A 230,686-nucleotide genomic window follows, 5' to 3' on the forward strand; every position below is an offset into this window, starting at 1 on the left:
CTTTCAAAGAACCGAAATCTCTTCCGGTCCCGCAAGCTCCGCCGCCCACGTTTCTCTTTCTTCTCATCTTCAATTGTCAAATAACAGACCAGATACCCCGGTCGAATTTCCTCGCCTCAAACCAAAAAGNNCAAGGAACCAATCAGCANCNAAGCCAATCTTAAAAGAAACTTGAGAGCGAAGGACTTCGTCGCCAGCAGCGCCGCCGCCCTCGTTCAGTGAGGGGGCTTATAGATCCTACCCCTTTTCTAAGTCAACAGCGCCAGACAAAGTTTTTTGACATTTTTGTAACAGATTGATTCGATTGAGAAATATTCTGGAAGCGAGGTTTCGGATTGCTTTTGGTGCCGAGGCGGCGACCCCTGCCTGTGCTGTTTCGGTCGCCACCACTTTGGGCTGTGTTATTTGGGGCTGTTGGGCTCCGCCGCAGTCCGAATGTCGGCATGACTTGCACGCGATAGGGCAGCACCGGTAGGTTCGTTTTCGATCCGGCACGTGGGGAATGACCGGCGCTTGTCCTGAATGGTGGGGGCCGGCACCATTCCCGCCAACGAAATGAAGACACCGACGTGACCCCTATGACTTCCTTGCCGGAGCTTCCGGTTTCGCATGTTCTTCCCGAAATCGGGGCAGCACTCGGTGCACAGGGGCGCGCAGTCCTTTCGGCGCCGCCGGGCGCTGGCAAGACGACACTCGTACCGCTCTATCTGTTGAGGCAGGACTGGCGCGGCGACGGCAAGATCGTACTTCTCGAACCGCGGCGGCTGGCAGCACGCGCGGCCGCCAGCCGCATGGCCTCGCTGCTTGGCGAGACTGTGGGGGAAACGGTCGGCTATCGCATGCGGCTCGACACCAGGGTTTCCGCCAAGACCCGCATCGAGGTCGTGACCGAAGGCGTGTTCGCGCGCATGATCCTCGAGGATCCGGAACTCTCGGGTGTCTCGACCGTCATCTTCGACGAGTTTCATGAACGCTCGCTGGACGCCGACTTCGGCCTGGCGTTGGCGCTCGACGTACAATCCGCCTTGCGCGACGACCTGCGCCTGCTGGTGATGTCGGCGACGCTTGACGTTGCGCGCGTTGCTGCGCTTCTCGACCAGCCGCCCGTTATCGAAAGCATGGGGCGAAGCTATCCGATCGACGTCCGCTACAAGGATCGGCCGGGCGGCGAACGCATAGAGGATGCGATGACGCGTGCGATCGTCGACGCCCATGCCAGTGAAAGCGGATCGATCCTCGCCTTCCTGCCCGGCCAGGCGGAGATCGCCCGCACGGCGGAGCGGCTCCAAGGACGCTTCGGGCCGGAGACACTGATTGCGCCCCTCTACGGCAACCTGACACAGAAAGAACAGGACGCGGCAATCCGACCGGCCGAAGGCGGGACGCGCAAGATCGTGCTCGCCACCTCGATTGCCGAGACATCGATCACCATCGACGGCGTACGGATCGTAATCGATAGCGGCTTGCAGCGGCTTCCGGTGTTCGAGGCCTCAACCGGCATCACACGGCTGGAAACGGTGCGCGTCTCTCGCGCCTCCGCCGACCAGCGTTCCGGGCGAGCCGGCCGAACCGAGCCCGGCATCGCCATCCGCCTCTGGCATCAGGGACAGACCGCGGCCTTGCCGGCTTTCACGCCGCCGCAGATTCTCTCCAGCGATCTCTCCGGCCTGGTCCTCGACCTTGCCCACTGGGGCGTTCAGGATGCCCGCGCGCTGTCCTTCGTCGACCAGCCGCCGGAGACGACGCTGGCGGAGGCGCGCGCGCTCCTGTTGCAACTCGGCGCGCTTGACAAGGACGGCGCACTCACCGCGCGCGGACGGACGATGCGTGACCTTGCGCTGCCGCCACGTTTGGCCGCCATGGTGATCTCAGCCGGCGAGACGGGGCAAGCGAGAGATGCGGCCGCCCTTGCCGTGCTGCTGACCGAACAGGGCCTCGGTGGTCCCGGTATTGACCTCGAGGAACGGATGCGACGCTTCCGGTCGGAACGAGGTGAGCGCGCGGAGGGCGCGCGCCAGCTGGCGGCTCGACTGGCCAAGGGTCTCGATGTCGCAAAGTCAACGGAACCGAGCCAGGCGGGACGCCTTCTGCTGCACGCCTTTCCCGACCGAATCGCGCTGCAACGCGGCGGCAGAGGCCGATTCCTGATGGCGAACGGGCGCGGTGCGGAGCTGCCGGAAACCGAGCGACTTGCCGGCACCCAGATGCTCGTCATCGCCGACTTGACCGGCCGGGCGGCACAGGGGCGAATTCTGGCTGCAGCAGAGGTTTCGCGTGGCGAGATCGAGGAAGAGCTACCTGGCGCCATTTCCACCGACAATCAGGTCTTCTTCGACCGCCAGAGCCGGCAGGTCAGAGCCCGGCGCGCGACGCGGCTCGGCGCCATTGTCTTCGAGGAGACGCCACTGCCGCGTCCAACCGGCGAAACCGTCAGCCGCGCGCTGGCGGAAGGCGTGCGCGAGCTGGGGCTGGAACTGCTGCCCTTTTCCAAGGAAGCCATGCAGCTGCGTGAACGCATCGGCTTTCTTCATCGCAACATCGGCGATCCGTGGCCTGATGTCAGCGACCAGGCACTGCTTGCGCGGCTGGACGAGTGGTTCGTTCCCTACCAGACGGATGCTCGCGGGATTTCCGACATTTCCTCGTCTGCTCTTTCGAACGGGTTGATGGCGCTGATCCCGCACGAGCTGCAGCGGGATCTTTCCCGCCTCGCCCCGACGCATTTCGAAGCGCCGACGGGACAGCGGCATCCGATCCAGTACGACGGCGAGGAGCCGACTCTGACGATCCGCGTGCAGGAACTCTTCGGCCTCAAGCAGCACCCGGCAATTGGAGGCGGAAGGCTGCCGCTGCTTCTGGAACTGACGTCGCCCGCGCACCGGCCGATCCAGACGACACGCGACCTGCCGGGCTTCTGGGCCGGATCGTGGAAGGACGTGCGCGCCGACATGCGCGGCCGCTATCCCAAGCACCCCTGGCCGGAACGGCCGGAGGACGCCCCGCCGACGACAAGGGCAAAACCGCGTGGTACATGAGCCCTAGCATGGCTCAAGGAATGTCAAATGGTCGATACTGTCGAAAGTTCGTCGGAAGAGGATAGGCACAACAGCAGGCGCCTGAGACTGCAGACGCTGGTGCGGCTGAGATGGCTTGCCGTCGGCGGCCAGGCCGTGACGGTGTTCATCGTTGCCTTCTGGCTGAAGTTTCCGCTTCCGCTTATTGCCTGCGGGTTGCTGATCGCGGCGCTGGCGGCGGTCAACTTCTACCTGATGATCCGCTACCCGCCGACGCACCGGCTCTACCCAGGCGCCGCCTTCGCACTGCTCGGTTTCGATCTACTGCAGCTTTGCGCACTGCTCTTCATCACCGGCGGCCTTGCTAATCCCTTCGCCGCGCTCGTCTGCGTTCCCGTGATCATTTCCTTCGCATCGCAGCCGATCCGCTTCAGCACGGTGCTCATTATCATTGCGATGGTCTGCATCACCATCCTTGCCTTTTCACCCTTTCCCTTGCCGTGGTTCGACGGGGTCGAGATCAATGTGCACACGGTGATGCAGTTCGGCGTCTGGTGCTCGATCGCATCGACCATGGCCTTCGCCGCCTTCTATGCATACCGGGTCTCAATGGAGGCGAGCCAGCTCGCCGACGCGCTGGCGGCAACCGAACTCGTGCTGCAGCGGGAGAAACACCTTTCGCAGCTGGACGGTCTTGCCGCAGCAGCGGCACACGAACTCGGAACGCCGCTTGCCACCATCAGCGTGGTTGCCAAGGAAATGGAACGGGAACTGAAGGATGACGATCGCTTTCGCGAGGACGTGCAACTCCTGCGGAGCCAGAGCGAGCGCTGCCGCGACATCCTGCGGCGGCTGGCGACGCTCTCGGCAGAGGGCGAGGCCCATCTTCGGCGGCTGCCGCTCTCATCCATGATGGAAGAGATCGTGGCGCCGCACAGGGAGTTCGGGATCAAACTCGAGCTCATCGAGAAGAGCCCGCGCAAGGGCGAGCCTATCACCGACCGCAATGCCGGCATCATGTACGGGCTCGGCAATCTGATCGAGAACGCCGTCGACTACGCGCGCGACAAGGTAACGGTCACGGTCGAACACGATCTGAGAAAGGTCCGCATCACCATCGAGGACGATGGAGAGGGCTATTCTTCCGATATCCTGACCCGGATCGGCGAGCCCTACGTCACGAAGCGGCAACGGGAGGACCGGGCCGGTGGGCTGGGACTTGGCCTCTTTATCGCCAAGACGCTCCTGGAACGATCCGGCGCGTCGTTGGTCTTCGAGAACCGCATGCCGGAAGCCGCCGGAGCGCGTGTCCGTGTCGAATGGCCGCGCATGCTGATCGATGCGAATTCGACAAAATGACGCTATGGGCATAATGAAAAAGCTGAATAATTGACTTATATCAGGCGGGGCAGCCGCCGGGATTGATAGATATGAACGAGCTTGACCACGATTCCTCCCTCGCCAATGCGGATCATATCGGTCCGGACGCCAGCTTGCTGATCGTTGACGATGACGGTCCCTTCCTGCGCCGTCTGGCGCGCGCGATGGAGACACGAGGCTTCACGGTCGAGACAGCTGAGTCAGTCGCCGAAGGTGTTGCCAAGTCCAAGAGCCATCCACCGAAATATGCCGTCGTGGACCTGCGGCTTGGTGATGGCAACGGTCTGGACGTAATCGAGGCAATCCGCCAGCGCCGCGACGATACCCGGATCATCGTTCTGACCGGCTACGGCAATATTGCAACAGCCGTTACCGCTGTGAAGCTCGGCGCGGTCGATTACCTGGCAAAGCCCGCCGATGCGGACGACGTCTATGCCGCCCTGACGCAGCGGGCGGGCGAGAAAGCAGAGCTACCGGAAAACCCGATGTCAGCCGACCGTGTGCGTTGGGAGCATATCCAGCGGGTCTATGAAATGTGCGAGCGCAATGTTTCGGAGACCGCGCGGCGGCTCAATATGCATCGCCGCACGCTGCAGCGGATCCTCGCCAAGCGCGCGCCGAAATAACCCTAAATATCGTCGACGTCAAACGGCTTGCCGTTTGCCCATTCGGCCATCAGCAGGCGCTGGGCGGCTACGCGGGAGAAATTGAGCGTCACGGATTTACGCGTCGCTGGCGCAAGGCGATGTTCGGGCGCCTCGCGGATCATATGCGCGCCGTAGCCATCCGATAAAAACAACCCGCAGCCCTCGGGGAAAATCTCAAGCGGAACATCCTTGTGCGTGGCAAAAAACAGCCGATCACAATGCAGGCGATAGTCCGGCCACTTGCGGTCGACGCGAAAGTCCTCGATCGAGGTCTTGATCTCGATGATCCAGATTTCGCCCTTCTCCGAAATGGTGATCAGATCCGCCCGGCGTCCGCTCGCAAGCGACAGCTCCGGCAACACGGCGTGACGCATCTCATGAAGTAAAATCTGAGTCCCGCGCCGCACGAGCATAGCTCTGTCCGACTGCCGGCCGTCTATTAACGGATTGTTATTGTAAACACTCAAAATCGTCATGGATAACCGTAGGTCTGGCGCGCGCGTTGTTGCAAAAAAACCATGCGCTTCTAATTTGCCGCTGCGTATTGATTTTGCCGCACTGCAACAGCTTGCAAAGGCAAAGTTAATCGAAAATAAACCATAATCAAAGATGGTTCAAAAGACCGTTTCCCCTTGCCCATTTCCTAAGAGACATCCATGCGTATCCGCAATGCATTTCCTGTATTCGGCCTGATGGCGACGCTCGCTCTGGCCGGTTGCTCTTCGACTACCGAGAGCGCCTCCGTTGAAGACAAGGCCGTGCCGGGCCCGACCGTCCAGACCGCGCAGATCTTTGACGACGCCTATGGCGTGACGACGGATGCCGGATATTCGCTGCCGGCGATTCCGATCCAGAAGGTCAAGCCGCAGTTCCGCCGCCAGATCGTCTCTTACGAAACCACCGAGCGTCCGGGCACGATCATCGTCAACACCCGCGAGCGCTTCCTCTATTACATCCTGCCCGGCGGCAAGGCGATGCGTTACGGCATCGGTGTCGGCAAGCAGGGCTTCGCCTGGGCAGGCACGGCCTATGTCGCATGGAAGCAGGAATGGCCGACCTGGCATCCGCCGAAGGAAATGGCCGAGCGCAAGCCGGAAGTTGCCAAGTATGTCGAAGAGGGCATGGGCCCTGGCCTCAGCAACCCGCTCGGCGCGCGCGCCATGTATCTCTTCAACGAAAAGGGTCAGGACACCCTCTTCCGCCTGCACGGCACGCCGGAATGGGCTTCGATCGGCACCGCGGCCTCCTCGGGCTGCATTCGTCTGATGAACCAGGACGTTATCGACCTCTACAGCCGCGTACGTCCGGGCAAGACGACTTCGAAGGTCATCGTTATCCAGTAAGCTGTTGCCGAAATGGGGTATTAGAAAGGCCGCCGGAACATTGTTTCGGCGGCATTTTCTATTGATTTGTTCTTAGATAGCCTGCTTGCCCTTCAGTTCGAGGCGGCGGCGATGGAGGACAGGCTCGGTATAGCCGTTCGGCTGTGCCCTGCCCTTCAAGACAAGATCGAGTGCCGCCTGGAAGGCGATCGAACCGTCGAAATCGGTTGCCATTGGCACGTAGGCGGGATCGGATGCATTCTGCTGGTCGACGACTGCGGCCATGCGCTTCATCGTCTCGGCGATCTGCGCTTCGGTCGTGACCTTATGATGCAGCCAATTGGCCAAATGCTGGGCGGAGATGCGCAGCGTCGCGCGGTCTTCCATAAGTCCGACATTGTTGATGTCGGGCACCTTGGAGCAGCCAACGCCCTGATCGACCCAGCGGACAACGTAACCGAGAATGCCCTGGGCATTGTTGTCGAGTTCACGCTGGATTTCCTCCGGCGTCCAATTCGGACGAACCGCTACGGGGACTGAAAGAATATCGGAGAGCTTGGCGCGCGCACGGTCCTTCAGACCCTGTTGAACGCGGGCGACGTTGATGCGGTGATAATGGGTCGCGTGCAGCGTCGCAGCGGTTGGGGACGGAACCCAGGCAGTATTGGCGCCGGCTTTCGGGTGCGCGATTTTCTGCTCCAGCATCGCCGCCATCAGATCCGGCATGGCCCACATCCCCTTGCCGATCTGCGCATGGCCGGAAAGACCGCATTCAAGGCCGATGTCGACGTTCCAGTTCTCGTAGGCGCCGATCCAGGCAGCCTGCTTCATATCGCCCTTGCGGATCATCGGCCCGGCTTCCATCGAGGTATGGATTTCATCGCCGGTGCGGTCCAGGAAACCGGTGTTAATGAAGACGACGCGTTCGCGGGCGGCGCGGATGCACTCCTTGAGATTGACGGTAGTGCGCCGCTCCTCGTCCATAATGCCCATCTTGATGGTATTGCGCGCCATGCCGAGGGCATCCTCGACGCGCGAAAAGATCTCGGCAGCGAAGGCGACTTCCTCGGGTCCATGCATCTTTGGCTTGACGACATAGACCGAACCGGCGCGGGAATTCTTGCGCCGGCCATTGGGGCCGACGTCGTAGAGCGCAATCATGCCGGTGATCATGGCGTCCATGATCCCTTCCGGCACTTCGTTGCCGTCACGATCGAGGATGGCGGGATTCGTCATGAGATGGCCGACGTTGCGCACGAGCATCAGCGACCGGCGATGCACTTCGAAGGGCGTACCGGTCGGGCCGCTGTACTCCAAATCGGGATTGAGCTTGCGGATGAAGCTCGAGCCACCCTTGGACACCTCCTCCTGCAGGTCGCCCTTCATGAGGCCGAGCCAATTGCGATAGACGACGACCTTGTCTTCGGCGTCAACTGCTGCAACTGAGTCCTCGCAGTCCATGATCGTCGTAATCGCCGATTCCAGCCAGACGTCGGAGATGTGCGCCGGATCGCTCTTGCCGATCGCGGTCGAGGCGTCGATGACGATGTCGATATGGATGCCGTTGTTCTTTAACAGGATCTGCGTCGGCGCCGCGGCATCGCCCAGATAGCCGGCAAAATGCGCCGCATCGGTCAGCGAAACATGCTCGCCGTCGGTCGAAGTGATGGCGAGTGCACCATCCTTGACAGCAAAGGTCGCGACATCCTTCCAGTTCCAGCTGTCGAGCGGAGCAGCGGTATCGAGGAAATTGCGAACCCAGCCGATGACCTTCTCGCCGCGCTTCGGATTGTAGCTCTTGCCCTTTTCGGCGCCATCGCTCTCGGGAATCGCATCGGTCCCGTAAAGCGCATCGTAGAGCGAGCCCCAGCGGGCGTTGGCGGCGTTCAGCGCATAGCGCGCATTCATGACGGGAACGACGAGCTGCGGACCGGCGATCGAGGCGATCTCGGGATCAACGTTGGCGGTCGATACCTGAAAATCGGAGCCTTCCGGCAGGATATAGCCGATATCCCGCAGAAACGCCTGGTACGCTTCCATGTCGGTCGGCGCGCCATGCTGACGGTACCAATCATCGATTCGAAGCTGAAGTGCATCGCGCTTGGTAAGCAGTTCGCGATTGCGCGGAGCCAGATCGTGAACGATGGCCGAGAAATCTGCAAAGAACTTGTCGGCATCGATCTGCAGGCCGGGCAACGCCTCCTTCACCAGGAACTCATGAAGGACGGCTTCAACAGCAAGACCGTTTTTATCGATGCGGCTCATTCAATGTCTCCCAAGACCACGGCAGCTTTTTCATGCTGCCACTTTGCGCGGCTTTCATTCATAGTCAATTATGCAATAATTCGAAAGATTTATGCCGCTACGGACAAAGACCGCGGCGTGACGCGCATCGGCAGGCCATTTTGCGGCTGCGTCGTCAGTTTCTGAACCGGCCATGGCCTTGTCTTGTCCGTCATATCGAAGCGGAACCGGTGCATCAGCACGGCCAGAGCGATAACAGCCTCCTGCAGGGCAAAGGTCGCGCCGATGCAGACCCGCGGACCCGCGCCGAACGGGAGGAACTGGAAACGCCCGATCTTGGCGCGATTCTCCGGCAGGAACCGTTCCGGGATATAGGCGCGTGGCTTGTCCCAATAGAGCTCGTGACGATGGAGCGTCCACGGCATGATGAGAACGGTAACTCCGGCCTCGATCTCGACCGTTTCGCCTTTCGCATCGGTCCAGCGATCGGCGGCGATGGCGGCGCGATTGATCGACGGCGCCGGCGGATAGAGCCGCAGCGCCTCCTCGAAGGCGGCGCGCGTGTAAGGCATCAGATCGAGCCATTTTACCGGCTCGACATCCTGGGCCAGCACGCGATCGATCTCCTCCTCCATCGCCTCGCGGATGTGCGGCGTGTTGGCGACGCAATAGAGCGTCCAGGCGAGCGCCCGCGCCGTCGTTTCGTGGCCCGCGCCGATGAAGGTGAGAATATTGTCTTCGATCTCGTCGTTCGTCAGCCCGCCGGTTGCAGCCTGATCAAGGAGCAAGGTCAAAAAGTCGTCCGGCGCGGAGGCTCGATCGGCTTGCATACGCGCGAGCCGAGCATCCATGGTCTGGCGCACGATGTTTCGGAACTTGTCCAGCACCTTCTGACCGCCAATGCGGGTGACGCGCGGAACCCATGAGGGCGCGCGCAGGAGATCCATCGGGTCGACGCGCCCCATGCGGTGGAGGAGTGCGTTTACATCGTCGGCAAAGCTATCGGAGGAGGTGACGATCTCGCCTGAGAACAGCGTATCGGCGAGCATGGCGAAGGTCAGTTCCGTCATGTCGGCGGCAATCTCGAAGACCTTGCCGTCTCTGCCAGCGGATTCGTATTTTGTTGCGTAGTCCTCGGACTGGCGAAGCATCTGCCCGGCGAAGCCGTTTGCGTGGCGCGGCGTGAAGACCGGTGATACCGCCTTGCGGGATCGCTTCCAAACCTCTCCTTCCGCCGTCAGCAGACCGTCACGCAGGATCGGGCGCAAGATGAGTTGGCGAATATCCGACATGCGGTAATTCGTGGCATTGTCGACGAGAACATGGCGGATCAAACCGGGATCGTTGACGATCAGGGTTCTTTCCCGAAAGAACCGTGTCTGGATCCACGGCAGCGTGTAGGAAGGCTCGCCCCAGAGCTCCAGCGGATTGCGCAGGATGGTGCGGATGATCTCAAGGCGGCTCGGTGGCACCGTGCGGGGCAACGGTGCCGGCGGCTCAAAGGGATCCGGACGCATGTCCATGAGAATTCAGCCTTTCGCGGAAGATTCTAAACTCTTCCCGGCAAGGCGGAAGCTAGAGCAGGCGCTCCAACTCGTCCAGCTTGTCGTTGACCAACCAGCCGTAATAGTTTTCCTCCGGCCAGACGGTTTCGCCTGAAGCGCGGTTTTTGGCCGCCAGGGCCGCCGCGCGCTGGCGCGAATTGCCGACATTATAAAGGGTGGCGGTCAGGCCCGGATTCTTGGAAATGTCCATGTCGGCGATCTGTTTGTAATCGTCGATCGAGCGGCGGATGGAGGCAGCGACGAAGGCTAGCGAGATATCGGGCTCCATGATTGCCTTGTAGACGGCACCGGCGTCCCTCTCGTTCAGCTTTTCATAACCTGAGACCTTGGAGACGAGATCCGAGAGCATCAGCGCGGTCAGCGGGTTGATCTGGCCGAGGCCGAAGGTCTGACCAGCGTAGAAGGGCTGAAAGAAGACGGCACTGAAGCGGTTGTTCGGGTAGCTCTTGCCACCGACCGTCTTGCCTCGGAAGTCCCTTTCCCAGACGTCCTCACGGCAGCTCCACAACGTGTAGGAATCGCCCTTGCCGCTACATTCGGCAAACTCCGGCCGCTTGACGAAATCGTCCACGTCCTCGCCATCATAGGCGAAACGGAAGCTCTGGCCGGCATAGGAAGCGGCCTTCACGTAATAGGATTGCAGGCGGTCATAGGCGTCGACATTGTAGGTATGTTCGCCGACGATCGCACCGACCACGTGGATCGGGTCGATGCCATAAGCGGCCGAAACTTTCTTGATCTTGCCCATCAGTTCGTGATCCGTGGCCAAGAGGTCACGGACCTTCTCGTATTTCCGATCGAACGAGCTCTTCGTGCCTTTGGTGCGACGAACCGAGGCGTCCGGAACATCCGGTTGCTCGGCATGACGATTACCTGACGGCACCACCTGCATGGCAAAAGCAGGCACCGAGGTCAGCACCGCAGCAGCAATCAGGAGGCTTGTCAGAAGGCGTCGCACGATCAGCATTCCCATCATTTTGGCATTGTCGCGAAGCGCGCTGACTGGACCACAATCTTGGCCGAATAATGCTGGCGCCGATAACGAGACGAGCCCTTCACTAAAAAGTAAAGGGCCCGCTGTCGAGAGTCTAAGCTGTCAAAATCGCGGCGTCACATCAGTAAGGACAGGACCCGATGCTTGTTCATCACAGAATGAACCGGGACAGATCTGTGTTCTGCGCCAGGTCACCGACGTGCTCGCGGACGTAGTCGGCGTCAATCGTCACGGTCGAGCCGCCGCGATCCGGAGCGTTGAAGGAGATTTCGTCCAGAACGCGCTCCATGACGGTCTGAAGGCGACGGGCGCCGATGTTTTCGACAGACGAATTCAAGTGGACGGCCACATCAGCCAGGGCATCAATGCCATTGTCAGTGAATTCGAGGGTGAGGCCTTCCGTTTCCATCAGCGCCTTGTACTGCCTGATGAGACTCGCCTCGGTTTCCGTCAGGATACGGCGGAAGTCTTCCTTTGTGAGCGCGCGCAGTTCGACGCGGATCGGCAGACGACCCTGCAATTCCGGCAACAGATCGGACGGCTTGGAGACATGGAATGCGCCGGAGGCGATGAAAAGGACGTGGTCCGTCTTCACCGGCCCGTACTTCGTCGAGACCGTCGTTCCTTCGACCAGGGGAAGCAGGTCGCGCTGCACGCCTTCGCGCGAAACGCCGGCACCCATGCCGCCGTCGCGAGCGGCGATCTTGTCGATCTCGTCGAGGAAGACGATGCCGTCATTCTCGACCGCACGAACCGCCTCGCGCTGGATAACTTCGTTGTCGATCAGCTTGTCGGACTCGTCGCGGATCAGATCCGTGTAGGATGCCTTGACCGTCGTGCGGACCTTCTTGGTGCGGCCACCCATCGCCTTCCCGAACATTTCGGAGAGGTTGAGCACGCCGATATTTGCGCCCGGCATGCCGGGAATGTCGAAGCCACCCATGCCGGTACCGGTGTCGGCGATCTCGATATCGATCTCCTTGTCATCAAGTTCACCGTTGCGCAGCTTCTTGCGGAAGCTGTCACGGGTCGCCGGCGAGGCCGTGGCGCCGACGAGCGCATCGAGAACGCGTTCCTCGGCGCTCATATGCGCCTTTGCCTGCACCTCGCTCCGCTTCTTCTCGCGTGCGAGCCCGATGCCGACCTCGACGAGATCGCGGATGATCTGCTCCACGTCGCGTCCGACGTAACCGACTTCGGTGAACTTGGTCGCTTCAACCTTGATGAAGGGCGCGCCCGCCAGCTTGGCGAGACGGCGAGAGATTTCCGTCTTGCCGACACCGGTCGGGCCGATCATCAGGATGTTCTTTGGCATCACTTCGTCGCGTAGATCCGGATCGAGCTGGTGGCGACGCCAACGGTTGCGCAGCGCGATTGCCACCGCGCGCTTGGCCTCATGCTGGCCGATGATGTAGCGGTCAAGTTCGGAAACGATCTCGCGGGGGGAAAATGTGGTCATATCGAATATCCCATCGGGGCGTGAATCTTTGAAACCGGGTCAAGCTTCGGCGTCGAGCGTTTCCACCACCACATTATGGTTCGTGTAGACGCAAATATCGGCGGCAATATCGAGGGCGCGACGCGCGACCTCTTCGGCGGATTTGTCTGTGTCCATCAGGGCGCGGGCCGCAGCGAGCGCATAATTGCCACCCGAACCGATCGCCATGGCGCCGTGCTCCGGCTCGAGAACATCGCCGTTGCCTGTTATCGCCAGCGTCACCTGCTTGTCAGCGACGAGCATCATGGCTTCGAGGTTGCGGAGATACTTGTCCGTGCGCCAATCCTTGGCAAGCTCGACGGCGGCGCGCATCAGCTGCCCCGGATATTGCTCGAGCTTCTTTTCGAGGCGTTCGAGGAGCGTGAACGCATCCGCAGTGGCGCCTGCGAAACCGGCAATGACCTCGCCCTTGCCGATGCGCCGCACCTTGCGGGCGTTGCCCTTCATCACGGTCTGGCCGAGGCTTACCTGACCATCGCCGGCCATGATGACCTTACCGCCCTTTCGAACTGTAATAATCGTTGTCATCTATTCACCTTTGCCCGTCTGCCGGGCTTGTTGTGTCGGGCCGAACGCCGGCCCTGTCGAGCCCTATGTAAGTGCGTGAATGCCGATTGCAAATGGCGTCTTTTTCTGCTGCCGCGGTTCTGGATATTTCGCGGCACGCCTGATAAGGAACGCCCGTATTTCCCGATGGAGCAGCCTTATGGCCGAGACCGCAGCAAGCCGCACGGGTACCGTGTCCCGCAAGACGAACGAGACTTCGGTTTCCGTTTCCGTCAATCTCGACGGCACCGGAAAGTCGAAAATTTCGACTGGCGTCGGCTTCTTCGACCATATGCTCGACCAGCTGTCACGACATTCGCTGATCAACATGGAAATCGAGACCAAGGGCGATCTCCATATCGACGACCACCATACAGTGGAAGACACCGGTATCGCGATCGGCCAGGCGATTGCCAAGGCACTCGGCGACCGCCGCGGCATCACGCGCTATGCATCGATCGACCTCGCCATGGACGAGACGATGACGAAGGCAGCCGTCGACCTCTCCGGTCGCCCCTTCCTTGTCTGGAACGTCACCTTCAGCGCGCCGAAGATCGGCACGTTCGACACCGAACTCGTTCGCGAATTCTTCCAGGCGCTTGCCCAGAACGCCGGCATCACCTTGCATATTCTCAACCATTATGGTGCCAACAACCACCATATTGCAGAGACGTGCTTCAAGGCCGTTGCCCGCGCGCTGCGTACGGCGACAGAGATCGATCCGAGACAGGCGGGCCGTGTTCCCTCGACGAAGGGCACGCTCGTCTGAGCCCCCTGAGGGAGCTTGACGACATGACTTCCAGCTATTTGGTTCTGACTGCGCCTAGCGGAACAGACTCCAACCACGAGAAGACGCGCTTCATTCGCGACGGTTTTACCGTGCTCGGGTTTCTCTTCCCCTGGATATGGCTGGCCTTCCACCGGCTGTGGCTCTACGCCATCGCGGCATTTCTCCTGCAAAGCCTTGGCGGTGCGCTGGCAGACCGCGCAGACCTCTGGCCCGTCGGCGTTGCGATCACCTTCGGCACCAGTCTGCTGGTGGCGCTCGAGGGCCAGAATCTTCGCATCCGCAATCTGGTTGCGAAGGGCTGGGCTGAGGCCGACCTCGTTTCCGCCGACTCGCTACAGACCGCAGAAGAAATCTACTTTTTGAATGTCCAGACCGACGCCGGCGACAGCCGCCCGGCGCCGTCGCCGCAATGGGATCCCGCAGCCCATGCCCCGCGACACGGCAACGCCACCTCGCTCGGTCTCTTTGGTTTTGATGGAGGACGCTGAATGCGCGTCGCAATTATAGACTACGGTTCCGGCAACCTGCGTTCGGCGACGAAGGCCTTCGAACGGGCCGCACGGGAAGTCGGCATCGATGCCTCGATCGATCTGACCGACAAGGCCGAGGTTGTATCCGCCGCCGATCGCGTGGTGCTGCCGGGTGTTGGCGCCTATGCCGACTGCCGACGCGGCCTCGATGCCGTTTCCGGCATGTCGGACGCTCTGATCGATGTGGTTGAGAAGAAGGCCCGGCCCTTCCTTGGTATTTGCGTCGGCATGCAGTTGATGTCATCGCGCGGTCTCGAGAAGACCGTCACGGATGGCTTTGGCTGGATACCCGGCGATGTCGTCGAAATGACGCCAGGTGATGCCAATCTGAAGATTCCACAGATCGGCTGGAATACGCTGGATCTGAAATCCCCCCACCCGTTGTTCGACGGCATTCCGACGGGGCCGAACGGGCTGCATGCCTATTTTGTGCATTCCTACCATCTGGCGGCGAAAAACCCCGCCGACGTGCTCGCGACGGCCGATTACGGCGGCCCGATCACCGCCTTCGTCGGTCGCGACAACATGGCCGGAGCCCAGTTCCATCCCGAAAAGAGCCAGAAGCTCGGCCTCGCCCTGATTGCCAATTTCCTGCGCTGGAAGCCTTGAGCTCGCGCATTGCAAGGACTGACAGAATGATCCTATTTCCCGCAATTGACCTCAAGGATGGGCAGTGCGTTCGCCTCAAGCTTGGCGATATGGACCAGGCAACCGTCTACAATCCCGATCCAGGAGCTCAGGCGAAGGCCTTTGAAGACCAGGGATTCGAATGGCTGCATGTCGTTGACTTGAATGGCGCCTTTGCTGGCGAAAGCGTCAACGGCGCTGCTGTCGACGCGATCCTGAAGGCAACGAAGAACCCCGTTCAGCTTGGTGGCGGCATCCGTACACTCGACCATATCGAGAATTGGCTGTCGCGCGGCCTTGCCCGCGTCATTCTCGGAACGATCGCCGTGCGCGATCCGGCGCTCGTGATTGAAGCCTGCAAGAGGTTTCCCGGCCGTGTTGCTGTCGGAATCGATGCCAAGGGCGGCAAAGTCGCGGTCGAGGGTTGGGCCGAGGCCTCCGAGCTCGGCGTCATCGAGCTCGCGAAGAAGTTCGAGGGCGCCGGCGTTGCCGCGATCATCTACACCGACATCGACCGCGACGGCATCCTTGCAGGCATCAACTGGTCGTCGACGCTCGAGCTTGCCGAAGCCGTATCGATCCCCGTCATCGCGTCCGGCGGCCTTGCTTCGATCGAGGACGTGAAGCGGATGCTCGAGCCCGACGCACGCAAGCTCGAGGGTGCGATTTCCGGCCGCGCGCTCTATGATGGACGCATCGACCCGCAAGAAGCGCTGGCGCTGATTTCAGCCGCACGCGCAAAGGAGACTGCACAATGACCCTCAAGGCTCGCGTCATTCCCTGCCTCGACGTCAAGGACGGCCGCGTCGTCAAGGGTGTCAACTTCGTCAATCTGGTAGATGCCGGAGACCCGGTCGAGGCCGCCAAGGCCTACGATGCCGCCGGCGCCGACGAACTTTGCTTTCTCGACATTACCGCTTCCTCGGACAATCGCGAGACGATCTTCGATGTCGTCGCTCGCACCGCCGAGCAATGCTTCATGCCTGTCACCGTCGGCGGCGGCGTTCGCACCATCGCTGACATTCGCAAGCTGCTGCTTTGTGGCGCGGACAAGATCTCTATCAACTCGGCCGCCGTCAACAATCCGGATTTCGTTGCGGAGGCCGCCGACAAGTTCGGCGACCAATGCATCGTCGTCTCGATCGACGCCAAGCGGCGGACAGTGCCTGTCCAAGGGGATGTCAGCGCCTGGGAGATCTATACGCATGGTGGCCGAAATGCGACCGGCATCGATGCCGTGGATTTCGCTCGGAAAATGGTCGAGCGTGGCGCCGGCGAGCTGCTTGTTACCTCAATGGACCGGGACGGGACGAAGGTCGGCTACGATCTCGAACTGACGCGTGCCATAGCGGATTCGGTTCGGGTGCCGGTGATAGCTTCGGGCGGCGTCGGCGACCTCGATGACCTCGTGGCCGGGGTCAAGCAAGGACATGCCAATGCCGTTCTGGCTGCTTCGATCTTCCACTTTGGTACCTATTCCGTCGGGGAAGCGAAGCGCTATATGTCGTCGTGCGGCATCGACATGCGTCTGGACTGAGTGGAAAGCGGAATCATGAGCGAATTTACCCTCGCAGACCTGGAAAAGATCGTCGATGCGCGATCGAAGGCCTCTCCGGAAGAATCCTGGACGGCAAAGCTCGTTTCTGCCGGTCAGCCAAAAGCGGCCAAGAAACTCGGCGAAGAGGCGATCGAGACCGTGATTGCAGCGATCGCCGATGACCGCGAAAACCTTACCTATGAAGCCGCCGACCTGCTCTATCACCTATTGGTCGTATTGAAGGTCGCAGGCATTCCGTTGCAAAGTGTCATGGCGGAGCTTGAGCGCCGTACCGCTCAATCCGGCCTGAAAGAAAAGGCGAGCCGGCAAAGTTCATGAGTATCGCAAGACAGCTCATCGGAGCGCCCGAAACGCTCGATCATTTTCAGGCGAATGCCTATTCGCCCTATCACTTCTTTTCTTCCGAGGAATGGGCGCGCTTCCGGGCGGATACGCCGCTCACCCTGAAGGGGGACGAGGTCAAGCGGCTTCGCTCCATGGGCGACCCTATCGACCTCGATGAAGTGCGGCGCATCTATCTGTCGCTGTCGCGCCTTCTGTCGGCGCATGTGGAATCCTCGCAGCTGCTGTTCGAGCAGCGCAATCGCTTCCTCAGCCTCTCCAACGTCGCGAAGACTCCCTTCGTGATCGGCATCGCCGGCTCCGTGGCTGTCGGCAAATCGACGACCGCCCGTATCCTGAAGGAACTGCTGTCGCGCTGGCCGTCCAGTCCAAAGGTGGATCTTGTCACCACGGACGGCTTCCTGCACCCGAATGCCGTGCTGCAGCGTGAAAACCTGATGCAGCGCAAGGGTTTTCCCGAGAGCTACGACACCGGCGCGATCCTGCGTTTCCTGGCCGCGATCAAGGCTGGGCAGCCGAACGTCAAGGCACCGTCCTATTCGCATCTTGTCTATGACGTGCTGCCGAACGAGTACAAGATCGTCGATCGGCCGGATATTCTGATCTTCGAGGGCATCAACGTGCTGCAGTCGCGCGACCTGCCGGCTGGCGGCAAGATCGTTCCGATGGTTTCCGACTTCTTCGACTTCTCGATCTACATCGATGCGGATGAAAGTCGGATTCACGACTGGTATGTGACGCGTTTCCTGCGGCTGCGCGAAACGGCGTTTCGCGATCCCCACTCCTTCTTCCACCGCTATGCCTCGATCAGCGAGGAGGAAGCGCTGACGATTGCCGAAGGCCTCTGGGAAAACATCAACCTGAAGAACCTGCGGGAAAACATCCTCCCGACGCGCCCGCGTGCCGACCTTATCCTGCGCAAGGGCAACAATCACCTGATAGAACAGGTCGCATTGAGGAAGCTCTAGGCCGTTACCCGGCGAAGCGTCAGATTGATCCGGCCGCCATTCTTCAGCAAGGTCGACGTCGATGGATAGATCCTGTCGACGCCATGGAAGCAAAGGCGCCCTTCCGCACCCAAGATCACGACATCGCCGCTTGAGAGCTTGAAGGAAAGCGTGCGGTCGTCGCGCGCGAGGCCACCGACGCGAAACAGGCAGCTATTGCCGAGCGAGATCGACACAACAGGCGCTGCAAGGTCCTGTTCATCCTTGTCCTGATGCAGTCCCATGCGGGCCTCGTCGGAGTAGAAGTTGACGAGGCAGGCCTGTGGCGGCTTGTCATAGCCAGAGACGTCGTTCCAGATCTCGATCAATTCCACAGGCATGTCCGGCCAGGGCTTGCCCGTAACGGGGTGGGTCGGCTGATAGCGATAGCCGCGCTCCTTGTCGGTTACCCAGCCGAGCGGTCCGCAATTCGTCATGCGCACTGACATCGGCTTGCCGGTGCCAGGCATGACGGGCACGAAGAGCGGCGCATCCGCCACGATCGACCTGACAATATCCACCAAAGCCTGCTGTCGCGGCCGGTCCAGATAATCAGGACGATGACTGACGCCGTTCGGAAGCTTCAGCATATCAATCTCCGAGCGGTCGCCCGCGCATCTTCTTCACCTCCGCACGGCCCGATTTCTCCTTCAGCCGGCGCTCGACCGACCCCTTTGTCGGCTTGGTTTTCTTGCGCGGTGGCGGTGGCGGTTTTGCCGCCTCGAGAATCAGTTCCTTCAGCCGCTCGCGCGCGTCTTCGCGGTTGCGATCCTGGCTGCGAAAGCGGCTTGCCTCGATCATCAACACGCCCTCTTTCGAGAGGCGCTTCCCGGCCAGTTTCACGGCATTCGCTTTCACCCGCTCCGTCAAGGACGGTGAGTTTGGGATGTTGAAGAAGAGCTGGACTGCTGTCGAGACCTTGTTGACGTTCTGCCCGCCGGGGCCGCCCGCCAGAACGAACTGCTCGGTCAACTCCCACCCGGCGATGATGATTCGATCGTTGATGTAAAGCGGTTCGCTGGCCATACATTTTCTATCTCACATCGGCCGGCCCTTGGGAACAGACAAAGAAACCCGGCGGAGACCGCCGGGTTTCACGTGAATCATCAATGTTTTGGCGCATCATTCAGCGGCGGCGCGAAACCCCGGAGCCGCATCGCGCACCCCGCCATCCACGTGGCCTTCGAACTTCGCGAAGTTCTCGATGAACATCGTCACGAGCTTGCTAGCCTGCGCATCATAGGCGACCGGATCCTGCCACGTAAAACGTGGATCGAGGATGGCCGTGTCAACGCCCGGCACCACAACGGGAACAGCAAAGCCGAAGTTCGGGTCGACGCGGCTGTCTGCCTTGCCGAGCTCACCCGAGAGTGCTGCGGCCAGCAGCGTGCGGGTCGCCTTGATCGGCATCCGCTTGCCGGTGCCGTAAGCCCCGCCGGTCCAGCCCGTGTTGACGAGCCAGCATTCAACGCCGTGGCGACCGATCAGATCCTTCAGCAAATTGCCGTATTCCGACGGATGGCGTGGCATGAACGGCGCGCCGAAGCAAGTCGAGAACGTCGCCTCCGGCTCGGTCACGCCCCGTTCGGTACCGGCCACCTTGGCGGTGTACCCGGAAAGGAAGTGGTACATGGCCTGATCCGGCGTCAGCTTGGCGATCGGCGGCATGACGCCGAAGGCATCGGCCGTCAGCATGATGATTGTCTTCGGGTGACCGGCGAGGCCGGTCTTGGAGGCGTTCGGAATGAAATCCAGTGGGTAGGCGCAGCGTGTGTTCTCCGTCAGCGAGCCGTCGTTGAAGTCGGGTTCGCGTTCATCGTTCAGAACGACGTTTTCGAGAATCGTACCGAAGCGCTGCGTCGTTGCGTAGATTTCCGGTTCCGCTTCCGCCGAGAGACGGATCGTCTTGGCGTAGCAGCCGCCTTCGAAGTTGAAGATGCCATCCTCACCCCACCCGTGCTCGTCGTCGCCGATCAGCGTGCGGGCAGGATCCGCCGAAAGCGTCGTCTTGCCGGTGCCCGAAAGGCCGAAGAAGACAGCGGAATCCCCAGCCGGACCGACATTGGCCGAGCAGTGCATTGGCATGACGCCCTTTGCCGGGAGCAGGTAATTCAGCACGGTAAAGACCGACTTCTTCATCTCGCCGGCATAGAAGGTGCCGGCGATCAGCACTTCGCCATTCGTCAGGTCGCAAGCGATGACCGTTTCGGTGCGGCAGCCGTAACGCGCTGGATCGGCCTTGAAGGTCGGCAGGTTGATGATCGTCAGCTTCGGGACGAAGGATTCGAGCGTCGGGCGCTCTGGGCGGATCAGCAGGTTACGAATGAACAGCGAATGCCAGGCCAGCTCCGTGACGACACGGGTCGGCAGCGCGTTGTTTTCGTCAGCACCTCCGATGAGGTCCTGAACGAACAGATCCTTGCCGGCGGCATGCGCGAGCATGTCCTGCTTCAACAGCGCGAAGTGCTCCGGCGACATCGGCTTGTTGTTGTCCCACCAGATCTCGCCATCGGTTTTGGCGTCACGTACGACGAACTTGTCCCTCGGCGAACGGCCGGTGTGCTGGCCCGTCAGGGCCCGCAAGGCGCCATGGGCGGTCAGCTCAGCCTCACCCCGGCGAATCGATTCTTCATAGAGGGAGGCGGCGGTGAAGTTATAGCGAGCGCTGTTTGCACTCCCCAAACCGATCGTCGCCAGCTCTATCGCCGGGTTGTGGACTCCGAACAGCTCCATGGTCTTTCCCTTCCCTTGAGGCTCGTGCCGTTAAGAACTGAGGCTGACCGTACGGGCTGGCTTTTTAAAACGCAAGAGCCGAAAATCAATAAAATGTAGTAATATCAAACTATTAATCGATTTAAATTTTTCCGCTTTATTTTAAATCGTTTGAATCAGAAGTCGCTCGTCAAATTGACAACACAGCTTTTGGTTGTCTTCAAAACTTTGCGACAATCCCACCCTTTATCTTTGCCACAATTTGTTCCACCTTTATCCCCATAAGCGCATCCGGTTCAGAAAGGCCGCCTGGGGGACCTTCAAAATTCCTGGAGACGCGCATAGATGACGGAGACGAATACCATGCCGACAATCGCGCTCGTTGATGACGACCGCAACATCCTCACCTCGGTGTCGATCGCACTTGAGGCTGAAGGATATAAGGTCGAGACTTATACGGACGGCGCTTCCGCCCTCGATGGTCTTCTCGCCCGCCCGCCGCAGCTTGCCATCTTCGACATCAAGATGCCGCGCATGGACGGCATGGAACTCCTGCGCCGCCTGCGACAGAAATCCGACATGCCGGTCATCTTCCTCACTTCCAAGGATGAGGAGATCGATGAGCTGTTCGGCCTGAAGATGGGCGCGGATGACTTTATTACCAAGCCATTCTCACAGCGCCTGCTGGTCGAGCGGGTGCGCGCTGTTCTGCGCCGTGCATCGAGCCGCGAGGCTGCCGCAGCAGCCGGCGGTGCCGCTCCAAAGCCGGGCACGGCACAACAGCTCGCTCGCTCACTCGAGCGCGGTCAGCTGGTCATGGACCAGGAACGCCACACCTGCACCTGGAAAGGCGAGCCGGTGACGCTAACGGTCACCGAATTCCTCATCCTGCATTCGTTGGCCCAGCGTCCGGGGGTCGTCAAAAGCCGTGACGCGCTGATGGACGCGGCTTATGACGAGCAGGTCTATGTCGACGATCGCACCATCGACAGCCACATCAAGCGGCTTCGCAAGAAATTCAAGATGGTCGATATCGACTTTGATATGATTGAAACGCTTTACGGAGTGGGATACCGCTTCCGCGAAGCAGCCTGACGCCCAAGCGGCGCGGCATCTGAGAATTGTCGAGAGTGGTGATCGCGAAAGCGACCCGCTCTCCGAAAGGGCCTATCGTTGGCGCAGTTGGTGCAGGAAAGGGATCTGGATGAGGCGGAAGGCGTAAGCAGCCGCCGCGTCAGGGGACGCCGTTGGTCGCATCCCTTCACGATCATCCGCCGCATCTTCGGCAACGCCGTCTTTTCGAGCCTGACGCGTCGCATCCTGTTCTTCAATCTCGCGGCGCTTGTCGTTCTCGTCGGTGGCATTCTCTATCTCAATCAGTTTCGCGAAGGGCTGATCGATGCCCGCGTCGAAAGCCTTCTGACGCAGGGCGAAATTATCGCCGGTGCCGTCTCGGCCTCGGCCTCAGTCGACACCAACTCGATCACCATCGACCCGGAAAAGCTGCTCGAATTGCAGGCCGGGCAGAGCATTACGCCAGTTCCCAACGACGAGGACCTCGAGTTCCCGATCGATCCGGAGAAGGTCGCGCCGGTCCTGCGCCGTCTGATTTCGCCGACCAGAACCCGGGCGCGTATTTTCGACGCTGACGCCAACCTGCTGCTCGATTCGCGCCACCTCTATTCACGCGGTCAGGTCCTGCGCTTTGATCTGCCGCCGGTCGATGACGAAGAACAGACCTGGGGCCAGTGGTTCACGACCATCTTCAACAAGGTCCTGCAGCCTGGAAATCTGCCTCTCTACAAGGAAGCCCCGGGCGGCGACGGCTCTATTTATCCGGAAGTGATGAACGCGCTGACCGGCGTGCGCGGCGCTGTGGTTCGCACCACCGAGAAGGGCGAGCTGATCGTGTCGGTCGCCGTTCCGATCCAGCGCTTCCGCGCCGTCCTTGGCGTGCTGCTATTGTCGACGCAGGCCGGAGATATCGACAACATCGTCCACGCCGAGCGCCTGGGCATCATGCGCGTGTTCGGGGTCGCGACCCTCGTCAACGTTCTCTTGTCTCTCGTCCTCTCGTCGACGATCGCCAATCCCTTGCGGCGTCTGTCGGCGGCCGCCATTCGTGTCCGCCGTGGCGCGAAGGAGCGCGAGGAAATCCCGGACTTTTCGGCACGTCAGGACGAGATCGGTAACCTTTCCATTGCTCTGCGCGAGATGACGACGGCTCTCTACGATCGCATCGACGCGATCGAAAGCTTTGCGGCCGACGTCAGCCACGAACTGAAGAACCCGCTGACGTCGCTTCGCAGCGCCGTCGAGACGCTACCGCTCGCCAAAACGGACGAGTCCAAAAAGCGGCTTCTCGATGTTATCCAGCACGATGTTCGCCGCCTCGACCGCCTGATCAGCGACATTTCCGACGCCTCCCGCCTCGATGCGGAACTGGCGCGGGTCGATGCAGGTTCGGTCGATCTGGAGATTTTGCTTCGCGACCTCATCGACGTGTCGCGGCAAATCCGCAATCGCAAAAAGGAAGTGCAGATCGAATTCGCGATCGAGCGCAAACCGGGCGTCAAGACGCGCTTCGTGGTAAACGGCCACGACTTGCGCATCGGGCAGGTCGTCACCAACCTCATCGAGAACGCCCGCTCCTTCGTTCCTGAACACGATGGCAAGATCACCGTGCGGCTGGTCAGAACCCGCTCGCGCTGCATTGTCTATATCGAAGACAACGGCCCTGGCATCCAGGCAGAAAATATCGATCGCATCTTCGAGCGCTTCTATACCGACCGACCGGAGTCGGAAGGCTTCGGGCAGAATTCGGGCCTCGGCCTATCGATCAGTCGCCAGATTGCCGAAGCGCATGGTGGTTCGCTGCGCGCGGAGAACATTATCGATCCCGAGAGCGAGAAGCTGCTTGGAGCACGCTTCATTCTCGCTCTTCCCGCCGATACCACCCTATGACGGGCGCGCCTTCAAACATCCACGCAACGGCCATCGTCGTCGGCACGACCGGCCTTCTCTTCATGGGTCCCTCCGGCTGGGGAAAGTCGATGCTGGCCTTCGCCTGCATCAATGAAGCACAGCGCATGGGCATCTATTCCGTGCTCGTCGCCGACGATCAGGTGCTCATCTCCAAAGGAGACGAAACCGTGATTGCGACCTGCCCCGCGTCGATCTGCGGTTTGATCGAACTCCGCGGCACCGGCATCGTCCGAGTACCTCATATTGCAAGCGCCGTGATGCATTACGCTGTGCTTCCCGCAAGCGCGTCGGGAGAGAAACGGTTGCCGCCGGAAGGAGAGCAGACAACTATTGCTGGCAGCATAAATCTGCCGGTCATTCGGTTGCTGGCGAATACTCCGTTGCCGCTGGCGATACTGATGGCAAAAGCGCCCGATATTGGCCAGTAATGCCCGCGAAATTGGCAAATCCTGCCCTAAAAGTCGTATTTTTGTCTTGCACTTCGGCTTTTCATCGCCAAGATGTGCCCCCACGGTGGACGCGATTGCTGCATTGCGATATTGGGGCCACCGTTTGCATACGCCACTAGGAGCAGTAATATCATGATCGGACTTGTGCTTGTCACTCATGGCAAGCTGGCTGAAGAGTTTCGTCATGCGGTCGAACATGTCGTCGGTCCTCAGAAATTCATCGAAACGGTCTGTATCGGTCCCGAAGACGACATGGATCAAAGGCGACAAGACATCCTGGAAGCAGTGTCACGCGCCGACGACGGCCACGGAGTCGTCATCCTCACCGACATGTTCGGGGGCACCCCCTCCAACCTGGCAATATCCGTCATGAGCAGTGGCCACACCGAAGTCATCGCTGGCATGAATCTGCCGATGCTGATCAAACTTGCCGGGGTACGCGGCGAGAACAATATGGAAAAGGCACTTGTCGAAGCGTCCGAAGCCGGACGGAAATACATCAACGTCGCCAGCCGCGTCCTCAGCGGCAAATAGTGAGCACATTGCGCCCATGACGGCACTCTCCCGAGAAATTCTGATCATCAACAAGCGCGGACTGCACGCACGCGCTTCGGCAAAGTTCGTACAGCTGGTCGAGAATTTCGATGCCGCGATCACCGTATCGAAAGACGGAATGACGGTCGGCGGGACATCGATCATGGGATTGATGATGCTGGCCGCGAGCCCCGGTTCCAGCGTCCTAGTCTCCGCCAGCGGCAATCAGGCCGCACAGGCGCTTGATGCTCTCGACGAACTGATCCAGAACCGGTTCGGCGAGGAAATTTGAGCTGCTTGCCGCTCATATAAACATATAAAGACTTCTTTATATCATTATTGCCTTCGTCATGGAAGCCTGCTAAACGGCCATCCTAGCCGCGCATGCCGCGTGGATGCTTTCTGGCGCACATACGCTTGCGCCTTCGAATTTTGATCCGCTTTTCAGCCTGGAGAACCCAATGAGCACTGAAAAAGATTATGTCGTCGCCGACATCGGCCTCGCGGACTTCGGCCGCAAGGAAATCACGATCGCAGAAACCGAGATGCCGGGCCTGATGGCCTGCCGCGCCGAATTCGGCGAAGCAAAGCCGCTGAAGGGCGCGCGCATCACCGGCTCGCTGCACATGACGATCCAGACGGCCGTTCTCATCGAGACGTTGGTCGCGCTCGGCGCCGAAGTCCGCTGGGCTTCGTGCAACATCTTCTCGACGCAGGATCATGCCGCAGCCGCAATCGCTGCTGCCGGCGTTCCGGTTTTCGCCATCAAGGGCGAGTCGCTGGAAGACTACTGGGTCTACACTGACAAGATCTTCCAGTGGGCCGATGGCGGCCTCTCCAACATGATCCTCGATGACGGCGGCGACGCCACCATGTACATCCTTCTCGGCGCCCGCGCCGAAGCCGGCGAGGACGTGCTCTCCAAGCCGCATTCCGAAGAAGAAGAAATCCTTTTCGCACAGATCAAGAAGCGTCTTGCCGCTTCGCCGGGCTGGTTCACCAAGCAGCGCGATGCGATCAAGGGCGTAACCGAAGAAACCACGACCGGCGTGAACCGTCTGTATCAGTTGAGCCAGAAGGGCCTCCTGCCCTTCCCGGCGATCAACGTCAACGACTCGGTCACCAAGTCGAAGTTCGACAACAAGTACGGCTGCAAGGAATCGCTAGTCGATGGCATCCGCCGCGGCACCGACGTGATGATGGCAGGCAAGGTCGCCGTCGTCTGCGGCTACGGCGACGTCGGCAAGGGCTCGGCTGCTTCGCTCCAGGGCGCTGGCGCCCGCGTCAAGGTCACGGAAGTGGATCCGATCTGCGCGCTGCAGGCTGCCATGGACGGTTTCGAAGTCGTCACTCTCGAAGACGTGGTGTCTTCAGCAGACATCTTCATCACCACGACCGGCAACAAGGACGTCATCCGCATCGACCACATGCGTCAGATGAAGGACATGGCAATCGTCGGCAACATCGGCCACTTCGACAACGAAATCGAAGTTGCGGCACTGCGTAACCTCAAGTGGACCAACATCAAGCCGCAGGTCGACCTCATCGAGTTCCCGAAGGGCAACCGCATCATCCTTCTGTCTGAAGGTCGCCTGCTCAACCTCGGCAACGCCACCGGCCATCCGTCCTTCGTCATGTCCGCGTCCTTCACCAACCAGACGCTGGCCCAGATCGAGCTTTTCACCAAGCCCGGCCAGTACCAGAACCAGGTCTACATCCTGCCGAAGCATCTCGATGAGAAAGTTGCACGCCTTCATCTCGACAAGCTTGGCGTGAAGCTGACGCAGCTTTCGGAAGAACAGGCCGCCTACATCGGCGTGAAGCCACAGGGCCCATTCAAGGCCGACCACTACCGATATTAATCACGAGATCAATATCCACAACATCTAGAGGGCGTCGCATTGACAAATGCGTCGCCCTTATTTTTTGGCACACATCTTCCCGCCGATTCCCTTCCGAAGTATTGTTTTAACACTCGATTCGTGGCCACGGACGTGTCCGTTTGCTTCGAAAATGGGATGTCTTGTCGTGATGGCGGCACATTAAGGGACGGAGACATACCGCGCATGTCGGAAATGATGAACAGCCTGGTCGAACAGGCAGAGGATGGCGTTCACGCTGACCCCTGCCCGCTCCGTTCGGGCGAACGGAAACCTGCCGGCACTTCAAGGGCCGTCGCCGAGAAGCCGGGACTATTGGCTCATGTGGCGCGGATTTTTGCGGCCGGCACTGCAATGACATCGATTGCGCAGCCGGTTCTCGCGCAGGTCGAAGCCGAGGCTGTCACATCCGCGCATCTTTTCACCTCGTCGCAGGTTATCGGCCTTTCCGTCGTCATCGGCGTGATCTCCGCCGCGCTGCTTTCCACCCTTTGGGTCGTGCGGCAGCGTGGGAATATGGAAAGCGAAAGCCGGGAGATCCGCTCGGCGCTCTCCGATGCGCAGCAGCGCATCTCGCAATATCAGGCACTGATTGCAGACAAGAATCGCCGGATCGTGATCTGGGATGGCAACGAGCGCCCTGAGCTTATCGGTCAGCTGCCTCCCGAAACCGGCGCGCCGCAGGACAACGAATTCCTCGCCTTCGGCCTGTGGCTGAAGTCGCGCTCCGCATCTGAGCTCGAGCGCGCGATCGACCGTCTGCGCGGGGCAGCCCATAGCTTCGACATGGTCGTTGAAACTCACCGGGAGGAGATCCTGGAAGCGCAAGGCCGGGTTTCCGGAGGCCGCGCATTCGTCCGTTTTGTAGCGCTGAACAATCTTCGCGCCGAGCTTGCTGAGCTTAAGATCGAACGGGACAGACTGTTGTCCTCGATCTCGGCGTTTCAAAGCATGCTCGACGCAATCGATCTTCCGGCATGGCAGCGTGACACCGAAGGTCGGCTGACCTGGGTCAATCACGCTTACGGCGACGCGGTCGAGGCGCCCACGCCAGATCAGGCGGTCAACGAGGGCCGCGAGTTCCTGACCACCGTTGCCCGCGAGCGCATCCGTGCCACGGCGACGGCCGAGTCACCATTCCACGACAAGATCTCGACCGTGGTGCGCGGCAACCGCACCTTCTTCGACGTTGTCGATGTGAAGGTCCCAAGCGGCTCCGCCGGCATTGCCGTCGACGTTTCCGGCATCGAGACTGTTCGCGCCGAGCTTGAGCGGACCCTGAAAAGCCACGCCGAAACACTCGACCATCTCGCAACACCCGTTGCAATTTTCGACGGCGACCGACGGCTGCAGTTTTACAATCAGGCCTTCGTCTCGCTCTGGGAGCTTGATATCGCTTTCCTCGAGAGCCGGCCCGACAATGCGGAATTGCTGGAGCGCCTGCGCGCCGCGAAGAAGCTGCCGGACCAACTGAACTGGAAATCCTGGAAGGAAACCGCGCTCTCTGTCTATCGATCGATCGATACCCAATCGGATTTGTGGCACCTGCCGAACGGCCAGACGCTCCGCGTATTCGCGACAGCGCATCCGCAAGGCGGTGCCACCTGGGTATTCGAAAACCTCACCGAGCAGGTCGACCTCGAGACGCGCTACAACACGCTTCTCAAGGTGCAGGGCGAGACGATTGACCACCTTTCGGAAGGCGTTGCCGTCTTTGGACCTGATGGGCGCATGCGCCTTTCAAATCCCGCCTTCCGTGCGCTCTGGGGAATCACGGAAGCGGAGGCCAAGCCCGGCACGCATATCCGTGCCCTTGGCGAGGCGTGCTCTCAATCATATGACCGTCCGGACGGATGGAAGACCTTCGCTGAGCTGATCACCAGCTTCGACGACGAGCGCCGCTCCAGCCAGGGAACGCTCGAGCTGTTCTCGGGTCTCGTGCTCGACTATGCTGTCATCCCGCTGCCGAATGCGCAGACGATGCTGACCTTCGTCAACATGACCGACAGCGTCCGTGCTGAGCGCGCCCTGACGGAAAAGAACGAAGCACTGCGCAAGGCAGACGAGCTTAAGAACGACTTCGTCCAGCATGTCTCGTATGAGCTGCGCTCGCCGCTGACCAACATTATTGGCTTTACCGACCTGCTGCGCACGCCGGGACTCGGACCGCTGAACGACCGGCAGGCTGAATATATCGATCACATCTCGACCTCTTCTTCGGTGCTGCTGACGCTGGTCAACGACATCCTCGATCTTGCCACGGTCGACGCCGGAATCATGCGGCTGAGCTACTCGTCGATTGATCTTGGCGATCTGCTCGACGACGTATCGATGCAGATTGCCGACAGGCTGCAGGAAAGCGGCGTGACGCTGGAGATTACCGCTCCGGCGCATCTTGGCTCGATCGTCGCCGACCCGCAAAGACTGAAGCAGATCCTCGTCAAGCTGCTCTCCAACGCAGCCAATTTCTCTCCGGAAGGCTCGTCAATCTCGCTCGAATGCCGGCGTGAAGGGATGGATTTCCTCTTCTCCGTCAGCGATCGCGGTCCTGGTATCTCGCAGGATATGATCGCCAATGTGTTTGATCGATTCGCGACCGGCGCTAAGAGCGGCAAGAGGGGCGGCGCGGGACTTGGGCTGTCGATCGTCGACAGCTTTGTCAGCCTTCACCATGGGACGGTCACCATTGACAGCCAGCCGGGCAAGGGCACGATCGTGACCTGCCGGATTCCTTCGGTCGATCTTCCGACGTCCGTCGCAGCCGAATGATGTCGGGCACTCCTGTCATTTCTCTCTTCCTGAAGGATGAGGCGGAAACAATCCGCTTTGGAGAGGACCTGGCGTTGGCGCTGAAACGCGGCGACTGCCTTGCCCTTTCGGGCGACCTCGGGGCCGGGAAATCGTCGCTCGCGCGCGCATTCCTGCGTGCGATGGCGGATGATGACGAACTCGACGTGCCAAGCCCCACCTTCACCCTGGTGCAAGCCTACGACCTGCGCGTACCGGTCGCACATTTCGACCTGTACCGTCTCGGCGATCCGGCCGAACTCACCGAACTCGGCTTCGACGAAGCACTCCAGGACGGCATCTGCCTCGTCGAGTGGCCTGAGATGGCAAGCGACGAGCTGCCGGCAGACCGCATTGCGCTCAAGCTGGAGCACGAGGGCCTGGGTCGAAAGGTGACCATTGCGGCCCCAGAAAAACAGGCTGCCCGGATCCGACGCGTCCTGGCCATACGTGATTTCATCGATGCAGCGGGATACACCAATGCGAAGCGTCGTTTTCTGACAGGCGATGCCTCGCTTCGAGCCTACGAGGCAGTCTATGCCGGTGATGGGAAGCGACGCGTGCTGATGGATTGGCCACCGTTGCCGGAAGGGCCGCCGGTCCTGGATGGCAAGCCATATCCGAAGGTCGCGCATATCGCCGAGAATGCCTATCCTTTCGTTGCCATTGCCAATGTGCTCCGACAGGAGGGTTTTGCTGCACCGGAGATCTACCAGGTCGACTACGACCAAGGCATCCTGCTTCTGGAGGACCTTGGCACCGACGGCGTCCTGGATTTGCAAGGTCAGCCCATCGCCGACCGCTACCGGGCGAGCGTTGCCTGCCTGGCGCATCTGCACTCGCTGACGATCCCGCAGGACATTCGCGTCACCGACAGCCACGTCCACCACATCCCCGACTTCGATCGGACGGCGATGAAGATGGAGGTACGTCTCGTTCTCGATTGGCATTTGCCCTGGAAGCGTGGCCGTACCGCCGCCAGTGGCGCCGAGCGCGATGAATACCTCGCGATCTGGGACAGGCTGATCGACGAACTTGAAGCCTCCGAAAAAAGCCTTCTCCTCCGCGATTTCCACTCGCCGAACATTATCTGGCGCGACAACGAGCGTGGGATAGCGCGCGTCGGACTGATTGATTTCCAGGACGCGATGATCGGCCCCACAGCCTACGATCTCGCTTCAATCGTGCAGGATGCGCGCGTCACGGTCCCGCCCGATCTGTTCCGGCAATTGATGGACGACTATCTATCTCTGCGCAGAACAAAGGGTGGCTTCGATGAGGCTCGTTTCCTGAAGAGTTGGGCAATCATGTCTGCACAACGCAATTGCAAGCTTGCCGGCCTCTGGGTTCGCTTGATGCAACGAGACGGAAAACCTGGCTATATGAGGCATATGCCGCGCACCCTGTCCTATCTTTCCGTTGCGCTGGAACATGAAACGCTTGCCCCCTTGCGCGACTGGTGCGTAAGGGCTGGAATAGTACCAAGCGAATCATAATTTCTCGGATCAGATGAGCATCAAGCAAGCCATGGTTCTCGCTGCAGGTCTTGGAACCCGCATGCGGCCGATCACCGACACCATCCCGAAGCCGCTCGTGAAGATCGACGGCAAGGCGATGATCGATTACGCGCTCGATTCGCTTGCGGAAGCCGGTGTCGAAAGGGTCGTGGTCAATATTCATCACCACGCCGATCAGATGCTGGCGCACCTGGCTTCATACAAAGACCTCGAGATCATCATCTCCGACGAACGCGAGAAGCTGTTGAACAACGGCGGCGGCCTTGCGAAGGGCTTGAAGCTGCTTAATCCCGGCAAGGTTTTTGTCACGAATGCCGACCTCTTCTGGATCGGAGAACGCCGCGGCGTTCCCAGCAACCTGACACGCTTAGCCGGATTCTTCCGACCGGAAGAGATGGACATGGCTATGCTTTGCGTGAAACTAGAAGACACGACCGGGCACAACGGAAAGAACGACTTCAACATGGCGCGGGATGGCCGGTTGACCCGTTTCTTCGACTCGGGTCCCTGCCCAATTGTCTATGCCGGCGCCATTGCAATGGACACGTCGTTTCTCGATGACGCGCCAGCCGATCCATTCAACCTCAATCTCTATTTTGACAAGGCGATCGCTCGCGGCCGGCTCTACGGTACCGTACTCGAAGGACACTGGCTTACTGTCGGCACGCCGGAAGCGATTGGTGAAGCGGAGGAAACGATCCGGCGATACCGGACGTTTGCATGACGGATGGCCGAGCATCACCGGCCGAGGGTCTTGAGCATCCCCGCAGGGCTTCCCTTCCTGAAGAGCCTTGCCGAAAGCCTTTGTGACGGCCGACTGACACCGCATTTCCGGTATGATCCCGGCGATCCCCTATCGCTTTCGAAAACCACGATCTATCTGCCAACGAGGCGCGCAGCACGCGTGCTCCGCTCGGAGTTCGTCGATCTCCTCGGCGGACGATCCGCAATCCTCCCGGTTATCCGACCGCTCGGCGAGACCGACGACGATAGCGGCTATTTCGACGAAGCCCTTCCCGCGACCCTGGATCTTGCTCAGCCGTTATCCAACACCGCCCGCCTGCTGGAACTCGCGCGCCTTATCCTCGCCTGGCGAAACAAGCTGCCGGAGATTGTGCGCAGCATCCATTCCGATTCGCCGCTCGTCGCGCCCGCAAGCCCAGCCGACGCCATTTGGCTTGCGCGCAATCTTGCGGAATTGATCGACGCCATCGAGACCGAGGATCGGGATTGGAACGAACTGTCTCGCCTGAATGTGAAAGACTATGCGCTTTGGTGGCAACTGACGGCCGAGTTCCTGCAGATTGCCAGCGCCTTCTGGCCGGAGCGGCTGAATGAGCTCGGCAAATCATCGCCCGCAAGACACCGCAACGCAATTCTTCGTGCCGAAGCAAATCGCCTGGCGACAGCCCGGCCGATGGGACCCATCATCATTGCAGGATCGACAGGCTCTGTGCCGGCGACGGCCGACCTTATCGCAGCGGTCGCCAACCTTCCGGAAGGCGTCATCGTTCTGCCGGGGCTCGACCTCGGCATGCCGGATGAGCATTGGCGAATGGTGGCGCCCGACATTCGGATAGATCAGCCCGCCGACCCGGCGAGCCGCAGCCACTCGCAATACGGCCTCGCGCAGTTGCTAAAGCGACTGAAATTGACGCGGCAGGATGTGGTGCAGCTTGCCGCGCCGCCCGAGGAATTGCGACAGCGTAGCGAAATCCTCTCACATGCGCTCTCCCCTGCCGAAGCAACCAGCGACTGGGGCACATGGAAGGCGAAACTATCTGACGCTACGATCTCAGCGGCATTTGCAGATGTCTCGCTGATCGAGGCGGGCAATGAGCGCGAGGAAGCCACTGCAATTGCAATCGCCCTCCGCTTGGCGCTCGAGCGCGCGCCCGGCAATGACGGCGAGAGCCGGGCGGCATTGATCACACCGGATCGAAACCTAGCCCGCCGCGTGACGACGGAATTATCGCGTTTCGGCATCGTTGCGGACGATTCCGCAGGCACGCCGCTTTCCGCCACCCCACAGGGAACGCTGTTGCAACTGCTGCTGGAAGCAACCCTTCGCCCTGGCGATCCCGTCGCTATCGTCGGATTGCTGAAGCATCCCCTGGCGCATTTTGGGCTGGAGCGTGGCGTGCACGTGGCAGCGGTAGCAGCTCTGGAGCTGCTGGCACTGCGTGGTGGTGTGGCCGACGTCGACATCTCGGCGTTGGAACCGCTTCTTGAGCAGCAGCTGTCTGAGCAGGCGTTGGATCGTCACGCGCCGCAGTGGCGAAAATCCCTTCCCGCCGATGCGATTGACCACGCGCGTGCTCTTGCCCGACGGGTTGCCGAAGCGACCGAACCGCTGGCGTCGGCGCTTGTTCGGCGCCTTCCCGAGCCGGGGCTAACGGCCAGCCTTGGGCTCGCCGATTGGGGGGAGCGAACCGGGCGCGTATTGGAGGCGGTAACCCGCGACGCGCGCGGCGATCTTGCTGGTCTCTGGTCCGGCGAAGCGGGCGACACCCTGGCGTCGATGCTCGGCGAAGTGATCGAAACCGAGGGGCAGATCGACGCGGATGGCCCGCAGTGGATCGACATCGTCACTGCGCTATTGGCTGGCCAGGCTGTAAAGCCACGGGCGCTAAGCCATCCGAGAATTTTCATCTTCGGCACGCTAGAAGCGCGCCTGCAGAACGTAGACACATTGATCCTGGGCGGCCTGAACGAAGGCTCATGGCCGGGTCAAACATCCAATAACCCCTTCGTTTCTCGGACAATGAAGACCGAGATCGGGCTGGAACCTCCAGAACGGCGCATCGGCCAGCTGTCGCACGATTTCGAAATGGCCAATGGCACGCGCCATCTCATCTATTCGCGAGCCCTTCGACAAGGTTCGACGCCAACCGTCGCGTCGCGCTGGTTGCAGCGGCTGCTCGCATTCGGCGGGCACGAGTTCGAGGCACAGCTCAAGGCCCGCGGCGACAATTTTGTGCATTGGGCGAACCTCATCGACCAAGGCGACAGCCAAGCGCCCGCGCAACGTCCAAGTCCAATACCGCCGCTGGAGATTCAGCCTAAGTCCTACTCTTTCAGCGAGGTCGGGCGCCTTCGTCGCGACCCCTATGCAATCTATGCACGCCGCGTTCTGCGCCTTGACCCGGTAGCACCGTTCAATCGAGACCCTGGCGCCGCGGAGCGAGGAACGCTCTATCACAAGATCATCGACCGCTTCGTCCGTGAAGGTCACGTTGCCGGAACGCCGGCAGCTGAAACGGCGATGGAGAACATTCTGAACGAACTCTTCGATACGGAGCAACTTCCTGCACATATCGATGCAGTCTGGCGCCCGCGTTTCCGTGAAGTTGCCCGCGCGTTTCTCGAGTGGGAGGCGCAGCGACAGCCAGGCATTCGAAGAACATTGACCGAGGTGCGTGGCGGGGTGGAGTTGGAGGCGATCAATGTCCGCCTGAGCGGCGTCGCCGACCGGATCGACATCACCGGCAGCGGTACCGCCGACATCATCGACTACAAGACCGGATACAATCCCTCCGCCCCTCAGGCACGCGCGCTTCTTGATCCCCAGCTGGCACTGGAGGCCGCCGCGCTTCACGCCGGCGCCTTCCGGGATGCTGGCAGTCTTGTTCCACAAGATCTTCTCTACGTGCGCCTGCGGCCGGGCAATCGCTTTAAGGTCGACACCGTCAACAACGAGACTTCGGCCAGAACCGACAAGGCAAAATCGGCCATGGACCTGGCCACCGACTCGATCGACCAACTCATAAAGTTCGTCTCGCTCCTGCAGTCAGGCGAAAAGGGCTTCACCTCGCGGCTTGTGCCGGCACAGCAGTTCGATTTCGGTGGTGATTACGATCATCTGGCGCGCGTTTCCGAATGGTCTGCCGCAGAGAGCGACGAGGAAACCGGCGATGAATGACGACGCAACGCTGCCTGAGGGCGATGATCCCGTTGCCTGGACGAGTTGGACGACCATCCAGCAATCGATCGCATCCGATCCGCAACGCTCAGCCTGGGTTTCCGCCAATGCCGGCTCCGGAAAAACGCACGTCCTGACGCAGCGTGTTATCCGGCTCCTGCTGGCCGGAGCACGTCCGTCAGCAATCCTCTGCCTGACCTATACGAAGGCGGCAGCCTCCGAAATGTCGAACCGCGTTTTCGAGCGGCTTGCCGAGTGGGCGGTTCTGCCGGACACGGAACTTGAAGAACGCATCACGCGGATCGAAGGCAAGGCGCCGGATAGGGTGAAACTTGCGGAGGCGAGGCGCCTCTTTGCAAAAGCACTGGAAACGCCGGGCGGGCTGAAGATCCAGACCATTCACGCGTTTTGCGAAGCTTTGCTGCACCAGTTTCCGTTGGAAGCTAACGTCGCCGGCCACTTTTCCGTGCTCGACGATCGGGCTGCCGCGACGCTTCTTTTGGATGCACGGCGATCGCTGCTTACGGCCACTACACCGGAGGACGATCCGGCGCTCGCGGACGCCTTTGCTTACGTGCTCAATCTCGGCGATGAGTCAGGCCTCGAAAACCTTCTTGAGGAAATCATCGCGAACCGCAATGCGATCCGCACTTTCACGCAGGATGCGGAGCGGAAGGGTGGCCTCGATGCGGTACTGCGGACGAAGCTTCACCTTTCTGAAGACGATACTGCGACCGGGATCGCCGAGTCGTATTGGCCGCTTCCTGGTCTGCGCGGCGGGGTGCTCGACCGGTACCTAGACCTTGCGGATCAGAAAGGCGGGGCAAAGGCGCACGATATCGCAGCCGGCTTGCGGTCGGCAGCGCGCGAACGAGACCCCGCGCGCCGGGCGTCGGTGCTGGAGAAAATCTTCCTTACCGCAAGGGCTGAACCAAAGGCGGATTCGCAGTTTTTCGTGAAGGCCATGCTGACTGAAGCACCGGAGCTCATCGATGCCGTGGCAATGGCCCGAGCGCACGTGGTATTGTGTCGGGATCGGTGGAAAACGGCCCGCATGTACGAGGCAACACGCGCAGCGCTGATCCTCGCCGACCGCCTCAACAAAGACTACGACGACCTCAAGAAGCAGCGCAGCCAACTCGATTTCGAGGATCTGATAACGCGGACTTCCGAACTCTTGCACAAGAGCGACGTTGGCCCCTGGATCCACTACAAGCTCGACCAAGGGATCGACCATATCCTTGTCGACGAGGCACAGGATACAAGTCCAATCCAGTGGAGCGTGATCCAGTCGCTGGCCGAGGATTTCTTTTCCGGCGAGAGCGCCCGCAATGTGGTGCGTACCCTTTTTGCCGTCGGCGACGAAAAGCAATCGATCTATTCTTTCCAGGGCGCTCGGCCCGAACGCTTTTCAGAAGAAAGCCAGCGGACGCGTCGGCGCGTCTCGCAGAGCGGGCACGCCTTCTCAACGGTGCGGCTGCCGCTCTCATTCCGATCGACCTCGGATGTCCTTGCCGCAGTGGACCACATCTTCACACCGGCTGAAAATGCCCGCGGGTTAAGTGCGGCAGGCGAGCCGGTGGTGCACCGTTCTAACCGCATAGGCCACCCGGGCGCAGTCGATCTCTGGGAGATGGTCGCGCCTGAAGCGACGATCAAGGAAGAAGATTGGACCGCACCCTTTGACGCCACGCCGGAGAGCGCCCCAGCATCAGTGCTCGCCCGTCGCATTGCTCATGCGATCGGCAATCTGGTGGGCAAGGAAACGATCGTCGAGAAGGGCAAGGAGCGACTGATCGAGGCCGGCGATATCCTCGTCCTCGTGCGCAAGCGCGACGCCTTCGTCAACGCGCTGACACGCGCCTTGAAGCGACGCGGCGACATACCGGTTGCCGGCGCCGACCGCCTGCGCCTGACGAGCCACATTGCCGTGCAGGACCTCGTGGCGCTCGGCCGCTTTCTACTGTTGCCCGAGGACGACCTCTCCTTGGCAGCGCTGATGAAGAGCCCGCTTCTCGATCTGAGCGAAGACGACGTCTTCGCAATTGCCGCCCTGCGTACGGAGGGCGAGAGTGCCTGGGCTCACGTGCAGAAGTTCGCCGCTGATGGAAATGCGCGCTTTGAAACAGCCGTCTCTCGCCTCAGGCTCTTCCTGGACGAATCCGAGACGCTGTCGGTTCACGATTTCTATGCTCGTGTTCTCGGATGCCACGGCGGCCGACGACAATTCCTTGCCCGGCTCGGAACCGAGGTCAGCGATATTCTCGATGAATTCCTGACATTCGCGCTTGATCACGAAAGCTCGGGCCTGCCAGGCCTGCAATCCTTCATTTCGACGCTTGAAATCGAAGCACCGGAGGTGAAGCGTGAGCAGGACAAAGGCCGGAATGAAGTCCGGATCATGACAGTCCACGCCTCAAAGGGCCTTGAGGCACCGATCGTGTTCCTCGTCGACGGCGGCTCGAAGGCCTTCACCCATTCGCACATGCAGAAGCTGCGGCTGCTTGAACAGGGGAGCGGCGAGCCGCCCATGCCGGCATGGGTTCCGATCGGCGATCTCAGCAACTCGCTGACCCAGGCCGACGCGACACGCATCCAATCGCTGGCGGAACAGGAATATCGCCGGCTGCTCTATGTTGCGATGACCCGGGCCGCCGATCGCCTTACCGTTTGCGGCTACAGGGGCATTCGTCCCAACACCGATACCTGGCATGCCATGATTTCCGCTGCGATGACCGACAGCCATCCGCATGTATCTGCTGCGACATTTTCTGGGCCTGACGGGACATGGGCTGGCATCGAATGGCGCGTACCACGGATAGAGAGAAGGTTCGAGCGCCTTGAACGCAGCGCGGAGACCGCCAGACAACAGACGGTCCCGCCTGGCCTCGACAGGCCACTGCCACCGCGCAGGCAATTGCCGCGCCCGCTCAGCCCATCCGGCGTCGGAACGATCATCGACGATGGCGCCGATGACCTCCTCGTCGCCTCCCCGCTTTTCACGGAAACGGGAAAGCCGGATCGCTCGCTGCAAAAAGGGCGGCTCCTCCACCGCATATTGCAGGTGCTGCCGGATGTGCCACGCGGCGATCAGCCAGATGCAGCATCACGATACGCCAAGCGTGCGGCGCCATTCTGGCCCGAAGCAGAGCGGCGGCAATTGGTCGACTCGGTTCTGACGCTATTGGGCGCAGCCGACCTCGAAGCCGTCTTCTCGACTCATGCACAGGCTGAGGTCTCCGTCATGGGGACGCTGACGATCGCCGGCCAGGACTATGCCGTTTCCGGCCGTGTCGACAGAATGGCGGTCTTCGACGATCGCATCGTCGTGCTGGACTACAAGACCAATCGCGTCCCGCCGCAGACGGCAGAGGCCATCCCATTTGCACACAAGGCGCAGCTTGCGATCTATCGCGAGATCCTGGCGCCGCTCTATCCCGGCAAGCGCGTCGATTGCGTGCTTGTCTACACTGAAAATGCTTCGGTTCACACGCTGACGCCGGATGCATTGGCGTCGGCGCTTGCGCAACTCGAGACAAAGTGAAATACGGGCATTGAAATTCCCGCACCGCACGCTCACATGTGTTTCAACAGGAATCCGTAAAGGAGCAGCCTATGGCTACCGTAAAAGTCGATATCAACAACTTCCAGTCGGAAGTTCTGGAATCCGCAGAACCCGTCGTCGTCGATTTCTGGGCTGAATGGTGCGGCCCGTGCAAGATGATCGCCCCCAGCCTCGAAGAACTCGCTGTCGAGTTTCAGGGCAAGGTGAAGGTCGCCAAGCTCAATATCGATGAAAACCCGGAACTCGCCGCCCAGTTTGGCGTCCGTTCCATTCCGACGCTCGCCATGTTCAAGGCCGGCGAAGTTGCTGACATCAAAGTTGGCGCTGCCCCGAAGACCGCTCTTTCGAGCTGGATCTCGAGCGCCGCTTAATTTATCCATAAGCAGATAGGAAAAAGCCCGGCGTTCGACCGGGCTTTTTCTCATTTCGGGGGCGTCCCGTTGTCGGCAAGCACATCGCCGACGAGATAGAGAGAGCCGCCGATCAGGATTCGCGGTGGGTGGGCTTGTTCAAAGGCGCCCTCCTTGATCGCCTCCAACGCATCGCTGACCGTCGACATCGGTTCCGCGACGAGGCCGGCATCATAGGCGGCGTTTGCAAGGATCACCGGATCGATCATCGCATCGCTCCCGTGGATCGGCACGCAATAGACCTTCTCGGCCAATCCTTTGAAAGCCTTGAAGTAGCCAACCGGATCCTTGGTGTTGATCATGCCGATGATCAGGAAGAGCGGGCGCGGCTGCTTTTCCTCGAAATTCGCCATGGCCTCGGCGATAACTTCGCCGGCGCCGGGGTTGTGGCCGCCATCGACCCAGATCTCTGCTTTAGCCGGAGCACTGGCCATCAGATTGCCGTCGTTCAGACGCTGGAGACGGCCCGGCCACTCGACCGACAGCAGCGCCTTTTCCATCATCGTTTCGGTGACCGCAAAGCCGGCGGCCTTGACGGCGCGGATCGCAGCGGCGGCATTGGCATATTGGTGGCGGCCGGGAAGGCGGGGCAATGGCAGGTCGGCGAGACCGAACTCGTCCTGATAGACGAGACGCCCATATTCCTCATGCGCCATGTAGTCCTGGCCGAAGACTGCGGTCGGGCAGTTCAGCCGTTCGGCGGTCGACATCAGCACGTCGAGCGCGGCATCATATTCCTGCTTGCCGATCACAACAGGGTGCCCGCGCTTCATGATACCGGCTTTTTCTGCCGCGATCAGTTCGACGCGATCGCCGAGGTAAGGCTGATGGTCCAAGGAAATCGGCATGATGACCGAAACGGCCGGGTCGGAGATGACGTTCGTCGCGTCGAAACGACCGCCGAGACCAACCTCGATGATCGCGGCATCGGCCCGATGCTCTGAGAACAGAATGAAAGTGACTGCGGTGAGGATCTCGAAAACGGTGATCTTCTGCCCGTCATTGGCGGCCGCCACGCGCCGCACCGCCTCGGCGAAGACCGCATCGTCCACCGGTTGCCCGCGACCGCCCTTGGCGCCGATCCGATAGCGTTCGTGCCAGTTGACGAGATGCGGAGAGGTATGGACATGCGCGCTGTAGCCACCGGCTTCCAGCAAAGCCCGGCAAAACGCCGTCACGGACCCCTTGCCGTTCGTGCCCGCCACATGAATGACGGGCGGCAATTTCTTCTGCGGATCCCCGAGGACGGAAAGCAGTCGGGTAATGCGATCCAGGGATAGATCGAAGCCCTTGGGATGCAGGCCCAAGAGCTTGTCGATTTCCTGTGCTGCTTCACTCACTACGGCTTGGCCCCTGGGTATCATCGCTCACCCCGCCTGTGATGGGTTCTGTCAGGCGCTTGCAGCGATAGCAAGCGTCCCGCTGTTTTCCTTGGATAGGTTCGCAACCGGCTTCTTCGTCAGGATCTTCAAGACGCGCGCGAGCGTATCCGGAATATCGTGGCGCTTGACCACCATGTCCACCATGCCGTGTTCCAGCAGATACTCGGAGGTCTGGAAGCCTTCCGGAAGCTTCTCGCGGATCGTCTGCTCGATAACGCGCTTCCCGGCGAAGCAGATTTCAGCCCCGGGTTCGGCCAGATGCAGGTCACCGAGCATCGCGTAGGACGCGGTAACACCGCCAGTGGTCGGATTGGTCAGCACGACGATGTAAGGCAGTCCTGCTTCCTTCAGCATGTCTACCGCCACGGTCGTGCGTGGCAGCTGCATCAGCGACAGGATACCTTCCTGCATGCGGGCACCACCAGATGCCGGGAACATGACCAGCGGGCACTTCTCCGCAATGGCGCGTTCGAACGCCTTGACGATCGCCTCGCCCGCGGCAATGCCGAGCGAACCGCCCATGAAGTTGAACTCATGAACGACCGCGACGATCTTCAGGCCGCGCATCTTGCCGACGCCAGCGAGAATGGTGTCTTCCTGCTCGGTCTTGATGCGGCTGTCCTTCAGACGGTCCGTGTATTTCTTGGAATCACGAAATTTCAGCGGATCCTGGGCGACCTTTGGCTGCGGCAGAGCCTCATAGACGCCATCGTCGAAAAGGTCGGCAAGGCGAGCCTTTGCCGGCATCTTCATGTGATAACCGGAGGCCGGAATGACCCACTTGTTGTCTTCCAGATCCTTATGGAAGACCATCTCACCCGTTTCCGGGCACTTGATCCAGAGGTTCTCCGGCACTTCGCGGCGGCCCAGCATGGAATTGATGCGGGGGCGGACGTAGTTGGTGATCCAGTTCAAGTCGAAAACTCCTGATTGACTCTTGCCAATGTGGGGAAATTATTCGGCAGCAACAAGGCGCGCCGAACGTGTACCCGTTGACAGTCCACGAACGAGGGTGGCGACGGCCTGGACGGTATCGGCTGTCGCCTTCCCATCCTTGGTGAGGCTCGTTGCCACCTGATTGACAATTGCTGTGCCGACAACCACGCCATCGGCCGAGTTGCCAATGACCTTTGCATGGTCGGCGGTCTTGACGCCGAAGCCGACGCAAACAGGCAGGTTGGTGTGCTGCTTGATGCGCTTGACGGCGCCCGAGACCAGAGACGGATCCGGCAGAGCAGAGCCAGTGATACCAGTCATCGAAACATAATAGACGAAGCCGGACGTGTTCCGAAGAACGGTCGGCAGGCGCTTTTCGTCGGTCGTCGGCGTCGCAAGCCGAATGAAGTTGATCCCCTTCTTGATCGCAGGGATGCAGAGTTCGTCATCCATCTCGGGTGGAAGGTCGACGACGATGAGGCCATCGATGCCGGCTGCCAGCGCGTCGTCGAGGAACTTCTCCACGCCGTAGACATAGATCGGGTTGTAATAGCCCATCATTACGATCGGCGTCGCATCGTCCGTCTTGCGGAAATCGCTGGCAAGCTGCAGCGTCTTCTTCAGCGTCTGGCCGCCCTTCAGAGCGCGCTGGCCAGCCATCTGGATCGCCGGACCATCGGCCATCGGATCGGAGAACGGCATGCCGAGTTCAATAACATCGGAACCCGCTTCCGGCAGAGCCTTCATGATGCCGAGCGAGGTTTCGTAGTCGGGGTCGCCTCCCATGAAATAGGTGACGAGTGCCGGCCGGCCTTCCGCCTTAAGATCGGCGAAGCGTTTGTCCATACGTGCGGTCATGCTTACTCACCCATTCCCAGAATCTTGCCGACAGTGAAGATGTCCTTATCGCCGCGGCCGGAGAGATTCATCAGAATGATCTCGTCCTTGCCCATCTTCGGCGCGCGCTTGATGACTTCGGCCAGCGCGTGCGATGGCTCCAGCGCCGGAATGATACCTTCGAGGCGGGTCAGCGTCTGGAAAGCTTCGAGCGCCTCATGGTCCATGATCGGCACATACTCGACGCGACCGATGTCGTTCAGGTAGGAATGCTCGGGGCCGATGCCAGGATAGTCAAGACCAGCGGAAATCGAATGGCCTTCCTTGATCTGGCCGTCGCCATCCTGCAGAAGGTAGGTCCGGTTACCGTGGAGGACGCCGGGCGAACCCGCAGTGATCGAGGCGCAGTGCTCGTCACCATTGAGGCCCTTGCCGCCGGCTTCGACGCCAACCATCTTGACGCTCTCGTCATCAAGGAACGGATGGAAGATGCCGATCGCGTTCGAACCGCCGCCGACGGCTGCGATGACGAGATCCGGCAGCCGACCTTCGGCTTCCAAAATCTGCTCACGGGCTTCGGTGCCAATGACGGCCTGGAAGTCGCGAACCATTTCCGGATAGGGATGCGGACCGGCGGCAGTGCCGATCAGGTAATAGGTGTCGTCGACGTTCGTGACCCAGTCGCGCAATGCCTCGTTCATGGCGTCCTTGAGCGTGCCGTGACCGGCGGTCACCGGCTTTACCTCGGCACCAAGCAGCTTCATGCGAAACACGTTCGGCGCCTGACGCTCGACGTCGGTTGCGCCCATGTAAACGACACAGGGGAGCCCGAAGCGGGCGGCAACCGTTGCCGAGGCAACGCCATGCTGGCCGGCACCAGTTTCCGCGATGATACGGGTCTTGCCCATGCGCTTGGCGAGCAGGATCTGGCCGATGCAGTTGTTGATCTTGTGCGAACCGGTGTGGTTCAGCTCTTCGCGCTTGAAATAGATCTTCGCGCCACCGAGTTCGGCCGTCAGGCGCTCGGCGAAATAGAGCGGGCTCGGGCGACCGATATAGTGGGTGCCAAGCTGCTTCAGCTCCGCCTGAAATTCCGGATCGTCCTTTGCCTTGTTCCACTCGTCCTGCAGGTCGAGGATCAAAGGCATCAGCGTTTCGGCGACGAAACGGCCGCCGTAGATGCCGAAACGGCCGTCTTCATCAGGGCCGGAACGGAAGGAATTCGGTTTTGGCGTCTGGTTCACTCTCAACTCCCTGAGGTCGTTTCGGGCTGACAAGCCGTTTGGACCGCATCGAAAAACTCATCGATCATTGCGACGTTCTTGACGCCGGGCGCGCTTTCGACCCCCGAAGATACGTCGATCCCGGGTGCCTTGGTGATGCCGAGCGCCTCGGCAATATTGCCCTTGTTCAGGCCACCGGAAAGCATGTAATCCACGCTGTCGTCAAGCCAGGTAAGCAGGCTCCAATCGAAGGACACGCCGTTGCCACCCGGCAAATCCGACCCTTTCGGCGGCTTGGCGTCGAAGAGGAAGCGATCGGCGATGCCGACATAAGCCTCGACCCGCTTCAGATCGTCAGCCGACCGCACCGAGAAAGCCTTCATGACCGGCAGTCCATACACCGCCTTGATGGTCAAAACGCGCTCCGGGCTCTCGTCGCCATGCAACTGCAGGATATCGGGCCGAAGCAGCGCCACGATTTCATCAAGATCGTCGTTGCTCGGATTGACCAAAACCGCAACGATCTTGGCCTTGCCGCGAGCCGGCTCCGCTAGCTTGCCGGCGATATCAGGCTCGATGTAGCGGGGACTCTTTTCGAAGAAGATGAAGCCGATATGTGTGGCGCCGCGCGCGAGTGCACGATCGATCGCCTCAGGCGTCTTCAGTCCGCAGATTTTGATATCCGGTTTCATGGCAGCGAAGTGACACGAAAAGCACTTGGAGTCGAGCCAAATCACGACAAAAGCTGATTTTTGCGAGGCGTCGCTCAGTCGAAATCGATGGCGTGCAGTTGACTGCCGTGCCGCTTCAACCAGAGCTTCGCCTCTTCCATGTGGGGGCAGAGCTTCTTGCAGAGCGCCCAGAAGCGTGGCCCGTGGTTCATCTCCTTGAGATGAGCGACTTCATGGGCCGCAAGGTAGTCGACCACTGACGGCGGCGCCATGACGATGCGCCAGGAAAAGCTCAGGTTTCCCTCCGAGGAGCAGGAACCCCACCGACTGCGGGTGTCCTTCATGGCGATAGACCTGATCGGCGCATTGATCGAGCGGGCATGGAACGTTGCCAGCCTCTCGAGATCGGCTCGCGCTTCCTTCTTCAGAAACGTGGCAATCCGGCGTCCGAGATGCTCGGGCATGCCGCTGACCTTGAGCACGGGTTTGCCATCAACGACGACGGCTTCTGTCAGGCCCCGCACGCTGCCGGTGTGGTGAACGCGATGGGATACGCCCCGAAAGAGAATGGTGCCGTCATCACGAAGACCGCTGTCGGTCGAGAATTTGGCAAGCTTGGTCAAGAGCCAGCCCTGATGGCGGTCGAGGAAGGCATTTACCTCGCGCTGCGCCAATCCGCACGGGATCGTCATCTTCAGGCCCCGACCGCCAGGCTCGATGCGCAATGTAATGCGGGTCGCCCGCTCGTGCTGCTTGATCGTCAGCGGCATCAGGCGTCCGGCAACGTCAAGCGTTCGCGTTTCCGGCGGAGCCGGTTTTCGAACGCTGCGGCGTGGCTTTGCAGGGAGCGGGAACATGGGCATTTTCTATATGATTCGCTGGAATTCTTGGCAAAGAAAAGCCGGCATCGATGATGCCGGTTCAAGTTTCAGTGCTGAACGGTCCTGGGAATTACGGAGTCTGGTATTCTGCTACCGGACCATTGTCTTCGCGCTTGCCGTTCTTGCGGTCGCGCATGAAGCGGTCAAACTCTTCCTGGTCCTTGGCGCGGCGTAGTTCGCGCATGTAGGAGTCGAAATCCTCGCGCATTTCATCAAGCTTGCGACGCTCTTCTTCCAGCCGGTCGAGCTCGGCCTTGCGCCAATCATCGAAGGCAACATTGCCCGTCGAGAAATGAGGGCGATAGCGGCCATGTGAACGTCGGCAGCCGGCGAAGAATCCATCGGCGGCGCTGTTGGCGTCGCGCTTGAAACCGCGCAAACGCTCTCCAAAGATGATGTAGGCGAGCATGGCGAGACCCAGAGGCCAGAAAACCACGAAGCCGAGGATCATCAGGGCAATGGTAGCCGGAGTCCAATCCGGGCGAAGCAATGCTGACTGGTTCATCGTGCGGTGTCCTCGCATTTTCCGCGTCCGGCGAGATACCGAACGCTGGAATCGATGTGGTTACACGCCTGGCCCGCTTCAAGGCAGCGCCCGCCCAAATCGGACAACGCCTTGAAATACAATCGCTAATTCAGAATATACTAAATCAGGCGGATTTTCCGCCCTTGATCACCCGTTTCACCACGGGCTTTCCCGAACGGGCATGTTCCTTCACGAAGCTGATGATCCGCGGCGCAATCTCCCGGCGGAAGCGTGAGCCGTTGAAGACGCCATAGTGGCCGACGTCGGGCTGCAGGTAGTGCATGCGCATGTTGTCGGGGATGTTGACGCAGATGGTCTGGGCAGCCTGTGTCTGGCCGACGCCGGAGATGTCGTCGTTTTCCCCCTCGACGGTGAGAAGTGCCACGTTGCGGATGGCCGCGGGATCGACAAGCTTACCACGGTGGAGCAGCTCGCCCTTCGGCAGCGCGTGCTTGATGAAGACCTGTTCGACCGTCTGAAGGTAGAACTCCGCCGTCAAGTCCATGACCGCGAGGTACTCGTCATAAAAGTCGCGGTGCTTTTCGGCCGGCTCGCCATCGTTCTTCACCAGATGCATGAAGAACTCCTTGTGAGCGATCACGTGCCGATCGAGGTTCATCGACATGAAGCCGGACAACTGCAGGAAGCCGGGATAGACCGGACGCATGAAGCCCGGCTGCGGCCAGGGCACATTCATGATCACATTATCCGCGAACCATTCCAGCGAGCGTTCCTTGGCAAGCTGGTTGACGGCTGTCGGGTTGATGCGCGTGTCGATCGGTCCGCCCATCAGGGTCATCGATGAGGGCGAAAACGGATCGTTCTCCGCTTCCATGAGGGCGACGGCAGCCAAAACCGGCACGGAAGGCTGACAGACGGCAATCACATGCGTATCCGGGCCCAGGAAGCGAAGCATCTCGATGACGTAGTCGATGTAGTCGTCAAAATCGAAGGTGCCTTCCGTCATCGGCACCATGCGCGCATCGATCCAGTCGGTAATGTAAACGTCGGCGCTTGGCAGCAACGCTTCGACCGTGCCGCGCAGCAGTGTCGCGTAGTGGCCCGACATCGGCGCGACGATGAGAATGCGCGGGTCTGGCGCATGGCTGCTTGGAACATTGCGCGCGAAATGGAGCAGATTGCAGAAGGGATGCGACCAGACGATCTCTTCCCGTACGGCCACCTTTCCTTCCTCGACAACAGTGTCATGCAGACCGACGGCCGGTTTGCCGTAGCGTCGGGTCGTCCGCTCGAACATCTCGAGACTCGCCGCCATCGTACGCCCCCAGGGCGTCTGCGAAATCGGATTGAGGGGATTGGCATAGACCATGCGCATGATATCGGCGAAAGCCCGATAAGGCGCCAATGCGGCATGGTTCAATTCATAAAGCTGATAAAACATGAGATGCGCCACCTTTCTCTAACCTGGAAGACGACGCCGATTGAAAGGCATCGGATTCTTTCCAACGACGTGCTGGCACCTCAACGCAGATTAACAGGTTTTTGTTGCGCAGCAACATTGCCATCCGCACCGCAAAAAGAAATGCCGGGGAATTTACCCCCGGCATGATGGTGCGCTCGAATGCTTAATGATCGCAGAACGGACGTTATCGATCAGCCAGGAAGGTCTGCTTCTGCGTACCCAAGCCTTCAATGCCGAGCTCCACGACGTCGCCAGCCTTGAGGAAGCGCGGCGGTTTCATGCCCATGCCGACGCCCGGAGGCGTGCCGGTCGAGATCACATCGCCCGGATGCAGCGACATGAACTGGCTGAGGTAAGACACCACATGAGCGACACCATAGACCATGGTTTTCGACGAGCCGTTCTGCATGGTTTCGCCGTTGACCTTCAGCCACATGCCAAGATTTTGCGGGTCGGCAATCTCGTCCTTGGTGACGAGCCAGGGTCCGATCGGACCGAATGTGTCGCAGGACTTGCCCTTGGTCCACTGGCCTGCACGTTCCGTCTGGAAGGCGCGCTCCGAAACGTCGTGGGAAACACAGTAGCCGGCAACATAATCAAGCGCTTCGGCCTCGCTGACGTACTTTGCCGTCTTGCCGATGACGACGCCGAGTTCGACTTCCCAATCGGTCTTTTCGGAGCCACGCGGGATCAGGACATTGTCGTTCGGCCCGACGATGGCCGATGTTGCCTTCATGAAGATCACGGGCTCCGGCGGAACAGTCGCGCCGGTTTCAGCAGCGTGGTCAGAGAAATTGAGGCCGATGCAGATGAACTTTCCGGTGCCGGCAACGCAGGCGCCAATGCGACCCGAGGCGAGTTCCGGCAGGCTCTTCGCGTCAAGAGCCTTGAGTTTCGACAGGCCCTCGGGCGAAATCGCTTCGCCGCCGATGTCCGAGACGTGCGCCGACAGATCGCGGATCTTGCCATCGGAATCGAGCATGGCCGGTTTCTCGCGACCAACCTCTCCAACACGCATGAGCTTCATAATATTTCCTCCTAAGCAGCATCCACGTTTTGATCACCTATGAACGAGATATTCACCGGTGTCATTATGGCTTTTTGCCGAAGCGGTACGCTGCTTCAGAAAATTTCGCCTAGATCGGGACCCGCAGGCACGATGCCTGCGGGGTTGAGGCTTTCAATCGAGTAATAGCCGCGCTTTATGTGGTCGAAGTTGACGGTCTCGACGACACCCGGCCAATCGAGCATTCGCCGGCAGAAGCGGCGAAGATTCTTGTAATCCGAGAGACGGCGCAAATTGCATTTGAACAGGCCGTGATAGGCGATATCGAAGCGCACGAGCGTGACGAAAAGACGAATGTCACTTTCAGTCGGATGGTCTGCAAACAGGAAGGGCCGATCGCCAAGCTCTGTTTCCACCCAGTCGAGGCACTTGAATACACCGGCAAACGCTTCCTCGTAGGCAAGCTGCGTCGTGGCAAAGCCCGCGCGGTAGACGCCATTGTTGAGGCTCGGATAGATCAGTTCGTTGAAAGCGTCGATCTCGGTGCGACGCGCTGCCGGATATAGGTCGATCGGATTGCGAGCAAGATCGCCGAAACCTTCGTTCATCATCCGCAGGATATCAGCCGACTCGTTGTTGACGATCGTCTGCAACTGCTTGTCCCAAAGCACGGGCACGGTTGCGCGGCCGGTAAAGTCGCGTGCCGCACTCGTATAGATCTCGTGCATATACGTTGCGCCGTGAATGTGATCCCGCGTGGCGCCCGGATAGTCGCCGAACCGCCAGCCCTGCTTCGTCAATACCGGCTCGACGACTGAAACCAAGATGGCCGATTCCAGCCCCTTCAGCTTTCGGCCGATCAGCGTCCGCGATGCCCAGGGGCAGATATAGGCCACGTAGAGATGATAGCGTCCCGCCTCGGCCTTGAAGCCGCCCTCTCCCGTCGGGCCCGCCGCGCCGTCAGGGGTAACCCAATTGCGGAAGCTGGAGATCTGACGGACAAAGCCGCCCTTCTCGTCCTTCGCCTGAACCGGCTGCCAATCTTCCGTCCACTTTCCATTTACGAGCAAGGCGTTTTTCCTCTCATGCTGATATTGGCGGAACTTAGCGTGCCTTTACGCGCGTGGGAGGCCACTATTGTTGAAACAGACTGTGCACCGGAGTTGCTTGCCAAACGCATCGGATGGGGCCTAAGGAAGGCAGGAAGGAGCTTGATATGCCTGTTTCGACCTCGACTGTCGCCACCGAACACGCCAGCAAGTATCTCCAACAGCTCTGCAAACACTGGAGCCACAAGTTTACCGTGGAATTCACGGCGGAAAGCGGGCGTGTACCCTTCAGTGATACCGCCGAAGTCACGTTTTCAGCCGATCACGCGGCGCTTCATATGAGATTGTCGGCCGCTGACCCGGCCCAGATAGAGCGATACGAGAATGTCGTTGCCGACCACCTAAAGCGATTTGCTTTCCGCGAAGAACTCCACATCACCTGGAATGCCTGAACAGCACTTGGAAGAGCCATGACAAAGAGCAATAGCCGTGAATCCCAATATTCGATCGACCCCTTGTTTCTCGAGCGCTGGTCACCGCGTGCCTTTACCGGCGAAGTGATCGATGAATCGGAGCTTCTGACGATACTGGATGCCGCGCATTGGGCACCGTCGTCCGCAAACCAGCAGCCGTGGCGCTTCATCTATGCGCTCAAAGGTTCTGAGGACTGGGACAAGTTCGTTGGTCTCCTCGTCGAGTCAAATCGAGAGTGGGCAAAGAACGCCTCGGCGCTGATCTACGTCGTCTCAAGAGGCTTCAGCGGCGACTTCTCCGAAGGTAGGAAAAGCTACACACACTCGTTCGACGCTGGCACTGCTTGGGGTTATCTCGCGCTTCAGGCCCGGCTTTCGGGTTTCTACGCTCACGGGATGGGCGGCATTAAGCACGAAGAGATCCAGCAAACTTTTGCTATTCCCGAGGGTTACCGGGTGGAGGCGGGCGTCGCGTTGGGACGTCTTGCCGATAAGAGCGTCCTTTCGGAGCGGAACCAGGAGCGGGAAGTTCCGAGCCAGCGCAAGCCTCTTTCAGAGGTCGCCTTCCGCGGCAAGTTTATCGCCAACTAGACTAGTTCTCACGCAAAAGCCCCCGCGTCGATGCGCGGGGCTTTTTTATGCGGCCTCTAGGCGGAAACGAGCTCCGCTCGCTAGATATCGAGGTTTGCTACGTTCAGCGCGTTGTCCTGGATGAACTCTCTGCGAGGTTCGACTTCGTCACCCATCAGGCGTGCGAACAAGCCGTCAGCGTCCGTTGCATCGGCAACCTTCACCTGCAGCAGCGAACGAACGTTCGGATCGAGCGTGGTTTCCCAGAGCTGCTCGGCATTCATCTCACCGAGGCCTTTGTAACGCTGCATCGTCAGACCCTTGCGGCCGCTCGCAAAAATCGCGTCCAGCAGTGCCCGTGGTCCGGAAATCTCGACATCACCGTCGCGTCGGGAGAGTGACGGAGGCACCTGATAGATGTCCTTCAAGCGAGCCGACAGCTGATCGAGAAGCCGCGCGTCCTGCGAGCCGATCAACGCCATGTCGAGAACGACAACTTCCTTCACGCCGCGCACCATACGCTCAAGTTTGATGCCGCCTTCGCTCGTGAGGCCCCCTTCCCAACCGCGCTCTGTCTCTTCGGCAATCAGGTCAAGACGTCTGGCGACTTCACCGGCGAGCTGTTCAGCTCTCGAGCGGTCGCTAACGGCTTCAGCATTGAGAGCACCAGCAATTGCTGCCTGTTCGACGGCAGCGCGATTGTAGCGCGAGTGCAGATTGTCAAGGAGCGCGCGGAGGCGCAACGCATCGCTAATCACCTCGCCAAGATCCTGGCCGGTCCTCACTTCGCCGCTGCCGAGCTTTAAGGCAGCATCTTCGAGACCCTGGCCGACTAGGTAGTCCTCAAGGGCCTTCTCGTTCTTCACGTACTGGATCGATTTGCCGCGCGAGACCTTATAAAGCGGCGGCTGGGCGATGTAGAGATGGCCACGCTCGATCAGTTCCGGCATCTGGCGGAAGAAGAAGGTCAACAGCAGCGTACGAATGTGGGCGCCGTCGACATCAGCGTCCGTCATGATGATGATCTTGTGGTAGCGCAGCTTTTCGGCATTGAACTCGTCCTTGCCGATGCCTGTGCCGAGCGCGGTAATCAGTGTACCGATTTCCTGGCTGGACAGCATCTTGTCGAAGCGAGCACGCTCGACGTTGAGGATCTTGCCACGCAGCGGCAGGATCGCCTGGTTCTCGCGCGAACGCCCCTGCTTGGCCGATCCACCCGCCGAATCGCCCTCGACAAGAAAGACTTCGGATTTGGCCGGATCGCGCTCCGAGCAATCGGCGAGCTTGCCGGGCAGAGAGGCAATGTCGAGAGCGCCCTTACGACGCGTCAACTCACGCGCCTTACGGGCCGCTTCGCGCGCCGCGGCGGCTTCGACCACCTTGCCGACCAGAACCTTAGCTTCCGTCGGATGCTCTTCCAGCCACGTGCTCAGCGCTTCGCTGACTAGGTTCTCGACAACGGGGCGAACTTCCGAGGAAACCAGCTTGTCTTTGGTCTGCGACGAAAACTTCGGATCCGGCACCTTGACGGAAAGAACGGCGGTCAGGCCTTCGCGGCAATCGTCACCGGTCAGCGTCACCTTTTCCTTCTTCGTGATACCCGAGGTATCGGCGTAGGAGGTGATCTGGCGGGTCAGCGCGGCGCGGAAGCCGGCCATATGCGTGCCACCGTCACGTTGCGGAATGTTGTTGGTAAAGCACAGGACGTTCTCGTGGTAGCTGTCATTCCACCACATTGCGACTTCGACGGTAATCCCGTCCTTTTCGCCGCGGATCGCCACCGGCTTGTCGACAAGCGGCTTCTTGGCGCGGTCGAGATAGGAGACGAAGGCCTCCAGGCCACCGTCGTAGAGCATCTCTTCCTGCTTGATGTCCGAATGACGCTTGTCGCTCAGAAGGATGCGAACGCCCGAATTCAGGAAGGCGAGCTCACGCAGGCGATGCTCCAACGTGGCGTAGTCGAATTCGGTCATCGTGAAGGTTTCAGTGCTCGGCATGAAGCTGACTTCGGTGCCGGTTTCATCACCAGCGTCGCCAATCACCTTCAACGGCGCATCGGCTACGCCATGCGTGAAACTCATTTCATGAATCTTGCCTTGACGGCGGATCTTCAGCCTCAGCCAGACGGAGAGCGCGTTAACGACAGAAACACCAACGCCGTGCAGACCACCGGAAACCTTGTAGGAGTTCTGGTCGAACTTACCGCCGGCGTGCAGCTGGGTCATGATGACCTCGGCTGCCGACACGCCTTCGCCGGTATGAATGTCCGTCGGGATGCCGCGGCCGTTGTCGGTAACGGTGACCGACCCATCGGGATTGAGCGTCACGGTCACGATATCGGCGTGGCCTGCGAGCGCTTCATCGATCGCGTTGTCGACGACTTCATAAACCATGTGATGAAGACCCGAGCCATCATCGGTGTCACCGATATACATACCCGGGCGCTTACGCACTGCATCAAGGCCCTTCAGAACCTTGATCGAGTCTGCGCCATATTCGGTACTAACGCCGTTTTCCGTCGTGGGTATATCGGTCATACTTTTCGAGAATTTCCCTGTTGTCGGGGCTGAAGTGAGACTTGCGAATCACCTGCCTTATACATGCCAGAATATAGGGTTTTTGATCCAAGTTCCCAATGCCAGCGCGCTTAACCTGGCCATAAATCAGGGGATTATGACCGTTTTCCGTCCGCTTTTCCGCCGTTTTTAAGAATGCTTGTCAGTTGGCCAAGCGTCGTTTGGTCGAGATCGCGAATACGACCCGCCAGGAGGTTCGCAAAAGCGGTATGTTCGGCCGATAAACCCGATGTATCGACGACGACGCGGGGGTCCGAAGAACGGGCCAAAAGGAAGAGTTCTTCGGCCTCATCCCAGATGATGTTGAAGTAGCCGGCGATCCGCTGGAGCAGATCGAAGGTCGGCAAGCCGCGCCTTCCATGTTCGAGGGCCGACAGATAGGCCGGGGACACATTGAGGGCTGCCGCCATCTGTTTCTGCGAGACACCCTTGCGCTCTCGCAGCTTGCGGACGGCCTCACCGAACGGCGTCACGATCTCTCTCCATGCCGGCGCGACAGCCGGATATACAGGGCGCCTTCGCCTCCGTGATGGTGGGCTGCTGTTTCATAGGACGAGATGAAATACCGAAACTCCGGCTTCGAAAACCACATCGGGACGGCGCGTTTCAGGGCACCTTCGCTGCCGAGCGAACTGCCCTTGCCGGTGATCACAAGCACATGCCTCATCCCTCGTTCATGGGCTCGCATCAGGAACTCGAGCAGCAATATATGCGCTTCGCTCTGGACCAGCCCATGCAGGTCGATACGGGCTTCCAATGGCACGCGGCCCTTGGCGATCTTACGCTTGACCGGCCTTTCGAGCGGGTGATGGATACCCGAGCGTGTTTTGGAAACAACCGGGACCGTGGGCCCGGCATCAGTTTCGGAAGGTCGCTTCGCGGCGGCGGCCGTTTGCTGTTCAACCTCCACCTCTGTCAGAAAAGCATCGAGCTCGGCTAGCTGATCCTTCTTGCCGGGCATTGGACGCGTGCTCCGTGCCACCTTGCCCCAGAGTATCCTTTCATCCGTGTTGAGCTTCCGGTCTCGAGCCATCAGGCGAACCTCGCGGCGGCGGCATTCGGAAGCAGAATGACGAAGTCGGCGTCGTGGCGCACTGTTCCAGCGAGCTCTCCTGCATCATCCCCTGACCCGGTGAAAATATCACCCCTCGCCGGACCGACGATGGCAGAGCCCGTGTCGAGAGCCAGCATCACTCGCGCGAACGGCTTGTCGCCATCGAGATGGACAAGATTCTCGGACCGAATGAAAAACGGGAAGCCAAAAGTATGGATGAGCCGATCGACTGCGAGCGAACGGCCGGCAATCAGCGGCACTTTTGCTGCGGCCACGGGCCCGGCGTTCAGATCTGCGCTGGGGACTTCGCGGAAGAAAATGTAGGAGCGATTGTGCCACAGGACCTCATCCACCTGCCGCGGATGGTCGCCGAGCCAGCGCCGAATAGTCTGCATCGAAATCTCGGATCGTTCGATTTCCCCGCGCTCGATGAGTAGCTTGCCGATCGCCGAGAAAGGATGTCCCGCCTTTGCCGCATAGGTGATGCGTCCAACCCTGCCATCAGGATACCGCAAGCGCGCCGCACCTTGAACATGGACGAAGAAGACGTCGACCTTCGACTTTGCCCAGGCAATCTCCAATCCCCTGCCCGCCAGGAAGCCTTCATCGATTGCCCGCCGGTCCGGATAGGCTTCGATGCCATCGGAGGTCAGCCGGCCGAAAGCGTAGCTGTCCGGCAGACCCACAGGGCGATTACCCTCATCAAGGTCGATCAGGTCTTCGGGGCGGCGATAGAAGGGAAAGCGATACTCATCATCCGGCACGGCCGAGACCATAATCTCAGGCTCGTAGAAAGCGGTGACGAAGCCCGGATTGCCGTCGATGCGACGAATTCTGAAGGGTCGACAGTGGGATTGGAAGAAGGTTCGGGCATCGGCTGCCGACGAGATATTCTCGCTGCGCGCTGCTTCAAGCAACGGTAGAAGGTCCTGAGCCGTCAAGCCGAGCGAGCCCGTCCGATACGGCTTGATGTCAATGACCTGCCGCCGGCATGCTTCCATCGCTTCAAAAAGGCTGGAAGGATCATCATCCTTCCAGCCTTGCAGATCGTCAAAGCTTATTGCTTGAAGGGCAAAGCCCGGAGTGTCTTCACTCATGTTCCGATTCGGTGGCCACGAGTTTCCAGTTGGGATCGCGGGAGCGGGTATCGCGCGCAAACGTCCAGAGATCATTGACCTCGGCAACGTTCTCCGCGTCGCCATCGATGAGCTTATCAGCCTTGTCGTAAGTGGCCGAAATCAACTGGCTGACGATACGAACGGTAATCTGCACCTCCGTGCCCTTAATCTCGGTGCTGGCGATTTCCGCCTTGTCGATGCCGACGAAGGTCGATTTCACCTTGTCGCCTTTGGATTCGCGCTCGGTGATGGCTGCGTCGAAGCCGTCATAGACTTCACGCGAAAGCAGGTTCTTCAGCGTCTTACGATCGCCGTCCGCAAACGCCATCACGATCATCTCATAGGCCATGCGGGCGCCATTGACGAATTCCTTCGGATTGAAGGAAGCGTCTGCCTTGTTGATTTCGCGCAGCGATTCATTGAGTGAGGTGCCGGCTGGTGCGAAAGCATCGATTGCCGCAAAGCGATCGTCTTCCTCAGTCGCTGCGTCACGGCGCGGCAGGGTCACCACTTTACCGGCATCAGGAGAATCAGGTCCAACGGCATCCCGCGGCGTATAAAGATCGCGCGGGGGTTTCTCATTGCCCGTACGGCGGCCGAGAACGCTGCGCAGCTGCAAAAAAATCAGCACCGCCGCCACAAGAAAAAACAATGTGATGAAGTCGTTTGAACCCATATCCCGCCGCTGCCGCTGTTAACATCCCTGATTTGTACTCCCATATAGTCCGCCTATACAGATGATTCAAATAGGGTCGACAACGCGACCCTCCAACGGAGTCCGGCTCAGCCGGAATAAAACGATGCCCTTGAAGATCCTGCCTGGTTTTCTGCTGCTGCTTCCGCTCGCCGAGATTGCCGGTTTCGTGCTTGTCGGAAAGGCGATCGGGCTTTGGCCGACGCTGGCGCTTGTCATATTGAGCTTCATGGTGGGCATGGGCCTGCTCAGGCGCCAGGGCATCGGGATTCTCCGCCGTATGTCTGCGGAGGGGCGAAACGGCATGGTGCCGGGGCGCGAGCTGCTTCGACCAGCGATGTTCGTGATCGCTTCCCTGTTGCTGATGATCCCCGGCTTCATCACCGACATCGTGGCTCTGTTGATCTTCATTCCGGCTGTGCGCGATCTTGCCTGGCAATATGTCAGCCGTCGTTTCGTCGTCGTCGGCTCAACGAGCGGCTTCGACACGTCGAGCCGCCCCAAGGACTCCAAGATCGTCGACCTCGACGACGAGGATTATCGACGCGAACCCAACGACAACTCTCCCTGGTCAGGGAAGCATCTCGGCAAGTGAGGAACCGTCCCCGCCGGCCGACTGGCCCAGGGTTGTAACACTATGCCCGAAATGATAGAGCGGCACCATCCAATGCCCTCGAGGAAAAGCCAATGGCCGACGAAAACAGCAATAACGGTGCAACGAGCCCGAGCCTTACCATCCTTGCGCAGTACACCAAGGATCTCTCTTTCGAAAATCCGGGTGCTCCGCGTTCGCTGCAGGCGCGTGACAAGGCTCCGGCCATCAATATCAATGTCAACGTCAACGCCAATCCGCTCTCCGATACGGATTTCGATGTCGTTCTGTCTCTGAACGCAGAAGCCAAGGATGGCGACAAAACGGTATTCCATACCGAACTCGTCTATGGCGGCGTCTTCCGGATTGCCGGGTTCCCGCAGGAGCACATGCTGCCGGTTCTCTTCATTGAGTGCCCGCGCATGCTGTTCCCGTTCGCACGTCAGATCATTGCCGACGTCACGCGCAATGGCGGCTTCCCGCCCCTGATGATCGATCCGATCGATTTCTCTCAGATGTTTGCGCAGCGGGTTGCCGAAGAGCAGGCCCGTGCCAAGGTACAGGCAACCACGAACTAACAGTTCGCGCATAGCACGCTGCAACAAAATGAAATGCCCGGGTCGCCCCGGGCATTTTTAGTTTGCGAGATCGTATTTTCCCCAGACGCCCTTCGCGCCGAGTTTGGCAATCAGCGCGTCATGGGCTTGCTGCTCTGCTTCGCTGAGACGTGGCGCAAGGGGCCGCGGACGCACAAGCGTCCCGATAATAATCTCCTCCACCAAGCTTTCCTGACCTGCCGAATTACTCGCGACGGTGCCGAGGCCAAGGGCGGCCTGACGACCACCGATCATCTCGATGTAGACATCGGCCAGCAGTTCGGAGTCGAGAAGCGCGCCGTGCTTCGTTCGATGCGTATTATCGATGCCATAGCGGCGGCAAAGTGCATCGAGGGAGTTGGGTCCCATCGGATGCTTGCGGCGCGCCATCGACAGTGTGTCGAGCACCCGGTCGGGCAGGATCGACGGCAAATCGAGCCTTGCGAGCTCGGCGTTTATAAAGCCCATATCGAACGTGGCGTTGTGCGCGATCCACTTCGCGTCACCAAAGAAATCGATAATTTGCTGCGCAACATCTGCGAACGAAGGCTTGTCCTTCAGAAACTCGTCTGTGATGCCGTGCACGGCAAGCGCGTCCGGGTGCACTTTCTGGTCGCCCGGATTGATGTAGATGTGAATCGTATTCCCAGTCGGAAAATGATTGAAAAGCTCGATGCCGCCGATCTCGATAATGCGGTCCACACGGTTATCGAGGCCCGTGGTTTCCGTATCGAAAATAATTTCACGCATTCAGGAAGTCCCCGCTGGCGAGCCGCCGCTTTAGATCCGAGACGATCTCGGCGACCCGTTTTCTGGCCGTTTCGATGCTGTGCCCGGTATCGATCACATAATCGGCTCTTGCGCGCTTTTCCGCATCCGGCGTCTGGCGCGCAAGAATCATATCGAATTTTTCCACTGTCATGCCTGGCCGCGCAAGTACGCGTTCGCGCTGTATCTGTGGATCACAGCTAACGACCACGATCACATCGACCCTACTCTCGGCTCCTGTTTCGAACAACAGCGGGATATCGAGCAGCACCATGGGCGAGCCGCGCTGCCGCTCGCGTTCAGTGAATTCTGCTTCGCGTTTCCTCACGAGCGGGTGGACGATTGCTTCAAGGCGCTTGAACCCGTCGGCACTTCCAGCCAGCTGGCGGGCCAGTTCCTGCCGATCGACGGCACCCTCTTTCATGGTTCCGGGAAAGGCAGCATCGACAAGGGGCGCCGCCTCCCCCGCATAGAGATCATGGACGACGGCATCCGAATCATTCACAGGCACCCCCGCTTCTGCGAAGAGCTTTCCCATTGTTGATTTGCCCATTCCAATCGAGCCGGTCAGTCCGATCCGCAACATCAGTGCTTGTCCATATCCTCGATAATCAGCGCGCGCAGCTTGTCATCAACCTTCGGGCGATGCCCGAACCATTTCTCAAAACCTGGAACGGCCTGATGCAACAGCATGCCGAGACCATCGACAACGGCAAATCCTTGCCGTTCGGCTTGGACAAGGAAAGGAGTCTTCAGGGGGACGTAGACGATATCCGTTACGACGGCATCGGAGAGCAGCGGCGAAAAATCGATCTCCGGCGCATCCTCGCCGTCCATGCCAAGCGAAGTCGTGTTCACGAAAAGGCCGGCGCCGTGCATGACTTCCGCCAAGGCTGCCATCGAATGCGCTTTTACGCTCGAGCCAAACCTATCCGCCAATTCCTGAGCGCGTCCGACCGTCCTGTTGACCAGATGAATTTCCTTGATGCCCCGATCGCGCAGCGCCTGAATGATGGCGCGGCTCGCACCGCCGGCACCGAGGACCACGGCCGAGTGCGCCTTGTCCCAGCCAGGATGACGCTCGTCCAGATTTGCGGTGAAGCCGCCTCCATCCGTGTTCGTCGCTTTGAGCCGGCCCCCCTCCATCCAAAGCGTGTTGGATGCACCAAGTTCTTCAGAAAGCGCGTCCGGATCGTCAGCGAGTTTGAACGCCATCTCCTTGTGTGGGATCGTGACGTTGCCGCCTACGAAGCTAGCCTCGCCGCTCTTCAGCGATGCGATAAAGGCTGGAAAATCGGCTGGCGCGACTTCATGGGCGCGATACGATCCCGGCAGTCCAAGTGTCTTGAGCCAATAGCCATGGATCAGAGGCGACCGGGAGTGTTTGACAGGAAACCCCGTGACGAAAGCCCGCGGCCCGAATGTTTCACGTGAATCATCCATCAATCGCACCCAATTCTCTCAACTTTTCCAACAGAGGTAGCATCGGTAATCCCAGGATTGTAAAATAGTCCCCGTCGATCCGCGAAAACAATTGAAGCCCCTCCCCCTCGAGTTGGTAAGCGCCGACGCTCGTGAGTGCCTTCTCTCCGACGCGCTTTAAATGCCGCTGGATAAAGTCCGCATCCAGCGGACGCATCGTCAGCTCAGCGTGTGAAACATGCTCCCAGACGATGTCGCCGTCGTAGGCAATCGCGATCGCACTGTTCAACCGGTGCATCTGGCCCGACAGTATGCGAAGGTGGTTCTCCGCATCAGCCATATCCCTGGGCTTATGAAAGGTCTGCGGGCCAAGAGACATCGTTTGGTCCGAGCCGATCACCAGACAGGCCGGATACCGATCACTGACTTCTTTCGCCTTCGCCTTGGCGAGAACGAGGGCCACGGCATCCGGTGTTGCGCCTTCTCGTTCGAGCGGCGCTTCGACCGACCGCTCGTCAATATGAGCCGCATGAGCCTCGAAGGTGAGGCCGGCATTTTGCATCAGCATGCGACGGAACGGGCTGGAGGATGCGAGGATAAGCTTCGGTGTCATGGAGCCTCGAACAGGTTTGGTGCGGCAGCGCTTAACGCAGCTTCGGACGGAGAGCAACAATCGCCGCCGCGGTCTCTTCGATGGAGCGGCGCGTCACGTCGATGAGTGGCCAATTGTGCCGGGCGCAGAGCGACCGTGCGTATTTCAACTCCTCCGATATGGCGGCTCGGTCCGTGTATTGCCCGCGATCAAAACCGGGGGTCGCTCCGAGGATACGGTTCTCCCGGACCTGAGAGATGCGATCGGTGGTAGCGATCAGACAGACGATCAAGGGTTTGGTGGTCGCGAACAGGCTTTCCGGGAGCGGCACGCCATAGACGACGGGGATGTTGGCGGTCTTGATACCACGATTGGCGAGGTAGATGCTCGTCGGCGTTTTCGACGTCCGACTGATGCCGAGAATCACGACGTCGGCGTCATTGTAATCATCGGGCATCTGGCCGTCGTCGTGATCCATCGTGAAATTGAGCGCTTCGATGCGAGCGAAATAGCCGGCATTCATCACATGCTGGGCACCGACACGCCGGCGCGACGGTGCGCCAAGATAGATCTGAAAGGCGTCCATGACGGGCTCGAGCACGTTCACGGAAGCGACACCCATCTCCGCACAGCGCTGATCGACCAACGTCGCGAGTTCACGGTCAACGATCGTATATAGAACGATCCCAGGCTGACTATCAATCGTCTGTAAAACCTGCAGAAGCTGCTTGCGATTTCGGACCAGCGGATAGACGTGTTCGATCGGCTGAGCGGATTTGAATTGTGCCGACGCGGCGCGCCCGGCCGAAATCAACGTTTCGCCGGTCGAGTCAGAAATCAGATGCAGATGGAAGAAGTTCGTGCGGTTCTCCACGCTATTTTCCGGGGCCTGTTGAAAAGACTGGACAACGGAGAGCTAAGAGACACGGCACGGGTAAGGCAAGGGAAAACATGCCGCCTTTTCCACAAATGGAATTTCGTGGGAGCTGCTAAACGCGCTTTGTTGGTTCTGTGGACAGCTCCTGAAAGTTCCGCGCCTTTCCAAGGCTTTTCCACAGTTCAACGCCAAAAGGCTGCCTTTTATTTGATTGGAATCATTTGCGTTTTCTTAGTTATCCACGATATCGGCTTGATAAGCTGTTATTCTGTCCATTGGAATCGGCGATGGCGCGACAAAACGCTCTGGTCGTGGACAGATTTTAATCCTTGATAGAAACAGACTCTAAGAAATAGAAACCTTTTAAAAGATCTTTGTATTTTTATAGGGAAGAAGCGCGTGGGTGAAAGCGGTCGGAAAATCATGAGAGTCTTGGACGGCGAAACGCTCAGTCCTCCTCCAATCTGGCTGATGAGACAGGCGGGACGATATCTCCCCGAGTACAGAGAAACGCGCGCGAAAGCCGGGAGTTTCCTTGACCTCTGTTATACGCCTGATCACGCAGTCGAGGTAACGCTCCAACCTATCCGCCGTTATGGCTTTGATGCAGCCATCCTCTTCTCGGATATCCTTGTGATCCCGGATGCGATGAAGCGCAACGTTCGCTTCACGGAAGGGCATGGACCGGAAATGGATCCGATCGACGAAGCTGGCATCGACGGGATCGAGACAGAGCATGTCATCGCCTACCTGAAGCCGGTTCTGGAAACGGTGGAGCGCCTGCGACGCGAACTTCCTTCCGAGACGACCCTGCTCGGCTTCTGCGGCGCACCGTGGACGGTTGCGACTTATATGATCGCTGGCCATGGAACGCCTGACCAGGCTCCAGCGCGGCTATTTGCCTACAATTATCCGAAGGCCTTCGAACGCTTGCTCGCAGTCCTGGCTGAGGTGTCGGCCGATTATTTGGTCGCGCAGATCGATGCGGGTGCCGATGCCGTGCAGATTTTCGATTCCTGGGCTGGTGTTCTCGGCGAGCGGGAATTCGAGGCTTTCGCCGTGAAGCCTGTTGCACGGATGATCGCGTCTATCAGGGCGCGGCGTCCGAACGCTCGAGTGATTGCCTTTGCCAAAGGCGCTGGGTTCCTGCTGAGAGATTATCGGCAGAAGACGAAGGCTGATGCGATCGGGCTCGACTGGTCGGTGCCTTTGGATTTTGCCGCGGAGCTGCAGAAGGACGGAGCCGTGCAAGGCAATCTTGATCCGATGCGTGTGGTCGCCGGCGGTGCGGCGCTGTCGGAGGGGATCAATGATATTCTCGACAACCTCGGCAATGGTCCGCTGATATTCAATCTCGGCCACGGGATCACGCCACAGGCCGACCCTCGAAACGTGGCGCTGCTCGTCGAGCAGGTCCGCGGTTGGAGACGCTAGCACATGGCAAAGCAGACGGATGAGAGGCCGGGCACCTATGCGCGTCGCCGTGCCCACTTTGCGATCCTGTTTTTCGTGCTTCTTGGCCTGGGACTATTCCTCTGGAACCCGGACAATCTCTATCTCTGGATAAAGGCTCTTCACATTATCGCGGTGATCTCGTGGATGGCCGGACTGTTCTACATGCCGCGCCTCTTCATCTACCATACCGATGCGGAACCGGGCTCGACGCAGTCGGAGACATTCAAGGTGATGGAGCGTCGCCTGCTCCGGGTGATCATGAACCCGGCGATGATGCTGACCTGGATCTTTGGCCTCTATCTCGCTTGGTCCGTTTATGGTTTCCAGGGTGGTTGGCTGCACGCGAAGATCGGCCTGGTTGTGCTTTTGACTGCCGTCCATGTTTTTTTCTCGCGGGCAGCAAGAGCGTTCGAGCGCGATGAGAACCGCCATTCAGCGCGTTACTGGCGCTTCATGAACGAGGCGCCGACGGTTCTGATGATCGCGATTGTCATTCTGGTCGTGGTCAAGCCGTTCTGAGAAAAAGCGGGTTCGGTTAAATTTGCTTGATTTTAAGCAGCCCCCTTGCGGCGGTGAGCCTTACTCGCTATTTTCGCTCCACCTCATCCTTGTGGCATGTATGTAAAGTTCGATCGTCTGCGATCCCTTCGCAGGACCGATTACAGCCCTCGACATCGCCTCCCCCCTGAATTTAAGAGTAATGGTCACTTCATGGCTGAAATGAAGCTTCAAGAACTTAAGAGTAAGTCCCCGACGGATCTGCTGGCATTTGCCGAATCGCTCGAGGTCGAAAATGCGAGCACGATGCGCAAACAGGAATTGATGTTTGCAATCCTGAAGGTGCTTGCCAGCCAGGATGTGGAGATTATCGGCGAAGGCGTCGTTGAAGTGCTCCAGGATGGCTTTGGCTTCCTGCGCTCTGCCAACGCCAACTACCTCCCGGGCCCGGACGATATCTACATCTCACCCTCCCAGATCCGCCGCTTCTCTTTGAAGACCGGCGACACGGTAGAGGGTCCGATCCGCGGGCCTAAGGAAGGCGAACGCTACTTTGCGCTGCTCAAGGTCAACACCATCAATTTCGACGATCCCGAGAAGATCCGTCACAAGGTGCATTTCGATAACCTGACGCCGCTCTATCCGAACGAACGCTTCAGGATGGAATTGGATATCCCGACCTCGAAGGATCTTTCGCCGCGCGTCATCGATCTCGTCGCGCCGCTTGGCAAGGGCCAGCGCGGACTGATCGTCGCTCCGCCGCGTACCGGTAAGACGGTTCTGCTGCAGAACATCGCGCACTCGATTACGGCGAATCATCCCGAGTGCTATCTGATTGTTCTTCTCATCGACGAACGTCCGGAAGAAGTCACGGACATGCAGCGTTCCGTTCGCGGCGAAGTCATCTCCTCGACGTTCGACGAACCCGCTGTACGCCATGTGCAGGTGGCGGAAATGGTTATCGAAAAGGCAAAGCGCCTTGTGGAGCACGGCCGTGATGTTGTGATCCTGCTGGATTCGATTACGCGCCTCGGCCGCGCATACAACACGGTTGTCCCCTCGTCCGGTAAGGTTCTCACGGGTGGCGTCGATGCGAACGCCCTGCAGCGCCCGAAGCGCTTCTTCGGCGCAGCGCGCAACATCGAAGAAGGTGGTTCGCTTACGATCATCGCGACCGCGCTGATCGATACCGGCAGCCGCATGGACGAAGTGATTTTCGAAGAGTTCAAGGGAACCGGTAACTCGGAAATCGTTCTCGACCGTAAGGTTGCCGATAAGCGTATCTTCCCGGCCATGGACATTTTGAAGTCCGGCACGCGTAAGGAAGACCTCCTCGTTCCGCGTCAGGATCTCCAGAAGATCTTCGTGCTGCGCCGCATCCTGGCTCCGATGGGAACGACCGACGCGATCGAATTCCTGATCGACAAGTTGAAGCAGACGAAGAACAATCCGGACTTCTTCGATTCTATGAATACGTGATCCTTAGCCGGATTCTTTGATAAGCCGGTCACTGCTGTGGCCGGCTTTTCCATTTGTAGCGAAAACTCTCTTCAGCCTTGAACTGGAGTAGTAAAATGTCGTCTAACAATGAAACGATCTTCGCGCTCTCGAGTGGCCCTGTCCCGGCCGGCTTGGCCGTCGTTAGAATTAGTGGAGAGGAAGTGCCGGCGGTTGTCGCCTCTCTCGTTGGCGACGTGCCGCCTGCGCGGCAGGCAGCATTACGATCGATTCGGACTCGTAATGGTCTTGTCATCGACACCGGCCTTATTCTGTTCTTTCCGGCACCCCATTCCTTTACCGGCGAGAATGTTGCCGAACTGCACCTGCATGGCGGCCGCGCGGTCGTCGACGCATTGCATCGTGAGCTCGTCCAATTCCGCAATCTGCGGCCGGCGGCACCAGGCGAATTTTCACGGCGAGCATTTGAGAACGGCAAGCTCGATCTAATCGAGATCGAAGGCTTGGCAGATCTTATCGCCGCCGAGACTGAGATGCAGCGGCGTCTCGCGGTCGAGCAAAGCTCCGGGGGGTTGTCGTCGATCTACAATGGCTGGTCAGACAGGCTGACGCGTGCACGCGCACTGATCGAGGCCGAACTGGATTTTCCCGACGAAGAAGACGTTCCGGGTTCAGTCTCAGATCAGGTTTGGGCGGATGTGGCGAGCCTGGTTAACGAATTGAAAAGCCATCTGGAGCAACTCGAAGCCGGAGAGATCATCCGCGATGGGTTCAAGGTCGTCATAGCGGGCAAGCCGAATGCCGGCAAGTCGAGCCTTATGAACGCCTTGGCGAAACGCGATGTTGCGATCGTCACTGACATCGCTGGCACGACACGGGATGTGCTGCATGTCGATCTCAGCATGGATGGCTATCTTGTCAAGCTCTACGACACTGCTGGTCTGCGCGAGACGGATGAGATCGTGGAGCGCGAGGGCATTCGACGGGCTGAGAAGATCATTGCAGAGGCCGACCTGGTAATTTTCATCGAGGACGTATCGATTAAAAGTGAAGCTGAGGAAGTGCCCGACGATGCCGTTCTGGTAGGAACGAAATCCGATTTGCCGCGTCAAAGTGCTAGAGAGTTTGATCTATTGATTTCGATCACGCATGGAATTGGTCTCGATGCGCTCCGAAGCTTGATCGTTGACCGCCTTAAAGCAAAGGTACATCCGCAGTCCATGGCGATCCCGAGCCGCGCACGCCACAAGGAAACACTGACACAGACATTGGCTGCGCTGCGAGCGTCACTTCATGACCCTCATCGTGGTCTGGATCTACGGGCCGAGGACCTGCGTGTCGCGAGTGACGCCTTGGGACGAGTGACTGGTTGTGTGGATGTCGAGAATTTGCTTGATGTGATCTTCGGTGAATTCTGCATCGGAAAATGATTCACGTGAAACATCGGAATCATGCCCTGTCATCTGGTTTCACGTGAAACGCCTTGACTCCCTGGGCGACATCGCTCATCACCTGACGATCTCAGGAGCTTAAATAATGGATACCTCACGGTTCGATGTCATCATCATCGGAGGCGGGCATGCTGGATGCGAAGCCGCTGCCGCCGCCGCGCGCCTTGGAGCGAACACGGCGCTGGTGACTCATCGTCGCGATACCATCGGGATCATGTCCTGCAATCCGGCGATTGGAGGACTTGGCAAAGGACACCTGGTCCGAGAGATCGATGCCATGGACGGTCTGATGGGCCGCGTTGCTGATGCGGCCGGCATTCAGTTCCGGATGCTGAATCGAAAGAAGGGGCCGGCTGTTCGCGGCCCGCGTAGCCAAGCGGATCGGAAGCTCTATCGGCAGGCTATGCTTGCGTCGATCGAGAGCATTGAGAATCTCACTGTGGTCGAGGGCGACGCGTTCGATCTATCTATTAAAGACGGTCGGATCGCCGCGGTTGTCATGAAAGATAGCCGGATTCTCAAGTGCGCATCAGTTGTGTTGACAACGGGGACCTTCCTGCGTGGACTCATTCACATCGGCGACCAAAAGATACCCGCAGGTCGCGTTGGTGAAGAGCCATCGGTGGGGCTTTCTCAAACGCTCTTAAATTTGGGCGTTCGTCTCGGGCGGCTGAAGACCGGAACGCCGGCGCGGCTGGATGGGACGACGATCGATTGGGAGAGTGTCGGCCAACAGGGAGCGGACGAGGATCCTGTCCCCTTCTCTTTTATGACAGATCATATCTTGAACCCACAAATCACCTGTGGCGTTACGCGCACGACGGAGGCGACCCATCGCATCATCGTCGAGAATTTGAAGCGTTCGGCCATGTATTCGGGGCAGATTGAAGGCGTCGGACCTCGCTATTGCCCGTCGATCGAGGATAAGCTTGTTAAGTTTGGCGAACGTGACGGACACCAAGTCTTTCTTGAGCCGGAAGGCCTGGATGACAGCACAGTCTATCCCAACGGTATCTCGACATCCCTCCCCGCCGAGATCCAGGATGCGTTCATTCATACCATTCCTGGTCTCGAACGGGTCCGCATTGTGCAGCCGGGTTATGCAATTGAGTACGATCATGTCGATCCGCGTGAGTTGAAACCATCGCTCGAAGTGAAGAAGATGCCAGGCCTGTTTTTGGCTGGGCAGATCAATGGAACGACGGGATACGAGGAGGCTGGAGCTCAAGGCCTCGTCGCTGGCATCAATGCTGCGCGCCTGGCTGGCGGTCAGGACGAGGTTCGCTTCAGCAGAACCGATTCCTATATCGGTGTGATGGTGGATGACCTGACCTCGCGCGGGGTTGCTGAACCATACCGTATGTTCACTTCCCGGGCCGAATACCGCTTATCGTTGAGGGCTGACAATGCGGATGTCAGGCTGACGCCGTTGGCAATACAGATAGGCGCAGCCTCGGCCGGTCGTCGGGACCGTTTTCAAGCCTATGGCGAGGCGCTGGATGCGGGCCGCGCTCAGTTGGCATCACTTTCCGTGACGCCAAGCGAAGCCGGGCGATTCGGTCTAAAGCTGAACCAGGACGGCCAACGGCGGTCGGCGTATGAGCTTCTGTCCTACCCGGATATTAGCTTGCCGGATCTTGCGCCGATCTGGCCAGAACTAAGAGAGCTGAATGGCCGCGTGGCTGAAGCTCTGGAGATCGAAGCGAGCTATGCGGTTTACATGGAACGGCAGTCGGCTGATATCGCTCACGTAAAGCGGGATGAAGACCGCGTGATACCGGCCGACTTCGATTTCAATGTGTTGTCCGGTCTGTCTAACGAACTGAAGCAGAAGTTGCGTACTATCCGTCCCTACAACGTTGCACAGGCAACAAAGATCGATGGGATGACGCCCGCGGCGATCTCGTTGTTGCTCGTGCACCTGCGTCGCGGCGCGACAAATGTTGCGGCATCCGCTTGACGTTATCCTATGCAATCTGCGAGAGTCCCACCATGCAACTGAACGGCCGACGTGTTTCACGTGAAACACAGGAACGTCTCGAACACTTTGTGGCCCTCTTTCAAAAGTGGGCGAAGTCGATCAACCTGACTGCACCGTCAACGCTCGCCGATGCCTGGAGCCGGCATATTGCAGACTCGGTGCAAATCTTCCAGCTCCAGCCGTTCCCTCGCACGTGGATTGACCTAGGCAGCGGGGGTGGCTTTCCGGGCATTGTGACGGCCATCATGCTGGCGGAGCTCAGCGATGGATGGGTCCATCTCGTGGAAAGCAATCACAAGAAGGCGGCCTTTCTGCGCACGGCGCTCCGGGAAACCGGCGGCAGAGGCTCTATTCACGCTGTTCGAATAGAAGACGCCCCTGCCATCGTGGAGAACTGCGACTTTGTTTCCGCGCGAGCGCTTGCGGACCTAGGCAAATTGCTGGGCTTTATTGAACCGTGGTCGAAACGGAATGAAAACCTCCGAGCTTACTTTCATAAAGGCCGGGATTACCGGAGCGAGATCGAGAAAGCGCATGGTGACTGGAGATTCGATCTGTTAGAACATAAAAGCGCTGTCGAGCAGGATTCCGTCGTTTTGGAAATCTTCAATCTCCAGCGTGTGGCTTAACAGATCGGGCTTTGGCTATGGCTGGCGAACGAAATCGTATAATCACCATCGCAAATCAGAAAGGTGGCGTCGGCAAGACCACGACTGCCATCAACTTGGCAACAGCTCTGGCCGCGATCGGCGAGCGGGTCTTGATCGTCGATCTCGATCCGCAGGGTAACGCCAGCACGGGCTTGGGGATCGATCGCAAACATCGCCGGCTATCTTCCTATGATCTTTTGCTCGGGGACTACGGCATCGAAGAAGTGTCGCAGGAAACCGCTGTTCCAAACCTCTACATCGTGCCGTCGACGATGGACTTGCTCGGCATTGAGATGGAGATTGCGAGCCAAAGCGATCGCGTTTTCAAACTCAAGAAGGCTTTCGCGAAAGAAGAGGCTTTCCGCTTCTCATATATTCTCGTTGACTGCCCGCCCTCCTTCAATCTGCTCACGATGAATGCGATGGCGGCCGCACATTCGGTGCTTGTGCCTCTGCAATGTGAGTTCTTTGCATTGGAAGGACTGAGTCAGCTCCTGGAGACGGTCGATCAGGTTCGACGTACCGTAAATCCCCACCTCGATATCCAGGGGATAGTGTTGACGATGTTCGATTCCCGCAACAATCTTGCGCAACAGGTTGTTAACGATGTTCGCACGCATCTAGGAGAGAAGGTCTACCACACGTTGATTCCTCGAAATGTTCGCGTGTCTGAGGCACCCTCCTATGGCAAGCCAGCAATTCTGTACGACCTGAAGTGCGCCGGCAGTCAGGCATATCTCCAGCTGGCGTCGGAAGTTATTCAGCGCGAACGGCAGCGTCTCGCGGCGTGATTTGAAAGAGAATGGCGAGTTTAGATATGAGCGATGACATCTCGAAAAGAAGGCTCGGCCGCGGGCTGGCCGCATTGATTGGTGAGATGGATCAACCGATGCCCGTTGATGCCGGCAAGCCCGGGGTCAGCGCCGATCGGATGGTCCCGATCGAGTTCGTCAGTCGCAATCCGCGCAATCCTCGACGGTTTTTCGACGATGGCGAATTGCATGAGCTCGCGGGTTCGATCCGGCAGCACGGTATCGTGCAGCCCATTGTGGTTCGCACATTGGCCGCCAGCCAGTTCGAGATTATAGCCGGCGAGAGACGGTGGCGCGCGGCACAACTTGCAGGCCTCGTTGAGATCCCGGTGATCGTGCGCGATGTCGATGACAAAACCGCTCTTGAGATTGCAATCGTAGAGAACGTTCAGCGCTCCGACCTCAATCCGCTGGAAGAGGCCCTCGGCTACGAGCAGTTGATGGCGGAGTATGGCTATACCCAGAACGATCTCGGCGAAATTATCGGCAAGAGCCGCAGTCACGTGGCGAATTCGCTGCGTCTCTTGAAACTGCCAGAGCCCGTTCGGGACCTTTTGGCCGCGGGAAGCCTCTCGGCCGGTCATGCCCGCGCCTTGGTGCCGACTTCCGATCCGACCGCCCTCGCCCGCACGATCGTTTCGAAAGGCATGTCGGTCCGTGACGCGGAGCGTTTGGCGCAGAATGATATCAAGGCTCAGTCGGAGCCGAAGATTCCGGGGCATCAGAAGGATCAGAAGGATTCAGATACGCTCGCCCTGGAACGCACCTTGTCGGATACGCTCGGCCTGGACGTGACGATCAATCACAAGGCAGGCGGCGGCCAGATCAGAATTTCCTATAAGTCGTTGGAACAATTGGAAGAAATCTGCCGGCTGCTCGAGCGCCGCTAAATGGAATCGCTATCGGCGCGCCGATTGCAGCGTCGTCGATAGCAGGCTCTGTAGAGCGATGCTGTCTTCCAACGACGCCCGTTTGCGCGTCTGCAGGATTGCCGCTTGCAGACGGTTTGCTTCGCGTGCCACCGCTTCTGCGGACCAGGTACGCAATGCTTGCTCGATAATCGGCTTGCGTCGGAAATGCAGATGACGACCAAGCGTCTGCATGACCTGAGCGGCCGACAATCGCTTCTCCTCCATCTCCGTCTTCATGGCGTCCAGCAACTGAAACTGCTTCAGACAGGCCTGGATCACAACAAACACCGCCGTCTTCGACGATATGATCTTTTGCATTGCATGCAGGAAGCTGCTTGGATTTCCGCTAAGGACGGCATCGACGGCGTCGTCCACCGAGATGGCGCTGGCGTCGCCTATTATTTCCGTAACGTGGTGCTCTTCGATGGTCGATTTTCCCCGACAATAGAGCGCCAGCTTTCGCAGTTCGTTGCGAGAGGCAATCCGATCCCCCCCTATCAGCTCCAGCAGGGCCTGGCGTGCATCGGGCGTGATGCCCAGGCCAGCGCTTGAAAGTTCGCTATCTATCAGGCCGTTGAGGGCGCGGGCATCGTCGGCATAGCAGGGTATCGCCATGACAGTGCGTGCTGTCTCGGCGGCTTTCCGCAGCAGCGAGCCCTTCTTGAGGTCACCGCCCTCAATAAGAACGAATGTGCCGTCCGGCATGTTCGCTGAAAGAACCTGGAGGGAGTCGACAAGATATTTCTCGTTGGCTGCACCACGGATCCAGATGAGCTTGTCACCTCCGAAAAGGCCAATTGCTCCCGCCTCGTCCAAGAGGCGACCTTGATCGCGCTGTAGGTCGCCGATATCGAGCTTGATCAGCGAAAACGGATCATCCAATGCCACGCCCGTCCTGCCGGCCAGCGAGGTGGCGCGCTCCGAAACAAGACCGCGATCCGGCCCATAAATCACAAAGAGCCGGTAGTTGCGGGCGGATCGCTCAAGAAAGCCTTCAAACTCGTGCGATTTGATTTCCGCCATGCATCCGCTCCTCAGCGGCCAAGCGCAGCCGCAATATCGGCACCAACGAACTCAGCAGCCTGCCGTGCGGCGCGGTTCTCGGCGTCGCGGATGGCGCGTTGCTTGGCAAATTCCTGAGCTGGGAAGTCGACCAGCGCAGTGGCATAACGATTGCCGGCCTTGATGACGTGGCCGTCCTTTGCGGACTTTAGAGTGTAGTCGACGCTGACGGTCGCACGTCCGGCAAGCGATTCGTCTGACGACGCCACCAGCAGCGTGCTGATGACATTCGAGCGAGCGCTGAATTCAACCTTGTATTCGGGATTCTCAGGCTCGCCGGCGCCACGCGAAGCGATAAAAATCAGTCGATTGCGAACCTCTTGCTCAACGCGGCTCCCCGCTTCCGAGAAACCGACGGACGCCAGCTTGCCCGCAGCGCCGGAACTTTCGGAATAAAGAGGGCGAACCTGGCAGGATGCGAGAAAAGCCGTGGACGCTAGGATTGCGGCAATGCCGGTGCCGCGCACCAGCTTAAAAGCGATATCAAACGACAATGTTCACAATCCTTTGTGGAACCACGATGATCTTCTTAGGCGTCTGACCGTTCAGCGCCTTCTTGACGTCATCCAATGCGAGCACACCCTCGGTGACGGCATTCTGATCTGCGTCGCGAGAAATTGTCAATTCGGCGCGCTTCTTGCCGTTGATCTGAACCGGCAAAATCACATCGTTCTCAACGACGAGGGTTTCGTCATAACGCGGCCAACCAGTGTGCGCCAGCAATCCGCCGTTGCCCAGCACCGCCCAGCACTCCTCAGCCAGATGCGGCGTCATTGGTGCTACCAGCTGGATAAGGATCTCGGCCGCGTCCCGCGCTGCGGCGCGATACGCCGTATCGCCTTCGCCTGCAGCGACGCGGGTCAATGGCGACGCCAGGGCATTGACGAGCTCGTAGATCCTCGCGACGGCCTTATTAAACCAGAGACGATCATAATCGTTCTGGACGGCCTTCAAGGTTTTGTGCGCGATCTGCGAAATCGCTTGAGCTTCCCCATCCTTAGCCGGAGTCGGCGCAACATCGCGAAGATTGTCGGATACCTCGGCAATCAGACGCCAGAGCCGCTGCGTGAAGCGGTGGGCGCCCTCGACGCCTGCCTCCGACCAGATAACGTCGCGCTCAGGCGGCGAGTCCGAAAGAACGAAAAAGCGGGCAGTGTCTGCACCGTAAGAAGCGATGATATCGTCCGGATCGACGACGTTCTTCTTCGACTTCGACATCTTCTCGATCGAGCCGATCGCGACTTCCTCCCCGCTGGAAAGGTGATAGGCGCGGCGTTTCCCGTCCAGCTCCTCGATGCGAATATCCGCCGGTGCAACCCACTCGCGGCCCATGCCCGTGCCGCGGCTGTAGGTCTCGTGCACGACCATGCCCTGGGTAAAGAGACCCTTGAACGGCTCCTTTGCATCGACGTGGCCTGTCTCGCGCATCGCCCGGGTGAAAAAGCGCGAATAAAGCAGGTGCAGAATCGCGTGCTCGATACCACCAATATACTGATCGACTGGCAGCCAGCGATTGGCAGCGCTTCGGTCGGTCGGCTTGCTCTCCCAGGGAGCGGTAAAGCGGGTGAAATACCAGCTCGAATCGACAAACGTGTCCATCGTGTCGGTCTCCCGCCGTGCATCCTTGGCGCACTGCGGGCAAGCGACGTGCCGCCAGGTCGGATGACGATCGAGCGGATTGCCGGGCTGGTCGAAGGTTACATCCTCCGGCAGCTGCACCGGCAGGTCCTTCTTCGGAACCGGGACAACGCCGCAATCGTCGCAATGGATGACAGGGATCGGGCAACCCCAATAGCGCTGGCGCGAGATACCCCAGTCACGCAAGCGGAAGTTCACCCTGCGCTCACCCTGCGGAGCATTGCCAAGCGTCATTGACGACAGGCGGTCGGCAACGATCTCGAATGCCTCAGTTGTGCTCTTGCCATCAAGGAAGCGCGAATTGATCATGACGCCATCGCCGTCATAGGCAACGTCGCCGACGCTGAAGGTCGCGGCATCGTCATCCGCCGGCATAACAACGGGAACCACCGGCAGGTCGTATTTGCGTGCAAAATCCAGGTCACGCTGGTCACCGGATGGGCAACCAAAAATCGCGCCGGTGCCGTAGTCCATGAGGACGAAGTTTGCGACGTAGACAGGCAATTCCCATGACGGATCGAGCGGATGCTTGACGCGAATGCCGGTATCGATGCCCTTCTTCTCCGCCGTCTCGAGCGCAGCAAGTGAGGTTCCGGCACGGCGGCATTCTTCACAAAAGGCATCGATAGCCGGATTCTTCGCTGCGGCATCCTTGGCCAGCGGATGGTCGGCTGCGATAGCCAGGAAGGAGGCGCCAAATAGCGTGTCCGGACGGGTCGTGTAGACCTCGATCTCGGTTTCTCCGGCCGGAGCCGTCTCCTGGACGATCTCCCAGCGCAGCATCATGCCTTCCGAGCGACCGATCCAGTTCTTCTGCATCAATCGGACCTTTTCCGGCCACTGATCAAGCGTGTCCAATGCCTCGAGCAGATCCTGGCTGAAGTCGGTGATCTTGAAGAACCACTGCGTCAGTTCCCGTTGCTCAACCAGGGCACCGGAACGCCAGCCGCGTCCGTCGATCACCTGTTCGTTGGCGAGAACGGTGTTGTCGACCGGATCCCAGTTCACCTTCGACTGCTTGCGGTAGACGAGTCCCTTCTCGAGGAAATCTAGGAAAAGATGCTGCTGGTGCTGGTAGTAGGCGACATCGCAGGTTGCGAATTCGCGGCTCCAATCCAGTGAGAGGCCCATCGCCTTCAACTGGGACTTCATCGATGCGATGTTCTGGTAGGTCCAGGAGGCCGGATGTACACCGCGCTCCATTGCCGCATTTTCAGCCGGCATGCCGAAGGCGTCCCAACCCATGGGATGTAGAACGTTGTAGCCGCGAGCGCGCTTATAGCGAGCTACGACGTCGCCCATTGCGTAATTCCGCACATGGCCCATGTGGATGCGGCCGGATGGATACGGAAACATCTCGAGGACGTAATACTTCTCGCGCGGATCGCTGTTGTCGGTCTCGAAGACCTTCGCTTCGTTCCATTTTTGCTGCCAGCGAGGTTCAGCATCACGCGGGTTATAACGTTCGGTTGCCATGGTATTCGTATTTCCGAAAGATCAGGGGAAGTTGGTGGTGACCTTCACCATGAAACCACGGTAGCGTCAAGTTTTACGGGCGCCGCAAGCGTCCGATCTCGGCCCGCCGGCCACTATTTCGGGCGCGTGGGCCTTGGCAAGCACAGTCGGGGCGTTTAGTGCATTGCCATCTTCTCATGCAGTCATGTCGAGGCGAGTGATGGAACTTGAAGAGCGATTGAACGACGTGCGCTCGCGTATCTCCGCGGCCGAGCAGCAGGGGAAACGGCCCGACGGTTCGGTTCAGCTTGTCGCCGTTTCAAAGACATTCGACGCAGACGCGATCCGCCCGGCAATTCAGGCCGGGCAACGGATCTTCGGGGAAAACAGGGTTCAGGAAAGCCAGGGAAAGTGGCCTGAACTGAAATCCGAGACGTCAGGCATTGAACTTCATCTCATCGGCCCTCTGCAGTCGAACAAGGCGGCCGAGGCAGTCGCGCTGTTCGATGTCATCGAAACCATCGACCGGGAAAAGATCGCCCTTGTGCTCGCCGACGAAATGAAGCGTCAGGCGAAGACCCCTCGCCTCTATGTTCAGGTGAATACCGGGCTTGAGCCGCAGAAGGCAGGAATCGCCCCTGATGATACAGTAGCGTTTGTCGCTCTTTGCCGCGACGAACTCGGCCTCGCCATTGAAGGCCTGATGTGTATTCCGCCGGCGGACGAGAATCCGGGTCCGCATTTCGCGTTGCTTGCCAGGCTCGCCAAGGCTTGCGGCGTCGAGAAACTCTCGATGGGAATGTCCGGCGACTACGAAACCGCGATTGCCTTTGGCGCGACCAGCGTTCGCGTTGGCTCCGCGATCTTCGGTGCCCGCTGATACGCTCCTTTCGTCGGGCTTTCTCTCCTGCCATGCCTCTCCTAGATTGATAGGATAATTTGCGTGTCCTGGGGAGGAGCAGATGCAGGGAAGCTATCGCCAGACCTATTCCAGGTGGAAGGACGATCCGGAGGCTTTTTGGCGCGAGGCGGCGGCAGAAATCAACTGGTTCAAACCGCCGGCGCAGACCTTTTCGCGAGAAGGTGGTCCATACGGCCGCTGGTTTGCCGGGGGCGAAACCAATACCTGCTACAATTGTCTCGATCGGCACGTTCTAGCGGGCCGTGGTGACGATACCGCCTTTATCTACGATAGCCCGATTAGCGGCACCAAGGCTGTGTTTAGCTATGGTGACGTCCTTGCTGAAGTCAGTGCCATTGCAGCAACGCTCCGGCAACGTGGAATCGCAAAGGGTGACCGCGTCATCATCTATATGCCGATGGTCCCGCAGGCAGTTTTCTCAATGCTTGCCTGCGCGCGCATCGGCGCGGTCCATTCCGTCGTGTTCGGTGGCTTTGCGGCAAATGAGCTCGCGGCCCGTATCGACGATTCGGGGGCGAAGCTCATCATCACGGCAAGTAGCGGGCTCGAGCCGGGACGGATCGTGCCCTACAAGCCCTTGGTCGATCAGGCGATTGCCATTTCGAAGTCGAAGCCGGCCCACTGCCTTGTCTTGCAGAGGCCGCAGCTTGCAGCTGATCTCACAGCCGGTCGCGACGAGGATTTCGACACTACTGTCGCGAGAAATCGTGGTGTGACAGTTGAGTGCATTCCCGTCAGTGCGACGGACGAACTCTACATTCTCTACACCTCAGGCACGACGGGCCAGCCGAAAGGGGTCGTGCGCGACAATGGCGGTCACATGGTCGCCCTCAATTGGTCGATGGCAAATATCTTCGGCATCAAGCAGGGCGAAGTGTTCTGGGCGGCTTCCGACATCGGGTGGGTCGTCGGCCATTCCTACATCGTTTATGCACCGCTGCTGGCAGGCGCGACCAGCGTGATATTCGAAGGAAAGCCAGTTGGTACACCGGATGCCGGCGTCTTCTGGCGCATCGCTTCAGAGCACGATGTCCGCGTTCTCTTTACGGCGCCTACCGCTTTCCGTGCCATTCGACGGGAGGATAGCGATGGGGTTCGTCTCAAGGCCTATCCGATGCCGAATTTCCGTGCCCTGTTCCTTGCGGGAGAGCGCGCAGATCCCGAAACGCTGAAGTGGGCCGAGCGCATGCTTGATGTTCCCGTGATCGATCATTGGTGGCAAACGGAGACTGGATGGCCGATGGTGGCAAATCCGCTCGGCCTCGAAGCTCTGCCGGTGAAGCATGGCTCCCCTTCCATGCCGATGCCGGGCTACAGCATTCATGTTCTTGATGATGCCGGCCACGCGGTTGAGCCGGGGACGCTCGGCAATATCGTTGTCGAACTCCCCCTGCCGCCTGGCTGCCTGCCCACGCTGTGGAACGCCGACGAGCGTTTCCACACAGCCTATCTGGCTGAATTTCCCGGTTACTATAAAACGGCGGATGCCGGCTATATCGACGAGGATGGCTATCTCTTCATCATGTCGCGCACCGACGACATCATCAACTGTGCGGGCCATCGGCTGTCGACAGGAGCGATGGAGGAGGTTTGTGCCACGCATCCGGATGTTGCCGAATGCGCGGTGGTTGGAATTGCCGATCAGGTGAAGGGTCAGGTCCCCTGCGGCTTTCTCGTTCTGAAGAAGAATGTTTCACGGGAAACATCGGCCATTGAATCGGAGGTCGTACAGCTGATCCGCGATGCGATTGGCCCGGTCGCTTCGTTCAAGACGGCGATAACCGTCGAGCGCCTCCCCAAGACGCGCTCCGGCAAGATCTTGCGCGGCACGATGCAGAAAATCGCCGACGGCGTGCCTTGGAAAATGCCGGCGACGATCGACGACCCCACCATTCTTGAGGAGATAGCCGAAGCCCTGCGCAAGCGTGGATATGGTTCGCTGCCGATGTAGGTACAAAAAGAAAAGGCCCCGCTTACGCAGGGCCTTGTGGATCGATCACCGTAGGCAATCAATACTGGTCGTCTTCGTCCTCATCCTTCGGAGAGGATTTCAGCGACTTGAGCTTTGCGAAGACGGCATCGGCATCGATTTCCTTCTCCTCTTCGCGCTCATGGCGGGTCAGGCGCTCGGTTTCATGCGCCGACTCCAAGGTCGCTCCGAGTTCGGCCGCTGTCGGCAGCGGGCGTCCCTTTGCCGCCTTTTCGACTTCCATGTCTAGATCGATCTGACTGCAAAGACCGAGTGTCACCGGATCCATCGGCGCGAGGTTAGCCGAATTCCAGTGCGTACGCTCGCGAATCTGTTCGATTGTCGACTTCGTGGTGCCGACGAGGCGGGAAATCTGCGCGTCTTTCAGTTCCGGATGATTGCGCACCAGCCACAGAATGGCGTTCGGCCGATCCTGGCGCTTAGAAACCGGCGTGTAGCGCGGGCCGCGGCGCTTGGATTCTGGCACGCGAACCTTCGGTTCCGAGAGCTTCAGCTTGTGCGCAGGGTTCTTTTCGGCGCGGGCGATTTCATCGCGCGAAAGCTGACCCGTTGCGATCGGATCGAGACCTTTGATGCCCTGTGCGGCTTCGCCATCGGCAATTGCCTTCACTTCGAGCGGATGCAGTCTGCAGAACTGTGCGATCTGGTCGAATGACAGGGCTGTGTTGTCGACGAGCCAGATGGCAGTCGCCTTCGGCATGAGCAATTGTTGAGCCATGGATATAGTCCTTCTGTCGTCCGCGCCGGTGTCGCGGTCCGTGGATTGTCACCACTATGTCCGGGAAATATGCCGCTATATAACCGCAGTGATGCAGAATTGCAATTGATCACGAATGAAATGACCTTTGTCTAATTGCCGGGCAGATGTGACCTGCTATGAATGCCTATAGCCAGTCCGGGCTGCTTCGCTTTTTGGTCGCCCGGTGCCCGAGTGAGGAGGAGTTCCATGTCCGAAAAGATCTACCCGGTGCAAAAGCCGGTGAAGAACCATGCGCTTATCGATAAGGCCAAGTACGAGCAATGGTACGAGGAAAGCGTCGAGAACCCCGACAAGTTCTGGGGTAAACATGGCAAGCGGATCGATTGGTTCAAACCCTACACGAAGGTCAAAAACACGTCTTTCACTGGCCGAGTCTCGATCAAGTGGTTCGAGGACGGGCAGACGAACGTTTCGTACAACTGTATCGACCGGCACCTGAAGACGAACGGCAATCAGACGGCGATCATCTTCGAGGGCGACAATCCCTACGTCGACAAGAAGATCACCTATAACGAACTCTACGAGCATGTTTGTCGCATGGCGAACGTCATGAAGAAGCATGGCGTCAAGAAGGGCGATCGTGTTACCATCTATATGCCGATGATACCCGAGGCTGCCTATGCAATGCTCGCCTGCGCGCGCATTGGTGCGGTCCATTCGGTGGTGTTCGGAGGGTTTTCTCCGGAGGCTCTGGCCGGCCGTATCGTCGATTGCGAATCCACCTTCGTGGTTACCTGCGATGAAGGGGTGCGCGGCGGCAAGCCGGTGCCGCTGAAGGACAATACAGACACGGCAATTCACATTGCCGCCCGTCAGCATGTCATCGTCGACAAGGTTCTCGTCGTACGGCGTACAGGCGGCAAGACCGGCTGGGCACCGGGTCGCGACCTCTGGTACCATCAGGAAATCGCCACGGTTAAACCGGAGTGCCCGCCGGTGAAGATGAAGGCGGAGGATCCGCTGTTCATCCTCTACACCTCGGGGTCTACCGGAAAGCCGAAGGGTGTGCTGCATACGACCGGCGGCTATCTCGTCTATGCGGCAATGACCCACGAGTATGTCTTCGACTACCATCCGGGCGATATCTATTGGTGCACCGCCGACGTTGGCTGGGTTACCGGACACTCCTACATCGTTTACGGTCCGCTTGCGAACTGCGCGACGACGCTAATGTTCGAAGGCGTGCCGAATTTTCCGGATCAGGGCCGATTCTGGGAAGTCATCGACAAGCACAAGGTCAACATCTTCTACACGGCACCGACGGCGATCCGGTCGCTGATGGGTGCCGGCGACCACTTCGTCACCCGCTCGTCGCGCTCCAGCCTGCGCCTGCTCGGAACGGTTGGCGAGCCGATCAATCCGGAAGCGTGGGAATGGTACTACAATGTTGTCGGCGGCAAGCGCTGCCCCGTCATCGATACCTGGTGGCAGACGGAAACCGGCGGCCACATGATCACGCCGCTGCCGGGCGCGACCGATCTGAAGCCAGGTTCGGCGACGACGCCGTTCTTCGGCGTGAAACCGCAGCTGGTCGACAACGAAGGCAATGTGCTTGAGGGTGCCGCCGACGGAAACCTCTGCATTACCGACAGCTGGCCGGGGCAGATGCGTACCGTCTATGGCGACCACGAGCGCTTCATCCAGACGTACTTCTCGACCTACAAGGGCAAGTATTTCACCGGCGATGGCTGCCGACGGGATGAGGACGGCTACTACTGGATCACCGGTCGCGTTGACGACGTGCTGAACGTTTCGGGCCACCGCCTGGGTACCGCCGAGGTCGAGTCCGCACTCGTTTCGCATAATCTTGTCTCGGAGGCTGCTGTCGTCGGCTATCCGCACCCGATCAAGGGTCAGGGCATTTATTGCTACGTCACCCTGATGGCCGGCAATGAGGGTTCGGATGATCTGCGCCAACAGCTCGTCAAGCATGTTCGCGGCGAGATTGGCCCAATCGCTGCACCTGACAAGATCCAGTTTGCACCGGGTCTTCCGAAGACCCGCTCCGGCAAGATCATGCGCCGCATCCTGCGCAAAATCGCCGAGGACGACTTCGGCTCTCTGGGCGACACCTCGACGCTTGCCGATCCGGCGGTTGTCGACGACCTGATCGCGAACCGCCAGAACAAGGCGACTGCCTAAGCAAAAGCCGCTCCGAGCGATCGGGGCGGCTTCAATTCTCTACGGGCAGGTTTCTCGTGGCTTTCGGCCGCCGTTATAGGCCTGGATAATCCCTTCCTCCAAGAGGTCCTGAGCCGGATTCCTGCCATCCGAAAGGGTTACATCTGCGAGGATGCGACCGAAATACTTGTCGCCTGCGATCTACGTAAGCTGGATCTCGGAGGATCCGGATGTAAGGCTTTCCAGGGCGTGACGGGCGTCGATTCCCGCGCGCCTTACGTCAGCGCAGCTCGAGTGCATCTCGGGCGCGTCGATCCCGCGAATACGGACATAGACTTCCATTGTCTGCTGCGGCCAAGGGCGCGCTTCGACCAGCAGTGTGTCTCCATCGATCACTCTCAGGATTTCGGCTGATACTGGCCCTTCAATTTCGTCGCGCGCCGCGGCGTTTACCGCAGTCACAAGAAGGGTCATCGCAACAAACGAAGCAATCTCTCTCATGAAAGGAATAAATTCCACGAGCGAAAGTCAATAGGAATATTTACTTAGAAATCGATGGCCCTGCCGTTGATTTCCCAGTCTCCAAAGCGGGAAGGATCAGCGCCGCCGCGGCCACCTATCTCTGATGGCATTTCTACCGGCTTTTCGTTTCGGCGCCGCTCTTCGGCCTCGGCGAGCGCACGCTTGGCGGCTGGCGAGAGCAGCTTGCGTGGCGCCTCGGCGGCTTCAGTCGCCAGGGTTTCATTGTTGTCGTTGTCCGCTGCCTGCATCACGCGATTCCGCCCGAAATATATTGAAAATGGCTGGTGAATGACCAAATCATAGAGCGCCGGCGCCTCAATTGAAACCCTCCGGTTTTGCGCGGCCCGCTTAGGGGTATTTTGGAGATAGCAATGAACCTCGTCCGTACAGCCATGTTGCTTGCCTTCATGACCGCGTTGTTCATGGCCGTCGGCTTTCTGATCGGCGGGCGGAGCGGCATGATGATCGCGTTCGTGATCGCCGCTGGGATGAACTTCTTTTCCTACTGGAATTCGGACCGCATGGTGCTGTCGGCCTATCGCGCGCAGGAGGTTGACGAGCGCAATGCGCCCGAGTTCTTCGCGATCGTCAGGGATCTGGCGCGCAATGCCGGCCTGCCGATGCCGAAGGTCTACCTCTACGACAGTCCACAGCCAAATGCCTTCGCGACTGGTCGCAATCCCGAGAACGCTGCCGTTGCCGCGTCCACCGGCTTGCTGAGCGCACTGACGCCGGAAGAGGTCGCAGGCGTCATGGCCCATGAGTTGGCTCACGTGCAAAATCGCGACACCCTGACGATGACGATTACGGCGACCCTCGCCGGTGCAATCTCGATGCTGGGCAATTTTGCTTTCTTCTTCGGCGGCAACCGGGGAAACAACAACAATCCCCTGGGTTTCATCGGGGTATTGCTGGCGATGATCGTCGCGCCGCTTGCCGCGATGATGGTTCAGATGGCCATCAGCCGGACGCGCGAATATTCCGCCGACCGCCGAGGCGCGGAAATCTGCGGCAATCCTCTGTGGCTGGCTTCGGCACTGGGCAAGATTGCACGTAGCGCCTCGCACGTGCCGAATTACGATGCCGAGCGAAACCCGGCAACTGCCCACATGTTCATCATCAATCCGCTGACCGGTGCTGGCGTGGACAACCTGTTCTCAACGCACCCGAACACGGAAAACCGGATTGCGGCGCTGCAGGAAATGGCGCGCGGCGGCATGAATGGCTCGACGGCGCCGGCGCGCGCTGCTAATCCGATGCGCAAATCGCGCTCGGTTCCGAATACCGGTCTTGATCGCGGTGGTTCACAACCGCCGAAAGGTCCGTGGTCTTGAATTCAGACGGCAAGAAAAAACCATTTCGAAAACCAAAGTCGTCCAATCCGGGCGTTGTGGCTGGTCCGGCAAAGCCCGGATTCCAGGTTCGTGCCGCCGCCGCAAAGATCCTGGCAGCGGTCGTGGACCGTAAGCTTTCGCTTGACGGCGCCTTGGACAATGAACACGGCAATCCGGCCTATAAGGCGCTCAACGAGGGTGACCGCGCCCTCGTCCGCGCCATTCTGAATACAACGCTTCGGCATTTGCCGCGCATCGACGCCGCGATCTCCCGCCTGCTCGAATCGCCGCTTCCCGAAGGTGCGCGAGCGCTGCACCATGTTCTTGCGATTGCCGCGGCGCAGATCCTCTACCTTGATGTTCCGGATCATGCTGCGGTCGACCTGGCAGTCGAGCAATCAAATCAGGACCCGCGCAATCGTCGCTTTGCAAAGCTGGTGAACGCCGTTCTGCGCCGACTTGGACGCGAGAAGGACCAAATCCTTGCTGAGATCGCGACCATTCCGGTGATGCCGGAATGGTTTCTTCAAAGGCTCGAAAAGGCTTACGGCAAGGAAAGGGCGCAATCGATATCTGAATCGCAGCTCGAGCCGGCAGCGATCGATCTTACCGTCAAAGCTGATGCGCAGCGCTGGGCGGAACGTTTGGGTGGTTTCGCGCTGCCGACGGGTGGTGTGCGTCTGGCTGCCTTCGAGGGCAGCATCCCCTCACTCGAGGGATTTTCGGAGGGCGCCTGGTGGGTCCAGGACGCGGCCGCCAGCATCCCAGCTCAGCTCTTTGGTGATTTGACAGGAAAGCGAGTTGCCGATCTATGTGCGGCGCCCGGCGGAAAGACTGCCCAGCTGGTTCTCGCCGGTGGTGACGTTACTGCGGTTGAGCAGTCTGAAAACCGCATCAAGCGTTTGCGCGCGAACCTCGATCGGCTTGGACTGAAAGCCGAGACAGTCGCCAGCGACCTGACGAAATATGAGCCTGCAGAGCTGTTCGATGCGATCCTGCTGGATGCGCCCTGCTCATCGACGGGAACGACGCGCCGGCATCCGGATGTTCTCTGGGCCAAGGGGCCGGAAGATATAGCGAAGCTTGCTGCGCTTCAGGAGCGGCTGCTGCGCCATGCGATCACTTTGCTGAAGCCGGATGGCACGATCGTCTTTTCCAATTGTTCCCTTGATCCCGCCGAAGGCGAAGACGTCGTGGCTCGCGTCCTTTCGGATACGCCTTCAGTCGAGCGAGCGGCCGTTGATCCTGAGCGCTGGCCCGGGCTCGAAGCAGCAATCAGCGCGCTTGGCGAATTCCGCACGACACCAGACATGCTGGAGGTTCCCGCTGGTTTTGCGGGCGGTCTTGACGGTTTCTACGCTGTCGTGATGCGCCGTGTTGCCTGATCGCAGGGCAACTGGCATAGTTGAGCACCTGTCATAATTTGATACGCAAGTGTCACGGATTCCGGGCTTGTTCACTTATTCTTAACGACGCGGGTCAATAGACAATAAACATGTGGTCCGGGTTCTCGACTCTTTATGTGAGAGAGGCTTGGCGGCGCACGCTGTGCCGCGGAGCAATCATGCGGTTGCGTCTCTTCCGCCACACGACCCACGCCCCCGAGCGCCTGATTGTGGCCCCCACCGATCTGCGTGCGGTTGATCCGCATGTCGCTGAAGAGATTTTGAACGGTCGCTTCCCGCTTGCCGGGCGGCTTCTCGAAACCGGTGGCAAGTCGCCCTTCAATTTCAGCCTTCCGTCCCGTTCCTTCGCACTGCGGCTTCATGGCTTCGGTTGGCTTCGCCATATGCGGACCAAGAAAAGCGACCTTCACTCGAGCGTTGCCCGCTCCATTGTCAACGACTGGCTGTCGCTTCATGGCGGCCGCATCGAGGGCATCGCCTGGGAAATCGATGTGACGGCGCAGCGCGTTATTTCCTGGCTCTCGCATTCGCCTGTGGTTCTTCACAATGCCGACCGCGGCTTCTATCGCCGCTTCTTGCGGTCGCTTGCCTTTCAGGTCCGGTTCCTGCGGCGAATGGCCAAGTACGCGCCGCCGGGGGAGGTTCGCTTTCGGCTGCGGATTGCCCTTGCGATGGCCTCGATTGCAATGCCGACGCGCGCAGGCGCGCTGCGGCGCGCTGCCGAAGCTTTGGATCAGGAGTTCGACAGCCAGATCCTGCCTGACGGCGGCCATGTCTCACGCAATCCCCGGGTAGGGCTGGAACTGCTCCTTGATCTCCTCCCGCTGCGGCAAACCTACGTCAATCTCGGCCATGACCTGCCGCAGAAGTTGATCTCGGGCATCGACCGCATGTACCCAGCCCTGCGCTTCTTCAGGCATCAGGATGGCGATCTCGCCCTTTTCAACGGCGCGACGTCGACCCTTGCGACAGAGCTAATGTCCTTGCTGAGGTATGACGAGACGGCGGGAGATCCCTTCAAGGCGATGCCGCATTCGCGCTATCAGCGGCTGGCAGCGGGTAAAACGGTAGTCATTGCCGATACCGGATTGCCGCCCACCGGAAGTCTGTCCCGCACGGCCCATGCCGGTTGCCTGTCATTCGAGATGTCGTCTGGACGCCATCGCTTTATTGTCAATTCCGGATCGCCGAAATTTGCCGGCCGGCGTTATGTGCAGATTGCCCGAACGACTGCCGCGCATACCACGGTGACCGTCAACGACACCTCATCCAGCCGCTTCGCTCCGTCCGACTTCATTGCGAATGTGATTACAGACGGCGTGGAGACCGTGAATGTCGATCGCGCGCTCGCCGATGACGGTCGCGACGTCATCAAGTCGAGCCACGACGGCTACCTCAATGCCTTTGGCGTCCTGCATGAGCGCGAGCTGACCCTGAACGCCACAGGGCTGATCGTGACCGGCTGTGATCGGCTGCTCGCGCCGGAGGGCAAGGTCGAAGAGGCAGTGCGGGCCGTGGCGCGCTTTCACGCCCACCCCTCCATCAACCTGAAGCAAATCGACAAAGAGTCGATCATGATGACGGCGCCCGACGGAGAAACATGGCTGTTCTCCTCGCCTGGCAACGAAGTGCTGATCGGCGAGGACGTCTTCTTTGCCGACGCCTCGGGCATTTGCGGATCTGACCAGATCGAGATCGGCCTCTCCTACCCCGACAGGCCGGAAATACGCTGGTTTTTATCGCGCAAGAGCTAGCGGCTGTTTCCGCGGGCGCAAAGCTGTGCTAACGCGGCCCCATCATCCGCTTATCCCTCGCCGGATATCTCCTGAAGACCAAACGGAGAAGCCTCATGGCCGTTGTTTCCAAGAAAATCCCTGCACCCGACAAAGTCAGCATCAAGACCGCGTTGCTTTCCGTATCCGACAAGACCGGTATCGTCGAACTCGCACGCGCGCTTGCCGACAAGGGCGTCCGCCTTCTCTCAACTGGTGGCACTCACAAGGCAATTGCAGCGGCCGGGCTCGCGGTGACCGACGTTTCCGATGTCACAGGTTTTCCGGAGATCATGGATGGTCGCGTCAAGACCTTGCATCCCAAGGTGCATGGCGGCCTGCTTGCTATCCGTGACGATGCTGATCATCAAGCGGCGATGAAGGCGCACGGTATCGAGGGCATCGACCTCGTGGTCATCAATCTTTATCCGTTCGAGGATGTCCGCGCCGCCGGCGGCGACTATCCGACGACCGTCGAAAACATCGACATTGGCGGTCCTGCGATGATCCGCGCATCGGCCAAGAACCACGCTTACGTGACGATCCTGACCGATCCGGCGGACTATCCAGAACTGCTCGAGCAGCTTGCCTCGGACGCCGGACAGACCGCTTATGCGTTCCGCCAGCGGTTGGCCGCCAAGGCCTTCGCCCGGACCGCCGCTTACGACGCCATGATCTCCAACTGGTTTGCCGAGGCTCTTTCGATCGACACCCCGCGCCATCGCGTCATCGGCGGTGTGCTCAAGGAAGAGATGCGGTATGGCGAGAATCCGCACCAGAAGGCGGCGTTCTATGTGACCGGCGAGCACCGCCCCGGCGTTGCCACGGCGTCACTGCTTCAGGGCAAGCAGCTCTCCTACAACAACATCAACGACACCGATGCGGCCTATGAACTCGTTGCCGAGTTCCTGCCGGAGAAGTCGGCGGCCTGCGCGATCATCAAGCACGCTAATCCCTGCGGCGTGGCGACGGGTTCCAACCTGCTCGACGCCTACAAGCGCGCGCTTGCCTGCGATTCCGTTTCTGCTTTCGGGGGGATCATCGCGCTCAACCAGACGCTCGACGCTCAAACCGCCGAGGAGATCATCAAGCTCTTTACCGAAGTCATCATCGCGCCCGACGTGACCGAAGAGGCGAAAGCCATCGTTGCGCGCAAGGCAAACCTCCGGCTTCTGACCGCAGGCGGCCTGCCGGATCCGCGGTCTTCAGGCCTGACGGCGAAAACCGTCTCCGGCGGACTGCTCGTGCAGAGCCGAGACAACGGCATGGTCGAGGATCTGGAGCTGAAGGTGGTTACCAAGCGGGCGCCGACCCATCAGGAACTCGAAGACATGAAATTTGCCTTCAAGGTTGCCAAGCACGTCAAGTCGAACGCCGTGGTCTATGCGAAGGACGGCCAGACGGCTGGCATCGGCGCGGGCCAGATGAGCCGCGTCGATTCTGCACGTATTGCTGGCCTGAAGGCCGAGGAGGCGGCCAAAGCGCTCGGTCTCGCAGAGCCGTTGACGCGCGGTTCGGCTGTTGCCTCTGAGGCATTCCTGCCCTTCGCCGATGGCTTGCTGTCGATGATCGCAGCCGGCGCGACGGCTGTTATCCAACCGGGCGGGTCGATGCGCGACCAGGAAGTGATCGACGCTGCCAACGAGCACAATGTCGCGATGGTCTTCACCGGTATGCGGCACTTCCGCCACTGACCGGTGGCCTTTGCCGTTACGCCCTGTCCGCGGGATAGGGCGTACGGACAAGCAGGATCAGTCCCGCTGCCAGGAAGAGCACCAGGGTTGCCATTCCAAGCCGCGACGAGCCAGTCGTGAAGGTCACGATGGAAAAAAACAGCGTTGCCATGAAGCTCGTGGCGCGCCCCGAAAGCGCATAAATGCCAAAGTAGCGACCGGCCTCGTTCAGGCTCACGCTTCGTGCGAGGTAGGAGCGCGACGACGCCTGGACCGGACCGAAGGCAAGGCCGACCAGCAGACCATAGGCAACGTATGCCTTCTCCGCTGCCGTACCGAAGAGGCCGCCGGAATCTGCGGTTGGCAGCGCAAGCAAGCCAAAGAGCGTGTATCCCGGCCATGTCGACACAATGCCGATGGTGGCAAGCAAGAGCATTGCCAGACTGATGACGATCGTCGATTTGGAGCCGATCCGCCGATCGACCCTGCCTGCAATGATGCAGCCGAAGATCGCAACGACGTTGAGTATGATCCCATAGATCCCGATCTCGACCGTTGCCCATCCAAACATTCCGGCAGCAAAGGCACCACCGAGTATCAGCAGTCCGTTGACGCCGTCCTGATAGATCATGCGGGCGATCAGGAAACGAACGATGCCACGACGACGCTTGAGTTCGCCAAGCGTGCTTTTCAGCTCCGCAAGGCCGGTGCGCACAGCGGCGCCAAACGGAAGGCCCTTGCTGACATCAGGCGTGAAAAAGAACATCGGAAGAATAAAGATCAGGTACCAGATGGCCGAAATCGGCCCAGTGATGCGGGCATCCTCGCCCTTGTACGGATCGAGGCCGAACAAGGGCTCAAGACCAAGAATTGTCTTCCCTGATTGGGGGCTTCCCGCAAGCAGGACCACGACCGCGATCAGGACGATCATGCCCCCGAGATAACCGAGGCCCCAGGCCGTATTCGACAGTTTGCCGACCTCTTCCTTGCCGACGAGCCGCGGCATCATGGAATCGTTGAAGACGATCGAGAACTCAGCGGCGACCGAAGCCAGGATCATGAATGTCATGGGGTAGATCAGAGGCGAACCGGGTGCGGCGAACCAGAGACCGAAGAGACTCGCAATCTTGATGACGGCGAAGAAGGCGATCCACGGCTTTCGCGCGCCGGATTGATCCGCGATCGACCCGAGGACAGGCGACAAGATGGCAATGATCACCGAGGAGATCGTCGCCATGTTGCTCCACATCGTCTGGGCAGAGACCGGATCGGCCGTCAGCCGGGACACGAAGTAAGGGCCGAAAATGAAGGTCGTTACAACAGTGAAGAACGGCTGAGCTGCCCAGTCGAAGAGCATCCAGCCCCAGATGCCCTTCTCCGATGCCCTAGCCGGCTGAGTTCCCGTCCAGTCGATGCGATTCACAGTCCGCTCCTGATTCCGAGCGGAACTCTCTCACCTCGTTCCGTCTCGCGCAAGGTCAGTCAACAGGCCTGCGGCAACCGTGATCCGGGCAAGGTTCGGATCGCCGCTGTCACTCAACCCAGACAATTCCTCGGCAATCCGGTTGATCCTGATGCGATCGCCGGCGTGCCAAGCCTGGACCGGAAGCTTGTCCTTCCCATGGTTAGCAAGTGCCGAAATCACGATATCGCGTCTCGCGCTTGCGATCTGGTCGATGCTGCGCGCCAACGCCAGATTTTCGTAGTGGTCGGCCGTGACGATGCGAGATCCGGCGGCGAGCAACCGTCCGATCCGGAATGTCTGGGAGACGGCGAAATAGCTTTCCGCGGCACGCGCCAGCGGTTCGCCCGTGCGTTCGGCGATCTGCATGATCTCGGGTACCAGCGCAAAGCCAAGCAGCCCCGAAATCTCGGCGGCCAGCTTATCCGGCACCCCAGCCTCGCGATACTCCTGCTGACGTGCCTCAAGCTCGGGCACTGTCTGGTTGGCGAATATCGGCTTGAGCTTCTTGAGGGCTGCCTGAAGCCTCTCAATAGTGGTGGCGATATCGCCCTTGGCCATCTGTGTCTTCAGAAGGAGGCGCGTCAGGACGGTGAAGGTGTGGCTGATCTCTTCGTAGATGCGGTTCTGCATCTGGCCGCCGATCTTGCCGTCCAACGCATCCGTGTCCGTCCAAAGGCGTCCGAGATCGAAGCCATCACGGGCAATGATTGCCGCCCGAACGACCTCCGGCGCGGATGCCGCCGTGGCATCCATCATGCTAACGGCGAAGCCGGGGCCGCCGCGGTTAATGGCCTCGTTGGCGAGCACCGTGGCAATGATCTCCCGTTTCAGACGATGGGCGTTGATATCGGACGCGTTCGTCTTGCGCATTTTTGCGGGGAAGTAGTTGGAAAGCGTCGCAGCGAAATAGGGATCATCAGGCAAATCACTAGCGGCCAGAGCGTCAAACAAGACGATCTTGGCATAGGAAAGCAGAACACCAATCTCGGGTCTCGTCAGAGGCTTGCCTGCTGCATAGCGCTCAGCAAGGACGGTGTCGTCGGGTAGCGTCTCGACCTTGCGGTTCAATTGCTTGGCGCCTTCGAGCACCGTCATGAGCCGGGCAAGTTCCAGCCCGTTGGCTGTACCCTTACGCTCGGTCAGCGAAATCGCCAGAGACTGCAGATAGTTGTTCCGGAGCACAAGCTTGCCGACCTCGTCGGTCATGGACGACAGCAGCTGGTCGCGCTTCGCCCGTGTGAGACGGTTATCGTGCATTGCCGCGGCAAGAGCGATCTTGATGTTGACCTCGACGTCCGACGTGTTGACGCCGGCCGAATTGTCGATTGCGTCGGAATTGCAGCGCCCGCCTCTCAGGCCATAGGCGATACGTCCCTTCTGCGTGACGCCAAGATTCGCGCCCTCGCCGATCACCTTGGCGCGCACGTCTTCCGCCGCGACACGAATGGGGTCATTGGCGCGATCGCCGACCTCGGCGTCTGTTTCAGACGGCGCTTTGACGTAGGTGCCGATACCGCCGAACCACAGCAAATCGACGGGGCTCTTCAGAATGGCCGTTATGATTTCGAAAGGCGTCGCAACGGCCTTGTCTATACCGATTGCGGCTACCGCTTCCGGCGTCAGCGTCACGGACTTCGCCGATCGCGAAATGACCATGCCGCCTTTCGAAAGGACCCCCTTGTCGAAATCCTGCCAGCTCGATCGGGCCAGATTGAAAAGCCGCCGGCGCTCGGTAAGCGTCTTTTCCATATTCGGGTCGGGGTCGATGAAAATATCACGATGGTCGAAAGCGGCGACCAGCCGGATTTTTGGCGACAGCAACATGCCGTTGCCGAACACATCGCCGGACATGTCGCCGACGCCCGCAACGGTGAACGGCGTGGTCTGGATGTCGATGTCCATTTCGCGGAAGTGGCGCTTCACGGTTTCCCAAGCACCACGGGCGGTGATGCCCATCTTCTTGTGATCGTAGCCAGCCGAGCCACCCGAGGCGAAGGCATCGTCCAGCCAGAAGCCGGCCTCCTGGGCGAGCGCATTGGCGGTATCCGAGAATGTGGCCGTCCCCTTGTCGGCGGCCACGACAAAATAGGGATCGTCGCCGTCAAGCCTTACCGTGTCCTTCGGCGGCACGATATCGGCGCCACTGATGTTGTCGGTGATCGACAACAGCGTGCGGATATAGGTTTTGTAGGCTTCGCGGCCGGCGTTGAAGATCTCATCCCGGTTGCCCCCGATCGGGAGCTTCTTCGGATAGAAGCCGCCCTTTGCACCGACTGGCACGATAACGGCATTCTTGACCTGCTGTGCCTTCACGAGCCCGAGGACTTCGGTGCGATAGTCTTCCGCACGATCGGACCAACGCAAGCCACCACGCGCCACCTTGCCGAAGCGCAGGTGCACGCCCTCGACTTCGACGCCATAGACGAACATCTCGCGGAATGGTCGGGGTTCCGGCAACCCGTCGACCAGATTGGGATCAAGCTTGAAGGCCAGCATCGCTTTCGGGGAGCCGTCCGGATTGCGCTGGAAGTAGTTGGTTCTCAGGGTTGCGTCCACGACGTTGACGTAGCGCCGCAGGATCCGATCGTCATCGAGGCTCGGCACGTCGGAGAGTGCTGCTTCGATCTTTTCGTGCTGTTCGCTTGCCTTCTTCATCCGCGCCTTGTCGGTGATCTTGGGATCAAGCGTGTCGTGGAACAGCCGGAAGATCATCGCCGCGATTGCCGGGTATTTATCGAGCGTCGTTGCAATATAGTCGAGCGAATAAGGGATGCCGGCCTGGCGCAGATAGCGTGCGTAGGCGCGAAGAACGCTGGTTTCGCGTGCGGTCAGACCCGCCGATACGATCAGGCGGTTGAAGTTGTCATTGTCAATCAGCCCGCCGAACGCTGCAAGGAAGGCTTCTTCCAAGGTTGCTCCGTGGCGGTGAAGGTCGATCTCGATACCGCCTCGGGCCTCGAGCTCCATGTCGTGCAGCACGACCAGCTTTTCCGAGCCGCCTGGCAGGGTGACATCAATATCGAATGTTCCTTCGCTGATGACATTAAAGCCGAGGTTTTCAAGCAATGGCACGCGGCGGGACAAAGCGAGCTGGCCGCCGGAATGGAAAATCTTCAGGCACAGCAGTTCGATCCCATCCTTTTCCCGCGTGTAGAACGCAATACGGATGGGTTCGCCAGCCGCGCAGGCGGCGATGTCCTCGAGATCATAGTAGGTCTCTTCCGGCGGGAAGAGATCCTGGAAGGCATGGCTTACCTGCAGGCGCGGCGCCTTCGGTCCGGCAAGCGCCTCGAAGCGGTCATCCCAGCGCGCGGTGATCGCGCGGATGGCCTCCTCCAGCTTTCCCTGTGGCACGCGTGGGGTTTTGCCCCCGGACCGGCCGATGATGAAATGGACGCGCGCAACGCCGCCTTCAGGGAAGGCCGGGTAGTAGGCCGAGACACGGCCGTCATAGACGGTCTTCAGATAGGCTCCGATCTTCTCACGCACGATCGAATCGTATTCTTCGCGCGGCACATAGACGATCACGGAAACGAAACGATCGAAGTGATCGATGCGCGGCAGCGCCCGCACGCGCGGCCGATCGGCGAGATCATTGATCTGTTCGGCAAAACTCGCCAGAAGCGTCGTATCGATCTGGAAGAGGTCGTCGCGCGGATAGGATTCCAGCGTGTTGTCCAACATGCGGCCGGAGTGGCTCATGGGGTCAAAGCCGAAATGTTCCTTCACTCGTTCGATCTTGGAGCGGAGCAACGGGATATCGCTGGCGAGCGACGTGTAGGCGGTCGAGGTGAAGAGACCGACGATGCGCAACTCGCCGGTCACATTCCCGTTGGCATCGAAGCGCTTGACACCGACATAGTCCATATAGGCGCGGCGATGGACAATCGACTTGACGTTGGCCTTGGTGACGATCAGGAAATCCGGACCATCGAGGAAAGCCAGAATTTCAGGCGTGGTCGTAACGGCGTCCTTGCCGGTGCGCAGAACGAGGACGTCGGGGTTCGAAAGAATACCGAGGCCGGTGCCCTTGTCGCGCTCAACCTTCGCGCTCGCGCCCTTGCCGGAATAGACATATTCGCGCATTCCGAGGAAGGTGAAGTTCGCGTCGCGCAGCCACGTCAGGAAGGCAAGCGCTTCATCCCGTTCCGCTTTCCGGCGGCTGGCATTGTAAGCGGAAAGTTCATCGATCACGGTTCCGAGCTTGTCCAGCATCGGCCTCCAGTCGGAAACCGTCACGCGCACCTGCTCGACCACCGTCTTTATCCGCTTGATGAGGTCTGCGGCCTGCGCGGTCGTTAAAGGGGCAAGGTGCAGCTGGATATGGCTGACGCGATTGGCTGGCTCGCTCGGGAGATCGGCGGAGTAAAGTTCCGGCGCTTTGCCGTCCTCCATCACCAGGATCGGGTGCACGGCCATGTAGAGGTCGCGATAGCTGCTGGTGACTTCGCCCATTACCGATTCATACAGGAACGGCATGTTGTGGTCGGTGACCGTGAGAACGGATACGGCAACGCCGTCGGGCTCCACATCGGCGATGGTCTCGATGGTGATCCGAGCTGAATTGCTGCCCCAGGCCGCGAGTTCCTTGGTGGAATGGATGGCCGAGAGTGCCAGCATCTCCGGTGTGTAGCGTTCCAGGTCGTCGCCGCTGGCACGGCCGAACAGGAACTCGGGATTGAGGTAGGCTTCCCCTGTTGCCGCCGCGATCTTGGTCGCGCTCTCCAGTTGTTTTTCGCGCTTCGGATTGTTTCGGCCAGCCATCGCAGATACTCCTCATCTCCTCGATTTGGCGCAAGTTAGCAGAAGATTTGACGAAAGAATCTCTAAAAGACGGCATCCCGAGGCAGCTTTCATGCGTTTTTAGCCGCCGGGACGCAAATTTTCGAAAGATTTTTGGTTCGCCGTGAGTATGTGGAAATTCTTGAGGGGCGACGTTGGCATGCCTGCATGAAGGGCAGTTGACAGTGAAGCCGCAAAAAGGGGATCAACACTCATTGGAAGCCGAGTCGAGCATCATGTCGGAAAATGCCGCAGGAACTGTCATCGTTATCTCCAGCCACGTTGTGCGCGGCTCCGTCGGAAATCGTGCAGCGGTCTTTGCACTAGAGACGCTTGGTCATCAGGTCTGGGCGCTGCCGACGATCGTGCTTCCGTGGCATCCCGGTCACGGTCGGTCGACGCGACTAACGTTCACCGAAAGCGATTTTGAGGCGGCCATCGACGATCTCATTCGCGCGCCCTGGATCGGCGAGGTGAAGGCGGTTCTTTCCGGCTATTTCGGCAATGCCGCGCAGGCACGCTCGGTTGCCCGGCTCGTAACGGCTTTGCGAGAGCGCAAGCCGGACCTGCTCTATGTCTGCGATCCGGTCATGGGGGATCTGGGCGGTCTCTACGTACCACAGACAACGGCAGAGGCGATCAGAGATTATCTGATCCCACTGGCGTCGCTAGCGACGCCCAATCGATACGAACTGGCCTGGCTTGCAGGCGCCCCGCTGGAGGACAATACGGCGATTATGGACGCCGCCCTGTCGCTGGGGCCCTCCCGTATGCTGGTGACGTCAGCGGTGCCGATGATGGCCGGTGGCACGGGGAACCTCTATCTCTCGGGCCGTCACGCGCTGCTGGCGGAACACCGCCTTATCGACAAGCCGCCGAATGGTCTCGGAGATCTTCTTGCCGCGCTGTTTCTGTCGCGACTTCTTTCCGGCATGGAGGACGAGAAGGCGCTTCAGCTTGCAACGGCAAGCGTCTACGAGGTGCTTGCCCGCGCCGTGAAGCGGGGCAGCGATGAATTGACGCTGGCAAGCGACTCATCGAGCCTGGCATCGCCGATGGCGATGGTCCAGATGCGGCGCTTGATGCATCCGGCCCAAAGGCGCAAGGGCTAACGACGCTTCCTATCTTGCAGTGCGATATTGATCTTGCCGGGCGCAAGCTGTAATCGAAGATCATGCAGCGTTTTCCAAACACCCTTCTCGACGGTTACCGCAACTTTATGAACGGGCGTTACACGGACGCCCGCGATCGCTATAAAGCGCTGGCCGAGCACGGCCAAAACCCAAGTACGCTGGTGGTCGCCTGTTCGGATTCGCGCGCAGCCCCCGAGCTGATCTTCGATGCCGGTCCCGGCGAACTGTTCGTCATCCGCAACGTGGCCAATATGGTGCCGCCCTACGAGCCGGACGGCCATTTCCATGCCACCTCGGCTGCGCTGGAATTTGCGGTTCAGGCTCTGAAGGTTGCAGATATCGTTGTCATGGGTCACGGGCGCTGTGGGGGCATCAGGGCCGCTCTCGATCCAAGTGCAGAACCCCTGTCACCCGGTGACTTTATTGGACGCTGGATGTCGCTCGTGAAGCCTGCGGCAGAGCAGATCGGCGCCAACGATGTCATGACGCCTTCTGAGCGTCAGACCGCTCTCGAGCGCGTATCGATCCGCAACTCCATTGAGAATCTCAGGACCTTCCCGAACATCAAGGCATTGGAGGAGGAAGGCAAGATCGCGCTTCACGGTGCCTGGTTCGACATCTCGACCGGCGAACTCTGGGTGATGGATTCCGAAACTCGCGACTTCATTCGCCCGGACGTCTAAGTCCAAAACAAAAAAGCGCCGAACTCGGTTCGGCGCTTTTGGCTTACGCTAAGCTGTTCTCAATTTCCGTCGATCTGCTGGCCAATGTAGGCGATCGCCTGCTGGTAGACCGTCGCCGCGTTCCAGCCGGCGATGGCCGCGAAGTTGGGCTCGCCCGGCTGATAACCCGCACCGGCCTGCCAGCCATGGCCCTTCAGGAAGTTGGCAGTCGAGGCGAGCGCGTCAGCGCGAGAACCGACCATATCGACGCGGCCGTCGCCGTCGCCATCGGCGCCGAAGCGCACGACATTGCGCGGCAGGAACTGCGTCTGGCCGATTTCGCCATGCGCTGCGCCGCGCGCCTGGGTATTGAGATAACCCTCAGAGACCAGCTGCAGCGCTGCATAAAGCTGGTCGGTGAAATAGTCGGAGCGACGGCAGTCATACGCGAGCGTGGAGACGGCCGACAGCGTATGCTGGTTGCCCATGTAGCTGCCGAATCCGGTTTCCATGCCCCAAATCGCGATCAACGGGCCGGCAGGAACACCGAAGCGACGCTCGATCGATGCAAAAAGGGCTGCATTGGAGCGCTTCATGCTCTTGCCGCGTGAGATGATCGCGGCACCACCGCGCTTCTGCATGAATGCATCAAAGGAAAGCTTGAAGCTCTTCTGGCCACGGTCGGCGGCAATGGTCGGCCTGTTGTAGGAGACGTTTGCGAAGGCGCGATCCAGAACCGAGGGGCTGACACCGTTTGCAACGGCTTCTTGCTTGAACTCGTCCACCCAAGCGTTGAAGCCGGCGCCGTTGTTGCCGCACTGGGCGGCCGAGGCGGCTGCAGGAACTGCGTGGAGCATGCAGGCGGCGGCAGCTGCCAGCAAAAATTTCGTCATGCGCATGGAGATATCCCGATCTGACTGGCCTTCAAACCGGGCCAGCGGCCCGCTTTCGGCAATATTGTCACCGTCTTTGATTTGGCAAGCGCGGGAAGCCGAAACGACAAACCCGCGCCAAGAAAAGCCCTTACCTTATTTAGCCGGGCTTAACAAACCATAGTTAACAATTGGTTCAAGCTGCCTGCTTGCGCGGCTTCACAAGTCCGCGATTGACAAGCAACTCGGCGATCTGGATCGCGTTCAGAGCGGCACCCTTGCGGAGGTTGTCGGAAACCACCCACATATTCAGACCGTTCTCGACCGTCGCGTCCTCGCGGATGCGCGAGATATAGGTCGCGTCTTCGCCAGCCGATTCGTAAGGCGTGATGTAACCACCGTTCTCGTGCTTGTCGATGACGAGGCAGCCGGGAGCTTCGCGCAGAATGTCGCGTGCCTGATCGGCCGTGATCTCGCTTTCGAATTCGATGTTGACCGATTCAGAGTGGCCGATGAAGACTGGAACGCGAACTGCCGTGCAGGTCACCTTGATCTTCGGGTCGAGCATCTTCTTGGTCTCGGCGAGAACCTTCCACTCTTCCTTCGTGTAGCCGTCTTCCATGAAGACGTCGATGTGCGGGATGACGTTGAAGGCAATACGCTTCGTGAACTTCTTGTTCTCGATCGGATCCGCGACGAAGACGGCGCGCGTCTGGTTGAATAGCTCGTCCATACCGTCCTTGCCAGCGCCGGAAACGGACTGGTAGGTCGAAACGACGACGCGCTTGATCTTGGCGAAGTCGTGCAGCGGCTTGAGAGCGACGACAAGCTGCGCAGTCGAGCAGTTGGGGTTTGCGATAATGTTTCGCTTGCTGAACTGGGTAACAGCGTCCGGGTTCACTTCCGGAACGATCAGCGGCACATCGGCGTCGTAACGCCACGCCGAGGAGTTGTCGATGACAACGCAACCCTGGGCGCCGATCTTGGGCGACCACTTCTTGGAAACTTCGCCGCCGGCCGACATCAGGCAGATGTCAGTATCGGAGAAATCGTAGTTGTCGAGGTTGGCGACCTTCAGCGTCTTGTCGCCGTAGGACACTTCGGTGCCCTGCGAGCGTGCGGACGCAAGCGCTACGACTTCATCGGCAGGAAAACCGCGCTCGGAGAGGATATTGAGCATTTCCCGGCCAACATTCCCGGTCGCTCCCGCAACTGCAACTTTAAAACCCATTTCTCAAGCTCTCTTTCTCTTCTCTCCTCTTGTCCGGTGAGGGGGAAAGCGCGCAAATATCGCGGCTTCCTTGTCCCCAGCCGGGCCGGGGAGAGAGCGGCAGGCCAGAGACGTCAGACGGTTTTCGTCGTCGTTTTGGCCTTGGTTTTGGAAGAAACCGGAACGGCAATATCCATCCCGGCACCTTGTGCCCGGTCATTGCATGCAGCAATGGCGTGTTCGTCGCGAACCATGGATATTCCTTTTCCGCCGTTGCTCTTAGAAGGTTTTCCACAGGAGTCAAGGTTTTTGCGATCAGATGCGGCTGGTGGCGGCGGACTTGCGATCTTCCAGCAGCCTGATGCCACCGCCGTCTAGCGCCGATCCCGCGAACGATCGACGCGGACAGGAACCGGCACCATCGTTCGGTTGGGCAACCTGTCTCGGCCGCCTGTCTCGAGCATGCGCTTGCGTTCAAGATGGTAGGCGTAGGCAAACTGGATTGCGATGCCGATAACAACGAAGACCGGGCCGACGATCCGGTCGTGGTTGTTGATGTAGAGCACCACCTGGCCAACCATCGCCAGAATGGTGCCGGCGACAAAGATGTTCAGCGAGTGGCGGCCGAGAATGGTCAGCGGATTGTCTGCGGACCGGCGAAGCAGGCGCGAGATTGCCGGAATATTGATGACGAGATACGTCAGCGCCAGAACGTGCAACAGCCTCGGCAGGGACAGGAACGTCTTGTCGAAACCGGTCAGCACCGGCGGCAGACCGAGCGCTGCCAACGCAATCCCAAAGCTCCAGAGTTGACCGACCACCCAGGCGAAGGACAATGCGACGTAAGCGGCGGCAGCGGCAAAGAGGACCGGGTGCTGCGGCAGTTTGCCGCCGCTGCGGACATGCATCATACCGACGATGCCGATCGTGAAGAGGAACTGCCAGGACAGTGGATTGAGGAACCAATAGCCCTCAATCAGCATGTTATGGGGCGCAATCTCGTAGGTGCCTGCAAAGAGCCAAACGGTGCCGGAGACGGCCAAAGCGAGAAGAGGACTTGCCGCGTTGAGCAGAAGGATGACTGGCACCATCAGCATCAATGCCCCATACATCGGGAGGATGTTGTTGTAGCCGATCTGATGTCCCAGCAGCACGAGCGAGGGAATACCAGCCTTCAGATTGGTGAGGACAGCAAGAATATTGATCTCGCACAGAAGGCCGGGGCGGTGGAAGACCCAGGCACCCGTCAGGAACAGGGCAAGTGTCATGAACGTCGTTATCATGTGAGCCAGGTAAAGAGTGAACGCCCGCTTCGTGGCCTTCACTGCGGTGTGAAGCCACGCGCTTGGCTCAAACCGCGTGCCATAGGCCAAGCCGACGGCAATACCTGAAATCAGAACGAACGCCTCGGCGGCATCCGAGAAGCCGAAATTCTTGGTTGTAAGGTTCTCGAAAATCTGACCGGGAACATGATTGATGAAAATCGTGATGAGCGCGAGCCCGCGCAGAACGTCCAACCGCGTATCGCGCTTCGCCGGCGCTACCGTCACAGAACTCTGCTTGGCGCCGATCGTCGCCCCGCGCGCTATTGCCATGGAATTCTCCTGCTCTTCCGATTTGCAAACGCAGTTGCGGCCAAAAGGGTTCCCTTTTGGCCGCAACGAATCGCCGGATGATTAGCCAGGAAAAATGCTGTTATCCGACCGGATATCCCTCGTCGGGATCGGTGACTTCGCGTCCATTGATGATCACATCATAACCTCTCGGATGGGACGATTTTGAGACCGAAATGAGGTATTTAGCACCTGCGCGTTCAATCTCGGCGGAGAAGCCGTCCCATGTGCTTGCCAGTGCGGGACGCACGTACAAGCGGCCATCCCTCACCCGGATGCCGAGGATGCCCTCGATCACCGCGCGATAGAGCCAACCGGCCGAGCCGGTATACCAGGTCCAACCGCCGCGCCCGCTAAGCGCGCCCTCACCGTAGACGTCAGCCGCGATGATGTAGGGTTCGACGCGATAGTGCTCTGCCGAAGCCGGATCGCGCGCATGGCTGATCGGATTGAGCAGATCGAAGCAACGCAGGGCATCATCGCCGCGGCCAAGTTCAGCCAGCGCCAGGACGACCCAGGTCGCGGCATGGGTGTATTGGCCACCGTTTTCACGAACACCCGGCGGGTAGGCCTTGATGTAACCAGGATCCTTAGCCGAGTTTGCGAAGGGCGGCGTGAAGAGCCGGATGATCCGCGCTTCCGGATCGACCAATTTCTCCAGCACGGAATTCATCGCCTTCGCCGAGTGCGCCGGATCTCCCTCCCCTGATAGCACGCTCCAGGATTGGGCGATGGAATCGATCTGGCATTCGAGGCTTTCCTTGGAGCCAAGCAAGCTGCCGTCGTCGAACGTGCCACGCCGGTAGTGGGCGCCATCCCAGGCAACGGTCTCGAGTGCGGCCTTGAGGGTGGTCAGGTGCTGGGTCCACCGTTCGACGCGCGCCTTGTCGCCGCGCTCTTCCGCATATGCCGAGAACGAACGGAGCGCGCCTGCCAGGAACCAGCCAAGCCAGACACTGGTGCCCTGCCCGCCAATGCCGACACGGTTCATGCCGTCGTTCCAATCGCCTCCGAGGAAGAGCGGCAGGCCGTTCTTGCCTGTTCGGGCGATGGCGAGATCGAGCGCGAGGGCCGCGTGTTCGTAAACGCTCACCTTGTCTTCGGAGACTTCCGGCAGATAGAAGGAGTCGTGCTGCCCTTCGAGGAGTGCTGGCCCTTCCAGGAAAGCGAGCTGTTCGTCGAGGACTCTCTTGTCTCCCGTAACGCTGCAATAGTGATGGATCGCGTAAGCGAGCCAAACCACGTCGTCTGAAATCATCGTCCGAACGCCGGCACCAGTGCCTGGCAGCCACCAGTGCTGCACATCCCCCTCGCGGAACTGACGCGAGGCGGCATTCAGGATCTGCTTGCGAGCGATCGACGGCTCATGGATGACGAATGCCAACGTATCCTGCAGCTGGTCGCGGAAGCCGAAGGCGCCGCTTGCCTGGTAGAAGGCCGTGCGCGCCATGATGCGGCAGCCGAGGCTCTGGTATGGGAGCCACGTGTTGATCAGATTGTTCATGCCCTGATCGGGCGTGGAAACCTGCACCTTTCCGGTGAACGCCTGCCAGAAGGCACGATTTGCCTGGACAACATCGTCAAAGGCGACCTTGCGGATATCGTTGATCACCGCCCGCGCTTCCGCCTTCGTCTTCGTGTCGCCGAGGAAGAAGCAGACGTCGCGCTCCTCGTCCGGTGCGATCTCGATATCGAACGCCAGAACCGCTGCCGGGTCGCCGTCGAGTTCTGTAGCGCCTGAAAGGCTGGTTCCCAAGCTCAATGCACGCGGTGCCTGGATCGTACCTTTCTTGCCGATGAATTCCCGGCGGCTGGCGGTAAAGCTCGATGGTTTCTCGCTGGCCACAAAGAAAGCGACACGACCGGAATAGTCGATGCTGTAGTTATTGCTTGCAAACAGCGCGCCGGTTTCCGCGTCGTGTTCCGAGAGGATGAACGGTGCGGACCTTTGCGAATTGTTGCCGAGAATCCATTCGACGTAGCCGTAGATCCGCAGCTTTCTTGGCTTGGAGCCGGTATTGCGTAGCCGGATTCGCTGCAACTTAACCGGTTTCTCGCGATCGACGGTCTGCGTAACCTCGAGTGCGATCTCGTTCTGGACGCTGGAAAAGGCCGAATAGCCCAGACCATGTCGCGCTTCGAATCGTATGTCTTGGCGATCCGAGAGGTTTGCGAACGGGGTCATGACGGCGCCGCTATCTTGATCGACGACGTAGATCGCTTCACCGGCGCGGTTGATGACTGCATCATTCGACCACGACGTCAGCTGATAATCGCGGGAGTTTGCGCTCCAGGTGAATCCCGCACCTTCCGCGGAGACATGGAAGCCGAACTTTTCGTTCGAGATTACATTGATCCACGGATGCGGCGTTGCGTGGCCCCCGGGAAGGCGCACGACGTATTCGCGACCGTCGCCGGCAAAACCGCCGATGCCGTTCCAGTAGTTGAGATCGCCTTCTTCCTCGATGACCACCTTCGATGGCCGTGCGGCCGGTTTCGGGGCGCTCCGCTTGATTGACGTCCTCGTGCGATCGGCGCGCTCCAGTTCCTGCTGCTCTTCCTTGCTTGGAGAAAAGAGTGCGGCGGCACGATTGATCTGATCGATAATCTTGCCGTTCTTGGCATGGAGCGTCACGCGGGAGGCCGAGATCAGCGCGTGATACGTCGATTCTTCCATCAGATCCTTGCGGACCGTGAAGATGTGCTGGCGCAAGCCATCGGCCTGACCCAAGCGGCGGACATTCTCGGCCATCTGGTCGACGGCGTGCTGCATGTCCTGTGCGTAGGACGACGCCCGCTCGTTCATGATGACCAAGTCGGCGGTGACGCCGCGCGAGCGCAGGTATTCCTGCGCAAGCAAGGCCTCCCTGACGATTTCGAGATCCATGTCATCGTTGACGCGCAACGTGAAGATCGGGAAATCGCCTGAAATCGCAAGCGGCCAAAGCGACGACTGCGACTGCATCCCGGCCGCGACCGCGGCAGCATCGGCTCGCAGATACATATCCGGATAAACCAGGTGGCGGCCGAGGTGCTGGAAGGCTGCTGCCTGCTGCGACGTGACACCGACGTGGCGCATCTGCACCTGCGTGCGGGTCCAGGCCTGGACGAGCTCGTTGTTGAAGGCGTCGGCGTGGCGGTACCGATCAACTGCCTGGTCCACCTCATTGCGGCTCGGGGCGGCAATGGTCCAGAAAGTGACAGTGACCTTCTTGCCGGGCGGTACGCGGACGGTGCGACGAAGCGAGAGCACCGGATCAAGGGTGAAGCCGTCCGTGCCGGAAAGGGTCGCGCCCGGGTCGAAGGCAGCAGCGTTTGCGAGGCTGCGTCCCCGTCCGAGGAACTTGCGGCGATCGGTTTCGAATTCCGTGTCCCGCGTCGAGCCGGAGTTGTCGACGATAAGGTGGGCAACGGCCATATTCGGCTCGTTCGGATCGCGCTTGTTGCGCTCGACCCGGATGACGTCACCACGCTTGCCGATCTCCGTCTTAACAAACATCCGGGCAAATGCCGGATGGGCGTTATCGACATCGTCCGTCGCCAGAACCGGTTCGAGATACGACGTCACCTCGATGAAGCGATCTTCCGTTCCGGTGTTGACGAGCGTCAGGCGTCGAGCCTCGGCATCATGCTCGGTCGCAACGATGCATTCGACTTCGCTGGTGATATCTCCGACAGTCTTGGTGAACTCCGCCTTTTCGTCGGCGAAGAGAACTTTAGCTTGTTCGCCTTCGACACTCTTTGGCTCCGTCGTTGTCGACCACCATTCGTTGGTCGCCGTATCGCGAAGGAAGATAAAGGTGCCCCAGCGATCCTCTGTCGGATCGGCTTTCCAGCGGGCGACCGACTGGCCGTTCCACCGCGAATAACCGGCGCCTGTTGCGGTCAGCATCAGCGAGTAGTGGCCGTTCGAGAGGAAGACCAGCTCGCGATCGCGCGAGGCGGGGTCGTAGATCTTGCGCAGTTCAGGGCGCAAGAGATCGTCCTGGATGCTGGCTGGGGTATCGGACTCGTGCTTGCCGCTCATGACCGGAATATCCCTCGGTGCCTTCTCTTGCAGAAGGAGCTCGGCAGCCTCGATCACTGGATCCGAGTGGAATAGTTCGCGCAGATGGCCGTTGAAGGCAACGTTCGCGACAGCGGCGATCGACATGCCGTGGTGGTGAGCATAATAGTTATAGACGACCGCGCAAGTCTTGCCTTCCGGCAGGCGCGTCGGCGTAAAGTCCACGGCATCGTGGAAGCCGAACTTGCCGAGCGCGCCGAGCTTGCGCAGACGCTGCAGGTTCTCCAGCGCCGCGTCAGGATCGTACTGGCTGGCAAGGATCGACGCATAGGGCGCGATGACTGCGTTGTGGCCGAGGCCACGCTTCAGGCCGAGCGACGGTACGCCGAAGTTGGTGTACTGGTAATTCAGGTTATGGTCGCGGGCATTGAAGGCCGCTTCTGAAATACCCCACGGAATCCCCAGCTTGCGCGCATGGTTCATCTGCTCGACCACGACCAGATTGTTGGTCTGGTTGAGGATACCGCCGCCACGCTCCTGCATGACGAGCGGTGGCATGAGGTATTCGAACATCGAGCCGGACCAGGAGACAAGCGCACCGCGCGAGCCAACCGGGACGACCTGGCGGCCGAGGCGGTACCAATGTTCCGTCGGCAGATCGCCCTTGGCGATGCCGAACAGGCTGGTGAGCCGGCATTCCGACGCCAGGAGGTCGTAGCAGGCCTGATCGAGTTCACCGCTTTCCACGCGATATCCGATCGAGAGCAGGCGTCGCTCAGGTCTGAACAGGAAGCCGAAATCCATCGAGAAGGCGAGGTCACGGGCCTTGTCGCGCAAGGCAATCAGGCGCGGACGCAACGCATCGATGTTGGACAGATCGAAGGTGCTGTCTGAAATGTGGGCTTCGCAGACCTTGACCAGAGACTCCGCCCAGCGCGTGACTTCGGCGCTCAGCGCAGACTTCACCTCGTGATCGAGGTTGGCGGCGAGCTTCTGAATGTCGCGCGCCAGTACGGCCAGGTTGATGATGCGGATGGATGCGAACTCATGCTCGCGCTTGACCGCAGCCAGCGCATTCTGGAAGCCGATGATGCGTTCCTCCAGGCGACGGCGCAGCGGACGGACCGTCTTGCGATCGTCCGGCAGCTCCGACAGCACTTCCGCGAGGATGCCGGCAGTATCGCCGACGCCATCGAGATTGCCCTGCATATGGGCCGAAGGCGCTTCCGCCCAGTTGCGACAGGCAGACGAGATCGCGATCAGGTGGCCGGCGAGGTTGCCGCTGTCGACCGCGGAAACATAACGCGGTCCAAGCGTCTCCAGCGTATCCGTGTGATACCAGTTGAAGAGATGCCCGCGGAATTTCTCCATCTTGTCGATTGTTGCGATCGTCTGTTCGAGCCGCTCGATGGTTTCCTCAAAGGAAAACCAACCGAAATGGCGGCCCGAGACGACCGACAGCAGGTAGACCCCGATGTTGGTCGGCGACGTGCGCGTCGCCACGATCACGTGCGGCGTTTCCTGAACGTTGTCCGGCGGTAGATAGTTCTGCTCGGCGGTGGTGAACGTCGCGAAATAGCGCCAGGTGCGGCGCGCGATCTTGCGGAGCTCGCTGGAAACGGAATCGGCAACCTCAAGCCGGTCCTCGGTCTCGGCGGACTGGCTGACATAGTAGGCGACCAGCGGCGAGATGATCCAGAGGAACGCGAAAGGAACGCCGACGAGGTAGGCGTTGTCGCCGGAGAGGGCCGCGAAACCGAGTGCGAGGAGGGCCAGCACTGGCGCGTGCCACATTGCCTTGTAGTAAGACGGGATCGTTCCCTGCTTGCCGGCCTGAACGCTCGCTGCCGTTCGCCACTGCAGCATCAGTTTGTGGCTGAAAAGCAGGCGATAGAGCGAACGAGCGATGGCATCAGCCATCATGCAAGCGGAATCGGCGATGAACACGATCCGCAAGGCTACCTGAGCGTTGGCCGCGCGAATATCAGACCAGACCGTGTAAAGGTGAGCACTGGCAACGATATCGCTGCTGCGCGGAATGATGCCATGGATCAGCGAGAGGGTTGGAGCGACGAAAAGGCAGAAAATCAAAAGGATCTGCCAGACCAGCGCGCCGAGTGGGCTCATGAAATACCAGCCGAGCACCGAAGCGAAGAACCATGCGATCGGCGTCAGCGAGCGCCGCAGGTTATCGAACATCTTCCAGCGGCCGAGCCCGGTCACACCGTGCGTCGGGTTGAACATGTACGGCAGCAGCTGCCAGTCGCCACGCGCCCAGCGATGCTGGCGCGACGTCTCGACCTCGTAGCGGGTCGGGAAATCTTCGACGAGCTCTAGATCGGTGACGAGCGCGCACCGGGCCATCGAGCCCTCGAGCAAATCGTGGCTGAGCACCGAGTTTTCCTCGATGCGACCCTTCAAGGATCCTTCGAAGGCGTCGACATGATAGAGGCCCTTGCCGGTGAACGTGCCCTCACCTGCCAGATCCTGATAGACGTCGGAGACGGTGAAGACGTATGGGTCGAGGCCGCGGTTGATCGAGAAGACACGTTGGAAGACCGATGCATCCTTGCCTGTTGTCAGCGATGGGGTGACACGCGGCTGCAGCACGCCGTAGCCGCTTTCGACGCGGCCCGTGGCCGGATTGATGACCGGACGGTTGATCGGATGGTAAAGCTTGCCAGCGAGCTTCGTGACCGTATCGCGCATGAGGCGGGTGTCGGCATCGAGCGTCATCACGTACTGAATGTTTGCCGGTACGATATTTGCACCGGGAAGGTAAGTCGTATCGCGGTCGCCGCGAAGCAGCAGGTTCAATTCGTGCAGCTTGCCGCGCTTGCGCTCCCATCCCATCCAGGCGCCCTCGGATGGATTGTAAAGACGACGGCGGTGCAAGAGGTAGAAGCGCGTCTTGCCATCGAAGGCATAGCGTGCCGAGAGGTTCGCGACCTCGCGGCGGGCATAGTCCAGAACCTCGAGATCGGCCGAGGTTTCTTCGACCTGGCTATCCGGCCAGTCGCTGAGCAGTGCAAAGTAGATTTCGCCGCGCGGGTTGGCGAGGTAATGAACTTCCAGATTGCGGACCAGTTCATCGACGCTGTCGCGGTTCGAGATGAGGCAGGGAACGACCAGAAGCGTTCGGGCTTCCTCGGGGATGCCCTCCTTGAACTCGTAGCCGACCAAGCGGGCCGGTGTAACGAAGAACGACAGCACGGTGTTGAAGAGACCGGTTGCTCCTTCGGAAGCCGGAAGGGAGAACATGATCAGCAGGATTGCGATCTCAAGCGGTCCCATGCCCGCATGCGCCATGAACTTCCCAACGATCGCCATGGCGATGATGGTGAGCAGGATCACCGGAACGGCGATCGACAGCCAATTGAATCGGCGGACCGTGCGGACGAAATGCTGCGTCAGCGTTGGGCGATAGTTCGACCGTGCTTCGAGCTTGGGTCTTTGCGCGCCGGTCAGGAAGCCACCGACGTTTGGTTCGTGCGGTTGCGGCTCGTCGGAGGCCTTTGCCTCCTCGGTCATGTCGAGCGCCAGCTGGGCGATCTCCATTTCCGAGAGCTGCGAGCGCTTGGCCAGTTTTTCGATCTGCTTGCGATATTTGTTGCGTGAGCCGGAATCGAGATCGCCGTAGTCGGAATGATCCCAGAGCAGCTTGTCGACGTGGCTGACCTGTTCAACCCAGACCGACCACTCGGTGTCGTCGATCTCGCGAAGGCTGCGAATGATGTTGCCCATCGTGACGTTGCCGGAGGACAGGCGGCTGTGCTCCGCCATCGTCGTCTCTTCGGTGTCGCGACCGAGCGCTTCAAGGCGTTCGTCCAGCCATGCGATCGCCACGCTCGACGCCTGGGAGCCATCGCGCATGCGGTAGAGGAACTGCGTCGCGAAGGTATTGTCTTCGGCGAGCGACTCGAGCGATCTGAGATAGTCGGCCGCCTGTGCCGGCTCGGTCAGCCGCACAAGCTCATCTGCAGCCTCATTGGCGCGCCTGCGCATCCGGCGGCTGCGTTCGACGCGGATCGAAATACGGCGCAGGTTTTCAACGAGCACGTAGCGCACGAGCGATGGCAGCGCCCAGAGCTCACCGATCCTCAGCGTTTCACCCTGCTGGAAGCCATCGACGAGGGCCGTCAGGCTTTCCTGCGAAATCGTGCTTTGAGTGTGGGCAACATAAAGCCAAGCCAACGCCAGGGTGCGTGGGATCTGGACGCCGTTCACGTTGATCGTAGGCAGTTCCCGATAGAAGCGCCGCGGGAAGTCGCGGCGGATCTCTTGGATCGCTTCCTCAACGATGTAATGGTTATCGAGCAGCCATTCCGCCGCGGGGGTGATCGTTTCACCGGATTCCACATCCGTTGCCGTGGTGCGGTAGACCCGCAGGATCTCCTTCTCGTTTTCCTTATGCCGCGCGAAGAAATCGAAGGGCGCAAAGGCGGGCAGCGAGTCGACGCCGCGGTCGGCTACGGTGGCGGCCATCGCCTTGATGTTCTCGATGGAAAGGTAGGTCGAGCGGATCGAGTCGTTATGGTCGATCTGCTTCGGTTCGGACTCGCGGGACGGGCTCGGAGACGTGGCGGAAATTGACATGGGTTCGGTTCTGGATCCAAGCAAAGTTATGATGATTTGCGTAGCCTTTTGCACTGCCAAATATGACTGCCGCATGAACAGCGCCGGGGTTTCTTGATCCCGGACAACACAATCAAAACGACGATCAACCGACGATGCGAATCGGTTTAAACGCGACCTGAGTGGCTATTTGCGTAAACGGCTCCGCTGCGCCCTCCACCCTTCTGGAGCCTTTCCGGGAAAGTTGGACACCATTGCGATAATTCAAGTCAAGATGTTTCAAAGGATGCGGAGCTCGTTCGGCCAATCTCACGTGCCGACGAAAAAACCGGCGCTCAAGAGCGCGCCGGCTTTCAACTCCCATATTATTCGTTCTCAGGTGCGACGCATAAGGCGCATGACCAGCGAGACAACGAAAAGGATCAGGAACAGGAAAAAAAGAACCTGGGCGATGGATGCGGATGCACCTGCAATACCGCCGAAGCCCAATACGCCGGCAATGAGCGCCACTACGAGAAATACGAGTGCATAGTAAAGCATGGCGATCTCCTTTGTTTTTGCTGCTCAAATAACGGCAGGTCGTCTTATTGGTTCCGTTGGAACTTCAGGCCCGCTGGATCCGTCAACGAAAAAGGCGCGCCGAGGTGGACGCGCCTTCACAAAAACCTGGGAAAGGAACGCCGCATCTCTAAAATGCATGGAAGAGATAGAGCAGAATGATCACCGGGATTGGGATACCGATCAACCAGAGTAAAATGCCTTTCATCGTCATTCTCCTTCTCACATCGGGTGTGCTAAGGGAATGAACGGGGGAACGGATGGTTCCGAAGCGGCAACTTCAGCGCAGCAGCCGCAGCCTTTGCCTTATCCTAATATGCCAAAGACGAGGGCAGCAACGAAGACAAACGCTGCCGTGACAAGCGTAGCGTGAACAACAAGCTGAATCTTGCTACGCCTCGTGGCCGGCCGCGCGGTCTGCGCGGGACGATACTGATTTACATGAGCGTGCGAGATACCCAGATCTGCCATGTGCTGCCTCCGTTTTCTCCGCTTTTCTTTTTATAGATCGTATTTTCGTATTTTCTCTATCTGATAAGTAGAGATAAAATTCTGTCCTGCCAGGAGTCGTTAAAAAATCCGCCTCTGGTGATTAGACGAGGGTTCGCCAAGCCCAAAGCAAGGAACGGTCCTCTATTGCACCCGGGTGCGGCTTGACCGTTGCCACCTGTGTTTCCAGAAGCCGCCGATCCTTCTCCGCGGGAATGGATGTCGTGGTTGCAGCTTCTCTATCGGTCTTGGCCGGGGGGTGCAGGTATCCCATGGTCATGCCGCCGAGAAAAAACATGCCTGATCTCCATGATCACGAAAATTAACGGGGGTTAACGGGATCATGACAGAAGTAAGGCGAGTGTCAATAGTCTAGTTGAATGGTCGTGTTTTAGCTGATTGTTAACGCTGAGGCTCAGCGAGCGTCAGCGAAATCAATTGTTGAAGGGATTGCCTTTCAGGCTTTGACGAAGCCCTTGCTGGCAATCATCAAATTTCGCGTGTAGTCCTCCGTCACGGCCGCCTGTGCCAGCTGAGCTGAGGTTAGGCGCTCGACGACGGTCCCGTTTCGCATCACAGCAAGGCGATCGCACATATGGGTGACGACGCCAAGATCATGGCTGACCATAACGAAGGTCAGATTGCGATCACGCCGCACTTGTTCGAGGAGGTTCAGAACCTCGGCTTGCACGGAAGCGTCAAGCGCCGAGGTCGGCTCATCAAGCAAAAGGATGGAGGGCTCGACAATCAACGCACGGGCGATCGCGACGCGTTGGCGCTGACCGCCGGAAAGCTGGTGCGGGTAGCGGAAGCGGAAGCCGTTTCCAAGTCCGACCTCGTCGAGGGCGCGCGCGATCCGCGTGTCGCTGTCGCTGATGCCATGGATTGCCAGCGGCTCGAGCAGGAGGCGATCGATGGCCTGGCGCGGGTGCAGGGATCCGTACGGGTCCTGGAAGACCATCTGCACCTGCCTGTAAAAGGCCTTCGACCGTTTCGTGCCGACGAGCAGATCGCCATGGATCTTGATGGAACCGCTTGCTACCGGCGCCAGGCCGGCAACGGCACGGAGCAGCGTCGACTTTCCGGATCCGGATTCGCCGACCAGGCCGAATGACTCGCCGGTCTCGATATCGACGCTGACGTCCTTCAGGGCGTGGAAGTGATCATAGATCACGCTCAACTTGTCGACCGAAAGTGCAATGCTCATGCGGCCCACTCCGGCTTGCGATCCAAAACCGGCAGAGGATGCCTATTTTCTCCGATTTGCGGCATGCAGTTCAACAGGCCCTGCGTGTACGGGTGGCGCGCATTCTTGAGATCGGATGCCTTGAGTTCCTCGACGACCTTGCCGGCATACATAACAATGACGCGGTCGCAGAAGGAGGACACAAGACGCAGATCGTGAGACACGAAGATCAGCCCCATGCCGCGCTCCGACACAAGTCGGTCCATAATCCTGAGGACGTCGAGCTGAACCGTGACATCCAGTGCGGAGGTCGGTTCGTCGGCAATCAACAGTTCCGGATCGGCAATCAGCATCATGGCGATCATGGCGCGCTGACCCATGCCGCCGGAGACCTCGTGCGGATAGAGGTCGAACACTCGCTTCGGATCACGGATCTGCACGGCCTCCAACATGGCGAGAGCGCGATCGCGCGCCTCCGCCTTGCCGACTTTCTCGTGCGTCCTCAGCGTTTCGCAAATCTGCCGGCCGATCGACATGACGGGATCGAGTGAATATTTCGGATCCTGCAGGACCATCGCGATGCGCTTGCCGCGCAGTTGCCGACGTTGCTTGGCGGATGTGGCGAGAAGATCGATGCCGTTGAAATCCAGCTTGTCGGCCGACACGATGCCGTGCTTCGGCGTCAGGCCCATAATGGCGCGCCCCGTCTGGGACTTGCCGGAACCAGATTCGCCGACGATGCCGAGGCGTTCCTTGCCAAGGGTAAACGAGACGCCGCGAACGGCTTCGATCACGCCCGTACGTGTGGGATAGCTGACCTTGAGGTTTTGAACGGTGAGGAGATCGGTCATTGGCCGCTCTCCTTGGGGTCGAGCGCATCGCGCAGGCCGTCGCCGAGAAGATTGAAGCCGAGGCTGACGATGAGAATCGCAAAGCCCGGCATGGCTGCCACCCACCACTGGTCCAGGATGAAACGCCGGCCAGACGCGATCATTGCGCCCCATTCCGGAAGCGGGGGCTGCGCGCCGAGACCGAGGAAACCGAGACCGGCGGCTGTCAGGATGATGCCAGCCATATCGAGCGTCACGCGCACGATGAGTGAGGACAGGCAGAGCGGCATCACATGCCGGACCACAATCCGCAGAGGTGATGCGCCCATCAGCTTGACCGCGGAGATGTAGTCAGAGCGACGAACGGTCAGCGTTTCCGCGCGTGCAATGCGAGCGTAGGGCGGCCAAGACGTAATCGCAATCGCGATGATCGCGTTCTGGATACCAGGTCCGAGCGCCGCAACGAAGGCGAGGGCCAGAACCAGCTTGGGGAAAGCCAGGAAGATATCGGTGATGCGCATCAGCGTGGCGTCGACCCAGCCGCCAGCGTAGCCCGACACCGTACCGACGATCAGACCGATCGGCGCCGAGATGGCAGCAACGAGAACGACGACCAGCAACGTCAAGCGGGCGCCATAGACAAGGCGCGAATAGATATCACGGCCCTGGTCGTCTGTGCCAAGCCAGTAGCCCTCAGAGCCGGGCGGCAGCAGCCGCGCATTCTTCAGGTCGCCAACGATAGGCGAATGGGTTGCCAGCACGTTCGCAAACGCAGCCACGAACAGGAGGGCGATGATGATCAGCAAACCGACGACGGCCAGGCGATTTGCGGTGAACTGGCGCCAGGTCACGTAGGCTCGGCCCAATCGCGCCTGTCTGCGCGACCGCGGCCGATCGGAAAGCAGCCACTCGCGGCGGCTCATCGGCGCTGATTGATTTGCGGGAACCGTCATCGGCTTCGGGTCCTAGGGTCAAGCGTCCGATAAAGAAGATCGGACAAAAGGTTGATGCCGATGAAAACCGTGCCGATGACGATGGTGCCACCGAGAACAGCGTTCATGTCGGCGTTCTGAAGGGAATTCGTGATGTAGAGCCCGATGCCCGGCCAGGAGAAAACCGTCTCTGTCAGCACCGAACCCTCGAGCAGACCGGCGTAGGAAAGCGCGATGACGGTGACGAGCGGCACGGCGGCGTTGCGAAGTGCATGGCCCCAGATCACTCGGGTCTCCGACAACCCCTTGGCGCGTGCGGCAACCACATATTCCTGGCTGAGCTCATTGAGCATGAAGCTGCGCGTCATGCGGCTGATATAGGCAAGCGAAAAGTATCCGAGCAACGAGGCGGGCAGAATGATGTGGCGGAAGACGTCATAGAAGACGTCCCACTGTCCCTGCATGGCGCTGTCGATCAGATAAAAGCCGGTTACCGGCGTAAAGCTGTACTCGAATACGATATCGATGCGGCCCGGGAAGGCCACCCATCGCAATTGCGCGTAGAAGATCACAAGCGAGATCAGCGCAAGCCAGAAGATCGGGACGGAATAACCGATCAGACCGATGACGCGGACAACCTGGTCGGCGACGCTGCCGCGTCGAACGGCAGCCAGCACGCCGAGCGGCACGCCGATGACCGAGCCGATGATGGTCCCGAGCGTCGCGAGCTCGATCGTTGCAGGAAACACGCGCTTAATGTCGACCATGACGGGATTGGTGGTCAGGACGGAGGTCCCGAAGTCACCCGACAGAATGCTCTTCAGATAAATGTAGAACTGCTGGTAGAGCGGCAGGTCGAAACCGAGCTCGCGACGGACGCGCTCGACGACATGCGTGGGCGCACGATCACCGAGAATGGCAAGGACGGGATCGATCGGTACGACGCGGCCGATGAAAAAGGTTACGGCCAGAAGGCCAAGATAAGTCGTGACGGCGGCGACAAGAAATCGCCCGACCGCCTTGGCAATGGGAACAGCACGGCCCTGTTTGGGCCGTGCCTCCATCTTTGTTTCAACGATGCTCAACGGATCAATCCTGCCGGATCATTCCTTGCCGACCGGGCCGACATAGTTGGTGTCGAAGCTCGGGCCGAGCTTGAAGTCCTTGAGGCTCTTGCGGGCGCCTGCCACTTCGATCTGCTGGAAGATGATCACGAAGGGGCTGTTGGCGAGGAACTTCTTCTGGATGTCCTCGTACATGGCTGCGCGCTTCGCGCCGTCACGTTCCAGCAGTGCAGCCTTCGTTTCCTTGTCGAGCTCGGGTGCTTCCCAGGTGTTGCGCCATGCGAGCGTCTTGACGGTACCGGCGTCCGAGTTGTCCGGGTTTGTGGTGAAGGTATCGGCATTCGAGTTCGGATCGAAATAGTCCGAGCCCCACTGGCCAATGTACATGTCGTGGGTACGCGCGCGGAACTTCGTCAGGGTCTGCTTTCCGTCGCCGGGGATGATTTCCATCTTGACGCCAGCCTGGGCGAGCGACTGCTGCATGGATTCGGCAATACCCGTTACCGGCTGCGTATTGCGAACGTCCATCGTCACCGAGAAGCCGTCCTTCAGGCCAGCCTTCGCCAGCAGTTCCTTGGCCTTGGCCACATCGAGCTTATACGGTTTCTCATCCAGCGCACCGAGCTGGCCTTTCGGCAGGAAGGTCTGGTGGATTTCGCCGATGCCCTTGATCAGCGTCGAACCAATCGCGTCATAGTCGACGAGGTACTTGAAGGCTTCCTGGACTTCCGGCTTCTTCAGGTTTTCGTTCTTGGAGTTCAGGCTGACGTAATAGACCGTACCCTTCGGAGCGCTGACGGTCGTCAGATCGGCGTTCTTGGCGACTGCATCGAGATCGCCGGGCTCCAGGTTGCGGGCGGTGTCGATATCGCCGGCTTCCAGCGCCAGGCGCTGCGCCGAGCTTTCCTTCATGAAGCGATAGATGACGCGATTGAGCTTCGCCTTGTCGCCGTAGTAGTTGTCATTGCGCTCCATCACGACAACTTCATTGGCGCGCCACTCGCGCAGCTTGAAAACGCCCGAGCCCGCGTAACCGGTCTTCAGCCATTCGTTGCCGAAGTCGTTGTCATATTTGTAATCAGCGCTCGGCGTCACGGACTTGACGTGATCCATAACGAGCTTCTTGTCGACAACAGAGGCAACGGTTGCCGTCAAGCAGTTCAGCACGAAGCTCGGCGCATACGGCTTGTCGACGGTAAAGACGAAGGTGTTTTCATCCGTCGCCTTCGCCTTTTCGGTGACGTTGTCGCCATTGATGCCGAACTGGGTGATGATGAAGGCGGGGCTCTTGTCGAGCTTCACGGCGCGCTCGAAGGACCACGCGACGTCGTCAGCAGTGATCGGGTTACCGGAGGCAAACTTCAGACCGGGCTTGAGCTTGAAGGTGTAGGTCAGGCCATCATCCGATACCGTCCAGCTGTCGGCGAGGTCGCCCTTGACCTTGGACGTGTCGTTCATGTCAAGACGGACGAGCAGGCTGTAGGTGTTGCTCGTGACTTCGGCCGTCGACAGCTCGAACGCCTCGCCCGGATCCATGGTGATGATGTCGTCGAAGGCAAAGCCTTCAACCAGCGTGTCCTTCGGCGTTTCCGCGAAAGCGGCCGGTGCAACTGCCATCATGATCGACAGAGCAGCGCCTGCCGAAAGTTGACGGAATGTGCGGTTGAATTTGCTGACTATCATGGTTTTTGGTTCCCCTGTTTTCCATTTCAATGCAAAGCTTTAGGCGGGCTCAGGCGTTTTCTTCTCCCCACGCCGAAGCCAGAATCCTCAGCCAGTTCCCGCTGGCCAATTTTTCGAGATCTCGCGCACCATAGCCAACGCGCTGGAGGGCGGCAATCAGCTTCTGGTTCCCTGCGGCGTCCCCGATTTCCTCGGGGATCGTCGCGCCGTCAAAGTCCGAACCGAGCGCCACACAGTCGATGCCGACGCGCTCCACGAGGTAGTCGATGTGGCGCACCATATCGCTCAGCGGCGTATCGCCATCGGAGCGACCGTCGCTGCGCAGCATCGCGGTCGCGTAGTTCACGCCGACGAGGCCGCGGCTTTCCCTGATGGCGTCGAGCTGCTTGTCGGTGAGGTTGCGGGCGACTGGCGTCAACGCGTGTGCGTTGGAATGGCTGGCAACGAGCGGCTGATCGGTCGTCTTGGCGACGTCCCAAAAGCCCTTCTCGGTGATGTGCGCCAGATCGATCAGGATGCCGAGGCGGTTGCATTCGCGCACGAGGGCAAAGCCTGCCTCGGTGAGACCGGGCGCGGTGTCCGGGGACATGGGGAAGGCGAAGGGCACGCCGTGGCCGAAGATATTGTGGCGGCTCCATACCGGTCCCAGCGAACGCAGGCCGGCGGCATAAAATACTTCGAGCGCCGCCAGGTCCGGTCCGATGGCCTCGCAGCCTTCCATGTGCATCACGGCCGCGAAGAGCCCGTCAGCCATGGCCTTGCGGATATCCTTTACCGTGCGGCAGAGGCGCCAGGCACCGGCGCGGTCCAGGCGCAGTGCGATAGCAGCCATTTCTGCGGCGATGTTCAGCGAGGACAGCGGCTCGAGGGGTGCAGCGAGCGGCGTGACGTAGTGGCCGTTCTTGTCGGGATCGGCAAAAACGAGATCGCCGGACGGCACGTAGATTGCGCAGAGGCCACCGGCCAGTCCGCCAGCCTTGGCGCGCGGGCCATCTATGTGGCCCAAATCTGTTCCGTTTGAAAATTCAGCGACTGGATCGCCGCCATCCCTTTCATGTGTCCAAAGCCGAAGGAGGACGTCGTTATGGCCGTCGAATACGAATTGCATCTGCGTTCCTGTGTGCCCGGGCGGGCGATATGAAGAGCGCAGAATAGAAAAGCTGGCAGAATACGCCACCTCTTTTTTCAGAAATTTTGCTGTTCCGCAGCAATAGTTAGCAGAAACAAAAAACGGGAGCCGAGGCTCCCGTTCCGAAGGGTTTTTCGTCAGTGCTTGGCGCGCTTCTTTTGGCGGTAGACGTCGATCACGACGGCGGCCACGATGATCAGGCCTTTGACGATCTCCTGGTAGTAGGCATCGACCCTCAAGAAGGTGAAGCCAGAGGTCATCACGCCAAGAATGATCGTACCGATAACCGTGCCGGTGATGCGGCCGACGCCGCCGGTCAGAGACGTACCGCCGATGACAGCCGCGGCAATAGCGTCCAGTTCGTACATGACGCCCATGCCAGCTTGCGCAGTCTGGGCGCGGGCTGCCGTAACGACGCCCGCAAGGCCTGCAAGGAGACCGGCAATGGCGTAAACTTTGATCAGGTGAGCTTCGATATTGATACCGGAAACGCGCGCAGCCTGCACGTTGGCACCGATCGCATAGGTGAACTTGCCGTAGCGCGTATAGCGGAGCGCAATGTGGAAGATCAGTGCCACGACCAGAAAGACGATGACGGGCCAGATGCCGGTGCCGATGAAATTGAACTGTTCGGTGAGCCCCGAAACCGGCTGGCCCTTGGTGTACCACTTCGAAATGCCGCGTGCCGAAACCATCATGCCGAGCGTGGCGATGAATGGCGGGATCTTGGTCTTTGCAATCAGCTGCCCGTTGATAAAGCCAGCCGCTAGGCCGATGAGGAGGCCGACGCCGATCGGGATGAAGAATGGCAGGTCGGTCAGCGAAGGATAGAGCGCCCGTGGCCAGGTCGATGCCTGCGCGAAGCTTGCCGCAATCATCGCCGTCATGCCGACGACGGAGCCGGATGAGAGGTCGATGCCGCCGGTAATGATCACCTGCGTCACGCCCACCGAGATGATGCCGATGACGGAGACCTGAAGGATCATGATCGTCAGGCGCTGCGAATTGAACAGAAAGCTCTGGCCGATGAAGATCCAGCCGAGAATTTCATAGACAAGTGCAATGCCGACCAGGACAAGGAAAATGCTGAGCTCGGGCGGGACACGCCGCCTGCGCGCGCGCGTTGCAAGCGGGGCTGCTACCTCAGCTGCGTTGGTATTCATGATATCCTCCCTTCGGTTGCCGGAGGCCGCGTTACTGCGCGGCAAGCTCCATCACCTTGATCTGCGTTGCTTCGTCGCGATTGAGAAAACCGGTCACCCGACCCTCGTGCATCACCATGATGCGGTCGCTCATGCCCAGCACTTCGGGCATTTCCGACGAGATCATGAGCACCGCCACTCCGTTTTTCGCCATCTCGGTCACCAGGCGATGGATTTCAGCCTTCGCGCCGACGTCGATGCCACGGGTCGGCTCGTCGAGAATGAGGATTTTCGGATTCGTCAGCAGCCAGCGACCGATCAGAACCTTCTGCTGATTGCCGCCGGACAGGTTTTCCACGCGCTCATCGAGGTTGGGCGTCTTCACTCGGAGTTTCTTGGCCATGTCCTCGCAGGTCGCCTCGATCGAGCTTTCCTGCACAAAGCCCCCCTTGACGAACCTGTCCTGGAGAACGGCGATCTGCATGTTCTCGAGAACGCTGAGGATCAGCAGACAGCCCGTGTCTTTGCGATCCTCAGTCAGGAACGCCATGTGGTTCCGGATTGCGACGGTCGGCGAGGCGATCGCCGTCTTCTTGCCGAAGAGTTCGATCGTGCCCGATGTTGCGGGCGTCACGCCGAACAAGGTCTCGGCGACGTTTGATCGGCCTGAGCCGACAAGGCCGGCCACGCCGAGGATTTCGCCCGATCGCACGTCAAAGGAAACGTCACGGAAGACGTCGTTGAGCGACAGGTTCTTGACCGAGAGGACGACGTCGCCGATCGGCACGTCCTCTTTCGGGAACATCTGGGTGATCTCGCGGCCGACCATCATGCGGATGATGTCATCGCGGGTGACATCTGTTGATGCATGAGTGCCGATATAGCGGCCATCGCGGAACACCGAGAACTCGTCGGCAATCTCGAACAGCTCGTTCATCTTGTGTGTGATGTAGACGATGCCGATTCCCTGAGATCTGAGGTCGCGAATGATCCGAAAGAGGTGTTCGACCTCGCGCTCGGTCAGCGCCGACGTTGGTTCGTCCATGATCAGGACGTCGGAATTATAGGAGACAGCCTTGGCGATCTCGACCATCTGCCGGCTGGCGACGGAAAGTTCGCGGACTTGGATCTCCGGGTCGATGTCGATGTTCAGCCGGCGAAACAGCTCGTCGGTCTGGCGGAACATGGCTGCGTGGTCGACAAAGCCAAACTTGTTCGTTGGCTCGCGACGGATCCAGATGTTCTCGGCGACGGTCATATAGGGCATCAGGTTCAGCTCCTGATGAATCATCGCAATGCCATTTTCCAAGGCGTCGAGCGGCGATTTGAGCTGGATCTCAACGCCCTTGAGGCGTACTTCGCCCTTGTCAGGAATATAGATGCCGGCGAGGATTTTCATCAGTGTCGACTTGCCGGCGCCGTTTTCGCCCATCAAGGCATGCACGGTGCCGCGCCTCAGCCGGAACTGAACATCATCAAGTGCGACAACGCCCGGGAACTCCTTCCGGACACCTTCGGCGCTCAACAGGTATTCCGCATTCGGAACAGCGCCGCTCTGGCGCACTGCGGCCATTGTAGACGGGCTGACAACCATCTCATCTCCTCCCGGACACGGACTGAGGGAAGGAATGCGGAACCCTGTCCCGCATCCCGATTTCTCCGAACGTTAGTTCTTCGCGACGAAGTCCTTGACGTTCTCAGGCGTGACGAGCTGGAAAGGAATGTAAACCTTCTTCTCTATCTTTTCGCCCTTCGCGAGCTTCAGGGCCGCATCAAGCGCGCCCTTGCCCTGCCCTGCGGCATCCTGGAAGACCGTCACATCGAGATCACCGGCCTGCATCGCGGCGAGTGCGTCCTGCGTTGCGTCAACGCCGCCGATCACGATCTTGCTGAGGTCCTTGCCGGCCGCCTTGAGGGCCTGAATGGCGCCGATCGCCATTTCGTCGTTGTTCGAAATGACGGCATCGAACTCGAGACCGCTGGAGAGCCAGTTGGTCAGAAGGTCGGACCCCTGAGTACGGGACCAGTTGGCCGTCTGCTCTTCGATGATCTGGATGCCCTTGCATTCGTCCGTCGCAATGACGTCATGGACGTCCTTGGTGCGCATGCGTGCAGCCTGGTTGGAGAGTTCGCCCATCATGACAACGGCCTTACCCTTGCCTCCCAACAGGCGGCAAACTTCCTTGGCTTCAAGCGTACCGGATTCCTGCTCGTTCGAAGCGACGAAGGCCTGTTTATCCGGAAGGCTGTCGACGTTGACCGGTTCGCGGTTGACGTAAACGAGCGGAATGCCGGCATCAGCCGCGATTTTCGACATGGCGGCGGTAGCGTCGGTGTCGACCGGATTGACGATGATCGCGTCAACCTTGGATGCGATGAAGTTCTGGATCTGGCTCTGCTGCTTCGCGACGTCGTTCTGGGCGTCTTCAACCTGCAGCGTCACGCCCTTCAGGGTCTTGGAATAGTCCTGCATCCCGTTTCGCAGGACGGTCAGGAAGTTGTCGTCAAACAGCGCCATCGAGACGCCAACGGTTTCAGCGTGAGCGGCCGTCGACAGGACGAGCGCCATGGCAGTACCCATGATAAATTTCTTCATTTTGTTTTCCTCCACAAAGCGGTGTCCGGCTGCACCCTCCTCACGCCGGAGCTTCGGGCCATGCCCGTAAGCCAGTATCTTGTTCGCTGCGTGCCATCTCCCGTTGGCCATCCGTCAAGAAACGGAACAAACGAACCGTGAAATTTGTATCACGGAATATTCATTCCATTTTCTATGGGAGGCGTCAAGTCCAATTGAAGGATGAGGCCGCCGGCGCTTGGCGAAAATCTCGCCAAGATAGCTGCCAGGCACTGAAAAGCGCGATGTCGATGACTATATTGGCCGCGCCAGCGGCAGCAGTTTCGCTGCCCTTCCAAGGAGAAACTGATGCCGATCTCGATGTATCGATCAACCGTTCCCGTCTTCCAACGTGGCCTTGAGACGTTGAAGACCTATCTCGACAAAGCCGAGGCCTTCGCCAAAGAAAAAGGCATCGATGGCGCGGATCTCGTTGCGGCGCGGCTATCTTCGGACATGCTGCCGTTTGCAGGCCAGTATCAGCGCGCGACCGACAGCGCCAAGTTGGCGATTGCGCGACTGACCGCCAGCGAGGCTCCGAAATTCGAGGATAACGAAGCGACGATCGCCGAGTTGCGTGCGCGTGTTACCAAGACAGAAGCCTACCTTGCGGCCGTTGTGCCGGCTGCACTCGAGGGAACGGAAACGCGTGAGATCACTCTGTCTCCAGGAGGCAACAAGATCACGTTCCGCGGCGACGAGTATGTCATGACCTTCGCGCTGCCGAACTTCTTCTTCCATATTGCGACGGCTCACGCGATCCTGCGCAACCAGGGCGTTCCGGTCGGCAAGATGGACTATCTCGGTCGCTTCGCGTGACGAAGCTCAGGGCCGGTGCTTGACCGGCCCTTTCTCGGTAAGTTCGGTGAAGGCTAGCGTCTGATCCAGATGGCGGGCACGCAGCGAGAGAAGTTTCTCGGCATAGGAAAGCCGCACCGGCAGATAGGCTTCGTCTGACGCGAGATTGTTCAATTCCATCGGATCAGCCTGCAGATCGAAAAGGAGCGGTGGCAGTGCTGTGAAATGCACGTATTTGAAGCGCTCATCCCTGATGACGGCAAGATTGCATTCGTTCGACCGCAATCCGAAATGAGTTTCCGGCTCCTGCGTGGCGATATCGCGGAAGTCAAATTCCCAGAAGGCTGCTTCGCGCCAATTTCCCGGCTCGCGCCGCATGAGCGGCAGGAGCGATTGTCCGTCCACACCATTCTCCGGCTCGATATTCAGGCGGTCGCACAATGTCGGGAAGATGTCTGCCGCGGACGTAAACCGCTCGACAACGCTGCCCCGCGTGGCGGCCTGCGGGTCGCGGATGACAAGCGGGATATGATAGCTGCCGTCGAAGAAGCCGCCCTTGCCGAGCGTCCAGTGATCGCCCGCCATCTCGGCGTGGTCGGAGGTGAAGATGATCAGCGTGTTATCCCAGGCCCTGGCTTCCTTCAATGCGCTCCAAACACGCCCGAGCTGCGCGTCGACCTCGGCAATCATGCCATAATAGATGGCGCGGATCGCGCCGAAGTCGCTGTCTTCCCAGTCGTTGACGCGACCGGCTGCGCCGTAGATGAAGTTACCCTTCCTTGCCCTCGGCATGGCATAGGACAGGTAAGGATGTGCGCTCTGTTCTATTTCATGGTTTTTCGCCCGGGCGAAATGCGGACCGTCCTCCGGGCTGAACAGGTCGTTGTATGGAGGCGGGGCCGAAAATGGCGGATGGGGACGCAGGAACGAAACATGCGCGAACCAAGGCGCATCTTGCTCGCCCAGCCAGCGGATAAACTCTCCTGCGAGAAACGCCGTCTGCGTCTCGTCCTTCGAATAGGCTGTTGCCGCGTTCGAGATCTCGCCGCGCCGCGCGCCAACAGGAATGTGGATGTCGCGGGTATGCGCTTCAGCGTGCCCCCGCGAGCGCAACCAGGAGAGCCATTGCTTTTCATGTTCGGGAAGGAGTTGCCGGGCCGTGAAACCGGGCAACAATCCCTCATAGGTCGTCAGATGCGGGTCGTTTTGATCCAGGCCGCGGGGGTCGGGTGCGGTGTCGGTGTAACCGAACAGCGTCGGATCATAGCCCGCCCGCCGCGCCGCCAACGCCAGATTGTCAAATCGGGCATCGAGGGGTGAGCCGTTCCGGCAAACCCGGTGGTTCATCTGATAGAGACCGGTGTAGAGCGTGGCTCGTGCCGGCGAACATGGAGCGGCGCCGGCGTAGTGGCGTGCAAACAATACGCCTACCGCCGCCAGCGCATCTATGTTCGGCGTCCTGACGCAGGCATGCCCGGTCGCTGACAGACAATCACCACGCCACTGGTCCGCGGTGATCAGGAGAATGTTCGGTCGACCGGTCATGGTTGCATTTTAGTGTTGGTTTGATTTTGCGTGCCAGTTCCACGCCGATCGGATGATCTGAGACAAATCATACTGCGGCGTCCAACCGAGAATCTCCCGCGCCTTGTCGTTGTTGGCAACCAGCGTGTGCGAGTCGCCTTCTCGGCGGCCGGCATATTCCACAGGAAACGGACGCTCGGAGACGCGCTCGATGGTGCCGAGTAACTCCTTCACGGTCGTCCCGGTGCCGGTGCCGAGGTTGAGAGCAACCGACTCGCCGCCGCGCAACAGATGCTCGACGGCGCGGACATGGGCATCGGCGAGGTCGAGGACGTGGATGTAATCGCGGACGCAGGTGCCGTCGCGCGTCTCGTAGTCGGTTCCGAACACCTTGAAGCCTTCGCGGCGGCCAAGGGCGGCGTCGATCGCCAACGGTATGGCGTGCGTTTCCGGCTGGTGCCACTCGCCGATCCTGCCTTCGAAATCGGCCCCGGCAGCGTTGAAATAGCGAAGCACGACCGATCGGAAGCCCGTGTACTTGTCGTAGTCGGCAAGCGCCTGCTCGACGATGTACTTCGTGCGGCCGTACGGATTGATCGGCACCTGACGATGCGTCTCGTCGAGCGGCACGCTCTGCGGCAAGCCATAGGTCGCGCAGGTCGACGAGAAGACGAATGCCTTGACGCCAGCCGCCTGGGCAGCGGCCAGGACCGTCAGTGTGCCGATGACGTTGTTCTCGTAGAAGGCAACCGGATCTTTGACCGATTCGCCGACTTCGATGAGCGCGGCAAAGTGCAAGATGGCGGCTGGCTTGTGCGTTGCCAGGACCTCGTCAAGGCGCGCCCGATCCCTGATATCCCCTTCTTCCGCGGGTCCCCACTTTACAAACTCGCGGTGACCGTTTGAGAAATTGTCGAAAACGACCGGTTTGAAGCCCTTGTTCGCAAGATCGAGACACGTGTGCGAGCCAATATACCCAGCGCCGCCAACGACCAGAACCGTTTCACCTGCCATGCACCACCTTCAATTCTCGTTTCGGATGAAGAGAAGACTTAAGGCAGGTCGATGGCAAGAAAAAGAAAGAAACGAACGGGGGAGGGACGCTGGCCTCGTTTTGTCGACGATGGCATTAGCAAATTGATCGCGCAAAGCTTTTCAGGCGCGATCGACTGTTCGGCAATGCTCGACACGACAATATTTTTAAATAGAACAGCAGACCCCTTTTGATCATTCCTGCAACCAAGCGTATCTATAAATACTGCTTTCGCATGATTTTAAATAGAATTGACTTCTCTTCGTGATTTCTGCAAGAAATTGTCTTCTTCGGTGCCTCTGTTGATGAATCTGGAAGCACAGTTCAATGAATTCATCGATAAGAAAATTCATCTTCCATGATCTTCAGGCGATTGAAGGATACATTGATCCGCCTGACGCGCTGGTATTTCTTGCCGTTCTGCGGGCACAGCAATCAGCATCCTTGCAAGGTGGCTTGGCCGAGATCGGCGTTTACTACGGCCGATCCTACTTCCTGATGCGAAAGATCTGCGGAGAGGCCGAGAAGATCGTGGCGATCGATCCCTTCGATATCCTGAAACCCGAGCACGGCGCGACGCAATATGACCGTTTCGTGGCGGGTGGCCGCCAACTGGGCCTTTCCGTGGATGCAGAGCGCGTCGTCAAGAGCGACAGCACGCTGCTCAGGCCGGAGGACATCATTGAAAGGGCCGGCAAGGTCCGCCTTTTCAGTATCGACGGCGGCCACATGCTGCACCACGTCGCGGCCGACAGTCGTCTTGCTGCCGGGTCGCTTGCGGAGCATGGGATCATCGTCTTCGACGATACCTTCAATCCCGCCTGGCCGGAGGTCACGGTCGGGGTGACCGATTTCCTGCGTGAAGAGGCCGGCCGCTTCTCGGTTTTCTGCCTGACGAAATACAAGACCTATGTCTGCCGCAACGCTTTCCACGCATTCTACTCGCATTCGATCATGACTTCACAGGAGCTGAAGGCGTTCGATCACATAGAGACGGATTTCCTCGGTTCGACGGCGATCCGGTTGCACAATCCGATGCGCCGCCGCATCGCTCATGAAGTGATGGTCGGATTGGGCATGCGCGCACTGTCGGAGCGCGCTTACCGATAGGCCGATTCAGGCTGCTGGCGGATCCGCTTCTTTCAGCCTGTATCCGACGCCGGTTTCAGTCGTGATGTATTGGGGCTGGTCCGGGCTCTGCTCCATCTTTTGGCGCAGCTGTCGCACGTAGACACGCAGGTATTGTACGTCGGCAGCGGGCCCCCAGATCTGCTTCAACAGAAACTGGTGGGTGAGGACCTTTCCTGCGTGCTGGGCGAGGACCCGCAGAATGTCGTATTCCTTCGGCGAGAGCTTGATTTCCCTGCCGTCGATCTTGACGATGCGCTTGACGAGGTCAATCGACAGGCCACCAGCCTGAAAGATCGCCCGCTCACCCTGCTGCTGCAAGCGATGACGCAAGGCGACACGCAGCCGGGCTCCGAGCTCGTTCATGCCGAATGGCTTCGTCAGATAGTCATCCGCTCCCGCTTCGAGCGCCTTGACGATGCCGGTTTCATCGGTCCGGCTGGAAAGGATCACGATCGGCAAGGCAAGGCCCGCGCCTCTCCATTCCTGAAGCAGTTCATGGCCCGACTTGTCCGGCAGGCCAAGGTCGAGCACGATCAGATCCGGTGGATCATCCTTCGCTGCCTGCAGCGCCGCCACGCCGTTTGGCGCTTCGTGCACCTCGTAGCCTTGTGCGGTGAGGCCAACGCGAAGCAGCTTGCGGATTGGAGGCTCGTCGTCCACGACGAGGATTTTTACGGCTGAACCGGTCATTTTAGCTCATCCAATTTCGGAATCTCGTTTGGTTTTGGAAGACGGATGGTGAAGACAGCACCCGAACCATCGGAGCGGTTTCGGGCCGTGATCGTGCCGCCCATCGCCTCGACAAAGCCGCGACAGATGGACAGGCCAAGGCCCGTTCCCGCGCGAACCTGGTCCCCTTTGCTTACCCGATAGAATGTATCGAAGACGCGGTCCAAGTCCGCCGGCGGAATGCCCGGACCCTCGTCTGAAACCTCAATCACAACATTGTATTCGTCCGCCCGCCCATCGATACGGATCGACGACCCCTGCGGCGCATACTTGGCCGCATTGTCGAGCAAATTGAACAGCACCTGTTCAAACAATACCGGATCGACGCGGATCATCGGCAGATCTGCAGGAATCGTCATGACGGTCTTGTGGTGCGCGAGAATTTTCTCGGCGCGGCGCAACGCGCTTCCGGCAATGTCACCCGGGTAGTGAAGCGCATAGTTCGGTTCCATTGCACCGGACTCGATCTTCGTCATGTCAAGCAGGTTGGCAATAAAGCGGTTGAGCCGTTCCGACTCGTCGACGACGGTCGACAACAGATCCAGACGATCTTCAACCGACATGGAATCGCGGTAATCGCGCAGAGTGCCCGCAGCGCCAAGGATGGCCGCGAGCGGCGTCTTCAGGTCGTGCGAGATCGAGGTCAGGAGCGCAGAGCGCAGACGATCGGCCTCGGCAGCCAGCTTGGCGCGGTCAACGTCCGCCACGAGTTGAATGCGCTCTATCGCAAGCGCCGCCTGATCGGCCAATGCGTCGAGAAGGCGTTGCTGCTCGGGGGTCAGCAGAGGGCCGTCGCGTCGGTCATTGTCCAGGCCGATGACACCGACGGCGGCACGACCGGTTCGCAGCGGTACATAGAGCCTCTTGGCACCGGGCAGGGTATCGGCGCCACGGCCTGCGGCGTGATTGTGCTCCCAGGCCCAACGGGCGGCGGCAATGTCTGCCTCGTCGAGTGTGTCATCCGGCGGATAACCGGCCTTGACGGCGATGGTGCCTTCTTCCGGCAGTAGAAGGACAACGCGGACCTTGAGCATCGATGCCAGCTGGAATGCGGTGGCCCAGAGAACGTCGTCGAGCGTGCCGGTGCCGGCCAATTTCTTGGAAAAGAGGTAGAGGTCTTCCGTCGTCCTGGCACGCTGCCGGGCAGCAGCCGCCTGGCGTTGGACCGTTGCCGTCAGGTTGCTGGCGATGACAGCGACGCCCAGGAAGAAGAACAACGCAAGCACGCTCTCCGGATCGCTGATCGTCAGCGTGTAGCGGGGCGGCAGGAAGAAGAAGTTAAAGGACAGCGCGCTGATGATGCAGGTATAGAGCGCTGGGCGCAGCCCGTGGATGACCGCCGAGGTTAGCACCGCCATCAAGAACACGAGGGCAAGGTTGCGGACATCAAGAACCTGATCGAGCACCACGCCGGCGATGAGCGCGACAACCACATAGGCTGTCGCGGAGAGATAGGGCTGGATGTTGAAGTCGGGCACGGACGGTGCGGCTCCGACGCCGCGCGCGGATGTTCCCACCGTCTCGCTGCCGGAAATCACATGGACGCTGATATTGCCTGACGTCCGGATCAGATCGTCGGCTATGGAGCGGTGAAGCCAGTCACGCCACGTCGGCTTGTTGGGGGCGCCGATGACGATGTGGGTAACGTTGTTGGCTGCGGCGTGGCGGACCAGCTCTTCGGAGACCTCACGGCCGGGAATGGTGATCGCCTCACCGCCGAGCTGTTCGGCCAATCGAAGTGTGGCCGCAATTGTGTCACGGTCGGTTTCAGTCAGATTGATGGAACGACCGGTCTCGACATAGACGGCCGCCCACGGTGCCCGCAGTCGCGAGGCCATTCGCGAGGCATAGCGTACCAGCGAGGCCGAGCGTGGATGCTGATCAACCGATACAAGGACCCTCTCACCTGCGGCCCAGGGACCAGCGATGGCATGCGCCTGCATGTGGGTCAGGAGTTGGTCGTCGACACGCTGCGCGGTCTTGCGCAATGCCAGTTCGCGCAGCGCAGTCAGGTTTCCGGGCGTGAAATAATTGGTCAGAGCCCGTTCGGCAGTCTTCGGAACATAGACCTTTCCGTCGTGCAGCCGCTTGATCAGATCATCCGGCGTCAGGTCGATGATCTCGACGTCATCGGCCATATCGATGATCGAATCCGGGACGGTCTCTCGCACTCGGATGCGGGTAATCTGCGAGACGACGTCGTTCAGGCTCTCGACGTGCTGGATGTTCAGTGTCGAATAGACGTCTATGCCGCGGTCAAGCAGCTCCTTCACGTCGAGATAGCGCTTCGGATGGCGGCTGCCCTCGGCGTTCGTATGGGCAAGTTCGTCGACGAGGACGAGGCGCGGTTGGCGGGCGAGGATAGCGTCGATATCCATCTCCTCAAGCGGGCGGCCCTTGTAGTCGATCTTGACGCGCGGAATGACTTCAAAGCCATTGACGAGCGCTTGCGTTTCCTTGCGCCCGTGGGTCTCGACGATGCCGATCACCACGTCAACGCCATCGGACATCTTGGCACGGCCCGATTCCAGCATCTCGTAGGTCTTGCCGACGCCGGGCGCGGCGCCCAGGAAGATCTTCAGACGGCCACGTGTCTCCTGGCGCGCTTTCTCTAGCAGCGCGTCGGGCGAGGGCCTTCCAACCTTGTCGCGGTTGTCTTCCGGCATGCGTGTCAATCTTTCTGAAGAGCAAGCCCCGGTGCGCGCAGACGCCCGGGGCCTTCAATTTTACTGAGAGATAGAAGCATCAAGAGACTGATTCAATGCCAGAACATTGACCGTGCGTTCACCGAGGAACCCAAGTTCGGGGTGATTGACGGCGGCATCGACAATCGTCTTGAGCTTTGCCTCATCCATGCCGCGCGCCTTGGCGACGCGCGGTATCTGGAAGTAGGCGGCTTCGGGTGAGATGTGCGGATCAAGGCCGCTGCCGGAAGCCGTCACGAGATCGATCGGCACCTCCACATTCGGGTTGGTCGCCTTGGCTGCTTCGTAGTCAGTCTTCACGCGATCGATGAGCTTCTGACTGGTTGGGCCGAGGTTCGAACCGCTGGAGCTGGCGGCATTGTAGCCGTCGCCGGCTGCCGAGGGACGGCCGTGGAAGTAGTTCTCGCCGGTGAAGGCCTGGCCGATCAGGGTCGAGCCGATCACGTGGCCGTCCTTCTCGATCAGGCTGCCATTGGCTTGCGACGGGAAGAGTGCCTGCGCAGCGCCCGTCATTGCGAGCGGATAGAGCAGTCCGGTGATGGCGGTGGTGGCAACGATCATTACTATTGCCGGACGAAGTTCTTTCAACATGATGTCAACTCCTTAGGCGAGACCGATGGCTGTGATGACCATGTCGATCGCCTTGATGCCGATGAACGGGACGATGATACCGCCGACACCGTAGATCAGCAGATTGCGGGACAAGAGCGCGCCGGCGCCGATTGCGCGGTATTTCACGCCCTTCAGGGAGAGCGGGATCAGCGCGACGATGATTAGCGCGTTGAAGATGATGGCCGACAATATGGCACTCTGTGGCGTGGCCAGTCCCATGATGTTCAGGACGCCAAGCTGCGGGTAGAAGGCCAGGAACATCGCCGGGATGATGGCAAAATACTTGGCGATGTCATTGGCGATCGAGAAGGTCGTCAACGCGCCACGGGTCATCAGCAGCTGCTTGCCGATCTCGACGATCTCGATGAGTTTCGTCGGATCGCTGTCGAGGTCGACCATGTTGCCGGCTTCGCGAGCGGCGACCGTGCCGGTATTCATGGCCACGCCGACGTCGGCCTGGGCGAGGGCAGGGGCGTCGTTCGTGCCGTCGCCGCACATGGCGACGAGCTTGCCTTTGGCCTGCTCCTCGCGGATCAGCGAGAGCTTGTTCTCCGGTGTCGCCTGCGCCAGGAAATCGTCCACGCCGGCTTCGGCGGCGATTGCTGCTGCCGTCATCGGGTTATCGCCTGTTATCATGACCGTGCGGATACCCATCCGGCGCAGTTCGGCGAAGCGCTCGCGGATACCGCCCTTGACGATGTCCTTGAGCTGGATGATGCCGAGCAGCTTGCCGTCACGGGCGACTGAAAGCGGCGTGCCGCCTGCCTTGGCGATTTCGTCGGCAATTGCCTGCAGTTCCCGCACGGTCTCGGTGTTGGTGCGGATGGCGATCGCTGCATTGCCTGAAGCCGGTGCCGATGCGGCGCCAACATAGGCGAGTACGGCATCGACGGCCCCCTTACGGATCGAAGAGCCCTCGACATCCACGCCGCTCATGCGCGTCTGCGCGGTGAAGGGCACGAAAGCGGCCTTCAGGCTGGCCATGTCGCGGCCACGGATGCCGTATTTCTCCTTGGCGAGCACGACGATCGAGCGGCCTTCCGGTGTTTCGTCGGCGAGCGATGCCAGTTGCGCGGCATCGGCAAGGTCCTGTTCGGAGATGCCGTGAACGGGGCGGAAGGACGTGGCTTGGCGGTTGCCGAGCGTGATCGTGCCGGTCTTGTCGAGGAGCAGCGTGTCGACGTCGCCGGCTGCCTCCACGGCGCGACCGGACATGGCAAGTACGTTGAAGCGCACCAGACGATCCATGCCGGCGATGCCGATCGCCGACAGAAGCGCGCCTATGGTCGTGGGAATCAGCGTCACGAAAAGCGCGACGAGGATAATGATCGGGATCGAGCCACCGGCATAGCTTGCAAAGCTTGGGATGGTCGCGGTGGCCAGAACGAAGATCAGCGTCATCCCGGCAAGCAGGATGTTGAGGGCGATCTCGTTCGGGGTCTTCTGACGTTCGGCACCTTCGACAAGCGAGATCATGCGGTCGAGGAAGGTGTGCCCCGCAGCCGCGCTGATACGAACCCGAATCCAATCGGACAAAACCTGCGTACCGCCGGTAACGGCCGAACGGTCGCCGCCGGACTCGCGGATGACAGGGGCGGACTCGCCTGTTATCGCGGCCTCGTTGACAGATGCGACGCCCTCGATGACTTCACCGTCCGAGGGAATGATGTCGCCAGCCTCGACGAGGACAAGATCGCCGACCTTCAGGCTCGTGCCCGGAACGAGGCGGTAGCCGGTGCCGTTGTTGGCCGTCAGGAGTTTTGCCTGGGTTTCGGTGCGAGCCTTGCGCAGCGAGTCCGCCTGCGCCTTGCCGCGGCCTTCGGCAACGGCTTCGGCGAAGTTGGCAAAAAGCACGGTGAACCAGAGCCAAAGGTTGATCTGGAAGGAAAAGCCAAGATTTCCGCCGCCCGTGACGAGATCGCGGACGAACAGGATCGTGGTCAGCGCCGAAACCGTTGCCACGACGAACATGACGGGGTTCTTGGCAAGGGTGCGCGGGTTCAGCTTCTTGAAGGCGGCGCCCACGGCCGGAATGAGAATGCGAGAATCCATGATGCTCGCTGATTTTGCCTGGCTCATAAGAGACTCCAGCTTGAAAAGAGTAAGGCGACCGTGTTGCGATCAGCCGTGTAGGATCCGAAATACCGCGACGATGACGAGGAGGCCGGCGAGCATCACTAGAATGATGTCGGAGGCGCGGGTCATCCGCTGGCTGTCACGTCCCGGCGAACCGGGACGTGCGTTGAAGGATTTGCGAAGCTTGTGACGAAGGATCATTGCTTCACCTCAAAAGGTCTGGCCGGCGATCATGACCAGGTGCTCGACGACCGGGCCAAGCGCCAGCGCCGGGAAGAAGGTCAGTCCGCCGACGATCAGGATCGTGCCCGTCAGGAGGCCGACGAAGAGCGGGCCATCGGTCGGGAACGTGCCTGCCGAGGCGGGGACGGTCTTCTTGGTGACCAGCGAGCCGGCAATCGCAAGCGCTGGGATGATCACCAGGAAGCGGCCCATCAGCATGTCGAGGCCGAGCGTGATGTTGTACCAGGGTGTGTTGCCGGTGAGGCCGCCGAAAGCCGAGCCGTTGTTCGCCGCACCGGACGTGTAGGCGTAGAGGATTTCGGAGAAGCCATGTGGTCCGGCCGTGCCGATCGAGGCGACGGCGGAGGGCAGCACACTTGATATCGCGGTAAAGACCAGCATGGCGAGCGGCAGGCAAAGAATGGCAAGCACGGCCATCTTCATCTCCTTGGCTTCGATTTTCTTGCCAAGGTACTCGGGCGTGCGGCCGACCATCAGGCCCGCCACGAAGACAGCGACGATGATGAACATCAGGATGCCGTAGAAGCCCGCGCCAACACCGCCGACGATGACTTCGCCAAGCTGCATGTTGATGAGGGGGATCAAGCCGCCGAGTGCCGTAAAGCTGCCATGCATTGCGTTAACGGCACCGCAGGAGGCAGCCGTCGTGATCACCGCAAAGAGCGAGGACATGGCGACGCCAAAGCGGACTTCCTTGCCTTCCATGTTGCCGCCTTGCAGGCCGAAGGCGTGCATCAGCGGATTGCCTGCAGCTTCCGCCCAGTAGACGACAACGACGCCGGCGAGGAACAGGATACCCATGGCGCCGAGGATTGCCCAACCTTGACGCTGGTTGCCGACCATTCGACCGAAGACGTTGGTCAGCGCCGCACCGATCGCAAAGATCGTCACGATCTGAATGAGGTTCGAGACAGCGTCCGGGTTTTCGAAGGGGTGCGCGGAATTGGCGTTGAAGAAGCCGCCGCCGTTGGTGCCGAGCATCTTGATGGCAAGCTGCGAGGCCACCGGGCCGAGGGCGATCGTCTGCTTGGCGCCTTCGAGCGTCGTCGCGTCGACGTAAGGGCCAAACGTCTGCGGTACACCGAGGTAGACATAGACCAGCGTCAGCACGATGCAGATCGGCAGGAGAATGTACAGCGTCGCACGGGTCATATCGACCCAGAAGTTGCCGATCGCCTTGCCCGATGCACGCGAGAAGGCTCGGATGAAGGCGATGGCGATCGCAATGCCGGTCGCTGCTGACAGGAAGTTTTGGACGCTGAGCCCCATCATCTGAGTCAGATACGACATGGTGCTTTCGCCGCCGTAGTTCTGCCAGTTGGTGTTTGTGACGAAGCTGACCGCCGTATTGAAGGAGAGGTCCGATGGCACCGATGCCATGCCTGCGGGATTCAAAGGCAGGACCGCCTGAAACCGCATAAGCGCGTAGAGCAGGAGCACGCCAAGCAAGTTGAATGCGAGCATGGAAAACGCATAGGAGGTCCAGTGCTGCTCTTCACGTTCGCTGGTGCCGGCAAGCGCGTAAAGTCCCCGTTCAATCGGAGCGAGGACGGGTGAGAGAAACGTGCGTTCGCCATTGAAGACGCGTGTCATGTAACCGCCAAGCGGTTTGACGAGCACAATGATGATCCCGCAGTAAAGTAGGATCTGAAGCCATCCGTTGAGGGTCATGGGAGGTAACTTTCAATACCCGATTTGTTTCGCCGGTCGCGCCTTGGGAGGAGGCGCGATTCTAGAAGCGTTCGGGGCGAATGAGAGCGTAGGTGAGGTAAACCGTGAGGAACACGGTGACGGCACTACTGAGAATATAGTCGAGTGTCATGGCGCTTCTCCGGTTAAAGTCGGTCGCAGGCTTTGGTGTAAGCAAAGCAGAGGGCGAAAAATACGATTCCTGTGGCGAGTAGAACTATGTCCATCATCGATCGTGACTCCTGTTGTTCTTCTGGAGTCAGACAAGACAAAGGGCGCCATCCTCAGGATGGCACCTTTTATGCTTTCTGGCTGGAGATGATCCTTGGATCTCTCGGACATTAATATGCGGTCGAACCGCATAAGCGTTCGAGATCGGCGGCGGGCCGCGGATATAAAAATCTTATAAATGCCGATGGAAGAAAAATGCCTCGCCGAAGCGAGGCTAGTCCAAGGCCGCTTCGGGGAAAAGAAGAAGCGGCGCGGTTGTTGTATTGCTGGTGCGCTCGACTGCAAAGCGCACTTTCGAGCTTTTCGGTACGCCTGACGAGGATTGAGTGAAGGGCGTCAATTGCCCGCGTGGCCACCTTTCAGATTCCGAACGACGTTTCTGCCCCGTCGCAGCGCCGTGAAGGCAGCACCGATCGTAATCAGCCAGAGGGCAGCGAGTAGAACCTGATTGTGCCCGCTCCAAAACGGCTCGAGGATCGAGAGGATTGTCGCAGCCGTGATTGTCGCCATTCGGTGTTGTTTTGCCATCGGGCCGGAGAAGTCGCTCGGCGTCCCGGTTGCTCGACCGAGCTCGCGAACATAGGCCGTCAATACGGCAAAAGATGCCGCCGCCCAGCCAAGGCCGGGCGATCCGATGCCATACCCAACACCGGCCAGGATCAGGATGTCGGCGACGCGGTCGGGGAATTCGTTCCAGAAGGGGCCGTCCGCCGCGCCCTTGCCGCCCTCAACGGCAACCATACCGTCGAAGAGATTGCACAACAGCCGCAATTGGCAGAACGCGGCCGCGAGAACGAGGAGGAGCGGTCTTGTCCACCCGTCATCCCGTCCCGCAAGGAAGAACGCGCCGCCGGCCAATGCCGCGGCGACCATGCTTGCCTGAGAGATTTGGTTCGGCGTGACCGACCGTGTCGCCAGCCATTTCGCAATGCGCTTTGCCCATTGCGTGTCTCTGCTTGCCAGCGGCCGGCGATCGCCCGTTTCCGTCATGCCACGATCCTCTCTTGGTAGACAAAGTAATTGTAGACTGCCGCGTAGGTCGTCGAGACGGTTAGCGGCACCGCTATGGTTTTCAGGATTTCCGGGGTGCCGCTCAACGCATGGATCGAGATCAGCACGGCAGTCGATGCCAGACATGCGATCAGCGGCGGTGCCCAGAGACCGGCGCGCCCTTTGAACTGTTTTGCGAGCCGCTCGATAACCGTCTTGAGAAAGAAGGTGAGGCCGGCCGAGAGTGCGCCCTGCACAAGGCCGGCAAATAGGGCTCGCTGCGGCGGATGGCTGCTGTTGGCGAAGACCGCCCAGCCGCCCATGGCGACAAATGCGAAAAGCACATGTATCGCACTGCTCTGGGCCAGCCGACGGACCGGCGTCATCATGTGATCGACCACCAGTAGCGGACAATGTGAAAGAAGATCGGCGCGGAAAAGACGACGGAATCGAGCCGGTCAATCAGTCCGCCGTGCCCTTCGATCAGGTGACCCCAGTCCTTGACGCCGCGATCTCGCTTGATCGCCGACATGACGAGGCCGCCGAAAAAGCCCATCATGGTGATAACGAAAGCCATGACCCCGGCCTGGAGCGGCGTGAAAGGTGTGATCCACCATAGGGCGGCACCGATCAACGTCGCGCTCAAGACGCCCCCGACAAAGCCCTCCACGGTCTTTGAAGGCGACAGGCTTGGTGCGATTTTTGTTCGACCGAACAGCTTGCCCCAGACATATTGGAGCACGTCGCTGAGCTGCACGATGATCACCAGGAAAGCGATCAGCAGAACGTTGCGGCCTTCGTAGCCGGGGATCGTCAGCGTCAGCAGCGCCGGAACGTGGGAGGCGCAGAATACGCAAATCATCAGCGCCCATTGGACTTCGGCAATGCGTATCAGAAAACGCTCGGTATCGCCGCGCAGTACGGAGATGATCGGCATCAAGAGGAACGCGTAGACCGGAATGAAGATCGAGAAGATGCCGTATTGCCTCTCCCACAACAGCCAATACTGCAGCGGCAGGACGACGAAGAAGGCGGCTGCGAGCGCCCAGTGATCGGCGCGTTTGGTGTCGGTCAGCGTAATGAACTCGCGTAGTGCCGCGAAAGAGCAGAAGCCAAACAGCAGCAGCACGCCGATCCGACCGGCAAGAAAGGCAAGGCCGATCAGGATGGCCATGATCCACCACGCCTTGATGCGTGCGTTCAGGTTCTCGATCGCGGCATTCGACTGGCCGGCCGGCAGTCGCCGCTGCAGCAGGTAGCCGATGGTCGACGAAACGATCAGGAGCGTGAAGATGCCAAGGACGAGTGTCCACAAGTCGGCGTTCGCTGCGTTCATTCTTTACCGCCCAGGTGTTTTGGTGACAGATCAAGCAGCGCCGTCCGCGCCCTGTCGAGGAAGGTTTCCTTGGTCTCGCCGGCTTCGATCCGAATGGCGTTGCCGAAGGTCACGGTGCAGATGAAGGGGATCGGGACGATCTCGCCTTTTGGCATGACCCGATTGAGATTGTTGATCCAGACCGGCACAAGCTGAATGTCCGGCCGGGTCGAGGCGAGATGGAACAGTCCGCTCTTGAACGGCAGCAGCGGCGCATCTGTCTGGTTGCGCGTTCCTTCGGGAAAGAGGATCAGCGACGCTCCGGAATCGACCACTTCGGCCATGACTTCAATCGGATCGCGTGTGCGCTTGTCGCGGTCCCGCTCGATAAGAACTGCGTCGAAGACGTTGCAGCCGATGAAGCGGTTGATCGATGACTTCAGCCAATATTCCGCGCCAGCGACGGGGCGTGTCTTCCGTCTCAAGCTCGGCGGAAGGACGGCCCAGACCAGGATGAAATCGCCATGGCTGGAGTGATTGGCGAAGTAAACACACTGGCCCTGGGGAATGCCGTCATTCGGCCAGATAGCGCGAACCGCGGTAATGGCGCGCGCGAACACCACGATTGCCGCCGCAACAGGCTTCGCAACTACACGTCTCACTGATTTCAGCCCCCTCGCTGCATCAATAAAGCAGCCTGCAGAAGCCTAGCGGCATTTCCGATGGTTCGGAAGTCCTGCTTGTGGCGGAGACCGTGTCGATGCCCGCTTTGACCGCCGCGATGAATTGAACGCCGCGTTTGTGGGGGCGAAGAGGAAAGCGTTAACCATGGTCAGCTAGGAATGAGTCGGACGCAACGGAATGAGTCGATGTCAGTACAGTCAAACAAGAATCTGCAAGCAATGACGACAAGCGAGATCGTACTTTTCCCGGTCGCTTCACGCGCCGGAGACATTGAACGGTGCGCGACCGAACTGGACCGTCGCCACGGCGAGGATGCAGTACGCTTCTGGAAGACAGAATGCCGCCGACTGGCTGATGAGCTGACGTCGCTTGGCTGCTCCGAAGCTAAGGTCCGCGAACATGTCATGACGTTTCAGGCCGAGGTACAGGCCGAGCTGGTTCGCCGTCATCAAGTGCGGGCAATCGCCGAAAGCCGCAGTGGCCGCGCCATAAAGCGCTAGCGTCATAGGTGGCTCATATCGCCACTTGGGCCGTCGATTTTGTCGGACGGCCCTCAGCGGTTGAACGCGTCGTCCCAGCGGCGAATTCTTTCCATAGTTTGCGCAGGATGAACCGTCTTGGTTCAGAAATTCCGCGCGCCCGGTGCTAGCATCCCTTTATTCTCACGCGGATCTCTAAAGATCCCGTGCGTCGCCTATCTCGGGAGGAAGGGCGGATGCCGGCCGAAGATCGATCGAATAGTCGCTGGGGCAAACTGGCGGTCAGAAACGTCTGGCCGACCGGAAATGCTTGCCATTTTCGCGTTCTTCAACGAGATTTATCAGGCCGACCGGCAGTGGAGGAGCTGCCGACAAGATACGCGCGTGAAGAACAATGACGGGAGAATGACGACACACGCATACCGGACGCTGTTGTAGTCGCGCGCCGGACTTGGGAGGGAAGGCATGTATTCTGGTGGTTTGAGATTTGGTCTGGCGGACGAGATCGAGGCGCTCCGCGACAGCGTTCGACGTTTCGCGACGGAGCGCATTGCACCGCTCGCTGCCGAGACGGACAGCAGCAACAGTTTTCCAACGCCACTCTGGCGCGAGATGGGTGAGATGGGACTGCTCGGGATCACGGCCGAGGAGGCCTATGGCGGCGCCGGCTTGGGATACTTGGCCCATTGCGTCGCGATGGAGGAAATCAGCCGCGCTTCCGCCTCCGTCGGCCTCAGCTACGGCGCCCATTCCAACCTTTGCGTCAATCAGATCAGCCGCAATGGAACGGACGAGCAGAAGTCGCGTTATTTGCCGAAGCTCATCTCCGGCGAACATGTTGGCGCACTCGCCATGTCCGAGCCGGGCGCCGGATCCGACGTCGTTTCGATGAAGCTTCGGGCGAAGAAGCGAGGCGACAGCTACCTCCTCAACGGCAACAAGATGTGGATCACCAACGGCCCGGATGCCGATGTGCTGGTGGTTTACGCGAAGACAGACCCTGATGCGGGTCCGCGTGGCATCACGGCTTTCCTCGTCGAGAAAGGCTTCAAGGGCTTTTCAACTGGCCCGAAGCTCGACAAGCTTGGCATGCGCGGCTCCAACACCTGCGAATTGATCTTCGAGGACTGCGAGGTTCCCGCGGCAAATGTGCTGGGCACACTCGGCGGTGGTGCGCGCGTTCTGATGTCGGGGCTCGACTATGAACGTGTCGTCCTCTCCGCTGGACCGATCGGCATCATGGCCGCCTGCATGGATGTCGTCGTGCCCTATCTTCACGAAAGAAAGCAGTTCGGCCAGGCGATCGGCGAATTCCAGCTGATGCAGGGAAAACTCGCCGATATGTACGTAACCATGAACACGGCGCGCGCCTATGTCTACGCAGTTGCGGCGGCCTGCGATCGCGGCGAGACGACGCGCAAGGATGCTGCCGGCTGCATTCTTTATGCCGCCGAGAAGGCGACGCTGTTGGCGCTTGAGACAATCCAGGCGCTCGGGGGGAATGGCTACACGAACGATTATCCCGCCGGCCGGTTGCTGCGCGACGCCAAGCTCTACGAGATCGGTGCCGGAACCTCTGAGATCAGACGCATGCTGATTGGCCGCGAGCTCTTTTCCGAAACGGCCTGATCCGAACGTTTCATCCGACAACCATCCTGGTGACCAATGACGGTTTTGAAGTCGCAGATTTCGACGAATTCGGAGAACTTCAGGACAAATCGCGCGGCGATGGCCGAAGCTATCCGTGCCATCGAGGACGCAGCCTTGAGTGCGGCGAATGGGGGCGGACTTGCAGCGCGCGAGCGTCATGTTGCCCGCGGCAAGATGCTACCACGGGATCGGATCGCCGCCCTGCTCGATCCGGCTACGCCTCTTCTCGAAATCGGATTGACCGCAGCCCACGGCATGTACGGCAATGAGGCGCCGGGTGCTGGGCTGATAACCGGCATCGGCCGCGTTTCAGGGCGCGATTGCATGATCGTCTGCAACGACGCGACCGTCAAAGGCGGCACCTACTTTCCGATGACGGTAAAGAAGCACCTGCGCGCGCAGGAAGTCGCGGCCCAGAACAATCTGCCCTGCATTTACTTGGTGGATTCGGGCGGCGCGAACTTGCCGAATCAGGACGAGGTCTTTCCGGATCGCGATCATTTCGGCCGGATATTCTACAATCAGGCCAATATGTCGGCGGCAGGAATTCCACAGATCGCCGTCGTCATGGGCTCGTGTACGGCAGGTGGTGCCTACGTGCCTGCCATGTCCGACGAGGCAATCATCGTCGAGGGGCAGGGGACGATCTTTCTCGCCGGTCCGCCGCTGGTGAAGGCCGCAACCGGCGAAGTCGTTTCGGCCGAGGACCTTGGCGGTGGCGATGTGCACACAAGGCTCTCCGGTGTCGCAGACCATCTTGCGCGAGATGACGCGCATGCCCTGGCATTGGCGAGGCGCGCCGTCGCCAATCTCAATCGATCCAAGGCGGGTGGCGTCGAGCGCCAGGCGGTTGAGGCACCACTGTTCGATCCCTCGGAAATCGCAGGGATCGTCCCGGCCGACCTGCGCGTGCCCTACGACGTGCGCGAAGTTATCGCCCGTATCGTCGACGGCTCGCGTTTGGATGAATTCAAGGCGCGCTACGGGACGACGCTGGTCTGCGGCTTTGCACATGTCCATGGTATCCCGGTGGGCATTGTCGCCAACAACGGCGTGCTGTTCTCCGAGTCGGCCCTGAAGGGCGCCCATTTCGTGGAGCTCTGCTCGCAGCGCAGGATACCGCTCGTCTTCCTGCAGAACATCACCGGCTTCATGGTTGGCCGCAAATACGAAACCGAAGGCATCGCGAAGAATGGTGCGAAGCTCGTTACCGCGGTCGCAACGACCGGGGTGCCAAAGGTGACGATGCTGGTTGGCGGTTCCTTCGGTGCGGGCAACTATGGGATGGCCGGTCGCGCCTTCTCGCCGCGCTTTCTCTGGACATGGCCGAACAGCCGCATCTCGGTCATGGGCGGAGAGCAGGCGGCCGGCGTGCTTGCGACTGTGCGGGGCGAGGCGCTCTCCCGTGCCGGCACGCCATGGACACCGGAGGAGGAGACCAGTTTCAAGCAGCCGGTGCTCGATCTTTTCGAACGGCAAAGCCATCCGCTCTACGCGTCGGCGCGGCTATGGGACGATGGGGTGATCGACCCGGCCAAGAGCCGCGACGTGCTCGGTCTCTCGCTGTCTGCGGCGCTGAATGCACCGATTGAAGAGACGCGCTTCGGCCTGTTCCGGATGTGAGGTAGCGATGTTCCAGAAAATTCTCATCGCAAACCGTGGCGAGATTGCTTGCCGGTTGATCCGAACCGCTAGGCGCATGGGGATCGCCACGGTGGCGGTCTATTCGGATGCCGATGTTGGGGCGCTGCACGTCGAGATGGCCGACGAAGCGGTTCGGCTGGGGCCCGCGAGCGCGCAGGAGAGTTACCTCTCGATCGAGCGGATCCTTTCTGCGGCGCAGCGAACTGGCGCCGAAGCCATTCATCCTGGTTACGGGTTTCTCTCGGAGAATGCAGACTTCGCCGCAGCCGTAGAGGCGGCAGGCATTGTCTTCATTGGGCCGCAGCCGTCGTCCATTCGTGCCATGGGATTGAAGGATGCCGCAAAGGCGTTGATGGATCAGTCGGGCGTGCCGGTCGTTCCCGGCTACCATGGCGAGGAACAAGACGACGGGTTTCTCGCCGATCAGGCGACCCTGATCGGGTACCCCGTGCTGATCAAGGCACGCGCGGGTGGCGGCGGCAAGGGCATGCGCCGCGTCGACAGCGAGGAGGATTTTCCCGAAGCACTTGCTGCTGCGCGGCGAGAGGCGAAGGCCGCATTCGGCGACGATGCCGTTCTGATCGAGCGCTACCTCATTCGCCCGCGCCATATCGAGGTTCAGATCTTCGGCGATCGGCACGGCAATGTTGTGCATCTTTTCGAACGTGATTGTTCGCTCCAGCGCCGCCATCAGAAGGTGATCGAAGAAGCGCCGGCGCCGGGAATGACGCCGGAGATGCGTCGTGCCATGGGTGAAGCCGCGGTACGCGCGGCGCGTGCCATTTCCTATCGTGGTGCCGGCACCGTCGAGTTCATCGCGGATGTCTCGAACGGCCTCTGGCCGGATCGTTTCTATTTCATGGAGATGAATACCCGTCTTCAGGTCGAGCATGCCGTTACCGAAGCGATTGCCGGGGTCGATCTCGTCGAGTGGCAATTGCGTGTGGCGTTCGGCGAGCCGCTGCCGAAGAAGCAGTCGGAGCTTGAGATCTATGGCTGGGCCTTCGAGGCCCGGATCTACGCGGAGGATGCGGCCAAAGGCTTCCTGCCCGCGACGGGGACGATCAGGCATCTGGATTTTCCGGAGGTTACGGCGCGGATCGATGCCGGGATCCGTCCGGGCGATACCGTCTCGGCTCACTACGATCCCCTGATCGCCAAGATGGTCGTACACGGGCCCAGCCGGAGTGTCGCCCTGTTGCGACTGACCAGGGCCTTGCAGAGCTCGCATGTCGTCGGTGTCACCACCAATCTCGACTTCCTCGCCAGATTGAGCGAGCAGGACGAATTTGTCGCTGGCCATCCGGATACCGGGCTGATCGATCGCAATCTTCAATCTCTGACCGCGCTCGAGCCGCCTGCGGACACGGTGATCGCGCTTGCTGGCGTGTTGTCACTGGGTACGCTTGCGCGATCATCGGATGGCGATCCCTGGCTGACGCTGGGACATTGGCAGCTTTGGAGCGAGATGCAGCGCATCGTCGTTCTGACCTATGAAGGAGGGCATTCAACGCTACGGATTGCGGCCAAGGGTTTCGATTTCTTCGCCGTGCATGATGGACGGCGGGTCATTCCCGTGAAGATCGTCAGCCGGCAGGACGATGGTTGCCGGGTGGAGGTCGATGCCCGGCAGGTGCAGGTCAAGGCCAGTATGGCGGCGCATCACCTGGTCGTCAGCGTCGACCACCGAACGCATGTATTCCATCTCGGTAACCCGCTCGATTTCAGTGCCACGGATGTTGCTGATGGCAACAGACTGATCGCGCCGATGCCGGGCTTTGTGAAGATCGTGCGGACGAGTTCGGGGGCGGAGGTCGCCAAGGGTGATGCGCTTGTCGTCATGGAAGCCATGAAGATGGAGCTGACGCTTGTCGCAGCCCGCGATGGGACGGTGGAAGCCGTCGAGGTGAGCGAAGGGCAGCAAGTCGACGAAGGCGCCGTACTTCTGACGCTGCGGGTAGAGGAGACGTGATGCAGCCCGGAGAATCGTCATTGCTGCCCCGGGACGTCTCGATCGTCGAGATGGCACCGCGCGATGGCCTCCAGAACGAGAAGAACCTGATCCCGACGGCGACGAAGATCGCCCTCATCGACATGATCTCGGAATGTGGTTTCGAGCGGATCGAGGCGACGAGCTTTGTCAGCCCGAAGTGGGTGCCGCAACTTGCTGACGCCGCCGAAGTGATGGCCGGCATCAAGCGCAGGCCGGGGGTCCGCTATGGCGTTTTGACCCCGAATATGAGGGGGTTTGAGGCTGCAATGGCCGCGGGCGCGGACGAAGTCGCGATCTTTGCGTCCGCCTCGGAGAGCTTCTCGCAACAGAATATCAACTGTTCCATCGCCGAGAGTATCGAACGCTTCAAGCCGGTTGCCGAAGCAAGCCGTGCACGTGGCGTTCCAATGCGTGGCTATGTCAGCTGCGTGGTCGAATGTCCCTATGAGGGGGCCATTTCGCCGGATGCGACGGCGCGCGTCGTCGAGAGCCTGCATGCATTGGGCTGCTACGAGATCAGTCTCGGCGACACGATCGGCAAGGGACGACCGGAAGAGGTCGATCAAATGCTGGTAACGGTCCTCTCCTGTGCGCCGGCGACGATGCTTGCGGGTCATTTCCACGACACCGACGGCTGGGCCTTGGACAATATCGGGGTTTCCTTGAAGCACGGGCTGCGGGTTTTCGACGCGTCGGTCGGCGGATTGGGCGGTTGCCCCTATGCTCCGGGCGCAAAGGGCAATGTCGATACTTTGGCTGTCGCTGAGTTCCTTACCCGCAAGGGCTATCGGACCGGGCTCGCGCCCGAGAAGCTGGAAGAGGCCGCCGATTTTGCCCAGAGCCTAAGGAGCGAGGCATAATGCCGAAAACGCTGATGATTTCGATCGACGAACGCGGCGTTGCGCGGCTTACGCTCACCCGTGAGGACAAGCACAATGCCATGTCCGCCGAAATGATCGACGAGTTGACGGAGGCCGCAAGCGCGCTCGGGTCGGATGGACGGGTGCGAGTCGTCGTGCTTGCTGGAGCGGGCAAGAGCTTCTGTGCCGGCGGTGACCTGGAGTGGATGAGAGCCCAGTTCAAGGCGAGCCGGGCGGAGAGAATCGCCGAAGCGCGGCGGCTGGCGATGATGTTCAAGGCCCTGAACGAGCTTCCGAAGCCGCTCATTGGCTGCGTCCACGGGAGCGCCTTTGGCGGCGGTATCGGGCTGATCAGCGTCTGCGATACAGTGATTGCCTCGGAGGCGGCGCGCTTCGGCCTGACGGAAGTTCGGCTTGGGTTGATACCGGCAACGATCAGCCCTTACGTCGTAGCGCGGATCGGCAGCCCTGCGGCACGATCCCTCTTCGTCTCCGGTCGAACCTTCGATGCTGCCCATGCCAAATCCATCGGTCTCGTCGCCTCTGTTGTTCCCGCTGCGAACCTCGACCGTGCTGTCGACCTCGAGATCGCGGAATTCATCGCGGCCTCACCGGAGGCAGCGACACGCGCCAAGGCCCTTGCGCGGTCTCTTGCGCCGCCCATCACGGAAAAGATCATCGAGAGCGTGATTTCCCAGCTTGCAGATAGCTGGGAGACCACAGAGGCGCAGGCGGGCATAACCGCCTTCTTCGAAAAACGGCGGTCGAATCCATAACGGGAAGCTTCGAGACCGGTCAGTGGCGGCACGGTGAAGGCGGCGTGTGAGGTCGGATGGCCGAGAGGGCGCGCCAGTTATCCGACATTCGAAGCCAGCTGTGTGTGTACTGGTGCCGTATCCTTTGCCGTTGGAGGAACTGAAACTCGTCCGCGCGGTCAAGTGCGATTGTAAGCGGGACTTGTTCCAGCCAATGTGCTCCCTTCCAGCCTCGAAGAGATACCTTTCCGGGACACCTTTGCGTCATCTGCAAAACGACATAGCTCATCGTTGAACCTGGTAGGGTTCTCCAAAAAAGGTGCGTGCCCCGTTGCCGCATACCACGATGCCGTGGCTTCAGGACATAACGCTAGAAGGTGCCGCCCCATCGCCGGCAGGATCACCGTGTCCTCTTGGCCGTGCGTGACAAGGACGGGCACCGCAAGAGCGGTCAGTACATCGTCAGAATCGATCTCGCGGGCCAGCAGCGCAGCCCGGATTTTCGCTGGCACGGCCATGTTCCAGCAGATCGCCGTTTCGAATACTTCGGAAGGCAATTGCGAGTAAGTACATCCGCGGACGAAATTGCGGATCGCTTCGATGTTGCCAGGCAGGTCCTCGCTCGTGGCACCAATGACGTGGTCAAGGAAGCCCGGGCCAATCAAGGTGCCAAATGCGGCCTTATTTAGCGTGGTCGCCGCGCCTACAAAGTTGATGCCCGAAACCTTCGCCGTTCCATGGGTGCGGAGGTAGTCGCAAATAATGAAGCCGGCGTAGGACCAACCCACAAGAACGGGACTGCCGAGGTTGAGTTGATCTACGACAGCGGCGATATCGTCGGCCCAAAGCTGCGGCTCAGTATAATACTCCGCTTCGAGCGGGGCCTCCGACATGCCGTGACCGCGCAGGTCCAGGGCTACGAGGCGAAAATCCTCTGCAAGCATGCTCTCATACTGGTTCTTCCAGCAGAGATGGTTCTGCGACCACCCGTGGATGAAGAGGATCGAAGGAGCGTCCTCTTTTCCCCACTCGCGAACATGCAGTCGCAATCCTGCGCCGCCTGCGCCGCCGGTTACAGTGTGAACCTTCATCGTCGTGCCTCCTCGTCAGCGTCGAGAACTGTAGGAAGCACTTTATTCTGCCGGCGTGAGAAGGAGTGTGGGAGGAATCGTTGAAAATGCCGGGCGGATCGTTGAAAATGCGCCCCTCGGGTGCGATCGCGCTTGAACGAGAGGCGGGAGCCAAACTCGGTTGATAGCGTCTCCAAGACCGTCGGGCGCGCCAAGGCGCCAGTCACAAGGCTACGCTGTTTCGGCGACGAAGCGCGTTACTTCACGAACAAACCGCTCAAAGGCGGGTTCGTTGGCGAGGAGAATGTGGTTGGCGCTATCGAGATCGACAAATCGAGCCCCGGGGATGCCGGTCGCAAACTCCCTTCCGCACTGAAAGGGAACGACCATGTCTTTTCTTGCGTGCAAGACCAGCGTCGGAATCGTCACCTGCGACAGGACATCCGAAACGTCGATCTCTCCGAACGCCTCGTGCAGGCGACCTGCGTTGCTGGGCAAGACAGAAATGCGCTGCAATTCGTCAAACCAATCCATCTGCACCTCGTCCGCCCCTGGAATGAACATTGCAGTGAACAGATGTCGAAAAACCGGATTGTTCTGACCCCATCCTTCCCTGATCAAAGCGGTCATTGCCTCATGCGTGGCCACCTCATGGCTGTCGCTTCGCTTTCGCCAGCCTTTTACAAATCCTCCGTACAGGATGAGCCCCGAAACCCGTTCGGGGTGTCGGACAGCGTAGGCAACGGAGACGGCACAGCTTTGCGATACGCCCAGCAGCGTGAACCGATCGAGGCCCGCCGCGTCGACCACGCTCTCCAGGTCCGCAATCATCGCCGCAAACGAGATATCCTCGGCAATCCAGTCCGAGAGTCCGGTGCCGCGCTCGTCGTAGCGTATCAGCTTCGTCTTCTCCGACAGGGCGTCGATCCAATGCGTCCACACCGGACTTTCCCAATCATACTGGAGATGCGACATCCAATGTGCGGCTCTTACGATCGGTGATCCCCGCCCACACACCGCGTAAGCGATTGTTACCCGATCCGCGGTTTTGCAGAAGCGAATTTCCTGCGACCTTTTGCTGGGCGTCACTGCTGGCCACGGGACATCCGTTTCAAAGTTCCGCGAGATGAAAGCTGATCCAGGCTGTGAAGGTGGAAGTGACCGGAGTGGGACATCGCGAGACCCGTTGCTCGCGCCGGAGACTGAAGGCTCCGGCCACTGTTCGGGGCGATCGACGGCGGCAATCTCGTTGGTAAGGCGATCGAGCACCAGGGAATAGACGTTTACTCGCTCAGGTCGGTCTTGCAGGCGTCGAACAAGGGCGCGCAGAATCTCCATGTGCACCCGAAGCGCAATATCCCGGTGACATAGCCGCCACGCTTCAAAGTTTGGGCAGTGCGGGAGGCATAGGCCATCGAGAAATTCACCACGAAATGTCGCGGCAAGCGACTCCAATCTCTCCATGTCCAAGAGGTCGAGGTCCGCGGGCCTCAGAGAAGCCATGCCTTTGAAGTCCACCTCGACCGTCTGGGGGCTGAGGAGAACGGAATTGTGGTCCGCATGCAGACGCACATGACCTTCCGTATTCACGATTGGCCTCAGCTTGTGAAGGCTCCACCTTAAGGAAGCCCGAGGGTCGTCCGGAACTTCCCAGAACATCTTGCAAAGATGCTCGCGACGTTGGGCTCTTCCGACGACAGCCAAATAGGCAAGAAGGGCACGGGTTTTCTTTGACTGCGGCAGAGGCAAAAGCTGTCCCTGCTGCGTGACGTTAAGTTCGCCCAATACCTTGATGGTTAGCTGGCCGACCATGATACACTAACCCAACGGAGTGCTCAGCCGACAGCTTAGAGCAATGCAGCTCAAGATAAAATCGGCTTCGCCTACCGTTCGGCGAGCTACGAGCGCGGGCAGCCGCAAGTGTATCCGATGGGGCCGCAGGCAGTCACGAGAACTCGCTTGCCGAACTCGGTTCGGTTTCCCGCCTGCCACGCCATCGGATAGAGCTATTTTCCGTCGGTGCTTCCCGATGGTTTTGCCGCAGTCTTTGCCTTCCCTTGTAAGTCCGCCTCATCGGCAAGAATGGCGGCGGTCTCGTTCAGCAAGACGTCTTTTGCGTTCTTGCGGGCATTTTCCATGGCAATATCAGCGCTCAGGCTGCGCTCGTTTGACTGCAGTCCATCATCTGAACCAGAATCTTCGCTATCGCTTGCTTGCGCTTGAGACTTGAGCCGCTCCTCGCGAGCAGCCGCTTCCTTGCGACGTTCGGCTTCATTCAGGGAGATAACCCCTTTCTCGCGCTGCGCCTTCAGGTCAGCAATGTCTTTCAACAGTCGTTGGAAGTCCGGGTCGCTCTCGACCCGTGCATCATGGCGGCTTTGCAACGTCGGCAGCGATGCCGCTACAACGTTTGCGGGCGTATAGTTCGCAGGCTTGATTTGCGCCCAGGGCAGGGCGTTATCATAACTGGTCTCGCCGAAGCTTGTCGGATCCGAGAACCCCGGCAAGCTGATATCAGGCGTCACGCCCCGCAGCTGCGTCGTACCGCCGTTGATCCGGAAAAACTGGGCAATCGTCACTTTCAGCTCGCCGAATTCCGGTTTGCTGTTGCGAACCATGTCATCAAGATCGACGACGGTTTGAACGGTACCTTTACCGAAGCTTGGTTCGCCGACGATCACGCCTCGACCGTAATCCTGGATCGCCGCGGCAAAGATCTCCGACGCCGATGCTGATCCGCGATTGATCAGGACGCCCACGGGGCCTGTCCAGATTGGCGCCTTAAAATCAGCGCGTCTCACCGCGACCTTGCCGTCGCTGCCGCGTTGTTGAACGACCGGACCCTTGCCGATGAACAGACCGGTCAAATCGACCGCTTCGTCTAGTGAGCCGCCGCCATTGTTGCGCAGGTCAATAAGAACGCTGTCGACCTTTTCTTGCTCCAGTTCGCCGAGAAGCTTTGCGACGTCGCGGGTTGCGCTCTTATAGTCCTTGTCGCCTTTGCGCTTGGCTTCAAAATCCTCATAGAATGCCGGTAGGGTGATCACCCCGACTTTACGCGTGGCGTCGCCCACTTTCACGGGCAGCACGGTCTTGCTGGCAGCCTGCTTCTCGAGGCTGATTTTGTCGCGCACCAGGCTGATAGTGCGATGGGTGGCATCTGCTCCGGCATCCGCCGGCAGGACGTCCAAGCGCACGACGGAGCCTTTCTTGCCTCGTATCAATTGCACGACTTCATCAAGGCGTGTACCCATCACGTCCTTTATCGCCCCGTCCTTGCCTTGACCGACACCGGTGATGCGGTCTCCAACCGAGAGCTTACCGGATAGCTGCGCCGGCCCCCCAGGCACGAGTTCACGGATTGTCGTGTAGTCGTCGCGTTCCTGTAGCACCGCACCGATGCCAACCAGCGAAAGCTTCATCGCGATATCGAAGTCGGCGGAAGCGGTCGCGCCGAAATAGTCCGTGTGCGGGTCGACCGAGGTCGTATAGGCGTCCATGAACGACTGGAAAACGTCGTCGCTCTTGTACTTGTAAGCGCGCTCGAGCGTGTTTGCGTACCGTTTGTCGAGCGTCTCGCGAATAGCCGCGTCGGCTTTACCGCCTAGTTTCAACCGCAACCAGTCGCTTTTGACGCGCTTGCGCCAAAGCTCGTTGCTGTCGGCTTCCGACTGCGGCCAAGGTTCCTTATCGCGCAGGACGGAAAAATCTTCCTTCGCACCGAAATCGAAGTCCTGCTTAATCAAGGTGCGCGCGTAGTTCATGCGGTCGACAACGCGCTTCTCATACACGTTGAAGATCGCAAACGGGATCTTCAAGTCCTCCCGTTTGATGGAATCGTCGATCTCGTTCCGTTCAGACATGAACTTGTCGATATCCGCTTGCAGAAAGAGCATGTGGTCCGGATCGAGGGACTTGATGTACCGATCCAGGACCTTGGCCGACAAGGCGTCGTCAAGAGGAATGGGTTTATAGCTGAACCGCGTGAGGAATTGCGCACTTAGCTGAGCGGCTTGTGCCTGTTGCTTTTGCGGGTGCAAAACAGGCGGGGACGCGACGTCAGCATATGCAGGCTGTACGATTGCAAGAACTGCACCAAGGAAAACATAGGTTATGCGCATTCAGCGTTGATCCAATTCTTAATGCCGAGAGTCAATGTGCGATCTAGGTCAAGCAAATTATGGTTTTTTGACAATCGAATCGATCAAATCGCCAATTTCCTGCGGCGGAAAGTCCGTTCGACGGGCACCCGTCGCCGGGGTATTGCTGGGAGGAGCCGGAGATTCTGGCAAGCTTTTTTTGTGAGAAAGGTGAAAGCATGCTGGTGCACCCCCGCCCCTCCGCAACCGTTCATCTTCGTCACAGTGGAGATCGTAAACCAGCAGATCCGATAGAGGACGGATTCCACAAAGAATGAGTTGACCGTTTTCGATGGCGGGACGACACTTGCAACCTGCAGCAAGGTGGGAGAGAGAGAACGATGGACGAGCAAGACCGCTGGCGTCACATGGCAAGCGCGCCGAAAGACGGCAGTCGGATCCTCGTCACGATCCGCCAGTCCGAACAGGGGCCGGCAGAAGTCGACCTCGCCTATTGGTCGAATGGCGATCAGTTCGGTGCGGAAGGCTGGCGTGCCTCTGATTCCTCGCCAGGCCGAATCATTGAATATGCCGAGCCGGAAATGAAGTGCTGGATGCCGATGCCCTCGGCCAATCTCAATCGTGCGTCGATGCCCTCACCCTGGGAAGGCGACGACGCACAGGAGCTCGACGGGTCAGGGATTTGAGAGTTCGCGCCAGCATCGCTAACGCTTCTGTTGTGGCGCTGGCATCAATTGTATGGGGGCAGCCAGACTCCGCGTCCGCATGACCTTCAGGATGGTCACGACATCCTCGCGCTATCTGGCAGCGTTTGGCCGCTTCGGCAAAGAACGCGACGCGTGGGAACCGACCCGTCGCCCGATTTCGTTGGCGATAGCCTTTAGATCGTAAGGCTTGGGAAAGAAGCTCGCGTCCCAATCCAGGTCAGTAAGATCGATTTCACGACCAGACGTCACCAAGACGTGGATGAACGGCTTTGTCGCCTTGATGAGCCTCGCGAGATCCAGGCCGTTGAGTGCCCCAGGCATCTCCACGTCGGTCACGATCGCATCAACGTCATCGTTCACTCCAAGTGCCGCGATCGCCTCAAGCACGTTCCCGCATTCGATGACGCTATAACCTTCCTCAAGCAGTTGGTCTGCCAGCACGAAGCGAATGAGGGGTTCATCTTCCACGATAAGGATCTTTGCCACTACTCGCATACTCCGTTTCGGATGCCGGTCTAACGCGCCAGGAGAGCAAATCGGTCCTCAAGGAAGAATGCGATTTGGTTACATGTTTAATAAAATGCAAATCAGTTTCGCGAGATGATTTCGCAGTCTATCCAGGATGATCGACACACTGTGTTCAACGCCAGACGGAGAACACCGCGAGGATCGGAATCCGTCGACGACGTTGCCGGACAGCTGCACCGAGTGCCATTCCCTTCCCAGATCAACACTCGCTGTCGCACATTAACTATGGGTTAACCATAATCGTCGTTTACCATAGGTAGCGGCCTCAAGGGTCGTTGATTCGGAAGTCCAATGCGTAATCTCGCATGGGCGTGAGGAAAGACGATTGCGGCGACCCGAAACGTCCAGTGTACTGAAGGCGTCATGCTTGGCACTGCTTGCCGGGCTTGTGGTCGGATGTCAGTCGTCAGGAAATGTCAGGCGCCCAAACGTCTCCGAGACGGTGCCCGCCGAAAGGGCGCTGGCCTTGCCTCCGCCTGGTGGTCCCTCGATCGTCAGTGTCGTCGAGCGCAAGCGTGGCAATGGCACAGAGCAGACGATTTCGCTCTACACGTCGTCTTCCGTGTCCGGTCAGAATTTTCTCGGGGTGCAGTTTTTTGGGGCATCAGGAGCCAATCCTGGCATCGGAAACGCCTCCTTTAGGATGGTCAGCGAGGACGGGATAATCCGCGAAGCCTTTGCGGCCGTTCCCGGCGTGCAGATGACGCGCTCGGCGACTTATCTGCAAAACAGCTATGGACCGTTCGGCTATGCCTCGGGCCAGAGCGGTTCGGGCGATACCTGTATTTATGGCTGGCAGCAGATCCGCTCAAGCAGATCCGCGCAGACGCAAGTGCGCAACTTCGGAATGATCCAGGTACGGTTGCGCCTCTGTGATGCCCGGGCAACCGAAAGACAGTTGCTCGGAATCATGTATGGCTACACGATCGTTGGGATGCTGGATGGAGAAATCTGGAATCCGTTCGGGCATCCGCAGGGCACTGATCCGACGCTCGGGCGCCCCGGCAATCCGATCTATCCAGACGAGGGCGGCTATAGAAACACGCCGATGGCTTTTGGCTATGAACCAGCCCGTCCGGAAATCCAATCTCGTGTCGTTCGCGTACGCAGCGTTCAGCCGAGAGTCGAGGAGGCGCCCGTGCAATTGCCGCCGCCGACCGGCCCTCGCGTTCCGTTGCCTGATGGCTCGAGCAGTCTGCCGCAGCCAGACATGTCAGCCGCGCCTTCGGCCGAACAGACGCAACCGAGAACCGCGGTGGCGAGCGGCCTGACGGTGCCGTCACCGGAGTGCATAGGGGATTCGGCCATGACGGCCGCGTGCCAGAAGAAGTAGACGTGAGACGGCTGCGGTGTTCCTAAGCGCCCGGCCCGCATTGTCAAAGGGATGTTGATGCATAAAGCCCGAAGCATCATTACGTGGGCCTTCGTTTCTCTGTGCGTGATCGTTCTGATCACATTGCCTGTGAACCTGCAGACACAGCTGATCGCGAGCTTTGTTGTCGTCGCCGTGATGGCGATCATCAAGGGGCTGAAGGCTGAAGGCACCTGGAGACTGATTGCGCTTGCCTTTGGCACCTCCATCGTTCTTCGCTATGTCTATTGGCGAACGACCAATACGCTGCCGCCGATCAACCAGCCGGAGAATTTCATCCCTGGCCTGCTGCTCTATCTCGCGGAAATGTATAGCGTGGCGATGTTGGCGCTCAGCCTGTTCATCGTCGCCACGCCCTTGCCTCCGCGTCCATCGCGCGCGAGCAAGGAAGAGCGGTTTCCGCATGTCGACGTGTTCGTCCCCTCCTACAACGAGGACTCCCACCTTCTCGCCAACACGCTGGCTGCGGCAAAGGCCATGGATTATCCGGCCGAAAGACTGCACGTCTGGCTGCTGGATGACGGTGGTACACTGCAGAAGCGCAATTCCAACAAGCTTCTCGAAGCCCAGGCCGCGGTGGCGCGCCATGACGAACTCAAGAAGCTTTGCGAGGATCTCGACGTCCGCTACCTCACGCGTGACCGCAATGAGCATGCCAAAGCGGGCAACCTCAACAACGGAATGAAGCAATCAAGCGGCGAGCTGATCGCCGTGTTCGATGCGGACCACGCGCCGGCACGCGACTTCCTGCTCGAAACCGTCGGCTATTTCGACGACGATCCGAAGCTGTTTCTTGTCCAGACCCCGCATTTCTTCATCAATCCGGATCCGCTCGAACGAAATCTTAGAACCTTCGAGAGGATGCCGAGCGAGAACGAGATGTTTTACGGCATCATCCAGCGCGGTCTCGACAAATGGAATGCCGCCTTCTTCTGCGGTTCAGCCGCCGTCCTTAGCCGGAGGGCGCTCGAATCCCAGGGAGGCTTCAGCGGCATCAGCATCACCGAGGATTGCGAAACCGCGCTTGCGCTTCATGGCAGCGGATGGAACAGCATCTATGTGGACAAGCCGCTGATCGCCGGGCTGCAGCCCGCGACATTTGCGAGCTTCATCGGCCAGCGCAGCCGCTGGGCGCAGGGAATGATGCAGATCTTGCGTTTCCGTTTCCCGCTGCTGAAGCGTGGCCTGACACTGCCGCAACGCCTTTGCTATATGTCGTCGACGCTCTTCTGGCTCTTCCCCTTCCCGCGTACGATTTTCCTGTTCGCGCCGCTTTTCTATCTCTTCTTCGATCTTGAGATCTTCACGGCATCGGGCGGCGAGTTCCTGGCCTATACGCTTGCCTATATGCTCGTGAACCTGATGATGCAGAACTACCTCTACGGGTCCTTCCGCTGGCCGTGGATCTCGGAGCTCTACGAGTATGTCCAGACGGTCCACCTGCTCCCGGCGGTGGTTTCGGTCATGCTCAATCCGCGCAAGCCAACCTTCAAGGTGACGGCGAAGGACGAGTCGATTGCCGTCAGCCGCTTATCGGAAATCAGCCGGCCGTTCTTCGTGATCTTTGCTGTCCAGCTGATTGCTCTGGCGGTGACCATCTATCGCATCTATGCCGAGCCATATAAGGCCGATGTGACCTTGGTGGTCGGTGGCTGGAACGTCATCAACCTCATTATGGCCGGCTGTGCCCTCGGGGTCGTGTCCGAACGTGGCGAGCGGGCTGCGTCCCGACGCGTGCGTGTGAACCGGCGTTGTGAATTCGGGGTCGGTGGCAAGTGGTACACGGCATCGATCGAAGACGTGTCGGTGCACGGCGCGCGACTGCATGTTTTCAACAAGCAGCTGGATCCCATGGTGATCGGGACCGAGGGGGAAATTCGCTTTCAGCCTCATAGCGGCGCAAGCATGGAAACACTCCCCCTAATCGTCCGCAATATCCAGCCGTCCGGCGAGATCCTGGCCGTTGGCTGCCAATACATTCCGAAGCGCGCGCTCGACCACCGCCTGATCGCCGACCTGATCTTTGCGAATTCCGATCAGTGGACACAGTTCCAGCAGGCGCGACGCCATAACCCAGGCCTCATTCGAGGAACAATCTGGTTTCTCGGCCTTTCGCTCTATCAGACAAGCCGTGGCCTCGTGTACCTCTTCCGGAGCACGAGATCTGAGCGCGAGCGCCCGCATCAGGTCGCGAAGGCAGGAAACTGATGAGGAAGATCACATCAATCCTGGCGTTTCTCCTTTCCGCCCCCGCGGTTGCCTATGCACAGACCGCGCCCTTCGACATGTCGGGCGAGCGTGAGCAAGGGAGCGCCCCGATGGTGCCGCGCCTGACATTACCGGCCACGCCTGCGCCGGCGACCGGCCCGCAAACACCCCCCACGCCGCCTGCACCCGCTGCTAACCCGACGCCACCATTCGCCATCGCACCCGCCTCACCGCCAGCCGCGGCTCAACCGCCGCCCGCGCAGGTGGAAGCGCCTCGCCCACAAACTGCCACGCCACCCCCTCTGCCTGCCGTCCAATCAAGCCTAAGCGCCGCGCTTCGGAGATATGTTGTTCCGTTCGCCAAGCTCGGCCTGGATGGCGAGTATGATCGCAAGTCGTGGTCGGTCTACATCACGCCGGAGCAGGCCGCCGCGCCTGCAAAGTTCAACTTCGCCTATCAGAATGCGGTTGTTGTCGCCCCGGAGGCGTCACAACTGACCGTTCTTCTGAACAATCGGATCGTCGGCCAACAGGCGATCGCCTCACCGGATGCACCATCGAATGTCTCGTTTGATGTCCCAGCGGGACTGCTGCAACCGGGCGCAAATCTTCTGACATTCGAAGCCACACAACGCCACCGCACCGATTGTACCATTGAATCGACCTACGAGCTTTGGACGGATATCGACCCGGCAAAGACCTATCTGAGCTTCAGCGGTCAAGAGGCAGCGAAGTTTTCCAGCACGGACGCCATTCGCGCGATCGGCGTCGATGAAACCGGCAGGACGCAGTTCAATTTTGTCGTACCGGCACTCGAGCAGCCAGGCACGACAAAACCTCTTCTGCGCCTTGCCCAGGGACTCTCGGTTCTGAGCGGCATGCCGAACGAGACATTCTCCTTCAGCGCGGATGCACTGCCCCAGTCTGGTCCCGGGCGCATGACTGTGGTTGTCGGAACGCCGGCAGAGCTCCAACCGTTCTTCGCCCCCCCGCCGGCCGCGCAAGCGGCGCCGCTGGCCTCCTTTGTGACCGACCCGAAGTCGGGGGCACCCGTTCTTTTGATCAGCGGCCCGTCCTGGCCCGCAATTTCGGCCGCGATTGAAACCATTGTGTCGACGGTGGACCGGCCCGCGACCGCCATTCGCGATACGTTGGTAACCCAGCGTTGGAGCGCACCGGATGCACCGCTTGTTCTCTCGGCCACAAACCTGACATTTGCGCAGTTGGGCGTGAAGACAACGGAGTTTTCGGGACGACGCTTCCGGACCAGTTTCAACATCGCCGTGCCGTCTGATTTCTACGCGAACGCCTATGGCGATGCGACGGTACTGCTGGACGCCGCCTTCACGCAGAATGTCCTGCCCGGCAGCCATATCGACATCTACGTCAACAGCAACATCGCTTCAACGGTGCCGATTTCATCAACGGGTGGGGGCATCTTCCGGCACTTGCCCATTCGCGTGACGATGCGGCATTTCAAACCGGGCTTAAACACACTGTCCCTCGAAGCCATCCTGATGACGAAAGAGGACGACATCTGCGTGCCGGGCACGACGGCCGGTACCACGCCGCGCTTTGCGCTCTTCGACACCAGCGAGATTCACATTCCGGACTTTGCCCGCATCGGGCAGCGACCGAACCTCGCCGGACTGTCAGGGACTGGCTATCCCTACAATCGCGCGACACAGCCCATTCCGCTGTTCATCGACCGGATTGATAGCGACACGCTGTCGGCGACGGCCACGCTACTCGGGCAAATGGCAGTGGTTGCCGGCCGCCCGCTCGACATTGAACCGGCGGCGACACCGGGCGCCATCGGCGAACGGGATGCGATTTTCATCGGCTCGATCTCGCAGATGCCGCCGGCCGTGTTGACGCAGTTGAATGTAGCAACGACCAGTCAGGCGTCCTGGCGACCGCCCGCCGCCGCCCAATCGAACCAGACCGAGCCTTCTGTGACCTTTGACGATTGGCGCTCCAAGGTCAGCGGCGGGGTATGGCGCGGGCAGATCACATCATTTCAGGAGTGGCTGCGCCGCAACTTCGACATTTCGCTGAGTTCACTGCAGTTCGTACCAGGGTCCGAGGAAGTCTTCACGCCCTCGAACGACGACAGCTTCTTGATCGCTCAGGGCAAAAGCGCTGCCGGGAAATCCTCCTGGACGATTGTAACGGCTCCTTCCGCCAAGGACCTGCGCGAGGGCGCCGAAGCCGTTACCACACAGGTCAACTGGCCGCAGATCGCAGGTCATATCACCACCTATTCCAGCAAGACCGGCAAGGTCGAAAGCGTCCCGGTCGGTCGCTTCGATTTCGTGGCCTCTCAGCCCTGGTCCCTCTCAAATTATCGCCTGATTGCTGCGAACTGGCTATCAACGAACATACTGTCCTACGCCTTCCTTCTGGTCGTCCTTTCGCTGCTGATCGGTGTTACCACGGCAAGCATGCTTTCCCGGCTGGGCAGGCGCGAATGAAGAGGTTGCTGAAACTGCTCTGCGCCGCAAGCTTCGCGGTTGCGGCTGTCTGCCAGCCCGCGCAGGCGCGAGGTCCCGGAATTAGCTCAGAGGCATGGGGCGCCTACAAGGCGAAGTTCCTGGATGCCAGCGGCCGCATCGTCGATGATGGCAACGGCAATATCAGCCACAGCGAAGGCCAGGGTTACGGCCTGCTGCTTGCCTACCTTGCCAACAACCCCGCTGACTTCGAACAGATATGGTACTTCACGCGCACCGAACTGTTGCTGCGCGATGACGGCCTGGCCGCCTGGAGATGGGATCCTGCCGTCACGCCGCATGTCACCGATAGCAACAATGCATCGGATGGCGATCTGCTGATCGCCTATGCGTTGGCCCTTGCGGGGTCTGCGTGGAACAAGACCGATTATATGGAGGCGGCTGCGAAGATGGCTCAAGCCCTTCTTTCGCATGTCGTCATCAGTTCAAACGGACACACCCTGTTGCTCCCTGGCGTCAGCGGTTTCAATTCCCCTGATCGCAAGGACGGCCCCGTCATCAATCCCTCCTACTGGGTGTATGAGGCGATCCCGGTCATGGCGCTCTTGGCCCCATCCAACGCCTGGCAGAAGCTGTCGGACGACGGTCTGCAGCTGCTGCAGGCCATGCAGTTCGGACCACGAAAACTGCCCGCCGATTGGGTGAGCCTCAATCGCATGCCGGAGCCCGCAGCCGGCTTCGACGCGGAATTCGGATACAACAGCCTGCGCATCCCGCTCTATCTCGTGCGCGCGGGAGTTTCGGACAAGGCTCTGCTGTCAAGATTGCGAAAGGGAATGACCGCCGAGGAGGGCACTCCGGCGACAATCGACCTCTCGTCCGGCAAGCCGAAGGCGCTGCTGTCGGACCCGGGTTATCGAATTGTTAACGATGTCGTGGCCTGTGTGACGGAAGGAACCAAGCTGCCTGAGTCGTCGCAGCATTTTGAGCCGTCGCTCTACTATCCATCGACCCTTCATCTTCTTGGGTTGGCATTTGTCGGGGAGAAGCATCCGGAGTGTCTGTGAAATCCTCATCCGTTGCAATTGTCGTTGCGGTGGCGGTGGCTGGTCTGGTGACCGCCCTGAGGGACCGCGTGGCACTTCAGGAGATGCTGGGTTTCGGGCATTCGGGTCACGCAGCTACGCCACAATTCATGCTCATGGGTCGTGTCACGGGACCGGAAACCAGTCCCAAGCCGCAGATCGACGTCCAGGCCATTGCCGATCGGCTACACGCAGCAACACTGGTTCCGCCGCTTCCTCAACAGGGTGAGACCGCCGGTGACGAGGCCGAAAAGTCGTTGATGGTCGCGCAGGCGCCTCAACAGCAGCCTACGGCGGCTCAGCCAGCCAAGTCAGCCCAGCCGAAAGTCGATGAGAGTGCCTTGCGCTATTTCGCCAGCCGCGGCGACAAGGCGCGACTGCAGGCCGAGATCGCGCGGCTTCAGGCGCTGTACCCGAACTGGGTGCCGCCCGCCGATCCTCTGGCTGTTCCGCAGAGTGGCGACAGGCAGCTGGAGCAGATGTGGCAATTGTATTCGGAGGGACGCTACGCGGAACTCCGCAAGGCGATTGCCGACCGGCAGGCGTCCGAATCGGGATGGCAGCCGCCGCCTGACCTGCTTGACCGGCTGGATGTCGCCGAGGCCCGCGCGCGCCTCGTCAATGCGTCGGACCAGAAGCAATATGCAACCGTCGTCCAGATCGGCGCCAATACACCGAGCCTCCTGACATGCAGCGACATCGACGTGCTATGGCGGGTTGCCGAAGCTTTCGCGAAGACCGATCGCGCACCGCGCGCCCGGGATGCCTATGTCTATATCCTGAAGAATTGCACAAATCCGCAAGAGCGTGTGGCGACCATTCAGAAGGCGTCCGCCTTGCTTTCCTACGCAGTGATGCAGGATCTCCTGGCGCTTGAACGCCCCGATGGCAACGGCGGCCGCGAATTCGATGGCATGCGCAATGAGCTTGCCCGCCGCTTTGTCGCCGCCGGCAACGATGACCCCGATCTGGCTGTGGCGCCGGCTTATCTTTCAATCGTGCAACGACTTGCTGAAACGGAGCGGCTGGCATCCGACAGCCTTCTTCTCGGCTGGTACCAGCTTCGCCGGGAAAACTATCCCGATGCGGAAAGATGGTTTCGGGCAGCGCGGGAGAAGGAAGACTCGGCAATCGCTTCCCAGGGTCTGGCGCTGGCGCTGATTGCCGAGAAGAAACCGCAAGAGGCGGAGGACGTCATGTACAAGTGGCGTGGTGCCTCCAAGGATGCGACCGCGACATATCTTGCTGCGACGGCGAACCTGATGGCCCTCCAGCCGCCTGCCAACCTCAGCGAAGAGGTACTTTCGCGCATCGCCAGCGAAATCATTGCCCAGAAATATGTGCCGACGGCACAGCAATTCGGCTGGTTTGCCCGCACTCTCAATCAACCGCAAACAGCGGCGCGCTGGTTCGAGACGGCGCTACGCTGGAAGCCGGATGACGAACCGTCCGCTTACGGATTGGCCATCACGCGCCAGCAGTTGCGGGACCGGGCGGGCGTAGCTGAGATCCAGCGCCTGTGGGGTGGCAGGTCCGAGCGCATCGCACAGTTGGGTGAGGCCACGAACCAACGGACCACAACACCTTCCCTGCCCGCCCCTCCCGGGCAGATGGTGCCGCAAGGTCCAACGGCCGCGTCACCGGAGATTGTCCGGGCACCGCCGGAGCGCATCGAAAGTGCAAACCCGCCAGCCGTCACCGAGGTCGTACGCCAGCCTGCGATGCAAACGGTCACGGTTCGCCGCGGTGCACGGCAACTGCGCGGATGCACGACCACGGTCAATGCGCAACTGCTCGATCCGGAAACCGCACTGTCACGGGGCTGGTGCCTGATGGACATCAATCGTCCGATGGAGGCAGCCAAGGCTTTCGACGCAGCGCTCGCCAGTTCAAACCGCAAGACGCGCGAGGACGCAGCCTATGGCCAGAGCCTCGCCTTCCTGCGCGCCGGCCTATCCAACAATGCTGCCGTAGCCGCGACGAAGGCACCGCAGACGCAACAGCGCGCGGCCGAATTGCAGATTGCGATCCTGGCCGACCGGGCTCTCGCCGCCTTCGATGCAAAGCGCTATCGCGAGGCCTTGATATATCTCGATCAGCGCGCCCAGCTTCGCCAGGAACCGATCGATCTGATGGTGCTGCGCGGATATGCCTACCTGAACATGAAGATGTACGGCGATGCCGAGCGGATATTCACTGCCGCGGCCTCGACCGGCAACAAGGATGCAAACCGCGGTCTGGCCGATCTGAAGGCATCGACGCATCCTGATACCGTCGATTAGCGACAACGAGGATTGTTCTGCTGGCGCATGCATGTTGGCGTGAGCGGTGCCATTCAGCGTGCAGCTCACGCGGTCGTCGCGAGCATGGTTGCCGGGCGCACTTCACGCGCTGGATCCGACTCGTTACCAAGACGGGCTCCGCCGTTGCGGGCTGTCCACGGTAGCTAGGAAAGCACAACAAAACAACTAGTTGGTGATAATGGCGGAGAGGGTGGGATTTGAACCCACGATACCCTTGCAGGTATGCCGCATTTCGAGTGCGGTGCATTCGACCACTCTGCCACCTCTCCGCGGTCAGGTCGGCGCTTATTCGGCGCGGGGGGCTACATAGCGACAGAATGACGGGCTGGCAAGACGAAATCTCAAAGCTTTTCATCCTTTTGCCTTGACAGTTTTTTTATGCTCGCGTATCTCGGCTGCGCAATAGGTGTGGATAAGTCTGTGCCTTGCATGCTTCGCGCTCGCGAGGCACATCACCGGCAGCGAGAGTTCTGGGCTAAAGCCTTTGAAATCCCTGCTTAACCTCGACTGATAAAAAGACGGCCACCTGCTGATTGGCGGGCACGAGCCGGAACGAACATGAAAGGATAAAAAATGTTCGCAGTCATCAAGACCGGCGGTAAGCAGTACCGTGTGGCGGCAAACGACGTGCTGACCATCGAGAAGCTTGAAGCAACCGCTGGCGACGCAATTGAATTCACCGAAGTCCTCGTAATCGGCGAAGGCGCCGACGCTGCGATTGGTGCTCCCTTCGTCAAGGGCGCTTCCGTCAAGGCCGAAGTGGTCGAGCACAACCGCGGCAAGAAGGTCATCGCCTTCAAGAAGCGCCGTCGTCAGAACTCGAAGCGTTCGCGCGGCCATCGCCAGCACCACACTGTTGTCCGCATCACGGACATCGTGGCTGCTAAGTAAGATCACGGGACTTTAAGGTTTAAAGGAGAACACCAATGGCACACAAAAAAGCTGGCGGTTCATCGCGCAACGGTCGTGATTCCGAATCCAAGCGCCTTGGCGTGAAGAAGTTCGGCGGCGAAACCGTCATCGCAGGTAACATCATCGTGCGTCAGCGCGGTACGCAGTGGCATCCGGGCGCTAACGTCGGCCTCGGCAAGGACCACACCATTTTTGCGCTTACGGCCGGCAATGTGAACTACCGTACGAAGGCCAATGGCCGCGTGTACGTGTCTGTAATGCCGAAAGCGGAAGCAGCGGAATAAGCCGGTAGCGCTCTAAAACAGCCGGCGTCTCATCGACCCGGCTGAGCGTATCAGGTTCAGTCCAGAAATAAGGGGAGATGGGGCGCCATCTCCCCTTTTTTCTTGTCCAACGAAGGAGGACTGAACATGCAAGGCGAATTGTTGAGGGAAGGCCAATTGCGGTCTTTCAGGGAAGACCAGCGGTCTCCCAAGGAACGGCTGAGGCCGGAGAGGTTAAGGACCGATTGCCCTGTCTTGTTGTCGGAGCGGCTCGTCATGCGCGCGCCGCACGAAGAAGATATCGACGCCCTTGCCCATCTCGCCAACAACGCCAAAGTCGCCACCATGGTGTCGCGCATGCCGCACCCGTACACGGCCAATGATGCCGCCGACTTCGTGCGACGCACGAAAAAAGGCGAGATTGGCAAGTGCGTCTATGCGATCACCAAGGCCGAGAACGGTGCCTTTGTAGGGTGCTGCGGGGTCGAACCGCATCTTGACGGGCGGACCGTCGAGATCGGGTACTGGCTTGGAGAACCGTACTGGAATCAAGGCTTTATGACCGAGGCATGCCATGCTTTGGTCGATATGGTCTTTCGCACGCGGCAGGATGTCGATCAGATCGATGCTCGTTGCCGGGTGATGAACGTCGCTTCGCGGCGGGTCATCCAGAAGTGCGGTTTCCAGTTCCAGGGATCGGGGTTGGCGGCATCGCTGGCTCTCGGCAGCAATGTGCCCGTCGAATGGTACAGGCTCGACCGCAAGACCTGGATGTCGCTGAGAAGCTGGGGGAGCGTCCTATGAACGCGATCAGCCTTCAGAGACCCAGGAGCCAGTCGATGACGCCCGGCCCATTGCCGGTCATCACCACCGACCGACTGGTGCTCCGCCCGCACAGGCTGAGCGATGCCGATGCGATCGCGGACACGCTGTCCGACTTCGCCGTTACCCGCATGCTCGCGCGCGTTCCTGCGCCTTATGACAGGCAGGACGCACTCGACTGGCTGGTTCCGGTGACGGCGGGTGGCATGGCCGACTGGCAGTTTGCCATCACGACTGGCGACGACGCTCATATCGGCGTCGTCGCCATCGAGCTTCGCCATGGCCTTTGGCACCTCGGTTACTGGCTAAACCGCTTCTACTGGCGGCGCGGCTATATGAGCGAGGCGGTATCGGCCGTGCTGGAGCGCTTTTCGCGCCGTATGCCGGAGACGATGGTTCATTCCGGGGTCTTCGCGGACAACCCGGCTTCGTTGAAGCTGCAGGAAAGGCTCGGCTTCCGCATGACCGGTTGCAGCGAAATCTACAGCTTCGCGCGCAACACCATGGTCACGCATGTCGAGACGATGCTGAAGCCGGGTGCCCTGCAACAGGCCAGGATTGCTTGAGACGAATGCGAGGCGTCCCGATCGTCGGGGCGCCTCAACCCCACCGAATAACGACCCAGATGCGGAAATGGTCGGAGCTATGTCGATCTTCGCGGATTTCAGGTTGCTGGATGCGATGATGTTGCCGAACGGTCGAGGTCGTAGATACCATCAAGACCGCAGCCGTACTGTATGCTATAGCTCGCAAACCTCACGATAATCCTTTGACCTCCGATTGAACCGCCTATATCGAAAGCGGCAAGAGGAGCGATGAACGGCCACAATGGAAGTAAGATGAAATTTCTCGACGAAGCAAAAGTCTACATCAAGTCCGGAGACGGCGGCGCGGGCAGCGTATCGTTCCGACGCGAGAAGTTCATCGAGTTTGGTGGCCCCGATGGCGGTGACGGCGGACGCGGCGGTGATGTCTGGGTCGAGGCGGTCAATGGTCTCAATACACTGATCGACTTCCGCTACCAGCAGCACTTCAAGGCCAAGATCGGTACTCACGGGATGGGCAGGGACCGTACCGGCGCCAATGGTGAGCACGTGACGCTTAAGGTGCCCGTCGGCACGCAGATTTTCGAGGAAGACAAGGAAACGCTGATTTGCGATCTCACCGAGGAAGGCCAACGCTACCGGCTCGCTACCGGCGGCAATGGTGGCTTCGGAAATGCGCACTTCAAATCCTCGGTCAACCAGGCGCCGGACTGGGCCAATCCCGGTCTTCCCGGTGAGGAAAAGACAATCTGGCTGCACTTGAAGCTGATTGCAGACGCTGGCCTTGTTGGATTGCCGAATGCCGGCAAGTCCACGTTCCTTGCAGCCGTCACCCGTGCCCGGCCGAAGATTGCAAATTATCCCTTTACGACATTGCACCCGAACCTGGGTGTCGCGACCGTTGACGGGCAGGAATTCGTCCTTGCCGACATTCCGGGGCTGATCGAAGGCGCGCATGAAGGAGTCGGGATCGGTGACCGCTTCCTCGGCCACGTCGAGCGTACGCGCGTTCTGTTGCATCTCGTTTCCTCGCAAGAGGAAAAGGTCGGCAAGGCCTACACGACCGTCCGGCGCGAACTCGAGGCCTATGGCAGTGATCTTGGCGAAAAGGTCGAGATCGTCGCCCTGTCGCAGATCGACGTTCTCGATGACGCCACGCTGAAGAAGAAGACGAAGGAACTGGCCAAGGCCTGCGGCAAGGCGCCGTTCCAGATTTCCGCGGCGACGGGCAAAGGCATGACGGAAGTGCTGCGAGCCTTGCGGGATGTGATTGTCGAGGCGAATGCCGGCGGGGCGGAAAAGCTCGCCAAGGCACCGAAGCTCCGCCATCGCGATACGGTGTCGGATGATGAAGGCGAGGCCCATGACGACGCGTAAGTCGCTTGAGCGCTATCGCCGCATCGTCATCAAAATCGGCTCGGCTCTCCTCGTCGATCGCAGGACCGGTCTGAAGAAGGCGTGGCTCGACGCAATGTGCCGCGATATTGCGGCCCTGAAGGCCAAGGGCGTCGACGTCCTCGTTGTTTCGTCCGGCGCGATTGCTCTCGGCCGTTCGGTCCTCGATCTCCCTTCGGGAGCCCTGAAGCTCGAAGAAAGTCAAGCATCGGCGGCCGTCGGCCAGATCGCTCTGGCGCGTGCCTGGTCGGAAAGTCTGTCCCACGACGAGATCGTTGCTGGTCAGATCCTTTTGACGCTCGGCGATACGGAAGAGCGCCGTCGCTATCTCAACGCGCGTGCCACCATCAATCAGCTCCTGAAGATCGGCGCCGTGCCGATTATCAACGAGAATGATACCGTTGCTACCAGCGAAATTCGCTACGGCGACAATGATCGCCTGGCTGCGCGGGTCGCGACCATGACCGGTGCTGATCTGCTGATTCTGCTGTCCGATATTGACGGTCTCTATAAGGCGCCACCGCACCTCGATCCGCAGGCGGAATTTCTTGCCACGATCGCCGAGATCACGCCTGAAATCGAAGCGATGGCGGGTGGCGCTGCGTCCGAGCTGTCGCGTGGCGGCATGCGCACCAAGATCGACGCCGGCAAGATTGCGACGACGGCCGGCTGCGCAATGATCATCGCCTCAGGCAAGGCGGACAGCCCGCTCTCGGCGATCGAGAATGGGGCGCGCTCCTCTTGGTTTGCTCCTTCAGGGACGCCCGTAACGGCGCGAAAGACGTGGATTGCGGGCCAGTTGCAGCCGGCGGGCGAACTCCACGTCGACGAGGGTGCCGTTGTTGCGCTCGGCGCCGGCAAAAGCCTGCTTCCTGCCGGGGTTCGCAAGGTTGTCGGGCTTTTCAGCCGCGGCGATACGGTGGCGATCGTCGGCCCGCATGGCCGGGAGATCGCGCGCGGACTTGCTGGCTACGATGCCGACGAGGCGCGGCAGATTACCGGCCGCAAGTCGACGGAGATCGAGGCAATCCTCGGCTATGCGGGACGTGCGGCAATGATCCATCGCGATGACATGGTGATGACGTCGCAGATCAGTTCAAAATCGGAAAGGCAGAAGAAGGACACAAGCTATGCTTGATACGGTTGCGCAGAGCCCTGACATTGACGCGCTGATGAATGACATCGGCCGCAAGGCCAAGGCTGCGGCGCGACCGTTGGGCTTTGCGTCCACTGAAGCCAAAAACAAGGCGCTGAACGCCATGGCGGATGCGATCCTCGCCAACAAGGATCACATCCTCGCCGAGAATGCCAAGGATCTGAAAGATGTCGCCGGCACGGACATGCTCGCATCCTTCGTCGATCGTCTGACACTGACCGACAAGCGCATTGCCGAGATGGCCGAGGGTATCCGCGCGATCGCGGCGCTGAAGGATCCGGTCGGCGAGCTGATCGCTGTCTGGGAACGCCCGAATGGACTGAAGATCGAGCGCGTTCGGACGCCGCTCGGTGTCATCGGTGTGATCTTCGAGAGCCGCCCGAACGTCACGGCGGATGCCGGTGCGCTGTGCCTGAAAGCCGGCAATGCTGTCATTCTGCGTTGTGGTTCGGACTCGCGGCGCTCATCGCACGCAATTCATGCCTGCCTTGTACAGGGCCTGAAGGCCGCGGGACTTCCAGAGCATGCCATTCAGCTCGTGCCGACAACCGATCGAGCTGCCGTCGGAGCGATGCTGCGCGGATTGGATGGTGCAATCGACGTTATCGTTCCGCGCGGCGGCAAGAGCCTTGTTGCGCGTGTCCAGAACGAGGCGAGGGTGCCCGTCTTCGCGCACCTTGAAGGGCTTTGCCATATCTATGTGGATGCATCCGCTGATCTCGACATGGCCACGGAGATCGTCGTCAACGCCAAGATGCGGCGCACCGGTATCTGCGGTGCAGTGGAAACGATTCTCGTCGACAGCGCTGTGGCCAAGACTCATCTTCGCCCGCTGCTGGAGGCCCTTGCGGGAGCCGGTTGCGAAATCCGCGGTTCGGCTGCGGTCGTTCAAGCAATGCCTGGCGTGAAGGCAGCCACCGAGGAGGACTGGTCGACCGAGTATCTGGATGCCATCGTTTCGGTTGCTGTCGTCGATGGCATTTCGGGTGCGATAGAGCACATCCAGGCCTATTCCTCGAACCACACCGAGGCAGTGATTGCCGACGATCCTGATGTGGTGCAGAGGTTCTTCACCGAGGTTGATTCCGCGATCCTGCTGCACAATGCGTCGACACAGTTTGCCGATGGCGGCGAGTTCGGAATGGGTGCCGAGATCGGCATTGCGACCGGCAAGATGCATGCCCGCGGCCCTGTCGGTGTCGAGCAGCTCACCTCCTTCAAATACCGTGTGCACGGCACCGGACAGACCCGGCCCTGACGTGATCAACGACGAAATCGACCGGCGCCATCTTCGGATGCCGCATAGCGAGCGGGGCATGGTGGTCGGTCTTTTCGGCGGTTCCTTCAATCCGCCGCATGACGGGCATGCGCTGGTTGCAGAAATCGCGATCAAGCGGCTTGGCCTCGACCAGCTTTGGTGGATGGTCACGCCCGGGAATCCGCTGAAGGATCGGCGGCACCTGCTGCCGCTTGCCGAGCGCATCGCTCTGAGCGAGCGGCTTGCCCGACATCCCTCGATCAAGGTCACGGCGTTCGAACGCGATTTCGCGACGAGCTTCACGGCAAACACGCTGGCGCGCGTCAAGGCGCGCAACCCGCATGTCCATTTCATCTGGATCATGGGGGCCGACAGCCTGAAGACTTTCCATCAGTGGCAACGCTGGCAGGATATCGTCAACACATTTCCGATTGCCGTGATCGACCGCCCGGGCTCCACGCTGTCGTTCCTGTCATCGAAAGTGGCGAGGACGTTCGATTTTGCCCGCGTTGACGAAGATGATTCCCGCGCGCTCTGGAAGCGCCAGGCACCAGCCTGGACGTTCATACACGGTCCGCGCTCCAGTCATAGCTCGACGGCTATCCGCGCTACGAACGGCACCGTAAAATAGTTCGACTTTTCAGGGAAGACGTACAAATGAAAAGCCCGACGGGGGAGGAGATCCGTCGGGCTTCGTAAACTCGATCGACAACTGGGAGGAGGAGTGTTGTCGATCCTATCCAACGGCTTTGGGAGGAGGAGATCGCCGTTCGATGAGTGCGTTGTACCATAGTCCCCGGATTCTTGAAGCGGGTCCATTGCATTGCAGCAATGCGCTACAAGCATGGCCGTAGCCATAAGCCTCCTCGTTTTTGCCCAATTCTTTGGCATCCGAGACGATTTTCGTCGAGATTTCAAACTTTTGTCGGTTCCCCCCCTAAATTCTCGCCGTTTTGGGAACTAGGATCTCAGCAGTCATGCGCATCACGAATGTGTGAAGTCTGAGACGCGCAGACGGTTATGCTTGTCAAAATATAGCGCTAGCCAAGTCGCAAGCGACGTTATATTTCTACAGATATTTCCAAAGCTTCGGGAGAGATCATGCACAGTCGTCGCCAATGGATGAAGTTTGCCGTCACAGCCATTTCGGCTGTCTTCTTAGGCGTTGCCGCAACGCCAGCCGCCGCTGCGGAAAAGGTCAGCGTTTTTGCAGCGGCCAGCCTGAAGAACGCCCTTGATGCAGCGAATGCCGCGTGGGCGAAGGAAGCCGGCAAGGAGGCTGTCGCCTCGTATGCTGCAAGCTCCGCGCTTGCAAAGCAGATTGAAGGCGGCGCACCCGCCGACATCTTCGTCTCCGCCGACCTGGACTGGATGGACTATCTTGCCAAGAAGAATCTGATCAAGGCCGACAGCCGGTCCAATCTTTTGGGTAACCGAATTGTACTTGTCGCAACCAAGGACCACGCCAAGCCGGTCGAGATCAAAAAGGGTTTCGATCTCGCCACTCTGCTCGGTGATGGCAAGCTTGCCATGGGTGAGGTGAAGTCGGTTCCGGCCGGCAAGTACGGCAAGGCTGCGCTTGAAGCGCTTGGCGTCTGGCCCTCGGTTGAGGCGAAGGTTGCCGGTGCTGAAAGTGTTCGTGCAGCACTGGCGTTGGTATCGCGCGGCGAGGCGCCCTATGGCGTTGTCTACCAGACCGACGCCTCCGCGGATCCGGGCGTTGCCGTTGTCGGCACCTTCCCGGCGGATTCGCATCCTCCGATCATTTATCCGGTCGCCGTTCTTTCCGAGAGCAAGAACCCGGATGCCGCGGCATACCTCGACTTCCTGAAATCGGAAAAGGCGGCTCATTTCTTTACCGAGCAAGGCTTCACCATCTTGAAATGATTGCGAATTCTCGCACGAAGGCATAGCGTGAGAAGGCCCGTCGATACGGGCCTTCTATTTTTGGAGAGAATGGCTTGGACGCACTCGGCCTGAGCGATGATGAATGGACGGCAATCTTGCTCAGCCTGCGCGTGTCGGTGGTGGCGATGCTGGCCAGCCTGCCATTCGGCATCGGCGTTGCCCTGCTGCTGGCGCGGGGCCGGTTTTGGGGTAAGTCGATTCTGAATGGTGTCGTCCATCTGCCGCTGATCCTGCCGCCTGTTGTCACGGGCTTCATTTTGCTGATCCTTTTCGGGCGGCGCGGGCCGATCGGCAGCTTTCTCGATTACTATTTCGGCATCGTGTTTTCGTTTCGCTGGACAGGTGCCGCGCTCGCGTGCGGGGTCATGGCTTTTCCGTTGATGGTGCGCAGCATCCGGCTCTCGATCGAAGCGGTCGATCGAAAGCTGGAGGAGGCAGCCGGCACCTTGGGAGCCAGCCCATTCTGGGTTTTCATGACGATAACATTGCCACTTACCCTGCCTGGCATCATAGCAGGAATGATCCTTTCCTTTGCGAAGGCAATGGGGGAGTTCGGAGCGACGATTACCTTCGTTTCCAACATCCCGGGGGAAACGCAGACACTTTCAGCGGCGATCTATTCCTTTACGCAGGTCCCGGGCGGTGATGCCGGCGCCCTGCGGTTGACGCTCGTCGCTATCGTGATTTCGATGGCCGCCTTGCTTGCCTCGGAATTGCTGTCGCGCATCGTCGGCCGGAGGATTGATCCGGAATGACGCTTGTCGTGAAAGCAAAACAGCGGCTTGGCGCATTCGCGCTCGATGCCACCTTTACCTCGGGGCGCGGGATCACCGCGCTTTTCGGCCGTTCCGGTTCTGGTAAGACGTCGATGATCCGCATCATTGCCGGGTTGGCGCGGCCCGACGCGGGCCAGGTCGTCCTCGACGGCGAAGTCCTGACAGATACCGAGCGGCGGATCTTTGTCGCCAAGCATCGACGGAGGTTCGGTTATGTCTTTCAGGAGGCGCGGCTGTTCCCGCACCTCAGTGTCGGTCACAACCTGTCCTATGGCCGGTGGTTTGCCAGAGCCACCAGTTCGGCAGAGGGATTGGATCAAATTGTTTCGTTGCTGGGCATCGAAAGCCTGCTCGAGCGCAGACCGGAAAAGCTCTCCGGTGGCGAGAAGCAGCGCGTTGCCATTGGGCGAGCCCTGCTTTCGGCTCCCCGTCTGCTGTTGATGGATGAGCCGCTGGCGGCGTTGGATGAGGCGCGAAAAGCCGAGGTCATGCCCTATCTTGAGCGCCTGCGCGACGAGATGGACATTCCGATCGTCTATGTGAGTCATTCGATCGCCGAAGTAGCACGCCTCGCCAATCAGGTCGTCGTCATGCGTGATGGACAGGTGGAGGCCGTTGGCTCGGCCGTGGATGTGTTAAGCCATCCGCCGGCCTCATTCGAGCGGCGCGATGCGGGGGCTCTTCTTGAAGGGATGGTGGAGAGCCTCGACGTGCAGCACCGCATAGCGACAATTGCCCTGAAATCAGCTCGGCTTCACGTCCCGGGAGCGATGCTAAACCTCGGCAAGCCCGTTCGCGTCCGAATTCCGTCTCGCGACGTGATGCTGGCAATGAAAAAGCCGGAAGCCCTGAGCGCGCTCAACGTGCTTGAAGGTACCGTTCAGAACATGTCGCAGGCAGACGACGCCACCATTGACGTTCTCGTCGATTGCGGTGGGGACGCCATTCTTTCCCGGATCACAAGCTTCTCGGCAGAGCGGCTGGGCGTGCGGATAGGGTCGCCTGTTTTTGCCGTGATAAAGACCGTCGCCCTTGAACCATGATCAGCGATTGCTTTCAGGCGATCGGTTGGCCTCCAGCCATGCCAGCTCTTCAGCGAGAGTCGTTTTCATCATCTGCTCCATCTTGCGAAAGCGGGCGAGGAGCTCATCGCCGAACGGCGTCAGCGCCGCGCCTCCACCTTTTGGGCCGCCGCGCTGGGACTCGACCACGGGCTCGCGAAACATCCGGTTCATATCGCTGACAAGCAACCAGGCGCGACGATAGGACATGTCCATCGCCCTGCCTGCCGCGGAAATCGATCCCGTTTCCCTGATATGTTCGAGCAGTTCCATCTTGCCGCGCCCGAGGCGGTCTTCATGAGGAAAACTGATGCGGAGTATCGGAGTGAGCGTATCAACGGCGGGGCTTTTCATCGGCAAGTCTTCTATAGTCGAAAACGATCTTACTTTACGTGTGGTTGCAAGGACTGTACACAGCCGGGCCACATTCGGTCTTTCATCCACAGATGATCTATCGCGTCAAATGGTCGTTCACGCTTTGTGATTGTGCGCGTCTTGAAACGTTAATGGTTTGGTGCCTATCTTAACTATGATTTGGTCACCAAATCAGTGATGTGCATGTTTTGTCATTCCGAGAAAGGGAAAGCACTGACAACAGTACACGCCAAGGGAAAAACGCTTGCCGTTGTCCCGAAGAGCCCGGAACGTGGCGCCGATGCTGCCGCCCGCGCCCTGCACGCCGTCCTCACTAGCCTTGAGGACTCTAAGGCTGAAGATATCGTCACCATCGACATTGCTGGAAAATCGGCACTGGGAGACTTCATGGTCGTCGTCTCCGGGCGCTCGAGCAGGCATGTCATGGCGATCTCGGACCACCTGCTGTCTGATCTCAAAGACGAGGGCCTTGGAAGCGCCCGCGTCGAGGGTCAGGAAGGCGGCGATTGGATCCTGATCGACACCGGCGATGTCATCGTCCATGTCTTTCGTCCAGAAATACGCGAGTTCTACAACATCGAAAAGATGTGGGCCGCGCCCGATATGGACGAGGAAACGGTGCACTAACAGGCTGCTGGACGCTGTGTCCGCGGCCTGATAGACGGCATTTATTGGCCGGACGAATCCGGCTGGCGGCAGGTGTGTGCCGCCGGTTGCCGAACTGCGGGAGCGGATGATGCGTGTTGGTCTTTTTGCGGTGGGGCGGCTGAAGTCCGGCCCCGAGAAGGATCTTGCGGCCCGCTATTTCGATCGCTTTGCCAAGGCCGGTCCTGCGGTCGGCCTCGAATTCTCCCGCGTGGCCGAAGTGGCTGAAAGTCGTGCGTCGAATGCCGATACGCGCAAGCGCGATGAAGCGGCGATGCTGCAGAAGTCGTTGTCCGAGGGGAGTGTTCTCATCCTGTTGGACGAGCGCGGCAAGGCGCTGGACAGTGAAGGCTTTGCCAATCTCCTTGGAAACTATCGCGACCAGGGCAAGCGCGACCTGATGATTGCCATCGGCGGTGCCGATGGCCTCGATCCGTTGCTATACGACGTTGCCGATGCAACCCTCTGTCTCGGCAAGATGACTTGGCCGCATCAGTTGGTTCGCACGCTCATCGCCGAGCAGCTTTATCGAGCCGTCACGATCCTTTCCGGCCATCCCTATCATCGCGTCTGATGGGTTCCGTTGCTCACGCGAGCGTGTCCGTCCCGGAACGCACAGACACTCAATCGATCTGGCAAAGAATGTCAAATCAGCTTAATCTTCGCGCGATTTGAAGGGATTTCGAAGCTCGTATGCCGACACGCGCGTTCAAGCCAAAATACGTCATTCTGTTGGCTGCAGGCTTGAGCGTGTCTGTGGTGGCAGTTGCGAACCGCCCCTTCGCCACGGGCGCCTTCGCGCAGGATGCGCCGGAAGCTGCGCGGATGTCGTTGCCCGAGGCGCCTGCCCTGGCAAATGCAACGGTTGCCCAGCCGCCGCCCGATCCGGCGGCCAACCTTGCGGCGAAGCGAGACGAGACGCGCGCCGAGCTTGAAGCCCTGTCGAAGACGATCAGCCTCTCCTCCGATAAGGTTGCTGAGCTTCAGAAGAGCATCGCGGATCTGGACAAGAGCACCAGCAGCGTTCGCCAAGCGCTGATCGATTCCGCGGCGCGGCGCAAATCGCTCGAGAAGCAGATCCTGGAGAGCGAGAAGAAACTGGCCGATCTCGGCGTAAAGGAAGACGCGGTCCGCCGGTCATTGCATGAACGGCGTGGCTTGCTGGCCGAGGTGCTGGGTGCCTTGCAGCGGATGGGCCGCAATCCGCCGCCGGCCCTCCTTGTGACACCTGACGACGCGCTCGCATCGGTTCGCAGCGCAATCCTGCTCGGCGCGGTGGTTCCCGGTATCCGAAAGGAAACTGACAAGCTCGTCGCCGATCTTGCCAATCTGTCTGCGTTGCAAACGGCAAGCGCTGCGGAGAAAGCGGCACTCACGACGACGATGACCAATAGTATCGAGGAAGAGCGCCGGATGGATTTGCTTCTCGCTGAAAACGAGAAGCTGAGCCGCAGCAGCGCGGCGGAACTGGATGTGGAGAAGAAGCGGTCGGAGGATCTTGCCAGCAAGGCAACAAGCCTCGAGGGGCTGGTGGCATCGATGGAAACCGAGATCGCATCGGTTCGCGACGCCGCCTCCGCGGCCCGCCAGGCCGAGGAAAACCGCAAGCTCTTGACCGAGGAGCAACGCGCCCAGGCCAAAGCCCTCGCGGAGAGCGGCGTGCCTGATAAAAACCGCATTGCCCCCGCATATCCCTTCGGAGAATTGAAGGCGAAGCTGGAATTGCCTGTGGCAGGCGATATCCTCCGCCAGTTCGGCGACGCCGACGGAACCGGCCACGAGGCGATGGGAATGACGCTTGCCACCAATCCGGAAACGGTGGTTACCGCTCCCGCAGATGGGCTTGTCGTTTACGCGGGTGCTTTTCGCAGCTACGGCCAGATGATCATCCTCGATGCCGGCAACGGATACCACCTCGTCCTCTCCGGAATGGAGACGATCAGCACGCGCCAGGGGAAGTTCGTTTTCTCCGGCGAGCCACTTGCAGCCATGGGCGCAAAAAGAGTGGCAAGCGCGACAGCATTGGCGCTGGAAACCAACCGTCCGACGCTTTACATTGAATTTCGAAAAGATGGAAAACCGGTCGATTCCCGGCCTTGGTGGACCGCTAAAGACACTGGAAAGGCACGCAATGATTCGTAGGGCTTCTCTTGTTCTGGTCGGCGCATTGATGGGTGCGACCGCGATGAGCGTCATCTATTCGGCAGGCGTGCCTGCGGAAGCAGCCGGAGCCTCCACCTACAAGGAGCTTTCCGTTTTTGGTGACGTTTTTGAGCGTGTGCGCGCGCAGTATGTGACGCCGCCGGCCGAGGACAAACTCATCGAAAATGCCATCAACGGCATGCTATCCTCGCTGGATCCGCATTCGAGCTACATGAATGCCAAGGATGCGGCTGACATGCAGACCCAGACGAAGGGCGAATTTGGCGGCCTCGGCATTGAGGTCACCATGGAAGATGAACTCGTCAAAGTCATCACGCCGATCGACGACACGCCGGCGGCAAAGGCTGGCGTTCTTGCTGGTGACTACATTTCCGAGATCGACGGTCAGTCCGTTCGCGGCCTGAAGCTGGAAGATGCGGTCGAAAAGATGCGTGGCCCGGTTAACACGCCGATCAAGCTGACGCTGATCCGCAAGGGTGCCGACAAGCCTATAGAGCTGACGATCGTTCGCGACGTTGTGGCTGTGCAGGCCGTGAAGTCGCGCGTTGAGGATGATGTCGGCTATCTGCGCGTCATCTCCTTCACGGAGAAGACCTACCCCGATCTCGAAAAGGCGATCGAGAAGATCAAGAAGACGGTTCCGGCTGACAAGCTGAAGGGCTACGTCCTCGATCTTCGTCTGAACCCGGGGGGTCTGCTCGACCAGGCGATCCAGGTGTCGGATGCGCTGCTGCAGCGTGGCGAAGTGGTTTCCACCCGCGGCCGCAATCCCGATGAGACCCGCCGCTTCAACGCTGGTCCGGGCGACCTGACGGACGGCAAGCCGGTAATCGTCCTGATCAACGGCGGTTCGGCATCTGCTTCGGAAATCGTTGCCGGCGCGTTGCAGGACCTGCGTCGTGCTACCGTTCTCGGAACGCGCTCGTTCGGCAAGGGCTCGGTTCAAACGATCATCCCGCTCGGTGAAAACGGCGCGCTGCGACTGACGACGGCGCTCTACTACACGCCGTCGGGCCGCTCGATCCAAGGCACTGGCATCACGCCGGATATCAAGGTCGAAGAGCCGCTGCCGGACGATCTGAAGGGCAAGATGACCACCGAAGGCGAGTCCAGCCTGCGTGGGCACATCAAGGGCCAGAGCGAGACGGACGAAGGCTCCGGTTCGGTTGCCTATGTTCCGCCGGATCCGAAGGACGACGTTCAGCTCAACTACGCGCTTGACCTGCTTCGCGGCAAGAAGACGGACCCGTCCTTCCCGCCCAATCCGGACAAGGCCGTTAGCGCCAAGTGATTGCAATTTGAGGCGTCAGGCCGGATGGTGTATCCGGCCTGACGCCTTTTTGCTGTCCTGATTCTGAAGCGGAAACGAAGTTTGAATACCGATCTGCACGCACCACTGGGACAGGGCCGCAAGGTTAAGCGGCAGTGGCCGGGAATTCTTCGGACGGGTCGTGTCGTCGCCGGGATCTGCCTCGTTCTGATCGGGGTTTCGTCGCTCTATACGGCATTCCGTGGAGATGGGCTGAAGCGCGAGAAGCCGCCAGTTCAAGACCAGGCGGCTGTGCCGCCATCCGATACCAATCAAAACCAGGTACCGTCGCAATCTTCGTCCGCTGCGGTTCCAAATGGTATGGTGCCATCTGATCCCCGATCGGGTGCCAATGTGGAGCAGATGGTCACGGGCGATGGATCGGTCGTCACGAAATACTCCCCGAGACAACGCGACGGAAATGGCCCAGTGCTGGTTGATGCCTCGCAGGTCGGGCAGGATCCACGAATGGCAGCGTTGCCGAACGATGCGCTTCTGGAAAATACGCCGTTGGGGCGGCTCCCGATCGTCGGGCCGGACGGACGTCGCCCGATGGACCAGTATGCGCGGCCATGGTCGGGTGCGCACGGAACACGCATCGCGATCGTTGTGAGCGGACTAGGGTTAAGCCAGACAGGCACGCAGCGGGCGATCCAGCAATTGCCGGAGGAGGTCACCTTCGCTTTTGCCGCCAGTGGCAACAGCCTGCAGCGTTGGATGCAGGAAGCGCGCCGCGCAGGCCACGAAATCCTGTTGCAGGTTCCGTTTGAACCTTTTGATTACCCGGCAAACGATCCCGGGCCGGACACGCTGCTGACGTCGACGTCGGCTGCGAAGAATATTGAAAGCCTGCACCGGGCAATGGGCGAGATCATCAACTATACGGGCATCATGAATTATCAGGGCGGGCGCTTCCTTTCCGACCCCAACGCCATGGAGCCGGTGATGCGGGATATCGGAAAGCGCGGGTTGCTGTTTCTTGACGACGGAACGTCGGCCCAGTCCAAAACCGCGGCAGTCGCAAAGGGAACGGAGGCGCCCTACGCCTTTGCTGATGTGCAGTTGGACAAGCAGCTTGATGTGAACGCCATCATCCAGAAGCTCGACGAGCTTGAACGCGTCGCAAAGCGCAATGGTCAGGCAATCGGTGTTGCCGCCGCCTTCGATGAGAGTATTGATGCCATCGCGCAATGGACGCAGGAGGCCGCGATGCGCGGCATTGAGATCGTCGGTGTCGCTGCGCTGACCAACGACCCGAAGAGACCCTGAAATAGAGAGAGCTGATGAGCAAGCTGATCGTCGACACCGAAGACCTGCCGTATCGCCCCTGCGTCGGCGTTATGATCCTCAACCGCGAGGGCCTCGTATGGGCGGGGCGACGGATTCCCGAAGAGAACTCCGAATATGATGGATCGCCGCAGCTTTGGCAGATGCCGCAGGGCGGCATCGACAAGGGCGAGGATCCGCTGGATGCCGCCTATCGGGAACTTTACGAGGAAACGGGTATTCGCACGGTGACGCTGCTTGCGGAAGCCAGGAACTGGATCAACTACGATTTGCCACCCCAATTGGTGGGCATTGGGCTAAAGGGAAAATTCCGCGGTCAGACGCAGCGCTGGTTTGCCTTCCGTTTCGATGGAGATGAGAAGGAGATCGCAATCAATCCGCCGCCCGGCGGCCATGCGGCGGAATTCGATGCATGGGATTGGAAGCCGATGGAAAGCCTGCCCGGTCTCATCGTGCCCTTCAAGCGGGCGGTCTATGAGCAGGTGGTCGACGAGTTCAGGCACTTGGCTGGCCTAAGCGCCGCAGAGTGAATGGCCGGCGGCCAGGGCTGCCGGTCATGTCAATCGCTATTCGGCCTCGTTGGCGGAGTCGGCATTGAGCTGGCCGTACTTCGATTCGCCGATCTTGCCGAGCAGCTCCAGCTGTGTTTCGAGGAAGTCGATGTGACCTTCCTCGTCTGCCAGGAGCTCCTCGAAAAGCTTCATCGAGACGTAGTCCCCGGCCTCATGACAGATGTCGCGTGATTTCTTGTAGGCCGTGCGGGCATCGTATTCGCCGGCGAGGTCGGCTTCCAGAACTTCCTTGACGTTCTGGCCGATCCGAAGCGGGGCAAGAGTCTGAAGGTTGGGATGACCTTCGAGGAAGATGATGCGCGCGACCAGACGATCGGCATGATGCATCTCCTCGATGGATTCTGCCCGTTCCTTCTTGGCGAGCTTGGTGTAGCCCCAATCTTCAAGAAGTCGGTAATGGACCCAATATTGGTTGACGGCGCCGAGCTCGAGAAAGAGGGCCTCGTTAAGCCGCTCGATGACTTTTTTGTCGCCTTTCAATGTCCGCTCTCCTGGTTTCTTCATGGAATTCTCTGAGGCGGGACATGAAATCAAATATTTCGGCTTCCGTCGAGTGGTGACGGGCGTGATATTCCTCGGTCGTCTGGATGATGATGTCGACCACGTTCGGGAAGCAGCCACAGCAGCGGCCTCGTTTCCCCATGGCGTGGTATACCTTTGCAGGCACGATAAGCTGCCAACAATCCTCATCGAGAAGTTCGTTGATGACTTCCCGGATTTCGTGATCGGTTATGTAGTTGCAGCTGCAGACAAGCACGGCGTCATTCCAAACATGACATTCACTATCCCCTTTTCTGCAAAAGAAGATGATAGGTGTCAAGAAAAAATCGACTCGCGGAATAGGCCATTCGTCGCACATTGTGGGACTGTCGAAGGTACTCTCCGCTACATTGCAAACCCTCAAATCCGGCGTTCTGATGCACGTTCTCAATGGAAATTGCGGCCCTTTGGCATGATCGGAGCTGTTTCCCGTGCTCCATGACTGCCGGAGATGAGGCTCTTCTCCATCACGGCGTTCTCAACTGAGTTTGCGAGTTTCCTTTGACGCGGATCCATCGTCGGATTGAGCGCTTGATCCGAACGATCGCTAACGCCAAAACGACGGGCTTCCTTCTGCAGGATGCCGAGCGCGGGGGTCATATCCTCGATATGATCGACGACGGTGTGGATCACGCCGCTCTGGCTCTGAAGCCTGCCATGGATCTTCACGAGTCGTGCTCCCATGACGATCGGGCGATATTTCTCGAAGACCTTTTGCCAGACAATGGCATTGGCAACGCCCGTTTCGTCTTCCAGTGTCATGAAGATGACGCCCTTGGCGGAGCCCGGGCGCTGACGCACCAAAACCAGGCCGGCGATCGTCACCCTTCTGCCGTTCGGGACGGTGAGAAGATCGACACTCCGCACGACGCCGGCTTTGCGGAATTCGTCGCGGAGGAACGAGACCGGATGACCTTTCAGGGAAAGCGAGAGGTAGCGATAGTCCTCGATGACTTGTTCGCCAGGCAGCATTTCCGGCAGCCGCGTCTCAGGCTCGACCTGCAAGTCGATGTGGCTCACCTGGTCGAACAGAGGAAGCTTTTCGGCAGCGCTCTTCGCATCGAGCGCCCGCACCGCCCAGAGCGCTTCCCGCCGCGACAGTTTTATGGAACGAAAGGCATCCGCATCAGCAAGCCGCTCTATATCCGCTTTCTGCAGGCCTGAGCGTAGCCAGAGATCGCGAATGGAAGAATAGCCCCTGCCTCTGTTGGCGACGAGTTGTTCCATACTCGCTTCCGAAAGGCCCTTTATCTGCCGGAAGCCAAGCCGAACGGCTCGCTTTGTCTTGATGACATCCCGCATGCTGGCATGCCGGAAATCGACTGAACGCTTGTTAAATTCTGCCTCCTCAAGCAAGCAATCCCAGTTCGATTCATTGATGTCGACGGGCCGGATATCAACCCCATGCTCCCTTGCATCCCTGACGAGCTGCGCGGGGGCATAAAAACCCATTGGCTGCGAATTCAGCATCGCAGCACAGAAGACATCCGGATAGTAGGCTTTCACCCAGGAAGAGGCATATACCAGTAGTGCGAACGAGGCCGCGTGGCTTTCCGGGAAGCCGTATTCGCCAAAACCCTTGATCTGGTTGAAGCATTGGAGGGCAAAGTCGCGGGGATAATCCTTCGCGACCATGCCTTCAATGAACCGCGTTTCGAAATTGCCGATGGTGCCTGTTCGTTTGAAGGTCGCCATGGCGCGTCTGAGCTGATCCGCTTCGGATGGTTTAAAACCTGCAGCCGTGATGGCGATCTGCATGGCCTGTTCCTGAAACAGCGGTACGCCGAGTGTTCGTTTGAGAACTTCCTTAAGTTCCGGGCTCGGATATGTCGTTGGGATACCGCGTGCCTTTTCCTCCCGGCGTTTCAGGTATGGGTGAACCATGTTTCCCTGAATGGGGCCTGGCCTGACGATGGCGACCTCAATGACGAGATCATAGAACCTTTGGGGCTTCAGACGCGGCAGCATACTCATCTGCGCTCGGCTCTCGATCTGAAAGACGCCAAGCGTGTCGGCCCGGCACATCATCGCATAGACGGGCTCCTCATCCTCATGCTTATCGTTGCCGAGATCGGCGAGGGTCTTCTTCACGTCGTAATGCAGGAGAAGCAGATCGAATGCCCGCTTCAGGGCGGTCAACATTCCGAGCGCCAGGATATCGACCTTGAGGATCTTCAGATTGTCGAGATCATCCTTGTCCCATTCGACCATGTAGCGTCCGGGCATTGCCGTCTTCATGATCGGAACGACTTCATCCAGCCTGTCCCTGGTGATGACGAACCCCCCGACATGCTGGGTGAGATGGCGGGGAAAACCGAGAAGCTCGGATGCATATTTCAGCACGTTTTTGGTCATGGGATCGAAAATGTCGAGCCCGGCCGCCTTTGCTTCCCGTTCGGATAGCTTCTCTTCCGACCAGCCCCAGACCAAGCTGCCGATCGCGGACTGGACATCTTCTGAGAGACCGAAGGCATTGGAAACCTCACGTCCGGCGGACCGGGTGCGATAAGTGGTCACCCCTGCGGTGAGACCCGCATGCTCCTTGCCGTATTTCTCATAGATATGCTGGATGACCTCTTCGCGCCTCTCATGCTCGAAATCGACATCGATATCCGGCGGTTCGTCGCGGTCCATCGACAGGAAGCGGTCGAAAAGCAGGGTGCTTTTCTCGGGATTCACCTCGGTTATCTCAAGGCAGTAGCAAATGACGGAATTTGCCGCGGAGCCGCGACCCTGACAGAGGATTTTTTTCTCATGCCTGGCGTACTGGATGATCCTGTGGACCGTCAGGAAGTATGGTTCATATTGCTTACGACGAACGAGATCCAACTCGTATTCGATGTTATTCTGAACTTTCTCAGGCACGCCGTTGGGGAAGCGCTTTGCTGCACCTGAATTGGTAAGGCGTTCCAGTGTTTCATAGGGTGTTTCCCCCTCGTCATTCTCGGAGGGATAGTTGTGCTCCAGTTCGTCGAGCGAAAAGAAAAGGCTTTCAAAGAACTTCCCTGTGTTTGTTACGGCGTGCGCATAGTCTCTGAAGAGGCGCAGAATTTCGTTGCCACTCTTGAGATAGCGTTCGGCATTCGGAGCCAGGAGAAAGCCAGCCTCGGGAATGGGAATATGCTCCCGGATCGAGGTAACGATATCGGCGAGGGGGCGGCGGGCCGTATCGTGGTAGAGTGGCTGGTTGGTGGCGATCAGCGGGATGCGGCTACGGTCAGCTAGCATGGAGATGGTCGCAAACATGCGCCTATCGCGGCCGTCATAGGCGGGAGCGAGCGCCATGTGGATGTTTTTCCGGAAGCGTTTTCTGAAGCGCTCCAGACAGGCTTCGAACGCGGCGTGATTGTTATCGTCGGCAATGGACGGGTGCGGAATGATTGCAAGCATCATGTCGTCGCCCCATTCCATCAGATCTGCTTCCGACAGAATGCACTTACCCTTCTCGGCTCTCAGGTTTCCAGCGCTCAGCAACCGGCAAAGATGCGCCCAGCCCTGGCGATCTCGGGGGTAGGCAAGAATGTCAGGCGTTCCATCCGCAAAGACGAGGCGGGCTCCCGGCTGGAAACGGATCGGGTCGGGAATGATGTCCTTCTTCTCGCGCTCCTCCAGAAGCCCGGCTTTCATTCGTTCGAACTTCTTCCGGATCGCCTCTGCCTGGGCATGGGCCCGGACGACACCTGCAACTGAGTTGCGGTCGGCAATGCCAAGGCCTCCAAGCTTCATAACGGCAGCCTGAACGACCATTTCCTCGGGCTTGGAGGCGCCCTCCAGAAACGAGAAATTGGTCTTGGCGCCGATTTCGAAGAAGGCGGACATCAGGCAATGACCCCGTGCATGAACCAACTCTGCGTTGTGTCACGCTCATAATGACCCTGGCGATAGATCCAGAAGCGGCGCCCCTTATCGTCTTCGATCCGGAAATAGTCCCGATCCCCAGCATCCTTTCCATCTACGCCATCGAGCCACCATTCCATTGCCAGCCGCTCCGGGCCCTCGCTCTTCAAGACACGGTGCTGCATGCGCCGCCAGTGAAAGCTCGCTGGTGCGCCATCAGGGATTTCGATGGCAAAGGCATCCATCGGCTCCGCTTTCCGCAATAGCCGGATGGGCCGTTCGCTCCTGGCTGGTGGCAGATGCCCCTCCCGGGTTTTCGGGGCGGACAGATGTTCGATTGCCGGCACTTTAGTGTAGGCTCTTTCCGGTATGTGGCTCTCCCGCAATTGGAAGGTTTGCAGGCAGTCTTCTCCGAGGCGAGCTGAAACCCGATCCACGAAGGCAGCAAGAGACGCGTCCTTCTGCTGGCGGTGTTCGAAGTCTCCCTGTGACGTCACGAAATCTTCGTGCAGGAGTACGTTGAGACGAAGGATCTCGAATCCGTAACCCGCATCGAAATCGTCGTGAATTGCCTGCAGGCGTTCGGCAAAGAGGGCGGCAATGCGCTTGGGCTCCCGCAAGGGCTGCGCGGTCCCGGCAGAAATGCGAAAAACCTTGCCGTCGACACGGAACAGGACCAACTCGAAGATACGGCCGCCGACACCGCGGGCTTCCAGCGAGGGCTTCAGGGAGACGGCAACCTGACCCGTGAGTGCGAGGATATCGTCTTCGGCTCCGATCGGCTCAATCAGGCGACGTTCGACCGAGAGGCTTGCGACCGGCAGGCGTGGAGAGACCGGCTCTTCATCGGTCCCAAGCGCCTGATCGAGCCTCAAGAGCACAGCTCCCCCAAAGCGGCGGGCGAGGGGGGCGCGGGGCGCGGTCAGCAAATCGCCGACATATTTGAGGCCCATCTTGTCCAGGCCCCCTATGGTTTCGTCCTCGAGACGCAGGGCCGCGACGGGCAGGGGAGCCAACGCCTGTTCTGCCTCCCCATGCTCGATGATGCCGCCTTGGCCAAAACGGCTGATGGCCCAGGACAATCCAGGCGAGGAAGAGATGGCGCCGCGGGCGTCAATTCCCATCTGGAAGAGCCGTGCGAGAATATCCTTGAGAAGGGGCGTCTCACCGCCAAACAGATGGGCGCACCCGGTAATGTCAAGGAACAAGCCATCGACGCCGTCGAGAGCAACAAGCGGGGTATAGCGATCGCACCAGTCGGCGATCGCTTCCAGGAAGCGCCGGTTGGCGGCTGGGTCGTCCTCGATCACATCAAGCGTGGGGTAGATGGCGCGGGCTTCGGCGACACCCATATGCTTTCGGAGATTGAGTGTTTCGGCAGCCTCGTCCAGTGCCGTCAGCCGCATCGTATTGTTGAGGCGGCTGGAACAGACGATCGGTGCGGCTTCAGGACGTCCGTGCGAACGCCAGGAGAGCCCCCATTTCTTTCTTGCGATCCGGTCGGTTGGAAGGTGCGGAAAGTGGAGTGCCAGAATGCGTTGCGCGTTCGTCTGGAAGGCGAGGGTTGGCTGATTGGGAGACGGCGAAAAAACGGCGGTCATGGGGGTTCCACTCCAGTAGAAAGGAGAGGGGAGCCGGGTTGCGGCTCTTCTCCAGGGTGAGATGAAAAACCGGATTGCCGATGCTACCGCCCAGCATCGTGCCATCCGGCAAGGGGCGCGCCTGTGCCGGCGCGGGTGCTGCAAGGAAGCGGAAATAAGCGCTGCTGGCTTCTTCCTCTCCAGCCTGCCGCAACAGGAAAAGCGGGCGTTTCGATGCTTTCGCCCGCAAGCTCAAACGACGGCTCTCCGTCAGGCCGAAGGGCTTTGGGTTGCCGCGGATCTCCAGAACCGTCGCAGGAAAAACGCCGCTTTCGACTGCAGATTCCGCAAGCCAGAGAGCGTCTTCAAGCTTGCGCGGACTGGCATAGAAGAACTGGTCCGGCTTCAGACCGAAATCTCGTAACCCTACGGCGTAGGGGACGCCTGCTTCCATCGTGGAAACCATGTCCGCGATCCACAGGATCGGTAGCGGCGCACTGTGGCTCTCCTCGACTTGACGCTGCAGCATGGCGGCAAGCGCCAGCACAAAGCCGCTGCCGGCACCGGCCTCCCGCAAGAGGTCGGTGCGAGCCTCGGTGATCCCGTCGAGCGGCAAGCCGCCATCGATCGCCTCGTCGAGTGCGGGTATTCCAAGAGGAAAACGCGGGCCGCTGTCGTTCTTGGCGGCGAGGCGTTTGTCGGCCAAGGCTTCGCTTTGCGCGGCCGCCAAGGCCGGCGCGGGCTTCCCTTCAAGCTTTGCAATGGTTTCGCGGAGCGCAAAAAGCCGCTCGCGCGTCACGGCCGACTGTGCCATGACGTACTCCAAGTCTCATATGTTCCTGTTATGTTCTTATGGATTCCAGAGGCGGGCGAAAGAGTCAACAGGCATTTGATGTGAATTTATTCCTGCCTTTGATTCCGCTCTCGAAAATCGTGCGCAAAGGTTCTATATGGGCGGCAAAGGAAGGAATATTAATGGCCCGCATAGACCAGAGCGAGGATTGGCGGGATCGCCACGCGCCGACGATCAGTACCTTCGAGTCGTTGGCGATGGAGGCATATAGCCACCTGCCGGAAGAATTCCGCTCGCTGACCACCAATCTGACCATCGAGATCGAGGATTTCCCTGACGACGACGTGTTCGAGGACATGGCGCTGGAAACGCCATTCGACCTTCTCGGCCTCTTTGAAGGCCGGGGCATCTCGGAGCGTTTCACGATGGAAACCGGCGAACTGCCGAACCGTATCCGCCTCTACAGGCGGCCGATCCTCGACTACTGGGCCGAGAACGACGAGACGCTGGGCGATATCATCACCCACGTCCTCATCCACGAGATCGGCCACCATTTCGGTCTCAGCGACGACGACATGGAACGGATCGAGGCAAGTGCCGAAGAGGCGGCCGAACGCTAAGCCTTCGCTTACTGTTCGGATAGCTTCATGTCCGGGTGGTAGTCCTTGCCTTCGACTTCCTTGACGATCGCCTGAGCGCACATCACCTGGCCGGTCTGGGTGTTGAAGGTCAGCGACGGCGAGCCGTTCAGCGACCAGCCCTTGTTGAGGGCGTCGGTTACGCGATGACAGAAAGCGGCATCATCCTGGCCGGTCAGAAGGCGATAAAGCTTCATCTAGAGTCGTCTTTCACTTCGCCGTTTGGCGCTCAGTAATCAGGCGGGCTTTATGAACCAGACTTTCCGCCTGGACAAGATGCAGCCGCTCGATCATCCGTCCATTGACATTGATGACGTTCAGACCTTCGGCAGCCGGGTCGGCAAAGGCGGCGATGATTGCCTCCGCCTCGGCAATTGCCGCCTTGTCCGGGCCGAAATGCCGGTTTGACGCTTCGATCTGAGCAGGATGGATCAGCATCTTGCCGTCGAAGCCCATGGCCCGGGCATGCGCGCATTCGGCGTCGAAGGCATCTGCGTCCTTGAAATCATTGAAGACACTGTCGATCGCGTCGAGGCCATAGGCACGCACGGCAAGTACCACCTGCATCAGCCAGGGCACGAGATAGGTGCGGCCGGGCTGCGGCAAGACACCGGTCTCTTTGCGCAGGTCGTTGAGGCCAACGACGAAACAATCGAGTCTTGAGCCCGGCGTGCGTCCGGCTTCGGCGATCGCCGCCGCGTTCAGAATGCCGCGGGGCGTTTCGATCATCGCCCAGATGCGGAGGCTTTCCGGCGCATCGGCATCGGCAAGCCGGTCGCTGATGGACATCACATCCTGAGGCTCGTCCACTTTCGGCAGAAGCACGGCATCCGGTTCCAATGCCAAGACCAGCTCCATGTCGGCATTGCCGAATGTGGAAGCCAGCGCATTGATGCGGATGATCCGCTCCTTGTTCACCAGAGGAGGGCCCGAAAAAAAGGCTTTCAGATTGTCGCGGGCTTCCGCCTTTCGCTCCGGCGCCACCGAGTCCTCGAGATCGAAGATCACGGCGTCGCAATCGAGCGCATGGGTCTTTTCCAAGGCGCGTGCATTGATGGCCGGAACGCTTAGCACCGAACGGCGGAGATTCAAGGAACGAGTCGGAGAGTTGCGGGTCATCACAAATCTGTGCCAAGCTTTGTGATGGGTGGCAAGACAACAAAAAGCCATGCTCACCTTGCAGAGAAAGAAATGAAGGACCACATTCCTTTCCGAAGAAAGGTCTAAACCATGCAAAGCATTCGTTCCGTCTTCCTCCTGCTCGCAGGCATCACAGCCTTCATTGCGTTGGCGCTCCTCACATTTTCTGTGACGCTCGCAGTTGGCGGTATCCTGACGGTGCTCATGGTTGGCCGCGCGCTTTCGCTGAAGATGAAACCGGCCCCCGTTCGCGCCACCGCCAGAACGAAGTCACATTCCGGCGAGAGCATGCGTATCTGGAATGACGGGCGCGGCACGATCATCGACCTCTGACCGTCGGGTCGTTTCCAGAAAAATTTCGACATCGCTGTCGGCTCGGCTGATCTTCCCGCGTCTTTGAAAGGCCAGGGCTTTTGCCCAAACCAAATCAAACAATGGAGGACAGAATGGATACCGCAACGGAAACCGGCGCAACGAAAATGCCGCCGGTCAAGAATGGCTTGTTGCCTTATGTCACCGTCGACGGTGCTTTGAAGGCGGCGGAATTCTACAAGCGTGCGTTCGGCGCCGAGGAGGCTTTTGTCGTTCCTCCTGACGAAAACGGGCGGACGATGCATGTTCACCTCTACGTCAACGGAAGCTCGCTGATGCTCTGCGATGCCTACCCCGAGCATGGTCATCCCTTCGAAAAGCACCAGGGCTTCAGTCTCCAGCTTGTTATCGACGATATCGATTTCTGGTGGGAGCGCGCGGTTCAGGCTGGCGTAGAGGTGATCATGCCCGTTCAGCTGATGTTCTGGGGCGATCGGTATGGCCAGCTTCGCGATCCGTTCGGGGTTCTCTGGGCAATGAATGCGCCAGCGAATGCAAGTTGATCTCACGATATCCATGGATGGCTGCGCGTCGAATCCGCGCGCAGCCTTTTCCGCGGTGTAAATTTTCCTTCATTTTGGCCGAAATCTGGACTAAACGCTGATCAACAAAACTACGTCTGCTGACATTGGAGCCAGGCCATGGACAAATTCGTAAAGCTGACGGGCGTTGCTGCCCCTCTGCCTGTTGTCAACATCGACACCGACATGATCATTCCGAAGGATTACCTGAAGACGATCAAGCGCACCGGTCTTGGCAAGGGTCTTTTCGCCGAAGCCCGTTACAATGAAGACGGTTCTCCGAACCCGGATTTCGTGCTGAACAAGCCGGCCTATCAGAATGCGAAGATCCTGGTTGCCGGTGACAATTTCGGTTGCGGCTCCTCGCGCGAGCATGCGCCATGGGCGCTTCTCGACTTCGGCATCCGTTGCGTAATCTCGACCAGCTTCGCCGACATCTTCTACAACAACTGTTTCAAGAACGGCATTCTGCCGATCAAGGTCAGCCAGGAAAACCTCGACAAGCTGATGGACGACGCCTCGCGCGGCTCCAATGCGATCCTGACGGTCGACCTGGAAAACCTTGAGATCACCGGTCCGGACGGCGGTTCGATCAAGTTCGATCTCGACGAGTTCAAGCGCCACTGCCTGCTGAACGGCCTCGACGATATCGGCCTGACACTCGAGAAGGGCAAGGCAATCGACAGCTTCGAAGCCAAGAACGCGGCATCGCGCCCCTGGGCTGCTTAAGTCTTAAAAACATAGCATTCGAGAAAGCCGGGTTTTCGCCCGGCTTTTCTTTTGCTGCTTACAGCAACCGTTCTTTCCAAACCTTCAGCTTTTCCAGCGAGACACCGATGCCGCCGCAGACTTCGATCAGCGGATTATTGAAGCGGGCGAGAATATCGGAATGCACGTCGGCCACCGCCAGGGCGGCCCCGCAGGCGGGCTCGACCAGAATGCGATAGGCATCGGCGAACTTCAGGCAGGCGGTGACCGCCTGCGCATCCGTGACCGTGACGCTTTCGATCGGGTGGTGCTTCGGCAGATCAAAGACGTGCTGCGCCACCTGACGTGCGCCAAGCGAACTGGCGATTGAGGTGATCGCCGGCAAGGTAAGGCGCTCGCCTGCAGCAAGGCTGGCATAAAGCGAAGCGGCCCCTTCGGTCTCGACGGCAATGACCGGCACATCAGACAGGCCGTTTCGCTCGAGACCGGCTACGATGCCCGCCAGCAAGCCGCCACCGCCGACGCTCGTGATGACGCAATCAAACTCGGCGCCCTTTGCGACAACCTCGTCGATCAAAGTGCCGTGCCCCTCCCACAGAAGGGGATGATCGAATGGGTGCACGTAGGCTGCGTTTCTGGCCTTCGCGTGTTCTATTGCGAAGGCATTCGCTTCGTCGAACACCGATCCATGCACGAGAACCGTGGCGCCGGTTGCTTCGATCGATTGGCGCACTTCCGGCGACGTCGTCTCCGGTACGACGATCGTCACCGGAATGCCGAGCGCCCGTCCCGTATAAGCGGCGGCGATCCCCGCATTGCCGCCGGAGGCGCAGAAGATCTCCCGTGCGCCGTTCTCGATCTCGTGCTGGCAAAGCCTGCCAACACCGCGAAGCTTGAAGCTTCCAGAGGGCTGCAGCGCGTCGAGCTTCAGCCAAAGCGGCTTGTTGCTTGCGCTGTAGTCGGCGGAGGTGCGGAAAAGCGGCGTGTCGAGGTGGAGCGGTGCAGATGGCATGATGGTGTCCGATGACCGTGGCGATGGAGGCTCTTCTTGTGGACCCGCATGCGCCGATCGGTCAACGAGGGATCGCGGCAGTAATTCCGCAACCGTACCGAATCGGCCGCCCACTCGCTTGAAATGCCGTTTTTGCAGGTCTAAGAAGCCGCAACTTGTTTTTCCGCGGAGGGTTTCATGACAGCGCGCAATCTTTTCCTGCTGCCGGGCGACGGCATCGGCCCAGAGGCCATGGGCGAGGTCCGCAAGATCATTGCCTATATGAACGAGGCAATGAATGCCGGCTTCGTCACCGACGAAGGTCTGGTCGGCGGCAGCGCCTATGACGCGCACGGCGCGGCGATCTCCGAAGGCGACATGCAGAAGGCGCTCGCAGCCGACGCCGTTCTCTTCGGCGCCGTCGGCGGTCCGAAGTGGGATGATGTTCCCTATGAAGTACGCCCCGAAGCCGGCCTGCTGCGCCTGCGCAAGGATCTGGAGCTTTTCGCCAACCTGCGTCCGGCCATCTGCTACCCGGCGCTCGCTTCCGCTTCCTCGCTGAAGCCGGAGCTGGTCGAAGGCCTCGATATCCTGATCATCCGCGAACTGACAGGCGGCGTCTATTTCGGCGAGCCGAAGACCATCACCGATCTCGGCAATGGCCAGAAACGCGCGATCGACACGCAGGTCTACGATACATACGAAATCGAGCGCATCTCGGCCGTGGCCTTCGAAATGGCCCGCACGCGTCAGAATCGCGTCTGCTCGATGGAAAAGCGCAACGTCATGAAGTCGGGCGTGTTGTGGAACCAGGTCGTCACAGCGACGCACAAGGACAAGTATTCCGACGTCAAGCTCGAGCACATGCTGGCGGATGCCGGCGGCATGCAGCTGGTGCGCGCGCCGAAGCAGTTCGACGTCATCGTCACCGACAACCTGTTCGGCGACATGCTGTCCGACGTTGCCGCCATGCTGACGGGCTCGCTCGGCATGCTGCCTTCGGCTTCGCTTGGCGCCCCGGATGCCAAGACCGGCAAGCGCAAGGCGCTCTATGAGCCGGTGCATGGTTCGGCTCCTGACATTGCCGGCAAGGGCATCGCCAATCCGATCGCGATGATCGCTTCCTTCGCCATGTGCCTGCGCTATTCCTTCAACCTCGTGAAGGAAGCCGACAACCTCGAAAAGGCGATCGCCAACGTCCTCGACAAGGGCATCCGCACCGGCGACATCATGGCCGAAGGTTGCACGAAGGTTGGAACTATTGAGATGGGCGACGCGATCCTCGCCGAGTTCAAGGCGCTTTCTGCCTGATATTTCACGTGAAACACGCTTTTGGCCCTTCGCATCTGTTGATGCGGAGGGCCTTTGCTTGAAGGCAGTTATTGTCGCCCCTATCTCCCTTCTGCATTGAGGAAAGAGCGGAGTGGAATGAGCGGGACCGTCGATCGCAAGCCAAGTTTCTGGAACTATCTGCGAAGGCGTTACGAGGCGCGGCGTACGATCCATCGGCGGGTTCCCTGGAAGGGCTTCGTCTTTTCGGCCATCAACGCGGTTGCCATCGCTTTCTTCGTCTTCGACCGTCCGCTCGGACAGGCGGCCAAGGACCTGGCGCCGCGGCTGATCACCGTTGCCGGGGACATTACCGATATCGGCAGGCTCGCCTGGATCCTGGCAGGCCTTTGCACAATCTTCGCCACCAGCTATCTCGTTCGCCGCCGGCTCTGGAAGGTGCGCAGGCAGTTCCGCATGATCTATTTTGGACAGATGACGGCTTATGTCGGGCTGTCCGTTCTATCCACCAGCATCGTCGCCAACGTGCTGAAGTTTGCAATCGGCCGGGCCCGACCGCTGATCTATGAGCAGGAGGGTATCTTCAGCTTCGCGCCTTTCAATGCTGACTTCCTGCATCAGAGCTTTCCGTCGGGCCATTCGGCCAACATCGGCGCGCTGTTCGTGGCGCTCGCACTTCTCTTCCCGCGCTTTCGCCTTGGTTTTATCGGCATAGGCCTTTGGCTTGGCGCCACACGCGTCATCATCGGCGTGCATTATCCAAGCGATGTCGTGGCCGGCCTTGCGTTGGGCGCCTGGTTCGCCTTTGCCACCTCGGTCCTCTTCGCGCGCTTCGGCTTGGTGTTCTCCATCGATCGCGATGGCGGCTGGCCGACGCCGCGGCTGAGCCGTCTTCTCTAGCCTTCCATAAATAAAATACCCGGCGCCTTGAGAGCGCCGGGCAGATGTTTGCAGTCCTCAATCGGCTCAATCCATGGCGTGGATATCGCGGTCCTTCGTTTCCGGCAGGAAGATCAGGCCGATGACCAGCGTGATGGCTGCGAAGACGATCGGATACCAGAGGCCGAAGTAGATATCGCCCTTGGCCGCGCTCATTGCAAAGGCCATCGCCGGCAACAAGCCGCCGAACCAGCCGTTGCCGATATGGTAAGGCAGCGACATGCCGGTGTAGCGGATGCGGGTCGGGAAGAGTTCGACCAGCAGGGCTGCGATCGGGCCATAGACCATCGTCACATAGAGAACGAGCACGAACAGAATGGCGATCGTGCCGATCCAGTTGACACGGGCAGGGTCGGCTACCATGGAGAAGCTGCCACCCTTGGCAATGTTATAGACCGCCATGTCGGTGGCGCCCTTTGCTTCATCGGCCGTCAGCAGCTTGTCGGCAACCAGCTTGTCGACCGGTACGGTCTGTTTTTCACCGGCGCGTACTGCGTCAGCGTTGAGGGCAAGCTCAGGGTTGGCCGCGATGAAGGCGTCCAGCTTCGCATCCGGCACCTTGATGGCGCCGCGGTTCAGCGGGTATCCGGCATCATGAAGGGCGATGTTGACGCCCTTTTCGAACGCGCCCGTCATTGCCTTTGCCTTGTCGCCGGCGGCGACGACGTCGAAGCTGGGGATGGTTTCGTCACCGATCTTGATCGTGGCAGGCTGGCCTGCCGGGCCGGGCACGACATCATAAGGCACCGAGTTCTTGGTCAGGAAGGCAGTGGCCACATCGCAAGAGTTGGTGAACTTCGACGTTCCAGTTGGGTTGAACTGGAATTTGCAATCCGCCGGATCGGCCGTCACGGTTGCACGGATAGAAGCCTGGGCTTCCGCAAGCGCCGGATTGGCAGTCCAGGTCATGGCCTTGAACAGCGGGGTGTAGGTAACGGCGGCGATCAAGAGGCCGGCCATCAGGATCGGCTTGCGGCCGATCCTGTCGGACAGGGCGCCGAAGATGACGAAGAAGGGCGTGCCCAGGAAGAGCGCAATGGCGACCATGATGTTTGCCGACTGCAGATCAACCTTGAGCACGTTCTGCAGGAAGAACAACGCATAGAATTGGCCGCCGTACCAGACGACCGCCTGACCCATCGTTGCGCCGAGAAGCGCGATCAGGGCGATCTTGGCGTTCTTCCACTGACCGAAAGCTTCCGTCAGCGGTGCCTTGGATCCCTTGCCTTCGGCCTTCATGCGCTGGAATGCCGGAGATTCGTTCATCTTCAGTCGAATCCAGACGGAAATCCCGAGGAGCACGACGGAGACGAGGAACGGAATGCGCCAGCCCCATGCCGCAAAGGCTTCCTTGCCCATCAGGAACTGGACGCCGACGATGACGAGAAGTGACAGGAAGAGGCCGAGCGTAGCCGTGGTTTGGATCCACGACGTGAAGTATCCGCGGCGTCCATGCGGGGCATGTTCGGCCACGTAAGTCGCCGCACCGCCATATTCACCGCCGAGCGCAAGACCCTGCAAGAGGCGAAGTCCGATCAGGATGATCGGTGCTGCGATACCAATCGTCGCCGCACCCGGCAGGATGCCGACGAGGAAGGTGGAGAGGCCCATGATAAGGATCGTCACCAGGAACGTGTATTTGCGTCCGACGAGATCGCCGAGACGCCCGAAGACCAGTGCGCCGAACGGACGCACGAGGAAGCCGGCAGCGAAGGCCAAAAGCGTGAAGATGTTTCGCGTTGCTTCCGGATACTGGGTAAAATAGGTCGCGCCGATATAGGTTGCGAGCGAACCGTAAAGGTAGAAGTCGTACCATTCGAAAACGGTGCCGAGCGATGAAGCGAAGATAACCTTCTTCTCCTCGCCCGTCATCGGACCGGCCTTGGGGCCGTCGACGCTTGCGATATTTGCCATTTTCTGTCCTCCACAGAATGATGTGAAACGCGGCGCGCGACCACCATGCTCTCCTCAAAGCATACCCTCGGGTCGCGGTTCGCCTGACAAGAGTGTGACAGAAAAGCTCATCCATACAGAGAGCGGCTTTGGGATTATGACTTTAGTCTAACACCTTCGCGCGAATTGCCGCTGGATGGCGCAGCGCGTCCCGCCCGAGGAGTCGGGCGTTGCCGGCTTCACGGTCTATGAGAAAGAATATTCACGATTGTTCCAAAGGGGTCGCGCACGTAGAAGCGCCGAACGCCCCAGGGCTCATTGGCCGGCCCATAGATGATTTCGAAGGCTGATGCACTCATGGCTGCGAAGGCCTCGTCAACATCGTCGACCTCGATCGAGAGGCCTGGAACCGGTGTGTCTGAGCCGCCCTCGCTCGCAAAGCCCACCTGGACCCGCATTGATTGGTTTGAGCCATAGGTGGAGATCCAGTCGTGATCCATCAGTACGTCGAGGCCAAGGATATCCTTATAGAAGACCTTGGCAGCGGCCGGATCGGCTGTTTCGATGTTCGCTACGATTCGCACGACCTTCATATCGCCTCCGGCAATACCGTTTCCCTTAAGCTATGCGCGAACTCCCCGCGGGCAAGAAAAAAGCCGGGCGGCAGGTACCGTCCGGCTTCTGTTTGTGCGCCCAGCATGGGCGCATTCTTGTGGGTGGAAGTCCCACCGTAAGCTGGTCACGGCGAACGAAGAGAAGCGCAACTGCGGAAGGGCGACCGACCGAGGGGAGGAAGCGTGGATCGAAACTGCGGGCCGATGAACAAGAACTGGATATGAGGCGGTGCCAACCAGGGCGAGCGGGGAAACGACCGCGAAGCTCTTGTGACCAAGGGGCGGTGGCGTAAATCCGGCGGTCGTGCAGTGAAGGAGTGCGTTCTTACCTGGGGAGATCTCGTCTTGCGCCTGAAAGGGCGACGGTGTCGAGCCGGAGCGAGAAGTCAGCCGAGGCCGTAGTAGGGAGCGCACAGGCGCGAACGAAGGGCCGAACGAGAGAGAGTGAAGTTCCTCCAAGGATGAGCAAGGCCATGCGTCAGATGCCGGGACAGCCCGGGAGATCGGAGAGGCAAGCGGGTGAAGCCCGTCCGGGCTCTGGTCTCGACGAAGCCGAGCCCCCGCCGCGGATCGGGAACGACACGGGCGCAGGGCTGCTTGAGGTGGCCCTGCGGCGAGAGAACCTTCTGCGGGCGTGGAAGCAGGTGCGGGCCAACAAAGGCGCGGCGGGCGTGGACGGTCTGGATATCGACCAGACGGCTGCGTCGCTGCGCATCTCTTGGCCTGCCATCCGCGACAGCCTGCGGGAGGGGACGTACCGGCCACAGCCGGTGCGTCGGGTGATGATCCCGAAGCCAGGGGGCGGCGAGCGCGAGCTTGGCATCCCCACGGTGCTGGACCGNCGCCAAGCGAGCCGATGATGGACGATGCCTCGACCGGCATCAGCACGACCTTCGAACTACCGGCGGTACCGATCGCGGTGAGAGCTTCGGTATATTTCTGGGCTACGAAATAGTTGACGGCCTGAATGTTGCCCGATGCAATCGCCTCGGACACCATCTTGGTTGCCTTGGCTTCTGCTTCGGCGAGGCGTTCTCGAGCCTCGGCGTTGCGGAAGGCGGCTTCGCGCTGACCCTCGGCCTGCAGGATTGCCGATTGCTTGGAGCCCTCGGCACGCAGGATCTGAGCGTTACGGGAGCCTTCGGCCTCCAGCACCTGCGCGCGCTTCTCGCGTTCGGCCTTCATCTGCCGCGCCATGGCGTCCACCAGGTCGCGTGGTGGCTGGATGTCCTTGATCTCGATGCGCGTCACCTTGATGCCCCAAGGCCGGACGGCATCGTCGACGACGTGCAGCAGCCGGTCGTTGATGGCATCACGGTTCGAGAGCAATTCGTCGAGATCCATCGACCCCATGACGGTACGGATGTTGGTCATCGTCAGGTTCAAGACGGCATTCTCGAGGTTCGCGACCTGATAGGCTGCCTCGGCGGCGTTGAGGACCTGGTAGAAAGCGACGGCGTCGGTCGAGATGGAGGCGTTATCCTTGGTGATAACCTCCTGGGTCGGCACGTTCAGGACCTGTTCCATGACGTTCATGCGGGCGCCGATACGCTCGATGAAGGGGGTGATGAGGTTGAGGCCGGGCTCCAGCGTGCGCGTATAGCGGCCGAAACGCTCGAGGGTGTAGCGGTAGCCCTGCGGCACGATCTTGATGCCTGCAAACAGCACGAGGATGACGAAGATCACCAGTGCTATGACGACGATATCGAAGCCACTCAGAACCATGAAACTCCCCCGCGATAGAATCGACTGATGCAACCTTAGACGAGCCGGCCTGAAACGCCAGCATCTTCGGCTGGCGGAGCTATCCGGTTTATGGATTCGATATGGGATGTCAGTCGACTATTCACAACGGGAGCGCTTTGCATTAGAAGGCGCGCAGGAAATACCGGTCGCAGCCCACCCGGTCAAAACAAGGGATCCTCATCATGAAGACGATCGTCATCTGCTCCGGCGGATTGGACTCCATTTCGCTCGCCCATCGCGTGGCGGCGGAGCATCAGCTTATCAGCCTGCTTTCCTTCGATTACGGACAGCGCCACCGCAAGGAACTGGACTTTGCCACAGCCTGCGCCAAGCGGCTCGGCGTACCGCACCAGATCATCGACATCCGCACCATCGGCCGGCACCTGACGGGTTCGGCCTTGACCGACGACGTCGACGTGCCCGACGGCCACTATGCCGAGGAGACGATGAAGGCGACCGTGGTGCCGAACCGCAACGCAATCATGCTTGCAATCGCGTTCGGTCTCGCAGCGGCCCAGAAAGCCGACGCGGTCGCCGTTGCCGTGCATGGCGGCGACCACTTCATCTATCCCGATTGCCGCCCGGGCTTCATCGATGCTTTCCAGGAGATGCAGAACCAGGCGCTGGATGGCTATGCCAGTGTTTCGCTGCTGGCTCCCTACGTCAACGTCTCGAAAGCCGATATCGTTACCGATGGTGCGAAATACGGGACGCCATTTGCCGAGACATGGTCCTGCTACAAGGGCGGTACGCGCCATTGCGGACGGTGCGGCACCTGCGTCGAGCGGCGCGAGGCCTTTCATCTGGCCGGCGTTGCCGACCCCACGGAATACGAGGATCCGGATTTCTGGGTGGCGGCCACAGCAGGCTATTCGGCCAGGGAGGTGAAGTGATGTTTCGCATCACCAAGGAGTTTCACTTTTCCGCGTCGCATCAGCTGACGCATCTGCCCGCCGATCACCAGTGTGCTCGCCTGCACGGTCACAACTATATCGTCGTAGTGGAACTGGCCGCCGCCGAACTCGACGAGAACGGCTTCGTTCGAGACTATCAAGAGCTTTCGCCGCTGAAGTGCTACATCGACGAGCGCTTCGACCATCGGCATCTGAATGAGGTGTTCGGCCATGATCGCGTGACCTCGGAATATCTCGCCAAGCACTTCTACGACTGGTGCAAGGAGCGACTGCCGGAGACTTCCGCCGTGCGCGTCAGCGAGACACCGAAGACCTGGGCGGAATACCGACCATGAGCGGGGCTCGCGAGGCCCAGATCCGCGTCAGCGAGATCTTCGGGCCGACGATCCAGGGGGAAGGCGTCCTGATCGGCCTGCCGACCGTCTTCGTTCGCACCGGCGGCTGCGATTATCGCTGTTCTTGGTGCGACAGCCTGCATGCTGTGGATAGCGAGTATCGCGATCAATGGCTGCCGATGACCGTCGATGGCATATGGGCGGAGGTGACGCGGCTCTCCGGCGGCAAGCCTCTGATGGTCTCGCTTTCGGGTGGCAACCCGGCGATCCAGCCGCTTGGCGGTCTGATCGCGCATGGGCATGAGCAAGGCTACAGATTCGCGCTGGAAACGCAGGGGAGCGTCGCCAAGGAGTGGTTTGCCGATCTTGATGTGCTGGTGCTGAGCCCGAAGCCGCCCTCGAGCGGCATGGCGACGGATTGGGATGCGTTCGAGGTCTGTCTCAAGATGGCGGCCTGCGGGCCCGATATCGCGCTGAAGATCGTCGTCTTCGACGACCGCGACTATGCCTATGCCCGCGAGGCGGCGGCGCGTTATCAAGATCTGCCAGTCTATCTGCAACCGGGGAACCACACGCCTCCGCCGCCTGACGACGACGATGCGCGCGTCGATATCGACGGTATCATGGACAGGATGCTGTGGCTGGTCGACAAGGTGACCGAGGACCGGTGGTTCGAGGCCCGTGTGCTGCCCCAGTTGCATGTTCTGCTCTGGGGCAACAAGCGCGGCGTCTGATCAGGCCCAGCCGAGCAGTTCGCGGCGAACGACCTTTTCGAGCACCCGCATGCCATCCTCGCTGTCGTTGAGGCAGGGGATGTGAGCGAACTTCTCGCCGCCATTCTCATGGAAGGAATGAGCGGCCTGCTCGGCGATTTCTTCCAGTGTCTCCAGACAGTCGGACACGAAACCGGGGTTCAGAACGGCGATCTTCTTGACGCCGTCTTGGGCCAGCTTCTCCACCGTCTTGTCGGTATAGGGCTGCAGCCACTCTTCCGGCCCGAAACGGGATTGGAAGGTCACCATGAACTTGTCTTCCGGCAGTCCCAGCCGTTCGCGCAGCAGGCGGCCGGTCTTCTGGCACTGGCAATAATAGGGATCGCCAAGCTTGAAATAGGACATAGGAATGCCGTGGAAGGAGGCGAGTACCATGTCCGGCTGCCAGTCGAGCGTCGCCAAATGGTTCTTCACCGAATTGGCAAGCGCTTCGATGTAGGTCTCGTCGTCGTGATAGTCAGGGACGGTCCGCAGCGCCGGCTGCCAGCGCATCTTGAGTAGCTGCTGGAAGGCCTTGTCGTTGACGGTTGCCGTCGTTGCGGCGGCGTATTGCGGATAAAGCGGGAAAAGAACGATGCGATCGCAACCCTCGTCCTTCAGCGCCTCGATGCGCGATGGAATCGAGGGCGTGCCATAGCGCATTGCCCAATCCACCTTCACGTTTGGCAGGTCCTTCAAGCGTTCGGCCATGAGATCGGACTGGTTGCGCGTGTAGGTGCGCAGGTAGCTCTCGTTCCTGTCCTTGTTCCAGATCGTCTCATAGGCCTTGCCCACCTTTTGCGGGCGCGTGTTGAGGACGATGCCGAAGAGGATCGGGTACCACTTCCAGGGTGACCACTCGATGACGCGCTTGTCGGTCAGGAATTCCTTCAGGTAACGGCGCATGGACGTGTAATCGGTGCCATCGGGCGTGCCCAGATTAACGAGCAGGACGCCGACCTTGCCTGATTTGACGGGCGGGTGGTCCGCCGGGCGGTGCGCAGTTTCAATGGTCGTCATTTAAACCCTTGGTGTCTTGTCTGACCGGCTCACACGCAGCCGGACTTCGGTGGTTCACCCTATAGAAACAAAAGCTGGTCCGCGGAACCCCGGACCGGCTTTCAGAATCGAGACAAATCGTCTTACTTCGACGGAATCTGCAGTTCCTTACCGATCGTCAGGTGGCGTGGCTCCGGCGTGCCGTTGGCGTCGGAAATCTTCTTCCAGAGCGCGCCCTCGCCATAGAACTGCTTGGAGAGATCCCAAAGCGTATCGCCGGCGGCGATGACGTGGTTGGTCGGCGTATTCGGGGCGAGCGCTGCGGGAGCTGCCGCGGTGGGTGCCGTAGAAGCTGCCGGTGCTGCCGGGGAGGCGGGCGCGGCCTGTGCGGGTGCCGTCGCGGCAGCTGCCTGGGTACCGGAGGCTGCGACTTCGGTCACGCGACCGTCCGTATAAGGCTTGTAGGGCGAATGCGCTGCAAGATATTCGGCAGTCACGTCGGCGAGGTCCGGTCCGAAGTCGTAGGCATTCTTGCCCGCCGTCTCGAAGATCGAGTAGCCATCGCCACCTGCACGCATGAAGTTGTTGGTGACGACGCCGTAGGTCTTAGCATCGTCGAGCGCCACGAAGGCGTCGCCTTCCTTCGCTTCGACGGAAACGAGGCGGCTGCCGGCAGGTTTGGTCTTATCGAAGGTGTATTTCAAGCCCGATACCTGAGGGAAACGGCCGGCGCCCTGTTCAATCTGGCTCAGGCCATTTTCGAGAGCCTTGCGGATATCGGCACCCGTCAGCTGGAAGGTCGCCAGCGTGTTCTGGAACGGCAGCACGGTGATGACTTCGCCCTGAGTGACGTCGCCGGCATCGATCGAGGCGCGGAGACCGCCGCCATTCTGGATGGCGACGCTCATGCCCTGGCTCTTGCCGCGGTCGAGCATGGCGTCGGCGACGAGGTTGCCCATTGAGCATTCCTCGACGCGGCAGACAGTGCGGTCGCCTTGGATCGGGGCTTCGCTGGAACCGATGACCTTCTTGCGCAGTTCTTCGATCGGCTTGGCGAGTTCGGCGATACGCGCGGTGAGGCTCGGATCCGGCGTGAAGGAGAAATCGATCAGGATCGGGTCGCCCTTGGCGTCCTTGACGACGCCGTTGTCATCGAAGGTGACGACGAGGTCGCCGAGATACCTGCTGTACGATGCCGCCTGAACCACCGGCACCTTGTAGCCGCCGGGATTGTCGACCATCGTCGGGTAAGGGCCTTCCGCCTTCGGGTCGGTGTTGGACAGCAGGCTGTGCGAATGGCCGCCGACGACGACGTCGACATCGGGGATCTTGGCGATGGCTGCGAGGTCGCGCGGATAGCCGACATGGGTCAGCGCGATGATCTTGTTGATGCCTTGCTTCTTCAAGTCTTCGACGGCCGCGGTGATGGACTGCACGTCGTCGGCGATCATCACCTTCGGGCCGGGCGAGGACAGTTCTTCGGTATCGTTGGTCACGGCGCCGACGATGCCAATCTTCTGGCCGCCGACCTCAAGCACCAGCGAAGGCTTGATGCGATCGCCGAGCTTGGAGCCGTCACCGGCCAGGACATTGGCCGAAATGACTGGGAATTGCACCTTGTCGAGGAAGGTCGCCAGGCCATCCTCGCTGTCGTCGAACTCGTGGTTGCCGACGGTCATGACGTCGAACTTCATGTCATTCAGCATTTCGGCTTCGACCGCGCCCTTGTAGGTCGTGTAGAAGAGCGATCCCTGGAAATTGTCGCCGGCATTCAGCAGCAGCGTGTTCTTGCCGTTCAGAGCGGCGCGACGCTGGTCGATCGCGGTCTTCAGGCGGGCGGCGCCGCCGAAGCATTCCTTCTTGCCTTCTTCCTCGGCCGAGCAGGTGGAATCGAACTTGTTGATCGACTCGATGCGCGAATGTAAATCGTTGATGTGAAGGATATTGAGTTCGTAATCGGCAAAAGCGGCGCTGCTTGACAGCGCCAGCATCGACGCGGTCAACAGACCGAACTGAAAATTCGTCATCCTGCTCTCCTGATTTTTCGGCGAAGCCATATCCCCTGCGCTCCGCCGTCCCTAGGTGATCAATGTTCCCACCAAGCATTTAGCGGCGGCAAGAGAAAAAGCTGTGACAGAAGCGGCGCATTCCAAGGGCGGTAAACGAAAAACCTCGCGAGAGGCTGCTTTCAACAAACCCTAGAGCTGCTTTCTTTTTTCGAACGACGAAAATCCGCTCAGGCTGCGAACGCAGTCATCCTCTGAAACCGGCTTGTTGAGAATTTGAGGACGGCCAGCGTGATCTCGCGGCAGCAACGTGACGTCAATCGGTCGCCCGACCCCGTTCTATAAATAACGGCGGTCGCGTCCTCGGGGCCTTTTGGCAGACCAGAACCATTTAGTCCAACGCAAATCGAACCTTACAGCTCTACATGCGGCGCGTGAGCGTGAATTGGGAACCGGCGTCGGAGGTGCAATTGAGCTGGCTCTGGGTCACCAGCGCGCAGTTGACCTTGGATTGCGTCTTGCGCACCAGCGAGGTCATGTTGATCTCGACCAGCGACGGGGAGGTGTTCACATAAGTGCCCGACGCGAGAAGCTGGTTGCTGTCGGTCGTGCGCGTGGTGAAGGTTCCGGCCTGGAATGTGGAGATGATGCCGTTCGGATCCGACCATGAACCCTCAACGCCTGTCTGAGCCGGGGTTGCAGCGACCGGTACCGGGCGCGGCGACGACGTGGTGCAGGCGCTCAACGCCGCGGACGCGCCGATGAGGACAAGGAGGGGTCTGATTCTCATGAGTTTCTCCCGGGGCTTCGGAACGAGAACTATCCGTGTGGTTGTGAAACACATGGCGCGAGCCGGTAGTTAAGGCAAGACTTCAAGGTCTCATGACGGCATTTATACAGCAGGCGTTACAAAAATGCCCGCCGCAAGGCGGGCATCTTCAAATGCGGTTCGGGCTGGCATCAGCAAACGAGGATGTTCTTGAACTGCCACGGATCCTTGGTGTCGATCTCTTCCGGGAAGAGCCCCGGGCGACCTTCCAGCGGCGTCCACTCGGTGTAGTGGCCTTCGACCGGGCCGAGGTACCGGCTCTGCACCTCGAGGCAGCGCTTGTAGTCGATTTCGTCGGCTTCGACGATACCGGCCGTCGGATTTTCAAGGGCCCAGACCATGCCGGCGAGAACGGCGGAGGTGACCTGCATGCCCGTCGCGTTCTGGTAAGGCGCGATGCGGCGCGTTTCCTCCAGCGACAGGCGGGAACCGTACCAGTAAGCGTTCTTCTCATGGCCGTAGAGCAGGACGCCGAGTTCGTCGATGCCGTCCTCCAACTCGTCCTCGTCGAGAACGTGGTGAACCGGCTGCGGGTTGCCGCCGTTGCCGAACATCTCATGCATCGAGAGAACCGCGTCGTTCGCCGGATGGTAGGCGTAGTGGCAGGTCGGACGGAAGGTGACTTCGCCGTCCTTGTCGCGAACGGTGAAGAAGTCGGCGATCGAGATCGCCTCGTTGTGCGTTACGAGGAAGCCGTACTGCGGACCGGGGGTCGGGCACCACGTGCGGACGCGAGTGTTGGCGCCCGGCTGCTCGAGGTAGATACCAGCCTTGCAACCCTTCTTGTGCTTCTTGCCGTTCTTCGGCATCCAGTTTTCGTGGGTGCCCCAGCCGAGTTCGGCCGGCTGCAAGCCTTCGGAGATGAAGCCTTCAACCGACCAGGTGTTCCAGAAGACGTTAAGCGGCTTCGGATGCTTGGTACGCTGCGTGTCGCGCTCGGCGATGTGGATGCCCTTGACGCCGACCTTCTTCATCAGCTTCGCCCAGCCTTCGCGGTCGTGCTGATCCGGCTCTTCGAACTTCACACCGATATCGTTGGCGAGGTTGACGAGCGCCTTCTTGACGAACCACGAAACCATACCCGGGTTTGCGCCGCAGGTGGAGACAGCAGTCGGACCGCCCGGGTTCTTCGCCTTTTCCTTGCGAAGAGTTTCACGCAGTGCGTAGTTGGTGCGGTCGGCATTCTTCATGCTCTTGTCGAAGTAGAAACCGAGCCAGGGCTCGATGACGGTATCGATGTAGAGAGCGCCGAGCTTGCGGCAGAGCTTCATCAGGTCGACCGAACCGGTGTCGACGGAGAGATTGACGCAAAAACCCTGGCCACTGCCTTCGGTCAGAAGCGGCTTCAGCAGTTCCTTGTAGTTTTCCTTCGTGACATGAGCCTTGATGTGCTTCACGCCATGCTTTGCCATGATTTCGGTGTGATCTGCGTCGTCGCGCGGGTCGATGACTACCATCCGGCTCTTGTCGAATTTGAAGTGGCGCTCGATCAGCGGCAGGGTACCGCGGCCGATGGAGCCAAAGCCGATCATCACGATCGGGCCAGTAATTTCGGCATATACCGGGTGGGTTTGTTCCGTCATTCTTTCTTTTCTCCTGTGGAAGGCGGCGAAGGCGATAGGCCTTTAGGAATTCATCTGGAAATTGCGCAGAGAATGCGAGATTATCGGCTCTAACCACAAAACGGCGTCACAATAAAGAGCGAGAGCATAAAACTCAGGCGGGAGAGAGGGTGTCCGCGAGCGCTCGAAGCTTCGCGACGAGTTCGGCCTTCTGCAGTATCAGACCTTTATAGGCCGCCTGCTGCTCATCGAGACTATCCAGCTGCGCGGCGAAGCTTCCGGCAAGTTTGGCGGCATTCGGGTGGTCGGCGATCGCGGCTATCGGATCGACATAGACGCGGATGGTGAACAGAATATCGCCCGACTTCGGCAGTTTGTGCAACGTCTGGCGCTCGACGCGAGCAAAGCGCTCGGCGAGCGTGAACGGGTCGGCCGACGGCGGGCGGCGGTGTTTGGAAAGTGGCAAAAATAGTTCATCCGTGACGTTCACGGACCAGTTCAGCCGTTCCACAGGTTGCGAAACCTGCAGGTTATCGAAGATGCGGGTGATGAGTGCCGCGTTACGCGTACCTTCGCCGAAACCGGGCACGTCGGCGTGAATCGCCTGCATCGGGCGACCGAACTTCTCCTGCAGCGACCATGAGGACGGGAAGGCGACAAAGCCGGCGACAAGATGCCAGCCGTCTTCCCTGCGTCGCATGATGACGAGATCGTCCTGCACCAGCAGGCCGGCACGCAGCAGGGGCGGTGCATCCCGCTCGGTTGCATGGGCAACGCTGTCGGCAAGCTTCGGATGATATTCCGCAAGATAAGCCAGCAGGAAATCGAAGACCTCCTGCTGTGCCTCCGCGGTATCCGCCTCGGCAACGAAGATCTCGTCGCGATGTGTCTCGATCAGGCGTCGTTTCTCGCCGACATAGCGGGCCCAATCGTCATCCGGCTCGATCCAGCGGCTAGGATCGAGCGGCATCAAACCGATGGTGAAAGGCCGGGCGGAGCCGCCATAGGGTGTATAGGTCAGAGGCGTCATGATCGCACTCTATGCCGCCAGTGTCCCCCGATGGAAGACCGTCCGCCACAGACTGTCCGGATGGGGCCAGATTTGGCTCATGCCCTGACCCGACAAGCCCTCAGTAGTCCCAGAAGACCGGCACCCAACGAAAATCGTCGCCCTCGACTGCAACGTGGCCGACGGACGGGAACGGCAGGTGCGTGGCAACGAGCTGTGCGCCGGTCTCCGCCAGCTCCCGCAAAAGTCGGACCCGGACGCGGGCCGCTTCTTCTGGATCGTGTTCGAAACCGTTATACCAGTCGGGGTGTTCGAACCGACCGCGAACACGGCGTCGCCGGCAAACATCAGCCGGTCGTTGCCGGACGCCACGCGGACCACGCTGTGCCCAGGGGTGTGACCGCCGGTACGTGTGGCGACCACGCCCGGCGCCACCGCTTGCTCTTCATCGAACAGCCGCAGATGGCTGCGGTATTCTTCCGTGAACCGTTTGGCGGCCGCCCGAAGCGCGTCCGGGAACCCCGGCGGCATCGAGACGCGGGAGAAATCGGGCGACTCCCAGAATTTGACCTCGGCGGCCGCCACGTGAATCCGCAGGTCCGGCCGCAGCCGCTCTTTCACTCCGTCGACCAGCAATCCGCCAACGTGGTCCATGTGCATGTGGGTCAGCACGACGTCGGTGACGAATCCAAGATCGATGCCGGCCGCCTCCAGTCGCTTGGCCAACTGCCCTGCCCGCGGCAAGTTCAAGTTCGGGTCAAACCCCAGCCCAGCGTCGATGAGTATGGTCTGCCCGCCGCTGCGCACCACGACCACGTTCAGCGCCCAGTCGAAAGCGTCCGGCGGCAGGAACATGTCCTTAAGCCAGGCCGCCCGGGCGGTCGGGTCGGCGTTATGTCCCAACATCGCGGTTGGAAGCGGCAGTACCCCATCGCTGACCACCAGCACGTCAATCTCACCGACCCGGACCGCGTAGCGCGACGGGACCAACTCTTCGGGCCGCAATCTGCCGGGCTGTGAGGTGTTGTTCTGGGTCATACCTGACTTCTGCTGACCCATCGTACCGCGTTTTGCTTCAGCCTGTGACATAATGCGCTCCTGTCTTTCGTGAGAGACATATGGGCAACGGACCATGCGGACTCTAGTGAAGCGTTTTGGCGGTCGAGGTACACCTAAGTTTGGGGCGGCCCGTGCTCCAAGTAGAGCACAGTGAATTGGCGGTGCGCCGGTTGTGAATCAGCCCTTTAAAATATCCAATCCCTCGATAGTCGTGGTGATGGCGACCTCGGTGATCTCGTATTCGGCGATGCCATGCACCGTGAAGGGATCTTTTGCGACGTAGGCCTCGATTTCGGCATGCTGACCGACCGCGAGCACCACGCCGCCAGTTCGCGGCACCTTGCGGCCGGAGGCGATGAACCAGCCTTTTGCATAGCCTTCCTTGACCCAGGCCATATGCGGCTCCATATGCCTGTCGGCTTCCTCGCTCGGCTTCACATAGGTCAGGGCGAGGATGAACATCGCAGAATTTCCTTTCGGGGTGTTGTGTTCCGATGCATGTGAATATTCAATCGGCGCCGAGCCATCCATCTTCTTTTTTGAGCTCTGCGCCAAAGTGCGAACCATTGTTTGCAGCGTGCCCCGGAACAATTGGATGAACCAGATATCTGAGCGGTTTGCCGAATTGCAGGAAGAAAGCGCGGTCCTGATCGCAGTTTACGATCAGGAAGACCGGTTGCGCTATGCAAATGCTGCCTTTCGTTCGACTTTCGCCATTGAACCGGACGAGACTCCCTTGTGGTCGGAACTCATGCGGCGCAATACGAAGGCGGGCAAGGGGACGATCATTCGCACTGCTGATTTCGAGACTTGGCTCGTTTCCGCGCAATCGCGCCGGGGCAAGCTGCCGTTCAGGGCGTTCGAAACCGACGTCGTCGACGGTCGCTGGTTCTGGATGACCGAGACCGTGCAGAAAGACGGCTGGATGCTTTGTGTTGCCAGCGACATCACCTCTCTGAAGCAAAGCGGGCGAGACGTACGGCAGGACCGCGACTTTGCGCTGCGGGCCTCGCAGACGGATGAGTTGACCAGTATTTCCAACCGTCGCTTCATGATGGCGGCGCTGGAGAGCCTGATCGCGGGGCAGGCCTCTGCCAATCCCGGCACTGTGGGCTGCATCTGCATCATCGACCTTGATTTCTTCAAGCGCATCAATGACATCTATGGCCACCAGTTCGGCGACGATGTGCTGATTGATTTCTCACGCCGCGTGCAGCCGGTTATCCGCCGACGTGACAGCTTCGGGCGGATCGGCGGCGAGGAATTCATGTTGATCCTGCCGGATACGACCCTGGCGCAGGCCGAACTGATCATAGAACGCCTCATCGGAATGGTGCGCGGCGCGCGTCCGATACCCACCGCACCGGCCTTCTCTTACACCTGCTCTGCAGGGTTGGCGGAGTTGCGGCCAGGAGAGACGGCGCGCGAGGTCTATGCCCGCGCCGACGAAGCCCTGTATCACGCCAAGCAAAGCGGCCGCGATCGGTTGAAGATCGTGGCCTAGCTGAGGAGGCGGGCCGGTATCAGTCCGCGCAACGAATTACCCATATAGAGTGTTCCGGCTGTCAGATCGTGGACAGAGATGCGTCCAACCCGCGCCTTGCGCTGGCAGATCAACTCGGTGCGCAAGACGCCGGCGAGCAGGCCGCAGGAGATTGGCGGCGTGCGCAACACGCCTGATCCGTCGTCGAGAAAGACTGAGGTGATGGTGCCTTCGCAGACCTCGCCGCGCTCGTTCAGAAGCAGAACTTCGTCAACTTCGGACGACGGATATTCGGCGCGTGCGGTCTCGTAGACACCACGGCGCGTCGTTTTCATCCGCAGCAATTTGTCGGCGGAATCGAGACGGGTTTCGGCAATCCGGACCTTCCATGTGGTGCCTTCTGGTATCGGCGCGAAGGGAGCCGTGGTGACCTCGATCTGCCCCAGCCGGTCGAGCGTCAGACGCGTTCGCCGTGCCGTTGTGGCGCTGCTAACCGCTTCTTTCAGTTTCGCGGCAGCATCCGTGGGGTCTGGAAAGCCGATGCGGCGCGCGGAGCGGGAGAGGCGCGCCAGGTGCAGGCGCAGCCTGACGAAACCGGCTTCGGGTTCCCATCGCAGTGTTTCGAGCAGCGAGAAGTCGTTCATCGCGCGATCTCCTGATCGCCGATCGCAAACCGCGCTTTCAGCAGGCACTCCTCGTATTCGGCTTCGGCGGTGGAATCAAAGACGATGCCGCCGCCGACGTTGAAGACCGCCTTGCCATCGGAAAAGAGGCTAATGGTGCGGATCGCCACAGAGAAGCGCATGCCGCCGCCGGGCGCAATCAAGCCGATCGCGCCGCAATAGGCGTCGCGCGGTGTGTCTTCCAGCGCGTGCAGGATCTGCATGGCACTGAGTTTTGGGGCGCCGGTGATCGATCCGCAGGGAAAGAGGGCAGCGAAGATATCGCGAATGGTCAGATTCGGAAGGAGTTTCGCCTGCACGTGGCTGACCATCTGGTGGACGGTCGGATAGGTCTCGATGTCGAAGAGTTTCGGGACATCCAGGGTGCCGACCTCCGTGATGCGCGAGATGTCGTTGCGCAGCAGATCGACGATCATGCGGTTTTCGGCTTGCGTCTTTATGTCGTCGCGCATCGCGGCGACGATTGCCGCGTCCTCGGTATCATCGGCCCCGCGTTTTGCCGTTCCCTTCATCGGATGTGTTTCGATCCAGCCCTCTTCGTCGGTGCGGAAGAAGAGCTCGGGCGAGCGTGAAAGCAGGATGGGGCCGCCGAGATCGACCAGCGCGCCGTATTTCACAGGCTGCCTCGAAATCAGCGACCAGAAGGCGGCGCGCGGATCGCCGGACCAGCGGGCGGTGATCGGCATGGTGAGGTTTGCCTGGTAGCAATCGCCCTGACGTAGGTGCCAATGCAGGCGATCGAATCGCTCTTTATATCGAGCAAAGTCCCAACCGGCCTTGGGCTCGCTCAGGAATTCGTCGTTTTCGCTGCGGTGTGTCTGCTGCGCGAGAGGATGGGTACCGGCTTCGGGAGTATCGAAGACGCCGAAGGCGAGCAGCGGGGTCTCCCGGCCTTCAGGCAGGAAAGCGGCGAGCTTTTCCTCGAAGAGGTAGCCGGCTTCATAAGCCATGTAGCCCGCCAGCCATTTGCCAGCCGCTTTTGCCTCTTCCATACGGGCAAGGCCCGCAAGGAACTCGGCGCGCGTCCGGGCAATGATGATCTCCGACGGATCGGAAAAGAGCATCACTTGCCCGGTCGTGTCATCCCGGAACAGAACGTAGCGTTCAGCCTTGGTCATGCCTGCCTTTGGATCGAGAGCTTATGCGCTCTTATCAAGCGCTTCCAATTCGTCGATCAGCCCTTCGATCATCGACAACCCCTTGCTCCAGAACGACGGATCGGTGGCGTCGAGGCCGAATGGCTTCAAAAGCTCCGAATGATGCTTGGTGCCGCCCGCCTTCAGAAGCTCGAAATACTTCTCCTGAAAGCCCTTGTCGGCCTTCTGGTAGACGGCATAGAGCGAGTTCACCAGGCAATCGCCGAAGGCGTAGGCGTAGACGTAGAAGGGCGAGTGGATGAAGTGCGGGATATAAGCCCAGTAGGTCTCGTAGCCTTCCGAGATCTTGATCGCCGGCCCGAGGCTTTCGGACTGCACTGAGAGCCAGAGGTCTCCGATATCATCCGATGTCAGTTCGCCGGCCTTGCGGGCGGTGTGGACTTTGCGCTCGAACTCGTAGAAGGCGATTTGGCGCACGACCGTATTGATCATGTCCTCGACCTTCTGGGCAAGCATCGCCTTGCGCTCACGCTTGTCCTTGGTCTTGTCGAGAAGGGCGCGGAAAGTCAGCATTTCGCCGAAGACGGATGCGGTTTCGGCAAGCGTCAGCGGCGTCTGGCACATAAGCGCGCCCTGGGCGCCGGCCAGAACCTGATGGACGCCATGGCCAAGCTCGTGGGCGAGCGTCATCACGTCGCGCGGCTTGCCGAGATAGTTGACGAGCACATAGGGGTGCGCCGACGGAACGGTCGGGTGCGCGAAGGCGCCGGGCGCCTTGCCGGGGCGGACGGGGGCGTCGATCCACTGCTCGTCGAAGAAGCGCTTGGCGATTGCGGCCATCTCCGGCGCAAAGTCGTCATAGGCCGACAGCACCGTGTCCTTCGCCTGGTTCCAGGAAATCACGGCATTGGAGGTTTCCGGCAGCGGTGCGTTGCGGTCCCAGAAGTTCATTTGGTCCATGCCGAGCCATTTTGCCTTCATCTTGTAGTATCGGTGCGAGAGGCGGGGATAGGCTTCCTTGACGGCAGCCGCCAGCGCGTCGACCACCTCGCGCTCGACACGGTTGGCAAGATGCCTGCTGTCAGCAATGTCCTCGAAGCCGCGCCAGCGGTCCGAGATGTCCTTATCCTTGGCGAGCGTGTTGGTGATCAGCGCGAAGATGCGCAGGTTTTCCTTGAAGGTCTTCGCCAGCGCCATCGCAGCCTTATGGCGAACCTCAGGATCCTTTTCCTGCAGCATGTTCAGCGTGACTTCGAGCGGCAGCTTCTCGCCGTCGACCTCGAAGCGCAGGTCCGCCATCGTCTCGTCGAACAGGCGGTTGAAGGCAGCCGCCGAGGTCATCGATTTTTCTAGGAACAGCTGTTCGAGCTTGTCTTCCAGCTGAAAGGGCTTGTCCTTGCGCAGGTCGATGAGCCAGGGTCGGTAGTGGCCGGCATCCGGGTCGTTTGCCATGCAGGCATTGATGACGGCGTCGTCGATGCGATTGAGTTCAAGCGCGAAAAACAACAGATGGCTGGAGAATTCGGTGATCTTTGTCTGGGCGTCACCATAGAGCTTGCCGTTCACCGGGTTCGATGTGTCGGAGAAATAAGTAAGGCCGGCAAAGGAGCCGAGGCGCCCGATAATGTCGTCCAGCGCCTCATACTCCTTCAGTGCCTGACCGATGCCCTCGGCGCCTTTTTTTGTCGCGGCATCGGCAAGCTTGCCCTTCCACTTCTCTTCGAAGGCGATTGCCTGTCTGCCGGCCTTCTCCATGTCGGCGGTAAAGGCCGTGGACGTTGCGGAGGGGTAGAGATCCTGCAGCTTCCAAGTCGGCAGTTCGCCCAGAGCGGCGTCGGTCGCGGAGGCAGCAGAACTTGCCGAAAAATTAATGGCGGTGCCGGAGAGCGTGTTTTTCATCATCGGGGTCCTCTTCCTCTTTTGCGACAGGCTTGACTGTCTATGCCGCTAAAGGCTTGGCATCAAGGGGCTTTCGCCTGCCCACAAGCTCCGTTTCGGGTCGGATTCGGCCTCGTCACAAACGTTAAAATGCAATTGTTTCTCAAAACTGGATGTTCAAGCCTTTCTGCCAAAGTGCCTCTCAGGTTTCGCATGAAGTGAGGCAGCAATGACCGGTTACCATGAGCTCAAGGGTGCAGCGCAGATACTCGTCGTCGAGGACGACCCGATCCAGCGTCGACTGCTCAAGAACGCGATAGAGCGTCACGGCCACGTCGTCCATCAGGCGGAAAACGGCCGGATCGGGCTGGAGATGGTGAAGAGAGGCAGCGGCCTCTACAATGTCATCGTTCTCGACCTGATGATGCCGGAGATGACGGGCCTCGAATTCCTCGAGGCACTGCACGAATTCGGCACGCATGTTCCGGTGATTGTCCAGACAGGGCAGGGCGGTATCGAGACCGTGGTGCAGGCAATGCGCGCCGGCGCCTTCGATTTCGTCGTCAAGCCGGTCTCTCCGGAGCGGATTGCCAATTCGATCTCCAACGCCCTGAAGCTCGACCAGCGCGAGGTCAAGGCACGAGCCGGCCGCCGATCGCGCTCCGGCGCCGTCGGCTTCGATGACATCGTTTCGGCCAGCCCGGCAATGCTCCGCGTCATCGATCTGGCGCAGCGCGCAGCGCAGTCGAACATTCCTGTCGTGCTTGAAGGCGAGTCCGGCGTCGGCAAGGAACTGGTCGCCCGTGCGATCCAGTCCGGCAGCGACCGTTCCGGCAAGCCATTCGTCACGGTCAATTGCGGCGCCATTCCGCACAATCTGGTCGAAAGCATTCTCTTCGGCCACGAAAAGGGCGCCTTCACCGGTGCCACCGAAAAGCATATCGGCAAGTTCATGGAAGCCGATGGCGGCACCATCTTCCTCGATGAGATCGGCGACCTGCCGCTCGAGGTTCAGGTCAAGCTGCTGCGCGCCGTCCAGCAGGGGGAAATTGAGACCGTTGGCGCCCGCACTGCGCACAAAGTCAATGTCCGGCTGATTTCGGCGACCAACAAGGATCTGATCGAAGAGGTCAAGAACGGCCACTTCCGCGAGGACCTCTACTATCGCCTGAATGTCTTCCCGATCACCATTCCCGCGCTCCGCAAGCGAAAGGAAGACATTCCGCATCTCGTGCGCGTCTTCACCGAGCGCTTCTCGAGCGAGCAGAAGAACGGCCATCGTATGTCGGTTAGCTCCGGTGCATTGGCTTTGCTCACAGCCTATGACTGGCCGGGCAATATCCGCCAGCTCGAGAACGCGATCTTCCGCGCGGTGGTCCTCGCCGAAGGCGGTGAGCTGACCGAAGCGGATTTCCCGCAGATTGCGGCACAGCTGCCCGAATACGAGGTCGTTGATCATTTGGCGCTGGTCGCCGACAACACGCGTGTCGATCGACAAAACGACTTTTCAGCCACCGACTATCCGGCCCATCAGGCCAGCGTCGAAGAGGCGGTTGCACGAATCACGGAGGCGCCCGACAACGCAATTGCGAGCACAAACCCTGCCGGGGACGTGCGCAAGCTCGCGGATGTCGAGGAAGAACTGATCCGATTCGCCCTTAAATTCTATCGGGGGCAGATGAGTCAAGTGGCTCGGAAATTGGGTATCGGAAGGTCCACATTGTACCGGAAACTCAAGGATTACGGCATAGACCCCGACAATCCGCTGAAGGACGCGGCATAGGATTTCTAATTAACTCTCCGGCAATCATCTTTTGTTACGAAACATAAACCACTTGTTAGTGGGCTGTTCACTATGTAAAGAAAAGGTTGAACGCGTGTGGCATTTTTGCCATCGTGTGACCGCATTTAACAGTCAACGGTGTCAAAGAGGGACCATCGGCTGTCTGACGGGGATTGAGTTGCCGGATCTGAATCGGAATACGAGACCTTCGCGCTTGAACTGGCGCACTAGGTCCACGGGCCTTTGCGGAAAGGTGTTTAGGACGGCTATGGCCGCCCTTCTCGCACTCGCCGTTTCGTCGCCTGTTCTAGTCAGTTCGCCTTCCGAGGCGGCAGGCGAAACGCGTAGTCTCAAACTCTATTTCGTCCATACCGGCGAAAAAGCCGTCATCACCTACAAGCGCAACGGCCGGTTCGACCCGAAGGGTCTCCAGCAACTGAACCGGTTCCTTCGCGACTGGCGTAAGAACCAGCCGACGAACATGGACCCGCGCCTTTTCGACCTCATCTGGGAAGTCTACCGTCAGAGCGGCTCGCGCGACTACATCAACGTCGTCTGCGGCTTCCGTTCTCCGGCCACCAACGCCATGCTGAAGTCGCGTTCGCGCAATTCCGGCGTCGCCGAGAAGAGCCAGCATATGCTTGGCAAGGCGATGGATTTCTTCATTCCCGACGTCAAACTGGCTACTTTGCGCGGTATCGGCATGAAAATGCAGGTCGGCGGCGTTGGATTCTATCCGAAATCCGGCTCTCCCTTCGTCCACATGGACGTCGGCGGCGTCCGCGCCTGGCCGCGCATGAGCCGCGAAGAACTGGTCCGGCTCTTCCCCAACGGCAACACGATGCACATCCCATCGGATGGCCGTCCGCTGCCGGGCTACGAGCAGGCGGTGGCCGATTACAAGCGTCGCGTGAGCTCGACGCAGGTGCAGATGGCAAGCTCCGGCGCCTATTCGGGCTCGTCGGTCGGCGATCAGCCAAAGCATAAGACGCTGTTTGCAGCCCTGTTTGGAGGCGGCGCCGACGAGGCCGAAGACAGCTCCGATGATGATAGCAGCGCAGCAGTGGCGGTCGCGAAGGCGACGCCGCCAGCGGCTAACATGCCGAACGCCGCCAATCCCGGCGAGCAAGCGCCCGCGCAGGCTACTGAAGTCGCAAGTGTAAACGCGCCGATTCCGCAGGTGCGTCCGGCGTTCGCCAATCAGCCAGGCGGTAGCGAGATGGCCAGCGCCCTCGTCGCTCCGCAATCCGGAAATGCAGCGCAGCAAGCCCTTTCCGCTGTGACCGAGCAAGGTCAGCAGCAGTTCGCGGATCTCAGCGCCTACAGCGTACCGGTTCCTTCCCTACTCGGACCGCGCCGCTCTCCAGGAGACGCGGAAGTCGCCTCGGCTAATCCATCTGCGATGACGGGGAATCTCGCAGAGGTTCCGACGCCGGGTGAACGACCGGCGCTTGCCGAGAAGCTTCTGGCCGCGGCGAGTGCCGATGCCGAAGCTGAGGACGACATGGTGGACCAGGAAGATACGCTTTCTCCGGCCGTTGCCGATGCCCTCGACCAGCAAAATGTTGATGGCGATCGTCAAGTCGCATCCAACCAGGCGCCGGTCACGAGCGTCGAGCAGGCTATTAACGCGGCAATGCCGCAAAAGGTTCCGGGCGAAAGGCCGCAATTGCAGCTTGCCGCTCTGATGCCGGCGACGAAGTCCGCAAGCTTCGGCGATGCGTTCGATGCACCGAAGCCGACCGATGCGAATGGACTGTCGCAGGGCCTGCCGACCAAGGGCGGCCGCCCGACGAAGCATGAGGCGGCAGAGGCCGACGCCAGCCGCGCAACGGTTCGCACCGAGCCGAAGCTGACGCAGAAGATCATCTCGCAGTGGGCGCTCACCAATGCCCGCATGGAAATGGTCACCAAGCCGGTCAAGGCGCCGCGCTTCGTCAGCCAGACGCTTCGTGCCCAGCCGACGGCGGTCTATGCCGAGGGCTTCACGAAGACAGCCTCCATCGATCCGGGCCGCTTCAGCGGCACTGCGGTCAACTTCATGGAAGTGCGGAAGTTCGACTCGAACTAAGTCGGACAGAACAAGAATTTCGAAGAGCCGTCGGAGCAATCCGGCGGCTCTTTTGTTTTCCGAGCCGGGGCGGGAAAATCGGGCAACGCGGTCACATCCCAGAAAGAGCGGTTGATTTTCGTTTCCATTTAGAGAATAAAGCGCCTCCCGTATTCTTTTCGAGCGAATATATGGATCTGTCGTCAATTGAAATCTTCAAGGCAGTCGCGGCGCATTCCAGCGTCACGAGGGCGGCGGCCGCAGTGGGGCGTGTGCCGTCGAGCGTCACGACGCGCGTCCAGCAGCTCGAAGAGGATCTTGGGGTGGCGCTGTTTTCTCGAGACGGCAAAAAGATGTCGTTGACGCGCGAAGGCACGATCTTTCTATCCTATGCGACACGTCTTGCCGATCTGGCCGTGGAAGCAAAGCAGGCCGTGCGGCCGCTGGCTGCATCGGGCGTGATGCGCGTCGGAACGATGGAAAGCACGGCCGCGAGCCGACTCCCCGACGTTATCAGGCGGTTCGGGTCGCTGTGGCCCGACGTTTCCCTGCAATTGACGATGGGGGCGACACGGGAGCTCATGCAGAGCGTGCTCGCCGAAGAGCTGGATTGCGCGTTGATCGCGCGGCCGCCGCCGACATCGCTGGACGAGACGCGCTATGCCGATCTCGACCTCGGCCGGTTTGAAGCGCGGCGGATCTATCTCGAGGGTCTGATCCTCGTCCTTCCGCCGAAGCATCCCGAGGTGAAAGCCGCAGCCGATCTGCGTGTCGGGACGCTCGCCGTGATGGAACCAGGCTGCACCTATCGGCGCATGGCCGAGGAGTGGGCTGAGGCCGCCGCTTCGCCGCGCACGCTCGAGCTCGGCTCCTATCATGCGATCCTCGCCAGCATTGTCGCCGGCAACGCCTTCGGCGTCATGCCGCGCTCCGTCTACGACCTTCTGCGCTGGCCGGCCGATATCGTCACCCGCGAGATTGGCGCAGTGGAGACATTTCTCGTTCGCCGCAAGGGTGACCGATCGGACGCGTTCGAGGCTTTTCACGATGTCCTCATTGCCTCGAGGGGCAGGGACGGTCTCTCACCTCCAAGCGGCTGACCTCTGCGCGCAACCTTCTTGCAACCCGCACGCTTCGTTTCACAAACTGTCGGTTCGTCATGTCAGATTCCAGCACTCCCAAGGCCCTCGGCCGCCGCTTGTTTTCGCCGATCCTCGCCGGCGCCACGCTCCGTGAGCGCATGCTTGCCTGCCTTGGCGCGCTGATTGCGATCGCGCTGACAGGCATGGTCTGTGGCTACTTCTTCGGCCAGGGCCCGCACCTGCCGCTAATCGTCGCGCCGATGGGGGCTTCGGCCGTGCTGCTTTTCGCCGTGCCGGCAAGTCCGCTGGCACAGCCCTGGTCGATCATCGGCGGTAACACGATTTCGGCGATGATGGGCATTCTCGCCGCGCACTTCATTCATGAACCGATCATCGCGATCGGCGTCGGCGTCTCGTTGGCGATCGGCGCAATGTCGTTCACCCGCTGCCTTCACCCGCCGGGTGGCGCCGCGGCGCTGACCGCCGTGCTGGGCGGCCCGGCGGTAGCGAGCTGGGGGCTGCTTTTCCCCTTTGTGCCGGTGGCGCTGAATTCCTGCATCCTGGTGGCGCTCGGCATTGTTTTCCATAAACTGGGACGGCGAAACTATCCGCACGTCGCCGTGCCGGCGCCGGTCAATACGCATCAGACGATCGATCCGCCGTCCGTGACACGGATAGGCTTCCGCGAGGAAGACGTCGACGCGGCGCTGGCGAAGTTCGAGGAAACGTTCGATATCGACCGCGGCGACCTGAGCCGCTTGCTGCGGCAGGTCGAGGTGGAGGCTGCCGTTCGTTCCCATGGCACCGTCAGCTGCGCCGACATCATGTCGCGTGATGTGATTGCGGTCGGGGAGAACGCCACGGCGGAGGATGCGCGCGCGCTGCTTTTGAAGCACAACATCCGCACGCTGCCCGTTAAGGATGGCAGTGGGCGATTGATCGGCACGGTCGGGCTGCGCGAATTGATGCAGGCCGAGCAGGTTGCCGGCCATATCGTGACGGCGGCAACCGCTCCTCCGGATGCGCCGGCCGTCAGTCTGTTGCCCGTCTTGACGGACGGGCGCACCCACGCCGTTGTCATCGTCGATCCCACCGGCCATGTCGTCGGGCTCATCTCGCAGACGGACCTGCTAAGCGCCACGGCCCACATGCTGCCGGAACGGACGGCGCGGATCGCGGCCTGAATTTCGGCTAGAAGAGAGTGGGCGGTCCGAACTGCAGATATGCGGCCAGACTAAGCGCGGAAAGCGAGATGGCAAACGGCGGCGCCGGCGTGCGCATCGTCCGGCCGAGAAGCAGGCCTAGCGCCGCGATCAGCATGCCGAGCCATGGTCCGTTGCCGGCGAAGGCCAATCCGAGAGCGGAAAGGCTGACGGCGCTGGCGATCATGGTCAGCGGCGCAGTTGCCACCGCGGCCTGTGTTTCGCCGCGAAAGATGCTGCTGAAGGGCGGCCAGCTCAAGGCAATGGCAAGAACGAGGAGGGCGGGGGCGATCGTGTGGAGCTGCATCAGCGCGCACCCCTGACCAAACGATGATAACCGTCGAAACCGTTCGTGTCGCGAACGTTCAGGCGTGCTGCAAGCGCAGTGCCGACCGCAATCAGTACCGGATTGTCGTAGCCGATCGCCGCAATTCCCTCAGGGATGGTTGCGAGCGTGCCGCTCCAGTCACGTTCGGTCGAACGGCTCACGTCGCTGATGATGATGGCCGGCGTTTCCGGCGGCAGGCCTTCCTCGATCAACCGGTCGGCGATGAGCGGTGCCGTCCTGCCACCCATGTAGAAGACAGCTGTGGTGTGCGGATCGGCGACAGCGGCCCAGTCGACATCGATCGGCAGGCCGCCATGACGAGAATGGCCGGTGATGAAGCGGACGGATTGGGCATGGTTGCGATGCGTCAGCGAAATCCCGAGGCGGGACGCCATGGCGCTTGCAGCTGTTATGCCGGGGATGACATCGACGGGGATGTTTTCGCGATCGAGATGGGCAATCTCTTCGCCGGCGCGGCCGAAGATCATCGGATCGCCGGACTTCAGCCGTACGACCCGCTTGCCTGATTTGGCGAGCTTCACCATCATGGCGTTGATGTCTTCCTGGCGGCAGCTTGTGCGGCCACCGCGCTTGCCAACCAACATGCGCTTGGCTTCTCGCCGGGCAAGCTCCAGAACCTCTGAAGAAACCAGGTCGTCGAAGAGGATCACGTCCGCGGCTTGCAGGGCGCGGACGGCCTTCAACGTCAGAAGCTCCGCATCACCCGGGCCGGCGCCGACCAGCGTCACGCGACCGCGCGAGCAGTGGGCGGGCGCTTCCCGAAGCCTGTCGGCCTCCTCGAGAAGCAGCCCGCCGACGCCCTCCTCCGGCGTATCCGAACTTGAAAAGGCGCGATCGACAAATCGCTCCCAAAAGGCGCGGCGGAGCGGGCCGGGAGTCAGTCGTTCATTGACCCGGTCGCGCAATGTCTGAGCGAGTTCAGCCCAACCCTTCAGTGTCCAAGGCAGCAATGTCTCGATGCGACGCCGGATCGCCTGGGCGAGGATCGGGGCGGCGCCATCCGTCGAGATCGAGACGACGACGGGTGAGCGATTGACGATGGAGCCGAACTGGAACTGGCAGAAGACAGGCTTGTCTATGACGTTGACTGGGACGCCGGCCATGCGGGCGGCGTCGAAGAAGGCTTTCGCCTCGTCCTCTTCCTCACAGTCGGCGATGGCGATGGCCGCGGCGGCGAAGATGGTTTCATTCCATCCATGGCAGTGACGGACGAAACTGCCCCGAGGATGCTCGGCGCCGCGCGAGATCAGCTTCTCGAAAGTGTCGGAAAGCGCGTCGGCGTAGACATGCACCTGCGCGCCGCAGGCAGCGAGAAGCTCGGCTTTCCAGGCGGCGGCATCGGATCCGCCGGCGACGATCACGCGCTTGGATTCAAGTGCCCAGAACACCGGCAGCTTGGCAAGCGGTTCCATGCGGGCGGGTGCTTCATTCCGCGGCTGCTGCAAGACATCCATCGATGATCCCCCTGATTTCGGCGCGGCACGAGCCGCAGTTGGTTCCGGCATTGAGTTCCTTGCCGACGGCTTCGACGCTGTGGCAGCTGCCGCGTACAGCGGCGACGATCTGGTTGACGCCGACGCCGAAGCAGGAGCAGACGGTGGCACCCGGATCGGGCTTGTCTGCGCCCGGGCGACCGGCAACGAGAGCGAAGCGCTTGCGCAGATTGGTGTGCTCGGCGGTGAGCTGCGAGATCGCCCAGTTGCGCGCAACAGCCACCGGTTCGCGCGCCAGGAACAAGGCGGCAAGCAGTCGCTGGCCGCCAAAGAAGGCAAGCCTCAGATCGCCGGATTGCTGGTCGGCGTAACCAAGCGGCTCGACGCCCTCGGGAATAGCGAAGGTGCTGCGGCACCACGTGCACCAGTCCTCGACCGGCTGGTCGAAGGCGAGCTCCACTCGCCAGCCGCCTTCGGCCTTTGCCAGCGCCCAATAGGCGGCATCGAGGTGATCAGGCTTGGCTGCGGAAACGGCAAAGCCGTAGCGCGCCGCTTTGAAGCGTCGAGCAGCAACCGCACCATTCTTCGATGCCGGCTGGCCGGAGATTGCGTCGGTCAAGGGTGCGACGACGGCGTCGATGCGTGCCTTCGCGGCGAACTGATCGTTCCAGTGCATCGGTACGAAAATGCTGCCGCGCGCCTGGCGCTCGGTGATCAGGGCCCGAACCACGGCTTTGCCGTGAGGGCTTTCGATTTCGACGAGGCCGGCATTGCCGACGCGGATCTCGATGGCGTCGCGCGGATGAAGCTCTGCGAAGGGCTCGGCGATGTGCGAGGAGAGCCGCGCACTTTTGCCCGTCCGGGTCATCGTGTGCCACTGGTCGCGGATACGGCCGGTGTTCAGTGTGAAGGGATAGTCGGCGCTGGTGCGATCCGAGGCGACCGGTTCGACGGCGATGAAACGTGCCTTGCCGTCGGCGTGGTAGAAGCCGCCCTTGGCGAAGAAGCGGGTCTCGGTCGCGTTGTGGCCTGCGGGCTGTGGCCACTGGAAAGGGGGGAGTTCGTCGTACGACTGATGGTTCAAGCCGACGTATGCGCCGATATCAAAGTCGCGACGACCGTTGTTCTCGAAGGCGGAGAGAGCGGCGTGCTCGTCGAAGATTTCGGCATTGGAGCTGAAGTCGAAGGCTTGGGCAAAATCCATGCGACGCGCCACTTCGGCAAGCTGCCACCAGTCGGCGCGGGCCTCTCCCGGTGCATCGAGGAAGGGGCGCTGGCGGGAGATGCGGCGCTCGGAGTTGGTGACAGTGCCGCTCTTCTCACCCCAGCCGAGCGAGGGCAGAAGGACATGGGCGTGACGGGCGGTGTCTGTGCTTTTCAGGACATCGGAGACCACGACGAAGGGACAAGCCTTGATGGCGGCCTCGACGGCGTCGGCATCCGGCATGGAAACAACCGGGTTGGTCGCCATGATCCAGAGCGCCTTGATGCGGCCGTCGGCGACAGCCCTGAACATGTCGACGGCCTTCAGGCCCGGCTTTTGCGCAATGGCCGGCGCATTCCAGAAGCGCTGGACACGGTCGCGGTCCTCGGCATTTTCGATGGCCATGTGGGCGGCAAGCATGTTGGCAAGCCCACCGACTTCGCGACCACCCATCGCATTCGGCTGGCCGGTGAGCGAGAACGGGCCCATGCCCGGCCGGCCGATGCGGCCGGTGGCGAGATGACAGTTGATGATGGCGTTGACCTTGTCGGTGCCAGATGAGGACTGGTTGACGCCCTGGCTGTAGCAGGTGACGACCTTCTCGGTCGTGGCAAAGAGGCGGTAGAATTCGCGAAGCTGCATGGCCGGCAGGCCGGTCATATCAAGCACCTCGTTGAAGGAGACGCCTGTGGCAGCCGTAAAGGCCTCCGCAAAGCCGTTGGTATGTTCGGCGACGTAGTTCTGGTCGATGGCGTTGCTTGCGATCAGGTGTTCGAAAAGGCCGACGAAAAGGGCAACATCGCTGTCCGGGCGGATGGCGAGATGCAGGTCGGCGATATCTGATGTCATCGTCCGCCGCGGATCGATGACGACGACCTTCATGCCGGGGCGCGCGGCCTTGGCCGCCGCCAGCCGCTGGTAGATGACCGGGTGGCACCAGGCGAGGTTCGAGCCGGTGAGGATCACCAGATCGGCAAGCTCGATGTCTTCGTAGGTACCCGGCACTGTGTCCGAGCCGAAGGCGCGGCGGTGACCGGCGACGGAGGACGACATACAGAGCCGCGAATTGGTGTCGATGTTGGCCGAACCGATGAAGCCCTTCATCAGCTTGTTGGCGATATAGTAGTCCTCAGTCAGCAGCTGGCCGGACACATAGAAAGCAACGGAATCGGGGCCGTGCTCGGCGATGGCATCGGAAAATCGTTGCGCGACGAGGTCAAGCGCCTGTCCCCATTCTGCCCGCTCCCCCGCAATTTCCGGATGGAGGATGCGCCCGTTGAGATCGACGGTTTCTCCGAGCGCCGAGCCCTTCGAGCACAGCCGCCCGAAGTTGGAGGGATGGTCCGGGTCGCCCTTGACGGACACCTTGCCGTCTTCCGCGAGCTTGGCGATGACGCCGCAGCCGACACCGCAATAGGGACAGGTTGTCTTGACCTCTTTCTGCATCATTCGGCTGCCATCATCAGGCTTTCGAGCGCGATGTAGAGGGCGCCGTCCTCGTTGCGGACGGGAATGGTCCGCACTTCGCCCTCATCGGCGCCGAGCGCCTTGCCGGTTTCGAGCGAGATCACCCAGTTGTGCAACGGGCAGGTGACGGCCTTGGCATGGACGATGCCCTGAGAGAGCGGCCCGCCCTTGTGCGGGCAGTGGTCCTCGATGGCGAAGACCTCGTTTTCGGCCGTTCGGAAGACGGCGATCTTTCCCTGGGGTGTCTTCACGCAGCGAGCGCCCCGCAGCGGAATGTCGGAGATGTCGCCGATTGAAATCCAGTTCATATCCATCTCCTTACTCAGCGGCCTGCGGGTAACCGATGGTCGCCATCGGCTTAAACTCATGCTTGTCCTTGCCGGAGACGCGCTCCGACCAGGGATCGACCTGGGCGAATTTCTGGGAGAAGACGAAGCGATCGTAGTAAGCCTCGCGCTTGTCGGCGTCGCCCATGATCTGGCGGCGTATTTCCTCCAAGCCGACGCGCTTTGCCCACTTGTAGATGCGCTCGAGATAGCGGGCCTGCTCGCGATACATCTGTGTCAGCGCCACGATATGTTCCAGCGCCTCGTCCTCGGTCCTGACGAGGCCGAGGACCTCCGTGCCCTTGATGTCGAGGCCGGCGGCGCCGGCGAAGTGGATCTCGAAACCCGAGTCGACGCAGATGACGCCTATATCCTTGCAGGTCGCTTCGGCGCAGTTGCGCGGGCAGCCGGAGACGGCGAGCTTCAGCTTCGCCGGCGTCCAGGAGCCCCACATGAACTTCTCGATGCGGATGCCGAGGCCGGTGGAGTCCTGCGTGCCGAAGCGGCACCAATCGGAGCCGACGCAGGTCTTCACCGTGCGCAGGCCCTTGGCATAGGCCTGTCCGGAAACAAATCCTGCCTTGCCGAGATCGGCCCAGACAGCCGGCAGGTCTTCCTTCTCGATGCCGAGCAGGTCGATGCGCTGGCCGCCCGTCACCTTCACCATCGGGATTTCGAACTTGTCGACGACATCAGCGATGGCACGCAGTTCGTTGGAGTTCGTCACGCCGCCCCACATGCGCGGAACGACGGAATAGGTGCCGTCCTTCTGGATGTTGGCGTGGACGCGTTCGTTGATGAAGCGCGACTGGTAGTCGTCGGCATATTCGTCCGGCCAGTCGCAGACGAGGTAGTAGTTGAGAGCCGGGCGACACTTGGCGCAACCGCACGACGTCTTCCATTCGAGCTCCTGCATGACGGCAGGGATGCTCTTCAGACCCTTGGCCTTGATGAGGCGGCGGACGTCGTCATGGCTGAGTTCGGTGCAGGTGCACATCGGCGTGACGGCGGCCGGGTTGTAGCTGTCGCCAAGCGTCAGCGTCATCAGCTTTTCAACGAGGCCGGTGCAGGAGCCGCAGGAGGCGGACGCCTTGGTGTGGGCGCGCACGTCGTCCAGCGACGTCAGGCCTTTGGACGTGATCGTCGACGTGATCTTGCCCTTGCATACGCCGTTGCAGCCACAGATTTCCGCGTCATCCGGCAAGGCTGCAACGGCCGCCATAGGGTCCAGCGGCGACCCTCCCTGGTAGGCCTGACCAAAGATCAGCGTTTCGCGCATCTCCTTGATATCGGTCTGTTTCTTTTTCAGATCGTTGAACCAGGCGCCGTCGGCGGTTTCGCCGTAGAGCACGGTGCCGATGATCCTGTTGTCCTTCAACACGAGGCGCTTATAGACGCCGGCTGAGGCGTCGCGCAGCACGATTTCCTCTCGGTCGTCGCCATCGGCGAAGTCACCGAGCGAGAAGAGCTCGATGCCTGTCACTTTGAGCTTGGTCGGCGTGTCGGAATGCACGAAGGCAGCGGAACGGTCGCCGGATAGATGCGAGGCGGCGACGCGGGCCATCTCGTAAAGCGGAGCGACAAGGCCGTAGACCATGCCGCCGACTTCGGCGCATTCGCCGAGCGCCATGATGCTGCCGTCCGAGGTTAGCATGCCGTCATCGACGACGATGCCGCGGTTGACGGCAATGCCGGCGTCCTTGGCGAGCCCAACGCTCGGGCGGATGCCGACCGCCATGACGACGAGGGTCGCCGGAATGATACGGCCGTCGTCGAGCTCGATGCCCTCGACCTTGCCGTTACCGATGATGGCCTTGGTATTGGCCTTGCAGATGACCTTGATGCCTCGCTCTTCCACGGCCTTCTGCAGGAGATAGCCGGCAGCAGGATCGAGCTGGCGCTCCATCAGTGTCGGCATGACATGCAGGACAGTGACGTCCATGCCGCGAGAGGCAAGGCCGGCCGCCGCTTCAAGGCCGAGCAGGCCGCCGCCGATGACGATCGCTTTCTCGCGAGACTGGGCGGCGAGCAGCATCGCCTGCACGTCGTCGAGGTCGCGATAGGTGATGACGCCGGGCAGATCCTTGCCGGGCACGGGAATGATGAAGGGCACGGAGCCGGTGGCGATCACCAGCTTGTCGTAGCTTTCCGTGACGCCGTGATCCGATGTGACCGTCTTGGCCGCACGGTCGATCTTGATGATCTTGTGGCCCTTGTAGAGGGTGATGCCGTGCTTGATGTACCATCCATCGCCGTGGATGATGATCTCTTCGTAGTCCTTCTCGCCGGACAGAACCGGCGAGAGCATGATGCGGTCATAGTTGACGCGCGGCTCGGCGTTGAAGATCGTGACCTGATATTGGCCCGGCGTCCTTTCGAACAGGTGCTCGAGCATGCGCCCGGGCGCCATGCCGTTGCCGATGATGACAAGCTTCTCAGTCATGGTTTCAGGTCCTCAGATCAGGTGGCAGCGACGGCTTGGGCGGAGAGGCCACGGCGGTCGAGTTGCTTGACCGACAGGTGCATCCAGACCAGCGAAATGATCACGATCGCAAAGAGCAGCATGAAGCAGCTCGACCAGAGGCCGGTCATATCCTTGAGAAAGCCGAAGGCGATCGGCAGGATGAAGCCGCCAAGGCCGCCCATCATGCCGACGATGCCGCCAACGGCGCCGACGCTTTCAGGGTAGTAGGCCGGGATGTGCTTGTAGACGGCGGCCTTGCCGAGGCTCATGACGAAGCCGAGAGCGAAGATGACGACGATGAAGACCGCAGGCGTGATGCCGACCGTTGCGCTTGCGCCGGCAGCCGGGAGTGACAGGATGAGTGTCGCGACAGCTGCGACGGCGAACATCACATACATCACGCTGCGGGCGCCCTTCTTGTCGGAGACAACACCGCCGAACGCACGAAAGATGCTGCCCGGGATGGAATAAGCGGCTGCGACCATGCCAGCAGTTGCTAGATTGAAGCCGTAAACACCGACCAGATAGCGGGGCAGCCACAGCGACAGGGCAACGAAACCGCCGAAGGCGAAGAAGTAGTAGAGGGAGAAACGCCAGACCTGGACGTTTTTCAGCGGCGCGAATTCCTGTGCCAGGCTCTTGGAGGCAACCTTGCCCTCGCGGCGAAGGCGGAAGGCCGGATCATCCGTTGTGGTGAACCAGAAGACGATTGCCATTAATGCCAGGCCGACCGCCCAGATCTGAGCAACCGCCTGCCAGCCCCAGGCGATCAAGACGAAAGGTGCCGCGAATTTGGTCACTGCGGCGCCGACGTTGCCGGCACCGAAGATGCCGAGCGCCGTTCCCTGCTTTTGAGGCGGGAAGAAGGGCGAGACATAGGCGACGCCGACTGCGAAGGAGCCGCCGGCAAGGCCGACGCCGAGGCCGGCGATCAGCATCTGCGTGTAGGTCTGGGCATAGGAGAGGAGGAAGGTCGCCAGGGCAGCAGCCAACATGGTGAGCGTGTAGACGAGGCGGCCGCCATAACGGCCGGTCCAGATGCCAAGGACGATACGGACAAGCGAACCGGTCAGAACGGGCGTGCCGACCAGCAATCCGAACTCGGCTTCGTTCAGGCCGAGATCCTGTTTGATGCGGATGCCGATGATCGCGAAGATCGTCCAGACGGCAAAACAGAGGGTGAAGGCAATCGTGGACATCCACAATGCTTTGGCTGGTTCGCCGGCGGACATGGACTGCGTGTTCCTGATAACAGACATGGCTTCTCCGGGGCCCGACAAGGTCGTGCCTATCCATCGCTAGGGGTTAAAAACAAAAAGCCGCTGGTCAGGGCGCGCTTTCACTAGACGTGCGCGAGATATCCTGATCAGCGGCTTTGCTGTGGGCGCCCGTCGTTGGACGCGGAATTCTTGGCCTGTTGGCCTGCTTATAACAAAGCAAGGGCCGTGCCAGTTTTAGTAAGCTATTGTTTTTGAATGAAAATCGTTGGTCGCGGAGATCCCGCGAACGTCTTCGGTGTCAACGCACGTGCAACAATCGCTCTAAAATTTGTGCAATGCGTATAAAATAAGCACGTGCTCAGCGGCGAGCTTGGCTCGCGATATAGCTGTCGACGTCATCGGGATCGAACAGGCCGCCGTCGAAGAAGCCGTCCGGCCCAAGGGTTAGCGCGCCGCTCGAGCCGACGGGCGTCTCGACCTTGAGCGCACCCTCCACCTTCGAACTCGCCGCCGGCATCGAGACATCAAGCGCCTTCAAGGCGCTTCGGTAGATATCGGGCCTGTAGGTGTCGTTGGCGATCTGCTGGTGTTCTGCGGTATGCCGGATGTGCCCCCAGCGAACCATCTGCGTGTAGAACCACAAGGCGTGGCTCTTCCAAGGGAACGTCGCTGCCTTGGCATTGGGGACAAAGAAGTCCTTGATGCTCAGCGTCTCCTTCCCGCCAATGTGCAGCAGACCGGTCAATGCGGGTAGCAGACTTTCCAAAGGCCGATCGACATAGGCGGGCTTCGCGAGCAGCTTGGCAAGCTCCTCGTGATTGCGGATGTCGGCGCACCAGCGGGAGGCCGTGTAAAGCGCCCGCAGGAGGGCCGCGAGCGCTTCCGGATGCCCGTCGGCCCAGCGCCTGTTGACGCCAAGCACCTTTTCAGGGCTCGATTTCCAGATGGCGGCCTTCACCGTCGCCAGATGCGCGCGGTTATGGAGCACGCCGAGTGTGTTCCATGGCTCGCCGGCGCAGTAGCCGTCGATGAGGCCTGATGTCAGCGCGTCCGCCATATCGGGCGGAGGCAGGACGCCGATCTCCACATCCTTGTCGGGATCGATGCCGCTTGCGGAGAGCCAGTAGCGCAGCTCGTAGTTATGACCTGAATAGGGGTGGACGACTCCGAAGCGCAGACGCTCGCCGTTCCTGTTATCAATGACGCGCCGCAGGGCAAGGCCGCTCGCGTGGGCGTCGAGATCGGGCGAGGCACCGCATGCGGCCATCTCGCTCCAGACGTCGGCGGAGACAGTCACGGCATTGCCGCCAAGTCCAAGCGCCATCGGCACGATCATACGCGGCGCCGGCGCGGTCAGTCCGAGATTGCAGGCGATCGGCATGGGGCCGAGAATATGCGCCACGTCGAAATGGCTGACCGCAAGCCGGTCGCGAATCGTCGCCCATGAGCGTTCACGCACGAGCCTCAGCTCGATGTCCTGTTCCGCTGCAAAGCCCTTCTCCTTGGCGGCGACCAGAATTGCGCTGTCGAGAAGCGGCAGAAAGCCGGCGGTGATCTGATGTGTGCTCGTCATGCGTCGGTTCCCGGATCCAGAAGGCTCGCAGCCGTGATCAGGCTTTGGGCAATCTCGACGATTTTTCTGTTCTGGTTCATGGCCGTTCGCCGCATGAGCGCATAGGCCTCATCTTCGCTCAGTCCACGGGATCGCATCAGCAATCCCTTCGCGCGGTCGATCAGCTTGCGGTTTTCCAATTCGCCGCGCGTTTCCTCCAACTCGCGGTTCAGGCGCGAGAAGGCATTGAAACGGCTGATCGCCATCTTGAGGATCGGGCGGACACGCTCCTGCTTCAGGCCGTCGACGATATAGGCGGAGACGCCGGCCTCGACGGCGGCCTCGATGGAGGCCTCGTCCGACTTGTCAACGAACATTGCAATGGGGCGCTTAACCGCGCGGGAAATCTGGAAGATGCTTTCCAGCATGTCGCGATTCGGGTTCTCGAGGTCGATGACGATGACGTCGGGGTTGATCTCCGTGATACGCCTCGCGAGGCTGTTCATGTCGTCGATGATCGTGACGTTGTCGTAGCCTGCCTCCCGCAGGCCAACATCGATGATCGACGCGCGGATGCTGTTCTCGTCGATGACGAGCACGTTGAGGTCACCAGGCTTGGAAGAGCGGTTGGCCACGGGGTCTACCGCCGGTCGTCAGGCATTTGCGTCAGATGAGATAGCGTCGGCATTGATATCGCGAAAGGTGCCATGCTGCGTTGGTCTTGCCCTATGATCTCTGAGGCCAAGGTCGAAGTCCCTTGTGCGGCATTGAATGCGCGAGCGACGCCTCAAAATCAAGCAATTTGTTTCAATGCATATTCTATGAGCATTGGCGAGGGCGGCGGGCGCAGCGTTCCCACGCAAATTGGCACAGGGTTGAGCTTCCTACACTGCGTTACATATCACGATGGAGCCTGACATATCAGCGATACGTCGCGCAGACCAGATTACCCACGTTTTCAACCTCAGCCGTGCCTCCCGACCATTTCAAGCCCGGCATCCGATAGATTAAAGGAGCGACCGCATGAACCGCCGTATCGTTTCCACCTTCGCACTGGCACTCGCCACCAGCGTCATCGCCTTTGCGGCCCAGGCCGCTGACATCAAGAACATCGTCATTGTTCACGGCGCCTTCGCCGACGGATCCGGCTGGCGCCAGGCCACCGAAATCCTGGAGCGGCGCGGCTTTCACGTTACGGTCGTACAGGAACCTTTGACCTCGCTCGCCGACGACGTCGCTGCGGCGAACCGCGTGCTGGACCTGCAGGATGGGCCGACGCTACTGGTCGGGCATAGCTATGGAGGCATGGTCATTACGGAAGCCGGCCGGAACCCGCATGTCGAGGGACTTGTCTATGTGGCGGCCTTCCAGCCTGACAAGGGCGAAAGTGTAGCTACTCTTGCGGGCTCAAAGCCTCCGGCCGGAAAGGGCATCAAGGAAACCAAGGACGGCAAGTATCTCTATCTCGATCCAAGCGTCTTTCACGCCGATTTTGCCGCCGACCTGCCTAAGGCCGAAGCAGCCTTCGTGGCGCAGTCACAGGTCTTTGCTGCGAAAGAGGTCTTTGGCACCAAAGTCGGGGAACCTGCCTGGCGGACGAAAAAGAGCTGGTCCATCGTGGCGACCGAGGATCGCTCCATCAACCCCGAACTGGAGCGGACCATGGCAAAGCGTGCCGGCAGCGTGGTCACCGAGATCAAGTCCAGTCACGCGGTCTTCGCCTCGCAGCCGAAAAAGGTTGCTGACGTGATCGAGAAGGCGGCCAAGGAAGCCGGCAGATAAGTTCTGCCCGACCCAATCGCAAATAAAATAGCCGCCGAGAATGTCGGCGGCTTTGAAGGTAAGGCGCGAAACGATCAGCCTTCCGGCGGAGCTTCGATCATGCCGAGTGCATGCAGATAGGTGTCGAGGATTGCGTCCTCTTCCATACGTTCCTGCTCGTCCTTTTTGCGCAGCGCAACGACCTTCTTGAGGATCTTGGTATCGAAGCCCATGCCCTTGGCTTCGCCGTAGACGTCCTTGATGTCGTCGGCGATGGTCTTCTTTTCTTCTTCCAGGCGTTCAATGCGCTCCACAAAGGCGCGAAGCTGATCGCGGGCGACGCCATGAGCATCAGACATCGTGTTCTCCTGATTGGGGGTGGGAAAATTCGGATGGCGTTGACTGCCGCGAAGCGTGTCCGGGGTCAAGCCGATTCGAGCCGCACAGGAATTATTTGTGCGGCTTGTTCAGCTCAAACGCTGCTTTTTGCTCCGGCGAGGCGTCGTTCTGGTGGAGGTTCTTCCAATCGTCATACGGCATGCCGTAGACGATTTCGCGCGATTCGTCTTTGGAGAGCGGAACTCCGTCCGTCTCGGCTGCTTCGCGGTACCAGTTGGACAGGCAGTTGCGGCAGAAGCCCGCAAGGTTCATCAAATCGATGTTCTGGACATCGCCGCGCTCGCGCAGGTGCTCCACGAGGCGACGAAAAGCCGCAGCCTCGAATTCGGTCTGTTGTTGTCTCGTCAGGGCGGCCATCTCGGTCTCCTTTATTCGTACGGACCGGTGCGCGACACATGCACATTGTACTCGTGCAGTGCCGGATCGGCATTCATGGTCTCGAAGATCGGTGCGAGACGGTCCGCCCACGCGGCAATACCCGGCTCGTCGCCGATCAGATCCTGGCGTACCTCGAGCAGCGCGTGCGGAATGCCGGTCAGCATGCAATGTCGATACATTGTATCGCCCTTCAGCGCGCCGTCGTAAGGCTCGTTGTCACCGACCACGAGATCGGGATCGCTGCGCAACAAATCAAGCAAGGGGGCGACTGCGCGCTTGTCGGTATCCCACAGAACGGCTGCGTGCCAGGGGCGGGGAAAGTGTTTCCAGACCGGCGTGTAGGAATGAAGCGAGAGAACGAGCGGCGCGCTCCCGGTCTTGTTGGCGACTCTGTCGATCGTTTCGCTGACGGCATTGTGATAGGGCCGGTGGAACGTTTCGATCCGGTAATTCCACTCCTCCACGGTGATCGGATGGTTGCCCGGCACGATCGCGCCGTCCGATATCTTCATGATCAGCGTGGGGTCGTCTTCGCCCCGGTTTGGGTCGATCAGCAACCGCGAAAAGCCGCCCAGGACGGCGGGCACTCGGAGCCTCGTCGACAGGTTCCTGACAAGTCCCTCGATGCCGATGTCATAGGCGATGTGGCGCTCGAAGGCATTGTCCGGCAAGCCAAGTCGTCCATAGCGCTCCGGCAGTCGATTCATCGCGTGATCGCCGAGCAGCACCATACCTTTGTCATGATCGCCGGCGAGTAGTTCAAATGATTTGAAAGTGCTCATGGATGAAATGTCGATCGCAGTTTATGGGGCCGTCTTTGATCGCACGCGTCACCGATGGGTTCAAGCGCGCTTGGCAAGCAAAGGCTGCGGCCCGGCCGAAGTACGGTCGGCCATCCAGGATATAATCGATTAGCATTGCGTTGACATTCGCCGGGAGGCAGCGCAAGAAAGCACAAACATCGAATAACCGGGAGCCAATTGGAAGTCGTGTTGATCCAGACCGCGCCAAGTTTCCTTACGCGTTCCGGGCCGCTTGCCCGTTTTGCCCTTTTTGTCCTTGCGGCGTTCTCGCCGTTCTTCATTGCCGATGTGGCCCGCGCGGATTTCCGTGTGTGCAACGGAACGCAGAATCTGGTGGGCGTGGCGATCGGATATCGAGCCAAGGATGGCTGGATGACGGAAGGCTGGTGGCAAGTGCCGGCGACGACCTGTGCGACGCTGATCGAGGGGGAGTTGCAGTCCCGATACTATTATCTCTACGCCGAAGACGCTGCCCGGGGAGGCCGATGGACGGGTGACGTGCAGATGTGCGTGGCGGAAAACGAGTTCAAGATCACGGGAGTCAATGATTGCTACGCCCGTGGCTATCAAAAGATGGGGTTCAAGGAATATGACACGGGCCGCCAGGGCAGCTGGATGGTTCAACTTTCCGATACCCCAGGCACCCAAGAAAGCCCGAATCAATGAAGCGCAACCGCAAAGTTAAAATCCTCGCCACCCTCGGACCCGCCTCGTCCGAGGAATCGATGATCGAGAAGCTGCACCAGGCCGGTGCCGACGTCTTTCGCATCAACATGAGCCACGCCAGCCATGACGTTATGCGCACGCTGATCAAGCGTATCCGCGCCGTCGAAGCACGCTCCGGCCGTCCGATCGGCATCCTTGCCGACCTGCAGGGCCCGAAGCTGCGCGTCGGCAAGTTCGCCGAAGGCAAGGTCGACCTGAAGCCGGGCGACACCTTCACGCTCGACAACAAGGACATTCCCGGCGACGCCACCCGCGTGTTCCTGCCGCATCCGGAAATTCTGGAATCGGTGCAGCCCAGTCACCGCCTGCTGATCGACGACGGCAAGCTCGCCCTGCGCGCTGAAAAGTGCGACGGCAAGAGCATCGTCACGACGGTCATTTCCGGCACGAAGATTTCCGACCGCAAGGGCGTCAGCCTTCCCGACACGCTGCTCACCGTCGGGGTTCTGACCGACAAGGACCGCACCGACCTCGCAGCCGTTCTCGAAACCGACGATGTCGACTGGGTCGCGCTCTCCTTTGTGCAGCGCCCGGAAGATCTGGCTGAAGTGCGCAAGATCGCGCGCGGCCGCGTCGGCATCATGTCGAAGATCGAAAAGCCGCAGGCGATCGAGCGCATCGAGGAAATCATCGAGCTGTCCGACGCGCTCATGGTCGCCCGTGGTGACCTCGGCGTCGAAATGCCGCTCGAATCCGTGCCGGGCATCCAGAAGCAATTGATCCGCGCCTGCCGCCGTTCGGGCAAGCCGGTCGTCGTCGCGACGCAGATGCTGGAATCGATGATCTCCGCGCCGGTTCCGACCCGCGCCGAGGTGTCCGACGTCGCCACGGCCGTCTTCGAAGGCGCCGATGCGGTGATGCTATCGGCGGAATCCGCTTCGGGTGACTACCCGGTCGAAGCGGTCTCGACGATGGCCTCGATCGCCAGCGCCATCGAGCGCGAGCCGCACTATCCTGGTATTATCTACGCGCAGCGTGCGCAGCCGGAGGCAACCGGCGCCGACGCGATTTCGCTCGCGGCCCGGCAGATCGCCGAGACGCTGCGCCTGTCGGCCATCGTCTGTTATACCTCGTCAGGCACAACCGGCTTGCGCGCATCGCGCGAGCGCCCGCAGGTGCCGATCCTGGCGCTGTCGCCTGTCATCCAGACGGCTCGCCGCCTTGCCATCGTGTGGGGCCTGCACTGCGTCGTCACGCATGACGCGACCGACCTTGACGACATGGTCAACCGTGCATGCCGCATAGTAGCCGATGAAGGCTTCGGCAAGCCGGGCGACCGCATCATTATCTCGGCCGGCGTGCCGCTCGGGACACCTGGTGCCACCAACATGCTGCGCATCGCCTATATCGGCTCCGACGGCCAGAGCGGCGTCTAAGATTTTCCGTAGGGATTGAACGAAAGCCCGTCGCCTGACCTAGGCGGGGGGCTTTTTTGTTGTGTGCCCAGCATGGGCGCATTCTTGTGGGTGGAAGTCCCACCGTAAGCTGGTCACAGCGAGCGAAGTGAAGCGCGATTGCGGCAGGGTGACCAACCGTGGGGAGGAAGCGTGGATCGAACCTGCGGGCCGATGGACAAGAACCGGATATGAGGCGATGCCGACCAGGGCGAGCGGGCAACACACCGCGAAGCTCTTGTGACCAATGGGCGGTGGCGTAAATCCGGCGGTCGTGCAGTGAAGGAGTGCGCTCTTACCTGGTGAGATCTCGCCTTGCGCCTGAAAGGGCGACGGTGTCGAACCGGAGCGAGAAGTCAGCCGAGGCCGTAGTAGGGAGCGCACAGGCGCGAACGAAGGGCCGAACGAGAGAGAGTGAAGTTCCTCCAAGGATGAGCAAGGCCATGCGTCAGATGCCGGGACAGCCCGGGAGATCGGAGAGGCAAGCGGGTGAAGCCCGTCCGGGCTCTGGTCTCGACGAAGCCGAGCCCCCGCCGCGGATCGGGAACGACACGGGCGCAGGGCTGCTTGAGGTGGCCCTGCGGCGAGAGAACCTTCTGCGGGCGTGGAAGCAGGTGCGGGCCAACAAAGGCGCGGCGGGCGTGGACGGTCTGGATATCGACCAGACGGCTGCGTCGCTGCGCATCTCTTGGCCTGCCATCCGCGACAGCCTGCGGGAGGGGACGTACCGGCCACAGCCGGTGCGTCGGGTGATGATCCCGAAGCCAGGGGGCGGCGAGCGCGAGCTTGGCATCCCCACGGTGCTGGACCGCCTGATCCAACAGGCGCTCCTGCAAGTCCTTCAGCCAATCCTTGATCCGACCTTCAGCCAGCACAGCTACGGCTTCCGTCCGGGAAGGAGTGCGCACGATGCCGTCCTGGCGGCGCAATCGTTCGTGCAGTCCGGACGGCGGATCGTTGTGGACGTGGATCTGGAGAAGTTCTTCGACCGGGTTGACCATGACATCCTGATCGACCGTCTGCGCAAGAAAACCGACAAGGCCATCAAGGCGTTCAAGGAGCGCATTCGCGAACTGACACCGCGCGTGACGGGTCGATCCCTGAAAGCGGTGGCAGAACGGCTGCGTATCTTCGTGTGCGGATGGAAAGCCTACTTCCGGCTGGCGCAAACATCTCGGGTCTGGCAAAGGCTGGACGAATGGATGCGTCACCGTTTGAGGGCTATCCAGCTCAAGCAATGGAAGCACGGCAGGACTATCTTCCGGGAACTGACGGTTCGGGGGGCAAAACCCGATGTGGCCCTACAGGTGGCGGCAAACGCCCGCCGCTGGTGGCGCAACAGCGGCAAGCTCATCAACGCCGTCCTCACCATCAGATGGGCCGACCAACTCGGAATGCCCAGACTCGCATAACCTCAATCCCTCGAACCGCCCGGTGCGGACCCGCATGCCGGGTGGTGTGGCAGGGGAGCGATCAAATATGATCGCCCCCTATGCCGATTTCCCTTGAGCGATCCGTCTTATGCGGCCTCGGTCGTGTGCGCCTTGCGAACTTCTTCGTCCGTGAGGATGCCGCTGGCGCGCAGCAGCGCCGCGAACCGGCCGTTGCTATGGCTGAGCTCATCGAAGCTGCCTTCTTCGACGACACGGCCACCGTCCAGGAACAGGACCTTGTCTGCTTCGCGAACAGTCGAAAGACGGTGCGCGATGATGAAGGTCGTGCGGTTCTGGCGCAGGTTGTCGATTGCGGCCTTAACGCGATTTTCGGTTTCGACGTCAAGCGCGCTTGTCGCTTCGTCGAGCACGAGGATCGGGGCATCCTTGAGGATGGCGCGGGCAATCGCCACACGCTGACGTTCGCCGCCGGAAAGCCTGTTGCCGCGTTCGCCGACATGGGTGTCGTACTGCTCTTCGCGCGTCTCGATGAAGTCGGCGGCAGCGGCCGCTTCAGCTGCTCGACGCATGTCCTCATCCGAGGCGCCTTCCCGGCCGAGGCGAATGTTGTCGCTGATCGAGCGGTTGAGCAGGCCGGCATCCTGGAACACCGTCGCGATATAGCGGCGCAGCGACTTGCGGGTGATCTTCGTCGTGTCGTGACCATCGACGAGGATCTGGCCGCTATCCGGGTCATACACGCGCTGCAGCAGGTTGATCATCGTGGTCTTGCCCGAACCGGTCGGACCGACGATCGCAACCGTCTGACCAGCCTTGGCGGTAAAGGACACGTTGTGCAAGCCCTGCGCGGTGTTGCCGAAGCGGAACGACACGTTGCGGAATTCGACTTCACCCTTCACGTCGGCGATATCGTCATTGCCGGCAGGCTCTTCGCGTTCACGTACGGAGTCTTCGAGCGAGTAGAAATCCTCGAGCTTCGAACGGGCCTCGAAAATCTGCGTGGCAAACTGGCGCATCTGGTCGAGACGCGAGATCAGCAGGTTCGCAAAGCCGATGAAGGCAATCACGTCGCCGATGCGCAGCTCGCCGGACTGAACCATGAGCGTGCCGATGACCAGGATGATCATCATCGCAATGGTCGAAGCCATGCGGTTCATGGCGCCCGCGAGAGCCCACCAGTCGAGAACCGGATACTGAGCCTGCAGCAGGCGCTCGGCAAACGACTTCAGTGCCTTGGTTTCTGCTTCGATGCGATTGTAGCTATGGAGGACCGATACGTTGCTGATCGAGTCGCTGACGTGTGAGAAAACGGTGTGGTAGTGGTTTTCGACCGACGCCTGGCCATCCTTGGTGCGGCTCATGACGAGACGACCAATCAGCCAATAGGCGACGCCGAGCACGACCAGCACGCCCGAAAGACGCAGGTCCATCGACATCGCAGTCGGCACCAGAAGCGCGATGGCAACGGCAGTCGCCAGGTGGTTGCGCATGAACTCGAGCCAAAGGCCAAAGAGCGTTTCGCATGCGCGCAGCAGCGTATGCAGCGCATTCGACGTGCCACGCTGATGATGCCAGGACAGCGGCATGGAGATGATACGGCCGAACGCTTCCGTCAGCAGTGTGGCGCGGCGGCCATGGGCCAGCCGGTCGGCCTCACGAGCGACAAGAACGAACGCTATGGTGTTGAAAACGGCAAAGCCGGCCCACATGAAAAGGATGGGTTTGACTTCGCCCTTGCCTGAAATTGCATCGATGATGCGACCGAACAAAATCGGTTCGGCGATTGTGATCGCGGCAAGCACGATGTTCGCAATAACGACCAGGGATACGCGGAGCTTGTAGGCGCCGAGATAGCGCAAAGCTCTAGCATAGACCTTGAATAGCGACACGGCGATACCTCTTGTGCATGTGCGAAATAATGGACGCTGCAACGCTACAAAAAGATACCTGAACCAGCGATTAACGAAGCGTTCAGACGAGCGGTCGCGGCAAATTTCTTTTACGGAGCGCACCCACAGCAATCCATTCCGAGGGACTGAACTTTTTTGGGACGTATCGCAAATCTCGCAATTTTCACTTGCGTTGCATGGTCGCGCTGGCACACCATAGATTGACGTCTAAATGCGTCGCAGGGGCGCCCAACCAAACACTTCCCTTGGTCGTGATCATTCGGCTAGGAGCCCAACTGGCG

General features: G+C 60.0%; 195 protein-coding genes, 1 tRNA gene and 2 pseudogenes. 93 read left to right on the forward strand and 105 right to left on the reverse strand.

Annotated elements, in window-relative coordinates:
- Positions 1-569 precede the first annotated feature (569 nt).
- From hrpB to RHIBUN_RS0100015, 3 genes are all read left to right on the forward strand, one after another.
- Entirely contained in the window at positions 570-3,035 is a 2,466-nt protein-coding gene (gene hrpB, locus RHIBUN_RS0100005) for an ATP-dependent helicase HrpB (RefSeq protein WP_025657899.1), read from the forward strand.
- A 27-nt stretch (positions 3,036-3,062) separates the two neighbouring features.
- The gene (locus tag RHIBUN_RS0100010) at positions 3,063-4,373 is read left to right on the forward strand and encodes an ActS/PrrB/RegB family redox-sensitive histidine kinase (protein WP_025657900.1); all 1,311 of its coding nucleotides are present in this window, start codon (positions 3,063-3,065) and stop codon (positions 4,371-4,373) included.
- Between the two features lie 71 nt (positions 4,374-4,444).
- On the forward strand, positions 4,445-5,020 hold the full coding sequence (locus RHIBUN_RS0100015; protein WP_025657901.1) for an ActR/PrrA/RegA family redox response regulator transcription factor: 576 nt from the start codon (positions 4,445-4,447) through the stop codon (positions 5,018-5,020).
- A 2-nt stretch (positions 5,021-5,022) separates the two neighbouring features.
- On the opposite strand, the gene RHIBUN_RS0100020 is transcribed toward RHIBUN_RS0100015, so the two are convergent.
- Positions 5,023-5,517, reverse strand: coding sequence for an MmcB family DNA repair protein (locus RHIBUN_RS0100020; RefSeq protein ID WP_025657902.1), 495 nt, complete (start codon positions 5,515-5,517; stop codon positions 5,023-5,025).
- 180 nt (positions 5,518-5,697) lie between these two features.
- On the opposite strand from RHIBUN_RS0100020, the gene RHIBUN_RS0100025 reads away from it, so the two are divergent.
- On the forward strand, positions 5,698-6,384 hold the full coding sequence (locus RHIBUN_RS0100025; RefSeq protein WP_025657903.1) for a L,D-transpeptidase: 687 nt from the start codon (positions 5,698-5,700) through the stop codon (positions 6,382-6,384).
- 72 nt (positions 6,385-6,456) lie between these two features.
- On the opposite strand, the gene RHIBUN_RS0100030 is transcribed toward RHIBUN_RS0100025, so the two are convergent.
- The 5 genes from RHIBUN_RS0100030 to hslV all read right to left on the reverse strand — a co-directional run bounded on the left by RHIBUN_RS0100030 (position 6,457) and on the right by hslV (position 13,192).
- Entirely contained in the window at positions 6,457-8,628 is a 2,172-nt protein-coding gene (locus RHIBUN_RS0100030) for a malate synthase G (RefSeq protein ID WP_025657904.1), read from the reverse strand.
- A gap of 89 nt (positions 8,629-8,717) precedes the next feature.
- Positions 8,718-10,130 carry a cytochrome P450 gene (locus RHIBUN_RS0100035; RefSeq protein ID WP_025657905.1) on the reverse strand — a complete coding sequence of 471 codons (1,413 nt, stop codon included), beginning with the start codon at positions 10,128-10,130 and terminating at the stop codon, positions 8,718-8,720.
- Positions 10,131-10,182: 52 nt separating this feature from the next.
- A complete protein-coding gene (locus tag RHIBUN_RS0100040; protein WP_025657906.1) occupies positions 10,183-11,130 on the reverse strand; it encodes a DUF1402 family protein in 948 nt (315 codons plus the stop codon).
- A 187-nt stretch (positions 11,131-11,317) separates the two neighbouring features.
- On the reverse strand, positions 11,318-12,625 hold the full coding sequence (gene hslU / locus RHIBUN_RS0100045; protein WP_018859443.1) for an ATP-dependent protease ATPase subunit HslU: 1,308 nt from the start codon (positions 12,623-12,625) through the stop codon (positions 11,318-11,320).
- Between the two features lie 39 nt (positions 12,626-12,664).
- Positions 12,665-13,192, reverse strand: a complete 528-nt coding sequence (gene hslV / locus RHIBUN_RS0100050) for an ATP-dependent protease subunit HslV (RefSeq protein WP_018859442.1) — start codon at positions 13,190-13,192, stop codon at positions 12,665-12,667.
- Positions 13,193-13,370: 178 nt separating this feature from the next.
- On the opposite strand from hslV, the gene hisB reads away from it, so the two are divergent.
- Genes hisB through coaA form a run of 7 tightly spaced genes read left to right on the forward strand, consistent with a single transcriptional unit; the run spans position 13,371 to position 18,025 of the window.
- The gene (gene hisB, locus RHIBUN_RS0100055; protein WP_018859441.1) at positions 13,371-13,979 is read left to right on the forward strand and encodes an imidazoleglycerol-phosphate dehydratase HisB; all 609 of its coding nucleotides are present in this window, start codon (positions 13,371-13,373) and stop codon (positions 13,977-13,979) included.
- Between the two features lie 23 nt (positions 13,980-14,002).
- On the forward strand, positions 14,003-14,488 hold the full coding sequence (locus RHIBUN_RS0100060; RefSeq protein ID WP_025657907.1) for a DUF2628 domain-containing protein: 486 nt from the start codon (positions 14,003-14,005) through the stop codon (positions 14,486-14,488).
- Positions 14,489-15,139, forward strand: coding sequence for an imidazole glycerol phosphate synthase subunit HisH (hisH, locus tag RHIBUN_RS0100065; protein WP_025657908.1), 651 nt, complete (start codon positions 14,489-14,491; stop codon positions 15,137-15,139). It begins immediately after the preceding gene.
- Between the two features lie 26 nt (positions 15,140-15,165).
- Positions 15,166-15,915, forward strand: coding sequence for a 1-(5-phosphoribosyl)-5-[(5-phosphoribosylamino)methylideneamino]imidazole-4-carboxamide isomerase (gene hisA, locus RHIBUN_RS0100070; RefSeq protein WP_025657909.1), 750 nt, complete (start codon positions 15,166-15,168; stop codon positions 15,913-15,915).
- The gene (hisF, locus tag RHIBUN_RS0100075) at positions 15,912-16,694 is read left to right on the forward strand and encodes an imidazole glycerol phosphate synthase subunit HisF (protein ID WP_018859437.1); all 783 of its coding nucleotides are present in this window, start codon (positions 15,912-15,914) and stop codon (positions 16,692-16,694) included. Before hisA ends, hisF begins: the two co-directional genes overlap by 4 nt.
- 15 nt (positions 16,695-16,709) lie before the next feature.
- Complete coding sequence (locus RHIBUN_RS0100080) at positions 16,710-17,033, forward strand: phosphoribosyl-ATP diphosphatase (RefSeq protein ID WP_025657910.1); 324 nt, start codon at positions 16,710-16,712, stop codon at positions 17,031-17,033.
- A complete protein-coding gene (gene coaA, locus RHIBUN_RS0100085) occupies positions 17,030-18,025 on the forward strand; it encodes a type I pantothenate kinase (protein WP_018859435.1) in 996 nt (331 codons plus the stop codon). The genes RHIBUN_RS0100080 and coaA overlap by 4 nt, the downstream gene beginning before the upstream one ends.
- On the opposite strand, the gene RHIBUN_RS0100090 is transcribed toward coaA, so the two are convergent.
- The 3 genes from RHIBUN_RS0100090 to RHIBUN_RS0100100 form a co-directional block, all read right to left on the reverse strand.
- Complete coding sequence (locus tag RHIBUN_RS0100090) at positions 18,022-18,633, reverse strand: alpha-ketoglutarate-dependent dioxygenase AlkB (RefSeq protein WP_025657911.1); 612 nt, start codon at positions 18,631-18,633, stop codon at positions 18,022-18,024. The genes coaA and RHIBUN_RS0100090 overlap by 4 nt on opposite strands.
- Before the next feature lies 1 nt (position 18,634).
- Entirely contained in the window at positions 18,635-19,069 is a 435-nt protein-coding gene (gene arfB, locus RHIBUN_RS0100095) for an alternative ribosome rescue aminoacyl-tRNA hydrolase ArfB (protein ID WP_018859433.1), read from the reverse strand.
- Positions 19,070-19,165: 96 nt separating this feature from the next.
- Positions 19,166-20,776, reverse strand: coding sequence for a phosphoenolpyruvate carboxykinase (locus tag RHIBUN_RS0100100; protein ID WP_025657912.1), 1,611 nt, complete (start codon positions 20,774-20,776; stop codon positions 19,166-19,168).
- A 342-nt stretch (positions 20,777-21,118) separates the two neighbouring features.
- Between RHIBUN_RS0100100 and RHIBUN_RS0100105 the strand changes: the two genes are divergently transcribed.
- The 12 genes from RHIBUN_RS0100105 to trxA all read left to right on the forward strand — a co-directional run bounded on the left by RHIBUN_RS0100105 (position 21,119) and on the right by trxA (position 38,765).
- Positions 21,119-21,850, forward strand: a complete 732-nt coding sequence (locus tag RHIBUN_RS0100105; RefSeq protein ID WP_192241849.1) for a response regulator transcription factor — start codon at positions 21,119-21,121, stop codon at positions 21,848-21,850.
- A 105-nt stretch (positions 21,851-21,955) separates the two neighbouring features.
- On the forward strand, positions 21,956-23,719 hold the full coding sequence (locus RHIBUN_RS0100110) for a sensor histidine kinase (RefSeq protein WP_245271617.1): 1,764 nt from the start codon (positions 21,956-21,958) through the stop codon (positions 23,717-23,719).
- Positions 23,716-24,168, forward strand: coding sequence for a serine kinase of the HPr protein, regulates carbohydrate metabolism (locus tag RHIBUN_RS0100115; protein WP_018859429.1), 453 nt, complete (start codon positions 23,716-23,718; stop codon positions 24,166-24,168). The genes RHIBUN_RS0100110 and RHIBUN_RS0100115 overlap by 4 nt, the downstream gene beginning before the upstream one ends.
- Before the next feature lie 153 nt (positions 24,169-24,321).
- Positions 24,322-24,723, forward strand: a complete 402-nt coding sequence (locus RHIBUN_RS0100120) for a PTS sugar transporter subunit IIA (protein WP_007528763.1) — start codon at positions 24,322-24,324, stop codon at positions 24,721-24,723.
- Between the two features lie 16 nt (positions 24,724-24,739).
- Positions 24,740-25,015 (forward strand): HPr family phosphocarrier protein, encoded by a 276-nt coding sequence (locus RHIBUN_RS0100125; RefSeq protein ID WP_018859428.1) that lies wholly within the window; start codon positions 24,740-24,742, stop codon positions 25,013-25,015.
- Positions 25,016-25,184: 169 nt separating this feature from the next.
- A complete protein-coding gene (ahcY, locus tag RHIBUN_RS0100130; protein ID WP_025657914.1) occupies positions 25,185-26,585 on the forward strand; it encodes an adenosylhomocysteinase in 1,401 nt (466 codons plus the stop codon).
- A gap of 204 nt (positions 26,586-26,789) precedes the next feature.
- Complete coding sequence (locus RHIBUN_RS0100135; protein WP_025657915.1) at positions 26,790-29,372, forward strand: PAS domain-containing sensor histidine kinase; 2,583 nt, start codon at positions 26,790-26,792, stop codon at positions 29,370-29,372.
- Entirely contained in the window at positions 29,372-30,886 is a 1,515-nt protein-coding gene (gene tsaE, locus RHIBUN_RS0100140; protein ID WP_025657916.1) for a tRNA (adenosine(37)-N6)-threonylcarbamoyltransferase complex ATPase subunit type 1 TsaE, read from the forward strand. Before RHIBUN_RS0100135 ends, tsaE begins: the two co-directional genes overlap by 1 nt.
- Positions 30,887-30,899: 13 nt before the next feature.
- The gene (locus RHIBUN_RS0100145) at positions 30,900-31,631 is read left to right on the forward strand and encodes a nucleotidyltransferase family protein (protein ID WP_018859424.1); all 732 of its coding nucleotides are present in this window, start codon (positions 30,900-30,902) and stop codon (positions 31,629-31,631) included.
- Between the two features lie 3 nt (positions 31,632-31,634).
- Positions 31,635-34,829, forward strand: coding sequence for a double-strand break repair protein AddB (gene addB, locus RHIBUN_RS0100150; protein ID WP_025657917.1), 3,195 nt, complete (start codon positions 31,635-31,637; stop codon positions 34,827-34,829).
- Complete coding sequence (addA, locus tag RHIBUN_RS0100155; protein ID WP_025657918.1) at positions 34,822-38,373, forward strand: double-strand break repair helicase AddA; 3,552 nt, start codon at positions 34,822-34,824, stop codon at positions 38,371-38,373. Before addB ends, addA begins: the two co-directional genes overlap by 8 nt.
- A gap of 71 nt (positions 38,374-38,444) precedes the next feature.
- Positions 38,445-38,765 (forward strand): thioredoxin, encoded by a 321-nt coding sequence (gene trxA, locus RHIBUN_RS0100160; protein ID WP_007528746.1) that lies wholly within the window; start codon positions 38,445-38,447, stop codon positions 38,763-38,765.
- 50 nt (positions 38,766-38,815) lie between these two features.
- On the opposite strand, the gene RHIBUN_RS0100165 is transcribed toward trxA, so the two are convergent.
- The 10 genes from RHIBUN_RS0100165 to RHIBUN_RS0100210 form a co-directional block, all read right to left on the reverse strand.
- Positions 38,816-40,168, reverse strand: a complete 1,353-nt coding sequence (locus RHIBUN_RS0100165) for a folylpolyglutamate synthase/dihydrofolate synthase family protein (protein ID WP_025657919.1) — start codon at positions 40,166-40,168, stop codon at positions 38,816-38,818.
- A 27-nt stretch (positions 40,169-40,195) separates the two neighbouring features.
- Positions 40,196-41,101, reverse strand: a complete 906-nt coding sequence (gene accD, locus RHIBUN_RS0100170; protein ID WP_018859420.1) for an acetyl-CoA carboxylase, carboxyltransferase subunit beta — start codon at positions 41,099-41,101, stop codon at positions 40,196-40,198.
- A 39-nt stretch (positions 41,102-41,140) separates the two neighbouring features.
- A complete protein-coding gene (gene trpA, locus RHIBUN_RS0100175) occupies positions 41,141-41,980 on the reverse strand; it encodes a tryptophan synthase subunit alpha (RefSeq protein ID WP_025657920.1) in 840 nt (279 codons plus the stop codon).
- Between the two features lie 2 nt (positions 41,981-41,982).
- On the reverse strand, positions 41,983-43,203 hold the full coding sequence (trpB, locus tag RHIBUN_RS0100180) for a tryptophan synthase subunit beta (protein ID WP_018859418.1): 1,221 nt from the start codon (positions 43,201-43,203) through the stop codon (positions 41,983-41,985).
- Positions 43,204-43,205: 2 nt separating this feature from the next.
- Positions 43,206-43,874: a phosphoribosylanthranilate isomerase gene (locus RHIBUN_RS0100185; protein ID WP_025657921.1), complete on the reverse strand. Its 669-nt coding sequence runs from the start codon at positions 43,872-43,874 to the stop codon at positions 43,206-43,208.
- Positions 43,875-43,948: 74 nt separating this feature from the next.
- Entirely contained in the window at positions 43,949-44,710 is a 762-nt protein-coding gene (locus RHIBUN_RS0100190) for a M48 family metallopeptidase (protein WP_025657922.1), read from the reverse strand.
- Between the two features lie 94 nt (positions 44,711-44,804).
- Complete coding sequence (locus RHIBUN_RS0100195; protein WP_025657923.1) at positions 44,805-45,239, reverse strand: DUF2852 domain-containing protein; 435 nt, start codon at positions 45,237-45,239, stop codon at positions 44,805-44,807.
- A gap of 145 nt (positions 45,240-45,384) precedes the next feature.
- Entirely contained in the window at positions 45,385-46,662 is a 1,278-nt protein-coding gene (locus RHIBUN_RS0100200; protein ID WP_025657924.1) for a polyhydroxyalkanoate depolymerase, read from the reverse strand.
- Positions 46,663-46,867: 205 nt separating this feature from the next.
- On the reverse strand, positions 46,868-47,710 hold the full coding sequence (locus RHIBUN_RS0100205; RefSeq protein ID WP_025657925.1) for a fumarylacetoacetate hydrolase family protein: 843 nt from the start codon (positions 47,708-47,710) through the stop codon (positions 46,868-46,870).
- A gap of 95 nt (positions 47,711-47,805) precedes the next feature.
- Positions 47,806-48,759 carry a glutathione S-transferase family protein gene (locus RHIBUN_RS0100210; protein ID WP_025657926.1) on the reverse strand — a complete coding sequence of 318 codons (954 nt, stop codon included), beginning with the start codon at positions 48,757-48,759 and terminating at the stop codon, positions 47,806-47,808.
- Between the two features lie 146 nt (positions 48,760-48,905).
- Between RHIBUN_RS0100210 and RHIBUN_RS0100215 the strand changes: the two genes are divergently transcribed.
- Both RHIBUN_RS0100215 and RHIBUN_RS0100220 read left to right on the forward strand, forming a co-directional pair.
- A complete protein-coding gene (locus RHIBUN_RS0100215; protein ID WP_025657927.1) occupies positions 48,906-49,190 on the forward strand; it encodes a DUF2218 domain-containing protein in 285 nt (94 codons plus the stop codon).
- An 18-nt stretch (positions 49,191-49,208) separates the two neighbouring features.
- Positions 49,209-49,802, forward strand: a complete 594-nt coding sequence (locus RHIBUN_RS0100220; protein WP_025657928.1) for a nitroreductase family protein — start codon at positions 49,209-49,211, stop codon at positions 49,800-49,802.
- Positions 49,803-49,882: 80 nt separating this feature from the next.
- On the opposite strand, the gene gyrB is transcribed toward RHIBUN_RS0100220, so the two are convergent.
- The 5 genes from gyrB to RHIBUN_RS0100245 all read right to left on the reverse strand — a co-directional run bounded on the left by gyrB (position 49,883) and on the right by RHIBUN_RS0100245 (position 55,205).
- On the reverse strand, positions 49,883-52,318 hold the full coding sequence (gyrB, locus tag RHIBUN_RS0100225; protein WP_025657929.1) for a DNA topoisomerase (ATP-hydrolyzing) subunit B: 2,436 nt from the start codon (positions 52,316-52,318) through the stop codon (positions 49,883-49,885).
- A gap of 134 nt (positions 52,319-52,452) precedes the next feature.
- The gene (locus RHIBUN_RS0100230) at positions 52,453-52,830 is read right to left on the reverse strand and encodes a helix-turn-helix transcriptional regulator (RefSeq protein ID WP_018858960.1); all 378 of its coding nucleotides are present in this window, start codon (positions 52,828-52,830) and stop codon (positions 52,453-52,455) included.
- The gene (locus RHIBUN_RS0100235; protein WP_025657930.1) at positions 52,827-53,390 is read right to left on the reverse strand and encodes a Smr/MutS family protein; all 564 of its coding nucleotides are present in this window, start codon (positions 53,388-53,390) and stop codon (positions 52,827-52,829) included. The genes RHIBUN_RS0100230 and RHIBUN_RS0100235 overlap by 4 nt, the downstream gene beginning before the upstream one ends.
- Positions 53,390-54,508 carry a murein transglycosylase A gene (locus RHIBUN_RS0100240; RefSeq protein ID WP_025657931.1) on the reverse strand — a complete coding sequence of 373 codons (1,119 nt, stop codon included), beginning with the start codon at positions 54,506-54,508 and terminating at the stop codon, positions 53,390-53,392. Before RHIBUN_RS0100240 ends, RHIBUN_RS0100235 begins: the two co-directional genes overlap by 1 nt.
- Positions 54,501-55,205 (reverse strand): Tim44/TimA family putative adaptor protein, encoded by a 705-nt coding sequence (locus RHIBUN_RS0100245; protein ID WP_025657932.1) that lies wholly within the window; start codon positions 55,203-55,205, stop codon positions 54,501-54,503. Before RHIBUN_RS0100245 ends, RHIBUN_RS0100240 begins: the two co-directional genes overlap by 8 nt.
- A gap of 124 nt (positions 55,206-55,329) precedes the next feature.
- Between RHIBUN_RS0100245 and RHIBUN_RS0100250 the strand changes: the two genes are divergently transcribed.
- Both RHIBUN_RS0100250 and secB read left to right on the forward strand, forming a co-directional pair.
- A complete protein-coding gene (locus tag RHIBUN_RS0100250) occupies positions 55,330-55,818 on the forward strand; it encodes an FxsA family protein (protein WP_025657933.1) in 489 nt (162 codons plus the stop codon).
- 92 nt (positions 55,819-55,910) lie between these two features.
- Positions 55,911-56,393, forward strand: coding sequence for a protein-export chaperone SecB (secB, locus tag RHIBUN_RS0100255; protein ID WP_016556856.1), 483 nt, complete (start codon positions 55,911-55,913; stop codon positions 56,391-56,393).
- A gap of 57 nt (positions 56,394-56,450) precedes the next feature.
- Here the strand turns inward: secB and dnaQ are convergent, their stop codons facing one another.
- Genes dnaQ through RHIBUN_RS0100280 form a run of 5 tightly spaced genes read right to left on the reverse strand, consistent with a single transcriptional unit; the run spans position 56,451 to position 60,067 of the window.
- Positions 56,451-57,161: a DNA polymerase III subunit epsilon gene (gene dnaQ, locus RHIBUN_RS0100260; protein WP_025657934.1), complete on the reverse strand. Its 711-nt coding sequence runs from the start codon at positions 57,159-57,161 to the stop codon at positions 56,451-56,453.
- On the reverse strand, positions 57,154-57,765 hold the full coding sequence (gene coaE / locus RHIBUN_RS0100265) for a dephospho-CoA kinase (RefSeq protein ID WP_025657935.1): 612 nt from the start codon (positions 57,763-57,765) through the stop codon (positions 57,154-57,156). The genes dnaQ and coaE overlap by 8 nt, the downstream gene beginning before the upstream one ends.
- Entirely contained in the window at positions 57,765-58,622 is an 858-nt protein-coding gene (locus tag RHIBUN_RS0100270; RefSeq protein ID WP_025657936.1) for a shikimate dehydrogenase, read from the reverse strand. The genes coaE and RHIBUN_RS0100270 overlap by 1 nt, the downstream gene beginning before the upstream one ends.
- Positions 58,615-59,214 (reverse strand): Maf-like protein, encoded by a 600-nt coding sequence (locus RHIBUN_RS0100275; RefSeq protein ID WP_025657937.1) that lies wholly within the window; start codon positions 59,212-59,214, stop codon positions 58,615-58,617. The genes RHIBUN_RS0100270 and RHIBUN_RS0100275 overlap by 8 nt, the downstream gene beginning before the upstream one ends.
- 31 nt (positions 59,215-59,245) lie before the next feature.
- The gene (locus tag RHIBUN_RS0100280) at positions 59,246-60,067 is read right to left on the reverse strand and encodes a pyruvate, water dikinase regulatory protein (RefSeq protein WP_025657938.1); all 822 of its coding nucleotides are present in this window, start codon (positions 60,065-60,067) and stop codon (positions 59,246-59,248) included.
- Positions 60,068-60,493: 426 nt separating this feature from the next.
- On the opposite strand from RHIBUN_RS0100280, the gene hemE reads away from it, so the two are divergent.
- The 8 genes from hemE (at position 60,494) to RHIBUN_RS0100320 (ending at position 69,265) form a co-directional block, all read left to right on the forward strand.
- Positions 60,494-61,504: a uroporphyrinogen decarboxylase gene (gene hemE, locus RHIBUN_RS0100285; RefSeq protein WP_025657939.1), complete on the forward strand. Its 1,011-nt coding sequence runs from the start codon at positions 60,494-60,496 to the stop codon at positions 61,502-61,504.
- Positions 61,505-61,507: 3 nt separating this feature from the next.
- A complete protein-coding gene (hemJ, locus tag RHIBUN_RS0100290) occupies positions 61,508-62,044 on the forward strand; it encodes a protoporphyrinogen oxidase HemJ (RefSeq protein WP_025657940.1) in 537 nt (178 codons plus the stop codon).
- A 192-nt stretch (positions 62,045-62,236) separates the two neighbouring features.
- Complete coding sequence (gene rho / locus RHIBUN_RS0100295; protein ID WP_018858949.1) at positions 62,237-63,502, forward strand: transcription termination factor Rho; 1,266 nt, start codon at positions 62,237-62,239, stop codon at positions 63,500-63,502.
- Positions 63,503-63,597: 95 nt separating this feature from the next.
- Entirely contained in the window at positions 63,598-64,911 is a 1,314-nt protein-coding gene (mnmE, locus tag RHIBUN_RS0100300) for a tRNA uridine-5-carboxymethylaminomethyl(34) synthesis GTPase MnmE (RefSeq protein WP_025657941.1), read from the forward strand.
- A gap of 106 nt (positions 64,912-65,017) precedes the next feature.
- A complete protein-coding gene (mnmG, locus tag RHIBUN_RS0100305) occupies positions 65,018-66,892 on the forward strand; it encodes a tRNA uridine-5-carboxymethylaminomethyl(34) synthesis enzyme MnmG (protein ID WP_025657942.1) in 1,875 nt (624 codons plus the stop codon).
- Between the two features lie 32 nt (positions 66,893-66,924).
- The gene (gene rsmG, locus RHIBUN_RS0100310) at positions 66,925-67,542 is read left to right on the forward strand and encodes a 16S rRNA (guanine(527)-N(7))-methyltransferase RsmG (RefSeq protein ID WP_025657943.1); all 618 of its coding nucleotides are present in this window, start codon (positions 66,925-66,927) and stop codon (positions 67,540-67,542) included.
- Positions 67,543-67,559: 17 nt separating this feature from the next.
- A complete protein-coding gene (locus tag RHIBUN_RS0100315; RefSeq protein ID WP_025657944.1) occupies positions 67,560-68,354 on the forward strand; it encodes a ParA family protein in 795 nt (264 codons plus the stop codon).
- A 26-nt stretch (positions 68,355-68,380) separates the two neighbouring features.
- Positions 68,381-69,265 carry a ParB/RepB/Spo0J family partition protein gene (locus tag RHIBUN_RS0100320; protein ID WP_025657945.1) on the forward strand — a complete coding sequence of 295 codons (885 nt, stop codon included), beginning with the start codon at positions 68,381-68,383 and terminating at the stop codon, positions 69,263-69,265.
- 9 nt (positions 69,266-69,274) lie between these two features.
- On the opposite strand, the gene holA is transcribed toward RHIBUN_RS0100320, so the two are convergent.
- The 3 genes from holA to leuS are packed head-to-tail and all read right to left on the reverse strand — an operon-like array spanning position 69,275 to position 73,462.
- Positions 69,275-70,309 carry a DNA polymerase III subunit delta gene (gene holA / locus RHIBUN_RS0100325; RefSeq protein ID WP_025657946.1) on the reverse strand — a complete coding sequence of 345 codons (1,035 nt, stop codon included), beginning with the start codon at positions 70,307-70,309 and terminating at the stop codon, positions 69,275-69,277.
- 11 nt (positions 70,310-70,320) lie between these two features.
- Entirely contained in the window at positions 70,321-70,842 is a 522-nt protein-coding gene (gene lptE / locus RHIBUN_RS0100330; protein WP_025657947.1) for an LPS assembly lipoprotein LptE, read from the reverse strand.
- On the reverse strand, positions 70,832-73,462 hold the full coding sequence (gene leuS / locus RHIBUN_RS0100335; protein ID WP_025657948.1) for a leucine--tRNA ligase: 2,631 nt from the start codon (positions 73,460-73,462) through the stop codon (positions 70,832-70,834). Before leuS ends, lptE begins: the two co-directional genes overlap by 11 nt.
- A gap of 199 nt (positions 73,463-73,661) precedes the next feature.
- Here leuS and RHIBUN_RS0100340 point away from each other — a divergent pair, with 199 nt between their 5' ends.
- A complete protein-coding gene (locus RHIBUN_RS0100340; protein WP_025657949.1) occupies positions 73,662-74,321 on the forward strand; it encodes a YggS family pyridoxal phosphate-dependent enzyme in 660 nt (219 codons plus the stop codon).
- Between the two features lie 82 nt (positions 74,322-74,403).
- Positions 74,404-76,314, forward strand: coding sequence for a propionyl-CoA synthetase (locus RHIBUN_RS0100345; RefSeq protein WP_025657950.1), 1,911 nt, complete (start codon positions 74,404-74,406; stop codon positions 76,312-76,314).
- 58 nt (positions 76,315-76,372) lie between these two features.
- Here RHIBUN_RS0100345 and RHIBUN_RS0100350 read toward each other — a convergent pair whose 3' ends face one another.
- On the reverse strand, positions 76,373-77,071 hold the full coding sequence (locus tag RHIBUN_RS0100350; protein WP_018858939.1) for a DUF1013 domain-containing protein: 699 nt from the start codon (positions 77,069-77,071) through the stop codon (positions 76,373-76,375).
- A gap of 228 nt (positions 77,072-77,299) precedes the next feature.
- Between RHIBUN_RS0100350 and acs the strand changes: the two genes are divergently transcribed.
- A complete protein-coding gene (acs, locus tag RHIBUN_RS0100355; RefSeq protein ID WP_025657951.1) occupies positions 77,300-79,255 on the forward strand; it encodes an acetate--CoA ligase in 1,956 nt (651 codons plus the stop codon).
- A 180-nt stretch (positions 79,256-79,435) separates the two neighbouring features.
- Here acs and RHIBUN_RS32975 read toward each other — a convergent pair whose 3' ends face one another.
- Both RHIBUN_RS32975 and RHIBUN_RS0100365 read right to left on the reverse strand, forming a co-directional pair.
- Complete coding sequence (locus RHIBUN_RS32975; RefSeq protein WP_245271614.1) at positions 79,436-79,735, reverse strand: hypothetical protein; 300 nt, start codon at positions 79,733-79,735, stop codon at positions 79,436-79,438.
- Positions 79,736-79,779: 44 nt separating this feature from the next.
- On the reverse strand, positions 79,780-80,004 hold the full coding sequence (locus tag RHIBUN_RS0100365; RefSeq protein WP_018116220.1) for a DUF1674 domain-containing protein: 225 nt from the start codon (positions 80,002-80,004) through the stop codon (positions 79,780-79,782).
- Positions 80,005-80,127: 123 nt separating this feature from the next.
- Between RHIBUN_RS0100365 and htpX the strand changes: the two genes are divergently transcribed.
- The 4 genes from htpX (at position 80,128) to purH (ending at position 85,962) form a co-directional block, all read left to right on the forward strand.
- Positions 80,128-81,090: a zinc metalloprotease HtpX gene (gene htpX, locus RHIBUN_RS0100370; RefSeq protein WP_025657952.1), complete on the forward strand. Its 963-nt coding sequence runs from the start codon at positions 80,128-80,130 to the stop codon at positions 81,088-81,090.
- A complete protein-coding gene (locus tag RHIBUN_RS0100375; protein ID WP_025657953.1) occupies positions 81,087-82,475 on the forward strand; it encodes an RsmB/NOP family class I SAM-dependent RNA methyltransferase in 1,389 nt (462 codons plus the stop codon). Before htpX ends, RHIBUN_RS0100375 begins: the two co-directional genes overlap by 4 nt.
- A 110-nt stretch (positions 82,476-82,585) precedes the next feature.
- Complete coding sequence (locus RHIBUN_RS0100380) at positions 82,586-84,250, forward strand: heparinase II/III family protein (protein ID WP_025657954.1); 1,665 nt, start codon at positions 82,586-82,588, stop codon at positions 84,248-84,250.
- Between the two features lie 95 nt (positions 84,251-84,345).
- Positions 84,346-85,962, forward strand: coding sequence for a bifunctional phosphoribosylaminoimidazolecarboxamide formyltransferase/IMP cyclohydrolase (gene purH, locus RHIBUN_RS0100385; RefSeq protein WP_025657955.1), 1,617 nt, complete (start codon positions 84,346-84,348; stop codon positions 85,960-85,962).
- Positions 85,963-85,978: 16 nt separating this feature from the next.
- Here purH and RHIBUN_RS0100390 read toward each other — a convergent pair whose 3' ends face one another.
- Positions 85,979-87,364: an MFS transporter gene (locus tag RHIBUN_RS0100390; RefSeq protein WP_025657956.1), complete on the reverse strand. Its 1,386-nt coding sequence runs from the start codon at positions 87,362-87,364 to the stop codon at positions 85,979-85,981.
- 30 nt (positions 87,365-87,394) lie between these two features.
- Positions 87,395-92,170, reverse strand: a complete 4,776-nt coding sequence (locus RHIBUN_RS0100395) for an NAD-glutamate dehydrogenase (RefSeq protein WP_025657957.1) — start codon at positions 92,168-92,170, stop codon at positions 87,395-87,397.
- Positions 92,171-92,424: 254 nt separating this feature from the next.
- Between RHIBUN_RS0100395 and pdxY the strand changes: the two genes are divergently transcribed.
- The gene (gene pdxY / locus RHIBUN_RS0100400) at positions 92,425-93,300 is read left to right on the forward strand and encodes a pyridoxal kinase PdxY (protein ID WP_025657958.1); all 876 of its coding nucleotides are present in this window, start codon (positions 92,425-92,427) and stop codon (positions 93,298-93,300) included.
- 62 nt (positions 93,301-93,362) lie between these two features.
- On the forward strand, positions 93,363-94,004 hold the full coding sequence (locus RHIBUN_RS0100405) for a carbonic anhydrase (protein ID WP_025657959.1): 642 nt from the start codon (positions 93,363-93,365) through the stop codon (positions 94,002-94,004).
- Between the two features lie 59 nt (positions 94,005-94,063).
- Here the strand turns inward: RHIBUN_RS0100405 and RHIBUN_RS0100410 are convergent, their stop codons facing one another.
- The 16 genes from RHIBUN_RS0100410 to RHIBUN_RS0100495 all read right to left on the reverse strand — a co-directional run bounded on the left by RHIBUN_RS0100410 (position 94,064) and on the right by RHIBUN_RS0100495 (position 117,868).
- Entirely contained in the window at positions 94,064-94,882 is an 819-nt protein-coding gene (locus RHIBUN_RS0100410) for a lytic transglycosylase domain-containing protein (protein WP_025657960.1), read from the reverse strand.
- A gap of 169 nt (positions 94,883-95,051) precedes the next feature.
- A complete protein-coding gene (locus RHIBUN_RS0100415; protein WP_025657961.1) occupies positions 95,052-96,086 on the reverse strand; it encodes an aspartate-semialdehyde dehydrogenase in 1,035 nt (344 codons plus the stop codon).
- A 113-nt stretch (positions 96,087-96,199) separates the two neighbouring features.
- A complete protein-coding gene (locus RHIBUN_RS0100420; protein WP_025657962.1) occupies positions 96,200-96,412 on the reverse strand; it encodes a hypothetical protein in 213 nt (70 codons plus the stop codon).
- A 27-nt stretch (positions 96,413-96,439) separates the two neighbouring features.
- On the reverse strand, positions 96,440-97,660 hold the full coding sequence (opgC, locus tag RHIBUN_RS0100425) for an OpgC domain-containing protein (RefSeq protein ID WP_025657963.1): 1,221 nt from the start codon (positions 97,658-97,660) through the stop codon (positions 96,440-96,442).
- A gap of 100 nt (positions 97,661-97,760) precedes the next feature.
- Positions 97,761-106,280 carry a glucoamylase family protein gene (locus tag RHIBUN_RS0100430; RefSeq protein ID WP_025657964.1) on the reverse strand — a complete coding sequence of 2,840 codons (8,520 nt, stop codon included), beginning with the start codon at positions 106,278-106,280 and terminating at the stop codon, positions 97,761-97,763.
- Between the two features lie 354 nt (positions 106,281-106,634).
- A complete protein-coding gene (locus RHIBUN_RS35015; protein ID WP_025657965.1) occupies positions 106,635-106,799 on the reverse strand; it encodes a DUF1328 domain-containing protein in 165 nt (54 codons plus the stop codon).
- A 610-nt stretch (positions 106,800-107,409) separates the two neighbouring features.
- A complete protein-coding gene (locus RHIBUN_RS0100450) occupies positions 107,410-107,604 on the reverse strand; it encodes a hypothetical protein (protein WP_025657966.1) in 195 nt (64 codons plus the stop codon).
- A gap of 159 nt (positions 107,605-107,763) precedes the next feature.
- On the reverse strand, positions 107,764-108,513 hold the full coding sequence (locus RHIBUN_RS0100455; protein ID WP_025657967.1) for an ABC transporter ATP-binding protein: 750 nt from the start codon (positions 108,511-108,513) through the stop codon (positions 107,764-107,766).
- Positions 108,510-109,343 carry an ABC transporter ATP-binding protein gene (locus tag RHIBUN_RS0100460; protein WP_025657968.1) on the reverse strand — a complete coding sequence of 278 codons (834 nt, stop codon included), beginning with the start codon at positions 109,341-109,343 and terminating at the stop codon, positions 108,510-108,512. Before RHIBUN_RS0100460 ends, RHIBUN_RS0100455 begins: the two co-directional genes overlap by 4 nt.
- Complete coding sequence (locus RHIBUN_RS0100465; protein ID WP_025657969.1) at positions 109,340-110,275, reverse strand: ABC transporter permease; 936 nt, start codon at positions 110,273-110,275, stop codon at positions 109,340-109,342. The genes RHIBUN_RS0100460 and RHIBUN_RS0100465 overlap by 4 nt, the downstream gene beginning before the upstream one ends.
- Positions 110,272-111,339, reverse strand: coding sequence for an ABC transporter permease (locus tag RHIBUN_RS0100470; RefSeq protein ID WP_025657970.1), 1,068 nt, complete (start codon positions 111,337-111,339; stop codon positions 110,272-110,274). Before RHIBUN_RS0100470 ends, RHIBUN_RS0100465 begins: the two co-directional genes overlap by 4 nt.
- Before the next feature lie 18 nt (positions 111,340-111,357).
- Positions 111,358-113,001, reverse strand: coding sequence for an ABC transporter substrate-binding protein (locus RHIBUN_RS0100475; RefSeq protein ID WP_025657971.1), 1,644 nt, complete (start codon positions 112,999-113,001; stop codon positions 111,358-111,360).
- Between the two features lie 49 nt (positions 113,002-113,050).
- Positions 113,051-114,109 carry a dipeptidase gene (locus tag RHIBUN_RS0100480; RefSeq protein ID WP_025657972.1) on the reverse strand — a complete coding sequence of 353 codons (1,059 nt, stop codon included), beginning with the start codon at positions 114,107-114,109 and terminating at the stop codon, positions 113,051-113,053.
- A 158-nt stretch (positions 114,110-114,267) separates the two neighbouring features.
- Positions 114,268-115,293 (reverse strand): ABC transporter permease, encoded by a 1,026-nt coding sequence (locus RHIBUN_RS0100485; protein ID WP_018858914.1) that lies wholly within the window; start codon positions 115,291-115,293, stop codon positions 114,268-114,270.
- 31 nt (positions 115,294-115,324) lie between these two features.
- Complete coding sequence (locus tag RHIBUN_RS0100490) at positions 115,325-116,866, reverse strand: sugar ABC transporter ATP-binding protein (RefSeq protein ID WP_025657973.1); 1,542 nt, start codon at positions 116,864-116,866, stop codon at positions 115,325-115,327.
- A gap of 72 nt (positions 116,867-116,938) precedes the next feature.
- Positions 116,939-117,868 carry a sugar ABC transporter substrate-binding protein gene (locus RHIBUN_RS0100495; RefSeq protein ID WP_025657974.1) on the reverse strand — a complete coding sequence of 310 codons (930 nt, stop codon included), beginning with the start codon at positions 117,866-117,868 and terminating at the stop codon, positions 116,939-116,941.
- 327 nt (positions 117,869-118,195) lie between these two features.
- Here RHIBUN_RS0100495 and RHIBUN_RS0100500 point away from each other — a divergent pair, with 327 nt between their 5' ends.
- Complete coding sequence (locus RHIBUN_RS0100500) at positions 118,196-118,705, forward strand: DUF1993 domain-containing protein (RefSeq protein WP_025657975.1); 510 nt, start codon at positions 118,196-118,198, stop codon at positions 118,703-118,705.
- 6 nt (positions 118,706-118,711) lie between these two features.
- Here RHIBUN_RS0100500 and RHIBUN_RS0100505 read toward each other — a convergent pair whose 3' ends face one another.
- Complete coding sequence (locus tag RHIBUN_RS0100505) at positions 118,712-120,229, reverse strand: alkaline phosphatase family protein (RefSeq protein WP_025657976.1); 1,518 nt, start codon at positions 120,227-120,229, stop codon at positions 118,712-118,714.
- A gap of 9 nt (positions 120,230-120,238) precedes the next feature.
- Positions 120,239-121,222: a UDP-glucose 4-epimerase GalE gene (gene galE, locus RHIBUN_RS0100510; RefSeq protein WP_025657977.1), complete on the reverse strand. Its 984-nt coding sequence runs from the start codon at positions 121,220-121,222 to the stop codon at positions 120,239-120,241.
- Between the two features lie 346 nt (positions 121,223-121,568).
- Between galE and RHIBUN_RS0100515 the strand changes: the two genes are divergently transcribed.
- Positions 121,569-122,351 (forward strand): class I SAM-dependent methyltransferase, encoded by a 783-nt coding sequence (locus RHIBUN_RS0100515; protein ID WP_025657978.1) that lies wholly within the window; start codon positions 121,569-121,571, stop codon positions 122,349-122,351.
- A gap of 6 nt (positions 122,352-122,357) precedes the next feature.
- Here the strand turns inward: RHIBUN_RS0100515 and RHIBUN_RS0100520 are convergent, their stop codons facing one another.
- The 11 genes from RHIBUN_RS0100520 to RHIBUN_RS0100570 form a co-directional block, all read right to left on the reverse strand.
- Entirely contained in the window at positions 122,358-123,062 is a 705-nt protein-coding gene (locus RHIBUN_RS0100520) for a response regulator transcription factor (RefSeq protein WP_025657979.1), read from the reverse strand.
- Positions 123,059-125,767 (reverse strand): sensor histidine kinase KdpD, encoded by a 2,709-nt coding sequence (locus RHIBUN_RS0100525; RefSeq protein ID WP_025657980.1) that lies wholly within the window; start codon positions 125,765-125,767, stop codon positions 123,059-123,061. Before RHIBUN_RS0100525 ends, RHIBUN_RS0100520 begins: the two co-directional genes overlap by 4 nt.
- A 60-nt stretch (positions 125,768-125,827) precedes the next feature.
- Positions 125,828-126,397 carry a potassium-transporting ATPase subunit KdpC gene (kdpC, locus tag RHIBUN_RS0100530; RefSeq protein ID WP_025657981.1) on the reverse strand — a complete coding sequence of 190 codons (570 nt, stop codon included), beginning with the start codon at positions 126,395-126,397 and terminating at the stop codon, positions 125,828-125,830.
- Between the two features lie 12 nt (positions 126,398-126,409).
- Positions 126,410-128,497, reverse strand: a complete 2,088-nt coding sequence (gene kdpB, locus RHIBUN_RS0100535; RefSeq protein ID WP_025657982.1) for a potassium-transporting ATPase subunit KdpB — start codon at positions 128,495-128,497, stop codon at positions 126,410-126,412.
- A gap of 42 nt (positions 128,498-128,539) precedes the next feature.
- Positions 128,540-128,695 (reverse strand): hypothetical protein, encoded by a 156-nt coding sequence (locus tag RHIBUN_RS36710; RefSeq protein WP_183754971.1) that lies wholly within the window; start codon positions 128,693-128,695, stop codon positions 128,540-128,542.
- 9 nt (positions 128,696-128,704) lie between these two features.
- Entirely contained in the window at positions 128,705-130,408 is a 1,704-nt protein-coding gene (gene kdpA / locus RHIBUN_RS0100545) for a potassium-transporting ATPase subunit KdpA (protein WP_025657983.1), read from the reverse strand.
- A gap of 61 nt (positions 130,409-130,469) precedes the next feature.
- Positions 130,470-130,559: a K(+)-transporting ATPase subunit F gene (kdpF, locus tag RHIBUN_RS32980; RefSeq protein ID WP_037214584.1), complete on the reverse strand. Its 90-nt coding sequence runs from the start codon at positions 130,557-130,559 to the stop codon at positions 130,470-130,472.
- 434 nt (positions 130,560-130,993) lie between these two features.
- Positions 130,994-131,647 (reverse strand): CDP-alcohol phosphatidyltransferase family protein, encoded by a 654-nt coding sequence (locus RHIBUN_RS0100555; protein ID WP_025657984.1) that lies wholly within the window; start codon positions 131,645-131,647, stop codon positions 130,994-130,996.
- Positions 131,644-132,036 carry a hypothetical protein gene (locus RHIBUN_RS0100560; protein ID WP_025657985.1) on the reverse strand — a complete coding sequence of 131 codons (393 nt, stop codon included), beginning with the start codon at positions 132,034-132,036 and terminating at the stop codon, positions 131,644-131,646. Before RHIBUN_RS0100560 ends, RHIBUN_RS0100555 begins: the two co-directional genes overlap by 4 nt.
- The gene (locus RHIBUN_RS0100565) at positions 132,033-132,983 is read right to left on the reverse strand and encodes a phosphatidate cytidylyltransferase (RefSeq protein WP_018855973.1); all 951 of its coding nucleotides are present in this window, start codon (positions 132,981-132,983) and stop codon (positions 132,033-132,035) included. Before RHIBUN_RS0100565 ends, RHIBUN_RS0100560 begins: the two co-directional genes overlap by 4 nt.
- Complete coding sequence (locus RHIBUN_RS0100570; protein WP_025657986.1) at positions 132,980-133,624, reverse strand: lysophospholipid acyltransferase family protein; 645 nt, start codon at positions 133,622-133,624, stop codon at positions 132,980-132,982. The genes RHIBUN_RS0100565 and RHIBUN_RS0100570 overlap by 4 nt, the downstream gene beginning before the upstream one ends.
- 207 nt (positions 133,625-133,831) lie before the next feature.
- On the opposite strand from RHIBUN_RS0100570, the gene RHIBUN_RS37165 reads away from it, so the two are divergent.
- The 6 genes from RHIBUN_RS37165 (at position 133,832) to RHIBUN_RS0100605 (ending at position 141,048) form a co-directional block, all read left to right on the forward strand.
- On the forward strand, positions 133,832-134,146 hold the full coding sequence (locus tag RHIBUN_RS37165; RefSeq protein ID WP_025657987.1) for a DUF6074 family protein: 315 nt from the start codon (positions 133,832-133,834) through the stop codon (positions 134,144-134,146).
- 444 nt (positions 134,147-134,590) lie between these two features.
- Positions 134,591-135,754, forward strand: a complete 1,164-nt coding sequence (locus RHIBUN_RS0100585) for an isovaleryl-CoA dehydrogenase (protein WP_025657988.1) — start codon at positions 134,591-134,593, stop codon at positions 135,752-135,754.
- Between the two features lie 36 nt (positions 135,755-135,790).
- Positions 135,791-137,398 carry a carboxyl transferase domain-containing protein gene (locus tag RHIBUN_RS0100590; RefSeq protein ID WP_025657989.1) on the forward strand — a complete coding sequence of 536 codons (1,608 nt, stop codon included), beginning with the start codon at positions 135,791-135,793 and terminating at the stop codon, positions 137,396-137,398.
- A 7-nt stretch (positions 137,399-137,405) separates the two neighbouring features.
- Positions 137,406-139,391: an acetyl/propionyl/methylcrotonyl-CoA carboxylase subunit alpha gene (locus RHIBUN_RS0100595; RefSeq protein ID WP_025657990.1), complete on the forward strand. Its 1,986-nt coding sequence runs from the start codon at positions 137,406-137,408 to the stop codon at positions 139,389-139,391.
- Positions 139,391-140,272 (forward strand): hydroxymethylglutaryl-CoA lyase, encoded by an 882-nt coding sequence (locus RHIBUN_RS0100600; protein ID WP_025657991.1) that lies wholly within the window; start codon positions 139,391-139,393, stop codon positions 140,270-140,272. Before RHIBUN_RS0100595 ends, RHIBUN_RS0100600 begins: the two co-directional genes overlap by 1 nt.
- Positions 140,272-141,048 (forward strand): crotonase/enoyl-CoA hydratase family protein, encoded by a 777-nt coding sequence (locus RHIBUN_RS0100605; protein ID WP_025657992.1) that lies wholly within the window; start codon positions 140,272-140,274, stop codon positions 141,046-141,048. Before RHIBUN_RS0100600 ends, RHIBUN_RS0100605 begins: the two co-directional genes overlap by 1 nt.
- A 158-nt stretch (positions 141,049-141,206) precedes the next feature.
- Here the strand turns inward: RHIBUN_RS0100605 and RHIBUN_RS0100610 are convergent, their stop codons facing one another.
- The 3 genes from RHIBUN_RS0100610 to RHIBUN_RS0100620 all read right to left on the reverse strand — a co-directional run bounded on the left by RHIBUN_RS0100610 (position 141,207) and on the right by RHIBUN_RS0100620 (position 146,218).
- Positions 141,207-142,076 carry an alpha/beta hydrolase gene (locus tag RHIBUN_RS0100610; RefSeq protein ID WP_245271615.1) on the reverse strand — a complete coding sequence of 290 codons (870 nt, stop codon included), beginning with the start codon at positions 142,074-142,076 and terminating at the stop codon, positions 141,207-141,209.
- A gap of 252 nt (positions 142,077-142,328) precedes the next feature.
- The gene (locus RHIBUN_RS0100615; RefSeq protein ID WP_025657994.1) at positions 142,329-143,039 is read right to left on the reverse strand and encodes an alpha/beta fold hydrolase; all 711 of its coding nucleotides are present in this window, start codon (positions 143,037-143,039) and stop codon (positions 142,329-142,331) included.
- Positions 143,040-144,103: 1,064 nt separating this feature from the next.
- Positions 144,104-146,218, reverse strand: a complete 2,115-nt coding sequence (locus RHIBUN_RS0100620; protein WP_025657995.1) for a carboxy terminal-processing peptidase — start codon at positions 146,216-146,218, stop codon at positions 144,104-144,106.
- A 359-nt stretch (positions 146,219-146,577) separates the two neighbouring features.
- On the opposite strand from RHIBUN_RS0100620, the gene RHIBUN_RS0100625 reads away from it, so the two are divergent.
- Positions 146,578-146,883 (forward strand): hypothetical protein, encoded by a 306-nt coding sequence (locus tag RHIBUN_RS0100625; protein WP_018855961.1) that lies wholly within the window; start codon positions 146,578-146,580, stop codon positions 146,881-146,883.
- Between the two features lie 111 nt (positions 146,884-146,994).
- On the opposite strand, the gene RHIBUN_RS0100630 is transcribed toward RHIBUN_RS0100625, so the two are convergent.
- A complete protein-coding gene (locus tag RHIBUN_RS0100630; RefSeq protein ID WP_037214600.1) occupies positions 146,995-147,399 on the reverse strand; it encodes a response regulator in 405 nt (134 codons plus the stop codon).
- Positions 147,400-147,799: 400 nt separating this feature from the next.
- Between RHIBUN_RS0100630 and bcsN the strand changes: the two genes are divergently transcribed.
- The 5 genes from bcsN to RHIBUN_RS0100655 are packed head-to-tail and all read left to right on the forward strand — an operon-like array spanning position 147,800 to position 156,832.
- A complete protein-coding gene (gene bcsN, locus RHIBUN_RS0100635; RefSeq protein WP_245271616.1) occupies positions 147,800-148,765 on the forward strand; it encodes a cellulose biosynthesis protein BcsN in 966 nt (321 codons plus the stop codon).
- A gap of 57 nt (positions 148,766-148,822) precedes the next feature.
- The gene (gene bcsA / locus RHIBUN_RS0100640; protein WP_025657998.1) at positions 148,823-151,012 is read left to right on the forward strand and encodes a UDP-forming cellulose synthase catalytic subunit; all 2,190 of its coding nucleotides are present in this window, start codon (positions 148,823-148,825) and stop codon (positions 151,010-151,012) included.
- Complete coding sequence (locus RHIBUN_RS0100645) at positions 151,012-153,486, forward strand: cellulose biosynthesis cyclic di-GMP-binding regulatory protein BcsB (RefSeq protein ID WP_025657999.1); 2,475 nt, start codon at positions 151,012-151,014, stop codon at positions 153,484-153,486. The genes bcsA and RHIBUN_RS0100645 overlap by 1 nt, the downstream gene beginning before the upstream one ends.
- Entirely contained in the window at positions 153,483-154,532 is a 1,050-nt protein-coding gene (locus RHIBUN_RS0100650) for a glycosyl hydrolase family 8 (RefSeq protein WP_025658000.1), read from the forward strand. The genes RHIBUN_RS0100645 and RHIBUN_RS0100650 overlap by 4 nt, the downstream gene beginning before the upstream one ends.
- Positions 154,529-156,832, forward strand: a complete 2,304-nt coding sequence (locus RHIBUN_RS0100655) for a cellulose synthase (RefSeq protein ID WP_025658001.1) — start codon at positions 154,529-154,531, stop codon at positions 156,830-156,832. Before RHIBUN_RS0100650 ends, RHIBUN_RS0100655 begins: the two co-directional genes overlap by 4 nt.
- Positions 156,833-157,032: 200 nt before the next feature.
- Here the strand turns inward: RHIBUN_RS0100655 and RHIBUN_RS0100660 are convergent.
- A tRNA-Ser gene (locus RHIBUN_RS0100660) sits at positions 157,033-157,122 on the reverse strand.
- 304 nt (positions 157,123-157,426) lie between these two features.
- Here RHIBUN_RS0100660 and rplU point away from each other — a divergent pair.
- The 11 genes from rplU (at position 157,427) to modC (ending at position 166,931) form a co-directional block, all read left to right on the forward strand.
- Positions 157,427-157,744: a 50S ribosomal protein L21 gene (gene rplU, locus RHIBUN_RS0100665; RefSeq protein WP_007528566.1), complete on the forward strand. Its 318-nt coding sequence runs from the start codon at positions 157,427-157,429 to the stop codon at positions 157,742-157,744.
- A 35-nt stretch (positions 157,745-157,779) separates the two neighbouring features.
- Positions 157,780-158,049, forward strand: a complete 270-nt coding sequence (rpmA, locus tag RHIBUN_RS0100670; protein WP_018855954.1) for a 50S ribosomal protein L27 — start codon at positions 157,780-157,782, stop codon at positions 158,047-158,049.
- Between the two features lie 126 nt (positions 158,050-158,175).
- A complete protein-coding gene (locus RHIBUN_RS0100675; protein WP_025658002.1) occupies positions 158,176-158,832 on the forward strand; it encodes a GNAT family protein in 657 nt (218 codons plus the stop codon).
- Positions 158,829-159,416: a GNAT family N-acetyltransferase gene (locus RHIBUN_RS0100680; RefSeq protein WP_025658003.1), complete on the forward strand. Its 588-nt coding sequence runs from the start codon at positions 158,829-158,831 to the stop codon at positions 159,414-159,416. The genes RHIBUN_RS0100675 and RHIBUN_RS0100680 overlap by 4 nt, the downstream gene beginning before the upstream one ends.
- Before the next feature lie 273 nt (positions 159,417-159,689).
- Positions 159,690-160,772, forward strand: a complete 1,083-nt coding sequence (gene obgE / locus RHIBUN_RS0100685; RefSeq protein ID WP_025658004.1) for a GTPase ObgE — start codon at positions 159,690-159,692, stop codon at positions 160,770-160,772.
- Positions 160,759-161,928, forward strand: a complete 1,170-nt coding sequence (gene proB, locus RHIBUN_RS0100690; protein WP_025658005.1) for a glutamate 5-kinase — start codon at positions 160,759-160,761, stop codon at positions 161,926-161,928. The genes obgE and proB overlap by 14 nt, the downstream gene beginning before the upstream one ends.
- Positions 161,921-163,204, forward strand: a complete 1,284-nt coding sequence (locus RHIBUN_RS0100695) for a glutamate-5-semialdehyde dehydrogenase (protein ID WP_025658006.1) — start codon at positions 161,921-161,923, stop codon at positions 163,202-163,204. The genes proB and RHIBUN_RS0100695 overlap by 8 nt, the downstream gene beginning before the upstream one ends.
- Positions 163,205-163,241: 37 nt before the next feature.
- The gene (locus RHIBUN_RS0100700) at positions 163,242-163,835 is read left to right on the forward strand and encodes a nicotinate-nucleotide adenylyltransferase (RefSeq protein WP_245271618.1); all 594 of its coding nucleotides are present in this window, start codon (positions 163,242-163,244) and stop codon (positions 163,833-163,835) included.
- Between the two features lie 470 nt (positions 163,836-164,305).
- A complete protein-coding gene (modA, locus tag RHIBUN_RS0100705; RefSeq protein WP_025658008.1) occupies positions 164,306-165,091 on the forward strand; it encodes a molybdate ABC transporter substrate-binding protein in 786 nt (261 codons plus the stop codon).
- Between the two features lie 74 nt (positions 165,092-165,165).
- Entirely contained in the window at positions 165,166-165,867 is a 702-nt protein-coding gene (modB, locus tag RHIBUN_RS0100710) for a molybdate ABC transporter permease subunit (protein ID WP_025658009.1), read from the forward strand.
- A complete protein-coding gene (gene modC, locus RHIBUN_RS0100715) occupies positions 165,864-166,931 on the forward strand; it encodes a molybdenum ABC transporter ATP-binding protein (RefSeq protein ID WP_025658010.1) in 1,068 nt (355 codons plus the stop codon). The genes modB and modC overlap by 4 nt, the downstream gene beginning before the upstream one ends.
- Here modC and RHIBUN_RS0100720 read toward each other — a convergent pair whose 3' ends face one another.
- Positions 166,932-167,303, reverse strand: coding sequence for a winged helix-turn-helix domain-containing protein (locus tag RHIBUN_RS0100720; RefSeq protein ID WP_018855944.1), 372 nt, complete (start codon positions 167,301-167,303; stop codon positions 166,932-166,934).
- 204 nt (positions 167,304-167,507) lie between these two features.
- Here RHIBUN_RS0100720 and rsfS point away from each other — a divergent pair, with 204 nt between their 5' ends.
- The 6 genes from rsfS to RHIBUN_RS0100750 all read left to right on the forward strand — a co-directional run bounded on the left by rsfS (position 167,508) and on the right by RHIBUN_RS0100750 (position 173,258).
- A complete protein-coding gene (gene rsfS / locus RHIBUN_RS0100725; RefSeq protein ID WP_018855943.1) occupies positions 167,508-167,951 on the forward strand; it encodes a ribosome silencing factor in 444 nt (147 codons plus the stop codon).
- A 109-nt stretch (positions 167,952-168,060) separates the two neighbouring features.
- On the forward strand, positions 168,061-168,543 hold the full coding sequence (rlmH, locus tag RHIBUN_RS0100730) for a 23S rRNA (pseudouridine(1915)-N(3))-methyltransferase RlmH (RefSeq protein ID WP_025658011.1): 483 nt from the start codon (positions 168,061-168,063) through the stop codon (positions 168,541-168,543).
- Positions 168,544-168,662: 119 nt separating this feature from the next.
- Positions 168,663-170,111, forward strand: coding sequence for a murein hydrolase activator EnvC (locus RHIBUN_RS0100735; RefSeq protein ID WP_025658012.1), 1,449 nt, complete (start codon positions 168,663-168,665; stop codon positions 170,109-170,111).
- Entirely contained in the window at positions 170,101-171,423 is a 1,323-nt protein-coding gene (locus RHIBUN_RS0100740) for a S41 family peptidase (RefSeq protein ID WP_025658013.1), read from the forward strand. Before RHIBUN_RS0100735 ends, RHIBUN_RS0100740 begins: the two co-directional genes overlap by 11 nt.
- 81 nt (positions 171,424-171,504) lie before the next feature.
- Positions 171,505-172,710 (forward strand): divergent polysaccharide deacetylase family protein, encoded by a 1,206-nt coding sequence (locus RHIBUN_RS0100745; RefSeq protein WP_025658014.1) that lies wholly within the window; start codon positions 171,505-171,507, stop codon positions 172,708-172,710.
- 14 nt (positions 172,711-172,724) lie between these two features.
- Positions 172,725-173,258 (forward strand): RNA pyrophosphohydrolase, encoded by a 534-nt coding sequence (locus RHIBUN_RS0100750; RefSeq protein WP_025658015.1) that lies wholly within the window; start codon positions 172,725-172,727, stop codon positions 173,256-173,258.
- Positions 173,259-173,294: 36 nt separating this feature from the next.
- Here RHIBUN_RS0100750 and bfr read toward each other — a convergent pair whose 3' ends face one another.
- The 5 genes from bfr to RHIBUN_RS37170 form a co-directional block, all read right to left on the reverse strand.
- Complete coding sequence (gene bfr, locus RHIBUN_RS0100755) at positions 173,295-173,780, reverse strand: bacterioferritin (protein WP_007528518.1); 486 nt, start codon at positions 173,778-173,780, stop codon at positions 173,295-173,297.
- Complete coding sequence (locus RHIBUN_RS0100760; RefSeq protein WP_084659594.1) at positions 173,746-174,159, reverse strand: (2Fe-2S)-binding protein; 414 nt, start codon at positions 174,157-174,159, stop codon at positions 173,746-173,748. Before RHIBUN_RS0100760 ends, bfr begins: the two co-directional genes overlap by 35 nt.
- Positions 174,160-174,227: 68 nt before the next feature.
- Positions 174,228-177,659, reverse strand: coding sequence for an error-prone DNA polymerase (locus tag RHIBUN_RS0100765; RefSeq protein ID WP_037214639.1), 3,432 nt, complete (start codon positions 177,657-177,659; stop codon positions 174,228-174,230).
- Positions 177,659-179,212, reverse strand: a complete 1,554-nt coding sequence (locus RHIBUN_RS0100770; RefSeq protein WP_280949559.1) for a DNA polymerase Y family protein — start codon at positions 179,210-179,212, stop codon at positions 177,659-177,661. The genes RHIBUN_RS0100765 and RHIBUN_RS0100770 overlap by 1 nt, the downstream gene beginning before the upstream one ends.
- Complete coding sequence (locus RHIBUN_RS37170; protein ID WP_025658019.1) at positions 179,124-180,071, reverse strand: hypothetical protein; 948 nt, start codon at positions 180,069-180,071, stop codon at positions 179,124-179,126. Before RHIBUN_RS37170 ends, RHIBUN_RS0100770 begins: the two co-directional genes overlap by 89 nt.
- Positions 180,072-180,232: 161 nt before the next feature.
- On the opposite strand from RHIBUN_RS37170, the gene RHIBUN_RS0100780 reads away from it, so the two are divergent.
- Positions 180,233-180,670, forward strand: a complete 438-nt coding sequence (locus RHIBUN_RS0100780; RefSeq protein ID WP_018855933.1) for a metallopeptidase family protein — start codon at positions 180,233-180,235, stop codon at positions 180,668-180,670.
- 8 nt (positions 180,671-180,678) lie between these two features.
- On the opposite strand, the gene RHIBUN_RS0100785 is transcribed toward RHIBUN_RS0100780, so the two are convergent.
- Positions 180,679-180,885 (reverse strand): DUF1737 domain-containing protein, encoded by a 207-nt coding sequence (locus RHIBUN_RS0100785; protein WP_018855932.1) that lies wholly within the window; start codon positions 180,883-180,885, stop codon positions 180,679-180,681.
- 13 nt (positions 180,886-180,898) lie between these two features.
- Entirely contained in the window at positions 180,899-181,807 is a 909-nt protein-coding gene (locus RHIBUN_RS0100790; RefSeq protein ID WP_025658020.1) for a CoA ester lyase, read from the reverse strand.
- 111 nt (positions 181,808-181,918) lie between these two features.
- Here RHIBUN_RS0100790 and RHIBUN_RS0100795 point away from each other — a divergent pair, with 111 nt between their 5' ends.
- From RHIBUN_RS0100795 to leuD, 3 genes are all read left to right on the forward strand, one after another.
- Entirely contained in the window at positions 181,919-182,161 is a 243-nt protein-coding gene (locus tag RHIBUN_RS0100795) for a hypothetical protein (RefSeq protein WP_018855930.1), read from the forward strand.
- Between the two features lie 113 nt (positions 182,162-182,274).
- Entirely contained in the window at positions 182,275-182,703 is a 429-nt protein-coding gene (locus RHIBUN_RS0100800) for a glyoxalase/bleomycin resistance/extradiol dioxygenase family protein (RefSeq protein ID WP_018855929.1), read from the forward strand.
- 138 nt (positions 182,704-182,841) lie between these two features.
- Entirely contained in the window at positions 182,842-183,450 is a 609-nt protein-coding gene (leuD, locus tag RHIBUN_RS0100805) for a 3-isopropylmalate dehydratase small subunit (protein WP_018855928.1), read from the forward strand.
- Positions 183,451-183,508: 58 nt separating this feature from the next.
- On the opposite strand, the gene RHIBUN_RS0100810 is transcribed toward leuD, so the two are convergent.
- Positions 183,509-184,441 carry a pyridoxal-phosphate dependent enzyme gene (locus RHIBUN_RS0100810; RefSeq protein ID WP_025658021.1) on the reverse strand — a complete coding sequence of 311 codons (933 nt, stop codon included), beginning with the start codon at positions 184,439-184,441 and terminating at the stop codon, positions 183,509-183,511.
- Between the two features lie 177 nt (positions 184,442-184,618).
- On the opposite strand from RHIBUN_RS0100810, the gene leuB reads away from it, so the two are divergent.
- Positions 184,619-185,731, forward strand: a complete 1,113-nt coding sequence (leuB, locus tag RHIBUN_RS0100815; RefSeq protein WP_018855926.1) for a 3-isopropylmalate dehydrogenase — start codon at positions 184,619-184,621, stop codon at positions 185,729-185,731.
- A gap of 117 nt (positions 185,732-185,848) precedes the next feature.
- Positions 185,849-186,610 (forward strand): phosphatase PAP2 family protein, encoded by a 762-nt coding sequence (locus RHIBUN_RS0100820; RefSeq protein WP_025658022.1) that lies wholly within the window; start codon positions 185,849-185,851, stop codon positions 186,608-186,610.
- 66 nt (positions 186,611-186,676) lie between these two features.
- On the opposite strand, the gene RHIBUN_RS0100825 is transcribed toward RHIBUN_RS0100820, so the two are convergent.
- The 3 genes and pseudogenes from RHIBUN_RS0100825 to RHIBUN_RS32985 all read right to left on the reverse strand — a co-directional run.
- A complete protein-coding gene (locus RHIBUN_RS0100825; protein ID WP_025658023.1) occupies positions 186,677-188,563 on the reverse strand; it encodes an MFS transporter in 1,887 nt (628 codons plus the stop codon).
- A gap of 218 nt (positions 188,564-188,781) precedes the next feature.
- Positions 188,782-189,135, reverse strand: coding sequence for a VOC family protein (locus RHIBUN_RS0100830; RefSeq protein WP_025658024.1), 354 nt, complete (start codon positions 189,133-189,135; stop codon positions 188,782-188,784).
- Positions 189,136-189,999: 864 nt separating this feature from the next.
- A pseudogene (locus RHIBUN_RS32985) lies at positions 190,000-190,881 on the reverse strand (SPFH domain-containing protein); the annotation flags it as partial.
- Between the two features lie 203 nt (positions 190,882-191,084).
- Between RHIBUN_RS32985 and queC the strand changes: the two are divergent.
- From queC to queE, 3 genes are read left to right on the forward strand one after another with little or no spacing between them, the layout of a single operon-like run.
- The gene (queC, locus tag RHIBUN_RS0100840) at positions 191,085-191,795 is read left to right on the forward strand and encodes a 7-cyano-7-deazaguanine synthase QueC (protein ID WP_018859918.1); all 711 of its coding nucleotides are present in this window, start codon (positions 191,085-191,087) and stop codon (positions 191,793-191,795) included.
- Positions 191,795-192,151: a 6-carboxytetrahydropterin synthase QueD gene (gene queD / locus RHIBUN_RS0100845; RefSeq protein WP_025658026.1), complete on the forward strand. Its 357-nt coding sequence runs from the start codon at positions 191,795-191,797 to the stop codon at positions 192,149-192,151. The genes queC and queD overlap by 1 nt, the downstream gene beginning before the upstream one ends.
- Positions 192,148-192,885, forward strand: coding sequence for a 7-carboxy-7-deazaguanine synthase QueE (gene queE, locus RHIBUN_RS0100850; RefSeq protein WP_025658027.1), 738 nt, complete (start codon positions 192,148-192,150; stop codon positions 192,883-192,885). The genes queD and queE overlap by 4 nt, the downstream gene beginning before the upstream one ends.
- Here the strand turns inward: queE and hemH are convergent, their stop codons facing one another.
- From hemH to RHIBUN_RS0100885, 7 genes and pseudogenes are all read right to left on the reverse strand, one after another.
- Positions 192,886-193,923 carry a ferrochelatase gene (hemH, locus tag RHIBUN_RS0100855; protein WP_018859921.1) on the reverse strand — a complete coding sequence of 346 codons (1,038 nt, stop codon included), beginning with the start codon at positions 193,921-193,923 and terminating at the stop codon, positions 192,886-192,888.
- 122 nt (positions 193,924-194,045) lie between these two features.
- Positions 194,046-195,929 (reverse strand): 5'-nucleotidase C-terminal domain-containing protein, encoded by a 1,884-nt coding sequence (locus tag RHIBUN_RS0100860; protein WP_025658028.1) that lies wholly within the window; start codon positions 195,927-195,929, stop codon positions 194,046-194,048.
- 400 nt (positions 195,930-196,329) lie between these two features.
- Positions 196,330-196,698, reverse strand: coding sequence for an outer membrane lipoprotein Omp10 (gene omp10, locus RHIBUN_RS0100865; protein WP_018859923.1), 369 nt, complete (start codon positions 196,696-196,698; stop codon positions 196,330-196,332).
- A gap of 170 nt (positions 196,699-196,868) precedes the next feature.
- On the reverse strand, positions 196,869-198,320 hold the full coding sequence (locus tag RHIBUN_RS0100870) for a homospermidine synthase (RefSeq protein WP_025658029.1): 1,452 nt from the start codon (positions 198,318-198,320) through the stop codon (positions 196,869-196,871).
- Between the two features lie 133 nt (positions 198,321-198,453).
- Entirely contained in the window at positions 198,454-199,329 is an 876-nt protein-coding gene (locus RHIBUN_RS0100875; RefSeq protein WP_025658030.1) for a DUF3445 domain-containing protein, read from the reverse strand.
- 100 nt (positions 199,330-199,429) lie between these two features.
- Positions 199,430-200,397 (reverse strand): annotated as a pseudogene (locus RHIBUN_RS32990) (MBL fold metallo-hydrolase).
- A gap of 147 nt (positions 200,398-200,544) precedes the next feature.
- Positions 200,545-200,829, reverse strand: coding sequence for a YciI family protein (locus RHIBUN_RS0100885; protein WP_025658031.1), 285 nt, complete (start codon positions 200,827-200,829; stop codon positions 200,545-200,547).
- Positions 200,830-200,962: 133 nt separating this feature from the next.
- Here RHIBUN_RS0100885 and RHIBUN_RS0100890 point away from each other — a divergent pair, with 133 nt between their 5' ends.
- Complete coding sequence (locus tag RHIBUN_RS0100890; protein WP_025658032.1) at positions 200,963-201,871, forward strand: GGDEF domain-containing protein; 909 nt, start codon at positions 200,963-200,965, stop codon at positions 201,869-201,871.
- Here RHIBUN_RS0100890 and RHIBUN_RS0100895 read toward each other — a convergent pair.
- Genes RHIBUN_RS0100895 through RHIBUN_RS0100905 form a run of 3 tightly spaced genes read right to left on the reverse strand, consistent with a single transcriptional unit; the run spans position 201,868 to position 205,532 of the window.
- Positions 201,868-202,494, reverse strand: a complete 627-nt coding sequence (locus RHIBUN_RS0100895; protein WP_025658033.1) for an aminotransferase class IV family protein — start codon at positions 202,492-202,494, stop codon at positions 201,868-201,870. The genes RHIBUN_RS0100890 and RHIBUN_RS0100895 overlap by 4 nt on opposite strands.
- Complete coding sequence (locus tag RHIBUN_RS0100900) at positions 202,491-203,651, reverse strand: aminodeoxychorismate synthase component I (RefSeq protein ID WP_025658034.1); 1,161 nt, start codon at positions 203,649-203,651, stop codon at positions 202,491-202,493. Before RHIBUN_RS0100900 ends, RHIBUN_RS0100895 begins: the two co-directional genes overlap by 4 nt.
- 21 nt (positions 203,652-203,672) lie before the next feature.
- Positions 203,673-205,532, reverse strand: coding sequence for a M3 family oligoendopeptidase (locus RHIBUN_RS0100905; protein ID WP_156932660.1), 1,860 nt, complete (start codon positions 205,530-205,532; stop codon positions 203,673-203,675).
- A gap of 205 nt (positions 205,533-205,737) precedes the next feature.
- Between RHIBUN_RS0100905 and RHIBUN_RS0100910 the strand changes: the two genes are divergently transcribed.
- The 4 genes from RHIBUN_RS0100910 (at position 205,738) to RHIBUN_RS0100925 (ending at position 211,607) form a co-directional block, all read left to right on the forward strand.
- The gene (locus RHIBUN_RS0100910) at positions 205,738-207,291 is read left to right on the forward strand and encodes a sigma-54 dependent transcriptional regulator (protein ID WP_025658036.1); all 1,554 of its coding nucleotides are present in this window, start codon (positions 205,738-205,740) and stop codon (positions 207,289-207,291) included.
- Between the two features lie 178 nt (positions 207,292-207,469).
- A complete protein-coding gene (locus RHIBUN_RS0100915; protein WP_025658037.1) occupies positions 207,470-209,362 on the forward strand; it encodes a DUF882 domain-containing protein in 1,893 nt (630 codons plus the stop codon).
- 170 nt (positions 209,363-209,532) lie between these two features.
- Positions 209,533-210,441 carry a LysR substrate-binding domain-containing protein gene (locus RHIBUN_RS0100920; RefSeq protein WP_025658038.1) on the forward strand — a complete coding sequence of 303 codons (909 nt, stop codon included), beginning with the start codon at positions 209,533-209,535 and terminating at the stop codon, positions 210,439-210,441.
- Between the two features lie 59 nt (positions 210,442-210,500).
- Positions 210,501-211,607, forward strand: a complete 1,107-nt coding sequence (locus RHIBUN_RS0100925; RefSeq protein ID WP_025658039.1) for an HPP family protein — start codon at positions 210,501-210,503, stop codon at positions 211,605-211,607.
- Between the two features lie 7 nt (positions 211,608-211,614).
- On the opposite strand, the gene RHIBUN_RS0100930 is transcribed toward RHIBUN_RS0100925, so the two are convergent.
- The 8 genes from RHIBUN_RS0100930 to RHIBUN_RS0100965 all read right to left on the reverse strand — a co-directional run bounded on the left by RHIBUN_RS0100930 (position 211,615) and on the right by RHIBUN_RS0100965 (position 222,275).
- Positions 211,615-211,932 carry a hypothetical protein gene (locus RHIBUN_RS0100930; RefSeq protein ID WP_025658040.1) on the reverse strand — a complete coding sequence of 106 codons (318 nt, stop codon included), beginning with the start codon at positions 211,930-211,932 and terminating at the stop codon, positions 211,615-211,617.
- On the reverse strand, positions 211,932-213,428 hold the full coding sequence (cysG, locus tag RHIBUN_RS0100935; RefSeq protein ID WP_025658041.1) for a siroheme synthase CysG: 1,497 nt from the start codon (positions 213,426-213,428) through the stop codon (positions 211,932-211,934). Before cysG ends, RHIBUN_RS0100930 begins: the two co-directional genes overlap by 1 nt.
- Positions 213,400-216,057, reverse strand: a complete 2,658-nt coding sequence (locus RHIBUN_RS0100940; protein ID WP_025658042.1) for a nitrate reductase — start codon at positions 216,055-216,057, stop codon at positions 213,400-213,402. Before RHIBUN_RS0100940 ends, cysG begins: the two co-directional genes overlap by 29 nt.
- Positions 216,057-216,392: a nitrite reductase small subunit NirD gene (gene nirD, locus RHIBUN_RS0100945; RefSeq protein WP_025658043.1), complete on the reverse strand. Its 336-nt coding sequence runs from the start codon at positions 216,390-216,392 to the stop codon at positions 216,057-216,059. The genes RHIBUN_RS0100940 and nirD overlap by 1 nt, the downstream gene beginning before the upstream one ends.
- A 4-nt stretch (positions 216,393-216,396) precedes the next feature.
- Positions 216,397-218,847: a nitrite reductase large subunit NirB gene (gene nirB / locus RHIBUN_RS0100950; protein WP_018860288.1), complete on the reverse strand. Its 2,451-nt coding sequence runs from the start codon at positions 218,845-218,847 to the stop codon at positions 216,397-216,399.
- Between the two features lie 17 nt (positions 218,848-218,864).
- Entirely contained in the window at positions 218,865-220,127 is a 1,263-nt protein-coding gene (locus tag RHIBUN_RS0100955; protein WP_025658044.1) for a nitrate/nitrite transporter, read from the reverse strand.
- A 319-nt stretch (positions 220,128-220,446) separates the two neighbouring features.
- Positions 220,447-221,661: a CmpA/NrtA family ABC transporter substrate-binding protein gene (locus tag RHIBUN_RS0100960; protein ID WP_025658045.1), complete on the reverse strand. Its 1,215-nt coding sequence runs from the start codon at positions 221,659-221,661 to the stop codon at positions 220,447-220,449.
- Positions 221,658-222,275, reverse strand: a complete 618-nt coding sequence (locus RHIBUN_RS0100965; RefSeq protein ID WP_025658046.1) for an ANTAR domain-containing response regulator — start codon at positions 222,273-222,275, stop codon at positions 221,658-221,660. Before RHIBUN_RS0100965 ends, RHIBUN_RS0100960 begins: the two co-directional genes overlap by 4 nt.
- Before the next feature lie 388 nt (positions 222,276-222,663).
- On the opposite strand from RHIBUN_RS0100965, the gene RHIBUN_RS0100970 reads away from it, so the two are divergent.
- On the forward strand, positions 222,664-223,422 hold the full coding sequence (locus RHIBUN_RS0100970) for an alpha/beta hydrolase (protein WP_025658047.1): 759 nt from the start codon (positions 222,664-222,666) through the stop codon (positions 223,420-223,422).
- A gap of 74 nt (positions 223,423-223,496) precedes the next feature.
- On the opposite strand, the gene RHIBUN_RS0100975 is transcribed toward RHIBUN_RS0100970, so the two are convergent.
- The 3 genes from RHIBUN_RS0100975 to RHIBUN_RS0100985 all read right to left on the reverse strand — a co-directional run bounded on the left by RHIBUN_RS0100975 (position 223,497) and on the right by RHIBUN_RS0100985 (position 224,960).
- The gene (locus tag RHIBUN_RS0100975) at positions 223,497-223,760 is read right to left on the reverse strand and encodes a DUF2312 domain-containing protein (RefSeq protein WP_007527482.1); all 264 of its coding nucleotides are present in this window, start codon (positions 223,758-223,760) and stop codon (positions 223,497-223,499) included.
- Between the two features lie 91 nt (positions 223,761-223,851).
- Entirely contained in the window at positions 223,852-224,157 is a 306-nt protein-coding gene (locus RHIBUN_RS0100980) for a DUF1244 domain-containing protein (protein ID WP_025658048.1), read from the reverse strand.
- Positions 224,158-224,168: 11 nt separating this feature from the next.
- Positions 224,169-224,960, reverse strand: a complete 792-nt coding sequence (locus RHIBUN_RS0100985) for an N-formylglutamate amidohydrolase (RefSeq protein WP_025658049.1) — start codon at positions 224,958-224,960, stop codon at positions 224,169-224,171.
- 198 nt (positions 224,961-225,158) lie between these two features.
- On the opposite strand from RHIBUN_RS0100985, the gene RHIBUN_RS0100995 reads away from it, so the two are divergent.
- From RHIBUN_RS0100995 to RHIBUN_RS0101005, 3 genes are all read left to right on the forward strand, one after another.
- The gene (locus RHIBUN_RS0100995) at positions 225,159-225,647 is read left to right on the forward strand and encodes a DUF1036 domain-containing protein (protein WP_025658050.1); all 489 of its coding nucleotides are present in this window, start codon (positions 225,159-225,161) and stop codon (positions 225,645-225,647) included.
- Complete coding sequence (gene pyk / locus RHIBUN_RS0101000; protein ID WP_025658051.1) at positions 225,644-227,083, forward strand: pyruvate kinase; 1,440 nt, start codon at positions 225,644-225,646, stop codon at positions 227,081-227,083. The genes RHIBUN_RS0100995 and pyk overlap by 4 nt, the downstream gene beginning before the upstream one ends.
- A 449-nt stretch (positions 227,084-227,532) precedes the next feature.
- Positions 227,533-228,513 (forward strand): group II intron maturase-specific domain-containing protein, encoded by a 981-nt coding sequence (locus RHIBUN_RS0101005; RefSeq protein ID WP_025658052.1) that lies wholly within the window; start codon positions 227,533-227,535, stop codon positions 228,511-228,513.
- A 107-nt stretch (positions 228,514-228,620) separates the two neighbouring features.
- On the opposite strand, the gene RHIBUN_RS0101010 is transcribed toward RHIBUN_RS0101005, so the two are convergent.
- The gene (locus RHIBUN_RS0101010; RefSeq protein WP_018855922.1) at positions 228,621-230,384 is read right to left on the reverse strand and encodes a glucan ABC transporter ATP-binding protein/ permease; all 1,764 of its coding nucleotides are present in this window, start codon (positions 230,382-230,384) and stop codon (positions 228,621-228,623) included.
- Positions 230,385-230,686 lie beyond the last annotated feature (302 nt).

Source organism: Rhizobium sp. IBUN (genome assembly GCF_000510625.1).
In the GTDB taxonomy this organism is placed as follows: Bacteria; Pseudomonadota; Alphaproteobacteria; order Rhizobiales; family Rhizobiaceae; genus Rhizobium; species Rhizobium altiplani.

Coding starts and splice junctions, on each gene's coding strand:
- RHIBUN_RS0100010 (WP_025657900.1), top strand. CDS start 3,063: ATGGTCGATACTGTCGAAAGTTCGTCGGAAGAGGATAGGCACAACAGC.
- RHIBUN_RS0100015 (WP_025657901.1), top strand. CDS start 4,445: ATGAACGAGCTTGACCACGATTCCTCCCTCGCCAATGCGGATCATATC.
- RHIBUN_RS0100020 (WP_025657902.1), bottom strand. CDS start 5,517: ATGACGATTTTGAGTGTTTACAATAACAATCCGTTAATAGACGGCCGG.
- RHIBUN_RS0100025 (WP_025657903.1), top strand. CDS start 5,698: ATGCGTATCCGCAATGCATTTCCTGTATTCGGCCTGATGGCGACGCTC.
- RHIBUN_RS0100030 (WP_025657904.1), bottom strand. CDS start 8,628: ATGAGCCGCATCGATAAAAACGGTCTTGCTGTTGAAGCCGTCCTTCAT.
- RHIBUN_RS0100035 (WP_025657905.1), bottom strand. CDS start 10,130: ATGGACATGCGTCCGGATCCCTTTGAGCCGCCGGCACCGTTGCCCCGC.
- hslU (WP_018859443.1), bottom strand. CDS start 12,625: ATGACCACATTTTCCCCCCGCGAGATCGTTTCCGAACTTGACCGCTAC.
- hslV (WP_018859442.1), bottom strand. CDS start 13,192: ATGACAACGATTATTACAGTTCGAAAGGGCGGTAAGGTCATCATGGCC.
- hisB (WP_018859441.1), top strand. CDS start 13,371: ATGGCCGAGACCGCAGCAAGCCGCACGGGTACCGTGTCCCGCAAGACG.
- RHIBUN_RS0100060 (WP_025657907.1), top strand. CDS start 14,003: ATGACTTCCAGCTATTTGGTTCTGACTGCGCCTAGCGGAACAGACTCC.
- hisH (WP_025657908.1), top strand. CDS start 14,489: ATGCGCGTCGCAATTATAGACTACGGTTCCGGCAACCTGCGTTCGGCG.
- hisA (WP_025657909.1), top strand. CDS start 15,166: ATGATCCTATTTCCCGCAATTGACCTCAAGGATGGGCAGTGCGTTCGC.
- hisF (WP_018859437.1), top strand. CDS start 15,912: ATGACCCTCAAGGCTCGCGTCATTCCCTGCCTCGACGTCAAGGACGGC.
- RHIBUN_RS0100080 (WP_025657910.1), top strand. CDS start 16,710: ATGAGCGAATTTACCCTCGCAGACCTGGAAAAGATCGTCGATGCGCGA.
- coaA (WP_018859435.1), top strand. CDS start 17,030: ATGAGTATCGCAAGACAGCTCATCGGAGCGCCCGAAACGCTCGATCAT.
- RHIBUN_RS0100090 (WP_025657911.1), bottom strand. CDS start 18,633: ATGCTGAAGCTTCCGAACGGCGTCAGTCATCGTCCTGATTATCTGGAC.
- arfB (WP_018859433.1), bottom strand. CDS start 19,069: ATGGCCAGCGAACCGCTTTACATCAACGATCGAATCATCATCGCCGGG.
- RHIBUN_RS0100100 (WP_025657912.1), bottom strand. CDS start 20,776: ATGGAGCTGTTCGGAGTCCACAACCCGGCGATAGAGCTGGCGACGATC.
- RHIBUN_RS0100105 (WP_192241849.1), top strand. CDS start 21,119: ATGCCGACAATCGCGCTCGTTGATGACGACCGCAACATCCTCACCTCG.
- RHIBUN_RS0100115 (WP_018859429.1), top strand. CDS start 23,716: ATGACGGGCGCGCCTTCAAACATCCACGCAACGGCCATCGTCGTCGGC.
- RHIBUN_RS0100120 (WP_007528763.1), top strand. CDS start 24,322: ATGATCGGACTTGTGCTTGTCACTCATGGCAAGCTGGCTGAAGAGTTT.
- RHIBUN_RS0100125 (WP_018859428.1), top strand. CDS start 24,740: ATGACGGCACTCTCCCGAGAAATTCTGATCATCAACAAGCGCGGACTG.
- ahcY (WP_025657914.1), top strand. CDS start 25,185: ATGAGCACTGAAAAAGATTATGTCGTCGCCGACATCGGCCTCGCGGAC.
- RHIBUN_RS0100135 (WP_025657915.1), top strand. CDS start 26,790: ATGTCGGAAATGATGAACAGCCTGGTCGAACAGGCAGAGGATGGCGTT.
- tsaE (WP_025657916.1), top strand. CDS start 29,372: ATGTCGGGCACTCCTGTCATTTCTCTCTTCCTGAAGGATGAGGCGGAA.
- RHIBUN_RS0100145 (WP_018859424.1), top strand. CDS start 30,900: ATGAGCATCAAGCAAGCCATGGTTCTCGCTGCAGGTCTTGGAACCCGC.
- addB (WP_025657917.1), top strand. CDS start 31,635: ATGGCCGAGCATCACCGGCCGAGGGTCTTGAGCATCCCCGCAGGGCTT.
- addA (WP_025657918.1), top strand. CDS start 34,822: ATGAATGACGACGCAACGCTGCCTGAGGGCGATGATCCCGTTGCCTGG.
- trxA (WP_007528746.1), top strand. CDS start 38,445: ATGGCTACCGTAAAAGTCGATATCAACAACTTCCAGTCGGAAGTTCTG.
- RHIBUN_RS0100165 (WP_025657919.1), bottom strand. CDS start 40,168: ATGATACCCAGGGGCCAAGCCGTAGTGAGTGAAGCAGCACAGGAAATC.
- trpA (WP_025657920.1), bottom strand. CDS start 41,980: ATGACCGCACGTATGGACAAACGCTTCGCCGATCTTAAGGCGGAAGGC.
- RHIBUN_RS0100185 (WP_025657921.1), bottom strand. CDS start 43,874: ATGAAACCGGATATCAAAATCTGCGGACTGAAGACGCCTGAGGCGATC.
- RHIBUN_RS0100190 (WP_025657922.1), bottom strand. CDS start 44,710: ATGTTCCCGCTCCCTGCAAAGCCACGCCGCAGCGTTCGAAAACCGGCT.
- RHIBUN_RS0100195 (WP_025657923.1), bottom strand. CDS start 45,239: ATGAACCAGTCAGCATTGCTTCGCCCGGATTGGACTCCGGCTACCATT.
- RHIBUN_RS0100200 (WP_025657924.1), bottom strand. CDS start 46,662: ATGTTTTATCAGCTTTATGAATTGAACCATGCCGCATTGGCGCCTTAT.
- RHIBUN_RS0100205 (WP_025657925.1), bottom strand. CDS start 47,710: ATGAAGCTCATGCGTGTTGGAGAGGTTGGTCGCGAGAAACCGGCCATG.
- RHIBUN_RS0100215 (WP_025657927.1), top strand. CDS start 48,906: ATGCCTGTTTCGACCTCGACTGTCGCCACCGAACACGCCAGCAAGTAT.
- RHIBUN_RS0100220 (WP_025657928.1), top strand. CDS start 49,209: ATGACAAAGAGCAATAGCCGTGAATCCCAATATTCGATCGACCCCTTG.
- gyrB (WP_025657929.1), bottom strand. CDS start 52,318: ATGACCGATATACCCACGACGGAAAACGGCGTTAGTACCGAATATGGC.
- RHIBUN_RS0100235 (WP_025657930.1), bottom strand. CDS start 53,390: ATGGCTCGAGACCGGAAGCTCAACACGGATGAAAGGATACTCTGGGGC.
- RHIBUN_RS0100240 (WP_025657931.1), bottom strand. CDS start 54,508: ATGAGTGAAGACACTCCGGGCTTTGCCCTTCAAGCAATAAGCTTTGAC.
- RHIBUN_RS0100245 (WP_025657932.1), bottom strand. CDS start 55,205: ATGGGTTCAAACGACTTCATCACATTGTTTTTTCTTGTGGCGGCGGTG.
- RHIBUN_RS0100250 (WP_025657933.1), top strand. CDS start 55,330: ATGCCCTTGAAGATCCTGCCTGGTTTTCTGCTGCTGCTTCCGCTCGCC.
- secB (WP_016556856.1), top strand. CDS start 55,911: ATGGCCGACGAAAACAGCAATAACGGTGCAACGAGCCCGAGCCTTACC.
- dnaQ (WP_025657934.1), bottom strand. CDS start 57,161: ATGCGTGAAATTATTTTCGATACGGAAACCACGGGCCTCGATAACCGT.
- coaE (WP_025657935.1), bottom strand. CDS start 57,765: ATGTTGCGGATCGGACTGACCGGCTCGATTGGAATGGGCAAATCAACA.
- RHIBUN_RS0100270 (WP_025657936.1), bottom strand. CDS start 58,622: ATGGATGATTCACGTGAAACATTCGGGCCGCGGGCTTTCGTCACGGGG.
- RHIBUN_RS0100275 (WP_025657937.1), bottom strand. CDS start 59,214: ATGACACCGAAGCTTATCCTCGCATCCTCCAGCCCGTTCCGTCGCATG.
- hemE (WP_025657939.1), top strand. CDS start 60,494: ATGAGAGTCTTGGACGGCGAAACGCTCAGTCCTCCTCCAATCTGGCTG.
- hemJ (WP_025657940.1), top strand. CDS start 61,508: ATGGCAAAGCAGACGGATGAGAGGCCGGGCACCTATGCGCGTCGCCGT.
- rho (WP_018858949.1), top strand. CDS start 62,237: ATGGCTGAAATGAAGCTTCAAGAACTTAAGAGTAAGTCCCCGACGGAT.
- mnmE (WP_025657941.1), top strand. CDS start 63,598: ATGTCGTCTAACAATGAAACGATCTTCGCGCTCTCGAGTGGCCCTGTC.
- mnmG (WP_025657942.1), top strand. CDS start 65,018: ATGGATACCTCACGGTTCGATGTCATCATCATCGGAGGCGGGCATGCT.
- rsmG (WP_025657943.1), top strand. CDS start 66,925: ATGCAACTGAACGGCCGACGTGTTTCACGTGAAACACAGGAACGTCTC.
- RHIBUN_RS0100315 (WP_025657944.1), top strand. CDS start 67,560: ATGGCTGGCGAACGAAATCGTATAATCACCATCGCAAATCAGAAAGGT.
- RHIBUN_RS0100320 (WP_025657945.1), top strand. CDS start 68,381: ATGAGCGATGACATCTCGAAAAGAAGGCTCGGCCGCGGGCTGGCCGCA.
- holA (WP_025657946.1), bottom strand. CDS start 70,309: ATGGCGGAAATCAAATCGCACGAGTTTGAAGGCTTTCTTGAGCGATCC.
- leuS (WP_025657948.1), bottom strand. CDS start 73,462: ATGGCAACCGAACGTTATAACCCGCGTGATGCTGAACCTCGCTGGCAG.
- RHIBUN_RS0100340 (WP_025657949.1), top strand. CDS start 73,662: ATGGAACTTGAAGAGCGATTGAACGACGTGCGCTCGCGTATCTCCGCG.
- RHIBUN_RS0100345 (WP_025657950.1), top strand. CDS start 74,404: ATGCAGGGAAGCTATCGCCAGACCTATTCCAGGTGGAAGGACGATCCG.
- RHIBUN_RS0100350 (WP_018858939.1), bottom strand. CDS start 77,071: ATGGCTCAACAATTGCTCATGCCGAAGGCGACTGCCATCTGGCTCGTC.
- acs (WP_025657951.1), top strand. CDS start 77,300: ATGTCCGAAAAGATCTACCCGGTGCAAAAGCCGGTGAAGAACCATGCG.
- RHIBUN_RS32975 (WP_245271614.1), bottom strand. CDS start 79,735: ATGAGAGAGATTGCTTCGTTTGTTGCGATGACCCTTCTTGTGACTGCG.
- RHIBUN_RS0100365 (WP_018116220.1), bottom strand. CDS start 80,004: ATGCAGGCAGCGGACAACGACAACAATGAAACCCTGGCGACTGAAGCC.
- htpX (WP_025657952.1), top strand. CDS start 80,128: ATGAACCTCGTCCGTACAGCCATGTTGCTTGCCTTCATGACCGCGTTG.
- RHIBUN_RS0100380 (WP_025657954.1), top strand. CDS start 82,586: ATGTGGTCCGGGTTCTCGACTCTTTATGTGAGAGAGGCTTGGCGGCGC.
- purH (WP_025657955.1), top strand. CDS start 84,346: ATGGCCGTTGTTTCCAAGAAAATCCCTGCACCCGACAAAGTCAGCATC.
- RHIBUN_RS0100395 (WP_025657957.1), bottom strand. CDS start 92,170: ATGGCTGGCCGAAACAATCCGAAGCGCGAAAAACAACTGGAGAGCGCG.
- pdxY (WP_025657958.1), top strand. CDS start 92,425: ATGTCGGAAAATGCCGCAGGAACTGTCATCGTTATCTCCAGCCACGTT.
- RHIBUN_RS0100405 (WP_025657959.1), top strand. CDS start 93,363: ATGCAGCGTTTTCCAAACACCCTTCTCGACGGTTACCGCAACTTTATG.
- RHIBUN_RS0100410 (WP_025657960.1), bottom strand. CDS start 94,882: ATGCGCATGACGAAATTTTTGCTGGCAGCTGCCGCCGCCTGCATGCTC.
- RHIBUN_RS0100415 (WP_025657961.1), bottom strand. CDS start 96,086: ATGGGTTTTAAAGTTGCAGTTGCGGGAGCGACCGGGAATGTTGGCCGG.
- opgC (WP_025657963.1), bottom strand. CDS start 97,660: ATGGCAATAGCGCGCGGGGCGACGATCGGCGCCAAGCAGAGTTCTGTG.
- RHIBUN_RS0100430 (WP_025657964.1), bottom strand. CDS start 106,280: ATGTCAATTTCCGCCACGTCTCCGAGCCCGTCCCGCGAGTCCGAACCG.
- RHIBUN_RS35015 (WP_025657965.1), bottom strand. CDS start 106,799: ATGCTTTACTATGCACTCGTATTTCTCGTAGTGGCGCTCATTGCCGGC.
- RHIBUN_RS0100450 (WP_025657966.1), bottom strand. CDS start 107,604: ATGTTTTTTCTCGGCGGCATGACCATGGGATACCTGCACCCCCCGGCC.
- RHIBUN_RS0100455 (WP_025657967.1), bottom strand. CDS start 108,513: ATGAGCATTGCACTTTCGGTCGACAAGTTGAGCGTGATCTATGATCAC.
- RHIBUN_RS0100460 (WP_025657968.1), bottom strand. CDS start 109,343: ATGACCGATCTCCTCACCGTTCAAAACCTCAAGGTCAGCTATCCCACA.
- RHIBUN_RS0100465 (WP_025657969.1), bottom strand. CDS start 110,275: ATGACGGTTCCCGCAAATCAATCAGCGCCGATGAGCCGCCGCGAGTGG.
- RHIBUN_RS0100475 (WP_025657971.1), bottom strand. CDS start 113,001: ATGATAGTCAGCAAATTCAACCGCACATTCCGTCAACTTTCGGCAGGC.
- RHIBUN_RS0100480 (WP_025657972.1), bottom strand. CDS start 114,109: ATGCAATTCGTATTCGACGGCCATAACGACGTCCTCCTTCGGCTTTGG.
- RHIBUN_RS0100485 (WP_018858914.1), bottom strand. CDS start 115,293: ATGAATACCAACGCAGCTGAGGTAGCAGCCCCGCTTGCAACGCGCGCG.
- RHIBUN_RS0100490 (WP_025657973.1), bottom strand. CDS start 116,866: ATGGTTGTCAGCCCGTCTACAATGGCCGCAGTGCGCCAGAGCGGCGCT.
- RHIBUN_RS0100495 (WP_025657974.1), bottom strand. CDS start 117,868: ATGAAGAAATTTATCATGGGTACTGCCATGGCGCTCGTCCTGTCGACG.
- RHIBUN_RS0100500 (WP_025657975.1), top strand. CDS start 118,196: ATGCCGATCTCGATGTATCGATCAACCGTTCCCGTCTTCCAACGTGGC.
- RHIBUN_RS0100505 (WP_025657976.1), bottom strand. CDS start 120,229: ATGACCGGTCGACCGAACATTCTCCTGATCACCGCGGACCAGTGGCGT.
- galE (WP_025657977.1), bottom strand. CDS start 121,222: ATGGCAGGTGAAACGGTTCTGGTCGTTGGCGGCGCTGGGTATATTGGC.
- RHIBUN_RS0100515 (WP_025657978.1), top strand. CDS start 121,569: ATGAATTCATCGATAAGAAAATTCATCTTCCATGATCTTCAGGCGATT.
- RHIBUN_RS0100520 (WP_025657979.1), bottom strand. CDS start 123,062: ATGACCGGTTCAGCCGTAAAAATCCTCGTCGTGGACGACGAGCCTCCA.
- RHIBUN_RS0100525 (WP_025657980.1), bottom strand. CDS start 125,767: ATGCCGGAAGACAACCGCGACAAGGTTGGAAGGCCCTCGCCCGACGCG.
- kdpC (WP_025657981.1), bottom strand. CDS start 126,397: ATGTTGAAAGAACTTCGTCCGGCAATAGTAATGATCGTTGCCACCACC.
- kdpB (WP_025657982.1), bottom strand. CDS start 128,497: ATGAGCCAGGCAAAATCAGCGAGCATCATGGATTCTCGCATTCTCATT.
- RHIBUN_RS36710 (WP_183754971.1), bottom strand. CDS start 128,695: ATGATCCTTCGTCACAAGCTTCGCAAATCCTTCAACGCACGTCCCGGT.
- kdpA (WP_025657983.1), bottom strand. CDS start 130,408: ATGACCCTCAACGGATGGCTTCAGATCCTACTTTACTGCGGGATCATC.
- kdpF (WP_037214584.1), bottom strand. CDS start 130,559: ATGACACTCGACTATATTCTCAGTAGTGCCGTCACCGTGTTCCTCACG.
- RHIBUN_RS0100555 (WP_025657984.1), bottom strand. CDS start 131,647: ATGACGGAAACGGGCGATCGCCGGCCGCTGGCAAGCAGAGACACGCAA.
- RHIBUN_RS0100560 (WP_025657985.1), bottom strand. CDS start 132,036: ATGATGACGCCGGTCCGTCGGCTGGCCCAGAGCAGTGCGATACATGTG.
- RHIBUN_RS0100565 (WP_018855973.1), bottom strand. CDS start 132,983: ATGAACGCAGCGAACGCCGACTTGTGGACACTCGTCCTTGGCATCTTC.
- RHIBUN_RS37165 (WP_025657987.1), top strand. CDS start 133,832: ATGTCAGTACAGTCAAACAAGAATCTGCAAGCAATGACGACAAGCGAG.
- RHIBUN_RS0100585 (WP_025657988.1), top strand. CDS start 134,591: ATGTATTCTGGTGGTTTGAGATTTGGTCTGGCGGACGAGATCGAGGCG.
- RHIBUN_RS0100590 (WP_025657989.1), top strand. CDS start 135,791: ATGACGGTTTTGAAGTCGCAGATTTCGACGAATTCGGAGAACTTCAGG.
- RHIBUN_RS0100595 (WP_025657990.1), top strand. CDS start 137,406: ATGTTCCAGAAAATTCTCATCGCAAACCGTGGCGAGATTGCTTGCCGG.
- RHIBUN_RS0100600 (WP_025657991.1), top strand. CDS start 139,391: ATGCAGCCCGGAGAATCGTCATTGCTGCCCCGGGACGTCTCGATCGTC.
- RHIBUN_RS0100605 (WP_025657992.1), top strand. CDS start 140,272: ATGCCGAAAACGCTGATGATTTCGATCGACGAACGCGGCGTTGCGCGG.
- RHIBUN_RS0100620 (WP_025657995.1), bottom strand. CDS start 146,218: ATGCGCATAACCTATGTTTTCCTTGGTGCAGTTCTTGCAATCGTACAG.
- RHIBUN_RS0100625 (WP_018855961.1), top strand. CDS start 146,578: ATGGACGAGCAAGACCGCTGGCGTCACATGGCAAGCGCGCCGAAAGAC.
- RHIBUN_RS0100630 (WP_037214600.1), bottom strand. CDS start 147,399: ATGCGAGTAGTGGCAAAGATCCTTATCGTGGAAGATGAACCCCTCATT.
- bcsA (WP_025657998.1), top strand. CDS start 148,823: ATGCATAAAGCCCGAAGCATCATTACGTGGGCCTTCGTTTCTCTGTGC.
- RHIBUN_RS0100645 (WP_025657999.1), top strand. CDS start 151,012: ATGAGGAAGATCACATCAATCCTGGCGTTTCTCCTTTCCGCCCCCGCG.
- RHIBUN_RS0100650 (WP_025658000.1), top strand. CDS start 153,483: ATGAAGAGGTTGCTGAAACTGCTCTGCGCCGCAAGCTTCGCGGTTGCG.
- rplU (WP_007528566.1), top strand. CDS start 157,427: ATGTTCGCAGTCATCAAGACCGGCGGTAAGCAGTACCGTGTGGCGGCA.
- rpmA (WP_018855954.1), top strand. CDS start 157,780: ATGGCACACAAAAAAGCTGGCGGTTCATCGCGCAACGGTCGTGATTCC.
- RHIBUN_RS0100675 (WP_025658002.1), top strand. CDS start 158,176: ATGCAAGGCGAATTGTTGAGGGAAGGCCAATTGCGGTCTTTCAGGGAA.
- RHIBUN_RS0100680 (WP_025658003.1), top strand. CDS start 158,829: ATGAACGCGATCAGCCTTCAGAGACCCAGGAGCCAGTCGATGACGCCC.
- obgE (WP_025658004.1), top strand. CDS start 159,690: ATGAAATTTCTCGACGAAGCAAAAGTCTACATCAAGTCCGGAGACGGC.
- proB (WP_025658005.1), top strand. CDS start 160,759: ATGACGACGCGTAAGTCGCTTGAGCGCTATCGCCGCATCGTCATCAAA.
- RHIBUN_RS0100695 (WP_025658006.1), top strand. CDS start 161,921: ATGCTTGATACGGTTGCGCAGAGCCCTGACATTGACGCGCTGATGAAT.
- RHIBUN_RS0100700 (WP_245271618.1), top strand. CDS start 163,242: ATGCCGCATAGCGAGCGGGGCATGGTGGTCGGTCTTTTCGGCGGTTCC.
- modA (WP_025658008.1), top strand. CDS start 164,306: ATGCACAGTCGTCGCCAATGGATGAAGTTTGCCGTCACAGCCATTTCG.
- modC (WP_025658010.1), top strand. CDS start 165,864: ATGACGCTTGTCGTGAAAGCAAAACAGCGGCTTGGCGCATTCGCGCTC.
- RHIBUN_RS0100720 (WP_018855944.1), bottom strand. CDS start 167,303: ATGAAAAGCCCCGCCGTTGATACGCTCACTCCGATACTCCGCATCAGT.
- rsfS (WP_018855943.1), top strand. CDS start 167,508: ATGTTTTGTCATTCCGAGAAAGGGAAAGCACTGACAACAGTACACGCC.
- rlmH (WP_025658011.1), top strand. CDS start 168,061: ATGCGTGTTGGTCTTTTTGCGGTGGGGCGGCTGAAGTCCGGCCCCGAG.
- RHIBUN_RS0100735 (WP_025658012.1), top strand. CDS start 168,663: ATGCCGACACGCGCGTTCAAGCCAAAATACGTCATTCTGTTGGCTGCA.
- RHIBUN_RS0100740 (WP_025658013.1), top strand. CDS start 170,101: ATGATTCGTAGGGCTTCTCTTGTTCTGGTCGGCGCATTGATGGGTGCG.
- RHIBUN_RS0100750 (WP_025658015.1), top strand. CDS start 172,725: ATGAGCAAGCTGATCGTCGACACCGAAGACCTGCCGTATCGCCCCTGC.
- RHIBUN_RS0100760 (WP_084659594.1), bottom strand. CDS start 174,159: ATGTGCGACGAATGGCCTATTCCGCGAGTCGATTTTTTCTTGACACCT.
- RHIBUN_RS0100765 (WP_037214639.1), bottom strand. CDS start 177,659: ATGTCCGCCTTCTTCGAAATCGGCGCCAAGACCAATTTCTCGTTTCTG.
- RHIBUN_RS37170 (WP_025658019.1), bottom strand. CDS start 180,071: ATGGCACAGTCGGCCGTGACGCGCGAGCGGCTTTTTGCGCTCCGCGAA.
- RHIBUN_RS0100780 (WP_018855933.1), top strand. CDS start 180,233: ATGGCCCGCATAGACCAGAGCGAGGATTGGCGGGATCGCCACGCGCCG.
- RHIBUN_RS0100785 (WP_018855932.1), bottom strand. CDS start 180,885: ATGAAGCTTTATCGCCTTCTGACCGGCCAGGATGATGCCGCTTTCTGT.
- RHIBUN_RS0100790 (WP_025658020.1), bottom strand. CDS start 181,807: ATGACCCGCAACTCTCCGACTCGTTCCTTGAATCTCCGCCGTTCGGTG.
- RHIBUN_RS0100795 (WP_018855930.1), top strand. CDS start 181,919: ATGCAAAGCATTCGTTCCGTCTTCCTCCTGCTCGCAGGCATCACAGCC.
- RHIBUN_RS0100800 (WP_018855929.1), top strand. CDS start 182,275: ATGGATACCGCAACGGAAACCGGCGCAACGAAAATGCCGCCGGTCAAG.
- leuD (WP_018855928.1), top strand. CDS start 182,842: ATGGACAAATTCGTAAAGCTGACGGGCGTTGCTGCCCCTCTGCCTGTT.
- RHIBUN_RS0100810 (WP_025658021.1), bottom strand. CDS start 184,441: ATGCCATCTGCACCGCTCCACCTCGACACGCCGCTTTTCCGCACCTCC.
- leuB (WP_018855926.1), top strand. CDS start 184,619: ATGACAGCGCGCAATCTTTTCCTGCTGCCGGGCGACGGCATCGGCCCA.
- RHIBUN_RS0100820 (WP_025658022.1), top strand. CDS start 185,849: ATGAGCGGGACCGTCGATCGCAAGCCAAGTTTCTGGAACTATCTGCGA.
- RHIBUN_RS0100825 (WP_025658023.1), bottom strand. CDS start 188,563: ATGGCAAATATCGCAAGCGTCGACGGCCCCAAGGCCGGTCCGATGACG.
- RHIBUN_RS0100830 (WP_025658024.1), bottom strand. CDS start 189,135: ATGAAGGTCGTGCGAATCGTAGCGAACATCGAAACAGCCGATCCGGCC.
- queC (WP_018859918.1), top strand. CDS start 191,085: ATGAAGACGATCGTCATCTGCTCCGGCGGATTGGACTCCATTTCGCTC.
- queD (WP_025658026.1), top strand. CDS start 191,795: ATGTTTCGCATCACCAAGGAGTTTCACTTTTCCGCGTCGCATCAGCTG.
- queE (WP_025658027.1), top strand. CDS start 192,148: ATGAGCGGGGCTCGCGAGGCCCAGATCCGCGTCAGCGAGATCTTCGGG.
- hemH (WP_018859921.1), bottom strand. CDS start 193,923: ATGACGACCATTGAAACTGCGCACCGCCCGGCGGACCACCCGCCCGTC.
- RHIBUN_RS0100860 (WP_025658028.1), bottom strand. CDS start 195,929: ATGACGAATTTTCAGTTCGGTCTGTTGACCGCGTCGATGCTGGCGCTG.
- omp10 (WP_018859923.1), bottom strand. CDS start 196,698: ATGAGAATCAGACCCCTCCTTGTCCTCATCGGCGCGTCCGCGGCGTTG.
- RHIBUN_RS0100870 (WP_025658029.1), bottom strand. CDS start 198,320: ATGACGGAACAAACCCACCCGGTATATGCCGAAATTACTGGCCCGATC.
- RHIBUN_RS0100875 (WP_025658030.1), bottom strand. CDS start 199,329: ATGACGCCTCTGACCTATACACCCTATGGCGGCTCCGCCCGGCCTTTC.
- RHIBUN_RS0100885 (WP_025658031.1), bottom strand. CDS start 200,829: ATGTTCATCCTCGCCCTGACCTATGTGAAGCCGAGCGAGGAAGCCGAC.
- RHIBUN_RS0100890 (WP_025658032.1), top strand. CDS start 200,963: ATGAACCAGATATCTGAGCGGTTTGCCGAATTGCAGGAAGAAAGCGCG.
- RHIBUN_RS0100895 (WP_025658033.1), bottom strand. CDS start 202,494: ATGAACGACTTCTCGCTGCTCGAAACACTGCGATGGGAACCCGAAGCC.
- RHIBUN_RS0100900 (WP_025658034.1), bottom strand. CDS start 203,651: ATGACCAAGGCTGAACGCTACGTTCTGTTCCGGGATGACACGACCGGG.
- RHIBUN_RS0100905 (WP_156932660.1), bottom strand. CDS start 205,532: ATGATGAAAAACACGCTCTCCGGCACCGCCATTAATTTTTCGGCAAGT.
- RHIBUN_RS0100910 (WP_025658036.1), top strand. CDS start 205,738: ATGACCGGTTACCATGAGCTCAAGGGTGCAGCGCAGATACTCGTCGTC.
- RHIBUN_RS0100920 (WP_025658038.1), top strand. CDS start 209,533: ATGGATCTGTCGTCAATTGAAATCTTCAAGGCAGTCGCGGCGCATTCC.
- RHIBUN_RS0100925 (WP_025658039.1), top strand. CDS start 210,501: ATGTCAGATTCCAGCACTCCCAAGGCCCTCGGCCGCCGCTTGTTTTCG.
- RHIBUN_RS0100930 (WP_025658040.1), bottom strand. CDS start 211,932: ATGCAGCTCCACACGATCGCCCCCGCCCTCCTCGTTCTTGCCATTGCC.
- cysG (WP_025658041.1), bottom strand. CDS start 213,428: ATGGATGTCTTGCAGCAGCCGCGGAATGAAGCACCCGCCCGCATGGAA.
- RHIBUN_RS0100940 (WP_025658042.1), bottom strand. CDS start 216,057: ATGCAGAAAGAGGTCAAGACAACCTGTCCCTATTGCGGTGTCGGCTGC.
- nirD (WP_025658043.1), bottom strand. CDS start 216,392: ATGGATATGAACTGGATTTCAATCGGCGACATCTCCGACATTCCGCTG.
- nirB (WP_018860288.1), bottom strand. CDS start 218,847: ATGACTGAGAAGCTTGTCATCATCGGCAACGGCATGGCGCCCGGGCGC.
- RHIBUN_RS0100955 (WP_025658044.1), bottom strand. CDS start 220,127: ATGTCTGTTATCAGGAACACGCAGTCCATGTCCGCCGGCGAACCAGCC.
- RHIBUN_RS0100960 (WP_025658045.1), bottom strand. CDS start 221,661: ATGACGAGCACACATCAGATCACCGCCGGCTTTCTGCCGCTTCTCGAC.
- RHIBUN_RS0100970 (WP_025658047.1), top strand. CDS start 222,664: ATGAACCGCCGTATCGTTTCCACCTTCGCACTGGCACTCGCCACCAGC.
- RHIBUN_RS0100975 (WP_007527482.1), bottom strand. CDS start 223,760: ATGTCTGATGCTCATGGCGTCGCCCGCGATCAGCTTCGCGCCTTTGTG.
- RHIBUN_RS0100980 (WP_025658048.1), bottom strand. CDS start 224,157: ATGGCCGCCCTGACGAGACAACAACAGACCGAATTCGAGGCTGCGGCT.
- RHIBUN_RS0100985 (WP_025658049.1), bottom strand. CDS start 224,960: ATGAGCACTTTCAAATCATTTGAACTACTCGCCGGCGATCATGACAAA.
- pyk (WP_025658051.1), top strand. CDS start 225,644: ATGAAGCGCAACCGCAAAGTTAAAATCCTCGCCACCCTCGGACCCGCC.
- RHIBUN_RS0101005 (WP_025658052.1), top strand. CDS start 227,533: ATGAGCAAGGCCATGCGTCAGATGCCGGGACAGCCCGGGAGATCGGAG.